Here is a 215,616-nt window from a genome sequence, read left to right on the forward strand (position 1 = left end):
CCAAGGCCCTGGGATTACGTCGCCGCTCGTGTCGCCGGGACCTGCGAACCGGCCGAACGGCCTCGGTTTCGACAGGCTGAATGGTCACAGTCATCCTCGTTCCTTCCGCGTGGTAGAGAGCTGCACGACGTACGAGATGATGACGATGAGCAGGCCAAGCACAAACGACATCGCTGCTGCATACCCGACGTCCTGGGAGGCGAACGCCGTGTTGTAGATGTAGATGTTCGGCGTGTAGCTCGAGTTGATGGCCCCTGGCGCGAGCGGTGCAAGAAGGTTCGGTTCGTTGAATAGCTGGAACCCCCCGATGAAGGACAGCAGGATGCACAGCGTGATCGCCGGCAGGATCGCGGGGATCTTGATACTCCACGCGGTCCGCAGCGCGCTAGCTCCGTCGAGCTCTGCCGCCTCGTACAATTCGCTCGGGATGCTTTGTAGAGCCGCATACAAGATGATCATGTTGTAGCCGAGGGCTCCCCAGAAGGCGATGTTCACGATGCCGTACATGATGTTGGACGGCGCCAAGAGATCGGGCGACGGGAGTCCAAGAGCGGCCGTGAGTTGAGCGATGGGGCCGAACTCGTTGCCGTAAAGGTAGCCCCACATCAATGTCGCCACGACAGCCGGGATCGCATTCGGCAAGAACATCAGGAGTCGCGCGGTCTTGGAGCCCCTCACGCGCCCGCTATCGAAAGCGAGCGCGAAAACGACAGCAAGACCCAGAGTCAGAGGGATTTGCGCGAGCATATAGACGCCCACGCGACCCAACCCCTCCAGAAGCTGCGGGTCTGTGACTGCGCGAACGAAGTTCTCGAGGCCGACAAACGTGGTGCCACCGATGATCCTCTTGCTGAACATGCTCACGCCCAGCGCGTAGAGAAGGGGCAGCACGATCATGAGCGCAAAGATCGTGAAGAACGGGGCCACGAGCAGGTAGGCGGTCGCTGATTGCTGTCGCGCCAACTTGCCGCGGTCGCGGCGACCGCGGATTCGCTCGGACGCGGGGACGGTGAGGCTTCGCGTGGATGTGGCAGAGATGATGTGCACCTTCCTCGATGGTGGCTGGGCGAGGGCGACGCCGCGACGGGCAGCGCCGCCCATCCGCTATTCGTTGACCGTGAAGCCCTGTTCCTGGGCGTACGCAACGAGTTCTCGCTGCCACGCCTTGTATGCCTCGGGAAGACTGGTCCCATTGGCGAGGGCTGCCCCGATCGTGTCGTTCTGTGAGGTGGTGTAATACGTCGAGAACGGAACACCCACCGGTGGCTCCATGTCGAGGGCTGCCTTACCGAAGACCTTGTTGATCGACTGCCCCGCGAAGAACTCATCCGGCTTCTGGAGCCAGGCCTCATCGTTCAACAGGCCGACGGTCGCGGGGAACAACGAGACCTCGGTGTTCAGCACTCCGACGGCCTCCGGGTCGGCGTTCAGCCACTGAACAAAGTGCGCCGCCAGTAGCGGTTGCTTTGTTGTGGCGAGCGCGCTGATGGCAGATCCACCCGAGTTGGGGTACGACGGAGCGGCCGGGTCCCATTGAGGCGCGTCAGTCGCGGCCCACAACCCTGCTGTGTTGGCCGCCGCCGACTTGAGAAAGAGGGGTCCCCACGCAGCGCCGATCCAGGACGCATACTTTCCTGAGGCCATCCCCTGGTACCACGGGTCGGTCAGGATCGGGTCAGTCGAGACAAGATCGCGGTCGATGAGATCCTGCCAATATTCGGCGAACTTCAGCACATCAGGATTGTCGGCGGCAAGGGTTAGGTTCTCTCCACCGTCCCAGCTGAACATCCTGTCCTTCGATGCGTGCTGCGCAAGTGGTGCATTCTCGAGGGCGGAGAAATTCGTGATGTACGAGCCTGTCTTGTCCTTGATGATCTGCGCGGCTTGGGCAAATTCTTCCCAAGTGGTCGGAAACTCGATCCCCGCTTCATCGAAGATGTCAGTGCGATACATCGAAGCGACCGGCCCGATATCCTGCGGGGTTCCGAAGATGCCGTCCCCGATCGTGACACTGTCCCACGCACTCGGCACAAACTGATCTTCGAGATCCGCGGCCCCGTACGGTGTCAGATCCAGCAGGCTGTCGGAGAGAACGAAGCTGGCGACGCTCGTTTGCTGGAGCTGCGTGACGTCCGGCAGACCGGTGCCGGCCTCCAGCGCGGTGCGGAGCTGGGTCTCGACGTCGAGGCCCACGACCTCGAAGTCCACGTCAACGCTTGGGTATGCCCGTTCATAGGCCTCTACGGCGGCTTCCATTTCCGGGACCCAACTCCAGAACGTGATGGTGCCGCCCTCTTTCACGGCGGCATCCATCTCGTCAGAGGTGACGGTCTCCGCTGAGGGGCCGCTCCCTTCGGTGTTAGCCGAGCAACCGGCGAGAAGCACGAGTGGGAGAAGGGCGGCTACGCCTACTTGCAACCCGGGTGCGGCTGTGCGCCTCATAGCATTCCGTCCAAACGTCGTCGTTGTGGGTAGAGCAACACGCGAATACGTATTGCACTGGGATGCTAACTCGTATTCGCACGGCAAGCAATACGTATTAATGAACTAGTCTGATCCGGGGCGGACTGGGACGAGCAGAACTAGCTGAGGACGTTGATGGGAAGAATCACCTCGCGAGATGTGGCAAAGGCAGCCGGAGTATCTCAGACGACTGTGAGCTTCGCGCTGCGAGACGATCATGAGCAACGGATCTCGCCTGAGACCCGTCGTCGAGTGCGGGACACAGCTGCTCAGCTGGGCTATACGCCGTCCCAAGCCGCCAGAGCGCTCAAGCTGGGGCGCACCGACACGGTGCTCCTAGTGTTCCCGCACGTGACGCTCGGCCCGGTGGCGGCGAAGATGCTGGATGGACTGACCAGCCGCCTCGAGGCAATTGGGTTGAGCCTGATCTCGCGGACCGAGATCCCGGGAGAGACATTCTCCGCGCTGTGGACCGGACTCAACCCCGTAGCTGTCATCACCGCAACGCCGCCCACCAGCGCCGAGCTAGAAGACATGACCGAAGCGGGAGTGATCCCAATTGCATTGGTCGATGAACGATGGAATGAGCGGGCAGGGATAGCGCAGGTGCAGCATCTCACCAGTCGGGGGCACCGCGTCATCGCCTACGCCATGCCCCAGAACCCTGGTGAGGCCAAGCTGGCCGGGCAGCGATTGGCTGGGGTCCAGGAAGCCTGCCGGAACGCGGGACTCGCGTCGCCTGAGGTCCAACAGATCGGGCTGGATGCCGTAGACGCGGTCCAGGCTATCGAGCACTGGCGTGCACTGGAGTCACCCGTAACTGCAGTTTGCGCGTACAACGACGAATACGCGTTCGCCGTACTCGCCGGAATGCGTCATCTTGGCCTTCGGGCTCCCGCTGATCTCGCGGTAATCGGAGTCGACAACCTCGAGATCTCCCCGCTCGCTGATCCCCCGCTTACGACAGTGGACGTGGGGGGAGACGCCCTCGATGAGACTATCGACCGCATCATCGAGACTATTTTGGCGGGTCATCAGAAACCGGGAGCGCGAACGGCGCTCCGATTGCAAATCGTCGAACGCGAATCGGTATAGCGGCCCGTGGCCACCGTCCCGCGTCTGGTCGAAGAGGCGAAATGGTGCAAGGCGGTCGTCAAGGTGGTGGCCCCGGCGATCGGTTTGGCAATGGCGGCGACCCAGTGATGGTGGCGGCAGCGGAGATCCCGCGCATCGCGGCAGCCGTGAGCACGCTCCCGCGACCGGAACGGCCGGTGGTCCTGAGGGCGCCAACGCACGCCGGGAGGGGTGTGGCTCTGCTACTGGAGTAACCGCGGAGCCTGTCCCACTGATCGGAGCCTTTCAGCCCGCGAGCGTCGGACTTCCGAAAAACGGGTGCCCAACCAATGACGCGCCGGCTGTTCGCCCTTCTCTGAAAGCCCAACGCGACTGTTCATGACAACTGGGACGGCCTCAACCTAGCCCTACGAGCATGTTCTTCACTCGAGCTCCGGGAGGAGCAGCACCTTGCCGGCGTCGCCTGTCAGCAGGTGAATTGCTTCGTCGGCCGAGCGCAGCGGCAGCCGGTGGGTGACGAGCCAGTCGAGGTCAACTCGCCCGGATTCGATGAGCAGCAGGAGGGCGTCCCAGCTCTGCCAGAGTTTGCGACCGTAGATGCCGCGCAGGGTGATGCCCTTCTTATTAATGTATTTGGCGATGTCGATCGGCGCGGGCTCGCTCGGGTGACCGATCGTGATGAGCGTCCCCTCGCGGCGAAGCGCCTCGAACAGTGGAGGCAGCACGCCCCGGACCCCCGACACCTCGTACGCGACATCAAATCCGCCCCGCGACCCGGAGATCTCCTGGCAGATCGCGGCGATGTCCTCACGGGGGTGCAGCACCTGCGCGCCGAGGGAGCGGGCCTGCTCCTGGCGGAACGGATTCGGCTCGACCGCGACGACGTGCGCGGCCCCGAGCGTGAGCGCGAGCTTCGCGATGACCAGGCCGACGGGGCCGCATCCGTTGATGAGGACATTCTGGCCCGCGGCGGCGTAGTCCGCCCGCTGGATGGCGTGCATGGCAACCCCTGCACCTTCGAGAAGTGCGCCGGTCTCGAGCGAGACGCTGTCGGGGAGCTTCACGCAGATGTCGGCGGGCACGGCTACCTTCTCGGCGAACACGCCGTCGATGTGCATGCCGAGGATGCGGGTGTTCTCACACGCGTTCGCACCGCCAGAGCGGCAGGCGTGGCAGTGCCCGCAGATCAGGTGGCTCTCCATTGCGACGCGGTCACCGACCTGGAAGCGTTCGACGCCGTCGCCGACGGCGATCACGGTCCCGGAGCCCTCGTGACCGAGAACCACCGGCAGATCGAGGGCGAAGGCCTGGGCGGAAGGGGTCCATTCGTACAGCTCGCGGTCGGTGCCGCACAGTGACGCGGCGGCCACCTTGATCAGCACTTCGCCGGGACCCGCCTGAGGTTCCGGGTAATCCTCGCGGTAGTCGAGGCCCTTCTCGGCTGCGGACTTCAGGACGGCTCTCATGATGTTCCTCTCGAGGATGTGGGGTTCCCGACGAAGCGGGAGAGGATGTCGACGGGCCCGACCTGCCCGCCCTTGAGGAGGAGGCGGCTCTCAGCGACCGCGGATGCAGCGTCGGCCTGGCATATCGGACCCGCGGTGACGAACTGCTCGCTCACCCTGAGCTCGGTCACACCGAGCGCGAGGAGCGCATGGCTGGAGGAGTCGCCGCCGAAGATCGCGACGTCGCGTGTGAGTCCGCGTTCGACCATGATCTTCGCCAGCCGACCGATCGCGCCCCCAACGGCGGCGGAGTCTACAGTCCCGGAGAGCATGCGCGGATCGGCGGTGCCTCGCAAAGTGTGCGCGATCACGTTGCGTCCGTCCGCGAGTGCGGCGGCGGTCGCGTCGACCCAGGCGCCGGATGGCCGGTCCTGCGTGAACGCATCGCCGGGGATCGCGACCTCCACCCAGCCTTCGCCCACGGCGTGGGCGATCTGATCGGCCGTCGTAGACGACGCTGAGGCGCTGACGGCCAGGGTCGGCCCGCTCGAGACCGAGGCGGCCGAGGCGGTTCGTTCGCCGCGTGCGCGACGGCGCGCGAGTGCGGCCATGATGCCGCCCGAGCCGACCACGAGGGCGACGTGGCCATCAGCCAGTAGGGCGTCGGCGACGGCATCCATCTGATCGGGAGCGACGGCGTCGACGACGAACGATCCGCTCTCCCGGCGATGCGTCTTCCACTCCGCGGAGAACGTCCCGTCCGTGTAGGCGGGCAGATGGATCGCTGCGATCGGCGCGTCGCCGCTCTGCTGCGACGCGATGATGGCGCGCAGGTCGGCCTCGTGCATCGGAGTGGCGGGGTGACGACTCATGACCGGGTGCCGGTCGAGTCGGTGGACCTCGCCCCGATACGCGCCGAAGTGCTGGCTGAAAGCCGTGTAGCGGCCGAACTCGGGCTGGGCGGGTGCGACGGCGATGGCGCCGTGGCTCGGCCATTGCTCGTGGAGGATCTCGATGGCCCGCCCGATGTTGCCGACGGTGGGCGATGAATCGAAGGTCGAGCAGATTTTGTAGAGGAAGACGTCGAGGTCCGCGGCTGCGAACGGGGCGATGCCCGCGCGCACGGCGGCTTCGAGCGCATCCCCCGCGAGCGATCGCGAAGGGCCCGCGATGCCGACGACGTCCGCGGCGTCCGGCAGAGGCTTCGTCGGATCGAGGGAGAGCGCCGCGTCGAGACCCCTCGCGTGAGCCTGCGCGAGGACATCGGCTGCGCCGGTCAGATCGTCGGCGAGGAATCCGATGCGACTCATCGGGGAGCCGGCCCGAAGAACTCGACAGCCCGCCCCAGCGCAGGGCTCCTGCGGGCGGCATCGTCGAGGGACTCGCCGGCGACGGCCGCCGCCCATGACTCGCGGAGGCTCTGCACCCCGGCGGCGGGACCACCGGGATGCGCAGCGATGCCTCCGCCCGCAAGCATGAGCAGGTCGGTCGTGTGCAGGGCATCCCAGGTCGGATGGGGGGTGAACACATTCTGACCCGACGAGAGTGCCGGCAGCACCTGCTCGCCCTGCCCGAGTGGCGTGAGCAGATGGCGGACGTTGCCGCTAACCTCCTCGTCGCGCTCGTAGAACTTACTGCCGAGACCGCTTGCGTGGAGGTGATCGGTGCCGGCGAGGCGAGCGAGCTTCTGCCATGCTTCGTACGAGACGCCGAGCGCGGGGTGGCGCATCGAGGCCGCGAGTCCGCCGCGATGTCCGTGGATCGGGACCGCTGCGAAGGAGCGGAGGTAGGCGAGCGCTGGCAACCCCATCACGGGGATCGTGAGCATGACGCACGTGCCCCCGGCATCTACTACCAGATCGTGTCGCTGCCGGAGGCCGGCGATGTCGCCCGTGATGTTGAACGCGTACATGGTGCGCTTGCCGGTCACCTGGGCGGCTGCGTCGATCTCCTCCATGGCCACGCGTACGCGAGTCTCGAGCGGGAGGTAGGACGGATCGGTCATCAACTCGTCGTCCTTGATGAGATCGATCGAGGCCCGCGCGAGGTCGCGGACAACGGTGCGGTACTCAGCTTCCTTCAGCCCGACGTTCGGCTTGACGATCGTGCCGACGACCACATCCGAGTCGCCGAGCCCGATCAGACGACGGGTGCCGGCTACTCCGAATGCGGCTCCTTCGTGCGCATCGACGTACTCCTCGGGAAGATCGAGGCTCTGCAGGCGGCAGGCGAACAAATCCCCGAGCTCGAAGAGGTTGCCGGCGACGGCGGTCAACGTCGTCGCGAGGTCCGATCCGACGTTCTCCATCGGAAACTCGAGGTCGATCTCCGCCGCAGTGACGCGTTCAGGTGTAGTACGTGAGGGAAGTGCCGGAGCGACCTCGCCGAGCTGGCGGACGGCAGTGACCTCGGCGCCGTGGCGCGAACGCAGCTCGTCCGACTCGCCCGGAACCTGGACGAAGGTCCCGCTGGACTGTTCGCCTGCGAGGAGGGCCGCGGCCCGGTCAGGTTCAATGCTGGACTCGATGTAGTAGCGCGCGGTGAGGCGCCGAGGGTCACGCATGGTGGTGCTCGTCTCTCGGATCATTGGCGGGAAGGTCAATCGGATGCGGTCGAGGTCTTGATTGACCCTGTCACCGCGACGTCCTGTTTGAGGCCGCCCTGCGCCTTCATCACGAAGGCGGCGACCAAAGGAGCAAGAATCGCAGTTACAAGCACCGCGGCCGCGGCTTGCGCACTAGCGGCGCCGACGTATGGCTCGAAGCTGGGGTCGGCGACAGCTACGACTGCAGGGACTGCCACAGCATTGCCCGCGGTCGTTCCTGCGGCGAACCCGATACCGCTCTGATTGCCGCGCTTCAGGATGAACCGGTAACCGAGGTATGTCAGACCGCCCGTCAGAATCACGACGAGGACGCCGAGGACGATGCCCGCGAGCCCGCCGGTGACGACGTTGCTGATGCTGATGCCGGTGCCGACGCAGAAGGACATGAAAGGGATGGTGATCGCGGCGGCCCCGTTGAGGACCTGGGTCCACTCCTTATCAACGGCGCCAATGATCAGACCGAGGATGAACGGGACGAGCGCGGCGACGAAGGCAAGGATGGGGATGTCGCCGAGTCCGGAAGCTCCGAGGAAGATGAGGGCGAGGAAGGGGCCGTCGTCGAAGGCGCTGGCGACGTAAGCGCCGCGGTCGCGCTCGTCGCCGTACTGACCGGAGAAGGCTAGCCAAAGCGCTCCATTGCTATTGCCAAAGATCGTGATGAGTGCGAGGACCGAGACGCCCAGGATGCCGTCGATCCCGACCGTGAGTCCGAGGGTAACGGCGAGTCCGATGGGAACCAGCGTCTTCGCAAAGAGGACGACGAGAGTGGTGCCCGCAGCGGCCTTTCCGCTTCGGCTTCCGGTGATCTGGGCGCCTGTCGCCACGATGAGGACGGCGATGAGTGTGAGCGTCCCGTCACGGAAGAGGGCCGTCGTGAATCCGCCGATGCCTAGGGCGGCGGGCGCGAGATTGCCGAGTGCGATCCCGAGCGCCAGGGGGATGAGCATCACTCCGCCAGGAACACGGCTCATGAATCCGAACATCGGGAAGCGTGACTTCCCCTCATTACGTGACTGCGTCATTTCATCTCCATTGATGTCGTACGGACGATTTGTACGTACCATTCCTAGTGGAGAACGGATAGCCCGTCAAGACAGAATGGGTGGGAGCGGGTGGAGGGCATCATGACAACAGCGCACGGCACAGTCAGCCGACGTTCGAGCGAGCCGCTCTACGTTCAGGTCGCCGGAGACCTTGAGGGGCAGATTCGGTCGGGGAACCGTCCTCCGGGATCTCCCCTGCCTGCCGAGCAGGCTCTGCAGGAGATCTATGGCGTGTCTCGAAGTGTCGTGCGTCAAGCGCTGGATCAACTGGCGCAACGGAAACTCATCAGTCGTGAGCAGGGTCGCGGCACGATCGTTCTCCCGTTCGACCATTACCGGCGCCAGGCGCAGCGGGCGGGCGGGCTTCGCCAGCAGATCGCGGCACTCGGAGGTGAACTGTCGACGCGCATCGTCTCACTCGATGTCGAAGATGCGCCCCCCAACATCGCCGCAGTGCTGTCCGATGACAAAGCATGGCGGTTGGAGCGCGTGAGATCCGTCGATGGTGAACCGGTGATCCACATGATCACAAGACTTCCCTTCTCGCGCGTGCCCAAACTCAGTCGCGAGCGCTTGAATGGCGGATCATTACACGATTGGCTCCGTGCGAATGGTGTGATGCCTCAGGGTGGCCCGCGGCACCTTCATGCTGCTGCGGCGAGTGACGTCACTGCCGACTTTCTTCGTGTCGAACGCGGCAGCCCGGTCACTGTGCTCGAGGGCGAGACCCGCGACACCTCAGGGCAAGCAATCGAGGTGTTCACGGCATGGCACCACCCGCGGACCGTCTTCGATCTGGACGCGGAAGTCACCCAAAGCGACGAAGCGTCGCGAGCCGAAGCGTTGCTGCGTGAGATCAAATCGATACTCGCCACATGAGCCCTTAGCTGCACCTCACAAGATGACAACCGCCAGTCGGACAGGTGCAAACGGTCACGTCCCGACGTGATTCTGACCATTCCCGGTGAGGCTCCAACCTTCTCGCATCAAGGTCGCGACGATCGGATCCGTCGGCGCGGTGGCCCCTTGTACGTTCCACATCCATGCGTCCGCGAGAGCGCCTAAGTAGAGATCATCTGCTCGCACGTCCAGGCGCGCATGCCCCGACTCTTGTGCTGACTGCAGGAAAGCGTCTGTTCGTCTTATCAAGGCCTCGCACAGGGGGGCGATGGGGGAGGCCCCATTTGTCACCGCGGCCTTCAATGGTGCCGGCATCCCGTCGTAGGCGCGCATCCAGACAGCCAGGGCCGCCAGCCAGTGCGCGAGGGCGGTTCCCTCGTCGATGCTTTCCGCCTCGATCTTTGCTGCTTGGCCCTCGACGTCTGGCAGATGTTGTTCGAGGACCGCCGCTATCAACGCGTCACGGGTTGGAAAGTGTCGATACAACGTTCCCGGGCCCACCGCAGCGCGCTTCGCGACCGCGTCAAGGGCCACGTCCAGACCCGACTCCGCGAACAAAGAGCGAGCTGCGTCGAGAATCCGTGCGTAGTTCCTTCGCGCGTCAGCCCGAAGCGGCGCTCCTGATGATGTGGAAGCCATTTCATGCTCCTTAGGAATAAGCGGAGACGGCGTCCGTTGGGCTAAGTGGAGAACATCTCCGCCCAGTAAGGAACACAGTGTCATCAACAGAATTCCACACCGATCTTCCGGACGGCTCCTCAACGCTGCGTCTCCGTCGGGTGTTTGCGGCTTACCCAACCGGGATCGTCGCTGTCGCAGGAACAGTCGACGGTGAGATCGCCGGGCTGTCGGCAAACTCGTTCACCTCCGTGTCCTTGGAGCCGCCCTTCATCTCCCTTTCGTTTGCGTCGACGTCTACGACGTGGCCGCGGTTGCGAGAGTGCGAAGTACTCGGCATCAGCGTCCTCGCCGAGGACCAGGCGGACATCTCTCAGCAGCTGAGGCGCCCGTCCGCTGAACGGTTCCGAGGCCTCGAAGTGAGGACCGACCGAAGTGCTGTGCATCTCGTAGGTGCGCTGGCCACCCTCACTGTTGCGCCGGTTGATGAGTTCAGCGCCGGGGATCACTCGATCGCGCTGTTCCGGGTGATCAATGCGCGGAGACGCCTCGACGGCAGGCCTTTGGTGTTTTTCGATAGCGCCCTGCGTCAGGTCGCGGACACGGCAAGCCGATGACGTCTTCCCGCCTTCAGGAGCGAATAATCCGGTGGATCCTTCGCTCCCTACAACGCTGAACCCGATCACGGAGGCAAGGATGAGCAAAACAAGAATGATTCTCGGAGCCGCGCTAGGCGAGAGCTACGGCACGCACCCCGGGGCTTGGCGATTGCCTGAAGTAGACCCGTTGGCGTACACGAACGTCGACGTACAGGTTGTCGCTGCCCAGCGCGCGGAGAGGGGTGGACTCGACTATGTCTTCTACCCCGACCGCGTCTTCCTGAAAGCCGATCTGAAGTCAGGTCCACCGATGTTCTCTATGGACCCACTAATGGTGTTAGCGGCTGTCGCCACGGCGACGAGCAAGATCGGGCTGGTGGCGTCCGGGTCGACCACCTTCACAGAGCCATACACGCTCGCGCGTCAGTTCCGCGTTCTGGATGTGATGAGCCACGGACGTGCGGGATGGAACGCCATTCCGAGTTATGAGCCGGAAGCGTTCGCCAACTACGGACGCGAGATGTTCCCGCGCGAAGAGAAGTACGACCGATTGAACGAAGTCGTGCAAATCACTCAAGCTCTGTGGGGCAGTTGGGGGAGAGAAGCGGGCAAACCGGATCAAGCCAGCGGGATCTGGGCAGACCCCGCGTTCATCCGCCCCGTCAACCTGCAGGGCCGGCACGCCGGTTCGCGAGGGCCACTTCAGGTACCGCCGTCAGAGCAGGGGCAGCCGGTGATCTTCATGCCTGTCGCCAGCGGTTTGGGGCTGCGGGCGGCAGCGTTCTATAGCAACGGCATGATCGCGATGCCGAGCACCATTGAAGAAGGACGGCGACAACGTGCGTTGATTCGGTCGCTAGCCGAACAAGCGGGGCGTGACCCAGATGAGATGAAGTACCTTCCCTTCGTCTCGTTCGGCCTCGGCGCCACCCCTGAAGCCGCGGTTGCTCGCCGCCGCACCATGGAGGAGTCAGCAGACGTGCCCTCTCGTGTGCGGCAATTGTCAGCAGTCCTCGGTATCAGAATCGACGAGACCCAGGCAGATCTACCACTGACTGCGGAGCAGATTGCCGCGATCCGCCCTCATCCCGGCGCTCACCGAGCGCGCAATGCTGCTGTGCTCGCAGGGGAAGGGCTGTCCCCGCTCGATCTTCTCTCGCACGGGATGCTCGAAGGCAATCCAGGGGTTGTCGGCACGGGGGCGCAAGCTGCAGACCTGCTGGAGGAGTGGGTCGACGCTGGCGCAGCCGACGGGTTCAGCGTGGTCCCCGATGCACTACACGACGGCCTCGACCAGTTCGTCGACCTAGTTGTGCCCGAACTCCGACACCGAGGCCGTCGACCCGATGACTACGTCGGCACCACGCTCCGAGATCATCTGGGTCTGCCGGAGCAGCTAGGCCTGGATCTTCGTCTGACCACTCATAGCTCGCAGGAAGGCCAATCTTGACTATCTCCGTACCGCTGTCGATCCTCGATCTCTCCCGGATTAGGCCCGGCGAAACCGTCTCCGATTCGATCTCCAGAAGTGTTCGTCTCGCGCAAGCCGCGGATGCTCTCGGTTACAACCGTGTCTGGTTCTCTGAGCACCACAACACATCCAGTATCGCCTCGGCGGCAACATCGCTGGTGATCCAGCACGTTGCTGCGCTTACGAACCGAATCCGTGTCGGCGCCGGTGGCATCATGCTGCCGAATCATTCTCCAATGGTCGTCGCCGAGCAATTCGGCACGTTAGCGGCGTTGTACCCTGAGCGCATCGATCTAGGCCTAGGGCGAGCACCCGGAACGGATCTGGCCACCGTCCGCGCGTTGCGGCGTACGGGCCGTGAGGCGCAGAGTTTCCCAGACGATGTCGTTGAATTGCACGGTCTGCTGAGCCAGTCTTCGCCGATACCCGGGGTGGAAGCGCATCCCGGATCGGGCAGCGAGGTCCCTCTGTTCATCCTGGGGTCGTCAATGTTCGGCGCACACCTTGCCGCGCAACTTGGGTTGCCTTACGCCTTCGCATCTCACTTCGCTCCGGCCATGCTCCACGAGGCTGCACGCGTCTACCGGCAGAACTTCGACACCGAGGGTCCACTCGCCCCGGCCGGCGCCACACCTTGGTTCATGGCCGCGGTCAATGTCATCGCAGCGGATAGTGCCGACGACGCGCGCGAGCAGCAGGCGAAGACCGAGGATGAGTGGCTGCAGAGTGCGCTCGGCCGCGTTCAACAGTTAGATGCAGACCAACTCGCCGCAGTGCGACACCATCCGCAGGGACAGCAGGTCCTCGCCATGCTCAGTCAGTCGTATGTCGGTGAGGTCGATACAGTCACCGATGGCCTCGACCGCCTCGCAGCCGAGATCAAAGCCGATGAATTCATCCTGGTCAACATGGCGCACGACGAAGCGTACGGGCTTCGAGCGCTGGAACTGTTGGCTCCCGTCGCGGGCCCTGTCGGGCAACACCGACAGCACTGAGATCTCGATACCGCCCCTACCACGAACAGGAGTTTCCATGTACGCCGACTTCAGCTTTGCCAGAATGATTCGACACCTCGAGAACGGTGCGCCCCTCACCCGGCCCGACGGGGTGCCGAGCGAAGAACACATGCGACATGTTCTCGAAGCGTACGTTGCGAGTATCGGTCGATCCGATACGAGTTTTGCTGACGACCACTTCGCTTCGCAGCGTGTCTTCGCGGATCCCGTGGGCACGCAGCCGATGACACTCGGCGATGGCATTGAATCCGCCGCCGTAGTCGCTCAGCTGATCGATATGCCCACGGAACTGACGCGAGCCGAACTCAACGGCCCCGTCAGCGTGTCGCTCGGTAATCAAGCCGCCGTGCCCTTCAAGCTCTGGCTCAATCTGGACGGGCGCGACGCTACCATCGACATCGTCGACGTCATGACCTTCGACGGAGACGGCCGCATAACTGACGTTCAGGCGTATTGGGGAGTCGAGAACGTGACATTTCTCAACTGACAGCCGGGGTGGATGATGTCGTTCGCCGATGGCGATTAGTGTGCGGCGTTCCGGCTGACCGTCGAATCAGCCGCATCCCGGCGAATATCCGTCGGTCGGCCTCACGGCACCCTAGACCTCTGCGGTCGATCTTTTGAGGGTGCAAGCCGATTGGGTCGCTGTCAGAGGAGCGTGTCGGTGGGGCGCAAGGTTGTTTTGCCCTCACCGACACGGCTCCGCCGATCAGTTGCTCAGATTGGCTGCCTCCAGCCGAGGGTAGAGCGCTGTGAGGGGACCTGAGAGCGCGTGCTTGATCTGGCGACTCGTGTCATCCGCGAGCACCTCATATTCGCCATTCTCAAGGCCGTCGTAAATGGCCGCCACTACATCGCCCGGATCATTCTTGGGTACGTCCAGGCCAGCGATGAATGGGGTATCTGTGTATCCGAGATGTGCGCCGACGAGGTGCGTCCCCTGTTCCAGGAGTTCAAGCCGGAGCGCGTTGCTAAGCGACCAGAAGGCTGCCTTGGTGGCTGCGTAATCTCCGGTACCGAGCCAGCTCACCGCCGAGTGGATGTTGACGAACGACCCGCCACCGTTTCGCTGCAGGATCGGAGCGAACGCCTGCGTAACGGCGACCTGAGCAAAAACGTTGGTCTCGAAAAGCGATCGCATGTCGTCCAATGAAGTCTGCAGTACCGGCTGCTGCGCTCCCGCGACGCCCGCGTTGTTCACGACAATTGTCACATCGCGAGTTTGGTTGGCGACATGTTCGATTGAGTCAGCACTATTGATGTCCAAGGGGAGGGCCTGAACGCGAGCATCCGTCCACTCCCTCGGCGTGCGGGCTGTCGCGTAGACCTTGCTGGCACCGCGTTCGAGCGCCTCTGCGACGAAGGCTTGTCCGAGACCGCCATTGGCGCCGGTGATGAGGACTACAGAATCCGTTAAAGAGGGCATGCTGGCGTCTCGCTTTCTTTAGCTCCGAATCCACAGGGAGCTGAGTTGGTATCACCAACCTAGCTAACTGAGTTGGATATGGCAACTCAGCTCGACTATCCTGTTCCTATGAGTGCTGCCCAAGACGTGAACGCACGGTGTTCGATAGCTCGTAGCCTCGAAATCCTCGGAGAAAAATGGGCCCTGCTCATTGTTCGTGAGGCACACTTCGGCGCCACGCGGTTTGCTGAGTTCCGTACTCGGCTCGGGATAGCGCCGGACGTGCTGACAGCGCGGTTGGAAACTCTGGTAGCCGGGGGAGTCCTCGACCGCCGACCGTATCGAGCCGAGGGGCAGCGTCAAAGATACGAGTACGTTCTCACCGAGGCGGGTGCTGAACTGAAGTTGCTGCTCGCGGCGTTCGTGACGTGGGGCGATGTCCATCGCCCTACCGGATCAGGTGCGTCGGTCGTGTACGTCAAGGAAGACGATGAGACACCGGTTCGAGTCGCCTTCCTCGATGTAGAAGGTCATGAAGTCTGCGCGGAGCGGATCGCCCTCATTCCGGGGCCTGGTGGTCGATAACGTTGCGTGGAGGCGCGGCTTCCGCGACGTCGCGGCGATTCTCGGGGGCGAACGCCATCACATATCGCTTGACTGATCCGTGTTCAGTGCTCGTTGCGCGAATAGCCCTTTGGGACAAGCGCGAGCGCTCGTCCCAAAGGGCGTAATGCCTCCCGGGAAGCAAATCGCGGTAGCGGTTACAGCAGGAGGCGACGCAGCCACTGCACCTGCGCTTTTACGGTGTCTTGCGAGAGGCGAGCATGAGGTGCGACGACCGTATAGCCGTGGAACCCGCCGGGCCAAACGTGAAGTTCGGCTTCTCCACCCGCTGCCCAGATGCGGCTGGCGTAGGCGACGTCTTCGTCTCGGAATGTCTCCGCGGAACCAACATCGATGAACGTCGGTGGGAGCCCGGAAAGGTCGTCAGCTCGCGCCGGCGACGCGTAGGGTGAGACTTCCGGTCCCCCGCGGCTGGCGCCGAGCAAGGCGGTCCACCCTGTCTCATTGCTCGTCCGATCCCAGATTCCAACTCCGGCCATCTGTCTCCCGGACGGCGAGTCATTACGGTCGTCCAGCATCGGACACAGGAGCATCTGGCCCGCCAAGCCCGGTTCCCCCCGGTCACGAGCTAGGAGTGCGAGGGCGGCCGTTAGCCCACCCCCGGCACTAGCTCCTGCCACAACGATCTTGCTCGGATCGATGTTGAGATCGCTCGCATTGTCCGAAGTCCATCTCAGGCCTGCGTAGCAGTCCTCGATTGCAGCGGGATGCCGGTGCTCGGGAGCGAGCCGATATTCGACGCTCACAACTGCGCAGCCGACTTCCTCAGCCCAGTCCAGCGGTTGGCCTATCCCCGCAGTGTTGTGTCCACTCGTCATCCCGCCCCCGTGTGTGAAATAGATGGCAGGGGTGGGAGCGCTGACCCCCACGGGAGTGCAGATGAGCAGTGCTACTTCGGGAGCCCCTTCAGGCCCGGGGACCAGCCGCTCCTCGACAGCGAATGCGCCCCCCCGGCTGAGTGTCTCGTGGTCCAGCCGGGGCGCCCAATTATCTGATGCGGCCCGGTTCTCATGTATCTGCTCGTAGGTCATCGACGGCGAGATCCATTGGGAGGCCTCGGCCAGGATGGGGGCGAGCTCTGGGTCGAAGGGGGGTGGCGGGAAATGATCCCCCTTCGTGTGCTCGGACGGGCCGGTGTGATGTGACGTCTTTGTCATCAGGTTTTCCATTTCGATCTGCCGAGGTCGGGCTCGGTCCTTTACTGAGGTTCCATTCCAAAAGGAGTCAATCCGCGAAACGAGCGACGAGGCGACCGGATACAGTCCCGTTTTTCAGGCGTTCCAGCCCGTCCGGGATGGCCGCGAAATCTATGGTTTCGGTTTGAACTGAAACCTTTCCGGCCCCCATCAGCTCCAGCACCTCTTCGAGGTGGGATTTGTTGCCCAGCACGGTCGCCCCGCGGAGCTCGATCGCCCGGCTTACCAGATCGATGGAGTTGAAGGTGAACTCTGATCGCCCAACGCCCACAAGTACCACGCGGCCCTGGCGCTTCACTGCACGGATGGCGCCAGTCGTTGTCGATCCGAATCCCGCAAAGTCCACAACTACGTCGAGGTCGCGACCCTCGAGCTCGGCTACGTCGGCGTAAAGCTCTTGGACGCCGACTTGACGGGCGCGGTCCCACATGACTTCGCGCGGTTCGACCCCGATCACTGTCGCGCCCGTCGCCAGAGCGATCTGCGCGCCCGTCATACCGAGCCCGCCTAGACCGACGATCGCCACACGATCGGATGACGACGTCTCGCCGAATACCACGACGCCGGTGTAGGAGACCAGGCCGGCGTCCGTCGCCGCCGCCGCCTGCTCCCATGACATGCCCTCGGGAATGCGAACAAGGCTGGACGCACTCGCGACGAAGTACTCCGCATACGCGCCGTCTCGCGTGACCCCGGGGCAGTCGTCAATGGAGATGGAGGCGACCACCCGATCGCCCGCGCTCCAACCGACGACGTCTCTCCCGAGGGATGCGATTACTCCTGACGCCTCATGGCCCAGAACGTAGGGGAAGGAGAGCCGGGCGGGAATCTGACCCTCCATATACCCGACATCGCTGTGGCACAGGCCCGCCGCCTTGACCTTGATCAAAACCTCACCGGGGCCCGGAGTGGGACGGTCGATCTCGTCGGCTCTCAATGGAGCAGCAATTCCGTCGAACATCCAGGCTTTCATCAGGCTCCTTCATCGAGTGGCGAGGGACTCGGGCTCGCGCCCGTGTCAAGCTCGTCTTACGATAACCACGTCGATGGACACTGTCTACTGGAGCCCCCGATGATTTCTCAGCAGGAGCAGCGCCGAACCATTCTGTCCGCGTCCACCGACGATGCGAGCCGCGAGACGCGCCGAAGGATCATCGACGCCTACTTAGCTGCGGGCGCTGAACCAAGTGCTCGGCCAAGCGTCACCCAACTGTGCAGACTTGCCGGAGTCGGGCGAAGCACCTTCTATACGCATTTCGCGACCATCGCCGATGTGAGCTTGTCTGCCGTGCTGCTGCGGATGGAGGATATTTCTAGTCTCGAGGTTGAGATGCGTCGAGCGGATCAGACGGGGTGGGAGGCAATCACGCGCGCGAGCCTCACCGAGTTGGTGCAGGTGGTGCTCAGTGCGCGAGAAGAGATTGCCTTCGCGGTTGACACGGTTTCGCGCGCTGCTGTGTGTGACACGCTCGCCGAAATTCTCCGCACGAACACGCTACCGATCGTCGAGGCTGTCTACGAGGGCGATCAGGCGACGAAGTTGTTGGTCGCGGAGTTTCTCAGCGCGGGGACGTCGCGCGCCATCCTGCGTTGGCTCGATGATCCTGATGCTGTCACGCCCGATCAGCTGACGGATGTGATTCTTGGTCTCATCCCGAGGCAGCTCAGCAACCCAGAGTGAACGTCTGTCTCTTGTGCGTTGCGCGCGGCCGGTACGGCCGCAGCGCCTGAACAGTGTCAGTTCGAGGGGGAACTATTCAGTGCGTAGGGATGCACCGACTAGCTTCCGTACGCATCCTGAGTGCTGACGTCGCTGATGCGTCGCTTGGTCACAAGAGCGCCCACACTTTCGCTCGTCGCGAGGGCGGGAGAACGACTTGCTATCTCGAGCATCGCGCGACGGGAGAAGCGACGTAGCAAGCGTCGAAACTCGAGGATGTCCTCCTGGCTCCAATCCTCGATCTCGGATTCGAGGTGTTTCTTCGACTCCTCCGAGATACGCTCGCCGATAACGCGACCGTCCGGTGTAAGAGCGATCAGCGTGCTCCTGTCATCCTTGAGCGACTTGGCGCGTTGAACGAGGCCAGCTGCCTCGAGTCGCTTGACAATCTTGCTCATGTTGGCCTTGCCGGTTCCGAGGGTCGTGGCTAAATCGGTAGGCCGTAAAGCGCCGCGATAGGCGAGCTGATTCACGACGAGGAACATCTGCATGTCGTCCACTGGAAAATCCACCCGCTTCATTGTCGTCTCACGCACCTCGCGGCTGTCGGCCCAGTGGACGAGCGATGCCATCGTCAGGCGGAGATCATGGGGGTCTTGGTGAATGACGGGCGAGATGTCCGGATTGATGGACGTGTATTCAGACATGGACTCCTCCTAGGCGAAACTATCTCACACGCCCCCGACTGGCCCGAGTCGCGCTCCTGGTTCATCTCCTCCCACTTCTTCTCTGAGCCGACTCACTGTCACGGGGCCAAGAAGGCCGTAGTCTCGAACGACGGTCCGGTGCGTGCCCTCCCGGCCGGCCATCATCAAGATCGCATCCGGAACGTGATCGTAATAGCCTCGCGCGATGAGGCGGTTGTTCAGAGAGCTGGCAACTCTCACTAAGACTCTGTTCGTTCCCTCCGCGACGAATTCCGTGATGTCGACAATGGGATGAGATGTGTCGAAGCCGGTCGGAGTGCCGCCGTTTACGCTTACCGACCCGAGAGCCCCGCCGGTAGAGCCGAGATCGAGGACGACGCGAGCCGATGCTTCCTGCGGCGGAAGTGTGAACGAAGCCCGGTACTCGCCGATACCTGAGACCTCCGGCCCGATCCCCGGAAGGTCTCTCCAAGGCCGAAGCGATGTGTCAGGCGTGTTGAGGCGAGTGATACTCGTTCGGGGTTTGATCTCCCGCGACTCGTAGCCGAGGCCTCGGTCTTCGACAATGAGTTCATTGTCGCCAGCGTCCCAGCTCTCGACGGCTATATCCCACGTGGACATCTCCGCGATGACCTCGGAAATCGCCGGCGGGCTATCTGCCGGTTCGGCAGATCCGTCGAGAGTCAACATCGTCGACTCGCCCGGCGTGAGGGTGACCGTGACCTGAGTTCGGTCCCCAACGGACCGTACGCCGAGGTGAGGAGACATGCGGCCGGTTGCGGCGTCCAGCTGATAGACCTTGCCGAGGCGCGGAAGAACGATATCGACCGTGGCTTCCCTGCCTGTCTCGTAAAGGAAGTGGTATGCGAAAAGGTGGAGGAGGTCGCCATCCTCCCGCAGAGCGGTAAGGATGTTCTCGTTGTTGGCGGCAAATTCAGCTCGCCCCATCACCCCCAGGTCTCGCAGAGCTTCCACCGTACGCGACGGGTCCGCTATCTCTCGGACCGAAGGAAGCGCCCGCAATTCCTCGACTGTCGCGGCAAGCTCAGCGTCCCGCCCGTCGAGCCCGGGAGTCCGCGAAGCGGCGGTGAGGTGAGTCGTGTAGTCACCGTTGCGCAGCAGTTTCAGTTCTCGCGCGCCATTGACGATGAGAACGCGCAGCCCCTTGCGCGCCCAATCGAGAAGAAGGGCCGCCGCGTCTGCATCGAGCGTCTCCTGGTATATGACGAGTGCCTGGTAACCAGGCCCGTCAGGCTGAACGACTCCGTCCGCGAAGGAAACGTCCTCGTGCGCGAGCAGGGAGGCATCGAAAAACTCATATGTCCAGCCCGCGTCCTGCATGCCGAGATCTTGCCACCAGTGATTGTCGCGAGCCCGCATCCAACGGTGCCCGTAAGCGTCCTCATCGGCGATGCGGTTGCCATCCCCGTCGAGGAGCGTCAGCCCGGAGAGCGTATCGACGAAGTGGTCAGTGCGAAGGATGCCCACGTCGATCCGCGGCTTGCCCTGCCGCAGCAGGTACTGGTAGCGACCCACCGAGTCGTTCCACAGCGGATAGAACTCGGATGCGGGTTGTCGGGTATCGAAGCGCTCGGAAAACATGGACCACATACCCTCATGACCGGGCCATTCTGTGGAGGTTTCGCCGCCCGCCGTGCTGGCCCAGCCGTGCAAGACGGTTCTGGTCACGCCGCCAGCGAATTGCGTCCGGATGATTTGGTCGTAGAACCGATGATCGAGCATGTGCGATCGCGTGGTCGCACCTGTTTCCGACGAGTACTGCTTATCGAACAGATGCGCCGGCCCCGCGAGTAGACGGTATGCGTCGATCTGAGATCCGAATTCCAGCGACTCCGTCTCGATCCCATCGACTGCGGTTCCAGGGCGAGTCAGCTCGAAGGGGAGCCCGTAGCTGATCTCTGCCCGCAGAGTGAGGCCGTTCCCGTGAAGGAATTCTGAGAACGGCTGCAACATGTTTTCGATGTAGAGGTCGGTGAGTGTGCGGACGTAGTCGTGTCTCACCTTTTCAACGATCGCTACCTGAGAAGGGAGGGGGGAGTAGTGATAGCGAGTATCCGCAGCCATCATGCGCACCTCGCGGACGAGGAATGGCAACCATCTCAGAATGTCGTACCCGCGACGCTCGCGAAACTCCCAGCGCAAGCTATGGCCCCAGAACATGCCGCCGGCGCCCCAAGTGAAAAGCTCGAGGGAATCCATGTACATCTGCGCTCTGGGGTTCTTCGCGATCAGCGAGCGGAGTTCATCGGTGAGGACGGTCTTGGACCAGTAGTCCATCACCGCTTCGACGCCGTCACGGTCCAAGTAGTTGACGGTGTAATTGACCGTGGCAGAGGGCGCAGCAGTTTGGCCGGTTCCGTGTGACCAGAAGACAAAGATCAGCCAGGTCTGATCATCGTCAGGGACCCATTCGAGACGATCATCATCAACGAGGTCTGTGAGATCAACGGCCGACCCTTCGTCCAGGTTTCCGTCGTTCATCATCGCTACAGCAACGGCGCCTTCGAAGTGTTGCTGCGTCGGTGGCACCCTGTGGGCGGAAGCGGGTCCAGCGCCTCGGTCCTCCCGCAGATCGATGCGAGGGAGAGTGCCAGAGAACGGCGAGCTGCGTGTGGCTCGGATAGTGACGAAGTTCAATTCGCGGGCGGCCGCAGGGTGGTCCGGGTGGATGCTTGGGAGGTTGGCGTTTGCCCAGTTCGTGCCGGACGTGAAGCTGACTGCCATTCCACGCGACGTGGTCTCCCGGACTACCACAGCCGAATCGTGGATCCACTCTTCTGCTCCCCAGCCGTATCGGCTGTGGTCGATTCCCTCCTCTTCCATCGCCAAAAACTCCATGCCTCCGAAGCCGAGCCGGTGAGCGGAGGCAACCTCTGAACGCAGCGTCGCGTCGGTATGCAGTCCTTCGGCCAGCCACCAGCGAACCTCGGGGCGGACCTCGATGGGGGGGTGGGCGAGCGCATCGCGGTGGTCGTCGAACTGACTCATGGTTCTCCTCTGAACAAAGCGCATGAGGTTCCGCGCAAAGTGTCGCAAACGTATCAAGTATTTTACTCAAGACACGATCGTGTGCAATCATCACTCTCGAACGTTGTCCGCCTACGGCGACGTAGCCCGATCAGGTCATTCAAAGGAGAACCATGGCCACCTCAACCCGCCGCGCACCACGACCGTGGCACGTCGCGATCATCGCGGGGATGGCGTCGTATATCGACGCTGCCGCGATCGTCAGTTCCGGCACAGCATTCGTCCTTTTCCAGCAGTCAATCGGCCTCCAGCCTGATCAGATTGGAGTCCTTTCAGCTGCGCTCACCTTCTCGATCGCCATTGGAGCCCTCGTGGGAGGGCGGCTGGGTGACAGATTTGGTCGGCGGAGCGTCTTCTTGGTCACCATGGTGATGATTGCAGCCGGTGGCACCGCACTCACGTTCGGCGGAGCGTTCCTCCCGCTTCTTCTCGGCACGGTACTCGTTGGTCTGGGCGCTGGCGCTGACCTGCCTGTCTCCCTTGCGACAGTCTCGGAGGCGGCTGAGGATCACAACCGGGGCAAGCTCGTCGGCTTCACTCAGGTGATGTGGTACGCGGGCATCATTGCGACGACTGCGATTTCCGTCGGAGCCGGATCCCTGGGATATCTCGGGGGACAGATCCTCTTCGCACACATTGGCGTCGCCGCGATCGTCGTCCTACTGCTGCGACTGATGATTCCTGAGTCCGCCTCTTGGCGTTCGGCGCAAGCTGAGAGGCGCTCGGGAGCGGACACCGTCCGAGCGCAGCGGGCGGGCCTGCGCGACATCTTCTCTCAGAGGATCTACTTGGTTCCGTTCCTCGCGCTGGTCGGGTTTTACTCCTTGACAAACCTTGGCGCGAACACGGGCGGGCAGTTCGGGGCTTACGTCGCCGTCAACCTCGCAGGAGTGGATGTGCCCACGTTCTCGATTATCGGGCTCATCAGCCTGCCCGTCGCTGTCGTCTTCGCGGTGTGGTTCATGAGGATTTCCGACGGGCGGTTCCGCATGGCCTACTTCGTCGCCGGGGGCATCCTCATGAGTATCGCTTACCTCATTCCGGCGGTCTTCGGATTCTCTCTCATCACGATTCTCGTGCAGACTACGCTCACAATCATCGGAGCAGCCTTTGCCTTCGAGGGCATCATGAAGGTCTGGGCTCAGGAAGCGTTCCCGACCCTCCTGCGCGCATCAGCACAAGGCGCGATCATCGCCGTTGCTCGCGTTGCGGCAGCAATCCTCGCTCTGTTCACTCCTGCGCTCCTCACTACGCCTCATTTGCTCTACGGGCTTATTGGAGCCGTGGTCGCGGTGGGTTGCTTCATCGGGTGGCTGGGATTCCGCGGCAAGCAGGCGAACACCTTCGAGTTCGAGACCAAGGACATCGCGTCCGCGCGACGGGAGCTCCATGAGGCGGGGGTCCTCCGGGACGCCCGCCGGTCCGGGGCTACGCGCGGGGCTCCTCTCGGAAAGCGTCCATAGATACCAATGCCTCTCCGTCAATCTCATAGGTAGGACGGATGCCCGTCGCGTCGCCGCCACGTCGCTTGTCGAACGCGGGCGGCGGCGAGGCGGGCTCGGTCGTCACCGTAAGCGATCGTTTTCGGCAGGCCGACTAGAACCCGCGTGTCGGCTCACCAGCAAGAAGCGCGTCTTTGAGGCGTTCCTTCGCTTTGGCGTATCGGCTGCGCGCAGTCGAGGCCGGTATGCCGACGATCGCTGCCGCTTGGGCGAGGGTGAGCCCTTCCCAATAGACCAACTCGATCAGCTCGCGTCCTTCGGCTGGGAGACGCGCGATCGCGTCTCTGGCCTCGATCCCGTCATCGGCACCAGCGTGACTGTCGCGAGTTGGGACGGCACCTCGCAGCCGGTCGATCAGCGCCCACCGACGACGCTCCCCCCGCCCGTAATTGAGCAGTACGCCCCGAGCGATGCCAAAGAGCCACATACGCACCTCTTCTGGGCGCGACGGTGCGTCTCCGACTCGACGCCACGCTGTGACCATCGTCTCGCCTAGGAGGTCCGGCGCATCGTCGACCGCAATCCGGCGCTGGAAGTAGCCGAGGAGAGCCGGCGATGCTCTAACGATCGCGGCCGTGAGCGCCTGCTCCCGTCGGCTGCTCACTCGGTCACCGCATCGCACCGCACCGAATCCCACACCATGACCTCGCCCCGCCGGGCTCCCTGCTCAGCGAGCCCGGCGTTCAGGGCCGCGTCACTGGCGAGCGAGACGACGCTGGCGAAGATGTCATCTGCGGTTCGGTCTGCCGGCGCGGTCTGGGAGTCACCGAGCCTACCGTTGGCGTCTAGGACGAGCGTCTGCGCCGGGTTAGTGGCTGCATCCTCGGCGTCCTTGGCTCGTGCAGCGTCGAAATCCAGAGCACCCCAGAAATCAGCGGCCGCGATCCACCGGGATACGGCCTCGCTCTGCACATCGAGCTTGCGGCCGCCCTGGTCGTCGACGACCATTACTCGAAGTTCGCAGCCGCGCCCGCTCGGGAGCTCGAACGAGTGCCTGTAGTCGGCGGCAGCCCACGGGTCATCGAAGCCCTGCGGCATGGTGCTCGCGGCCCATGCGACACCGCCGATCGCCGTCAGCCCCGCAACCGACGCGGCCGCGGCCGCCAGCCCGAAGCGCCTTCTACGCGGACTGCGGGGAAGCCCCTCAGCACGAGCCTCTTGAACGGCAGCCCGAACGTCGTCGGCAGCCATCGTCGTGTAGGTCGAGGGTGCTGATCGCGTCAGCAGTTCGTCAAGCCGGTTCGGGTTCATTTCGCCTCCATTGTTCGGGATGCCTCTCACCCCGTACATGTCCGACCAACACGAAACTGTCCAAACGACACCTGACCGAGAGGTGCCGAGCAGATCGCCCCGAGTCCGGCAGCCGAAAACGCACGCCGAAAGGTGGTTAGGCACCACGTTTCTGGTGAGCGATCTGGCCCGGCGGGCGCACCTGCGCCGCAAACGATCGTTTTGGAGCGCATCGCATGGACGACGCTGAAACGCCCGCCGAAAACGTGGTTCAGAACCTGGTTTCGGCGGGCGTTTTCGGCGGGTTATTGACTGCCGGCAAGTGGTTCGGGTGGGCCAGGGGGGAGAGCCCACCCGAACCTCCGGCGGAGTCTGCGAAGTAACTCGCCGGCTGCGGCACTGATAGTGCCGCGGCGCGTTGGAGGACGCGCGTCTAGAGGTACTCAGATCGTGCTGCGTAGGCGATCGAATGATCGCGAATGTCGTCCCAGTCGAGGACCACGACGCCGTGAAGGCCGGTGAGGTCGTCGCATCGGTCGAGAAGTCGCTCTGTGAGCGCTGACACATCAGTGCAGTCGCTGACGTTGAGGAAAGTGACCTCGACATCGCGCGCCTTCTCGCGTTCGAGGTTCGAGTGAAGCCGAGCGCCGAGTCCTGAGGCGATGCGATCAAACCTCCCAGCGTGGCGGGGAGCGAGCATGACGGCGAACAGGATGTGTCTGACGGATGTTGTTCGGGCCGCTTCGGCAAGGGCGAGTGTCCCGAGCGCGCGGAGTCGCTCCGGTCCGGTGTGGCGGTCATCGTTGCGAAGGTCAGCGAATGCGAGCACGGCTCGGGGTGCGGAGTTTGCAGCCGATGCGCGCGACGCGTGGTCGAGAGCAGACATCCCTCGGGCGAGGGGTGTGTCAATGTCACCGAGCAGCACAGTGCTGTGGCTCATGGTTTGCCTTCCGTGTGAGGGAACGGTCGACGACCGTTGCCGACCAGACTTCCCGGCTCACCATGACTTGCCCTGCGACCTTACTCCCTGTCTGGTCCGGCACCACGGTTTTCCTGGTAGATGTCGGGGGTTCCGTCCGCGTCCTCGTCTACGGCCTCGGCCGCTGAGATTTGGCGGTACTGACCGTTACGAGCCAGGAGGATGCCTGCCGCGCCGAGGGAGGCGAGGAGCGATGCGATCATGATCGCGATCTTCGCGTCGTCGCCTTCCGTCGAGCCGGACGGGAAGCTGAGTTCAGCGATCAGGAGCGACACGGTGAACCCGATTCCCGCCAGGAGCGAGACGCCGAGCATGTCTACCCACCGCAGCGCGGGGTGGAGGCGGATTTTCGTCACAAGGGTGAGAGTGCGAACGGCGAGGAGGATGCCGATCGGTTTGCCGAGGACGAGGCCTGCGACGATACCGAGCGCGACCGGGTCGGTCGCTGCGCGGAGGATCCCGTCCGTGCCGCCCACGGCGACGCCGGCTGCGAAGAATGCGAACACGGGTACGGCGAACCCGGCGGACAACGGCCGGAAGCGATGTTCGAACTCGTGTGCGAGGTCCTTCGCGCGAGGTCCTTCGGTGACGCCACGGGCGGGCTTGACAGGGATCGTGAACGCGAGAGCGACACCGGCGATGGTGGCGTGGATCCCCGACGCGTGGAGGAACGCCCAGGCGATGAATCCGATCGGAAGCAACACCAGCCAGGCCATCGACGGGCGGTCGGCGAACAGCGCGCGGTAGCGCTGGGCGATGAACCCATAGCCCGCGATCACCCCTGCCGCGATGAGAAGCGGAATCACGGCGATTTCTTCGGTGTAGAAGATGGCGATGATGCCGATGGCAATCAGGTCGTCCACGACAGCGAGAGTCAGGAGGAAGATTCTGAGCGGACTGGGAAGGTGCGAGCCGACGAGGGCCAGGACTGCGACGGCGAACGCGATGTCGGTGGCTGTGGGGATTGCCCACCCTTGTGCGAGCCCGTCCTGCCCGCGCACCACAGCGACGTAGATAAGCGCCGGGACGGCCACTCCACCGATCGCAGCAGTGACGGGGACGACTGCGGTACTGAAACGTCGAAGGTCGCCGGCGACGATTTCACGCTTGAGCTCGAGGCCTACCAGGAAGAAGAAGATCGCGAGCAGGCCATCGGCCGCCCATGCTCCTAGTGAGAGTTCCAGGTGCCACGGCTCGTACCCGAAGCGGAAGTCGCGGAGCGCGAAGTAGCTGTCCGCGGCGGGAGAGTTTGCCCAGATGATGGCAGCGATCGCGGCGATTACGAGCAGGGCGCCGCCCACAGCTTCCTTTCGGAGGATCTCGGATACTCGCGCGACTTCGGCGTAGCCCTGCCAACGTGGGGCGCGGGTTTCCGTACGGTCGCTGGTAGGCACGGTCACGGTGAGGCCTCCGGGGGGTCGATAGACAGAATGTCGACCAGGCTTCCCGACGCACCACTCCCAGCCTATCGGGCACCCCTGAGAGGGCTATGCACGTGGGAGTCACTGCATTACCGTAAATCCCTGGTGTGCCGGGAAGTCTGGTCGGCGCCGGTGCGGAGCGCGCCGGGACGATGAACAACGGAGCACGGATGCCGATTGGGTCCCAGAAGAGCAAGCGTGCCCGGAGGGGCCCCCATTTCTCCTTACGCGCGTTAGAGACAGTCTTGCGAAAGTCTCAGGCGCAGGCCGCGGTTGCCATCTTCGTCCTCGCAGCAGCACTGTTCTCCGCCCTTCTCGCTCTTCCCATCGCAACAGCAGACGGACGGGGGATGCCCCTGCAGGACGCGATCTTCACCGCGGTGTCAGCCATCACCGTCACCGGCCTCACCACAGTGGATACCGCCGTGGTCTGGTCTCCCTTCGGACTCGGAGTGATTCTCGTTGCGATCCAGGTCGGCGGGCTAGGCGTGATCACGATCGCGTTGTTGCTCGCGCGTGCCGTCACGCGCCGCCTCGGTCTCGGCGGCCGAGTGTTCGCACAACAAAGCATCGGTTCCCCCGAACTCGGTGAGGTGCGCCGGCTCCTCACCATCGTCATCGTCACCACCCTCAGCATCCAAGGTGCGCTCGCGTTGCTGCTCGCGCCCCCCTTCATCGCTGCGGAAGGGTGGGCGACAGGTACCTGGCATGCCGTGTTCTACGCCGTGTCAGCGTTCAATAACGCCGGCTTCACCACACACACCGGAGGGCTGACGGTTTTTGACGGGAACCTGTTCATCCTCGGCCCGATCGTCGTGGGGGTCTTTATCGGTTCGCTCGGGTTTCCCGTGTTCCTGAACATCATCAAGAACAGGTGGGATCGCACCCGTTGGACTCTCCACACCAAGCTCACTCTGGCAACAACGCTGATCCTCCTGCTCCTCGGGACCGGTGCGTGGACGTCATTCGAATGGTCAAATCCCGCGACCATCGGCGACATGGACCCTGTCGCCAAAATCTTCCACGGCTTGTTTGCCTCGACCATGATGCGTTCGGGCGGGTTTGCCATCACCGACACCGCCGCCTCCACCACCACAACCCTGCTTCTCAGCGACGCACTGATGTTCGTGGGCGGAGGCTCCGCATCCACCGCCGGTGGCATCAAAGTCACCACCCTTGCCGTGCTCTTCCTCGCGATCGTCGCTGAAGCTCGCGGCACCAAGGACGTCCGCGTCGCTCAACGCACCATTCCCGACAGCATCCTCCGAGTCGCCATCAGTGTGACCTTCCTAGGTGCCTCACTCGTTCTCACCGCGACAACCCTGCTCACTCTGACCAACGATGCCCCGCTAGACCGGATCCTCTTCGAGGTCATCTCCGCCTTCGCAACCTGCGGACTCTCCGTCGGGCTCTCCGCCGAGCTCGATGCGTTCGGCAAGATCGTCCTGTCCGTCCTGATGCTCGCCGGACGCATCGGCCCCATCGGGCTCGCGGCAGCTCTCGCCATCCGGCACCGGAACGTCCTCTACACCTACGCCAACGAACGCCCCATCATCGGGTAACCGGCCCCACGTCGCTCACCTCAACCTGCCGAGAGCGATCGCTTTCGGCGTCGTCGCGAGAGGGGGCCCTGGTGACCGTCGGAAACGGGATGCAGAAGCTGGTCTCCGCGGGCGTCTTCGGTTCCCTGTCATTCACAATGTGCTGGCGATCACTGTCAGGGCGGTTCCTACCCCGTCTTCGTGTGTCATGGCGAGTGCCGCTCGTTGAACCTCGGGCGGTAGTTCTCGACTTCGGTCAGGCGGGCGCGGAGCTGAGCCGCAGTCAGGTCGATTTGGCGAATGGGGGCGGGGCCGAGGCCGCCCGCGTGGACCCGGGCGCCCCAGAACGGCTGATCGGCTATGAAGGGGACGACGATGGACACGGCCCCTGCACCGGTTGCTGCTTGCAACGTGCCAATCCCGCCGTGATGTACCGCGGCTAATGCTTTGGGCAGTACCTGAGCGTGATCGACGGATCGCAAGATGAGAACATCGTCGCGGAGCAGTTGCGGCGCTGCCGCGAGTCCGCCGAGCCCTGTGGCCAGCAACGCGCGCGCACCGAAGCTGCGGACACCGGTGAGGACTTCTCGGGTCCGCTTCTCGGCGTTTCCGGCCTTCATCGATCCGAACCCTGCGTAAACGAAATCGCCGTCAGCGATGAACGATCGCACGTCATCGCTCACATCTGGACCGGGGGTGTCTGTGAGCCAAGGGCCGGTCAGGTGTACGGTCTCCGGCCAGTCCGAGGGTCGTTCGAGGATGGCTGAGCTGATGGGCATGAGAGTCGCCGCGGGTCCCGCGGTCCTGCGACGCTGCACCCCGAACACCGCCGCGGCTTCGTCCAGGTCGCTGCCGAACATCGCCGTGCCGGCAGCCGAGACACGGTAGGTCGCCTTGTTCAGGAAGCCGAGGTGCGAGTGATGGTCCCTGCAGCAGGGAAGACGCTGGTGGGGGTCATGGCCGGAACCATCTCGACCAACACGTGAGGAACGCCGAGCGCTTCGGCTATGAGTGAAGTCGACAGCACTTTTGGGTGGGCGACGATCACATCTGGTCGATACTCGTAGGCGATGCGCGCCGGTTCCACAATCACCGCGTTCATGATCGGGCGGATGACCGACGAGTATGAACGAAGCGTCGCCATCAACGAGACACCCTGCTCTTCGATCATGCGCGAGTAGTCCACCCCCAGGCTCCGACCGTCGATTCCCGAAAGGTCTGCGCCCGAGTTGTCCGGCGCGACGAGGAGCGCGTGGTGCCCTTCTGCATTGGCTCGGCGGGCGAGGGCGGCGAACGGCTCCACGTCGCCGCGCGACCCAGCCGTAGCCAGGAGGATCTTCACCCCTCGCCCCCTCTGGGCGGGGGCGTTTTCCAGAGACCGTTCACAAGAACTTCGTCCATCCGCTAGGCGATGCGCCGGAGCCCCCCATGCGTGTCTCCGGCTGACCATCGGGTGAGCTGATGCTCGAGAAAGAACGGTGCCAGCCCCAGCATCACGAGTGTGACGGACTGCGCGTCAATATCTCTGGGTCTTCTCATCGATCCGTCGCTTACTGCCTGATCGATGGCGCGGCGAGAGAAGCCGATCAGCTCATCGAAGAGCGCATCGGCAGACGGACCGGCTTCCGATAGCATCCGCGCGAGGTACGGGCCATACGCATCCGCCGCTGCTGCCAGCACGTCAACCGGGTCCTCATCCACCTTCTCTGAGATGAACCGCATCACTCGAACATCACACTCTCGGCGCACGCCGTCTTTACCGCCGAAGTGGTGAACCACGAGAGCAGCACTCACGCCCGCACTCTCGGCAACAGAGCGCAGGGTCGTTCCCCGGAAGCCACCACTCGCAAACAGCTCGATTGCGGCACTCACTATCCGGCCCCGAGCTGCCACGTCAGAGTCATCGAGAACTGAACGCATGTAGAGCACATTGACCTGACGTTTAGCGTTAGGCAAGAAGCGCATCTTCGTGTGCGTGTGCCACCGAAAACGATCCTTACAGCGCCCGAGCATCCTACGGAATTTGAGGAGCAAGACCTTCAACCGAACTTCAAATCGTTCAACTATCGAAGCGAACGGTATCCGTATCATGATCACCCCTGTGGCCCGACTTCCTCGCCCAGTTCGGAGGCTAGGCAGCCTGGAGATTGTCGCCGTGATGGCCAGCCAGCCGTCAACGCGCGAGCCTCCCCTCCACGCGTGAGACCGGATCGAGGCAGGTTCCGCAGCGCGCTGTGCGACATTCACGCGGACGCGCGATCATCCGCAAAGGCAGTGCGGTGGCGTTCATGATCTCCTGCCACGACGGGCGCAAATGGGACGGTTCGGGCGGTTTGAGTCCTGTTCCGGGCCCGTCGTGTCCCGTATTGACCAGCGCCGACGCGTTCCCCCGCCCAGCACACGGAGAGCTCCCTGCCGCCGAACTGAATCGTGAGGTCGCGGGTTCAAGCCCCGCTCCCGCTACGCAAAACCCCCGGCTCCACCCGGGGGTTTTGTTGTGGGCGAGGTGCTCATCATCGCCTTCACGGCCGACAATTGGGCATTATCCGCTCGCCGTCCGTGTCCGCGGACGTCGACAGCTGTTGTCACCGGTTATGCCAGAAGAACAACTAACGCCCGCGTGTTCGATGCCGCTCGTGAGGCTTCGCTCGTTTCTCCGTAGCTAGGCGCCGCGCGGTCGCGCGGGCCGAGTCCCACCGACCGACGGCGCAGCAGACCCCTGCGACCGTGCACAGGAGCAGGAGTCACGCGTTCACATCCGTGCCGGGCACGATCATTGCGAGGGCGAAGCACACCACGAAGCCCAGTGCTCCGAACGCTGCGACGGTGGCCGCCCCGGGGGCACGTTTCAGGGCGCGCCCCAGCAGCCATGCAACGGGCGCGAACACCCAGCAGAGGACGAAGGCCACGCCTCCCACGGCGACGGTGGTCGCGATGACAGCCCTCGCTCGTGCGTCCGGGTCGTCGCAGGAGTTGACCAAGATCGCAACCGTAGAGGTCACGAGAGCGATGGCCGTGAAGCTCCACCACGTCGTCAGAGTGCGACGAGCAACAACTCGAGCCTCGAAGAGCATCAGGAGGCGACCCTCCCGGGGGCGGGGCGCCAGCTTCAGTTGATACCGAATGGAGATCGAGACCGTCCGGTCCCGTCGATACGCTGACCGCATGCATCGACGTCTCGCCGTCCCTGTCATCGTTCTGAGCGTTGCGCTGCTCACCGGGTGCAGTCAGGGGGAGACCGACGGCGGGCTCGTTGGAACAGATCCCGAGTCGCCGGTGGCTGAGGTCACCCCGTCGGCCCCAGCACCCGACGCGACGAGGACGCCCGTGGCGCCAGTCGCGGACCCAACCCCGAGCGCCACCCCCGTCCCGGAGGCAGCAGTCGCACCAGAGTGCACCGACATCGTCACCCTCGAATGGCTTCAGGAGAACTTCCACGATCAGATCGACGGACCGGACGAGTACGAGTTCAGCGGCGCGGGCCTGCCTGGTCCCGCCGCGCAGCGAGCCGCAGACGAGTCGGAGACGCTCCGAGCGTGCGCGTGGGGGATCCCTGGCTCCGACGGTGTCTTCACCGTGTCCATCCACACCATTGCGCCGGACGTGCTGGGCCCGTTCGTATCCGCCCTCGAGTCGTCCTCGAAGTACACCTCCCGCGAGGACGGATACGTCGGCCCCGACGGGCCGCCCGCCATGACGTTCTCTTATGCATTCGAGGAGGGCATCGGATACGGACTCTCCTACGCGTTCCACAACGGGTACTGGGTCATCTCCTCCGGCACCATGATCAGCCCCGACGACGCCGTCGCCCTCACCCAGAAGGCACTGACCGCCACTGCCGCCGCCAACAGCTGAACACCGCCACCGCCCGCGACTCGCCGCCACCTTTCGGGGGAGTAGGTCGTTCGGGCTTTGGTCGGGAGATCGGGCCGATCGAGAGGGACGAGTTGGTCACCAAGCGGCTGCTCTTCGCTAGCAAATGACGGCCCCCTATCTCGCCCGCTCCTGCTGTCTGGTGAAGTCGCCGTTTCGCGCCAGAGGTGGGCATGCGGAAGAGTGCAGAATTCACTCGTGTGGTCCGCGTCGCTAGCTCTTGAACCTTGGGGCAGGTCGGGGCGCTTAGGACGCTCGTGGTCCTGTGTGCAACCCGTGAAGACCAGTAGCGACCTGATGGGGTGCGACGTGCAGCCTGCCAAGCGGCGTGGCTGACATAGTTGGCCTCAATCGTGAGGTCGCGGGTTCGCGCCCCCCGCTACGCAAAACCCCCGGCTCCACTCGGGGGTTTCGTTGTCTCCGGGTCAGCCCGCGGTCGACTTCCGGACGACGAGCTCCGGCGGGAACACCGTCTGGCGCGCGATGCTGTCCGGGTCCTCCGCCTCCTCGAGCAGCACGCGGAGCGCGGTGCGTCCGATCATGCGACTCGGCTGACGGATGGACGAGAGGGGCACCGCAGCCGCTGCGGCGAAAGGCGTGTCGTCGAAACCGATGATGGCGATGTCGCCGGGGATCGTCGCGCGTCCATCCATCGTCATCGACTGCAGCAGGCCGAGGGCGAGCAGATCGTTCGCGGCGAAGAGGGCATCGGGCCAGTCCCGACGCGGGCGGGAGAGGATCCTCGCCCCCGCGGCGACGCCCTCGTCGACGGTCATCGCGTTCGTTGCGACGACTTCGAGGTCGACGTGGTCCCCGGCGTTCTCAGCGGCGGCGCGCGCCCCCGCGAGGCGATCGGTGACCTGGCGGATGTCGAACGGACCTCCCACGAAGGCGATGCGACGGCGCCCGGTCTCGATGAGGTGATCGACGGCGAGGCGCCCGCCCGCGACGCTGTCCACCGACACCGAGGAGAATCGACCGTCCCCGCTGAAGCGGTCGACGAGCACCGCGGGGATGCCGCTGGCGCGAAGCCGCTGCAGCCGTCCGGTCACGTCGCCGTACGGCGCGATGAGGAGTCCCCGCACCTGCTGCTCTTGGAACAGGTCGAGGTAGAGCCGCTCGCGGGAGACGTCCTCGTCGGTGTTGCCGTAGAGGATGGCGATGCCGTGCTTGGTCGCCTCGTCCTCGGCGCCGCGCACGACGTCGTTGTAGAACGGGTTCTGCCCGTCCAGGACGACGAAGCCGACGGTGCGGGAGTCTCCCGCCCTCAGTTTCCGCGCCGCGTCGTTGCGGACGTAACCGAGTTCCTCGATCGCGCGTGTGACCCGTTCGACCGAGTCGGGAGAGACCTCCTCGGGCCTGTTGAGCACGTTCGAGACGGTGCCCACGGAGACGCCGGCGCGCTCGGCGACGTCGCGGATGCGGACCGGCATGGCACCTCCTTGTCCCACCGGGGTCACGTTTCGATCTCTCTGGCACTTCGGCTTGACCCGCGCGGGTCGATGTCCATACAGTAGCGTGAAATCATCCTGAATCGATTCAGGCAATCGTCACCGGCATTCACCTGCTCGGCCGACCTCGATGAGGAGGAACCCGTGGTCCTCGACGGCGAACCACCGACGGCGCACCCGGCGCTCGAACTGTCCCGCGTCATGAAGTCCTTCGGGGCTGTCGTCGCGTTGCGGTCCGGCAGTCTCGTGCTCGAATCGGGTTCGATCCACGCCCTCATCGGCGAGAACGGCGCCGGCAAGTCGACGCTCGTCAAGATCATCGCGGGCCTGTACCGCCGCGATGCGGGGGATTTCCGCTTGAACGGAGAGGCGGTGGATTTCACGAGCACCGCGCAGTCGAAGGCGGCCGGCATCGCCGTTATCTACCAGGAGCCGACGCTGTTCCCGGACCTGTCGGTGACCGAGAACATCTTCATGGGTCGCCAGCCCACGAGCCGCCTCGGCCGGATCGACCGCAAGGCCATGCGCGACGAGGCGACGCGCATCTTCCAGCGCCTCGGCGTCGCCCTCGACCCCGACCGGGTGACGGAGGGGCTGTCCATCGCCGACCAGCAGATCATCGAGATCGCGAAGGCGATCTCCCTCGACGCGCGCGTGCTCATCATGGACGAACCGACGGCCGCCCTGTCGGGTGTGGAGGTGGAGCGTCTGTTCGCCGTGGCGCGCAGCCTCCGCGACGAGGGGCGAGCGCTCCTGTTCATCTCGCATCGCTTCGACGAGGTCTTCGCGCTGTGCGACACGGTCACCGTCATGCGTGACGGGTCGTACGTCGAGACGACACCGCTCGCGGAGACGACCGTGGACGACCTCGTGCGCCAGATGGTCGGGCGCGACGTCACCGAGCTCTTCCCGAAGCTCCCCGCGACCGTCGGCGACGTCGTCCTCCGCGTCGAAGGCCTCACTCGTCGTGGCGTCTTCCGCGACATCAGCTTCGAGTTGCGGGCCGGCGAGATCGTCGGTCTCGCGGGTCTCGTGGGCGCCGGACGCAGCGAGGTCGCCCGGGCGGTCTTCGGAGTCGACACGTATGAGTCGGGAACCGTCACGCTGCATGGCGACTCCCTCCCCAAGGGCAGCCCGCAGAAGGCGACCGCCCGAGGGATCGCCCTTGTTCCCGAGGACCGGCGCAAGCAGGGGCTCGTCCTCGACGACGGCGTGTCCCGCAACGTGACACTCGCGATCCGTTCCAAGCTCGCGCGCTGGGGCCTGATCTGGACCGGGCTCGAGAACGCCGCAGCGCGCGTGTGGTCGAGCCGGCTCGAGGTCAAGACCGCGGCATTGGATGCCGAGACCGGGACGCTCTCGGGAGGCAACCAGCAGAAGGTCGTCCTCGGCAAGTGGCTCGCCACCGAACCCACGGTGCTCATCGTGGACGAGCCGACACGCGGCATCGACGTGGGCACGAAGTCGGAGGTCCATCGCTTGCTGAGCGAGCTCGCACAGCAGGGCCTCGCCATCCTGATGATCTCGTCCGAACTCCCCGAAGTCCTCGGCATGGCCGACCGCGTCCTCGTGATGCGCGAAGGCCGCCTGACCGGTGAGTTCTCCCGGGATGAGGCGACACCGGAAGCGGTCATGTTCGCCGCGACGGCGGATGCGGAGGCCGCAGCATGACCTCGGCGACGACCACGCGCGCGACGCGCACCGCATCCGGCTTCCTGCGCTCCGTCGCGACGGCCCGCGAGAGCGGCATCGCCGTCGCCCTCATCGTCGTCGTCATCGCGGCGACGACGGCCAACGGCAACTTCCTCTTCTCGCCGGACGGGTTCCGCGACCTGCTGCTCACCCCGTCGCTCCTGCTGCTCGTCGCGGTGGGGCAGGCGATCGTCATCATCACCCGCAACGTCGATCTCTCGGTCGGGTCGACGGTCGGCCTCACGGCGTACCTCACCGGACGCCTGTTCATCGACATCGACGGCGCCCCGGTCATCCTCGTCTTCGTGGCCGGCATCGTGCTGGGCGGCGTCCTCGGGGCCATCAACGGCCTGCTCGTGGCGTGGGCGAAGGTACCGGCGCTCGTGATCACGCTCGGCACGATGTACACCTATCGCGGCATCAACGTCGCGTGGGCGGGCAGCGACCGCATCAACGCCTCCGACCTCCCGAGGGAGTTCCGGGGACTCGGCACGCAGCAACTCATCGGCATCCCCGTCCTCACGATCATCGCGGTCGTCGTCCTGATCGCGGGAGCCTGGTACCTCCGCAACATCCGCGGAGGGCGGGAGTTCTACGCGATCGGGTCGGACCCGGCGGCAGCCCACCTCTACGGGCTGAAGGTCAACCGACGCATCATCTCGGCCTTCATCGTCTCGGGCGCGCTCTCGGGCCTCGCCGGCGTCCTGTACGCCGCCCGGTACGGGACCGTCAGTTCGGCCGCCGGCTTCGGCTGGGAGCTCCAGGCCATCGGCGCGGCGGTCATCGGCGGCGTCGCGATCTCGGGCGGGGTGGGGACCGTGTGGGGCGCTGCGATCGGCGCCTACCTGCTCCTGACCATCAACCGTGCGCTCCCGATCCTCGGCATCGACGACTTCTGGCAGCGCGCCGTCGTCGGTGTGCTCATCCTCGGCTCGATCGTGCTCGACCGCGTCCTCGCGGTCCGGCAGCATCGACGGCTCATCGCACAACGGGAGGACGACCGATGACCGCGGTCACGACCGGCACCGCAACGGTGCGCACGTACCGAGACCACGCGCGGCCGTTGTGGCGCCGGCTGCTCCTGACGCGCGAGGCCGCGATCATCGGCATCCTGGTCCTGGTCATCGCGGTCGCCCTCGGGACCGTCCGCAACTTCGACAGCCCGCTGACGGTCACCTACCTGCTGCGCGACATCGCGCCGATCCTCCTGATCGCGCTCCCGATGACCCTGATCATCATCACCGAGGAGATCGACCTCTCGGTGGCGAGCATCGTCGGTCTGTCGAGCGTCATGACCGGCATCCTGACCCAGGCCGGACTGCCCTTTCCGCTCGCCGCGGTCGTCGCGATCCTCGTCGGTACGGTGGCTGGGGCGGTGAACGGCTTCCTCATCACGGTCGTCGGGCTGCCCTCGCTCGCGGTCACCATCGGTACGCTCGCCCTCTTCCGCGGCATCGCCGTCGGTCTGCTCGGGACGACGGCGATCACCGACTTCCCCGAGGAGTGGACGGACCTGGCGAAGGCGAACATCCCGGGCACACCCGTCCCGGCGATCATCGCGCCGTTCATCGTGCTCGCCATCGTCTTCGCGGTGCTGCTGCATTTCACGCCGTTCGGCCGTGCGCTCTACGCCATTGGTCTCAACAAAGAAGCCGCCCACTTCTCGGGCATCGACGTCGCGCGCAGCAAGTTCACGCTCTTCGTCCTCTCGGGCGCGGTCTCCGGCTTCGCCGGCGTGTACTTCACGCTCCTCTACTCCAACGCCCGCGGCGACAACGCCATGGGAATGGAGCTGCAGGTCATCGCCGCGGTTCTCCTCGGCGGCGTCTCGATCTTCGGCGGCCGCGGCGCCCTCCACGGGGTGATCGCGGGCGTCCTGCTCATCGGCACGCTCGGCAGCGCACTGCGCCTGGCCGGCGTGACGAGCGACATCATCAACGTCATCACGGGTGTGCTCCTCATCCTCTCCGTGGTGTCGGCAAGCTTCCTCGCCTGGCTGCACCGGAGTAGGGCTGCAGCGCTCGGGCGAAGGACGGGACGGCGCGGCGCGGACGACGGCGTCGCCGGAGGCCCAACCCGGTAGCACCCACCGCGACACCCATCGCACCACGGAAGGAAACAATGATGTTCGGATTCACGCGCACCCGCCGCGCAGGCGCCGTCGCCGCGCTGGCCTTGGGAGCAACGCTGGTGATCGCCGGCTGCAGCGCCGGCGGCGGCGACACCGGCGGCAACGGGGGAGGTGGCGAAGGCGGCGACGTCTCGATCACGATGCTGCCGAAGAACCTCGGCAACCCCTACTTCGACACCTCGACCTCGGGAGCCGAGGCCGCCGCCGACGAACTCGAGGCCTCGTTTGAGGAGGTCGGCCCGTCGGAGGCCAGCCCGACCTCCCAGGTGCAGTACATCCAGACCGCGGCGCAGCAGGGGGCAAGCGCCCTGATCGTGTCGGCGAACGACCCCGAGGCCACCTGCGACGCCTTGGACGAAGCGCGGTCGGCCGACGTCAAGGTCGTGACGTTCGACTCGGACACGAACCCGGAGTGCCGCGACCTGTTCATCAACCAGGCGACGTCGGAAGGTATCGCGAAGGTCCAGGTGGACCTCATCGCCGAGCAGATCGGTGACGCCGGGCAGATCGCCGTGCTGTCGGCATCCGCCAACGCCACCAACCAGAACGCCTGGATCGAGCTGATGAAGTCCGAGCTCGAAGCCAGTCACCCCGACATCGAGCTCGTCGACGTCGTCTACGGCGACGACGACGACCAGACCTCGTTCGACCGCACCGCAGCGCTCCTGCAGACCTACCCGGAGCTGAAGGGTATCGTCTCGCCGACCACGGTCGGCATCGCCGCGGCCGCCCGCTACCTGTCGGACTCGGAGTACAAGGGCAAGGTCGCGCTGACCGGCCTCGGCACCCCGAACCAGATGCGCGAGTACGTCGAGGATGGCACCGTGACCGCGTTCGCCCTGTGGAACCCCGCGGACCTCGGCTACCTCGCCGCCTACGCCGCCGATGCGCTCGCGAAGGGCGACATCGCGGGAGAAGCGGGCGACACCTTCGAGGCGGGCAAGCTCGGCGAGTTCACCGTGGAGGACGGTGCCACCGTTCTGCTCGGAGACCCGTTCGTCTTCACCGCGGACAACATCGGCGACTTCGACTTCTGAGTCGGCGATCACCGGGGGGTCCTGCTCGCGCAGGGCCCCCCGTTGTCGCCCGGGCGTCGACCGGGGAAGCGCCTCAGCCCGCGAGCAACGCCCCCGCGAGATGCTTCGCGCGATCGAGGCGGTGCGAGTCGCCGTCCAGTCGCTGATGCGCGATCGCGCCCTCCACGAGCAGGAAGACGTGTTCGGCGACGTCCGGCGCGGGCCTCCCGAGGTCGGATGCCACGAGCTCGCCGATCCGGTGGGCGACGCGGGCCTTGTGCACGCGGATCACGTCCCAACCCGGGTGCCCGGGCGGCAGCTCCGCCGCGGCGTTGAGGAACGCGCATCCCTGTCCTGACGGATCGGCATCCTCTGCATACGCGTCGAACACGGTGAGGGTGCGCAGAGCGGATGCCGCGGTGATCCGCTCCTCCCAGCGCGCCCACCACGCGGTGTCACGGCCCTGCAGGTACGCGACGACGAGGGCGTCCTTCGACCCGAACCTGTCGTACAGCGTGCGCTTCGTGGCGCCGGAATCGTCGGCGATGGTGTCGACGCCGACCGACGCGATCCCGCGCGCGTAGAAGAGCCGCGTCGCGGCATCCAGGATCTTGGTCGCTCCGGGCGTCAGGGGGGCCGGTTCCGTCGCACTGATCATGCGCCTAGGCTACTTCACAGATCTGTGAAGTGAGGATGCCTATGAGTGACGCCACGTTGACGGCCCGGCGGACGGTGGCGTTGTCGGCGGCCGGCATCTCGCTCATCGCCGCCTGCTACGGACTCGCCCGATTCGCCTACGGGCTGTTCGTCCCGGCTTTCCGGTCCACCTTCGAGCTCGACGGCGCCACCATCGGAGCGATCGCCGCGATGAGCTACGTCGCCTACGGCGCCGGCATCCTCTACGCGACCGTCGCGACACCTCGTCTGGGCGCGCGGTTCGTCTCCGTCTCGGCGGGCGGGCTCGGCGCCATCGGCTGCGCCCTCATCGCCGCGGCGCCGACCCCCGGCATCCTCGCCCTCGGTGTCGCGGTCGCCGGGTCCAGCACCGGCGTGGCCTCACCGCCCCTCGCGCAGGTCGTCGCCCGGCGGGTCCGCGAGCAGCGCCGCGACCGCGTCCAGACGATCATCAACGCCGGCACGGGCCTGGGAGTGCTCGTCTCGGGACCTGTCGCCCTCCTCGCGGGCGACCAGTGGCGTCTCGCGTGGGCGGCATTCGCGGTGCTGTGCGCCGCCACCGCGGTGTGGGTCGGCGCGGTCGTCCCGTCGGCTGCGGACGCCGGGAAGCGTGAACCGCGAGCCCGGCCGCGGATTCCGGCCGGAGCGACCCCGATGGTGTCGGCCGCCGTCGTCGTCGGCCTCGGCACCGGGGCGGTATGGACCTTCGGGCAGGACCTCCTGCAGGGCACGGGCGGGCAGAGCGCCCAAGCCGCGGCCGTGGTGTGGATCGTCCTCGGCGCCTGCGGGCTCGGCGGCGCCCTCGCGGGAGGAGTGATCGGGCGGGCCGGCATCGTCCTGACCTGGCGGATGCTGGTGGTCGCGGCATCCGTCGCGACAGCGGTGCTCGCGTTCGCGCCGTCGTCCTTCCTGATCGCGGCATTCGCGAGCGGCGTCTTCGGCGCGGTCTACATCGCGGTCACGGGGGTGCTGCTCGTGTGGAGCACGCGGATCTTCGTCGAGAGCCCCGCCACGGGCGTCGGCGCCGCCTTCCTCGCGCTCGCCCTCGGTCAGGCCCTCGGCTCGCCGTTGATCGGATGGGTCGCCGACCTCGCAGACCTGCGCGTGGCGATCGCCGTCGCCGCCGGTCTCGGCCTGGGAGCGCTCGTGTTCGCCCCGCCCCGCCACCCCTGAGCGCCACCGGAACCCGGCGGACGGGTCAGCGGAAGGCGTCGATCTGGGTGCTCTCGTCCGCCACCCGGACGCCGTGACGATAGGCGAGCTCGCCGCCCAGCCAGCCCGAGACCCCGATCCCGGCGAACGCGACGAGAGCGATCACGAACGCGGCGACGTTGATGTCGTCGGGCGTGCCGAAACGCAGGACCGCGCTCACCACGAACAGGACGAGAGCGGCGAGATTGAACCCCACGTGCGCGAGAGCGGTGCGCCGTGCATCCGTGCCGCGTTCGAGGGTGAGGAAGTCGAGGAAGCCGAGGACGGATGCCGCGGCCGCGCCGGCGATCCCGATGATGAGGAGCACGCGAGCCCCGATCACGAAGGGCTCGGGATCGTCGACGAAGAACGAGATCAGGTCGAAGACGAGAGCTGCCGTCCACGCGCCGATCGGGATCGTGACCGCGGTGGCGTGGAACGGGTGGCCGTACGGTCCGGCGAGGGGCGATCGGGGGCGCTTGGCGCGGCGCAGCGCCTCGGCGGCGGGAAGGCGGACAGTCATGGGAGTTCCTCCGTCGTCAGGGATGGGGTGTGGTCTTCGGCGCGCATGACGGCGCGCATGTCGCCCCGCATGTCGGGCTCGTCAGCGCGGGGCGTGTGGAGTGAGCCCGCCGTGAGCGGTCGCCGGTGTCCCCGCCGACGTTCGACCTCGCTCAGCGAGGCGGCGAGATGATCCGTCAGCCGGGGAAGCGCACGCGCCGACAGAGCCCCGAGAGTCGCCTTGACGCCGACCGGACGCGTGAGGCGCGGACGCGTGCAGGCACGCAGCACCGCAGCGACCGCTCGGGCGGGATCCTCCATGGCCGCCATCCGAGGCGTCCGGCCGAGACGGTTAGCCACATGCCGCCAGAGCGGGGTGTCGAGCGCCCACGGCAGGACGGAGGCGAGGTGGATGCGGTCCGCATGAGCGGTCAGACGCACCTCCTGGTGAAGGACCCGCGTCAGCGTCTCCAGCCCCGCCTTCGACGCGGCGTACGACGAGTGGTACGCCAGCGGGACGGCGGCTTCGAGCGAGCCGACGTTGACGAGGGTGCCATGGCCCTGTCCGATGAAGGCGGTCAGCGCCGCGTGGGATCCGTTCAGGGCCCCGCCCAGCGTCACCTCGACGACGCGGTGGTGGTCCGACAATGGGACGTCCCAGAAGCGCCCGACGGCGGTCACCGCTGCATTGTTGATCCAGACGTCGATCCCGCCATGCCATTCGAGAGCTTGTCGGGCGAGCGCGGCGACGGCGGCAGCGTCGGAGACGTCGGTCGGGACGACGAGAGCCCGGCCGCCGCGGGCCCGCAGCTCGCGAGCGAGATGTTCGAGAGCATCCGCTCGCCGCGCGGCGAGGACGACTCGCGCCCCTCGCGCGGCGAGGGCCATCGCGGTGCCGCGACCGACTCCGCTGCTGGCTCCGGTCACGACGACCGTCGCGTCCTGCAGATTTCGCCTCCGGCTCATGCCCCGCAGAGTGGGGCCGTCGTCGCCTGAGTCGGAGGGGCTTGCGCGCGGTCGCGGCTCCCGCTATCGCGACGTTCGGATTAAGCGCGGATGCAAGAGATTCGAGGCGACACGCCGTCGAGCACAGCCTCGAAGCGGCGTGTCGAGCCGGATCCGTTGCATCCGCGAACGGGTCAGAGGTCCTCTGGCGCCAGGTCGCCCTCGCCGTCCTCGCCCATCTCGACGATCACCGGATCCTCGCCCTGAGACTCCGGCTGGATGTCGCTCGCGGCATATGTCTCTTCAGGATCCTCGGCGGGGGCGTCGTCGAGCGGGACGCCCTCGAACTCCGCGTCCGCTGCGGCGGTGTCGCCGACGGTCGTGTCACCGAGCGGCGCGTCGTCCGGATCGAGGCGGATGCCGTCGTTGTCGCTGGTCTCGGGAGTGCTCATGTCGCGGTCCTTCCGTCACAGATCCCGGCACGGTCGCGCCGGACCCTCCACCCTGCGCCCAGCCGGTGCCCGTTCGCACGGGCTGTCGCTCGCTGCGCGCCTCGGCTACCCTGCCGCGATGACCACGCGGCTGCTCCTGATCTCCGACACGCACATCCCCGGTCGTGCCCGGCGCCTTCCCGACGTCGTGCTTCGCGCAGCGGATGCCGCCGACCTCACCGTCCACGCGGGGGACTGGGTCGCGGCATCCGTCCTCGACGAACTGGCGACGCACGGCGACGTCCTTGGCGTGTACGGCAACAACGACGGCGAGGATCTGCGCGCCGTCCTGCCGGAGATCGCGCGTCGAGAGATCGAGGGCGTCCGCATCGCCGTCGTGCATGAGACCGGCCAGAAGCAGCGCCGCGAGGAGCGGATGGACGCCGCATTCCCGGATGCCGACCTGCTCGTCTTCGGTCACAGCCACATCCCGTGGGACACGGCGACGCCGCGCGGCATGCGCCTGCTGAATCCGGGCTCGCCGACCGATCGCCGGCGTCAGCCGGAGCACACGTTCATGACGGTCGAGCTGTCGGACGGCGGCATCCGTTCTGTCCGACTGCACAGCATCTGACGGCTTGCCCTTCGCGCTCCGAGGAGTACTATCGCTGTCGAATTGCTAGAAAAGCGAGGTAAATCTCATGGCGAAGGACTCCCGGCGGTGGTTCGGTCTCGTCTTCATCAGCGTCGCGGTCTCGCTCATCATCGTCGACTCGACGATCGTCAACGTCGCCGTGCCCTCGATCGTCGAGGAGCTGAAGATCAGCTCGACCGAGGTGCAGTGGGTGCAGGAGGTCTACACCCTGGTGTTCGCGTCGTTCCTGCTCCTGTTCGGCGCCTTCGCGGACCGTTTCGGTCGGCGGCGCATCATGCTGCTCGGCGTCTCGATCTTCGCCGCCTCGTCGGTGCTGGCGAGCTTCGCCCCCACCGGCGAGCTGCTGATCCTCGCCCGCTTCGTGCAGGGAATCGGTGGTGCGATGATCCTGCCGACGACCCTCTCGCTCATCAACTCGACCTTCCGAGGGCGCGAACGCGGCATCGCCTTCGCGGTGTGGGGCTCCACGATCGGCGGCATGGCCGCGCTCGGGCCGCTCCTCGGCGGCTGGCTGACGACCGCGTTCTCCTGGCGGTGGGCGTTCGGCATCAACGTGCCGCTCGGGATCATCATCGTGATCGGCGTCCTGCTGACCGTCGGGGAGTCGCGTGAGACGCGGAAGCGATCCATCGACGGCGTCGGCGCCCTCTTGTCGGTGATCCTGTTCGGGTCGCTCGTGTTCGGTCTCATCGAGGGGCGCACCTTCGGGTGGTGGACGGCCGAGGACGGTCTGACGATCGGCGGCTGGGAATGGCCGCTGCCCGTCTCGCCCATCCCGTTCGCCTTCGCGATCACCCTCATCGCGCTGGTGCTGTTCGTTTGGTGGGGCCTCCGCCGCGGCCGCCGCGGACAGGACCCGCTGATCGACTTCTCGCTCCTCAGCATCTCGTCGTTCCGCAACGGCAACATCGCCGCCCTCGTCGTGTCGCTCGGCGAGTTCGGTCTCATCCTCGCGCTGCCCCTCTGGCTGCAGTTCGTCCTCGGCTTCGACGCGCTGCAGGTCGGGTTCCTGCTCCTCGCCCTCGCCGGCGGATCATTCGTCGCGAGCGGTGCCGCGGGAGCGTTCAGCGGCAAGGTACCCCCGGTCGTCGTGGTGCGCGTCGGCATCCTGGCCGAGATCATCGGCATCGCCTGGGCGGGGTTCATCATCGGACCGGATGCCGCCTGGGGCTGGCTCATCCCCGCGCTCGCCGTCTACGGGTTCGGCGTCGGCCTCGCGACCGCACAACTCACGGGCGTCATCCTGCAGGACGTCCCGGTCGAGAAGTCCGGCCAGGGCTCGGGCATGCAGTCCACGGCCCGTCAGGTCGGCTCAGCGCTCGGCGTCGCCATCCTCGGCACCGTCCTGTTCACGACGACCGGCGGCCTGCTCGCGTCTTCGCTGGACGATGCCGGTGTGCCCGCCGCGCAGGCCGACAACGTCGTCTCGGCCGTCGTCGACTCGGCAGGTGCGGCGATCGCGGGGCTCGACGCCGACCCGTCTCAGGCGCAGGTGGCGGATGCCGCACGTACGGCGTTCTCGGACGGCACCCGGGCGTCGGCGTTGACCGCCGCAGGCTTCCTCGTCGTCGGCCTCGGTGCCACGTTCGCCCTCGGCTCCGCGCGCAGGCCCGAGGAGTCTCAGGAGTCGCGGCCGGCGGAGCGCGTCCAGGGGTCGTAGTCGACCTCGAGCGGCTCCTGCGGGGGTCGCTCGAGGTCGGGCACGTGCTGCAGGTTCACGCGCACGCGGTACCAGAGCGAACTCGACCCGCGCATGCCGTCGACGAGGACATCGGCGGGGGAGAGGCGTCGCACGACGTCCGGATGCCGCTCCTTCCACCGGTCCAGGCCGGCAAGGGCCTCCTCCTTGGTGGCGGCGCGCGAGATCTCGACGAGCGGCATCGTCGACTGCCGCCGCCCCGTCCCGTCGCCGCCCCGGGGCGCCTTCTCCGCAGGCCCCAGGCGTTCGGCGAGGTCGAGCAGCCGGTCGAGCGACCCCGGGGCTTCGTCGATGCCCGCGTGCGCGTCGCCGCGCTCCGCGAACAGCTTCGGGACGGTGCGCACCGTGAAGGCCTCGGGGCGGACGTCTCGCAGCTCGTCCCACTCGATCGGCATCGACACCCGCGCGTCGGGGAGCGGACGGACCGAGTACGCCGACGCCACGGTCCGGTCCTTCGCGTTCTGGTTGAAGTCGACGAACACGCTCTCGCCGCGCTCCTCCTTCCACCAGTGCGCGGTCGCGAGGCCGGGCGCCCGGTTCTCGACCTCCCGCGCGAACGCTTGGGCGGCGAGCCGCACCTGCGGGTAGTCGTGCGCGCGGTCGGTGCGGACCAGGATGTGGATGCCGCGCGACCCCGACGTCTTCGGCCAGCCGACGAGTCCCACGTCGGCGAGCACGTCGCGTGCGATGAACGCGACGTCGACGATCTGCGACCACTCCACGCCGGGCATCGGATCGAGGTCGATGCGCAGCTCGTCCGGGTGGTCGAGGTCGTCCGCGCGGACCGGATGCGGATTCAGATCGAGGCATCCGAGCCCCACCGCCCACACGAGGCCCGCGGCATCCTGGATCACCGCTTCTTCGGCGCTCGTCCCCGAGGCGTAGTGCAGCGTGGCCGATGACACGAAATCCGGGCGATTCTCGGGGACGCGCTTCTGGAAGAACGCCTCCTGGCCGATGCCCTTCACGAACCGCTTCAGCACCATCGGCCGATTCGCGGCGCCCCGCAGGGCGCCATCGGCCACCGCGAGGTAGTAGTCGGCGAGGTCCCGCTTGGTGATGCCGGGTTCGGGGAAGACCACCTTGTCGGGGCTCGACAGCCGAACCTCGTGCCCGTCGACCTCGAGCGTGACCGCGTCGTCCTTCTTCGCCATACGCCCGGTCTACCCGCTCGGCGGCGGGGTCGCCACGGGGTTGCGCCCGGGCGGGGTGTCTACGATCGGAGGGTCCTGTCCGGCATCCTTCCTGGAGGTCCCATGTCCACGCCCGTGTCCGGCACGGCCGCACTCGACCACGCCGCCGACCTGGCCGACTTCGTCGCTGCGTCGCCGTCCAGCTACCACGCCGCCGCGGAGGTCGCCCGTCGGCTGCGCGAGGCCGGCTTCATCGAGCTCGACGAGCGCGACGCGTGGCCGGCGCAGCCGGGCGGCCGGTTCCTCGTCGTCCGGGACGGCGCGGTCCTCGCCTGGATCGTCCCCCCGGCAGCGGATGCCGCGACCGGTGTCCACGTCTTCGGGGCGCACAGCGACTCTCCGGCTCTCAAGCTGAAGCCCCGGCCGACCACCGGAAGCCACGGCTGGCTCCAGGCCGGCGTCGAGGTCTACGGCGGTCCGCTGCTGAACTCGTGGCTCGACCGCGAATTGCGCCTCGCGGGCCGCCTCGTCCTCGACGACGGCACGAGCGTCCTCGCCGCGACCGGCCCGCTCCTGCGCCTCCCGCAGCTCGCGATCCACCTCGATCGCGAGGCGAACGACGGCCTCGCGCTCGATCGGCAGCGCCAGACCCAGCCGGTCTGGGGGCTCGGCGACGCCGACGCCGCCGACCTGCTCGCCGAGCTCGCAGCGCAGGCCGGTGTCGATGCGAACCGCATCCGCGGGTACGACGTCGTGACGGCGGACGCCGCTCGCGGCGCCGTCTTCGGCAAGGACGACGCGTTCTTCGCCTCGGGCCGCCTCGATGACCTCGCTTCGGTGCACGCCGGTGTCGTGGCACTCGCGCGCGCAGCCGAGGGGTTCGACGGGGAGCGCATCGCGATGCTCGCCGTCTTCGACCACGAGGAGGTCGGGTCCGCGACCCGGTCGGGTGCGGCGGGTCCGTTCCTGGCCGACGTGCTCGAACGCATCCAGCTGAGTCTGGGCGCCGATCGCGAGCAGCAGCTGCGTGCGCTCGCCTCATCGTGGTGCGTCTCGAGCGATGTCGGCCATGCCGTGCACCCGAACTACGCCGAGAAGCACGACCCCGTCGTCCAGCCGAGACTCGGCTCGGGTCCGATCCTCAAGATCAACGCCAACCAGCGGTACGCGACCGACGGCGCCGGTGCCGCCGCCTGGCACGGCTGGTGCGACGCCGCCGGAGTCGGCTCGCAGGAGTTCGTCTCGAACAACGCCGTCCCGTGCGGCTCGACGATCGGGCCGATCACGGCGACCCGGCTGGGTATCGCCACGGTCGACGTCGGCATCCCCATCCTGTCGATGCACTCGGCGCGGGAGCTCGCCGGCGTCAGCGACCTGCACGACCTCGCCCGCGTCGCCGAGGCGGTGTTCACCGCGTGAGACGACGGATGCCGCGGGTCCGCCGACGAGGTGTCGGGGACCCGCGGCATCCGGGGTCGCTGGCGGGTCAGTACCAGCCGCTGGACTGCGAGTGGCTCCACGCGCCGCAGGGGCTGCCGTAGCGGCCGTCGATGTACCCGAGACCCCAGGCGATCTGCGTGGCGGGGTTCGTCTTCCAGTCGGAGCCGGCGCTGCCCATCTTGCTGCCGGGCAGGGCCTGCGGGATGCCGTAGGCGCCGCTCGAAGAGTTGTAGGCCTGGTAGTTCCAGTGCGACTCCTTGTTCCAGAGCGAGACGAGGCACGAGAACTGGTCGTCGCCCCAGCCGTAGCTGCCGATCATGCTCCGGGCCGTCGCCTGCGCGGCGCCTGCGGACGTGCCGGAGGCGGCACGCTTGGACGTCCCTGCGGAACTCGACGAGCTCGACGAGCTCGACGAGCTCGAGGAGGAGCTGGAAGAATTCGAGCGCGCCTCGGCGGCGGCGGCCTCCTCGGCGGCCTTCTTCTCAGCGGCGGCCTTGGCGGCAGCCTCTGCCTTGCGCTTCTCCTCGGCCAGGCGCTCCTTCTCCTTCTGGACCGCCGCATCGAGGCGGCCCTGCAGGGCGCCGGTCTGCTCGTTCACCTGGGCGACCTCCGCCTCGACGGCGGCAGTCGCGTCCCGCGTGTCGAGAAGCAGCGGAAGGGCGGAGACGCTCTCGAGGTCCGAGACCGCCTGCGCCAGATCATCGGTCTCGACCGTCGTGTCCTTGGTGCCGACGTCGAGCTTCGACGCCGCGATGTCGGTCGTGACCTTCTTCGACGCGGCGACCGCATCGTCGGCGCGGTCGAGAGTCGACTCGATCTTCGCGGCGGGCACCGAGGTCGCGACGCCCTCCGTCAGCGAATCGGGCAGGGCCTTCGTGAAGGAGGCCAGTGCGATCGCCGGCGTCGGCTCCGCCTGCGCGGTGGCGGGTGCCGGGGCCATCGCGGTGGCGCTCGCGGCGATGGCGAACGCGGTGGTCAACGTCGTGAGGACGAGGACCGGACGGCGCCGGAGCCGGCGGGCGGCGGCGCGTGTGGTGCGGATGGAGCGGCGGGTGGGGGTGGATGACGTGTCTGTAGGCATGCAGAGAAAAAGGTTCCGTGTAGCGAGAACACGCTCCGACGGAGCGCGCGTGACCGTTCGGGCGGGCACGAGTCGCCCACTCTGGCCGACGTTCCTGAGCGTTACCCGAACGTTACCTGGACAACGCCCGCCCGGGCAGCCGGAGAAAAAGACCTGATCAACGTCGCTGGGAACTTCCTAACCCCGGGTCTGCCGTGCCGTGAACGATATATCGTTGGGTATCGGTCACCATCAGAAGGAGACAGCATGAACAGCTCATTCGGCTCGCAGGGCTTCGGTTCGAGCGGCTTCGGCACCGGCGGGCGCGGTTTCGGATCCGGGGCGCAGGGCTTCGACCTCAGCGGTCTCGGCGCCAATCTCATGGAGGCGTTCGAACAGTTCCGCACCCAGTTCGACCAGCGCCCCGCATCGCCGAGGATGAGCCGCGGCGATGTCCGCACCGCCGTGCTCGCCCTCCTCGCAGAGAAGCCCATGCACGGCTACCAGATCATCCAGGAGATCGACACCCGCAGCGGTGGTTCATGGAAGCCCAGCGCCGGTTCGGTCTACCCGACCCTGCAGCTGCTCGCCGACGAGGGTCTGATCGTCGCCGAAGAGGCGAACGGGCGGAAGACCTATTCGCTGACGGACGCCGGTCGCATGGTCGCCGAGGAAGCCGCCGCATCCGCTCCGTGGGAGACCTCGGCGCCGCAGAAGGAGCGCTCGCACCGCGCGTCCGCTCTGCCCAAGGCGGGGGTCGAGCTGGCGCAGGCCGCGGCGCAGGTCGCGCGTTCGGGCTCGCCGGAGCAGGTCGCGCAGGCCGTCGAGATCCTCGATGAGGCCCGCCGCCGGCTCTACGCCCTGCTCGCGCAGGGCTGACCCGCGTGGCAGCACGGCGTCGGGGAGGCGACGACCTCCCCGACGGCCGCGACGCGCGAGCGCGCTATCGACGCATCCTCCGGTTCGCGGCGAGAGCCCTGATCGTCACGTGGTGGTTCGAGCTGTTCCTGCCGAGGATCGGCCTCGGCTGGATCGGTGTGCGCGGCCGATCGGCGCGGATGCAGCGGATCGCCCGGCGGTTCCATGCGCTGGCGATCGACCTGGGCGGGCTCATGATCAAGGTCGGCCAGTTCATGTCGTCCCGGCTCGACGTGCTCCCGCCCGAGATCACCAAGGAGCTCGAGGGTCTGCAGGACGAGGTGCCCGCCGTGCCGTTCCCTCTCATCACGGCGGAGGCCGAGGAACAGCTCGGTGTCACCCTCGATCGGGCGTTCGCCACGATGGAGACGGTCCCGGTCGCCGCGGCGTCCCTCGGCCAGGCGCATCGTGCCCGACTGTCCGCGGAGGACGCTCAGCTCACCGGTCTGGACGCGGTCGTCGTGAAGGTGCAGCGCCCGGGCATCCAGGACATCGTCGACACCGACCTCGCGGCGCTGAGGCGTGTCGGTCGGTGGCTCAGCCACGTGCGCATCGTCTCGGACCGGGTCGACGCCCCGCAGCTCGTCGAGGAGTTCGCGGAGACGAGCCTGGAGGAGATCGACTACCTGCACGAGGCAGCGAACGGCGAACGATTCGCCGCCGACTTCGCGGGCGACCCCCGCGTGGCCGTTCCGGCAGTCGTCTGGGAGCGCACCTCCCGGCGCACCCTGACCCTCGAAGACGTCACCGCGATCAAGATCACCGACCACGAGTCTCTCCGGGCTGCGGGCATCGATCCCGCCGAGGTGGCGCAGGTGTTCGCCTCCGTCATGTTCGACCAGGTCTTCACGCACGGGTTCTTCCACGCCGACCCTCATCCGGGCAACATCTTCGTGACCCCCATGCAGCCGGCGGATGCCGCGGATCCTGCGACCCCGCCGTGGCGACTCACGTTCATCGACTTCGGGATGATGGGCGAGGTCCCGCCGAGCCTGCGCGCGGGTCTTCGTCGCCTGATGATCGCCGTCGCAGCACGGGACGGCGTCGCTCTCGTGCAGAGCATCCGCGATGTGGGCGTCCTGCTGCCGAGCGCCGACACGAGCGAGCTCGAACGCGCCATGACCCAGTTGTTCGCCCGGTTCGGGGGGATGGGGTTCGCCGAGCTGCGAGAGGTGGATCCGCGTGAGTTCCGCGCCTTCGCGATCGAGTTCCAGGACGTCGTCCGGTCGCTGCCCTTCCAGCTGCCGGAGAACTTCCTCCTCATCGTGCGCGCCATGTCGCTCACGTCGGGCGTCTGCAGCGCGCTGGATCCGGCATTCAACCTGTGGGATGCGGTCGAGCCCTATGCGTCCCGCCTCGTCCGCGAGGAGGGGCGGAACGCCGTCACCGACGTGCTGCGTCGTGCCGTCACCTCCCTCACCACCGCCTCGCGCCTGCCCGGCCGTGTCGACGACCTGATCACCCGGGTGGAGGACCACCGCATCACGCTGCCCGACCCTGCGCTGGAGCGTCGCGTCGCGCGCCTCGAGCAGTTGGGCCGGCGGACCCTCTCGGGCATGCTGTTCGCCGGGCTCCTCGTCGGAGGCGCCGTGATCCGGCCGGACGATCCGGTTCTCGGCGGGGTCCTCATGACGGGGTCGCTCCTGCCGCTCGCGCACGCGGTGCTCGCGGGGGTGTTCGGCCGCCGCTGGTGAGCCGGGCTGGTGAGCCGGGCTGGTGAGCCGGGTCGCCGCCTAGGATGAGTCGGGCGCACCGGCCGGACGGTGGCGGCGCGCGGAGGAGGCGGCATGGCCGGCAATCGCAGGACCTGGGTGCTCGTCGACGGCGAGAACATCGACGCGACCCTGGGCGGGTCGATCCTCGGACGGCGTCCTCAGCCCGACGAGCGTCCTCGGTGGGACCGGATCCTCTCCTTCGTCGCGGAACGCTGGAACCAGGACGCGCGCGGCCTCTTCTTCCTCAACGCCTCCACCAACCTGCCGATGTCGTTCGTGCAGGCCCTCCTCGCCCTGGGCTACCAGCCCGTGCCGCTGTCGGGCGACGCCGACGAGAAGGTCGTCGACCTCGCGATCCAGCGGACGCTGCGCGCCCTGCAGGACCACGGGGACGACGTCGTGCTCGTCAGCCACGACGGGGACTTCGTCGATGACCTCGGTGTCCTCGCCGACGGGTCGCGCCGCATCGGGGTGCTCGCGTTCGAGGAGTTCCGCAACGCCGGGTTCGGGCAGATCCCCGGCATCCGCTTCTTCGATCTCGAGTACGACGCGGGCGCGTTCGATGCGCAGCTGCCCCGCGTGCGCATCATCCCGATCGACGAGTTCGACCCGGAGCAGTTCCTGCGCTGAGCGTGGTCAGGCGAAGCGGACCCAGTTCGCGCCGCGACCGGTCTCGTACCGACCTTGCAGGTGCAGGTCGGCGCCGTCGACGCGGTAGAGCGACACCGACGTCGACTGCTCGCCGGCTGCGACGAGCAGCGTGCGGTCGTCGCTGACGGCGAACCCACGAGGCTGATCCTCGGTCACGACGAAGCCCGTCGGCTCCGAGAGCGAGCCGTCGGCGCCGATGCGGAGGGCCGCCAGCGTGCTCGCCGTCCGCTCCGACGCCCAGACCACGCCGTCGGTGAGGTGGATGTCGGCGCCCCAGACATAGTGGTTCTCGCGCGGATCCTCGTCGATGACGCTGTGGCGCAGCTTCTCAGCCGGGTCGTGCGCGGGAGTCGACGACAGCAGCTCGAGCGTCCCCGCCGCCGGGTCGCGACGGTAGCGCAGCACCTCGCCGGTGAACTCCGTCAGGACGTACACGGTCTCCTCGTCGTCGCTGAACGCGAGGTGACGCGGGCCGCTGCCGGTGGGCGCCGCCGCCGTACCCGGGTCCAGCGGCGCGAGGGTGAGGTCGTCGCCCAGGGCGCACTGCGCGATGAGATCGCTCTCCAGCGAGACGAAGTAGACGTGGCGGCCGTCGCCGCTCGCGAGCACCGAGTGCAGCCGCGGGAAGCGGAGCTCGGCGGCGGGCGGGCTGACCACTCCGTAGGCGTCGACGGCGCACACGATCCCGTACCCGCCGGAGTACGCCGCACCCAGCAGCACTGAGCCGTCCCGCGTGAGGGCGAGGTAGTTCATCGCGCCGTCCGGCAGTGCCACCCGCGTCAGCGGCGTGAGCTCACCCGTCTCACGATCGAGCGACAGGGTGAGGATGCCGGCATCCGGATTCTCGTCATCCGCTTTCACCGACGCGTAGACGAGGCCCCTCTCGGGATCGACGGCGAAGTTCGAGCAGCCGGTGGTCCCGGCGGTGACCGCGAGCCGGTCGAGACCGGCCTCCGTCACACGGAACGTGCTGATCGACGATTCACCGGCATTGGCCACGAGGACGAGCGAAGGGGACATACCTCGATCGTAGGCCGCCCCGGCCGGGCGCTCCGCGGCCCGGGAGTAGGGTCGAGACATGCGTTTCGTGTGGGACCCCTCCTCGTGACCACGACACCCCCCCTCACCCGCACCCCCCGCTACTACCTCAGCGCGGTGGGCATCGGTCTGCTCGCCGGCCTCATGTCGGGCATGTTCGGCGTGGGCGGCGGAACCGTGATCGTGCCTCTTCTGCTGACGCTGCTCGTCTTCGATCAGAAGCGTGCGGCGGGCACGTCGCTGGCCGCGATCGTCCCGACCGCCGCCGTCGGCGTCGTCTCATACGCCGCCGTCGGAGCGGTCGCCTGGGTGCCGGCGCTGATCCTCGCGGCCGCCGCCGTCGTGGGCGCGCAGATCGGGACGTGGCTGCTCGCCCGCTTGCCGCAGAACGCGATCCGCTGGGGCTTCATCGCCTTCCTCGTGGTCGTCATCGTGATGCTCTTCATCGTCGTGCCCTCCCGCGAGGCCGAGCTGCCGCTGTCGTGGCTGACGGGATCGGGGCTCGCCGTGCTCGGCGTCTTCACGGGTGTCATGGCGGGCCTGCTCGGCGTCGGCGGCGGCGTCATCGTCGTGCCCGCACTGATGTTCCTCTTCGGCACGAGCGACCTCGTGGCCAAGGGCACCTCGCTGCTCATGATGATCCCGACCGCCATCTCGGGGACGATCGGCAACCTCCGCCGTCACAACGTCGACCTCGTCGCCGCGGGCGTCATCGGTGTCGCCGCGTGCACCACCACCGCCCTCGGCGCGTGGCTCGCGACCCTCGTCGACCCGTTCACCGCCAACGTGCTGTTCGCGGTCTACCTCACCTTCATCGCCGTGCAGCTGGCCATCAAAGCGGTCCGCGCCCACCGCGCCGGTCGCACCCGCTGACCCGGACCCGCCGCGGGCCTGGACGGTAGGATCGACCGGTGCCCGTGAATCCCGAGTTGCAAGGTCGCGTCTTCCCGCCGACCACCCCGTACCTCGTCGGACGTGAGAAGGTGCGCGAGTTCGCCCGCGCCGTCTTCGCGACCGACCCGCAGCACGACGACCCCGACGCGGCCCGCGCCCTCGGCTATGCCGATGTCGTCGCGCCGCCGACGTTCGCCATGGTGATCCAGGACGTCACCCTCCAGCAGCTGCTCAGCGAACCGGGATCGGGCATCGTCCTCGAGCGCGTCGTCCACGCCGAGCAGCGCTTCCGGTACACGCGTCCGATCGTCGCCGGCGACGAGCTCACGGGACGCCTGACGGTCACCGGCATCCGCGCATTCGGAAAGGGCGCGATGGTGACGAGTGAGGCCGAGATCACGGATGCCGCGGGGGACCACGTCGTCACCGCGACATCCGTCCTGCTGGTGGGAGGCGACGAATGACGACCCTCGAGATCGGCGCTGTCGTCGCCGAGCGCACCGTGCACCTGACCCGCGCCTCGCTCGTGCGGTACGCGGGTGCGTCGGGCGACTTCAACCCCATCCACTACAACGACGCCGTCGCCGAACGCGTCGGGCTGCCCGGCGTCCTCGCGCACGGCATGCTGACCATGGGTCTCGCGGTCGAGACGATCGTCGAATGGCTCGGCGACTCCGGCCGCATCCTCGACTACGGCGTCCGCTTCACGCGCCCCGTCGTCGTCGACACAGAGTCCGGCGCCGACGTCACCGTCGTCGCGAAGATCGGTGCCGTGGACGACGAGGCCGTGCGCCTCGACCTGACCGTCTCGCACGACGGCACCACGGTCCTCGGCAAGGCGCAGGTGCGCGTCCGCGCGGCATCCTGATGCCCGAGATCGCCCCCGTTCCCCTGGCGCAGCTCACGACGCTGCGCGTCGGCGGTGCTCCGCGCCGGATGATCGAGGCGACGACGACGGCGGAGCTCGTGGACGCCCTGCGCGATGTGTGGGAGGCGGGGGAGCGCTGGCTCGTCCTGGGCGGCGGCTCGAACCTCCTGTTCGGCGACGAAGAGTTCGACGGCACCGTGATCCTCGTCCGCACGAGCGGCGTCGAGCGGCTGCCGTCCCCGAACCCGGGGCACGTGCGGCTGAAGGTCCAGGCGGGTCACCCCTGGGACGACCTCGTGGCGCAGACGGTGGCCGCGGGTCTCAGCGGCATCGAGGCCATGTCGGGCATCCCCGGCACCACCGGCGCCGCCCCCATCCAGAACGTCGGCGCCTACGGGCAGGAGATCGTCGAGACGCTCGTCGAGGTCGAACTCATCGATGAGGCGACGGGGGATGTCTCGGTGGTCCCGGCATCCGATCTGGGACTGGGGCTGCGCACGTCGGTGCTGAAGAAGCACTGGGGGTCGGTCCCCGAACGTTCCGCCGTCGTCCTGTCGGTCACGCTCGAACTCGCCCAGGTCGGTCACGGCGACGTGCCCGTGCGCGGCGCGCAGCTGCGTTCCGCGCTCGGACTCGAGGCGGATGCCACGGTCTCGCTCTCGTGGATCCGTGAGACGGTGCTGGACATCCGGGGTCGCAAGGGCATGGTCCTCGACGAGGACGATCACGACACCTGGAGCGCCGGGTCCTTCTTCCAGAACCCGATCGTCTCGGCGCAGTTCGCCGCGACCCTGCCGCCGGAGGCGCCGCGCTGGTCGATGGCGCCGGAGCAGGAGGCCGACCGGGTGATCCCGCTCGACCGGTTCGACGGCTTCATCCCGCCGCGAGAAGGCGGACCCGCTCCCGTCAAGATCAGCGCCGCGTGGCTCATCGAGCACGCCGGCATGCGCAAGGGATTCCGGCTGCCGGGCTCGCAGGCGTCGCTGTCGACGAAGCACGCGCTCGCGCTCACCAACCGCGGGCGGGCCCGCGCGGAGGAGGTCGCTGCGCTGGCGCGACTGATCCAGCAGCGCGTGCAGTCCGAGTTCGGCGTGCTGCTGCAGCCCGAGCCGGTGCTCTTCGACGTCGAGCTGTGACCCGGGCCGCAGCCCAGCCGGCGTCCTTCAGCCGAAGAGGCGCTGCAGGCGCTGCACGCCCTCGAGGAGCTGGTCCTCACCCAGGGCGTACGACAGGCGCAGGTAGCCGGACGGGCCGAACGCCTCACCCGGGACCACAGCGACTTCGGCCCGCTCGAGGATGTAGTCGGCGAGCTCCAGCGACGTGTCGATGCGGACGCCGTCCCAGTCGCGGCCCAGCAGACCCGTGACGTCGGGGTAGACGTAGAACGCGCCGAGCGGGTTCGGCACCGTGACGCCCGGGATCTTCGCGAGCTCGGACACGATCAGCCCGCGGCGGCGGTCGAACGCCTGTCGCATCTTCTCCGCCTCGTCCTGCGGGCCCGACAGGGCGGCGAGGGCTGCGCGCTGGGCGATGTTGTTGACGTTGGAGCTGAGGTGCGACTGCAGGTTGCCGGCGACCTTCATGGCGTCGGCGGGGCCCACCATCCAGCCCACGCGCCACCCGGTCATGGCGTAGGTCTTCGCGACGCCGTTGACGAGGATCGTCTGGCCCGCGAGCTCGGGAACCGCCTCGACGATCGACACCGCCCGGGCGCCCTCGTACACGAGGTTCTGGTAGATCTCATCGGTGATCACCCAGATGCCGTGGGCGAGGGCCCACTCGCCGATCGCCTTCGTCTCGTCGGCGGTGTAGACGGCGCCGGTGGGGTTCGAGGGCGACACGAACACCAGGGCGGTCGTCTTGTCGGTGCGGGCGGCTTCGAGCTGCTCGACGGTGACCTTGTATTCCTGGTCGGCACCGGCGAACACCTCGACGGGCACGCCGTCGGCGAGGGCGATCGCCTCGGGGTACGTGGTCCAGTACGGTGCGGGCAGCAGGACCTCGTCACCCGGGTTCACGACAGCCTGGAACGCCTGGTAGACGGCCTGCTTGCCGCCGTTGGTGACGATGATCTGCGACGGTGCGACCTCGAGACCCGAGTCGCGCAGCGTCTTCGCGGCGATCGCCTCGCGCAGCACAGGCAGGCCGGCCGCCGGGGTGTACCGGAAGTTGGCGGGGTCGCGCAGGGCCTCGGCGGCGGCATCCACGATGAACTGCGGCGTCGCGAAGTCGGGCTCTCCGGCGGCATACGAGACGACCGGCCGTCCGGCGGCCTGCAGGGCCTTGGCCTTGGCGTCGACCTTGAGGGTCGCGGACTCGGCGATGGCGGAGAGTTTGGCGGAGACGGGAGCGCGTTCGGTCACCCTCCGAGCGTACCGTCGGGCGCCGCGCGGGTGAGGGGTGTGTCGGGGGTCAGCGCGTCGGGCGGGTGAGGATCTCGTTGCCCGATTCGAGGATGGCCACCGTGTGCTCGGTGTGCGCGGTGCGGCATCCGGTCGCGCTGCGCAGCGTCCAGCCGTCCTCGTCGATCTTCAGCTCGTCGGTGTCGACCATGACCCACGGCTCGATGGCGAGCATGAGCCCCGGGCGCAGGCGGTAGCCGCGGCCGGCACGCCCGGTGTTCGACACGTGCGGGTCCTGGTGCATCGTCGTGCCGATGCCGTGCCCGCCGAACTCGGTGTTGACCGGGTAGCCGGCGCCGGTGAGCACGTCGCCGATCGCGGCGGAGATGTCGCCGATCCGGGCACCGGGCTGGGCGGCCTCGATGCCGGCGGCGAGGGCCTCCTCGGTCGCGCGGACGAGGGCGTCGTTCTCGGCGTGGGGTGCTCCCCCGACGGTGAAGCTGATCGCGGCGTCGGCGGCGACGCCGCCCGTCTTGATCGCGAGGTCGAGGGTCAGCAGGTCGCCGGCGGCGACGCGCTGGTCGCGGGGACGGCCGTGGAGGACGGCGTCGTTGACGGCGGTGCAGATGTAGTGGCCGAAGGGACCGCGGCCGAACGAGGGTGCGTAGTCGACGTAGCAGGACTCGGCGCCCGCGCCCAGGATCATGTCCTTGGCCCAGGCGTCGATCTCGAGGAGGTTCGTCCCCGGCTTCACGCGTTCCTTGATGCCGTGGAGGATGTCGCCGACGAGCCCGCCCGTGGTGCGGGCACGGTCGATCTGTTCGGGGGTGAGGATCTCGATCACGAGGCAGGCAGTCCGTTCCGGTCGGCAGGCGCGACCTCTCATCCTACGCCTGCCCGGATGGTTCCCAGCCCGGCTCCACTACGGTGGGTAGGTGAGTGACCCCCAGACCCCGACCGATTCCGCAGACACCCCCGCCCTCCCCGGCTTCGACGAGCTGGGTCTGACCGGTCCCGTCCTCGCCGCCATCAAAGACCTCGGGTACGAGACCCCCTCGGCCATCCAGGCCGCGACCATCCCCGTCCTCCTCGGCGGCCGCGACGTCGTCGGCATGGCGCAGACCGGCACCGGCAAGACCGCCGCCTTCGCACTGCCGATCATGGAGAACCTCGACCTGACCCAGAAGACGCCGCAGGCACTCGTGCTGGCCCCGACCCGCGAGCTCGCGCTCCAGGTCTGCGAGGCGTTCGAGTCCTACGCCGCGCGCATGAGGAACGTCCACGTCCTCCCCGTGTACGGCGGACAGGGCTACGGCGTGCAGCTGTCGGCGCTCCGCCGCGGTGTGCACATCGTCGTGGGCACGCCCGGTCGCATCATGGACCACCTCGAGAAGGGCACCCTCGACCTCTCGGCGCTCAAGAACCTCGTCCTCGACGAGGCCGACGAGATGCTGAAGATGGGCTTCGCGGAGGACGTCGAGCAGATCCTCGCGCAGACCCCCGAGGACAAGCAGGTGGCGCTGTTCTCGGCGACCATGCCGGCATCCATCCGCCGCCTCGCGCAGCAGTACCTGCGCGACCCGGAGGAGATCACTGTCAAGACCAAGACCTCCACCAACACGAACATCACCCAGCGCTACCTGATCGTGTCGTACCAGCAGAAGGTGGACGCCCTCACCCGCATCCTCGAGGTCGAGGACTTCGACGGGATGATCATCTTCGTCCGCACGAAGAACGAGACCGAGACCCTCGCCGAGAAGCTTCGCGCCCGCGGCTTCAGCGCGGCGCCGATCAACGGCGACATCCCGCAGCCGCAGCGCGAGCGGAGCATCCAGCAGCTCAAGGACGGCAAGCTCGACATCCTCGTCGCGACCGACGTCGCCGCGCGCGGTCTCGACGTCGAGCGCATCAGCCACGTCGTGAACTTCGACATCCCGACCGACACCGAGTCCTACGTGCACCGCATCGGCCGCACCGGTCGCGCCGGTCGCAAGGGTGACGCGATCAGCTTCGTGACTCCGCGCGAGCGCTACCTGCTGGCGCACATCGAGCGCGCGACGCGTCAGGCGCCCACGCAGATGCAGCTGCCGACGACGGAGGACATCAACTCGACCCGTCTGGCGCGCTTCGACGACGCCATCACGACGGCGCTCGCCGAGACCGAGCGCATCACGGCGTTCCGCGACGTGATCGCGCACTACGTCCGCAACCACGACGTGCCCGAGCAGGATGTCGCCGCCGCGCTCGCCGTCGTGGCGCAGGGCGAGACCCCGCTGCTGCTCGACCCCGAGCGCGACGAGCTCGCGAAAGCGATCGCCGCGGACGCCGAACGGGGCACCCGCAAGGACCGGCCCGCGCGCACCGACGGCGCGCGCGAGCGGCGCGGCAAGGGCGACTTCACGACGTACCGCATCGCGGTCGGCCGCCGCCAGCGCGTCGAGCCGCGTCAGATCGTCGGCGCGCTCGCGAACGAGGGCGGCCTCGGCCGCGACGACTTCGGTGCGATCACTATCCGGCCCGACTTCTCGCTCGTGGAACTGCCGACGTCGATGGACGCCTCGGTCCTCGAGCGCCTCAAGGGCACGCGCATCTCGGGCCAGCTCATCGAGATCCGTCCCGACCGCGGCCGCCCCGGCGGCGAGCGTCCGAGGCGCTCCTACGAGGACCGCCCGAAGCGCTCCTACGGCGACCGGCCCGAGCGCACGTACGACGACCGCCCCGCGCGCAAACCGCGCCACGGCCGCGACTGACGGCATCCGCTCGCACCGCCGCGTGCGCGGATGCAAGGGATCGGGCGCGACATGCCGCGGGTCGTGGTGGCCGGTCGGCGTGTCGGCCCGGATGCATTGCATCGGCTGACGGCGAGCGGATGCCGCGACTGACGGCATCCGCTCGCGTCGGGGCGTTCGAGGATGCCCTTACCCGGCGGCCTCGCCGGTGATCGCCGCACGGATGCGGTCGAGCGGGATCTTCGGGGTGCGGTCCTCGGTCACGAGCCCGTTCGTCTCCTGCAGGGTGTCGCTCAGCTGCGTGTAGCAGAAGCCCGCGAGGGCCTCGCTCGCGTGCACGGCCGCCATCAGGCCCTCGAAGCGCTCCGCGAAGTCGTCGGGTGAGGTCGCGGTCGAATACCCCCAGGCGTTCTCCGCGGACTCGGTGTCGAACGAGATGCCGCCGAACTCGGTGAGCATGACGGGCGCATCCGACACGTCGCCGCTGAGGATGAGTGCCCGCCCCGCGGGGCCGACCGTGTCCATGAGGCGGCGGACGTCGGCATCCGTCGCATACCGACGCTGCACGACATCGGGGCGCCACTCGTAGTCGTGGATCGCGACGATGTCGGTGTCGACCTGCTCCCAGCCGTCGTTCGAGACCACCGGGCGAGTCGGGTCGAGCGCCTTCGTCAACGAGACGAGCGCGCGCGCGAAGTGCTGCATCCGAGGGTCGCTCGCGATGTGCTGCACGCCCCAGCTCTCGTTGAGCGGAACCCACGTGACGATCGACGGGTGCGACACATCACGCCGCACCACGTCGAGCCACTCGCGCGTCGTGCGCTCGATGGCCGTCTGCGTGAACGCGTACGTTCCGGGTGCCTCGCCCCAGATGAGCAGGCCGAGCTGGTCGGCGGCGAGCAGGAAACGCGGATCCTCGAACTTCTGGTGAACACGCGTCGCGTTGAACCCCATCGCCCGGATCAGCTCCGCCTCCTCGCGCAGGGCCTGCGCCGACGGCGCGGCGAGGTGCGATCCGGGCCAGTACCCCTGGTTGAGCACGGAGCGCACGTAGTACGGCCGGTCGTTGAGCCAGAAGCGTCCACGGGCGACGTGGGCGGTGCGGATGCCGAGGTACGAGGCCACGGCATCCTCGCCGACGCGCACCTCGGCATCGAGGAGGCGCGGGTGCTCGGGCGACCACAGCAGTTCCTCGTATGACTGGCCGTTGCGCAGTTCGGCGAGGGCGAGGACGACGGTGAGCTCGCTCTCGGTGACGACGGCGCGGGCGGTAGCGAGCGGACGACCGTCGAGAGAAAGGTCGATCTCGACGCTCACGCCGGCCACCGGCCGCTCCGACAGTTCGATGTCGGCCGTGACGGTCCCGACGCGGGGATCCGTCGTCCACCGCAGCGCGCGAACGTGGAGGGGCGGAACGCTCTCGAGCCAGACCGGCTGCCAGATGCCGGTGGTGCGGTGGTACCAGATGACGTGCGGATCCTCTCGCCAGTCCTGCTTTCCGCGAGGCTGCGAGATATCGAGGGGATCGTCCTCCACGCGCACGACCACGCGGGCCCCGTCGCGCGCGACATGGGTGACGTCGAGGGCGAACGGCGTGTGTCCGCCTTCGTGCGAGCCGACGAGCGCGCCGTCCACCCACACGTGGCACCGGTAATCGACTGCCCCGAAGTGCAGCAGGAGACGCCGACCGGATTCGTGGCGGGCGGCCGTCAGGTCGGCGTCGGTGAGATCGCGGGAGTACCAGACGACGCGATGCATTCCGGTGTCCGCGATGCCCGACGCCGAGGATTCCGGTGGGAAGGGAACGAGGATGTCGCGCTGCGCGACGCCGGATGCCGGCCATCCCGATTCGATGCCGCTGTCGGCATCGTCGTGCGCGAAGGACCAGGTGCCGCAGAGGTCCGCCCAGGCGGTCCGCATCAGCTGGGGCCGGGGATATGTGCCGTCTTGCGTGCTGGCACGCACGGCGCCGTGGTCGTCATCGATCATGGCGTCCAGCATGCCGCATGTCGTACAGCGCTGTAAACCGCGAACCTCGCGCGATGATCGTCAGGCCGGAGGGGTGAGAGGTGCGCTCTCCCGGACGACGATCCGGTGCGGAGCGATCTCGTGCCGCCCGACCCCGTCGTACCCCGCGATGCGCTCGAGCAGAAGACCCATCGCGCGGGTGAACAGGGTGTCGACGTCGGGGCTGACACTGGTGAGGCTGGGGAATGTGACGGCGCTGAGGCGGGTGTCGTCCCATCCGGTGACCGCCACGTCCTCCGGTACGCGGATGCCGGCTTCGTGCAGTGCCCGCAGCGTCCCCATCGCGGCGAGGTCGTCGCGGCAGACCACCGCGTCGACGTCCCAGCCGGCGGCGAGGGCGGCGCGGACCGCGGCCGCCGTGTCCGCCGCGTCGATGGACGCTGTGGCGACCAGCATCCGCGGATCGCCGCGGAGTCCGGCCGCGGTGAGAGCCTCCTGATACCCCAGGATGCGCTGCCGGGACGTCTCGGTCAGCGCGGTCGTCTCATGCCCGACGAACCCGATGCGGCGTCGCCCCGAGTCCAGGAGATGCGTCGTGATCTCGCGCGCAGCCGCGACGTTGTCGATCATGACGTGATCCATCGTCAGAGGAGCCGGCGTCTCGCCGAGGAGGACGATCGGGATCTCGGAACGGTGCTGAGCGATCTCCGACGGGCTCATCCTCGAGGGCTGGAAGAGCATCCCGTCGACCAGACCCGCCTCCGAGCTCGCGATGAGCGCTCGCTCGCCGTCGAGGGTGTCGTCGGTTTCCTCCAGGAGCACGCGATAACCGAAGTCCATGGCGCGACGAGAGGCCACGTGCGCGAGCTCGGCGAAGTAGGGGATCGCGACATCGGCGAACGCGACCGCGACGAAGCCCGTCCTGCCGGTCGCCAAGCGGCGGGCCATGACGTTCGGCCGGTAGCCCAGCTCGTCGATCGCGCGCTGGACACGTTCCCGCATGGCCGCCGAGACGTGCGGGTAGTTGCGGACGACGTTGGAGACGGTCTTCATCGACACGCCGGCGCGGTCGGCCACGTCTTGCAGGCGCGGTCCTCGCATGTGGCTCCCTTCAACGGCTCGCGGCCACAGTACAGCGCGGGACACGCGCTCCTCGCCATCACGCCGCCGACCCCGTTGACATGAAATTTCTAGCGCTGTAAGTTCGACGCACTCACACAGCGCGCTCGGGTGCCGGGCGGGAGTACTCAAAGGAGAGCAATCACATGACTACGCGACTTTCGCGAGGCCTCGGCCTCGGCGTCGCGGCGGCGCTCGCCGTCACACTCAGCGCGTGCGGCGCCTCGGGATCCACTGAGGGCGGAGTGTCCGGCGAGGACTACGACGGTCCCGCCGTCGAAGTGACCTTCTGGCACGGCTGGACGGGCGGCGCTGCGCCGACCATCGTCCCGAAGCTGATCGACCAGTTCAATGCCGAGCACGACAACATCACGGTGAAGAACGTCCCGCAGGAGTGGGCCGACATCGCTTCGAAGATGCCGCTCGCGGTCAAGGCCGGCAAGGGACCCGACGTCGCGGTCCTGCACGGTGACGACCTCGCGACCTACGCGGCGCAGAACCTGCTGCAGCCCGCTGACGAGATCATCGACGGCCTCGGCTACGCGGAGGGGGACTTCCCGCCGGACGTCTTCGAGATGGGCGATTTCCGCGACGCGCAGTACGCGGTGCCGTGGAGCGTCACTCCGCTCGGTCTGTTCGCCAACAAGGGCGTGATGGAGAAGGCGGGTCTGACGGAGATCCCCACCGACCGCGAGGGCTATCTCGCCGCGCTCGAGGCGCTCAAGGGTGCCGGTGTGCAGGGTGAGTGGGTCGACGGATACGTGTTCACGGGGACCTTCGAGTTCCAGAGCCTGCTCTGGCAGTTCGGCGGGGAGCTCTACAACGAGGACGTCACCGAGGCGACGTTCAACTCTGACGCAGGGGTGAAGGCTCTCACGTGGATGACCGACCTCGTCGACAAGGGCTACAGCCCGAAGAACGTCGCACAGGACGGCAACATCAAGGCTCTCCTCGCCGGCGACACCGCGTTCAACTGGAACGGCGTCTGGCAGACGACCAACACCGCCTTCGGTGACCTCGACTGGGCCGCCGCGCCCGTGCCGCAGATCGGTGACGAGAAGGCCGTGTGGTCGAGCTCGACGCACTGGGTCTTCCCCGCCAACAAGGGACAGAGCGCCGACGAGACCTCCGCCGCGGCGACCTTCGTCAAATGGATGAACGACAACTCGGCGGGATGGGCCGAGACGGGCGAGCTCCCGGCCGCGAACTCGGTCCGTGAGGATCCGTCGATCCTCGAGGAGTACCCCAACCTCGAGCCGTTCATGGAGCAGCTCGACTACGCCCACTATGAGACCGTCTCTCCCGGCATCAACGAGGCGAACGCGCTCATCACGACCGCGATCAACGAGGCGCTGACGGGCAAGAAGACTCCTCAGGCCGCGCTCGACGACGCCAAGGCGAAGGCGGACGCCATCATCGAACAGAACCAGCAGAAGTATGGCGATTGACCTCGCCGCCGAAACGGCCGTCCCGGCCGACCGCACCGTCGGTCGGCCGGGAGGTCGCGCCCGGCGACCCGCGCAGCGCCGCCGCACCCTCATCGCCTACCTTTTCCTCGCGCCGTTCCTGGCGCTGTTCGTCACCTTCGTCATCGTTCCGGCGGTCTTCGGTGTGTGGATCAGCCTCACGAACTGGTCGCCGTTCCGGGACAGCCAGGACTTCGTCGGGCTGAAGAACTACCTCGACCTCTTCACGGCGGGGTCGACGACCTCGGCCGACTTCTGGAACTCGATGCGTGCCACGGGACTGTTCGTGCTGCTGAGCGTTCCGTTCCTGGTGATCGTGCCGCTGTTCATCGCCGTCCTGCTCAACCGCAAGCTGCGCGGTGCGACGTTCTTCCGCACGGTCTTCTTCGCCCCGTACGTGCTCGGTGTCGCGATCGTCGGTGTGATCTGGAGCTACGTCTTCGACACGCAGTCGGGCATCCTCAACCACATCCTCGGACTCCTCGGCCTTCCCCGTGACACTCCGTGGGTCGTCGACACGCCGTGGGTCTGGGTCTCGCTCGTCGGCGTCACCGTCTGGTGGACCGCGGGGCTCAACACCGTCATCTTCCTGGCGGGTCTCAAGGGCATCAACACCGACCTCTACGAGGCCGCGGCGCTCGATGGCGCGGGAGCCGCCCGCACGTTCGTCAGCGTGACGCTGCCGGGGCTGCGCCCGGTCATGATCTTCATCACGACGACGACGATCCTCGCGTCGGCCAACATGTTCGGGCAGTCGTTCCTGTTGACCAACGGCGGGCCGGGCAACGAGACCCGGACCGCGATCATGTACATCGCCGACCAGGGGCTGTCGCAGAACAACATGGCACCCGCCTCGGCGATGAGCTACGTCCTGTTCGCCTTCCTCGCGATCATCAGCGTCGTCAACTTCCGCTTGCAGCGCGAGCGCAGCGAGAAAGCCGTCTCATGACCGACACCGCCGTTCGCCCTTCGTCCACCGACGCCGACACCGCCCCCGGCCGTCGTCGGTCTCCCCGCCGGGCGGGGGACATCACCGCCTACGCCGTCCTCGGCGCGCTCGCCCTGGTGGTGATCTTCCCGCTGCTGTGGATGCTGCTCACCTCCGTCAAGACCGACGCGGATGCCGTCCGCAACCCGTACGCGCTCCCGGATCCCCCCTCTCTCGAGGCGTACGGAACCCTCCTGCTGAGCGGCCAGCAGCCGATCTTCCTGTGGCTGTGGAACAGCTTCGCCGCCGCGACCCTGCAGACCGTGCTCATCCTCGTCACCGCGTCCATGGCGGCATACGCCCTGGCCAGGCTGGAGTTCGCGGGCAGGAACATCGTCTTCGGACTGATCATCGCGACGCTGCTCGTGCCGCCGGTCGTCTTCCTCATCCCCAACTACCTCATCGTCGAGAACTTTGGGTGGCTCGACACGATCCTCGCGATCACCGTCCCCGGAGCAGCCAGTGCGTTCGGGGTGTTCTTCCTCCGGCAGTTCTTCCTCGGCATCCCGCCCGAGATCGAGGAGGCGGCCCGTATCGACGGTGCCGGGGACTTCCGTATCTTCTTCCAGGTCGCCCTGCCCCTGGCGAGGCCTGCCCTGGCGACGCTTGCCGTGCTGTCGTTCCTCGGCAACTGGAACGATTTCCTCTGGCCGGTGTACGTGCTGCTCTCACCCGAGAACATGACCCTGCAGCCGGGCCTCGCGATGCTCCAGGGCGCGTTCCGGACGCACTTCGGCATCGTCATGGCGGGGGCGACGATCGCCTCGATCCCTGTCCTCATCCTCTTCGCTTTCGCGCAGCGACAGATCGTCGACTCGGTCGCCGGGGCGGCGGTCAAGGGATGAGACGCACGGCTCAGCTGGTCGCGCTCGCGCTGACGGGCGTCCTCGCGATGAGCGGATGCGGCGCCGCGTCGCAGTCCGCGTCGACGCCGTCGGCCGGCACCGCGCCGGGAACGGGTTTCGTGCTCGACGAGGACTTCCCCGACCCCGACGTCGTATCGACGGATGCCGGCTATGTCGCGTTCGCCACCGGGAGCCACGGCCTGAACATCCGTGTCGCGACCTCCGAGGACCTCGATGCGTGGACCGTCGACCGGCGCGACGCCCTTCCCGCGCTCCCGGCGTGGGCGTCGCCGGGGCGGACCTGGGCGCCCGAGGTGACGACGCTCGGCGACGGGTACGTCATGTACGTGACGGCTGAGCACACCGCCTCGGGGCGCCAGTGCATCGGCGTCGCGGTCTCACCCAGCCTCGACGAGCCGTTCACCCCGGCATCCGACGAGCCGCTCGTGTGCCCCGTCGAGGAGGGCGGAGCGATCGACGCCGCCACGTTCGACGACGAAGACGGCACGCGCTACCTGCTGTGGAAGACCGACGGCAACTGCTGCGCCCTCGACACGCGGCTGATGATGGCGCCGTTGGCGGCCGACGGGCTGTCGCTGGCCGACGCGCCCGTCGCCCTCCTCACGCAGGACCAGCCGTGGGAGGGGGCGCTCATCGAAGCACCCACCCTGGTCGCCCGCGACGGGGGCTACGCCCTCCTCTACTCCGCGAACGACTACGGCGGCGACTCGTACGCCGTCGGCGCGGCCTGGTCGGACGAGCTGGAGGGCCCCTACCAGAAGGAGCCCGAGCCGATCCTCACGACCTCCGGCAGCGACGGAGCATTCCGTGGACCGGGCGGCCAGGACGTCGTGTCGACCGCCGACGGCGATGTGCTCGTCTTCCACGGCTGGGACGAGCAGTACATCTATCGAGGTCTGCACACCGCGCCGGTCCGCATCGGGTCGGCCGGGGTGACCGTCGACATCGGCTGACGCCTGGCCGGTGCGGGGGTGGGAGGGGTGCCGGGCATCCCTCCCACCGATCCGCGTCGGAGCTCACTCCACGAGGAAGCGCGCATACGCGCCGAGGGTGAGGAACGTCGGGAAGTCCGCCCCGAGCGCGACCTCTCGGAACACCTCGGCCGCATCGTCGAACCGGTCGCGGTCGTGACGCGGCACCTCGCCGAGCACCTGCGCGATGAGGTCCTCGACGTAGTCCCGCGTGATCGGGGTGCCGTCCTCGGTCGCGCGGTCCTGGTGGATCCACTGCCAGATCTGCGAGCGGCTGATCTCGGCGGTCGCGGCATCCTCCATCAGTCCGTCGATCGCGACGGCACCCAGCCCCCGCAGCCATGCCTCGATGTAGCGGATGCCGACCGAGACGTTCCCGTGCACGCCCGCCGCCGTGATCGGCAGGCCGATGTGGCAGTCGATGAGCTGGGCGGGTGTGACGGTGACGTCCTCGCGCCGTCGGTCGACCTGGTTCGGCCGCTCACCGAGCACGGCGTCGAATTCGGCCTGCGCGACGGGGATGAGGTCCGGGTGCGCGACCCACGTGCCGTCGAACCCGTCGCCCGCCTCGCGCCGCTTGTCGGCGGCGACCTTCTCGAACGCATTCCGGGTCGCGGCTTCGTCGCGGCGGTTCGGGATGAAGGCGCTCATGCCGCCGATCGCGAACGCTCCCCGCTTGTGGCAGGTCTGCACCAGCAGCTCGGTGTAGGCCCGCATGAACGGGACGGTCATCGTCACCTGGCTGCGGTCGGGCAGCACGAACCGGGCTCCGCGACCCCGGTAGTTCTTGATCATCGAGAAGATGTAATCCCATCGCCCGGCGTTCAGTCCCGCGGCGTGGTCGCGCAGTTCGAACAGGATCTCCTCCATCTCGAACGCGGCGGGCAGCGTCTCGATGAGCACGGTCGCCCGGATCGTCCCGTGCGGGATCCCGAGGAACCGCTCGCTGAAGGTGAAGACGTCGTCCCACAGCTTCGCCTCTTCGGCCGATTCGATCTTCGGCAGGTAGAAGTAGGGTCCGCGACCATCGGCGATGAGGCGCTCGGCGTTGTGGAAGAAGTAGAGACCGAAGTCGACGAGTGAACCGGATGCCGCGAGGGTCCGCCCGCGGCGATCGGTGACGTCGATGTGCTTCTCCATGAGGTGCCAGCCGCGCGGGCGCATGACGATCGTCGGGGTCCGCTCGGCGGTGACCTCGTAGACCTTGCCCTCGGGACTCGTGTGGCGCAGCTCGCCGCGGATCGCGTCGTGCAGCGACAGCTGGCCCTCGATGACGTTCCGCCAGGTGGGGCTCGTGGCATCCTCCTGGTCGGCGAGCCAGACCCGCGCGCCGGAGTTCAGCGCGTTGATCGTCATCTTCGGGTCGGTCGGTCCGGTGATCTCGACCCGCCGGTCCTCGAGCCCGGGCCCGGCCCCGGCGACGCGCCAGTCCGGGTCCTCGCGGATGTGCGCCGTGTCGGAGCGGAACGTCGGGTCCTGACCGTTGCCGATCTCGAAGCGCCGCCGCATCCGATCGGCGAGGCGGTCGTGCCGACGCCCGCCGAAGCGCTCGTGCAGCTGCGCGACGAAATCGAGCGCACCGGGCGTGAGGATCTCGTCGTAGCGTTCGCGGATCGGTCCGCGGATCGTCAGTGTCGTCATCGTGGTGGGCGGGGGAGGGGTGTCGATGAGGGTCATGTCGTACTCCTGAGGAAGGGGGATGCCGAGGCATCCGGTCATGTCAGTGGAACTGCGCCGTCTCGGTCGATCCGACCAGGGCGAGGGTGGCGCTGTCGGGGTTGAGCGCCGTCGACACGAGGTCGAAGTAGCCGGTTCCGGCTTCCCGCTGGTGCTTGGTGGCGGTGTAGCCGTCCTTCTCGGAAGCGAATTCCGCCTCCTGCAGGGCCACGTACGCGGTCATGCCGCTCTCGGCGTAGCCCTTCGCGAGGTCGAACATCGAGTGGTTGAGGGCGTGGAAGCCCGCGAGGGTGATGAACTGGAAGGCGTAGCCGAGTTCACCCAGGTCGCGCTGGAAGGTGGCGATCTGCTGGTCGTCGAGGTGACGCTTCCAGTTGAAGCTCGGCGAGCAGTTGTAGGCGAGCAGCTTGCCGGGGAAGCGCTCGTGGATCGCCTCGGCGAATGCCCGCGCGAGTTCGATGTCGGGCTCGCCGGTCTCGACCCACAGCAGATCGGCGTAGGGGGCGAAGGAGAGGCCGCGGCTGATGACGGCGTCGAGCCCGGGCCGCACGCGGTAGAACCCTTCGCTCGTGCGCTCGCCGGTCGTGAACTCCTGATCGCGCGGGTCGACGTCGCTCGTGAGCAGATCGGCGGCGAGGGCGTCGGTGCGGGCGATGATGACGGTCGGCACGCCCGCGACGTCGGCGGCGAGCCGGGCGGCGTTGAGCGTGCGGATGTGCTGCTGCGTCGGCACGAGCACCTTGCCGCCCAGGTGCCCGCACTTCTTCTCGCTGGCGAGCTGATCCTCCCAGTGGATGCCGGCGGCCCCCGCCTGTATCATCGACAGCGCCAGCTCGTAGGCGTTGAGCGGTCCGCCGAAGCCCGCCTCGGCGTCGGCGACGATCGGGGCGAGCCAGTCGCGGGTCGCGCCGCCCTCGGCGTGCTCGATCTGGTCCTGCCGCGCGAGTGCGTTGTTGATGCGTCGGACCACCGAGGGCACCGAGTTGGCGGGGTAGAGGCTCTGGTCGGGGTAGGTGTGCCCTGCCAGATTGCCGTCGGCGGCGACCTGCCACCCCGACAGGTAGATCGCCTTGAGGCCGGCGCGCACCTGCTGCACGGCCTGACCGCCCGTGTAGGCGCCGAGCGCGTTGATGTAGTCCTCGGTGTGCAGCAGGTTCCAGAGGTTCTCGGCGCCACGACGCGCGAGCGTCGATTCCTCGCGAACCGAGCCGCGCAGGCGGATGACGTCCTCGGCGGTGTAGGTGCGTTCGATGCCGTCCCAGCGCGGGTCGGCATCCCATTCCGCCTGCAGGTCGGCGGCGGTCTGCGTCTGGTCGCCGGCGCGCATCGGCCGGGCGGCGGGTGTGGTGGGGAAGGTCATGGTGTCCTCCGGTGGGGTCGAGAGCGGGTCGTGACACCACTGTGCGAGAAGAACGTGCCCTACCGACGGTGCGGGCGAGGAGAAGATTGCGCGTTCTTCTGTTCCCGTGACACACTCCCGGACATGACGATCGACGAAGATCGGGTGGATGCGGCGTCCGCGGAGCCCGGAGCCGACGCGCTGAGCATCGGCCGCCGGATCCGGCAGGTGCGCACCGCCCGCGGCATGACCCTGGACGAGCTGGCCGCCGCCGTCGCGCGGGCACCGAGCCAGCTGTCGATGATCGAGACCGGCAAGCGCGAGCCCAAGCTGACGCTGCTGCAGACGATCGCCCGAGCACTCGGGACGACGATCGACGCGCTCATCGCCGCCGAGCCCCTCGACGAGCGCGCGACCCTCGAGATCGCCCTCGAACGTGCGATGAAGGGTCCGACGTTCCAGGCCCTCGGCATCCCGCCGTTCCGCATCGGCAAGTCCGTGCCGGACGGCGTGCTCGAGACCCTGCTCTCCCTGCACGGCGAGATCGAGCGGCTGAACGACGAGCGGTCGGCGACGCCGGAGGAGGCACGTCGCGCGAACGTCGAGCTCCGGCACCTCATGCGCCGGCAGGACAACTACTTCGCCGAACTCGAGGAGCAGGCCGAGCGCATCCTCGCGGCCGTCGACCACCCCGGCGGACCGCTCACGCAGCGGACCGCGTCCGAGATCGCGGCGCACCTCGGCTACTCGCTGCACTACGTGTCTGACCTGCCGGCATCCACCCGTTCCGTCGCCGACAACCGCACGGGGCGGCTGTACCTCTCGAGCACGATTCCAGGGCGGGGCGATTCACGCACCCCCGTGCTGCAGGCCCTCGCCGGTCGCATCCTCGGGCACGTCGAGCCGCGCTCGTACGCCGAGTTCCTGCGGCAGCGCGTCGAGACCAACTACCTGGTCGGGGCGCTCATGGTGCCCGAGTCGCACGCCGCGGCGTTCCTCCATGACGCGAAGTCGCGCCGGGCGATCTCGATCGAGGACCTGCGCGACGCATACTCCGTCTCGTATGAGACGGCCGCGCACCGATTCACCAACCTCGCGACGCGGCACCTCGGCATCCCGGTCCACTTCCTGAAGGTGCACGAATCCGGCACGATCACGAAGGCGTACGAGAACGACGACGTGAACTTCCCGGCCGACCGATTCGGGTCGATCGAGGGCCAGCTCTGCTGCCGCCGCTGGACGAGCCGGGTCGTCTTCGACATCCCCGACAAGTTCAATCCGTACTACCAGTACACCGACACGGGCAACGGGACGTACTGGTGCACCGCGCGAGTGGAGTCCTCGAGCGACGGCGCCCACTCGGTCAGCGTCGGCGTGCGCTTCGACGACACGAAGTGGTTCATCGGGCGCGAGACACCGAACCGCGGGGTGTCGCGGCACGGCGTCGACGTCTGCTGCCGGCGCCCTCCCGCCGAGCTCGAGCGCACCTGGCGCGACCAGGCCTGGCCGAACGTCCGGACACCCCGCACGCTGCTCGCGACCCTGCCGACCGGGGCCTTTCCCGGGGTCGACACGACGGACCTGTACGAGTTCCTCGAGGCCCACGCGCCGGAGTGAGGTCGCCGGCGTTCGGCGGCGTCCGCGACGGCCGCCCGCGTGCCCGCGCGTCAGCCTCCGAGCTGCAGGGCGGCCCACACCTCGGCGCGGCCGGCGAAGGAGGACAGATCTGTGCCGAGCACCCGCTCGGCGGCCGTGAGGCGGCTGCGGACGGTGTGTCGGTGCACGCCGAGGGCTGCCGCGGCGCCGTCAATCAAGCCGTCCGCCGCGACCCATGCGCGCAGGGTCTCCTCGAGCCGCCCGCCGTGCTCGCGGTCCTGCCGACGCAGCGGTTCGAGGAAGGCGGCGGCGACCGTGGGGGCGGTCCCCGCCGACAGCGCCGACAGGATGCCGCCGGCCTGCACCTCCGCGAAACGTGCGACACCTGCGCCCGCCGCCCGACCGCGCGCCGCGCGGGCCTGATCCACTGCCCGCGCGAACGCGGCGTACGGTGCAGGCTCGGACACTCCCAGCCGCGCCTCGAAGCGGTCGGCGAACTCGTCGAGGGAAGCGGCGGCGGATGCCGGGACCACGATCACGACGTCGTCATCGACCCCGCCGAAGAACAGGCCCCCGTGGCGCTCCTCGGCGCGAAGCTCGAGCAGGTCGAGCAGGGAGTCCGCGCGTCGACCGGCGGCATCCGTCACCGCGACGACCACCGGCGCGGCGGGCAGGGCGCCCCACACGTCCCGGGAGATCTGGCGGGCGAGTGCCGGGTCGCCGGTGAGGAGCGACCGCACCATCCCCGAACGCAGCGCCTTGCGTGCGCGCGACAGGCGCTGGTGCTGCTCGAGCGCGAGCCCCGCCATCGCGATCACCGCGGTGACGACGTCGCGGCCGGCGCGGTCGAGCTCGCCCGCGGCGATCGCGAGGACACCGCGCAGCTCGCCGCCGCGTCCGAGGGTCTGCAGGGTGAACGCGTCCGCGTCCGAGTGCAGCGACGACCCGGCGCGCGCGCCGCGCCGGAGCACCGCACCCACCTCGGTGCGCAGCGTCTCGGCCGCGCCGGGGGAGAGCGCGCCGACCGGGTGCTCGCGCACCAGCTCGCCCGCGGCGTCGTACATCCCGACCCACGTGTCCAGCTGCTTGGCGAGCTCGGCGATCGTGGCGCCGAGACCGTCGGGCCGCAGGGCGGCGAGGGCGAGGGCCCGCTGTGCCGAGAGCGCCCACGTGCGCCGCGCGTACGCCTGCGCTGCGACCGCCTCGGCGTTCGCGCGGGCGACGGCGATGAACGGCGTGCTGTAGGGGACCTCGAAGAGGGGCAGCCCCGCGTTCCGGCACGCCGCTGCGAGCCCCGAGGGGATGCCGTCGCGCACGACTTCGGTCCCGAATCCGAGCGCCGCGACGCCGCGGTCGACCAGGCGCCGCACGTACGCGTCGAACGGGTAGTCCTCACCGGCCGGGAACTGCGTGCCGGTGGTCAGCAGGACGAGGTCCTCGGCCAGGAACGGTGTCGGATCGTCGAGGTCCGAGCTGTGCACCCATCGCGTGGGCCGGTCCAGGGCTCCGGGCCGGAGCGCGTCCTCGCCGTCCGCGAGTCGCAGCGCGAGCTCGCGGCGCGCGAGCAGGGCGCGCAGGGTCGGCTCCGACTCACGGGTGACCATGTCGGCTCCCTCCAGGTGTACGCGGTGTACAGCGATGAACCGAGAATAGACGTCATGGCGAATGACCGCGCGTCCGGTGGCCCCTACGCTCGCGGCATGAGCACCTCGACCGCAGCCGTCACCACGCCCCTGGGCGGACCGTCCCTTCCCCAGGAGCGCCGCCTCGAGACCGCGATCCCGGGACCCCGCTCGCAGGAGCTGCTCTCGCGCAAGGCCGACGCCGTCGCCGCGGGTGTCGGGCACACCGTCCCGATCGCTGCCGTCGCCGCCGGCGGCGGCGTGGTCGTCGACGCCGACGGCAACTCGCTGATCGACCTCGGCTCGGGCATCGCCGTCACCACCGTGGGCGTCGCGCATCCGAAGGTCGTCGAGGCGATCGCCGCGCAGGCGGCGCAGCTGACGCACACGTGCTTCATGATCTCGCCGTACGAGTCGTACGTCGAGGTCGCCGAGAACCTCAACCGGCTCACCCCCGGCGACCACGCCAAGAAGAGCGCCCTGTTCAACTCCGGCGCCGAGGCCGTCGAGAACGCCGTGAAGATCGCCCGCAAGTTCACCGGCAAGCAGGCGGTCGTCGCCTTCGACCACGCCTACCACGGCCGCACCAACCTCACGATGGCGCTCACCGCCAAGTCCATGCCCTACAAGAGCGGCTTCGGTCCTTTCGCCTCCGAGATCTACCGCGTGCCCGGTTCGTACCCGCTGCGCGACGGACTGTCCGGTGCGGATGCCGCGGCCCGCGCGATCTCGATGATCGAGAAGCAGGTCGGTGCCGACAACCTGGCCGCCGTCATCATCGAGCCCATCCAGGGTGAGGGCGGCTTCGTCGTCCCCGCCGACGGGTTCCTGTCCGCGGTCGTCGACTGGTGCCGCGAGAACGGCGTCGTCTTCATCGCCGATGAGGTGCAGTCGGGCTTCGCCCGCACCGGCGCGATGTTCGCGAGCGAGCACTTCGGCATCGTTCCGGACCTGATCACCACGGCCAAGGGCATCGCTGGGGGAATGCCCTTGGCCGCGGTCACGGGACGCGCCGACATCATGGACGCGACGCACACCGGCGGCCTCGGCGGCACGTACGGCGGCAACCCCGTCGCGTGCGCGGCCGCGCTCGCCGCGATGGACGCGTTCGAGAACGACGGTCTCATCCAGCGCGCGCAGCGGATCGAGGCGCTGCTGACGGCTCGGCTCGGCGCGATGGCGGCATCCGACCCCCGCATCGCCGAGGTGCGTGGACTCGGCGCCATGATCGCGATCGAGTTCGTCGACCCGACGACCGGAGCGCCGGACGGTGCGCTCACGTCCGCGGTCGCGAAGGCCTGTATCGCCGAAGGGGTCATCGTGCTCACGTGCGGCACCTACGGCAACGTGATCCGCTTCCTCCCCCCGCTGTCGATCAGCGACGACCTGCTGACCGAGGGCCTCGACGTCCTCGCGCAGGCGCTGAAGACGGTCTGAGTATGGCGGGGTCCGACAACTGGTCGCAGCCGGTCTCTCCCGAGACGTCGGCGGGGCTCGGCGCGGTGACGCAGGCCCGCTCCAACAAGCTGCGCTCGCGTCACGTGACGATGATCACCCTCGGCGGGATCATCGGGGCGAGCCTGTTCGTCGGGTCCGGAAACGTGATCCGCGAGGTCGGACCGGCCGCGATCGTGTCGTACCTCATCGGCGGCCTGCTCGTCTTCTTCGCGATGCGGATGCTCGGCGAGATGGCGGCGTCGCGCCCCGCCATCGGGTCTTTCATGGAGTACGCGCGCGTCGGACTCGGTGACTGGGCCGCCTATCTCGTCGGCTGGCTGTACTGGTACTTCTGGGTCGGCGTGCTCGCCTATGAGGCCGTGCTCGGCGGCGAGACCCTGCACACCTGGCTCCCCGCGCTGCCGTCGTGGGCGTGGTCGCTGATCCTCATCGCGATCTTCGTGGGCACGAACGTCATCTCGGTGCGGACCTTCGGCGAGGTCGAGTTCTGGCTCGCCAGCATCAAGGTGCTCGCGATCGTCGTCTTCCTGGGCGCCGGCATCCTCTTCGCCCTCGGGCTCTGGCCGGATGCGACGTTCGCGGTGCCGAACCTCTGGGAGCACGGCGGGTTCGCTCCCAACGGCATCGGCGTCGCCTTCACCGGCGTCGCGCTCGTGATCTTCTCGTACTTCGGCACCGAGATCGCCGTCATGGCCTCGGCCGAGTCCGTCGACCCGGCCAAGGGGATCCGGCAGGCCACGAGCACGATCATCTGGCGGATCCTCCTCTTCTTCGTGGGGTCCGTCCTGGTCATCGTCACCGTCGTCCCGTGGGACGAGCTGCCCGTGCCGACGGACGTCGCCAACGCGCCCTTCACGATCGCGCTGTCCCGCTTCGGCATCCCCTTCGCCGACGTGATCATGCAGCTGGTCATCTTCACCGCCGTGATCTCGGTGCTCAACTCCGGCCTGTACTCGGCCTCGCGCATGTTCGCCGCGCTCGCCGACAAGGGGTTCGCCCCGAAGGTGGTGGCCCGCCGCTCGCGGACAGGTGTGCCGGTGTTCGCCCTCTTCGCGTCGACGATCGGCGGGCTGATCGCGACGCTCGTGAACTTCGTCGCGCCGAGCTCGGGCATCTTCGACTTCATCATGAACTCGGCGGGTCTGGTCGCCCTGTTCGTCTACGTCTTCATCGCTCTCACGCAGATGCGGCTGCGGCAGAAGATGACGCCCGACGAGGTCGCCGCGTTGAAGCTCAAGGTGTGGCTGCACCCGTGGCTGAACATCCTGCTCATCGCCGCGATCGCGGCCGTGGTCGCCATCATGCTGACGACCGAGTCCGGCCGCGCCCAGGTGTGGACCAGCCTCATCGCGACCGCCGTCCTGCTCGTGTTCTGGCCGCTCGTGCGGCGCAACCTCCGTCGCCGGCCCGACCACGCGCCGACGAACACCTCGCTGACGAAGGAGTCGTGAATGACTGAGATCACCCGTGACGTCGTGATCGTGGGAGCGGGCGCCGCCGGGCTCACCGCCGCGAACGAACTGCGCAAGGCCGGCCTGTCCGTCGCCGTGCTCGAGGCGCGCGAACGCGTCGGCGGGCGCCTGTGGACCGACGTCATCGATGGCGCGATGCTCGAGCTCGGCGGCCAGTGGGTCTCGCCCGACCAGGACGCCCTCATCGACACCGTCGCCGAACTCGGCCTCGAGACCTTCAGCCGCTACCGCGAGGGCGACAGCGTCTACGTCGGGCCCGACGGCACCGTCTCCCGCTTCACGGGGGAGATGTTCCCCGTGAGCCCCGAGACCGAGCGGACGATCGACGAGATCACCCGGCGACTCGACGCGATGGTCGCCGAGATCGACCCCGACCGGCCGTACGCGCATCCGAAGGCCGCCGAGTGGGACACCATCACGTGGGACGCGTGGCTGCGCCAGCAGAGCGACGACGACGAGGCGGTGCGCAACCTCGCCTTCGCGACCGGGTCGGCGATGCTCACCAAGCCGACGCACGCGTTCTCGCTTCTGCAGTCCCTCCTCATGGCCGCCAGTGCGGGCAGCTACTCGCACCTCGTCGACGCGGACTTCATCCTCGACAAGCGTGTCGTGGGGGGCCTCCAGCAGGTGCCGGTCCTCCTCGCCGAGCGCCTCGGCGACGACGTCCTCCTGAACCGTCCGGTGCGCACGCTCGAGTGGTCGGATGCCGGTGTCACGGTGCACGCCGAAGGACTCACCGTCCGCGCCCGCAGCGCGATCCTCGCGCTCGCGCCCGTGCTCTACGACCGGATCTCGTTCGTCCCCCCGATGCCGCGCCTGCAGCACCAGATGCACCAGCACATCTCGATGGGCTTCGTCATCAAGGTGCACGCGGTCTACGAGACGCCGTTCTGGCGTGAGAAGGGGCTCTCGGGCACGGCGTTCAGCCCGTACGAGATCTGCCACGAGGCGTACGACAACACGAACCACGAGGACCCCCGCGGCACCCTCGTCGGCTTCGTCTCGGACCGGAACGCGGACGACATGTTCCGGCTCAGCGCCGAGGAGCGCAAGGAGCGCATCCTCGAGTCCCTGTCGCACTACTACGGCCCCGAGGCGAAGGACCCGGTCGTCTACTACGAGAGCGACTGGGGCACCGAGGAGTGGACCCGCGGCGCGTACGCGGCGAGCTTCGACATGGGCGGACTCCACCGGTACGGCGCGGATGTGCGCACGCCCGTCGGTCCGATCCACTTCGCCTGCAGCGACATCGCCGGCGCCGGCTACCAGCACGTCGACGGGGCGATCCGCATGGGCCGCCTCGCCGCCCGGAACATCCTCGCGGACGGCCGGGTATGAGCGGCCGCATCGTCGTCGGGTACACCGCGACGAAAGCCGGCCGCGACGCGGTCGCGGTCGCGGGTGGTCTGGCCGCGGCATCCGGCGCGGAACTCGACATCGTGCTCGTCCTGCCGGGCGAGGGACGCAGCGTCATCACCCCGCCCGACGCCGCGTACGACCGGTACCTGCTCGGCCAGGCCGAGTCCTGGCTCGCCGAGGCCACCGCCGGCATCCCGGCGGGCGTCGTGCACCGGGAGCACGCGCGGTACGCCGACTCGTTCGCCGAGGGCCTCGTCGAGGCCGCCGACGAGTTCGGCGCCTCACACCTCGTGGTGGGCGCGGCCGACGGGGGAGCGCGCGGTCGTCACCGGCTCGGGTCGACCACCAGCCAGCTCCTGCACTCGTCCGACGTCCCGGTCGTCCTGGTGCCGCGCGGTGCCCGCAAACGGGTGACGGATGCCGGTGTGCCGCGACTCACCGTCGCGGTCGGCACGCGGGCCGGTGCCGACGTCCTCCTCGAGGAGGCGGTCGCGCTCGCGACGGCCACGGGGGCGTCGCTGCGGCTCGTCTCGCTCGTCACGGTCGACCTGCCGCCGTCGGTCGACACCGGCGTCATCCGCCTCGCTGGAGCCGCCCACGCCGAGAAGGTCCTGGACGACGTGCTCGCCGCGATCCCCGATGGCGTCCGGGCCGACATCGTGACGGCGAAGGGCGACAGCATCGAGGACGCTGTCTCGCACCTCGACTGGCTGCCGGGCGAGCTGATCCTCGTCGGTTCGAGCCGCCTGGCCCAGCCGCGTCGCCTCTTCCTGGGTTCCGTCGCGGCGAAGCTGCTGAGCGAGATCCCGGTCCCGATGGTCGTCGTGCCCCGCACCCGCACCCCCGAACAGTCCCGCTGACCCGAAGGAGCTCGACGATGAGCCAGCACGCCGCAGAGAAGATCCCCGGGGCCACAGACGCCGCGATCTCCGCCAAGGGCCTGAGCGCCGGAACGGTGGGCCTGGTCGGAGCCGTCGTGATCGGCGTCTCCACGATCGCCCCCGCCTACACGCTCACCGCCTCCCTGGGACCCACGGTCTCCGCTGTGGGTGTCCAGGTCCCCGCCGTGATCCTCGTCGGGTTCATCCCGATGCTGCTCGTCGCTCTGGGGTACCGCGAGCTGAATCGGGTGATGCCCGACTCCGGCACGAGCTTCACGTGGGGTGTCCGCGCCTTCGGCCCGTGGATCGGCTGGATGACGGGATGGGGGCTGATCGCCGCCACCGTCATCGTGTTGTCGAACCTCGCCGGGATCGCGGTCGAGTTCCTCTTCCTGCTGATCGCACAGATCACCGGGAACGAGGCCATCGCCGACCTCGCCTTCAACCCGTTCATCAACGTCGGTGTGTGTCTCCTGTTCCTTGTGGGCGCCACGCTCGTGTCCTACCGCGACATGCAGACCACGCAGAAGTTCCAGTACGTCCTCGTCGGATTCCAGGTCGTCGTGCTGGTCCTGTTCGCCGTCGCCGCTTTCGTGAAGAGCTTCAGCGGAGACGGCATCGACCACCTCGCCTTCGACTGGTCGTGGGTCAACCCGTTCGAGGTGTCGAGCTTCAGCGCCTTCGCCGCGGGGATCTCGCTGTCGATCTTCATCTTCTGGGGCTGGGACGTCGTCCTCACGATGAACGAGGAGACGAAGGACCCCGACCGGACGCCTGGCCGCGCCGCGATGGTGACGGTCGTCGTCGTGATGGCGCTGTACCTCGCGCTGTCGGTCAGTCTGATGATGTTCGCCGGCGTCGGCACCGGGGAGCTCGGGCTCGGCAACGAGGACATCTCGGCGAACGTCTTCTTCGCCCTGTCGGGCCCGGTGCTCGGGCCCCTGGCGTTCCTCGTCTCGCTGGCGGTGCTGTCGAGCTCAGCGGCATCCCTCCAGTCGACGGCGGTCGGACCGGCGCGCACGCTGCTCGCCATGGGGCATTACGGCGCCCTGCCGCGGCGGTTCGCCGCCGTCAGCCCGCGGTTCTTCACACCCGGGTTCGCGACGGTCGTGTCCTCCGTCGTCGCCGCCGTGTTCTACGCGGTGATGAGGCTCCTCAGCGAGAACGTCCTCACCGACACGATCCTGTCCCTCGGGATGATGATCTGCTTCTACTACGGGCTGACCGCGTTCGCGTGCGTCTGGTACTTCCGCAGGCAGTGGTTCGATTCCGTCCGGTCCTTCCTGTTCACGCTCGTGTCGCCGCTCGTGGGCGGGGTGATCCTCGCCGTCATCTTCGTCACGACGCTCATCGACTCGATGGACCCGGCCTACGGATCCGGTTCCGAGGTGTTCGGGGTGGGACTGGTCTTCATCCTCGGCATGCTGATCATCGTCGTGGGCATCCTCACCATGATCTGGCAGTCCGTTCGCCGTCCGGCGTTCTTCCGCGGGCAGACGCTCACGATGGACGCACCCCCCAGCGCGCGGAAGCTGCGCGCAGAAAGCGAGAACATCCGATGACCTCCCGCGAGTCCGAGCTCCTCTCCGCCGTCCCGAACCAGCTCTTCATCGGGGGCCAGTGGGTGGATGCCGAGGAGGGCAAGACGCTCGACGTCTTCGACCCGTCGACGGGAGAGGTGATCCGCCGCATCGCGGACGCCTCGCCGTCCGACGGCATCCGCGCCCTCGACGCGGCCGTCGCCGCGCAGGAGGCGTGGGCGGCGACCGCCCCGCGGGAGCGCAGCGAGATCCTGCGTCGCGCCTTCGATCTCGTCCAGGCGCGGAAGGAGGATCTCGCGCTGCTCATGACGCTCGAGATGGGCAAGCCCCTCGCGGAGTCGCGCGGCGAGGTCGCCTACGGCGGCGAGTTCCTCCGCTGGTTCAGCGAGGAGGCGGTGCGGATCACCGGGCGCTACGGGATGAATCCCGAGGGCACCGGGCGGATGGTCGTCTCGCAGCGGCCCGTCGGTCCCTCCTTCTTCATCACCCCGTGGAACTTCCCGCTCGCGATGGCGACCCGCAAGATCGCCCCGGCGCTCGCCGCGGGCTGCACCGTCGTGATCAAGCCGGCGGAGCTCACGCCGCTCACCACTCTCTTCTTCGCGCAGCTGCTCGCGGAGGCGGGGGTGCCCGCCGGTGTCGTCAACGTCATCACGACCGCGTCGTCGAGCTCGGTCTCGGCGCCGATCATCGCCGACCTGCGGCTGCGGAAACTTTCCTTCACGGGCTCGACCCCCGTGGGCCAGAAGCTCATCGCACAGGCGGCCGAAGGAGTCCTCCGCGTCTCGATGGAGCTCGGCGGCAACGCGCCGTTCGTCGTGTTCGAGGACGCCGACCTCGACAAGGCCGTCGACGGCGCAATGCTCGCGAAGTTCCGCAACATCGGTCAGGCGTGCACGGCGGCCAATCGCTTCATCGTGCACGAGGCGGTCGCTGCCGAGTTCTCCCGGCGCATCGCCGAGCGTGTGAGCGACATGACCATCGGCCGGGGCACCGAGGACGGCGTGCAGATCGGCCCGCTCATCGACGACCGTGCGGTCGCGAAGGCGACCGAGCTCGTGGGCGATGCCGTCGCGCGCGGCGCCCGCATCCTCGCCGGGGGCAACGCCCTCGAGGGGCCGGGCACGTTCTACGAGCCGACGGTCGTCGAAGGCGTCGTGCCCGGCAGCGCGATCCTGCGCGAGGAGATCTTCGGACCGGTCCTCGCCATCACCACCTTCGCCGATGAGGACGAGGCCGTACGCCTCGCCAACGACACCGAGTACGGCCTGGTCTCCTACGTCTTCACGCAGGACCTCGCCCGCGGCCACCGGATGATCGACCGGCTCGAGACCGGCATGATGGGGCTGAACGTCGGGGTCGTCTCGAACGCCGCCGCGCCGTTCGGCGGTGTCAAGCAGTCCGGCATGGGTCGCGAAGGCGGCCTCGAAGGCATCCACGAATACCTGAACGTGAAGTACACCCTGATCCCCGCGTGAGCGGGACGAAGAGGAGCATCATGAGCGATTACGCCGTCATCGACCCCGCCACGGGGCAGACCCACGCCACCTACCCGACCGCGACCGCCGACGAGGTGGAGAGCGCACTCGCGCGTGCGGACGAGACTGCCCGCGGATGGGGGCGCACCTCCACCCCCGCCGAGCGCGCCGACCTGCTGCGCCGCGTCGCGCAGCTGCACCGCGAGCGTCGCGAGGAGCTCGCGAAGATCATCGTCCGCGAGATGGGCAAGCAGATCGACGGGGCGCTCGGCGAGGTCGACTTCGCCGCCGACATCACCGAGTACTACGCCGACCACATCGACGAGATCACCGCCGACACACCCGTCCCCATCGACGGCGACGGCACCGCCGTCATCCGCAAGACGCCCCTGGGCGTGCTCCTCGGTGTCATGCCGTGGAACTTCCCCTACTACCAGGTCGCCCGCTTCGCGGCGCCGAACCTGGCGCTCGGCAACACGATCCTCCTGAAGCACGCGCCGCAGTGCCCCGAGTCGGCAGCCGCCATCGAGGCGATGTACCGTGACGCGGGCTTCCCCGAGGGGGCGTACACCAACGTCTACCTGACGAACGAGCAGGCCGCCGACGTCATCGCGGACCCGCGGCTGCAGGGGGCCTCGGTGACCGGCTCGGAGCGTGCCGGTGCCGCCGTCGCCGAGGTCGCCGGACGGAACCTCAAGAAGGTCGCGCTGGAGCTCGGCGGGTCGGACCCGTTCATCGTGCTCTCCGCCGACGACATCGACGCCGTCGCACAGGCGGCGGTCGACGCTCGTCTGGACAACACCGGCCAGTCGTGCAACGCGGCCAAGCGCTTCATCGTCGTCGACGGCCTGTACGACGCGTTCGTCGAGGCGTTCACGGCCAAGATGTCGGCGGCGAGCGTCGGCGACCCGTGGAGCTCCGACACCGTCCTCGGGCCGCTGTCCTCGGTCGCCGCCGCCGAGCGTCTCGAGAAGCAGATCCAGGATGCCGCGGCCCAGGGCGCGACGATCGTCACCGGAGGCACCCGTGACGGCGCGTTCTTCGCGCCGACCGTGCTCACCGGCGTCACGCCCGAGATGGACGTCTACCGTGAGGAGCTGTTCGGTCCCGCAGGCGTCGTCTACCGGGTCGCCGACGAGGACGAGGCGGTCCGCCTCGCCAACGACACCCCCTTCGGGCTGGGGTCGTACGTCTACACGACCGACCCCGAGCAGGCGACGCGCGTCGCCGACAAGATCGAGGCAGGGATGGTCTACGTCAACCTGGTCCTCGCCGACGAGCCGGGGCTGCCCTTCGGTGGCATCAAGCGCAGCGGCACGGGCCGCGAGATGGGGCTGCTGGCGGCGGACGAGTTCGTCAACAAAAAGCTCATCCGCGTCGGCTGACGGGACGACGAGGGGGCGGTATCCGATCGGATGCCGCCCCCTCGTCGTGCGTCTCAGATCGAGACCGTCGCGCGGATCTCCGCTGCGTCGGCGTGGCGTCCCAGGCTCTCGTAGACGTCGCCGAGCTCGAGTGCCGCCTGCTGGCGGACGGGCTCGTTCTCCCCGGCGTGGTCGAGGGCCGAGCGGTACGCCGCCACCGCATCGGCGGGCCTCTCCGCGCCGACGAGGAGCCGGGCAGCCAGCAGTTCCGAGCCGGCGCCGGACGGCGCATCACCTGCGTGGGCGAACGCGTCCGCCGCCTGCAGAGCGGTGGCCACCGCCACGTCGGTCTCGCCCCGGGAGGCGAACAGCCGCGCGCGCGTGTCGAGCACATCGGCGACGTACCAGTGTGCGTCGTTCGCGCGACCGAGGGCGAGCGACTCGTCGACGACGGCGACGGCGTCCTCGTCTCCGCGCTGCATCTTGGCCTGTGCGAGCAGGTGCAGGGCCTCGGCGAGAAGCCCCACCTGGTCCTCGCTGCCCCGGATCAGGCTGATCGCGGTGTCGAACGCGAGCACGGCGTCGTCGAACTCGGCGAAGTTGCCGAGGTGCCGCCCCTGCTGCACGAGCGCGTGCGCCTGCCCCTCGGCCTCACCGGCCTCCTCGTGCAGGTCGGCGGCGAATCCCCACGCGCCGACGGCGTTGCCGTAGTCGCCCGCGCCCTCGTAGGCGCGGGCGATCAGGCCGACGGTGATCGCCCGGGACCCTGCGGGGACCTCGGCTGCCGTCTCCTCCTGCAGCACCTCGTGGAGCGCGTCGGTCGCCTCCTGGGGCATGTCCGCCGCGATGAGCGCGCGCCCGAGCCGGTAGCGCGCATCGGCGGTCGGCGCGCCGGCGGACTCGAACCGCTCTGCTGCGGACCGATACCGTCCGGCGGCGAGGGAGGCCGCTCCGGCGTCTTCGTGCAGCGCACCGGCGAGCAGGAACGCCTCGCCCACGCGCAGGTCGTCGGCGCCGAGCGAGAGCAGCAGCCGCACGGCCTCGTCGGCGTCCGCGGCACCCGCCTCGAACTGCTCGGCGACGCCGCGCAGGCGCGCCCGCGACGCGAGCGTCCGTGCGCGGCGGCCGTCGCTCAGGGGTGCGGCCAACAGGTCGGCCGCCAGTTCCCGTGCGTCGTCGAACTGGGAAGCGGATGCTGCGGCATCCACTTCGAGCAGCCGCACACCCTGCTCACGGGACTCGTCGCCGGCCTCGGCGAACAGCAGGGCGGCCGTGCGGGCGTGCTCGCGGGCGTCGGCGAAGGCGCCCTCGTACATCCGTGCCACGGCGAGCGTCTGGAGCAGGTCCGCGCGCACCTCCGGGGGTGCGGCCTGTGCCGCGCCGACCTCGTCCTGCAGGAGCGCGCCCGCCTCGGCGAGATCCTTCCCGAACAGGAGCAGACCGAGGCGCTCCTCGAGATCGGCCTGGGCGGCGTGTCCGGCCGCGCGCAGCGCGGCGATCCGCTGCGGGAGGAACGCCTCCGCCTCGTCGATACGCTCGGTCGCGACGAGGCCGCCGAGCAGGTGCGACGACAGCCTCACGCGCTCGGCGGGCGCGGCATCCGTCAGCAGCTCGGTCAACGGCTGGAGGGCGGCGGACGATCCCGCGTGCGCGAGGGCGACGGCGCGCTCGAGTCGCTCCTCTCGCGTGACGGCGGGGGCGGGAGTCGCCACGGACGAGAAGTCGTGCGTGCGGATCGGGACGTCGTAGCGCTCCGCACCGGTCTCTCGCAGCCGCTCGAGGGTGCGGGTGTGGGCGTCGGTGCCGTTGCGGCGATCGAAGGCCGCCGCGATCGACGCCGCCGCCGCCCAGGCCGCAGCGGCGAGCTCGTCGACCCGCCACGGCCCGTCGTGCGTCCCGAACACCGGCGCGAGCGCATCGGCGTCGGCGCCGCGGACGGTCAGATCCGGGTGGCCCGCCGCCCCGACGGCGTCGAGGGCGAGTGCGAACGACCCCAGCGCAGCGCCGTGCGCATCGGCGTTGAGGCCGTCGTGCACGAGCCAGGGGAGGTGCCGCTCGACGAGCGCGAGGGCGCGCGCCTCGTTGCCCGTCACCGCGCAGAACACGACGTTCTTGGCGACGATCGCGAGGTTGTCGGGGTTGTCCTTCGCGAGCCGGTAGCTCCGCAGGTGCGCGGTGCGGGCCTCGTCGAACATGCCGGCGCGCAGGTAGGGCAGGAGGATGCGCGAGAGCGCGTGCTCGGGCTCCTCGCCGCACGAGAAGCCGTTCTCGATCATCTCCCCGACGAGCCGGACGGCGTCGTCTTCCCGGCCGGTCTCGATGAAGAACCCGGCGAACTGGCTGCGCACGCACGCGTCGCAGTGGCTGTAGTCGTCGCGGGGGGTCGCCTCGAGCGTGCGCTGCAGCTCGGTCGCCTCGTCCATGCGGCCGGCGGCCCAGGCGTCCTCGAACCGCGCCATGAGCACGCCGCTCGGGCCGATGCCGGCGCGCTCGTAGTGCGCCTCCATGTCATCGAGCACCGCACCGATCTGCGCGGGGGAGAATTCCGGCGACCCGGCCAGGGCGCTCGCCATCCACTTGTACTGCCAGAGCAGGTCGCCCGCCGGCTCGACCGTCGCCGGGAAGCGCTCGGGATCGGCGTCGTGGTGGGCGAGGCACCACGCGAACGAGGTCAGCATGAGGTCGGTGTCGCCGCTCATGTTGGCGCTCGAGGTCTGCCGCAGGCGCGCCTCGTACTCCAGCCGATCGTCCCCGCTCTCCTGCGCGAGGGCGACCGCCTGCGCGACGAGAGCCTGCTCCTGCGGCCCCCACGGGGTGTTGTCGATCTCGTCGAAGAGGGAACGGATGCGGGTGGCGTAACCGGTCATGAGACTCCTTCGGTCGCGGGCGGTGCGTCGGCGGCGATCGCGCGGTCGACGAGTTCGGTCAGCGCCGTCGACATGAGGGCGCGGTCGTCCGGTCCCAGCGGATGATGGCCGGCCAGCAGCGACTGCACGTAGAGCAGCTGGACGCTCAGCTCGAACACCCGGCCGGGCGCGGTCGTCGCGAGCCTTCGGATCATGGGGTTGGTCCAGTTGAGGCACAGCCGCGCGGCGGGCTCGTCGACGCCTCGCCCCGCGGAGACGATGCTCGCCGCACGGTCCAGGACGCCACCCCACAGGGCGCCGCCGGCGCTCCGGGCGCGCCCGCGGTCGAGCGCGCGGAGCACCTCGGGGTCGGCGACGAACAGCCCCGGCAGCTCCGGCCGCTCGAAACTCCGGACGACGACGTCGACATCCGGCAGCGCACCCCGGGCGCGATCCTCGAGGCCGGTGGCGGTCGCGCGGTCATCGAGCGGCGGCAGGTCCAGCCGGTCGATCTCGCCGACGACGTCCACGCGCTCGACCTCGACGCCGGGGAACAGCTCGGGGATGCGGCGGACCAGGTCGGCGTCGTACAGGTACCCGCCGTTGACGAGGACACCACTCGATGCGGTCATGCTCGCCACCTGACGGAACTCGTCGACGGTCTCGGCGAAGCGGACGAGCGGGAACCGGCGCGCCACCTCCTCGATGCGCAGGCGCCCGGCGGTCGTCTCGACGGAGAGCCAGCGCACGATGAAACGCGCGAGCTCGTCGTCGTGGCGGACGAGGGATTTGAGGGCGACCTCGTGGATCGACACGAACTGCGAGAGTCGGACCGGATCCTGCAGTGCGAGCTCGAGGATCCAGCGACGAATCGCCTCGCCGATCTCCCGCCGCGTCTGCTCCAGCGCGTCGTCGTCGACCAGGGACTCGCGGCTGGCCGTCGGGTGCAGCGCCCCCGAGTCGACGACGGCACGTGCGAAGAACGCCCAGGCGGGGAGCAGGTCGTCGGCGCGCTCGGTCAGCAGCATCCGTCGCAGGTACACGCGGGTGCTCTGGCGGGCGCCCGGGGGAGGGGCGAAGGGCAGGACGAAGGCCACGCCACGGGTCTGCGTGCCCGGCACGTGCAGCGGGATGACGTCGAGCGGCTCCGCCCCGATCAGCTCGCGGCCGTAGCCGAGCTGACGTTCCAGGTCGCCGTCGAGGAAGGGTGCGCTCTCGGTCACGGTGGCCTCGCCGCCGCCGGGCAGATCGACGACGACGGTGTGCGGCAGGTATCGCCCGAACGTCTCGGCGAGCTCGAGCACCGTGCTCGTCCCGAGGAGCGAGCGCGTATCCGGTCGCGGGGTCAGGTGGACGCTCGTCCCGACGGGGACGTCACCGGTGTGCGGCGCGACGGTGAAGGTCCCGTCGGCGTGCCCGGTCCACTCGACGGCGTCACCGCCGGCGGCGCTGCGCGAGCGGATGACGATCGTGTCGCAGACCATGAAGCACGACAGCATCCCGATCCCGAACTGACCGAGGAAATCGCTGCGCGGGAGGTCGAAGATGTCGCGCTTCGAGCTGCGCCCCACCGTCGCGAGCAGATCGGCGACCTCGGCTCCGGTGAGTCCGACGCCGTCGTCCCGCAGGACGAACTCGGCCGACGCGTCGCTCACGGGGGTGATCCGGATGCGGCCCCCGCCGCCGTCGAGGCCGCGTCGGGCGGCGATCGCATCCACCGCGTTCTGCAGGAGTTCGCGCAGGAACACGCGCGGACTCGAGTAGATGTGTCGACTCAGGAGATCGATGACCCCCCGGAGGTCGACCTGGAACTGGTGGGCGGCGGAACTGTCGGTCACCGGGCTCCTCGAGATCGTTGATCGTGCGTGCGCCGGAACCCCCTCCGGCGCTGCCGCGACGCGACGGCCGAACAAGCCTAGCCATGCCGTTCGGCGGTCGCGTGGGAGTGCGTGCGTTCGCCACCCCGCAAGGCATGCCGTATGCTGGTGTGCGCAGTTGTCTGCATTCTTTTGCCGTGCCCATGGGTCGGACGGGATGCGGATCCCCGGGTCGCAAGACCTTAGGGCGGTAGCTCAATTGGCAGAGCAGCGGTCTCCAAAACCGCAGGTTGCAGGTTCGATTCCTGTCCGCCCTGCGCGTCAGCGTCAGCTGACTCGAACCGAGCAACAGGTGGGTTGAATGGTCCAGGATGAGCCGAACGGCGAGGTCGTCGCTGCCAGCAGCGGCGCCACCCGTGAGAAGAAGCTCAACTTCTTCCAGCGGATCGCCCTCTTCATCCGCCAGGTGATCGCCGAACTCCGCAAGGTCGTCACGCCGACCCGGCAGGAGCTCGTCAAGTTCACGCTCGTTGTCCTGGGATTCGTCGTCGTCGTGATGGCGATCGTGTACGGGCTCGACCTGCTCTTCACCTGGGTCACGGACATCGTCTTCGACGTGCCGAGCTGACGAACGGACGACCATCCGTCGCGGTGACGGACGGCATCCCGGATCATCCGGAGAATCCGCCGCCTCACCGCTGAACATCGAAGCCGAACCTGCAGGGAAGTGAATCACGTGACCGAAAGATATGTCGACGACGCCGACTGGTCGACCGCCGCGGAGCAGTCCAGCGAGGACGACGAGGCCCAGGAGGGCAACGTCCTGGCCGGCCAGGAGCGTTCCGCCGAGTCCGCCGAGCACGCCGCGCTGCACATCGAGGACGACGAATCCGCAGATGACGAGCCCACCGGAGAGGATGCCGTCGTGATCGAGGACCCTGAGGCCGACCGCATCGTGAACGACGCGCTCGAGATCGACCAGGCCGACGAGGCCGAGGCCGCAGCCGAGGTGCTCACCGAGTCGCTCGCCGACGAAGAGGCCGAGCGCGCCGCCGCCGCCGCCGACGAGGTCGCCCCCTACGACGGTCCGGAGCTCGGCGAGGACGAGGACGAGGACGAGACCCCCGAGGACCCGTACGAGGCGTTCCGTCAGGAGCTGCGCTCGCTCGAGGGCAAGTGGTACGTCATCCACTCCTACGCCGGTTTCGAGCGCAAGGTGAAGGCCAACATCGAGCAGCGCAAGTCGACGCTCGAGGTCGAGGACGACATCTATCAGGTCGAGGTCCCGATGGAGGACGTCGTCGAGATCAAGAACGGCCAGCGCAAGATGGTCAACCGCGTGCGGATCCCCGGCTACGTCCTGGTCCGCATGGAGCTCAACGAGGACACCTGGTCGGTCGTGCGTCACACGCCCGGTGTCACCGGCTTCGTCGGCAACGCCCACAACCCCACGCCCCTGCGCTTCGAAGAGGCCTTCAACATGCTGAAGCCCCTCGTCGAGGCCAAGGAGGTCGCCCCCGCCAAGGCCGGTGCCGCCAAGGGCTCCGCCACGCAGGCGCGCTCGGTCGTCACCGAGGTCGACTTCGAGATCGGTGAGACCATCACGATCAAGGAGGGCTCGTTCGCGGGCCTGCCCGGGTCGATCTCCGAGATCAAGCCCGAGAGCGGCAAGCTCACGGTCCTCGTCTCGCTCTTCGAGCGCGAGACCCCGGTCGAGCTCAGCTTCGACCAGGTCACCAAGCAGTAAGAGACGCGTCGCGAAGGCCCCGCTGCGGCGGGACCTTCGCCATTCGCCCGGGGATGCCGGATGCGGTAGACTCATGTGGTTTGTGTGTCGCTTCGTCGCGCGCACGGACACCACCACGACCCGGAACCGCCGGGACCGTGGGAGAACGGGGCATCCGTCCCGCTCGTGAAAGGAAGAGGAATGGCACCGAAGAAGAAGGTGACCGGCCTGATCAAGCTTCAGATCAACGCCGGTGCCGCCAACCCGGCGCCGCCGATCGGCCCCGCGCTCGGTCAGCATGGCGTCAACATCATGGAGTTCTGCAAGGCGTACAACGCCGCGACCGAGTCGCAGCGCGGCAACGTCATCCCCGTCGAGATCACCGTCTACGAGGACCGCAGCTTCACCTTCGTCCTGAAGACCCCGCCCGCCGCGGAGCTCATCAAGAAGGCCGCCGGCGTCGCCAAGGGTTCGAAGACCCCGCACACCGTCAAGGTCGCGAAGCTGACCAAGGACCAGGTCCGTCAGATCGCCGAGACCAAGATGCCCGACCTGAACGCGAACGACATCGAGGCCGCCTCGCTGATCATCGCCGGCACCGCCCGCTCCATGGGCATCACGGTCGAGGACTGAGGGGAAGATCATCATGGCTAAGTCCAAGGCTTACGAAGCAGCAGCGGCGAAGATCGACCGCTCCACGTTCTACTCCTCCGAGGAGGCTGTCGCCCTCGCGAAGGAGACCGGCTCCGCGAAGTTCGACTCGACCGTCGAGGTCGCGCTGAAGCTCGCCGTCGACCCGCGCAAGGCGGACCAGATGGTCCGTGGCACGGTCATCCTGCCCCACGGCACCGGCAAGACCGCCCGCGTCATCGTGTTCGCGACCGGTCCCGCCGCCGAAGCGGCCATCGCCGCAGGTGCGGACGAGGTCGGTGGCGCCGAGCTCATCGAGAAGGTCGCCGGTGGCTACACCGCGTTCGACTCGGCGGTCTCCACCCCCGAGCTCATGGGCCAGGTCGGTCGCCTCGGTAAGGTCCTCGGACCCCGCGGCCTCATGCCGAACCCCAAGACCGGCACCGTGACCCCCAACCCGGCCAAGGCCGTCGAGGAGATCAAGGGCGGAAAGATCGAGTTCCGTGTCGACAAGCACGCCAACGTCCACTTCGTGGTCGGCAAGGCGTCGTTCACGGCTGAGCAGCTCAACGAGAACTTCACCGCCGCTCTCGAAGAGATCGTGCGCCTGAAGCCCTCGAGCGCGAAGGGCCGTTACATCCAGAAGGGCGCCATCTCGACCACGTTCGGTCCCGGCATCCCGCTGGACGTCAACGCTCTCGTCTGAGGTCACTGACAGCAAGGGGCTCCACCTCCGGGTGGGGCCCCTTCGTCGTTCCCGGCATTGGTAACGTCGGGAGCGTGGCCGGTGATCTGCAGACGCTCCTGGGAATCGACGCCCCGATCGTGCTGGGTCCCTTCGGCGGACTCTCCTCGATCGCTCTGACGGCGAGTGTCAGCGAGGCGGGCGGCCTCGGCTCCTTCGGGCTGTACGGGTACTCCGGCGATCGCATCCGCGAGACAGCCGCCGCGCTGCGCGCCGCGACCGGCCGGCCCTTCGCCCTGAACCTCTGGCTGCCGACGGGGGACGAGGTGCGCCCCGACGAGGTCGACCTGACGGCGGCGCGCGACGCCGTCGCTCCGCTGTTCGAGGCAGCGGGTGCCGAGCTGCCGTCACTGCCCGCATCCTTCCTGCCCTCCTGGGAAGAACAGCTCGAGGCGGTGTGGGATGCCGCCCCTGCAGCGCTCAGCGTCGTCTTCGGCGTGCCCGCGCCGGGCGTCGTGGCCGAGGCGCACCGGCGTGGCATCCGCGTCCTCGGCACCGCGACGTCGGTCGCCGAGGCGGTGGCGTTGGCGGACGGTGGTGTCGACGCCGTGGTGGCGAGCGGTGCCGAGGCGGCCGGTCACCGGGTGAGCTTCCTGCGGCGCGCCGAGGAGTCGCTCGTGGGCACCTTCGCCCTCGTGCCGCAGGTCGTCGACGCCGTCGACGTCCCCGTCCTCGCGGCCGGAGGCGTCGCGGACCGCAGAGGCGTCGCCGCCGCCTTCGCGCTCGGCGCATCCGGGGTGCAGGTGGGGAGCGCCTTCCTGCGCACCCGGCAGTCGGCGGCGTCGGACGTGCACCGAGCGGCGCTGGCCTCGGCGACCGACACCGATACGGTGCTCACCCGGGCGATGAGCGGTCGCCTGGCCCGCGGCATCCCGAATCGGGCGGTGCACACGATCGAGCGCGCGGGGGCCATCGCCCCCTTCCCCGCGCAGAACTGGCTGACGGGAGCGTTCCGCTCCGCCGCCCCGCACGATCGCGACCTGGTGTCGCTGTGGGCCGGGCAGGCCGCCGGGCTGTCGCGGCAGGACGACGCGGCGGCGGTCTTCGCAGAGCTGGCGGCGGGGCTGCCGCGCTGACACAGTCCGTCACGCGGGGAAGATCTCACGGCTCCGCGTGTTGTACTGGGGGGTCGCGCCCGCCACCGCTGGTGCGCGACCGCCTTCCACCCCCTCACCAAGGAGTTCCATGTCCCGTCGTACCGCCGCTCTCGGAGCACTCGCCCTCAGCACCGTCCTGGCGCTGACCGCCTGCTCGACGAACTCGGGGCAGCCGGCCGCCGGTGGAGAGGACCTCGGACTCGCCGAGTCCGGCACGCTGACGGTCGCGACCGAGGGCACCTACCGTCCCTTCACCTACCACGACGAGACCGGCAAGCTCGTCGGCTACGACGTCGAGATCATCGAGGCGGTCGCCGAGAAGCTCGACCTGAAGGTCGAGTTCCAGGAGACGCAGTGGGACGGCATCTTCGCCGGTCTGGACGCCGGCCGTGTCGACGTCATCGCCAACCAGGTCTCCATCAACCCCGAGCGCGAGGAGAAGTACCTCTTCAGCGAGCCGTACACCGTCTCGCCGAGCGTCGTCGTGGTGCAGGAGGACGACGACTCGATCTCGAGCTTCGCCGATCTGAAGGGCAAGAAGACCGCGCAGTCGCTCACGAGCAACTTCTTCCAGCTCGCCGAGGAGGCCGGTGCCGACGTCACCCCCATCGAAGGATGGGCGCAGGCCGTCGAGCTGCTGCGTCAGGGCCGGGTCGACGCCACGGTCAACGACAAGCTGACGTTCCTCGACTACGAGAAGACCAACGGACCCACGGGCCTGAAGATCGCGGCCGAGACCGACCCCGCCCAGAGCGCCGTCGTCGCCACCAAAGACAAGACGGCCCTGATCGAGAAGATCGATGACGCGCTCGACGAGCTGCGCGAAGATGGAACCCTCGCGAAGATCAGCGAGACCTACTTCGGAGCCGACGTCACCGAGTGATTCCGGCCCCGGCGGGCTCGGCGTGGCGCTGTGAGGCGCCCGTCGAGCCCGTCGCCTGTTCTGCGAAAGGATGCCGGTGGACGCCGACACATGGCAGCTGGTCCTGAGCTCGTTCTGGCCGATGCTCGTCGCCGGGGTGACGGTGACCATCCCCCTCGCGGTCGTCTCGTTCGCGGTCGGTCTCGTGCTGGCGATCGCCGCGGCGCTGATGCGGATCTCGGGCAACCGGGTGCTGTCGGGCGTCGCCCGGTTCTACATCTCCGTCATCCGCGGCACACCGCTGCTCGTCCAGATCTTCGTCGTCTACTACGGTCTGCCGCAGATCGACATCCGCCTCGAGGCCTGGCCGGCCGCGGTGATCGCACTGTCGTTGAACGTCGGCGGGTACGCCGCCGAGGTCATCCGCGCTGCCATTCTCTCGGTCCCCAAGGGGCAGTGGGAGGCGGCCTTCACGGTCGGGCTGCCGCGGGCGACGGCGCTCCGCCGCATCATCCTGCCGCAGGCCGCCCGCGTGTCCGTCCCCCCGCTGTCGAACACGTTCATCTCGCTCGTGAAGGACACGTCGCTCGTCGCCCAGATCACGGTCGCCGAGTTGTTCCTCGCGGCGCAGCGCATCGCCGCGTTCAGCTCGGAGTTCCTCGTCGTCTACATCGAGGCCGCTGTCATCTACTGGCTCTTCTGCCTCGTCCTCTCCTTCGGTCAGGACCGCATCGAACGGAGGCTCGATCGCCGTGTCGCGCACTGATGCACCCCTCCTCAAGGTCACCGGGCTGCGCAAGTCCTTCGGTGACAACGTCGTCCTGGACGGCGTGGACTTCGCCGTGCGTCGCGGTCAGGTCGTCTGCCTCATCGGTCCCAGCGGTTCGGGCAAGACCACGGTGCTCCGCTGCCTCAACGGGCTCGAGGCCCCCGACGCCGGGGTGGTCAGCTTCTCCGACGGCCAGACGCACGACTTCGCCGAGTCGACCAAGGGGCGCGTGGCGAAGCGGCAGCGCGCCGCGCTGCGGGACCGCTCCGCGATGGTCTTCCAGCACCACAACCTGTTCCCGCACCTGACGGTCCTCGAGAACGTGATCGAGGGACCCGTGCACGCGCGGGGGATCGCGAAGGATGCGGCCGTCGCCGACGCCGAGCGGTTGCTCGCTCGCGTCGGACTGGCCGAGAAGCGGGATGCCTATCCGCACGAGCTGTCCGGCGGACAGCAGCAGCGGGTCGGCATCGTGCGGGCGCTGGCGCTCGCTCCCGAGGTCCTGCTTTTCGACGAGCCGACCAGCGCGCTCGATCCGGAGCTCGTGGGCGAGGTGCTCCTCGTGCTCAAGGAGCTCGCCGACGAGGGATGGACGATGGTCATCGTCACCCATGAGCTCGGCTTCGCACGGCAGGTCGCCGACGAGGTCGTCTTCTTCGACGGCGGGGTCATCGTCGAACGCGGCCACCCTCGTGATCTGTTCACGGCCCCGCAGAACGAGCGCACCCGGCGCTTCCTCGACCGGATCCTCCGGCCCCTCGAGGACTGACGCGTCAGGCGTCGCGGCGGATCTCGAAGTCCGCCTCGTCGTCCTGCGGCGTGACCTCGGTCAGGACGACGTCGTCGACGACACCCCCGCGCGGCCCCTTCGCCGCCCAGTCGACGACCGCCTCGACGGCAGCCGCGTCGCCCTGCACCTCGGCCTCGACCGTGCCGTTCGACAGGTTGCGCACCCATCCTGTGGCACCGGCCGCACGTGCGGTGTGCTGCATCGCGAACCGGAACCCGACGCCCTGGACGATGCCTCGGACGACGAGGCGGATGCGGCGCATCAGGCGTCCGCCACGCTCAGCACGACCTTGCCGCGCGTGTGCCCGAGTTCGAGCTCTCGGTGCGCGTCGGCCGCGTCGGCGAGGTCGAAGACCCGATCGATGTAGACCTGGACGGCACCCGAGTCCAGGAGGCGACCGAGCGTGGAGAGGGCGGAACCGTCGGGGACGGTCTTGTACGACGTGGCGCGCACGCCTGCCGCCGCTGCGGCATCCGCGTATCCGTCCCACGCCCCCGTGGGCACCATCACGTAGAGACCGCCGGGCCGCAGGACCGTCAGGGACCGCGTGCCGGTGTCGGCGTGGACGTTGCCCACGAGGTCGATGACGACGTCGACCTCGCCGACGACCTCTTCGAAGCGTGTGGTCGTGTAGTCGATCGCGACGGATGCCCCCAGCTCTCGCAGCCAGCCCAGGTTGCGCTCCGAGCCCGTCGCCGTCACGTGCGCCCCGAAATAGGCCGCCAGCTGGACGGCGAAGTGCCCCACGCCGCCCGCGCCGGCATGGATGAGGACGCGCTGGCCCTCGTGCGCATGAGCAGTCTCCACGACGAGTCCCCACGCGGTGAGGGCCGCGACCGGCACGCCCGCGGCCTCGACATGGGAGAGGGACGCAGGCTTGCGCGCCACCGACAGTGAGGGCACGACGACGTAGTCGGCGTAGCTCCCCCCGGAGCGCGGGAACGGCACCATGCCGAAGACAGGATCACCCGGCTGCAGGGGATGAGCCTCGAACGGGCTCGCGACCACGACACCGCTGAAGTCGAATCCGAGCGGGCTCGTCGTGGGATCGGTGACCAGCCCGTGGAGGCCGCGGCCGGCACGCGTCTTGGCGTCGATCGGGTTGATCCCGGCGGCGACGACGCGCACGAGCAGCTCGCTGAGGGCCGGTTTCGGCACGGGGAGCTCGGCGACGCGAAGCGCCTCCGCTCCGCCGGGAGTGTCGTAGACGATCCCCCGCATGAGGGGGGGAGGAGCGGTCACCTCGACGACCTCGCTCGCACTGGGGGCTGCGGATCGCAGCGGCCGGAATCGCATCGGCTGCTCCTTCTCACCTTCGCTCGACGGCGAGCGCTGGGGGTGCTCGGTGGAAGACCAGTCAATCGCGCCATTGTCTCGATGGTGTTACGCCGGCATCACCGGAGCGAGAAGCCCGACGGTGACCTACGCGGTGGGGCCGCCGTCGGGCTGTGATCCGGCCACGAGGGCGTGGAGCAGACGGGCGAGGTTCTCGATGTCCTCGACGCGCCAGTCCTCGAGGGCTGCGAGGAGCGCACCCTCCTGCGGGCCGCGCGCGTCGGCCAGCCGCTCTCGTCCGAGGCTGGTCGCGCTCAAGAGACTCGAGCGGCCGTCGTTGGGGTCCGGGGTGCGTTCGATGAGTCCGAGCTCGGTCAGCTCGCGGACACTGCGGCTGAGCTGGCCCTTGTCGAGGAGGAGCATCTCGGCGAGGGCGGATTGGGTGACCGGCTCATGCCGGACGATCGTCGTGAAGACCTTGTATGCGCCGGGGAGCATCCCCGGGCTCACGCGATTCGCGTTCTCGGTGATCTTGCGTCGGAAGAGCGTGATCAGGTCGCTGAACTCGCCCTCGAGGGCCCGCACCGCGGCGGTGCGGGCCTCTCGATCGGTCGAGGCGGACATCGTGTCCATGTTACCGACGCGCCTCCGCCGCGGGCTCGTCCGTCGCGGCATCCGAGACGATCGTGGGGACGATGGCCGTCGCGGTGACCGCGTCCATTCCCGCGGGAACGGACACCGTGGCCAGGTCGGCTTCCGACGCCTGGCGACGTTCGGTCGTCGTCATGGTGCTGAGGCTGCGGTTCGGCAGGAAGATCACGGCCAGGATGCTGATCACGCCGAACGGTACGGCGATGAGGAACGCCGACGAGATGCCCTGGGCGTAGATGTCCTCGACGATCACGCGCAGACCTTCCGGCATGGTGGCCACGCGGGGGAGGGCACCGGAGGCGAGCTGCTTCGCCCAGGTCGCTCCTTCCGGACCGAGAGCGGTCAGAGCCGCGGCGATCTTCTCCTGCGCGCCCCCGAACAGGTCGGTGACCCGTGCGGCGAGCGCCGCGCCCATGAGTGAGACGCCGACCGTGCCGCCGAGGCTCCGGAAGAAGGTGACTCCCGAGCTCGCGACGCCGATCTCCGAGGGCTTGGCGGTGTTCTGCACGGCGAGGACGAGGTTCTGCATCGTCATGCCGACACCCGCGCCCAGCAGGAACATGTAGACCGAGACGAGGAAGAAGTCGGTGTCGTAGTGGATCGTCGACAGGAGCGATGCCCCCGCGGTCAGCAGGATGCTGCCCACGACGAGGTACGGCTTCCAGTGACCGAATCGGGTGATGAGCGCACCCACACCGACCGATGAGAGCAGCAGTCCCGCGATCATCGGGATCGTCATGAGACCGGCCTCGGTCGGGGTCGCACCGCGGGCCATCTGCATGTACTGGCCGAGGAAGACCGACGCGCCGAACATCGCGATCCCCGTCGCGATCGATGCGACGACCGCCAGGGTGAAGGTGCGATCGCGGAAGAGCGTGAGCGGCACGAGGGGCTCGCTGGTGCGCAGCTCGACGACCACGAACAGCACCGCGGCGAGGAGGGCGCCACCGACCATGAGGATGGTCTCGATGCCCCACCAGTCGAAGCTGGAGCCGGCGCTGGTGACCCAGATGAGCAGGAGTGAGACCGCCGTCGACAGCAGCACGATGCCGAGGTAGTCGATCTTCGGCCGACGGCTGCTCACGCTCGAGTGGGGCAGGGTGCGCTGCACCATGATGAGTGCCGCGACGGCGATCGGCAGGGACACGAAGAAGTTCCAGCGCCATCCGAACGCGTCGGTGATGACACCGCCGAGCAGAGGTCCGCCGACGGTCGCGACGGCCATGACGGCGCCGAACAGGCCCATGTAGCGGCCGCGCTCACGCGGGCTGATGATGTCGGCCATGAGGACCTGGCTGAGGGCCGCGAGGCCGCCGGCGCCGAGACCCTGCACGGCGCGGAAGGCGATGAGCGTTCCCGGGTCCTGGGCGAATCCGGCCGCCGCGGTGGCGAGCACGAAGATGACGAGTGCGATCTGGTACAGCGCCTTACGGTTCACGAGGTCGGCGAGCTTGCCCCAGATCGGGGTGGAGATCGCTGTGGTGAGCAGCGTCGCGGTCACCACCCAGGTGAAGGCGCCTTGGTCGCCCTCGAGGTCGTGGATGATGACGGGCAGCGAGGTCGAGACGACCGTCGAGGCGATCATCGACACGAACATGCCGAGGAGCAGCCCCGACAGCGGGGCGAGGACCCGGCGCGCAGCGGTGGGGGTCGAGGTGGTCATGCAACTCCTGTTAGATGATTCAAGTCAACATTTGATTGAAGTCAACTATATGCCGATGTTTGATCCGCGTCAACCATCTGTGATGAGGGCGCGCCGAAGAGCCCCCGCGGGCAGAGGGGGCGGCGCGGGTCAGTCCGCGAGGGCGAGGGCGCGGAAGATGTCGCGCTCCCGCAGCTGCTCGCGACGACTGACAGGCGCGGCCACCTCGCGCACCGGCGGAGTCTTACCGGTCGTGCGGTGGTAGAGCTCGTCGATCAGAGCGGTGGCCAGTCGGACGAGAGAGCCGATCTCCGCCTCGTCACGGTCGATCCAGGCGCACCGCGGCTCGTCCCGCAGGGGAACGAAATCCTGGTGCTCCTCCCACACCACGAGCGTGCGCTCGGCGCCGAGGACGTGCTGCTGCCACCACACCTGGCGGAGATACGTGCGCGGGATCGACTTCCAGGTCTTGTTGGTCGTCTTGATCTCAGCGAGTGTGACCCGGCCGGCGGCATCCACCATGATCCCGTCCGGTGTCGCGAGGTGCCGCTTCTCGATCTCGGCGTGGAACAGGGCCGACGACGGGCGGATGCCGTGGGTCGCCGCGACCCATGCGGCGATCTCGGGCTCGCGACGCCGACCGTGGTCGGTGTAGGCGTTGCCGCTGAATCCCGAGCCGTTCAGCTTGGCCTCGGCGGCCCGGGAGATCGCCTTCTCACTGGTGAGGGAGGCGACGTCGGTCGCGGTGATCCCGCGGGAGCGGGCCCGCATCCACGCCACCCGGTCGCGGGAGTCCGCGACGATCCGGGCGGCGAGTTCGGGGGTCACCCGTCGATCCTAAGTCGCCCCTCCCGCACGACGTACCCGACCCGCCGCGCGGCCGTCGCCCGGTCAGACGGTCGCGACGCCGGCGGCGAGCACGTCCCGCGAGAGCGCATGTTCGACGGCGAGGATGCTGGCGCCCAGAACACCCGCCTCGGCGCCGGTCGCCGACTGCACGATGGACAGATGCGCCGTGGCCAGCGGAGCGGAGCGGGCGTAGACCACCTCGCGGACGCCGGCGATGAGGTGCTCGCCGACACGGGCCATCGACCCGCCGATGGCGATGACCGACGGATTCACGAGACTGACGCACGTCGTGAGCACCTCGCCGATGTCGCGCCCGGCCTGCCGGACGGCCTGGATGGCGTCGACGTTGCCGTTCTTGACGAGATCGACCACGTCGCCCACGGTGTGGGCTTCCACCCCCATCGCGCGCAGGCTCCGAGCGATCGCGGGACCCGAGGCGAGCGCCTCGAGGCAGCCGCGGTTGCCGCACGTGCAGGGCACATCCCCGCCGCGCGCGATGTGGACGTGCCCGATGTCGCCGGCGACGCCCTGCGCGCCGCGCTGCAGGTGTCCGTCCGAGATGAGACCCGCCCCGATGCCGGTCGCGATCTTGACGAAGAGGAGGTTGTCGACCGACGGCCAGGCCGTCGCGCGCTCGCCGAGGGCCATCGTGTTCACGTCGTTGTCGACCAGCACCGGCACGGCGATGTGCGCCTGCAGCCAGCCGGGGATGTCGAACCCGTCCCACCCCGGCATGATCGGCGGGGTCGACGGCTTGCCGCTGGAGTGCTCGACGGGTCCCGGGACACCGATGCCGATCGCGGCGACGGCGGTGTCGTCTCGATCGACCTGGGCGAGCAGTCTGCGCGCGCCGTCCAGGAGCCAGGAGAGGACGGCATCCGGTCCGTCGGCGATGTCGATCCGCTCGGAGAACTCCGCGAGGATCGTCCCGGCCAGGTCGGCGATCGCCACCGTCGCGTGAGAGGCGCCGAGGTCGGCCGCGATGACGACCTTCGCGCCGGGGTTCAGCGCGAACTGGGACGGTGGGCGCCCGCCGGTCGACACCTTGTCGGCGACCGCCGTGACGAGCCCGATCCGCATCAGCTCGTCGACCCGCGCGGCGATCGTCGAGCGCGCGAGCCCCGTCGACTTGGCGAGCTCTGCCCGGGTGCGCGGTACTCCGTCGCGCAGCAGCTGGAAGAGCTCGCTGACACCGCTGGCGAGGGAGGGGGAGTCTGTCATCGGGTCACTTCTTCCAGGTCCTGCTGCCGGCGGGCCCCGGCTGTCGTCAATTGTCCCCCCCGGCGGTCCTGGGCGCCGTGCATGTGACGCCGGGGGCGAGGGCTCAGGACGCGCGGCCGGCGGGGCGTGCGAACCGCTGCTGCAGCAGCACCGCCACGACGATGATGACGCCCTTCGCGACGGCCTGGACCGACGACGTGAGGTTGTTCTGGATGAAGACGTTGGTCAGGGTCTGGAAGATCAGGACACCCAGCACGGTGCCCGTGATCGTGCCGCGGCCGCCGATCAGGAGGGTTCCGCCGACCACGACGGCGGCGATGGCGTCCAGTTCGTAGAGCTGACCGTTGACCGACGTGCCCGCCGTCGTGCGGCCGAGGATCATCACACCGGCGATGCCTGCGCAGAGTCCCGAGAGGGCGTAGAGGTACAGGACGTGGCGCTTGACGTCGATGCCGGCCAGGCGCGCCGCCTCGCGGTTGCCGCCGATCGCGACCGTGCGTCGCCCGAAGGTCGTCCGGTTCAACAGGACCCAGCCGAGGACGGCGACCACGAGGAAGATCCAGATGAGCATGTCGACGCCGAGGATGTCGAGGTTCATGAAGGTGATGAACTCCCGCTGCCCGCCGACCTGCAGGGTGCGGCGGTCGGCGAGGATCTCGGCGAGTCCGCGAGCGCCCACCAGCATGGCGAGGGTCGCCATGAAGGCGACCACGTTTCCGTAGGCGATGACGATGCCGTTGAGCAGTCCCGCGAACACGCCCACCGCCAGGGCGACGACCACCATCACGATCCAGTGGGTCTGGTCGGCGAGGTCCTGCACCGCGGCGAGTGCACCCACCACCGAGGCGAGGCCGAGGACCGAGCCGACCGACAGGTCGATCCCGCCCGCGATGATGACGAGCGTCATCCCGATGCTGATCACTCCGACGATCGACGCCTGACGGAGGATCACCATGATGTTCGACAGGCCGAGGAAGGTGTCCGGTGCCGTCGCCGCCCCCACGACCACGAGGACGAGCAGCGCCAGGACGAGGCCGAGGTTGCGCCCGACGGAGCCGGAGAGGATGCGTCGCCACATCGGCGCATCCGGCGTGGCGACGGTGGATGTCGTCGTCGTGGGCTCTGTCGGGGTGAGGGGAGTGTCCGCCCCCGCGGTGGTCTGCTCGCTCACGCGGCGGTTCCTTTCATGACGAGGTCGAGCACTGCGTGCTCGTCGATCTGAGTGGAGGGGACGGTGGAGAGGATGCGACCCTCCGCGACGACGAGCACGGTGTCGGACAGGCCGATCACCTCCTCGATCTCGCTTGAGACGATCACGACCGCGTTGCCCTCGGCGGCGAGCCGCCGGATGAGCGCGTAGATCTCCGCGCGGGCACCGACGTCGACGCCGCGTGTGGGTTCGTCGAGCAGGAGGACCCGGGTCCCGTGCACGAGCCAACGGGCGAGCAGGATCTTCTGCTGATTGCCGCCGGACAGCGTCCGCGCTGGACGATCGGGGTCTGCGGGCCGGAGCTCCAGGGCGTCGATCTGCTGCCGGGCCGCGGTCCGCTCCGCGCGGAAGTCCAGGAATCCTGCGCGAGCGAATCGCGGGATGGAGGGGAGACTCACGTTCATCGAGATCGGCTCGTCGAGGACGAGCCCCTGGCTCTTGCGTTCCTCGGGCGACAGTCCGACGCCCGCGGCGACCGCGTCGACGACCGAGCCCCGCCGCAGTCGACGGCCGGCGACCGATACGGTGCCGGCCGTCGCGCGACGGGCGCCGTAGACGGTTTCGAGGATCTCGGAGCGGCCCGACCCGACGAGCCCGGCGAGGCCCACCACCTCGCCGGCGCGCACCTGGAAGGACACGTCCTCGAACACGCCGCGCAGCGAGAGGCCGTCCACGTCCAGCACGACGGGGGCGTCGGTGGGGAGGGGAGCGTGCGGGGGGAACACGTTCGCGACCTCGCGGCCGGTCATCAGGCGGATGAGCTCCGGTGTCGGGGTGTCGGCCACCGGCAGCCCCGTCGCGGTGGTCCTGCCGTCCTTGAGGACGGTGATGCGATCGCCGATCTGGCGGATCTCCTCGAGTCGGTGGGTGATGTAGACGACGGCGATCCCGGCGGCGGTGAGCTCGCGGACGACGCCGAACAGGTTCTGGACCTCGTGCGTGTCGAGGACGGCCGACGGCTCGTCCATGATGATGAGCTTCACGTCGTGGGAGAGTGCGCGGGCCATCGCGACGATCTGCTTGTTGGCGGCGCTCAGCTGGCTGACCTCGACGTGGGGGGAGAGGCCTCCGTGTCCCAGCCGGCGGAGGAGGTCACGGGTCCTCGCGGCGGCTTCGCCGCGTCGGGTGAACCCGGCGCGGGACAGCTCGTGGCCGAGGAAGATGTTCTCCGCGATGGTCAGGCCGTCGACGACGTCGAGCTCCTGGTACATCGTCGCGATGCCCAGGGCGAGCCCGGCATCCGGGTCCGGGATCTCGACGACCTCGCCTGCCCACCGGATCTCGCCCTCGTCCGGCCGATGGACGCCCGCGAGCGTCTTGATGAGCGTCGACTTGCCCGCCCCGTTCTGACCGAGGATGCAGTGGACCTCGCCGGCGCGGACCTCGAGGTCGACGCCGCGGAGCGCACGAACGCCGGCGAAGGCTTTCGTCACCCCCCGGACGTCGAGTAATGACGATGCATGGTCGACTTTGATCACGCGGTGAACATAACATGCCGACTTCGAGCGGCGCGAGACTCAGAATCCCCGCACGTGTGGGCACGGATCGCGGCATCCGCGTCGCAGACACCCGACAACCGCCTTGATCCCGGTGTCGAGACTTCTGTCGACTCAGAAACAAAAGTTGACGAATCCAACATTCATTCTGTTATGTTCGTCCCGTCAGCGCTGACCCTCCTCGCAGGTGGACTCGAAACCGAGAGGCGCGTTGGCCGCTTCACACCAGAGCTGCATCACATTCAAGGAGGAAGACATGCGCTCACGCATGACCGCCCGGACGCGCCTCGTCCTGACCGGCGTCGCCGCCGCTGCCGCGATCGGCCTGCTGGCTGGTTGTACGGGCACCGGCGCCGATGAGGACAGCGTCGTCGACCAGGGGACCTCGGCCGAGGAGAACGCCGAGACCGGAGACACCGTCACGATCGGCTTCTCGGGCCCCGCCGCCGATCACGGATGGCTCGGCGCCATCAACTCCGGCGCAGCCGACGCCGCGGCCAGCTTCGACGACGTCGAGCTGAAGACGGCAGAGGGGACCAACGACCCCATCGCTCAGATCGCCGCCGTCGAGACCTTCGTCAACGACGGTGTCGACGCGATCGTCCTGCTGCCGACCGACGGCGCCGCGCTCACCGAGGCCGCCATCGCCGCGATGGAGGCGGGCATCCCCGTCATCAACGTCGACCGAGAGTTCTCGAGCCCGTTCGCCGCTCGTGCGACGATCCTGGGCGACAACTACGGCATGGGGGTCTCGGCGGGCACCTACATCTGCGGGCAGCTCGAGGGGCAGTCGGACGCCGTCGTCGCCGAGATCGCCGGCATCGACTCCCTTCCGCTCACCCAGGACCGCTCCCAGGGCTTCAAGGATGCGCTCGAGGACTGCGGGCTCGAGGTCTCCGCCCGTGTCGCCGCCGACTTCACGGTCGCGGGCGGCGAGTCCGCGGCCTCCCAGCTGCTGTCGGCCAACCCGAAGATCGACGCCATCTGGAACCACGACGACGACCAGGGCATCGGCGTCATGGCCGCGATCGACTCGGCAGGCCGCGACGAGTTCTTCATGATGGGCGGCGCCGGCAGCAAGGCCGCGATGGAAGCCATCAAGGCCGACGACACCGTCCTCAAGGCGACGGTCATCTACCCGTCGACCCAGGCGGCCGACGGCGTCGCGCTGGCGCGCCTCATCGCTCAGAACAAGACGCTCGGGGACATCATCACCCCTGGCATCCCGAACCGGATCGTCCTCGACGCTCCGGTGGTCACGAAGGACAACGTCGACCAGTACATCGACCTCTCGTTCGAGTGATCATCGAAGGGGGCGCCCGGTGCGTGGGCGCCCCCACCATCTCCGAGAGGACACCGACATGACGGACACGCTCCGGGTCGCGATGATCGGCCACGGCTTCATGGGCGCCGCCCACTCGCAGGGCTGGCGGGTCGCCCCCAGATTCTTCGACCTGCCGCTCGATCCCGTCATGCACGTCGTGACCGGGCGCGACGCGGCCTCGACCGCCGCTGCCGCAGCGAAGTGGGGATGGTCGGAATCCTCCACCGACTGGCGGGCGACGATCGAACGCGATGACGTGGACGTCGTCGACATCGTCACCCCCGGCGACACGCACGCCGAGATCGCGATCGCCGCGCTCGACGCCGGCAAGCACGTCCTCTGCGAGAAGCCGCTGGCCAACTCCGTGGCCGAGGCCGAGGCGATGACGGATGCCGCGGAGCGCGCTGCGGCGCGGGGCATCCGCGCCATGGTGGGCTTCACCTACCGCCGGGTGCCCGCCGCGACCTTCGCCCGCGACCTGGTCGCCGCCGGCAGGATCGGCGAGGTCCGTCAGGTGCGGGCGGAGTACCTGCAGGACTGGCTCATGGACCCGGAGGCACCGATGACCTGGCGTCTCGACCGGGCGAAGGCGGGCTCGGGGTCGCTCGGCGACATCGGCGCGCACGCGGTGGATCTCGCGGAGTACATCACGGGGCAGACCGTCGACAGCGTCTCGGGCATCGTCGAGACCCTCGTCGAGGAGCGCCCCCTGCTCGGGGAGGGCATCGGGCTCTCGGGCACCGCGAGCACCGAGCGCGGGCGGGTCACCGTCGACGACGTCGCGCTGTTCACGGGGCGGCTGAGCTCCGGAGCCCTCGCGTCCTTCGAGGCGACGCGCTACCGCACCGGTCGCAAGAACGCGCTGCGCGTCGAGGTGTCGGGGACGCGCGGTGCGCTGTCCTTCGACCTCGAGCGGCTCAACGAACTGGACTTCTACGACGCGACCGCGGCTGAGACCGAACTCGGATTCCGCCGCATCCTCGTCACGGAGCACGACCACCCCTACCTGTCGCCGTGGTGGCCCACCGGCCACATGCTCGGCTACGAGCACGGCTTCTCCCACCAGGTCGTCGACTTCACGACGGCCATCGCCGAGGGCACCGCGCCACGGCCGTCGTTCGCCGACGGCCTGCACGTCCAGCGTGTCCTCGACGCGGTGGAGCGCAGCTCTGCGGACCAGAGCCGCTGGGTGCAGACGAACGACTGACCGCGGGACCCCCGCATCCGAGAAAGGATCCGCAATGGCGCGACCGATCACCCTGTTCACCGGCCAGTGGGCAGACCTGCCCTTCGAGGAGGTCGCGCGCCTCGCGGGGGAGTGGGGGTACGACGGACTCGAGATCGCCTGCTGGGGCGACCACCTCGACGTGTCCCGATGGGACGACGCCGCGTACGTCCGCAGTCGGAAGGAGATCCTCGAGCGCAACGGCCTGCAGATGCACGCCATCGCGAACCACCTGGGTGGCCAGGCGGTGTGCGACGACCCGATCGATCAGCGGCACCGCGACATCCTCTCCGACCGCGTCTGGGGTGACGGCGACGCCGAGGGCGTGCGCCGGCGCGCGGCCGAGGGCATGAAGGACACGGCACGGATGGCCGCGAAGCTCGGGGTGAACATCGTCACCGGCTTCACGGGATCCTCGATCTGGAAGTACCTCGCGATGTTCCCGCCGGCATCGCAGGACATGGTCGACGCCGGCTACGAGGACTTCGCCGCCCGCTGGAACCCCATCCTCGACGTGTTCGACGAGGTCGGCGTGCGATTCGCGCACGAGGTCCACCCGTCCGAGATCGCGTACGACTACTGGACCACCCACCGCGCCCTCGAGGCCATCGGTCACCGCGAGGCCTTCGGGCTGAATTGGGATCCGAGCCATATGGTGTGGCAGGACCTCGACCCGGTGTCGTTCCTCTGGGACTTCCGCGACCGCGTCATCCACGTGCACTGCAAGGACACGAAGAAGCGCCTCGGCAATGGACGCAACGGGCGGCTCTCGTCGCACCTCGCCTGGGCCGACCCGCGCCGCGGCTGGGACTTCATCTCCACCGGTCACGGGGACGTGCCGTGGGAGGACGCGTTCCGCATGCTCAACGCGATCGGCTACACCGGCCCGCTCTCGGTCGAATGGGAGGACGCCGGCATGGACCGCCTCGTCGGCGCCCCCGAGGCGCTCGCCTTCGTCCGCCGCCTCTCGACGTACGAGCCGTCCGCCGCGGCCTTCGACGCCGCGTTCTCGTCGCACTGACCCCGGACGCATCCGCTCGCGCTGCTTCTTGTCCACATCGTGTGCTCTGGCCGAGATCACACGCCGTGAACCGTACGAAACGTGTGCCCTCGTCCGGAGAACATGATGTGGGCAGTCGCTTCCTTCTCCACCGAGCGGCAAGGTGCGCCTGGTCTCCGCAGTCGAGGAGCGCGTTCGGCCACGACGGAGCGACGCGCGGGATGCTCGCCGCATGCGCCATATCTCCTTCTCGGAAGCCCGCGGGCTGATCCTCGACCGCGCCTCGCTGGAACGCGCCGGTTGGCGGTCGAGGGACATCACGGCTGCCGTGAAGAGCGGCCGGATGCTGAGGGTCCAACGCAACCGCTACGTCGCCAGCGAACAGTTCGAGCAACTCTGGCCCGAGGCACGTCACCTCGTTCGAATCGCCGCGGTCGACGGCGAGATGAAGGACGGGACGAGCGTCTTCTCGTACCAGTCCGCGGCAGTGCTGTGGGGGCTCCCGCTCGCCCGACATGAGCCGGACGCGGTCCACGCGAGCATGCCGGGGGACGACCGCATGACCAGTCGGCTCGGGCTGCGTCGACACGCAGACCGCCTCGAGCCGTCAGAGGTCGCCGTCCGCCTCGGCGTGCCCTGCACGACACTGGCGCGCACGCTCTGGGACGTGTGCCGCATCCTGCCTCCGTCTGCGGCGGTCGCTGCGGCGGACGCCGCGCTGCGTATCTCGCAGTCGGAATCCGACGATCCCGATGCGGGCGAACGCCTGCGTCAGGGTGCGCTCGAGATCGGCCGACGCAAGCGCGGGTCTCGCGGTGCTGCTCGCGCAGATGCGGTGATCGCCTTCGCGAACCCGCTGGCTGAGAGCACCGGAGAGAGCCTCGCGCGTTGGATGCTCGCCGAGATCGGCTTCACCCGCTTCGCGCTCCAAGTGCCGGTGCGCGGGCCCGGAGGCTCGGACTACCGCGTGGACATCGAACTGGAGGAGGAGAGTGTCTTCGTCGAGTTCGATGGCACGGTGAAGTACCGCGATGAGGCGCTCCGTGCCGGTCGGAACCTGGATGACATCCTGCTCCTGGAGAAGCAGCGGGAGGACTGGATCCGAGGCGTGACGCAGAAGCGTCTCGTCCGCATCGGTTGGGCGGACCTGAGCACGCCGGACGCGCTCGCCGCCCGGTTGGCCGCCTTCCACGTCCGACCCCGTTGCTGAGCCCCCGGCGTCGAGGCCAGGCTCCTCCCGTTGCCCACATCATGTGCTCTCGACGAGCGCATACGTTCTGGACTGTTCCGGAGGTGTGTTTTCGACCAGAGCACATGATGTCGCCGCCGGGAGCCGAGACGCCGGCGCAGAGCGGATGCCGGGATTTGGTGCGCGCGCGGGCGCGGCGTACACTGGTGCACAAGCCAAAGACCGTCGGTCATCGGCGTGCGCTCGCGCACATCGATCGAAGCTCTGCATCGCAGGGGCCCGCGCAGGTGTACGACAGACTTCCGGGAAACCGGGCCGAAGCTCCGTGCGCTTGCGCCGGAGCTTTTCTCATGCAGCCCGACCGTCGAGGCCGACGCTCCGCCACCGCGGGACGTCTCGTACACATCAAGGAGTGACCATGGCGCAGAAGGATGCATCGGTCGCCGAGCTCACGAAGAACTTCGAGGACTCGAACGCCGTCTTGCTGACCGAGTACCGCGGTCTGACGGTTGCCCAGCTCAAGCAGCTGCGCAACGCGATCCGTCAGGACGCGCAGTACGCCGTGGTGAAGAACACGCTGACCAAGATCGCCGCGAACAACGCGGGGATCACGGCGCTGGACGAGGACCTCAAGGGTCCGTCGGCCGTCGCTTTCGTGCACGGCGACTTCGTCGCCACTGCCAAGGCTCTGCGTGACTTCGCCAAGGCCAACCCGCTTCTCGTGATCAAGGGCGGCATCTTCGAGGGCAACGCGCTCTCGGCCGACGAGGTCAACAAGTACGCCTCGCTCGAGAGCCGCGAGGTTCTGCTGGCGAAGGCTGCGGGCATGATGAAGGCGACGATGGGCAAGGCTGCCGCCACCATCGACGCGCTTCGCGAAAAGCTGGAGACCGCTGACGCCGCGTAAGCGACGAGCGAGCTCTTTTACACACACCCCACATATCTAGGAGATACATCATGGCGAAGCTTTCCACCGAGGAGCTGCTCGAGCAGTTCGCCGGCCTCACCCTCGTCGAGCTCAGCGAGTTCGTGAAGGCGTTCGAGGAGAAGTTCGACGTCACCGCTGCTGCCCCCGTCGCCGTTGCCGGTGCCGGCGGTGGCGCTGCTGCTGAAGAGGTTGAGGAGAAGGACTCCTTCGACGTCATCCTCGAGGCTGCCGGCGACAAGAAGATCCAGGTCATCAAGGTCGTCCGCGAGCTCACCTCGCTCGGCCTCGGCGAGGCCAAGGCCGTCGTCGACGGTGCTCCCAAGGCCGTGCTCGAGGGCGCGAACAAGGAAGCCGCCGACAAGGCGAAGGAGGCCCTCGAGGCCGCCGGCGCGACGGTGTCCGTCAAGTAAGGTCCCGCACCTTTCCGAAGGCCTCGGATGCTTCGGCATCCGGGGCCTTCGGCCGTTTCCGGGGGATGCCTGGTGTCAGGACCAGGCGGCGTCGCGCACCGCGGCGCTCGAGGCCCCGGTGGGCGTGGACGTCGAGTTCCGGACGACCAGCCGAGGGCGGATGATGACGCTCGTCGGCTCGGCGGTCGGGTCCTCGATGTGGCGCATGAGCAGCTCCACGGCCGTCGCGCCCTGCTCCCGGGGCACCTGTCGCAGTGTCGTGAGCGCGAACATCTCGGCGTTCTCGTGATCATCGATGCCGATGACGCTGAGATCGGATGGGACGAGGATGCCGAGACGACGCGCCGCGATGATGGCACCGATGGCGACCTCGTCGCACGCGGCGACCAGCCCGGTCGGTCGCTGCGCGGGGTCGCTGAGCAGATCGACCGCCGCGGCGTACCCGGCCGACATCGTCAGTTCGGCGGGGGTGCGGGTGATGTGGTCGGCGAGGCCGGACTCGCGCATCTCGCGTTCGTAGCCCTCGTAGCGGGCGGACTCCACGTGCGGCCACAGCGACGCCGACGTCCCTCCGAGGAAGGCGATGCGCCGGTGTCCCAGTGAGACGAGGTGCGCCGTCGCCAGGGCGGCCGCGTGCGGATCGTCGAGGGTCACCACGCTCGTGCTGCGCTCGGTACCGATGACGCTCACGACCGGCCGGCTGAGGGAGAGGAGGGTGTCCAGTTCGCTCTCGGCCGGTTCCAGGCCGACGGCGATGAGCCCGTCGAACCTCTTGCGGGTGAGGAACTCGTCGAACACGCGGCGGCGGGTCTGGCTGCCCGGGTCCGCGTCGTACAGCGTGAGGTCCAGTCCCCGTTCCAACAGGGCTTCCTGGATGCCCTCGAGCACCTCGGCGAAGAACCACCGATTGACGTGGGGCATCACGACACCGACGTTGCGGGTGCGCCCTGTCGCGAGACTGACGGCACTGGTGGACGGCGTGTAGCCGAGCCGGTTGGCCGCTTCGTGCACACGCCGGCGCGCGTCGGCCGATACCTGGGTGCTGCCCGTCAGGGCACGACTGGCCGTCGCCTTCGATACGCCGGCCTCACGTGCGACGTCGGCGATGGTGCTCATCGGTCCTCCTCGACCCCGTCCGACCGTCCCCTCGGTCGAGCACTCAGCGTAGTGCCTGAGCGGGCAATTCGGAACCGGTTCCGGCCGCGAGCCGTGAGAGCGATCCCACGGAGTCGGACCCGCGACACTCTAATGGTTGCAGAACCTTGATATTTCGCTGTTGTGTCGCGGCCCGTGGAACAGTAGGTTGTCCTGGAATCGGTTCCCCAAGGATGCGGCCAAGGCTCCTCTGGGTGGACGATGATCCCGAAAGAGGAGAAGTACATGGCATTGTCACAGCGATACCGTCTTCTTGCCCCGGTCGCCCTCCTGGGCGCGGCAGCACTGGTGCTGGCCGGGTGTGCAGAAGGTGGCACCGAGGGCGAGGGCGGCACGGGCGGCGAGGCGAAGACGACCGTCCGCATCGCCGGAGGCATCACCGGCGGTGAGGCCGACGCCCTCAACAAGTCGTTCGAGAAGTTCACCGCCGACACCGGCATCACGGTCGAGTACACCGGCGACAAGTCGTTCGAAGGAAACATCGTCACGAAGGTCACGGGCGGCGACGCCCCGGACATCGCGATCGTTCCGCAGCCCGGTCTGCTGAAGACGCTCGTCGACACCGGCAAGGTGCTCCCGGCATCCGACGCCGTCGAGAGCGCGGTCGACGAGAACTGGTCGCCCGACTGGAAGAACTACGGCACGTTCGACGACGAGTTCTACGCAGCTCCCATGCTCGCGAACCTGAAGGGATACGTCTGGTACTCCCCGAAGCAGTTCGCCGAGTGGGGTCTCGAAGTCCCCAAGACGTGGGACGAGATGATCGCCCTGACCGACAAGATCGTCGAGACCACCGGCGGACCCGCGTGGTGCGCCGGATTCGCCTCCGACGCGGCCTCGGGATGGCCCGGCACCGACTGGATCGAGGACCTCGTCCTGCGCCAGTCCGGACCCGACGTGTACGACCAGTGGGTCGCCGGTGACGTGAAGTTCACCGACCCGCAGATCAAGGACGCGTTCGACGCGGTCGGCGACATCCTTCTCAACCCCGACTACGTCAACGCCGGCTACGGCGACGTCAAGAGCATCAACTCGACGGCCTTCGGTGACGTGGCCGCGGCGGTCGCGAGCGGTGACTGCGCGCTCACCCACCAGGCGTCGTTCCTGTCGGCGAACTTCCTCGACGTGCAGACCGCGGACGGCCAGACCCCCGAGGTCGCGCCCGAAGGCGATGTCTACGCATTCATCATGCCGGGCTACACCGAGGGCGAGCTCCAGGTCGAGGGTGGCGGCGAGTTCGTCGCCGGCTTCTCGGACGACGAGTCCACCCAGAAGGTGCTGGAGTTCATGGCTTCTCCCGAGTTCGCCGACGCTCGTGTCGAGCTCGGTGGTGTCATCTCCGCCAACAAGAACGCCAACCCCGACCTCGCCTCCAGCGAGTTCCTCAAGGAAGCGATGACGACGCTCCAGGACGAGTCGACGGTCTTCCGCTTCGACGCCTCCGACCTGATGCCCTCCACGGTGGGCTCGGGCTCGTTCTGGAAGGGCATGGTCGACTGGATCGACGGCAAGGACACCGACACGGTGCTCTCCGACATCCAGGCCGGTTACGAGAACTGATCGTCTCGTGACGATCGGTTGAGCCGAGCGGGGCCGGGCTGAGACGCCCGGCCCCGCTTCTCCCATCCACTCCGCCCGGTACGTCGCTGTACTCAGAAGGGGACACCTATGTCGCAGACGACCGTCGACAGGCCCGTCGACACCGAACCTCCCGTCACCACCCATGCCACCGACCCGAAGGGGCGCGCGGTCACCCGTATCGTCGTCGCCGTCGGGTTCGTCCTGATCGTCGCCGTCGCACTCCTGCTGGCCTTCACGGCGTCCAGCGAGGAATCCTCGCGCATCACGATCGGGTTCTCGCTCAACAGCTTCTTCCTCTGGCTCGGCGGACTGAACCCGCTCGTCCAGATCCCCGTCATCCTGGTGGTCTTCGGCATCGTCGTCGGGATCATCCTGGTCCTGATCGAGTTCGCCCCGCGCCCCGGCCGCGGCTACTTCATCATGCGGCTGGCGGCCTGCCTGATCATCCCGCTGCTGGCGTTCCTGCTGCTGCGCCCCTACGCGAACGCGGTGGTGTACGTCGTCGCGATCGCGCTCCTGGTCGGTGGACTGCTCTTCTTCGCCGACTTCCGTTCCCGGCAGGGCGCCGGCTACCTGTTCCAGCTCATCCTCTTCATGGCCCCGGCCAGCATCATGCTGATCCTCGGCCTCATCTACCCGGCGATCTCGACGATCTTCAAGTCGTTCTTCGACAAGTCGGGCGACCAGTTCGTCGGCCTCGAGAACTACATCTGGGTGTTCACCAACCCGACCGGCACGGCGTCGGTCGTCAACACCCTGCTGTGGGCGCTTCTGGCCCCCACGATCTCGGTCGTGATCGGCCTCGCGTACGCCGTCTTCATCGACCGCGCCCGCGGCGAGAAGATCCTGAAGGTGCTGGTGTTCATGCCCGTCGCGATCTCGTTCGTCGGCGCCGGCATCATCTGGAAGTTCATGTACGACGCGCGTCAGGGCGACCAGGTCGGTCTGCTGAACGCCATCGTCACGGCCTTCGGGGGCGACCCGGTGCAGTGGCTGGCCATCAAGCCGGTCATCAACACGCTCATGCTTCTCGTCGTCTTCATCTGGACCCAGACCGGCTTCGCGATGGTGATCCTGTCGGCGGCCATCAAGGCGGTACCCGTCGAGCAGATCGAGGCGGCGCAGCTGGACGGCACGAACGCGTGGCAGCGATTCCGCAACGTCACGGTCCCCGGCATCCGCTCGTCGCTGATCGTCGTGCTCACGACCATCACGATCGCCTCGCTGAAGGTCTACGACATCGTCGCCGTCATGACCGGCGGTCGCGATGAGACGACCGTTCTCGGCTTCGAGATGGTCAACCAGCAGCAGCGGTTCCAGAGCTACGGGCACTCGTCGGCCCTGGCCGTCGTCCTGTTCCTGTTCGTCCTGCCGCTGATCATCTACAACGCCCGATCGATGGCCAAGCAGAGGGAGATCCGCTGATGACCGTCGCAGCACCCACCACACCGGTCGACAACCGCACGGCCCGTCAGGTCGCGCGCGACACCCGCAAGAACGAGGCGATCGCCCACAGGAAGCTGACCTCGAAGGGTGCGACGATCGCGGCCGTGATCATCGCCATCTTCTGGACGATCCCGACGTTCGGCCTCTTCGTCACCTCGTTCCGACCCGGAGCCGACACGCAGTCGACCGGGTGGTGGACGGTGTTCACGAACCCCGACTTCACCCTCGACAACTACTTCGAGGCGTTGAACTCGGGCGGCACCTCCACCACCCTGGCCGCGGCGTTCGTGAACTCCCTCGCGATCACGATCCCCGCGACGGTGTTCCCGATCGTCATGGCGGCGCTGGCGGCCTACGCGTTCGCGTGGATCGACTTCAAGGGGCGGAGCGCGCTGTTCGTCTTCGTGTTCGCCCTGCAGATCGTGCCGCTGCAGATGGCGCTCGTGCCGCTGCTGTCCCTCTTCTCCGAGGGCCTCACGATCAACGAGGTGCCGATCTTCCCGGGCTTCGGTCTCAACGACGTGCAGTACAGCTTCGCCCGCGTCTGGATCGCGCACGCGATCTTCGCGCTGCCGCTGGCGACGTTCATGCTGCACAACTTCATCGCGGAGATCCCTGGTGAGGTCATCGAGGCGGCGCGCGTGGACGGCGCCGGTCACGGTCAGGTGTTCTTCCGGATCATCCTGCCGCTGGCCGCTCCGGCGATCGCCTCGTTCGCGATCTTCCAGTTCCTGTGGGTCTGGAACGACCTGCTGGTCGCGACGATCTTCGCCTCGCCCGGCGCCCTGCCCATCACGCAGGCGCTGAACTCGCTGTCGGGAACCTGGGGCAACCGCTGGTTCCTGCAGTCGGCCGGTACGTTCATCTCGATCATCGTGCCGCTGATCGTGTTCTTCGCACTGCAGCGCTTCTTCGTGCGCGGCCTGCTCGCGGGCGCGACGAAGGGCTGAGCCCCGAACGACGAAGAGGGGGATGCCGGTGGTCACCGGCATCCCCCTCTTCGTTCGTCTGCGGGTCAGTCGCCGCAGCCCAGGCGCTCCTGCATCGAGGTCATCGCCTGGATCTCGAACGTCTGCCCCTTGATCATGGTCTCGGCGACCGTGCGGACGCGCTCGTCCGAGGCGAGGTCGACCGCGGCCTCCGCCATCGGTATCGCACCCTGGTGGTGGCGGATCATCAGAGTGAGGAACGAGCAGTCCGCCTCCTGACCGGTGGCCGTCTTGAGCGCGGTCAACTCGGCATCCGAGGCCATGCCCATCTGCTCGCGGACCTCCTCGTCGGACAGCGGCTCGCCGTCGCTGCCGCCATGGGCGTGGCCGGCGGAATCGGATGCCGCCATCCAGGCCATCGGCTGATCGTCGTACTGCGGCAGCCCCCATCGGACCAGCCAGTCCAGCATCTCGCCGCGCTGCGACGACTGCCCGGTCGCGATGTCGTACGCGAGGGCGCGGAGCTCGTCGTCCTCGGTCTCGGCGTAGATGGTCATCGCCATGTCGACGGCCTGCGCGTGGTGCATCTGCATGTCGCGGGCGAAACCCGCATCTGCGGAGCCCTCACCCGGGGTCGAGCCGGCGATGCCGAACGTCGAGAAGCGACCGATCGCGAACGCCACCGCGGCGATGGCGAGGCCCACGAGCACCAGGACCCACCAGGGCGGGAGGGTGCGCCCGACGCCCGGCTCGTCGTCGACGGTGCTGTCGGTCACTGCTTGCCGGGTGCGTCCAGGGCGCCGGTGCACGCGGCACCCGGCTCGGGACCGTTGACGTTGCGCCAGTAGGCCTTGATGAACTCGCCGATGCGCTCGTCGTCGGGGGAGTCGACCTTGAGCTGGGCGTTCCATGCGCTGACGGCGATCGGGGTGTCCATGTCCTCGTAGGGCGAGAGGATCGTGTAGTCCGACGGCAGCTGTGCGTCGAGGGCGTCGATACCGGCCTGGTCGACCTGAGCGGGGTCGTAGGTGATCCAGACGGCGCCGTGCTCGAGGGCGTGGACGGCGTTCTCGTTCGGGACGGGCTGATCGTAGACGCCGCAGTTCAGCCACACCGCGTTGTGGTCGCCGCCGGCGGGAGGCGTCTGCTCGTAGTCGACGGCGCCCTCGACGTGGTTCGCGGTGTGCTCGAAGGTCTGCACACCCGAGATGCCCGAGCCGTCGCCGTCACCGCGCGCGACGGTCACCGGGCGGGGAGTGAGGACGACCGAGGCGACCACGAGGCCTACGATCACGACGGCGGCGGTGGCGCCGACGATCCACCAGGTGGTCTTCGTGCGGCGGCGCTTGGCGAGCTGCCGCTGATACTCGGCGAGCTTCTGCTGCTTCTGCTGCTCGCGCTGCTGCTTCACGGTGAGGTTCAGCTGCGCCTGCGTCGCGGGGTTGCCGCTGGTCCGCTTGCCGGTGGGATCGTTCGGGGTCATGGGGGTGGCCTCGTCGGTCGGGATGAATGGGCGCGGGCGCGCTCCCGAAGATTTTATTCGCCTGCATCTGCACGAGCCCTGGGGGAGCGGGTTTCATAGCGTCTCGTGACGTGGGAGGCATGGAGTCCCGCGCGCGCAAGGGGTGCGTCCGGGATGACGATGTCGGCCAGGATGGGGCGATGACGGTCCCCACGCACGAACATGAGATCAGCATCGGTCTGCGCCTCGCGGTCATCGGCGCCATCCTCCTCGTCGCGGCTGTGGCGACCGGGATCGCCGTCGAGTCGACGGACTCCGAGCTGATCGACCTCGACGCGTGGTGGAACAGCTACGTGGCGACGTTCCTGCCCGGCATCCGTCCCGTCGCGCTGCTGATGAACGTCCTGGGCGCCGGGGTCATCGGCACGTACGTCGTGCCCCTGGCGGGCGCGGCGCTCCTGTTCCTGTTCCGGCGGCCCTGGGGTGCCGTCTTCTTCCTCGCGGCGTCCATCGCCGGCGCCCTCGTCGTGCAGTTCCTCAAGGGACTGTTCAGTCGGGTCCGCCCCGAGGAGATGCTTGTCATCTCCGACCACGGGTCGTTCCCGTCCGGTCACACGGCGAACGCCGCCGTGATCGCCACCGTCGCGGTCATCCTCTTTCCCCGCGTCTGGGTGGTCGTCGTCGGACTCGCGTGGACGCTGCTCATGGCGTTCAGTCGCACCCAGGTGCACGCGCACTGGCTGACCGACACGCTGGGTGGGACGGTGCTGGGGGTCGCCACGACGCTCCTCGTCGCCGCGGCTCTGACGATCCCGGTCGTCCGCGAACGCGAGCGCCGGCTCTCGCTAGGCTGAGCGGCATGAGCGCCGAGGAAGCCGCCGCCGAACTCGCCCGTCTCGAGGCAGAGGCCGCCGCCGCAGAGGCGGAGCTGAAGCTCGCGAAGGCGCAGGCGGCACTGGCCGCCGCCCGCGCGGCGGCAGCGCGGACGCACACGGATGCCGCGCCGACGGACTCCGTCGCGGCACCCGAGCCCGCTGCGTCGACGGAGCCCGTCGAACCGGCGAGGCCCGCTGCGTCGACGGAGCCCGTCGCGGGCGCCGCCCCGGCGGCCTCGGAGTCCGCGAGCGGTCCCCTCGATGCCGACGAGGTCGCGCGGATCGTGGCGGGCTACACGTTCGAGGAGGCGACCCTCGACCTCGGTGCGCTCGTCAACGGCGACCCTGTCCGGGAGGCGCAGATCCGGATCCCGCTGGCGATGACCAACCGTCACGGCCTCGTCGCCGGGGCCACCGGCACGGGGAAGACCCGCACTCTGCAGGGGCTCGCCGAACAGTTGGCCGCCAAAGGCGTCCCGGTCTTCGCCGCGGACATCAAGGGCGACCTGACGGGGGTCGCCACGGCGGGCGAGTCCACCCCGAAGCTGTTGGCCCGCACCGAGGCGATCGGGCAGGCGTGGGAGCCCGCGGCATCCGTCACGGAGTACTTCGCACTCGGCGGGATCGGCACCGGCGTCCCCGTCCGCGCGACCGTCACCGGATTCGGCCCGCTGCTGCTGAGCCGCGTGCTCGGGCTGAACGAGACGCAGGAGTCGAGTCTCGGCCTCGTCTTCCACTACGCCGACGCGCACGGACTGCCGCTCGTCGACCTGTCGGACCTGCGGGCGGTGCTCACCCACCTCACCAGCGACGCGGGCAAGACCGAGCTGAAGACGCTCGGCGGCCTCTCCTCGGCGACGGCGGGGGTCATCCTCCGCGAACTGATCGCGTTCGCGGACGGCGGTGCCGACGTCTTCTTCGGCGAGCCCGAGTTCGACGTCCGCGACTTCCTGCGCACCGCTCCGGACGGACGCGGGGTCATCTCGCTCCTCGAGGTGCCCGGCATCGCCGACAAGCCCGAGCTGTTCTCGACCTTCCTCATGTACCTGCTGGCGGAATTGTTCGAGATCCTCCCCGAGGTGGGGGATGCCGACAAGCCGAAGCTCGTGTTCTTCTTCGACGAGGCGCATCTGCTGTTCCGCGACGCGTCGAAGGCGTTCACCGCGGCGATCGTCCAGACCGTCCGCCTCATCCGTTCGAAGGGGGTGGGCGTCTTCTTCGTGACGCAGACCCCGAAGGACGTACCGGGTGACGTGCTCGGGCAGCTCGGCTCCCGCATCCAGCACGCCCTCCGCGCCTTCACCCCCGACGACGCGAAAGCCCTGCGCGCGACGGTCGGGACGTATCCGACGTCTGGTTACGACCTCGAGCGGGTCCTGCAGGAGCTCGGCACAGGCGAGGCCATCGTCACCGTCATGAACGAGAAGGGCGCACCGACACCCGTGGCGTGGACGCGTCTGCGGGCACCGCAGGGGCTCATGTCCCCGACTCCCGCCGCCGCCGTGCAGGCCGCCGTCGCGGCGTCGCCGCTGCTGGCGACCTACGGCACGCCGGTCGACCGCGAGTCCGCGCGCGAGATCCTCGCCGCGAAGATGGCCGCCGCAGACGCCGAAGCGGATGCCGCGAAGGCCGCCGCCGACAAGGCGAAGGCCGATGCGGAGTACGCGAAGCAGAAGGCCGCCATGGACAAGGCGCAGGAGAAGGCCGAGCGCGATGCGCAGCGCGAGTACGACCGGATCCTGCGCAGCACCGGGGGCAGGACCCGGACCTCGCGTCGCGCCGAGTCCTCGCCGCTCGAGCAGATCCTCGGATCCAAGACGACGCAGACGATCATCGGCAGCGTCATCCGCGGCGTGTTCGGGAACGGCCGCCGGTGAGCGCGGCATCCCGCATCCGGCCCTTCCGACCGGGGGACGAGCCCGCGCTGGCGGAGATCTGCCTGCGGACCGCGGATGCCGGTGGCGACGCGACGGGCATCTTCGAGGACGACGCCATCTGGGCGCACATCTGGGTGCTGCCCTACGTCGAGCGCCACCCCGATCTGGCCTTCGTCGTCGAGGAGGAGGACGGCACCGTGTCGGGATACGTCGTCGCCGCGCCTGACACCGATGCCTTCGAGCGGTGGTTCCACGACGACTGGTGGCCGCGCCACCTCCACCGGTGGCCCAAGCCCGAGCGAGAGGTGACGAGGCAGGACGGCACTCTCCTCTACGCCTACAGTCGCGGCGAGAAGCCCGAGCGGTACGCCGCGGAGTTTCCGGCGCACCTGCACATCGATCTGCTGCCGCTCGCGCAGGGCAAGGGTGCCGGCCGCCGCCTCATCGAGACCCTGTTCGCCGCCCTGCGCGAGCGGGGGGTCTCGGGGCTGCACCTCGTGGCGTCGGGGGGGAACACCGGGGCGATGGCCTTCTACACGCGTCTCGGCCTCGCGCCGCTGCCGTCGCCCGCCGGGTCGCGCGCGTACGGCGTCACGCTATGACCGGTGCATCGGGATCGGCATCGTCGACGTGTCGATGAGCGGGTCCTCGTCCTGACGCTCGACGACCTCGATCGCCTCCTCGCGCGTCTCGACGGTGGGCACCGAGCCCAGGAGCGGCCGCTTCGCGGTCTCCTTCATCGACAGCAGGGCGATGCCGCCGAGCAGGGCGAAGAACATGATGTAGAACGCCGGCATGAAGGTGTTCCCCGTGACGTCGATGAGCGCCTGACTGAACAGCGGCGTGGTGCCCCCGAACAGCGACACCGACACGTTGTAGGCGATCGCCATCGCGCCGAACCGTGAGGCGGTCGGGAACAGCGCGGGCAGCGTCGACGCCGACACCGCCACGTAGAAGGCGACGGGGATCGCCACCATCCCGAGGGCGACGAAGACCGCCCACTCCTGGCCGATCTGCATGATGGCGAAGGCCGGGATCATGAGCACGATCGTCGAGCCGGCGGCGATCATGTAGACGGGTCGCCGGCCGATGCGGTCGCTGAGGGTGCCGATGAACGGCAGGCAGGCGGACATGACGATGAGCACGGGGACGGTGGCGACGGCGGCGCCCAGGTTCGAGACCCCGACCTCCTTCTCGAGGTAGGTCGGCATGTAGCTCGTGAGGGCGTACCCGGCGGTGTTCGTCGCCGCCACGATCGCGATGCCGATCAGCACCTCGCGCCAGTGGTGACGGAGGATGCCGCCGATGCCGTGGCGTGCGAGCGGGTCGTCGCGGTCCACGTCCCCCTCGGTCTCGGCGGCGTTCTCGTACGCGGGGGTTTCGGGGATCCTGAGGCGGAACCAGATCGCGACGATGCCGAGCGGGATCGCGACGAGGAACGGGATGCGCCAGCCGAAATCGGTCATCGCGGTCTCGCCCCACACCGACTCGGTGATCACCGTCGTCAGGGCGACGACGGAGGCGCCGGCGGCGAAGCCGACGTACGAGCCGAGGTCGAGCCAGGACGACCAGAAGCCTCGACGCTTGTCGGGGGAGAACTCCGCGACGTATGTCGTGGCGCCGGCGTACTCGCCGCCCGTCGAGAAGCCCTGGATCATCTTGAGGACGTAGAGGGGCACGATCGCCCAGAGACCGATCTGCGCGCTCGTCGGAAGGACGCCGATGAGCGCGGTCGCGGCAGCCATCATCGCCATCGTGAAGAAGAGGACCTTCTGCCTCCCGATGCGGTCGCCGAGGGGACCGAGCACGAGGCCGCCGATGGGGCGGACGAGGAAGGAGATCGCGAACCCGAGGAGCGTGACCAGCAGGTTCCAGGGCGCGGGCAGGTCATCGGCGAAGACCACCGAGATGGTGACGGCGAGATAGCCGTAGATGCCGAAGTCGAACCACTCCATGAAGTTGCCGACGACGGTGCCGCTGATGGCGGTCCGCACCCGTTTCGTGTCGACGACCACGACGTCGTCCACGTCGAGGCGAGGTGGGGCGGCCGAGCGGGTGAGGGCTCCGGAGGACGGGTGTACCGGATGACGGGATGACCTGGCCATCTCTCCACGGTACGCAGGTGTTCCGGCCGCCGCATCCGGGGGTGTCTCCCTTGACAAAACCCGATCCCTGAGCGGGGGCCGCACCCTCCCGCAGCCGGTCTATCGTGGCGACATGAGCGAGCTCTCCGCCCCCACCGGCCGCGAATCCGCCCTCGTCGCCCAGCCCCGCACGGACGGGTCGGCGCCGCGCGCGCTCGTCCTCGGAGCGACCGGGTACCTCGGCGGTCGGCTCGTGCCGCGCCTACTGGCGGCGGGCTACCGGGTCCGGGTGCTGGTGCGCACGCCGGCCCGGGTGGCGGCGTTCGTGTGGGGGAGCGAGGTCGAGGTCGTCGAGGGGGCGGCGGAGGATGCGGATGCCGTGACCCGGGCGGTCGACGACGTCGATGTGCTCTACTACCTCGTCCACTCGATGGGCGGTGGCGCCGACTTCGAGACGAAGGACCTCCGCGCGGCGGAGACCGTGGCCGATGCGGCGGCCGAGGCATCCGTCGGTCGCATCGTGTACCTGGGCGGTCTTCACCCGGCCGGCGTGGATCTGAGCCCCCACCTGCGCTCGCGCGTCGCGGTGGGCGAGGTGCTTCTCCACAGCGGTGTGCCGACGCTGGTCCTGCAGGCCGGTGTCGTCATCGGATCGGGGTCCGCTTCGTTCGAGATGGTCCGGCACCTCACCGACGTCCTCCCGTACATGCCCGCACCGAAATGGGTGCGCAACCGCATCCAGCCGATCGCGGTCCGCGACGTGCTGCACTACCTGCTCGCGGCGGCTCGGGTCGCGCCCGACGTGAACCGCGCCGTCGACATCGGTGGGCCCGATGTGCTCCGCTACGGACAGATGATGAACGGGTACGCCGTCGAGGCGGGGCTGCGCCAGCGGGCGATCGCCGCCCTGCCCGTCCTCACCCCGGGTCTCGCCTCGCACTGGGTGAATCTCGTCACCCCCGTCCCGCGGGCGATCGCGCGTCCGCTCATCGCGTCGCTGCAGAACGAGTGCATCATGGACGACCACGCGGTCGACGACCTGCTGCCACGGCCCGAGGGCGGGTTGACCTCCTATCGCGAGGCGGTGCGGCTCGCGCTGCGCAAGGTCGAGGCCGACGCGGTGGAGACGAGCTGGCAGGACGCCGAGGTCTCGTCGGTGCCGAGCGATCCGCTCCCGAGCGACCCCGAGTGGGCGGGACGGCTCGTCTTCACGGACGAGCAGAGTGCGACGACGTCGGCGAGCCCCGAGCAGCTGTGGCGCGTGATCGTCGGCATCGGCGGCGAGAACGGGTGGTATTCGTCGCCGTTCCTCTGGGCCGTGCGTGGCTGGATGGACCGACTCGTCGGCGGTGTGGGTCTGCAGCGCGGGCGTCGCAGCCGCGGCAAGGTCGCGGCGGGGGACGCGATCGACTTCTGGCGCGTCGAGGCGGTCGAAGAGGGGCGCCTTCTGCGCCTGCGCGCGGAGATGAAGGTGCCGGGGCTCGCCTGGCTCGAGCTGCGCGCGCGTCCCCAGGCATCGGGGTCGCGGTACGACCAGCGTGCCGTCTTCTTCCCCAAGGGCCTCGCGGGGCGCCTGTACTGGTTCGCGGTCCTGCCGTTCCACGGCTTCATCTTCAAGGGGATGGCGAACCGCATCGCCGCCGCCGCCGAGCGCGAGGCGCCCACCGCCTGAGCGACCTCACGCCGCGGTGACGCGTCCGTCCTCGATCCGGACTGTCCGGTCGATGAGGGATGCCGGCACGTCGGTGTGCGAGATGAGCACCACCGCCTGCGAGGGGCCGACAGCGCCGAGCAGGTCCGTGAGCAGTGCGTCTGCGGCGGCAGGGTCGACTCCGGCCGTCGGCTCGTCGAGGATCAGCACGGGGAAGCCCCGCAGGAGGGCGCGGGCGAGGGAGATGCGCTGCGCCTGCCCGCCCGAGACGAGCGCGCCGCGCTCGCCGACCCGCGCGTCCAGGCCGCCGCGTGAGCGGAGCCATCCGCCGAGGCCGACACGCTCGAGGACGGCGATGAGCTCGTCGTCGCATGCGGTGTCACGCGCGAAGAGGAGGTTCTGGCGGATGTCCTCGTCGAAGAGCATCGGATGCTGCTCGCACAGCCCCACGGTCATCCGGAGGTCGTCGGGGGCGATGGCCTGCACAGCGCGGTCCCCGATCGTGTAGTCGCCCGCGACGGAGAGGAACCGGACGAGCGCATAAGCGAGGGTCGACTTGCCCGCTCCGCTGGGGCCGACGATGTGGATCCGCTCGCCCGGGTGCACGTCGAGGTCGATGCCGGAGAGGGCGTCGCGTGCCGCGCCCGGCCAGCGCACCGTCACCCCGCGCAGCCGGATGCCGTCGCCCAGCGGCGGCGCCTGCGCGGTCGGCGCCCCCGCCGCCGGGATCTCCGGCGGCACCGCGGCCGGAACGACCTGTGCGACGCGGGCGGCCGACGCCCGGACCTGCCGCCATGCGGAGGCGGCCAGCGGAACGGCGGCGAACACCTCGAACACCGCCATCGGAACGAGCACGGCGACGGCGAGGGCGGGACCGCTGAGGTCGCCCGTCCCGGCGGCCGGAGCAGCGACGACGAGGGCGAGGACCGTCGCGGCGCCCGCGGCGAGCGAGACCAGGGCGGCGGTTCCGGCCTGTGCGGTCGTGCGCCGCTGCAGTGCACGGCGCAGAGCGGCGTCGGCATCCTGCACGGCGGTACGCGACGCCCGTTCCGCGCCGTAGGCGACGAGCACGTCGAGGCGCGAGAGATGGTCGAGGACCGCATCACGCAGGTTCGCACGCAGCGGAGCGATGGCGCGCTCGGCGCGCGCTCCGGCCGCCCACCCCCAGGCCGTCGCCGCGACCCCGGCGCCGATCAGACAGAGGGCGAGGGTCACCGCGGCCGGCCACCACACCACCGCGACGAGCACGACCGCGCCCACAGCGACCGTCGCCGAGGACACCAGCGGCAGGAGGACGCGCAGAGGCAGGTTCTGCAGCTCGTCGACATCGTCGACGAGCGCGGCCGACGTGTCACCGCGCCCCGCTGAGGCGAGTCCCGCCGGGGCGTGGGGGAGCAGGCGCCGCACGAGGTCGGTGCGGGATCGAGCGAGCTGACGCAGCACGGCGTCGTGCCCGGCGAGGCGCTCGGTGTAGCGGAAGGCGGCTCGCGAGAGGGCGAAGGCGCGCACGCCGACGACGGCGGTCGTGATGTAGAGGACGAGGGGCTGCTCGGACGCGCGCACGATGAGCCACGCGCTCACCGCCAACAGGGCGACAGCCGAGGCCTCCGAGAGGAAGCCGGAGGCGAGAGCCGGCCAGAACCGGCGCGGCGGCGGAACGGCGGCCCGCAGAACCTCCCGGGTCGTGGTCACACCGGCACCTCCCTAGCGGTCAGCCGAACCACGCGGTCCGCGATCGCGCGGGCGCTCACGCGGTGCGAGACGAGCAGGATCAGCGCCCCGGCATCCGCGATGGCGCGCAGCGATCGCCACAGGTGCTCCTCGGCCGCGGCGTCCAGCGCCGCCGACGGTTCATCGAGGGCGAGGACGGGCGCGTGCCCGCGCAGGTGGCGGGCGAGGGCCCGGGCGACGGCGACACGCTGCGCCTGTCCGCCCGAGAGGCCCGCCCCCTGGACGCCGAGGACCTGGTGGGGATCCAGGTCGGCGAGACCGACGAGCGCCAGCGCCTCGGCGATCGTCTCACGCGGCATGTCGGCGTCGCCGAGGGAGAGATTCGAGGCGACGCTGCCCGCAGCGAGTCCGGGCCGCTGGCCCGCCCAGGCCAGCCACCGGGAGGGTGGGAGGGTGCGCACATCGGTGCCGTCGAGCTCGATGCGCCCCGTGGCGGGAGCGGAACCGAGGAGGGCGTGGAGCAGGCTCGACTTGCCCGATCCGCTCGGACCCTCGATGAGGACGATCTCGCCCGAGCGCGCACCGAGGTCGACCGGCGGCAGGTCGCGCACGCGGACGGCCTCCATCCGCAGCTCGTGCGGGGCGTCCCCGAGCGGCGCCGCCGAGGTGGTGGACCCGCCCACCGCTGCGGCTTCGTCGAGGACGGCGAAGACGTCCCGTGTCGCGGCGACCCCCTCGCTCGACGCGTGGAACTGGACGCCGACCTGACGCAGGGGCAGGAACGCTTCGGGGGCGAGGAGGAGGACGAAGAGTCCGACCCCGAGGGTGAGCGATCCGTCGAGCAGGCGGAACCCGATGGTGACCGCGACGATCGCGACCGAGATCGAGGCGAGGAATTCCAGGGCGAACCCGGACAGGAACGACACCCGCAGCACCGTCATCGTCTCGCGACGGTAGTCGTCGGTGACACGGTCGATCGCGTCGGCCGCACGGTGCTGGCGCCCGAAGACGGTGAGTGTCGCGAGCCCCTGCACGGTCTCCGAGAAGCGGGTGGCGAGACGGCTCAGCGTGTCCCACTGCCGTCGCTGGACGGTGCGGGTCGCGAGTCCGATGAGGACCATGAAGATCGGGATCAGGGGAAGGGTGAGCAGCACCGTGAGTCCCGAGACGGCGTCGGCGCTCCACATCACGGCGAGGATCACCGGAGTGGCGATCGCGGTCTGCACGAGCTGCGGCAGGTAGCGACCCACGTACGGCTCGAGGGCGTGGAGGCCGCGGCCCGCGATGAGCGCGAGCTGTGCCGTGCTGCGCGTCGCCGTCCAGCCCGGACCGAGGCGGGTGATGCCGTCGAGCAGGGCCGTCCGCAGCTGGGACTCCACCCGTGCCGACGTGCGTGCCGCGACACCTTCCCGTGCGAGGGAGAGCGCCGAGCGGAGGAGGACCACGGCGGCGAGGGCGAGGAGTGTTCCGGATAGGGCGCGCCCCGCCGTCGCCTCGACGATGGCCCGGGTCGTCAGGAACGCGAACCCGACGACCACCGCAGCCTGCGCCAGTGCGAGCAGGGCGATGACGACGAAGAACGAGCGGGATGCCGTCGCATACCGCCACAGTCGCGGGTCCACGGGCGGCTGCCGCCGTTCGACCTCAGGGGTCATGGATCGATCCTCCTCCGACCGCTCAGTGAGCGGCCGCGGCATCCGCCTTCTCGATCTGCGCCCGCGAGATGCGCTTGCGGAAGACCCAATAGGTCCACGCCTGGTAGGCGAGGATGCCGGGCAGGAAGATCACCGCCGCCCAGGTCATGACGCCGAGGGTGTAGTCGCTGCTCGAGGCGTTCTCGATCGTGAGCGAGAACGCCGGGTCGGTCGAGGACGGCATCACGAACGGGAAGAGCGCGAACCACAGGGTGAGGACGGCCGTCACGATCGTGACGGCGCCGAGGCCGAAGGCCCAGCCGTCCCGGCGCCGCAGGTTGGCCACCGCGGAGGCGACGAGCGCGAGGGCGGCGGCGACGCCGCATCCGATCACGGCCGCCAGTGCCGGGGCGCCGCGGTCCATCGCGATGGCCGCGGTCCAGACCACGGTCCCCGCGGCGAACACGATCGTGGGGATCGCGACCCGGCGGGCGAGGACATGGGCGTCGTCGCGGACGCGTCCGTCGGCCTTCAGCCCGACGAAGTAGACGCCGTGCAGGAAGAAGAGGAGCAGCGTCGTGACCCCGACCCACAGTCCGTAGGGGTTCAGGAGGGTGAGCAGCGACCCGGTGAACTCCTTGTCGGCGTCGATCGGCACCCCCTGCACGATGTTGCCGAAGGCGACGCCCCAGAGGAGGGCCGGAACCACCGACCCGATGACGATCATCCGGTCGAACCCGCGCTTCCAGCGCAGCGCCTCGCGCTGGTGGCGGTACTCGAACGACACGCCGCGCAGGATGAGCGCGAGCAGGATCAGCAGGAGCGGCAGATAGAAGCCGCTGAAGAGGGTCGCGTACCACTCCGGGAACGCTGCGAACAGGCAGGCGCCCGCCACGATGACCCACGTCTCGTTGAGGTCCCAGACCGGGCCGATGGTGTTGATCACCTGGCGCCGGGAGACCTCGTCGCGGCCGAGGAACGGCAGGCTCATCCCGACGCCGAAGTCGAAGCCGTCGAGCACGAAGTAGCCGACGAAGAAGGCACCGACGACGAAGAACCAGAGGTAGGCGAGATCCATGGCGGGCTCCTAGTAGACCGTCGAGGGGGTCTGATCGACAGGCAGGTCGCGCGGGTCGGGGTCGTCGGGCCCGGGCAGCGGGTCGGGCCCCTTCTGCGCGGCCTTCAGGATGAGGCGGAACTCGACGACGGCGAGCGACGCGTAGATGGCTGTGAACGCGAGGAGGGAGATGAGCACGGTCCACCCGGGCACGCTGGGCGACACACCGTCCTCGGTCAGCATGAGGCTGAAGACGATCCAGGGCTGGCGGCCCATCTCGGTGAACACCCAGCCCACGAGGCTGCCGAGGAGGGGCAGCGGGGCCGACCAGATCGCGACGCGCCACATCCACCCGGCGACGGGACGCGTCGCCTTCTTCCGGGTGACCCAGAGGCCGGCCACGGAGATGAGGGTCGCGAGCCCGCCGAATCCCATCATCCAGCGGAACGACCAGTAGGTCACCCAGATCTCGGGACGGTAGTCGACGCCGGCACCGAACTTCTGTGTGTAGAGATCCTGCAGATCGTTGAGCCCTTCGACGCAGCCGTCGAGCGTGTGCGTCGACAGGAACGACAGCAGGTACGGCACGCGCAGGGACCAGATCTCCTGCGAGCCGTCCGGTGTGCCGATCGAGAAGATCGAGAAGGATGCGTCCGCCCCGCACGCGTTCTCGTACAGCGCCTCGGCGGCGGCCATCTTCATCGGCTGCGTCTGGACCATGACGAGACCGAGCTGGTCGCCGCTGATGGCGGTGCCGGCGAACGAGATGATCATGAACCACATGCCGTAGCGCAGGGCCGGTCGCATCGTCTCGACGTGCTGTCCGCGGCGCAGGTGCCAGGCGGCGACGGCGATGATGACGGCGGCGGCGAACATGAACGCCGAGAAGATCGTGTGTGGGAACGCCGCGAGGGCGACCGGGTTGGTGAGCAGCGCGAAGAAGTCCGTCAGTTCGGCACGGCCGGTCTCGGGGTTGAGCGTGTAGCCGACCGGATTCTGCATGAAGGCGTTGGCGGTGAGGATGAAGTACGCCGAGAGGATGGAGCCGAACGCCGTCGCCCAGATGGTCAGCAGGTGGATGCGGCGCGGCAGCTTGTCCCACCCGAAGATCCACAGGCCGATGAAGGTCGCCTCGAAGAAGAACGCCATGAGGCCCTCGAAGGCCAGCGGCGCACCGAAGACATCGCCGACGAAACGCGAGTAGGCGGACCAGTTCATGCCGAACTGGAACTCCTGCACGATGCCGGTCACGACGCCCATCGCGAAGTTGATGAGGAAGATCTTGCCGAACAGACGCGTGAGGTGCAGCCACTTCACGCCACCCGTGCGGTGCCAGATCGTCTGGAAGATCGCCACGGTCAGGGCCATGCCGAGCGTCAACGGCACGAAGAGGTAGTGGTAGAGCGTCGTCAGTCCGAACTGCAGGCGAGCCAGGATGAGCGGGTCCAGAAAGTCCACGGGCTTGGTCCTTCCACGGTGATGATCCGACGGTACGACGCCGCGTGGATCACGGTCCGCGGGAGGGCCGTGCAAAATACCCGGATGCCGCCTCGCCGCGCACCCCCATGGTGAGAGCGGTCTCCGGCACCTACGGTGGGCACATGACTCGCGGTGATTCGTCCCCGGTCCGTGCGATGGTGCGGCGGACCACCACCCTCACCGCGGCGTGGCTGACCGCGGTCCTCGTCCTGACCGCCGGGCCGGCCGTCGCCGGCACACCGCCGACTCCGACGCCGTCGGCCTCACCGTCGCCGAGCGCCTCGCCCACCGCCACGCCGAGCCCGACGCCGACGATGTCACCCGCTCCGTCGCCGACCGCCTCGCCCGGTGCGACGCCCACCCCGACCCCCACCCCGACCCCCACCCCGACCCCGACCCCCACCCCCACCCCCACCCCGACCCCCGCGCCCAGCCCCGACGCGGGCGCGCGGCTCGCGGCGCCGGCCGCTCCCACGATGCCGTCCGGGAACCGCCTCAGCGCGGCCACCGCGGCCGACCAGACCGTCGCGGTCAGTAGGGCGCTCTTCCCCGACGGGAGCGCCGAAGTCGTCATCGCGGCGGCGAAGCGTCACGACGCGCAGATCGCCGCAGGGCTCGCCGGAGCCCGCCGCGCACCGATGCTCTACGTCGCACCCGACTCCATCCCCGCGGCGATCGAGAAGGAACTCGCCCGATTGAAGCCGACACGCATCCTCATCGTCGGTTCGACCGCCTCGGTAGGCAGCACCGTCGCACGGGTGCTCGGTCAGACGGCACCGGTCGAGCGGATCTCCGGCGGCGACACCTACGCGCTCTCCCGCGCCGTGTTGCGGTTCCAGGGGGAGGTCGAGCGCGTGTACGTCGCCGACGGACGCACGATGGACACCGCACCGATCGCGGCGGCGGCGGCTGCGGCCACGGGAAGCGGTTTCATGGCCGTCGACGGTCGCGGGACGGCGTCCGATGCCACCATGGCGGCGCTGAAGGACGTCGGTGCGAAGGAGGTGGTCATGATGAACATCGCCTCGATGATGGGCAAGGGCTTCGTCGACCGCATCCGTTCCGCCGGGATCAGCGTGCGGCGCATGGCCGGCGGGACGAGCGAGGCCGTGGCGATCTCCACCGCCGCCGACTATCCGAGCTCGACCACGCGAGGCGTCGTCGTCTCCGGCGTCGCGATCCCCAACCACGAGACCGGCACGGCGGCAGCCGTGGCCGGTGCGCTCCGGCAGCCGTTCCTCTACTCGCGCACAGAGTGCGTGTCGGATGCCACGGCCGCTCTGCTCGACAAACGCAAGGACAGCGTCCTCGCCGTCGGCCCCACCAGCCGCCTGCAGGCGGCCGTGCTCACGGGCGACGGCTGCACCGTCGTCCGCACGGCGGCGGCCGACAGTCTGCGCGACAAGATCGTCGCGACGATAAAGCGGCATCCCTCGTCGTCCTACGCCGTCACCGTGCGCCAGATCGGCGGTCTCGAGGTCCTGTCCGGCAAGACGGGTGCGACGCGGCGCGAACCGGCCAGCATGATGAAGCTCTTCGTCGCGTGGGCGGCGCTCGCACGCGTCGAGAAGAAGCAGGCGTCGCTGTCGACGAAGCTCTCGTCGGGTCTGACCGTCAAGGAATGTCTGCGCGAGCTCATCTGGATGTCCGACAACTACTGCCACACCGACCTCGTGCATTGGATCGGCATCTCGAACCTCAACAAGCAGATCGCCGCGGCGGGTTACTCGCAGACGTCGTATGGTCGTGTGCTGAAGGGGCAGGACGTCCTCTACGGCGGCAACCGCACCACCTCGAACGATCTGAGTCTCCTGGTCGCGCGCCTCGAGAAGGGGCAGATCCTCAACAAGGCGCACACGACGCTGCTGCGCGACCTCATGCACACGCAGTTGTTCCGGTCCCGCATCCCGAACGGCATCCCGGCCTCGGCGTACCAGGCGTCCAAGCCCGGGTCGCTCTGGGTGAAGGGTGGGCTCCTGCAGGCCGACACCGCCATCATCCGCGGCCCCAAAGCGACCTTCGTGCTCACGGTCATCGGCGACGCCGGATCGTCGAAGGCCGGCATTCGCGACATCGCGCGCACGGTGTACTCGCACTTCAACGGCTCCTTCGGGGCCGCGGCGAAGCACTCCGATCTGCACGTCCGCACGACGAAGAACGCGACGTGGCGCAAGACGGCGGGGGGTGCCGTGGGCGGCACGATCCCGAAGGGCACCGCCCTGCAGGTCTCCGACTCCAAGCGGCACTGGTACAAGCTGCACTACCGCGGCGGCTACGCCTGGGTCTGGTACTCGTCCCTCCGCAGCAACCTGGCCTACTGAGACCGCCGCGGCGTCACGCGTCGGGGCGCCGCCGGAGGAGCTGGATGACGCACTGCTGCGGATCGCACGACGAGCGCATGCCGTCGACCGCCAACGGTCCGCCGGCCTCGCTCAGAGCCCCCTGCATCAGTCCGAGGTGCACGTCGCAGAGCGTCTCGCGGTTGTCGGCCTGATCGGCGGCGTGCGCGCAGGGCGTCAGGTCGATCGTGAGGTGGTCCTCGTCGATCTCGGGGTCGAACCCGCCGTCGAGGAGCTGCTCCACCAGGGCGTCGAGCTGATGCTGTTCCTCGCCGGTCAGGGTGCCGGCCGTCTCGGGCATGACCCGACGCATGAGGTCACCGCGCTCGACCGCGGCCTGCACCTTCCGGCGGTGCTCGGGGCTCGATACGCTCACGCCGTCGACGGCGCGGTAGAACACCCGCGGCCGGCCGCGGGTTGTGCGCCTCTCGATCTCGGTCGCGACGAAGCCGCGCTCGATGAGTCGCTGCAGGTGCTCCCGGACGGTGTTCGGGTGGAGCCCCGTCGCCGCGACGAGCTCGCCGACGGTCTGCTGCGGAGTCGTCTGCAGCAGATGCAGGATCTCCACGCGCGATGACGTGGAGATCGCGTTGTAGGCGGTCGGGCGCCGGGCCGTCATGTCTTCATTATCGGGGGATCACGGATGCCGGGGGGCGGCCCCCGCTTATGATTCCGCCCGTAATCTGAGACCATGCGGCATCCCACCCCCGACCCCGTCGGACCGGGCCAGGAGAGCGTCTGGGACTACCCCCGGCCTCCCCGCGTCGAACCGGTCGCCGGTACCGTCACGATCACGCTCGGCGGTGAGCGCATCGTCACCACCGACCGGGCCCTGCGTGTGCTGGAGACGAGTCATCCGCCGGTCTACTATCTGCCGATCGACGACTTCGCCGTCGGTGCGCTGACGCCCGGGCAGGGCTCCTCGTTCTGCGAGTTCAAGGGCGCCGCCCGCTACCTCGATGTCCACGGCGGGGGAGTGGCGCGCCCCGCCGCGGCGTGGAACTACCCGCATCCCGAGCCCGGGTACGAGGCGCTCGCGGATCGGGTGGCGGTGTACGCGCAGCAGATGGACGAGTGCACGGTGGCGGGAGAGGTCGTCACGCCGCAGCCGGGACGCTTCTACGGCGGCTGGGTCACCTCTCAGGTCGCCGGACCGTTCAAAGGCGTGCCCGGTTCGATGGGCTGGTGACGGCGCGGACCGTCAGAGTCCGAGTGCGGCCTGCACGTCGGGGGAGTCGCTCTCGTGCGGTTCGTCGCGGACCAGGTCCGCGACGGAGCCCAGGATCTCGTCGGGGCGGAACGGGTACCGCTCGATCTCGGCGGCGTCGCTGATGCCGGTGAGGACGAGGACGGTGTGCAGCCCCGCCTCGATACCGGCGACGACGTCCGTGTCCATGCGGTCGCCGATCATCCCGGTGTTCTCGGAGTGCGCGCCGATGCGGTTGAGGGCCGACCGGAACATCATCGGGTTGGGCTTGCCGACGACGTAGGGCTCCTTGCCGGTCGCCTTCGTGATGAGCGCCGAGATCGCCCCGGTCGCCGGCAGCACGCCCTCCATGGAGGGGCCGGTCGCATCGGGGTTGGTGGCGATGAAGCGGGACCCCGCACCGATGAAGCGGATCGCCTTGGTGATCGCCTCGAACGAGTAGTTGCGCGTCTCGCCGACGACGACGTAGTCGGGCCGGGTCTCGGTCATGATGAAGCCCGCCTCGTGGAGAGCCGTCGTGAGACCCGCCTCGCCGATCACGAACGCGCTGCCGCCCGGCATCTGCGACGCCAGGAAGTCCGCGGTCGCCAGCGCCGAGGTCCAGATCGACTCCTCGGGGACGACGAGCCCCGACGCCCGCAGGCGGGCGCTGAGGTCGCGCGGCGTGAAGATGGAGTTGTTGGTGAGGACCAGGAACGGCGTGCCTTCGTCGCGCCACTGCTCGAGGAGCTCCGCCGCTCCCGGGATGGGGGTGTTCTCGTGCACGAGAACGCCGTCCATGTCGGTCAGCCAGCACTCGATGTCCGCGCGGGTCCGCATGCGACCACCCTACGCCGGGGCGGTGCGCGCCGCCCCGGCGATGAGGCTGTCAGGCCGTGGCGACCTCGTGGGTCGGCGTCCAGCCGAGCGAGGGCGCGACGTATCGCGCGAAGGACTCGACGAGGCGCAGGTTGAACTCCACGCCGAGCTGACTCGGGATGGTGAGCATCAGCGTGTCGGCCTCGCGGACCGCGGCGTCGTGCTGCAGCTGCTCGACGAGCTCGTCGGGCGTCCCGGCGTACGTTTTGCCGAAGGTCGACCGCATGCCGTCGATGATCCCGATCTGATCGCCGTCGTCGCGGCCGCCGAAGTACATGGCGTCCTCTGCCGTGGTGATCGGGAAGATGCTGCGGCTCACGGAGACGCGCGGCGTCCCCGCGTGGCCGGCCTCGCGCCACGCCGCGCGGAACGCGTCGATCTGCTCGGCCTGCAGGATGTCGAACGGCCGTCCGTCGGCCGAGGTCAGCAGCGTCGAGGACATGAGGTTCACGCCCATCCGGCCCGCCCACTCGGCCGAGTCACGGTTGCCCGCGCCCCACCAGATGCGCGAGCGCAGTCCGGGGGAGTGCGGTTCGATGCGCTGGAGACCCGCGCCTGCGCCGAAGGGGCTGTGCGGGTCGCGCTCGGCGAGCCCTTCGCCCTCGACCGCGCGCAGGAACAGGTCGAAGTGCTCGCGGGCGATGTCGGCGCCGCGCGGGTCGGTCGAGCCGGTGTAGCCGAAAGTCTCGTAGCCGCGGACGACGCTCTCGGGTGACCCGCGGCTCACGCCGAGGGCGAGTCGCCCGTCGCTGATGAGGTCGACGGCTGCCGCCTCCTCCGCGAGGTAGAGCGGGTTCTCGTAGCGCATGTCGATGACGCCCGTGCCGACCTCGATGCGCGAGGTGCGCGCGGCGATCGCGGCGAGCAGCGGCATGGGCGATGCCTGCTGGCGGGCGAAGTGGTGCACGCGGAAGTACGCGCCGTTCACCCCGAGTTCGTCCATGCCCTGGGCGAGGTCGATCGCCTGCAGCATCGAGTCGCCGGCGGTGAGCTCGCGGCCCCCGCCGAGGGGGCCGTAGTGGCCGAAGGAGAGCGTTCCGAAGCGTTGCATACCTGCGACAACGCGACGGCCGCGGCATCCATTCCGATGAATATGGATGCCGCGGCCGCAGAAGCGCGCGTCGTCAGCTCGCGGGAGCCACCGCTCGCAGGGCCTCCGTCCACGAGGTCGTCGGTCGGCCGATGAGGTCGGTCAGGTCCGGGGACGACACATCGAGCGCACCGCGGGAGATGTCGGTGTCGAGGGTGACGACGAAGCCGACGGTGCCCTCGTCCAGGCCGAACGAGGCCAGCCGCGTCGCCAACTCCTCCGGCGTCGCCGGGGCGTAGACGACCTCTCGCCCGAGCACCTCTCCCATCGCGCCGGCGATGTCGCCGTAGGTGGCGCGGGATCCGCCGAGCTCATACGTGCGACCCAGGTGCCCCTCCTCGAGGAGCACCACCGCGGCGGCCTCGGCATAATCCGCCCGAGCCGCGGCCGCCACCGCACCGTCGCCGACCGCCGCCGAGAAGACGCCCGTCTGCGCCGCGGTGGCGAGGTCGCCGGCGTAGTTCTCCATGTACCAGTTGTTGCGGAGGATCACGGCGGGGAGCCCGCTGGCGGCGATCGCCTCTTCGGTGGCCTTGTGGTCGGGCGCGAGGATCAGGTCGCTCGTGTCGGCGTGCGTCGCGCTCGTGTACACGAGCTTCGCGACTCCCGCGCGGACGGCGGCATCGATGACGTTCCGGTGCCCCTCGAGCCGGCCGCCCGGCTCGGAGCCCGAGACCAGCAGGACGGTGTCGACGCCCTCGAGGGCGGCGTCGATCGAGGCGGGCACGGTGTAATCGAGGGGGACGACGCGGACGCCCTTGTCGGCGAGGTCTGCGGCCTTCGCGACGGTGCGGGCGCCGGCCACGACGGTGTCGGGTGCGGCGCCGCGAGCCAGCAGAGCGTCGACGACGAGGTGTCCGAGGTGGCCGCCGGCGGCGGTGACGAGGATGGTCATGGTGAGTCCTTCCGGTGATCACGCGATGCGCGCGACAGCCGAGACAACCCCTCTTCGACCCGCATACATTCCGATCGGAGGGTACCCACTTTCAGGTAAGCTGCTGACGTGTCGGTGAGTTTCGAGCAGATGCGACGCGAGTCGCCCGGGATCTTCAGCGAGGCGTGTCCGTCCCGCGTCGTCCTCGACCACGTCATGAGCAAATGGGGCGTCCTCGTCCTCCTCGCGCTGACGGACGGCACGCGCAGGTGGGGCGAGCTTCGACGCAGCGTCGACGGCATCAGTGAGAAGATGCTGGCCAGCACGCTCCGCACCCTCGCTGCCGACGGGATCGTCGAACGCACCTCCCACCCGGAGGTTCCGCCGCGCGTCGAGTACTCGCTGACGTCGCGCGGAGCCGAGCTGATGGAGCGCGTCATGCCGCTCATGACCTGGATCCAGGCGAACGCCGACGAGATCGTCGCGCGCTGAGCCCGGGCATCCTCGCCCGTGTCAGGATCGAGACCATGACTGTTCTCGGTTCCAGTGATCTGAACGTGTTCCCCCTGTCGCTCGGCGGCAACGTCTTCGGCTGGACGGCCGACCGCGACACGTCCTTCGCCGTCCTCGACGCCTTCGCCGCGGCGGGCGGCGACTTCATCGACACCGCCGACGTCTACAGCGCGTGGGTCCCGGGCAACTCGGGTGGCGAGAGCGAGACGATCATCGGGGAGTGGATCGCCTCGCGCCGACCCGAGGGTGTCGTCGTGGCGACGAAGGTGTCGAAGCATCCCGAGTTCCCCGGGCTGTCGAAGGGCAACATCCGCGCGGCCGCCGAGGCCTCGCTCGCGCGGCTGGGTGTCGACACCATCGACGTGTACTACGCGCACGCCGAGGACGCGGAGACGCCGCTGGAGGAGACCGTCGCCGCGTTCGGCGAGCTCGTCGCGGACGGACTCATCCGCTACCCCGCGGTGTCGAACTTCTCCGCCGAGAGCACCCGCGAATGGGTGCGTCTCGCCCGGGAGCAGGGTGTCGCCGAGCCGATCGCCACCCAGCCGGCGTACAACCTCGTCGACCGCGCAGTCGAGCGCGAGATCGTCCCTGCGGCGGACGAGCTCGGTCTGACCGTCGTGCCGTACTACGCCCTCGCAAGCGGGTTCCTCACCGGCAAGTACCGCTCGACCGACACGTCCGCGCAGTCCTCCCCCCGCGCCGGCTCGGCGGCGAGGTACGCCACCCCCGACGGCCTGGCGGTCCTCTCCGCCCTCGACGACGTCGCTGCCGCGCACGGCGTCTCACCGGCATCCGCCGCCCTCGGCTGGCTGCGCGCGAAGGGCGCCGTCCCGATCGCCTCCGCCTCGCGCACCGAGCAGGTCGCGGGCCTCATCGCGGGCGCGACGCTCGATCTGACGGCCGACGAGGTCGCCGCGCTCGACGCCGCATCGGCTCCGTTCGTCGGCTGATCGCCCAGGACGGATGCCGCCGGTCGCCTAGCCTGGACAGGTGGCATCCGTCCTGAACATCTCCGCCTACCTCTTCACGCCGATCGCCGACCCCGCGTCGCTGCGACCCGTGCTGCAGGAGCGGACCGACCTGCGCGGTCTGCGCGGCACGATCCTGCTCGCCGAGGAGGGGATCAACCTGTTCCTCGCCGGCTCGCCCGAGGACGTCCGCGGATTCGTCGAGGAGCTGCGGGCGGACGAGCGGTTCGCCGAGCTGACGACGAAGGAGAGCTGGTCGGCCGGCCAGCCCTTCCGCAAGATGCTCGTCAAGCACAAGCGCGAGATCATCCGAATGGACCGTCCCGCCATCCGCCCGGCAGCGGGGCGCGCGCCGGCCGTCGACCCGATGACGCTCCGGCGGTGGCTGGAGACCGGTCTCGACGACGAAGGCCGTGAGGTCGTCCTGCTCGACACCCGGAACGCCTTCGAGGTCGACCACGGCACGTTCTCGGGCGCGCTGGACTGGCGCATCGAGAAGTTCACGGACTTCCCCGGTGCCGCAGCGGCGCACCGGGAGGAGCTCGTCGGCAAGACGGTCGTCAGCTTCTGCACCGGCGGCATCCGCTGCGAGAAGGCGGCCCTTGTCCTGCGCGAGGACGGGATCGATGCGCGTCAGCTCGACGGCGGCATCCTCGGCTACTTCGAGCACGTCGGCGGCGACGGGTTCGACGGGGAGTGCTTCGTCTTCGACGAACGGCGCACCGTCGACGCGCGCCTGCAACCCGCCGGCTGACCCGCGTCCGAGGCGCGCGCTAGCCTCGAGCCATGCACCGGCTCACGAGGGATGAGGCGCGCCGCATCGCCGTGCGCGCGCAGCTGCTGGACGCGGACCGGCCCGGTGACGTCGTCGAGGTCGCCGAGCAGATCGGTGCGATCAAGATCGACCCGACGGCGGTCATCGCCCCCAGCGAGCAATCGATCTGCTGGTCGCGCATCGGCTGGGCGTACGAGCGGGGTCAGCTGGCCAAGGCCGTCGAGGACGACCGGCTGCTGTTCGAGTACGACGGGCACTTCCGCCCGGCATCCCTCCTCCCCGCCCTGCGGGCGATCATGCCGGGGCGCCGGCTGGGCGGGGCGACGCGGCAATACCTCGAGGCCAATGCCGCGTTCCGCGCCGAGATCCTCCGGCGCCTCGACCGTGAGGGGCCGTTGCAGGCATCGGAGATCCCCGACACCAGCGTCGCCCAGGCGAAGAACGAGAGCGGCTGGTACGGCGCGAACCAGGTGCCGCGCATGCTCGAGCTGATGTCGTACCTCGGAGATGTCGCCATCAGCGGGCGGGTCGGCCGGCAGCGCGTGTGGGACCTGCCCGAGCGGGTCTACGGCGGGACGGATGCCGGCATGGATGCGGCGGCCGCCGAGGACGTGCTGGCGGCGCGGCGTCTGCAGGCGCTCGGCATCGCGCGCGAGAGATCGTCATGGTCGGGCGTCGGCACGGCGGGGGAGGCGGCCGAGGTCGAGGGCAGCGCGTGGCGCTGGCGTGTGGACCCCGAGGCGATCGCGGCCCTCGACGACGACCCGGGGGGCCGTGCGGCGATCCTCAACCCGTACGATCGCATGCTCTTCGACCGGCCGCGCCTGACCGAGCTGTTCGACTTCACCTACGTCCTCGAGCAGTTCAAACCGAAGCATCAGCGGGTCTACGGCTACTTCGCGCATCCGATCCTCATCGGCGACCGCTTCGTGGGCCTCCTCGACGCCGCGCTCGACAAGAAGAAGGAGAATCTCCTGGTCACGGCCGTCCACGAGCTCGCCCCGCTCGAGGACGACGAACGCGAGATGGTGCACGCCGAGATCCGGGACCTCGGCGAGTGGCTCGGGGTCCCGGTCCGCGGGCTCGACTGAGTCAGCGCGCCAGACGCAGCGTGACGAGCTGGAACGGCGACAGGTCGAGGCGCACGCCGTCACCGGCGGTGTCCTGCAGCGCCGTCGAGGCGATGGTTCGCTCGAGCAGGTCCGTCTGCACGACGCTGCTCGTCGCGAAGCCGGGCACGAGGCGCGCGGTGCGCGTCGATCCGAGCGCCTCGTAGAGACGCACGATCACGTCGCCGGATCCGTCGTCGGCGAGCTTGACCGCCTCGACGACGACACCCGGGTCGTCGAGTTCGAGGAGCGGGTCGACCGCGTGCGCGCCCTGCACGCTGAGGACGGGGAGGTTCAGGCGCAGCCCCTCGCCGATCGCCGCCGCGACGGTCGCCGCCGGCAGCACCGACAGGCGGAACTCGTGCGCGCCCTGATCGGCTTCGGGGTCGGGGAACAGCGGTGCCCGCACCAGGGTGACCCGCGGCACCGTCCGCGCACCGCCGTCCGAACCGGGGGCGCGCTGGACGTCGTGCCCGTACAGGGAATCGTTGGCGATCGCCACGCCGTACTCACCCTCGGCGACGCGGAGCCAGCGGTGCGCGACGGTCTCGAACCGGGCGGCGTCCCATGTCGTGTTCATGTGGATCGGGCGCGACACATGGCCGAACTGGATCTCGGACTCGGCGCGCTCCGCGCGCACGCGCAGCGGGAACGCGATCTTCAGCATCTTCTGCCGCTCCCGCCAGTCGAGCCGGAGCGCGACCTCGAGTGCGCCGGAGTGCGGATCGACGCGGTACCGCTGCTCGGCGCGCGACGAGCCGAACCGACGCGTCACGACGAGGTCGGCACCGTCGACGGCGATCTCCTCGACCGTGTCGACGATCGTGCCGAGCGCGCCGTCCTCGACGTCGATGTTCCAGGCATCCCATTCACGTGGTGTGTCGCGGAACAGGTGCAGCGCGCCGCCCGGGTGGGCGGGGTCGATGAGCTCGCGCCCGGTGGCGAGGTCGACTGCTCCCACCACGAGGCCACGCGCATCGATCGCCCAGTCGAACCGGGGGTGGCGGAACCGCCATCCGTCGCCGTCCCGCTCGGGCAGGACGGGCAGAGCGGATGCCGCGGCCCCGACGCCGAGCCCCGGCACGCCCGAGAGCGTGACCGGCGCGGCATTGGCCGCGAGGGCGCGCTCGCCCTCGCCGACGAGCGAGCGCAGCGCGGTGCCGATGATCTCCTGCAGCTCACCCGCGATGCGCGCGTACGTGGCTTCAGCCTCCTGATGCACCCACGCGATCGAGGTGCCCGGGAGGATGTCGTGGAACTGGTGCAGCAGGACCGTCTGCCAGATCGCGCGCAGCCGATCCGCGGGGTAGGGCGCGCCGGTGCGGACGCTGTCGAGTGTCGCCCACAGTTCGGCCGCCCGCAGCAGGTGCTCGCTGCGTCGGTTGCCGCGTTTCGTGCGCGCCTGGGCGCTGTAGGTCCCGCGGTGGTACTCGAGGTACAGCTCGCCCGACCACACCGGCGGGGCGGCGTACTCCGCTTCGGCGTCGGTGAAGAACTGCGCGGGTGAGCCCAGGCGCACCTTCGGCGATCCTTCGAGGTCCGCCGTGCGGCGCGCGGCGGCGATCATCTCGCGCGTCGGCCCGCCGCCGCCGTCGCCCCAGCCGAACGGGACGAGGGAGTGCGAGGCGTGCGCCTTCTCGGCGAACTGGCGTTCGGCGCGGGCGAGGTCGGCCGCCGACAGGTCGGAGTTGTAGGTGTCGACCGGCGGGAAGTGGGTGAAGACACGGGTGCCGTCGATGCCCTCCCAGAGGAAGGTGTGGTGCGGCATCCGGTTCGTCTCGTTCCACGAGATCTTCTGCGTGAGGAACCAGCGGGATCCCGCCGCCGTGATGATCTGGGGGAGAGCCGCCGAGTAGCCGAACGAATCGGGCAGCCACACCTCGAGCGGCTCGATCCCGAATTCCTCGAGGAAGAAGCGCTTGCCCTCGATGAACTGGCGCGCGAGCGCCTCGGATCCGGGCATGTTCGTGTCGGATTCGACCCACATCCCCCCGACGGGTGCGAACCGGCCCTCGGCCACGGCCCGCCGCATCCGCTCGAACAGTTCGGGATAGTGCTCCTTCATCCAGGCGTACTGCTGCGCGGATGAGGCGGCGAAGACGAAATCCTCCTCCGTGCGCATGAGGTCGAGCACGTTGGAGAAGGTCCGCGCGACCTTGCGGACGGTCTCTCGGACGGGCCAGAGCCACGCCGAGTCGATGTGCGCGTGTCCGACGGCGGTCAGCTGGTGGGAGGAGGTGGATGCCGGTGCCGCGAGCGCCGCGCGCAGTTCGGCCCGTCCTGCCGCGGCCGTGCCGGCGACGTCATCGGGGTCGACGGCGTCGACGGCGCGGCCGAGGGCCGTGAGCACACGGGCGTGACGGGTGCGGTCGGGATCGAGCTGGTCGACGAGTCCGCGGAGGGTCCAGACGTCCTGCTGCAGCTCCCACACCGTCTCGTCGAGCAGTGCGAGCTCGAGCCGCCGCAGACGGTAGATCGGCTCCGTCCCCGCGGTCCGCTTGTCGCCCAGCGGAGTAGCGGCGTAGGTGAAGGCGCCCGCGACGCTGGGGTTGCCGGCGGCCTCGATCCACAGATCGATCTCGTCGCCCTCCACGGGCACGGTCGTGTTGCGCGGCTCGACGGCCTTGACGATCGACCCGTCCGGGCGGAAAACGAGCGCTTCGGCCTGGAAGCCCGGCACCGATCCGTCGAAGCCGAGATCGACGACGATCTCGGGGCGGGTGCCCGCCGTCTCACGCCAGGCCGCCGGAACCCGCCCCGTGACGTGGAACCACACCGTGCCCCAGGGCTTGCCCCACTCACCGCCGAGCGGGAACGGAGCGAAGGACTGGCCGACCGCCTCGGCGAACGGCACCGGCTCGTCCGGGACCTCCCACGCCTCGATCCGCAGCAGTGCGGTCTCGCGGTGGAGCGCAGGGGGGAGCCGGTCGCGCACGAGCCGGTCGATGCGCTGCAGGGCCAGTCGGTCGTCGCGGTGCATGCGGATTCCTTCGGGGTGGGGGCGGTGGGAGGTCTGTGGGTCAGCCCTTGACGGCGCCCGAAAGGGCGAACGAGCCCCCGAGGCCGCGGGTGACGAGGAGATACAGCCCGAGGACCGGGAGGGAGTAGAGGAGGGAGTACGCGGCCAGACGCCCGTAGGCCACGGTGCCGTACTGCCCGAAGAAGGCGTAGATCGAGACGGCCGCCGGCTGCCAATCGGGGGTGAGCAGCAGCACGAACGGCACGAAGAAGTTGCCCCACGCCTGCAGGAACACGAAGACGAACACGACGCTGAGCGCGGGGCGCATGAGCGGCACGACGATCGTCCACAGCGCGCGCAGGGCACTCGCCCCATCGACCCAGGCCGCCTCCTCGAGGCTGACCGGGACGGAGTCCATGAAGTTCTTCGTCATCCACAGCGCCATCGGCAGCGCGCTCGCGGCGAGGAAGAGGGCGACGGCCCACGGCTGGTTGATGAGCCGTACCTGCACGAACAGGCTGTAGACGGGCACCATGATCGCGGTGATCGGCAGGCAGCTCGCGAAGAGGACCGAGTACAGGAACGGTGCGTGGAACCGTGAGCGGTACCGCGAGAGCGGATAGGCGGCGAGCACCGATGCGACGACCGTCACCGCGGCCGCCGCGGTGGACAGCAGCAGGCTGTTCGCAAGCGGGCGCAGCGTCAATTCGGGTGTGAGGACGTCGGCGAAGTTCTCGAGTGTCGGACTCGTCGGCCACGCCACCCGGTACGTCGCCGCGGAGTCGATCGACGCGAGGACGACCCACGCGAGAGGCGCGGCGAACAGGATCCCGATGACGATGAGGACGAGGTTCGCCCAGAATCGGGTCGCCCCGCGTCGCGGCGCGGCGACACTCGGCGGACGAAGGCGCGGCAGCGCACCCGCCGTCGTGGCGGCGCTCATTCGAGGTCGCCCCGACGTCGCAGGGAAACGACGTACGCGATCGAGAAGGCGGCGCCGAGGGCGAGCATGACGATCGCGATCGCATTCCCGTAGCCGATGTCCCCGAACGAGAACGCCTCGCTGTAGGCGAGCACGGGGAGGGTCCGGGACAGATCGCCGGGTCCGCCCTTGGTCATGACCCAGATCAGGGTGAACACCGAGAGGGTCTGCAAAGTGGTGAGCAGCAGATTGGTGAAGATCGTCCCCGAGATCATGGGAAGGGTGATGTACCGCAGCCGCTGCCAGGTGCCGGCACCGTCGATCATGGCCGACTCGGTGACCTCGGGGTCGACGTCGTCGAGCGCTGCACGGTAGATCATCATCGAGAACGCCGTGCCCCGCCACGTGTTCGCGAGGATGATCGCCAGCAGCGGCAGCGTGTAGAGCCAGTTGGGCCCCCGGATCCCGAACAGCGACAGGGCGCCGTTGAGGGTGCCGTCGGTGGACAGGAAGGCATAGCCCACGAACGCCGCCACGATCTCGGGCAGGACCCATGCCGTGACCACGAAGAGCCCGACCGTGCCCGCGACGGCACGGCTGCCCACCCGGAAGAGGACGGCGAGCAGCAGGCCGACGATGTTCTGTCCGATGATCGCCGAGCCGACGACGAAGACCACGGTCAGCAGGATCGACAGCGGCAGGACCGGATCGCCGAACAGACGTGCGTAGTTGTCGAGGCCGATGAACTCCGGCTTGGCCGCTGCCACGCCGGTGAGCGCGCGGTCGGTGAACGAGCCGACCGTCGCCCACACGATGGGCCCCGCGAGGAAGACGAGCAGGAGTCCGACGGCGGGGACGAGCGGGAGCGAGCGCGCCGGTGACAGCGCGAGGCCGACCCGGCCGCGGGCGCGCCGACGGGGCGGCGCGCCGGGCTCCGACGGCAGCGCGAGCGTCGAGGTCACTGCGTCATCCGGTGGTGACCCCGTCGTCGCCGACGATCTCCCGAACGGCATCGTCGTACGCGGCCGCCGCTTCTGCCGGGGACTGCTGTCCGGTGATGACCGCCTCGGTCGCCTGCTGAGCCGCGACCGAGATCTTGGGGTAGTCGCTGTTCGCCGGGCGGAAGTGGGTCACCGAGACGGCATCCGTCACGGCGCCGACGAACGGGTTGGACTCGAGGTACGACGGGTCCTCGGCGACGTCGGTGCGGACGGCGATCTGCGCGTTGTTGACCGCGTACCAGAGCGCGTTCTCCTTGCTCAGGGCCGTCGTCATGAAGTCGAAGGCGAGGTCGGGCACGTCGGTCTGCGCCGAGGCCGCCAGGGTCCAGCCGCCCGACATGCTCACGCCGCCGGGTTCCTGGCCGTCCTGCGTTGGGAACAGCGCCACGCCCATCGTGTCGGCGTACTCGGGCCACGGGTACGAGCCGCCCTCGGCCCAGAACGACGGCGTGTAGGAGCCCTCGACGGTCGCGCCGAGCGTGCCCTCCGGGAACCACTCCCCGAACACGGCCTGCCAGACGTTCGGGTCGAGCGCCTGGTCGGGGCTCACCGCGTAGCCCTCGTCATAGAGGGTCTGCAGGAACGTCAGGGAGTCGATGAAGCCCTGCGATCCGACGACCCACTTGCCCGCCGCGTCATCGTAGAGGCCGGTGCCGTCACCCGTGCCGTAGAGGAGCTCATAGAAGCTCTGCATGACGGTGCCCTCGCCGGTGCCGGTGCCGGCGTACATCGAGAACGGGACGACGTCCGGCTGGCTCTGCGTGATCGCGGCGGCAGCGGCGAGGATGTCGTCCCAGCTCTCGGGCTGCCACGGCGCCGCGATCCCCGCCTTCTCGAGGACGTCCTTGTTGTACCAGATCACGCGCGTATCGGTGCCGAGCGGAAGGGCGTACGTCCCGCCGTCCTCGCCCCTGCCCGCGTTGCGTCCGGCCTCATCGAACATCTGCCAGTCGTCCCACTCGGCGAGCTTGTCGTCGAGCTTCAACAGGTAGCCCGCCTCGACGTCGCTGCGCACGTTGAAGGTGTCCTCGTAGAACACGTCCGGGGCGGTGTCGGGGGAGGCGAGCGAGAGCTGCAGGCGGGTCTTGTAGTCGTCGTCGGTGGCGGTGATGGGCTGCAGGTCGACCGTGATCCCCTCGTGGGATGCCTCGAACTCCTTCTTCGCCGTCTTCATGAGGGTGTCGAGCACCTCGAACGAATCGGTCTTCGCGTACACCACGGTGACGGTGTCCCCGTTCCCGCCGTCATCGGCGGAGCAGCCTCCGAGAAGGAGGGCGGCGGTGGCTGCCGTGGCGATGGACGTGACGACGGTGCGAGCTCTCACGGTGCCCCCTTGCTCCGGATCGTGGCGTCCGCGCGAGATGGCCGGACACGGTAAGTCAAACCGATGGACATAGCAGAGTCAAGCGCCGACAGCCAGGGTCGCCGGGGTCACGCAGACGGCACCAGCAGGGACGTCGGGCGGGGGGTGAGGGCCTCGTCCAGGATGAGGCAGGCGGCTCCGATGGCGCCGACGTCCGAGCCCAGTGCCGTTCCCGCGACCGCGAGCGGATGGACACCACGGGCGACCCGCATGTCGTCCAGGAGTTCGGGGATCGCCGTGGTGAATCGCGGTCCGATCCGGTCCCACAGCGGTCCTCCCATGACGATGCGGTCGACGTCGAGCAGGTTGGAGACCACCGCAAGGGCGCGCGCGACGTGGACGGTGCAGCGCTGCAGCAGATCCTGCGCGCCCGCGTCGCCGTCGTCCGCGAGCCGGACGAGCCGCGTGAGGGCGGCATCCACCTGCGTGGGTTCGTCGCACTCCCGCTCGCGGGTCAGGACCCCGCGACGTTCGGCCTCCTCGACGATCGGAAGCGGTGCGCAGGTGACGGCGATGCACCCGCGGAGCCCGCACGAGCACGGCGGGCCGTCGGGATCGACGACGATGTGCCCGATCTCGCCCGCGTTGCCCGATCCGCCGCGGACGACCTCATCGCCGACGACGAGGCCCACCCCCAGACCGGTGCCGAGGTACAGGAAGGCGAAGTTCGGCGCCCCGCCGGGTGCGGCGACCCACTTCTCGGCGACGGCTGCCGCGGTCACGTCCTTGTCGAGCATGACGGGAAGTCCGGTCGCCTCGGCGATCGCGTCCCGGAGCGGGACGTTGTCCCAGCCGAGGAGGTTGGGCGGGTCCACCACGATGCCGCGATCCGCATCGATCGGGCCGGGCGCGGCGATGCCGAGCCCGACGATGCGGCTGCGGTCGATGCCGGAGTCCGACAGCACCTCTTCGATGTCCTCGATGAGGACGGCGACGGTGTCCGACGGAGCCTGCGCACGAGGGGTCGCGCGCGCATGCCGGGCGACGACCTCTCCGTCGATGGACAGCACGGCGACGGTGATGAGGCCGGGATCCAGGTGGACGCCGACCGCGTACCGGCTGCTGCCGACGAGCCGGAGCGTCGTGCGGGGCTTGCCGCGTCCCGAGCTGGTCCGGCCGGCCTCCTCGACGATCCCGGCATCGAGCAGGCGCTGCACGATGTTGGACACGGTCTGCGCGGACAGCCCGGTGGCGTCGGCGAGCTCCACGCGACTGTGGCCGTGGGACCGGCGGATCTGGTCCAGGACGACAGCCTCGTTGTAACCACCGACGCTGGGTTGATTGGCGCCGCGTCTGGCCATGGGTGAACCTGCTTTGCTCCGGGGGGCGGTTGCTAGAGCGTAGCGCGCCGAGTGAGGGGCGGCGATCTCGTGGTGAGGGGGGCGCCGGTACATTCGAGGCATGCCATCTTCCCCTCCGCTTGCGGCCCGCACCCTCGATGACGGCGCCGTGCTCCGAGCCGCCGCGCCCGGCGACGAGGCCGGCATCCTGGCCGCCATCCAGGCCCTGGCCGTCTACGAACGCGAACCGGATGCCGTCCGGACCACGACCGCCGATCTGACCGCCGCACTCTTCGGCGACGATGCCAAGGCGTTCGCCCACGTCGTCGAGCGCGACGGCGGCATCCGTGCGATCGCTGTGTGGTTCCTCACGTTCTCGACGTGGACCGGGCGCCACGGCATCTGGCTCGAGGATCTCTTCGTCGATGAGGCGGACAGGGGTCGCGGGTACGGTACCGCGCTCCTGTCCTCGCTGGCAGCCGTCGCGATCGACCGCGGCTATCCGCGTCTGGAATGGACCGTCCTGGATTGGAACGCGCCCGCCGTCGGCTTCTACCGCTCCATCGGGGCCGAGGCCATGGACGAGTGGACGACCCAGCGGATGACGGGCGAGGCGCTCGCCGCGCTCGCACGCCGCTGACGCCTCACCGTCCGCAGGTCAGGACAGCGGGGTGATCGAGACCGGTTCGCCGAGACCCGACAGCTGCTGCGTGAGCGTCGCATTGCGGCCGAGGAAGCCGGTGGTCGATTCCGCCGCGACCGGGCGGTAGTCCTCGGTGAGCCACAGGGTGTACGCGTCGATCGGGATGTCGTACCACCGGTACGGCGCGGTGCTCTCGACGCGGTAGGCGTCCACGGGGCCCTCGGGTGTCTCCACCGGCTCGGGGGCGGCGGAGACGCTCCAGGTGTCGCTGCCGCCGATGAGGTCGCCGATGAAACCGGGGTCCGAGAACACCCGGTAGATCTCGGCGGTCGCACCCGCCTCCTGCTCTGCCGGATCGGCGGCGTCGACGTCGGCGATGACGGGTCCGCTCCCGTCGTCCAGCAGCATGACGCCGTCGACGAAGCTGATGGATGCCGGTCCCGCGCCGGTCTCGAGGTCGCCCCGGAACTCGAAGGTGGGGTCGTAGTGGTAGGCGACGGAACCGGCGAGCTCGTCGCCCGAGATGGTCAGCGTCCCGCTGTCGTAGCGCACGAGCACCGCCTGGATACAGGGGCCGAGGTCGGATCCGGCCGCCGTCCCGGCGGTCAGGTCGACGGTCTCGCACTCGACGGGCGTCTCGACGACGGGAGCGGCCGAGGTGGCCGTCGGTGTCGGCGCGGCGGAGCCCGACGGGCCCGCTGCGGGTGTCGTCCCCGAGGGGCTCGGACTCTGCTCCGGGGCAGGGTCGGCCGAGCACCCGGCGAGGGTGAGGACGAGAGCGGCCGACGCGGCGAGCAGAGGCGGGGCGGGGATGCGCACGATACGGCTCCTTGCAGGGACGGGGCGGGAGTCGCGAACGAGCCTAGCCGTCCGTTGTATCGGTCGGATCTCGCCGATGCAAGCCCCTGGAAACCGTCTGCCGGAACGCCCGATCATGGCGTCAGAGCACGACGAGAGGAAAACCATGGCCAGCATCATCCAGACCGTCGACGTCGAGGTCCCGGTGTCCACCGCGTACAACCAGTGGACGCAGTTCGAATCCTTCCCGCACTTCCTGAGCTACGTGCAGTCGATCACGCAGATCGACGACACGACGAACCGCTGGAACGTGAAGATCGGCGGTGTCGAACGCGAGTTCACCGCCCACATCACCGAGCAGCACCCCGACGAGCGCGTCGCGTGGAAGAGCGTCGACGAGGACCACGCCGGCGTCGTCACGTTCCACCGGCTCAGCGACACCGAGACCCGTGTGACCGTGCAGCTCGACTGGAAGCCCGAGGGGTTCGTCGAGACCGTCGGTGCCGTCTTCGGCGTGGACGACCACGCGGTCAAGAAGGACCTGCAGAAGTTCAAGGAGTTCATCGAATCCCGCGGCGCTGAGACCGGTGCCTGGCGAGGCGACGTGGGGTGAGCGGACGGCCCGTCCATCCGCTCGCGGCGGCCCGGTGGTGCATTCCACCGGGCCGTCGTGGCACGGTGGGGGGATGACCACTCTCTCCCTCGAAGGCCGCGCTCGCCGCCTTCGCGAGCTCCACGCCGCCCCCGAGATCCTCCGCGTCGTCAACGTGTGGGACGTCGTCTCCGCCAAGGCGGTCCTGGCTCTCCCCGAGACCCGCGCGCTCGCCACCGCAGGACATTCCATCGCGGCATCCTTCGGCTACGACGACGGCACGATCCCGCTCGAGACGACGCTCGACATGGTGGGGCGCATCGTCGCCGTCGCCGGCGACGTCCCCGTCACGGCGGACCTCGACGACGGGTACGCCGACACGGCGGACACCACGCGCCGGGCGATCGGCGTCGGCGTCGTCGGGGCGAACATGGAGGACCGGTTGCGTCCGCTGGAGGAATCCGTCTCCCGGGTCGCGGCCGTCGTCGCCGCCGCGGAAGCCGAAGGTGTGCCGTTCGCGCTGAACGCCCGCACCGACGCGTTCGTCCGTGCCGGCGGGCGTCCGGTCGAGGACTCCATCGCCGACGCGATCACGCGCGGGCGCGCCTACCTCGACGCCGGTGCGGATGTCGTCTTCGTTCCCGGTGTGCTCGACGCCGAGACCACCTCCCGCCTCGTGGAGGGCATCGGCCGCGTCAGCGTCATCGGACTGCCGGGCGCGCTCACCGCCGCGGAGTACGAGAAGCTCGGCGTCGCCCGAATCTCCTACGGCCCCCTGACGCAGCGCGTCGCGCTCACCGCCTTCCAGGACGTCGCGGCCGATCTCTACCGCGACGGGGTCATCCCCGAGGGCACACGCGCCCTCAACTGAGGACGGATGCCGCCGGCCGCCGCGCGGGGCGGGAGGAGCCGCCGTGGTAGGCTCTCCCGTTGGAAGCGTGTCCGAGCGGCCGAAGGAGCATGGCTGGAATCCATGTAGGCGGGGTAACTCGTCTCGCAGGTTCAAATCCTGTCGCTTCCGCCAGATCGAAGCCCCGCACCGAACAGGTGCGGGGCTTCGTCGTTTCCCGGGCGGCGGCTCAGCGGCGCAGCGGAGCGTCCTCGGCGAAGGTCGACCCCGGGCGGATCACGAGCGACCGCGGCAGCAGGCGTGCGATGCGGCGTCGCGGCGGCGCGACCGCGGAGAAGAGGCCCGCGCGGACGGCCGCGGCATCCGTCGCCATCGTCGCACCCTCGTCGCCGAACGACCCCGGGGGAGCGTAGCTGACGCGTTCGACGGCGTCGACGAGTCGTTCGACGGCGTCGGCGGGGGCGCCGTGGTGGCGACGCAGACGGTACCCGAAGGCGCGCGGCGACTCGGAGTCCGGGACCGGGATGCCGAGATCGATCGCGGCATCCTGCACGAGGCGCCATGCCGCCACCGCGCTGCCGGCGCGCGCTTGCGCGGCGCGGCGGCGGGTGACCGCGGCGCTCGTGAGCGCGGGCACGGCGAGCACGACGAGGATCGCCGCGACGATGCCGACGACGGGGAGGGCCCGCGCGACCGAGGCGGTCGAGGTCGGCGTGGTGCCGGCGGTGGGGTCGTCCTCGGGTCGAGGCGCAGCCGACGCGCTCGAGGTCGGCTGCGGGGTCGAGGTCGCCGTCGGCTGCGGTTCGGGCTCATTCGAGCCGTCGTCGTCGGAGGAGAAGCGCTGCGCCGTGCCCAGGCTCTTGGTCGGCTCGAAAGCGACCCAGCCGATCCCGTCGAAGAAGACCTCCGGCCAGGCGTGCAGCTGCGCCGTCGTCGCCTGGTAGACACGTTGCTCGTCGACGACGTCTCCGGTCGCGGTGCCCGGGAGGAAGCCGACGACGACGCGCGAGGGCATGTCGAGGCTCCGCGCCATGAGGGCGAAGGCCGAGGCGAAGTGCACGCAGTAGCCGGAGCGCACCTGCAGGAATCGGGAGACGGCCTCGACGCCCGACCCGTCGAAGCCGTCCTCGACGGGGGCCTCGAGGGAGTACTCGAAGTCGGTGCCCCGGAACCACGACTGCAGGGCCAGCAGGCGGTCGTAGTCGGTGCCGGCGTCCGCGGTCACCTCGGCCGCCAGCGAAGCGACATCCCTCGGGGTCTCCGCCGGGAGCCCCAGGGCTTCGTCGGGACCGCCCCGCGCCGAGGAGGCGCGGGCCTGCTCGATCGTGGGTTCGGGGCTGCGGGTGACGACCTCGAAGCGCTGGCCGCGGGCTGCCGACGAGGGGGAGACGACGGTGCCGTTCTCGCCCGCGATGCGCCACGCGCCGCTGAGGCCCTCGAACGACACCGCGTCGGCTGGGACGGGCAGCTGCGCCGACGAGAGATCCAGCACCTCGACGGTCCGCGAGGACTCGACGATCTCGATCCCCTCCGCAGCGGAATCCTCGGGTGCCCACTCCTCGACGGGGACGGTGCGGGTCCGGTCCGGCCGCCACGACCCGCCCTCGAGCTCGGTGAGGGTGGCGACCCGCAGGTAGGACGGACCCCCGCTCGCGCTCCATTGGCGGACGACCGGGACCTCGGCCGGGCGGCGAAGGTCGTCACCGAGGTTCAGGCTCGGGTCGATCCTGGTCCCGCCGCCGAACCCGCCGGCGGGTGCGACGGCCGTCGGCAGGAGGGGTGCGACGATGACGGCGATGACGACGGCGGATGCCGCGATCACGGCGGCGACGCCCCCGACACCGCCCCGGGGCGCCGTGGGCTGCAGAGCACGGTGCCGCGCTCGCGTCTCGGTGCGCATGAGCCACAGAAGCGCGAGGGCGAGGAGCGTGAACGCCCACAGGTCGACGGCGCGCGGGACGGCGATCGTCGGGATGAGCCAGACGGCGATCAGCGCGATGCCGCCGAGCAGCGGCATCCGCGCTGTGAGGACGACGTGATCGAGCGCGATCGTCAGCAGTCCGACGGCGCCGACGATCAGGAAGGTCAGCGACGCCGATGCCTGCAGAGGGGCCACGCCGACAGCGATGTCGGAGCTCGCGATCTCGAGCAGCCGCGGCACGCGCGCGAACGCCTCACCCGACGGGATGACGAGGAGCCAGGCGACATCGGAGAAGAACACCGCCGTCATGACCGCCGTCCACAGAGCCAGCAGGGCGAGCGTCACGAGGCCGGCCATGAGGCGGACGCGGCGCAGCAGGTAGCCCGCCGCCAGGAGGAGCCCGGACAGCACGAAGGCGAGCGCCGCCCAGGCGCCGCCGGCGATGACGGAGAACAGCGGGATGAGGGCCGCAGCGATCGCCAGGGCGAGGGCGACCGTCGACGGCCCGTCGTGGCGCGGCCGTCCCGCATCGAGCCGGTCAGTCGACATGACCGCGGCTCTCGCTGATACCCGCCATGCCCGACCACAGGGTGTCGATCTCGTCCTCGGGTTCGAGTCGGTGGATGCGCCAGCCGCCGTCGCGAGCGATCCGCAGCGCCTCGGCGGACCCGCCGAGGGCGAACAGCACCGGGAGACTGCTGTGGGGGACGATCGGCAGGAGGGCCGTGGCATCCTCGACGTCGATCTCGCCGGTCGCGACCACCACGGGGCCGAGGGTCGTGCCGGCGAACAGCGTCGACAGGGTGCGCAGGTCCCCGTCGCGCCGTGCGGTCAGGGTGGCGAAGCCGGTCGTCAGCGCTTCGAGGGCCGTCGTATCGCCGCCGTCGATCGGCTCCGCGATCTCGGACCCGTCGACGTCGACGATCGCCACGCTGTAGCCCTCGTGAACGAATCGGTGCGCGGCCGAGACGACGATGGAGACGGCCGCCTCGAAACCGGCATCCTCGCCGGGGGAGCGCAGGGCGTCCCCGCTCCATCGGGTGACGCTCCGGTCGAAGACGATCACGGCCTCCGGGTTCGACTCCCTCTCCTCCTGGCGCACCATGAGCTCACCGCGGTGCGCGCTGGCGCGCCAGTGGATCCGGCGCATCGAGTCGCCGGGCGCGTAGACCCGCGGGATGAGGTTGTCGGCGCCCTGCCCGAGCTTGTCGGTGACGGACTGCATGGTGCCCCCGGCGGCGCCCGGGAGTTCCTCGAACGCCTCGAGCGGGAGGACGGCGGGCGCGATGGTCAGCGGAACGGTGCCGCCGAGCTGCTGACGCCGCCGACTCAGGCCGAAGGCGTCGGTCGTCTCGACGACGAGCGGACCGATGGGACGCACGCCCCGACGCCGTGCCTGCACCCGATAGGAGATGTCGACGTTGTGACCGCCCGAGACGAGTCCTGACCGGAGAGCGGGATAGGCACCGCTCGGTTCGCCGTCGACGCCGCTGGGGAGCCGGTCCCGCCACGTGCCGACCGCGGTGGGGAGCAGGGTGCGCGCCTCGACGTGGGCGCGCACGTCGACGTCGCCGCCGACGTTCGCCACGGCGGGCGCGAACGACCGGCGCACGCCGTCGTCGCGGTGCCCCAGCCACAGCGATGCGAACGAGACGCCGACCGCGGCCAGCAGAAGCACGCCGAAGAAGACCAGAGCCGGGACGGAGAACACCTGCGCGCAGACGAACGAAGCGAGCCCGACCAGGACCGCTCCCGTTCCCCGGGGGGTCAGGGGCCATCGCGTCATGTCGTCGGACCGCTCAGCGCGCGGCGACGGGGACGCGCACCGAGCGCACCACCGAGTCGAGCACCGACGTCACGAGGTCGGCGCCGCCCCGACCGCGCGCCATCGCGCCGCCGCGGGCGGCGATGAGCCGGTGGGCGAACACGGGTTCGAGCAGCGTCACGAGGTCGTCCGGGATCACGTACTCGCGCCCTTCGAGCGCAGCCCACACCTTGGCGGCCCGCACGAGCTGCAGCGTCGCACGCGGGCTCGCGCCCAGGCGGAGGTCGCTGTGCTCGCGCGTGGCCCGCGAGAGCGCCACGGCGTACTCCTCGACCGCGGGGGAGACGTGCACCGAGCGCGCCCACGCGATGAGGGCGGCGACGCGCTCGGCCGAGATGACGGGATGGATCGCGTCGAGCGGGTTGGCGGTGTCGCGCTGGCGGAGCATGAGCGCCTCGTTCGCGGCATCCGGATATCCCATCGAGATGCGCATCATGAAACGGTCGCGCTGCGCTTCGGGCAGGGCGTAGGTGCCCTCCATCTCCATCGGGTTCTGCGTCGCGACGACGAGGAACGGATCGGGGAGGCCGCGGCTCGTGCCGTCCACGGTGACCTGGCGCTCCTCCATCGCCTCCAGCAGTGCCGACTGCGTCTTGGGCGACGAGCGGTTGATCTCGTCGGCGATGACGACGTGCGCGAAGATCGCTCCCGGTTTGAACTCGAACCGGCCCTCCGACTGGTCGTACACGCTGACGCCGGTGACATCGCTCGGGAGCAGATCGGGCGTGAACTGGATGCGGCGCACGGTCGCCCGGATGGACGCGCCGAGCGCCCGGGCGAGCATCGTCTTGCCCACACCGGGGACGTCCTCGATCAGGAGGTGTCCTTCGGCGAGCAGGCACACCAGCGCGGCACGGACGGCGTCGGGCTTGCCGTCGATGACCTGCGACACCGAGGCGATGAGTGCTCCGGTGGTCTCGGCGAACACCCCGGCGTCCACCCGGTTCGCCGCTCGGGACGCGGCGGCGCCCCCCGGCACCGTCATGGTCGTCTGGTCGTCGGTCATCCGTCCCCCCTCACGCGGTCGGCGCATCAGCGCGCCCGACCCGATGCTAACCCGACCGTCACGGGCGGGCGCCGGACGTCGGGTAGACTGGCAGCAGCTCTCCGCGAGACGGCATCCAGGCCAACTCCCCCAGGACGGAAACGTAGCAAGGGTAACCAGGCTCTGCCGGGTTCGCGGAGAGTCTTTCTTTTGCCCGGGCGCTCCCAGCCCGTGCATGGACCGCGAGCCTAGGCTGGAGGCGTGGCTCAGAGCATCTACATCACGTCCGCCGAAGGTCACTCCGGCAAGTCGACGATCGCCCTCGGCGTGCTCGACACCCTCAGCCGGCGCTCGCCGCGCGTCGGCGTCTTCCGGGCGATCGCGCGGTCGACGGAGGAGCGCGATTACGTGCTCGAGATGCTCCTCGACCACGACGGCGTCGACCTCGGTTACGACGAATGCATCGGGGCCACCTACGACGAGGTCCGCGCCGACCCCGAGGCGGCGCTCGGCCGCATCGTCGAGCGCTACAAGGCCGTCGAGGCCCAGTGCGACGCGGTCGTGATCGTCGGCAGCGACTACACCGACGTGGGCAGCCCCGCCGAGCTCGGCTACAACGCGCGCATCGCAGCGAACCTGGGTGCCCCGGTCCTCGTGGTGCTGTCGGGGCAGCCCGCCGACGGCGAGCGGACGCCGGATGCCGGTGGCCTGACGCCCGCCCAGGTCGGCAACCTCGCGACCCTCGCGCTCGCCGAGCTCAAGCACGAGCGCGCGGGCATCTTCGCCGTCGTGGTCAACCGGGCCGACCCGGCGCACCTCGACGACATCGTCGCGGCCGTGCGTGCCGTTCCGGCGGCGTCGGGCGACATCGGGGTCTGGGCCATCCCCGAGGACGCCTACCTGGTCGCGCCCTCGGTCGCCGACGTCGCGCGCTCGCTCGGCGCGACGCTCGTGAAGGGCGATGAGGCGCTCCTCGATCGTGAGGTGCTCCACGTCGTCGTGGCGGGGATGTCGCTGAACAACGTCCTGCCCCGGCTCGAGGAGGCGGCGATCCTCGCCGTCGCCGCCGATCGCACCGAGGTGCTCCTGGCGGCGCTCCTGGCCAATGCGTCGGGCACGTTCCCATCGCTGTCGGGCATCGTCCTGTACGGCCCGTTCGAACTGCCCGAGCATGTCGAGCGGCTCATCGACGGACTCGATTCGAACCTGCCGATCCTCGCGACCGATCAGGGCACGTACGAGACGGTGCGCGGCATCATGAGCGCACGCGGACGGCTGGCCGCGCACTCTCAGCGCCGCTACGACACCGCCCTGTCGCTGTTCGAGCAGCACGTCGACACGGACGACCTCCTGCGCCGTATCGGTCTCGCGAGCTCCCAGGTCGTCACGCCCCTCATGTTCCAGTACGGGCTCATCGAGCGCGCGCGGCGGGAGCGCCGGAGGATCGTGCTGCCCGAGGGCGGCGACGATCGCATCCTGCGCGCCGCCGCGACGGCCCTCGCGCGCGGCATCGCCGACATCACCATCCTCGGCGAGCCCGTCGAGGTGCACTCGCGCGCCCTCGAGCTGGGTCTCGACATCAGGGCCGCCGAGGTGCTGAGCCCGTTCGACGCCGTGCACGTCGAGAAGTTCGCGCGCGAGTACGAGCGCCTGCGCGCACACAAGGGCGTCACGTTCCGGCAGGCCGCCGACACCGTCACGGACGTCTCCTACTTCGGCACACTCATGGTCCACCTCGGCCTCGCCGACGGCATGGTCTCGGGTGCTGCGCACACCACGGCGCACACCATCCGTCCGGCCTTCGAGATCATCAAGACGAAGCCCGGCGTCGACGTCGTCTCGAGCGTGTTCCTCATGGCGCTCGCCGATCGGGTGCTGGTCTACGGCGACTGCGCCGTCGTCCCCGACCCGACCGCACCGCAGCTGGCCGACATCGCGGTGTCGTCGGCGGCGACCGCCGAGCAGTTCGGCATCTCGCCGCGCGTCGCGATGCTCTCGTACTCGACCGGCGAGTCCGGCTCGGGTGCCGATGTCGAGAAGGTGCGCGAGGCGACGGCCCTCGTCCGGGAACGCGCGCCGCGGCTGCTCGTCGAGGGGCCCATCCAGTACGACGCCGCCACCGATGCGGCCGTCGCGGCCACGAAGATGCCGGACTCCGACGTCGCCGGTCGCGCGACGGTCTTCGTGTTCCCCGACCTGAACACCGGGAACAACACGTACAAAGCCGTGCAGCGTTCGGCGGGCGCCGTCGCGATGGGCCCCGTGCTCCAGGGACTGAACAAGCCCATCAACGACCTGTCCCGCGGAGCGCTCGTCGAGGACATCGTCAACACGATCGCCATCACCGCGATCCAGGCTCAGAACGCCGCGGATGCCGCGACGCCGGAGGCCCGCGCATGACCCCCGTCCTCGTCATCAACAGCGGTTCGTCGTCGTTCAAGTACCAGCTCGTCGACGTCGACACGGAGCGGCCGCTCGCATCCGGCCTGGTGGAACGGATCGGGGAGGAGTCCGGCCTCGCGACGCACACGGTCTTCTTCGCCGGTGACGGAGCGACCGTGGCGGCGACGAAGGCGACCTCGCGCATCGAGCGGGAGATCCCGGACCACACCACGGGCTTCGCCGTGATGCTCGAGGCGTTCGCCGCACAGGGACCGTCGCTCGAGGGCGCGCGGCCGGTCGCCGTCGGTCACCGCGTCGTGCAGGGTGGGGCGCGCTTCTTCGAGCCGACCCTCGTCACGCCCCTCGTCGAGATCAACATCGACGAGCTCTCCGCCTTGGCCCCGCTCCACAACCCCGGAGCGCTGCAGGGCATCCGTGCGGCCCGGGCCGCGTTCGCCGACGTCCCGCACGTCGCGGTGTTCGACACCGCGTTCCACCAGACGATGCCCCCGGAGGCGTACACCTACGCGATCGACCGTGACACGGCGCAGAAGCATCGCATCCGCAAGTACGGCTTCCACGGCACGAGTCACAAGTTCGTGAGCGAAGCCGCTGCCGCCTTCCTGGAGCGGCCGCTGTCGGAGCTGTCGCAGATCGTCCTCCACCTCGGCAACGGCGCGTCGGCGACCGCGATCCGGGGCGGCGCCTCGGTCGACACGTCCATGGGTCTCACACCGCTCGAGGGTCTCGTGATGGGCACCCGCTCGGGTGACATCGATCCGTCGGTGTTGGGGGTGCTCGCTCGCCGTGAGGACATGACCCCCGGCGAGCTGGACGCCTTCCTCAACAAACGCAGCGGGCTGCTCGGCCTCGCCGGTGCGTCCGACATGCGGGACATCGACGCCCGCCGTCGGTCGGGGGATGCCGACGCGCAGCTCGCCTTCGACGTCTACATCCACCGGCTCCGTGCGTACATCGGCGCCTACCTGGCCCAGCTGGGCGGCGTCGACGTGATCTCGTTCACCGCAGGTGTCGGGGAGAACTCCGCCGTCGTGCGCGCCGCGGCACTCGAGACCTTCGGCTTCGCGGGTGTGCGACTGGACGCCGAGCGCAACACGTCGGGGGAGCGCGGCATCCGCGTCATCTCGACGGACGACTCGCCGGTCACGGTGCTCGTCGTGCCCACCGACGAGGAGCTGGAGATCGCCCGTCAGGCGCACGCCGTCGCCACGGCGTGACCGAGGCTCGGTGCGGCGGCGTGACGGATACGCTGGTGCGGTGACGATGGACGAGCTCCCCGACCTCACCCGTTTCGACGGTGTCCTCTTCGACCTCGACGGCGTCCTGACCCCGACGGCCGAGGTCCACATGCACGCCTGGCAGAGCATGTTCACCGAGCTGTTCCGGTCATGGGGTGTAGAGCCGGCGTACTCCGAGAGCGACTACTTCGAGCACCTCGACGGCAAGAAGCGGTACGACGGAGTGGCGAGCCTGCTGCGATCCCGCGACGTCGAGGTGCCGTGGGGCGACCCGTCCGACGATCCGTCCCTCGACACGGTGTGCGGGATCGGCAATCGCAAGAACATCGTGTTCGAGCGCGTGCTTCGTGCCGACGGCATCGCGCCGTACCCGGGCTCGCTCGCGCTGGTCGAGAAGCTGCAGGCCGCCGGCGTCCCGATCGCGGTGGTCTCGAGCTCCAAGAACGCCCGCGAAGTGCTGACCGTGGCCGGCATCATCGACCGCTTCCCGGTCATCATGGACGGCGTCGTCGCCGAGGCCGAGCATCTGGCGTCGAAGCCCGCCCCCGATGTGTTCGCGCGGGCCGCCGAGATGCTGGGCGTCGACCCTGCGCGCAGTGCCGCGGTCGAGGACGCGCACTCCGGCGTGCGGTCGGCCGCCGCCGCCGGGTACGGTCTCGTGGTGGGCGTCGACCGCGGCGCGGGTGTCGACGCGCTCCGCGCAGCCGGCGCCCACGTCGTCGTGGACGACCTCGCCGCCTTCGCCTGAGCCCCGGCATCCCCCTCTTTCCGTCCTGACACCCGTAGAAGGACCCGCATGATCGATCGTCACCGCTTTCCCGTGGACCCGTGGCGTCTCGTCGAGACGTCGTTCTCGCTCGACGACCCCGGCGTCACCGAGACCCTGTTCGCCGAGGGCAACGGCTACCTCGGCCTGCGCGGGAATCACCCCGAGGGGCGCCACGCGCACGAGCACGGGACCTTCCTCAACGGCTTCCACGAGGTCTTCCCGATCCGGCACGCCGAGCGCGCGTTCGGCTTCGCGGAGGTCGGGCAGACGATCATCAACGCGCCCGACAGCAAGGTCATGCGCGTGTACGTGGACGACGAGCCGCTCTCGCTCGACATCGCCGACCTGCGCGAGTACGAGCGCGCCCTCGACATGCGCCGGGGAGTGCTGACCCGCCACGTCCGATGGATGACGCCGAGCGGCAAGGACGTCGTGATCGACTACGAGCGCATGGTCTCTTTCGAGGAGCGCCACGTCGCGGTCATGCGCATCTCGGTCACGGTGCTGAACGCGGATGCCCCGGTCACGATCAGCTGCCAGATGATCAACCGGCAGGACGGTCAGGACGTGTACGGCGGTCCGGGGCTCGGCAAGCAGGCCGACGCCGGGTTCGACCCGCGCAAGGCCGACGGCTTCGCGAACCGGGTGCTGCAGCCCGAGGACTACTGGCAGGACGGCACCCGCGCCGCGCTGTCGTACAAGGTGACCGAGTCGGGGATGACCGTCGCCGTCGTCGCCGACCACCTCGTCGAGACCGAGAACGAGTACTCGTCGCGTTCCCTCGTCGAGCCCGACGTGGCCAAGAACGTCTTCCGCGTGCAGGCCAAGCAGGGTGTGCCGGTCACCATCACGAAAGCCGTCGCCTACCACACGTCGCGCGGCGTCCCCGCGCGCGAGCTCATCGAGCGCGGCCGGCGCACGCTCGACCGCGTCGAGCACGAGGGCATCCAGCGGCTCTTCGACCGCCAGGAAGCCTGGGTCCAGGCGTTCTGGGAGCGCTCGGACGTCGTCATCGAGGGTCACGACGATCTGCAGCAGGCGACGCGCTGGTGCCTGTTCCAGCTCGCGCAGGCAGCGGCCCGCGCCGATTCGCTGGGTGTGCCCGCGAAGGGTGTGACGGGGTCCGGCTACAGCGGCCACTACTTCTGGGACACCGAGGTCTACGTCCTGCCGTTCCTCGCGTACACGACGCCGCTCTGGGCGCGGAACGCGCTGCGGATGCGCTACCTCATGCTCCCCGCCGCTCGCCGGCGGGCCGGGCAGCTCAACGAGGCCGGCGCGCTGTTCCCGTGGCGGACGATCAATGGCGAGGAAGCCTCGGCCTACTACGCCGCGGGCACCGCGCAGTACCACATCAACGCGGACGTCGCCTTCGCTCTCGGCAAGTACGTGCGGGCCACGGGCGACATCGACTTCCTCCACCGGGAGGGTGTCGACATCCTGGTCGAGACGGCACGGCTCTGGGCGACCCTCGGGTTCTGGCGCTTCACCGAGACGGGGGACCCCGAGAGCTTCCACATCCACGGTGTGACCGGTCCCGACGAGTACACGACGGTCGTCAACGACAACCTGTTCACGAACGTCATGGCGCGGTACAACCTGCGGTACGCCGCCCGCGTCGTCCGCGAGATGGCGGTCGACCAGCCGGATGCGTACCGTGCGATGGTCGACCGGCTCGACCTCGACGAGGCGGAGCCGATCGCGTGGCAGAGCGCCGGCGAGGCGATGCACATCCCGTACAGCGAGGCCCTCGGCATCCATCCGCAGGACGCCGTCTTCCTCGAGCGCGAGGTCTGGGACCTCGAGAACACGCCCGCCGAGCAGCGCCCGCTGCTGTTGCACTTCCACCCGCTCGTGATCTACCGGTACCAGGTGCTCAAGCAGGCCGACGTCGTGCTCGCGCTCTTCCTGCAGGGCAACCAGTTCACGCCGGCGGAGAAGCTCGCCGACTTCGAGTACTACGACGCCCTGACCACGGGGGACTCCACGCTGTCGGCGGTCGTGCAGGCGATCCTCGCCGCCGAGGTCGGGTACCAGGACCTCGCGCTGGAGTACTTCCGCGAGTCGGCGTTCGTCGACCTCGGCGACCTGCACCGCAACGCCTCCGACGGCGTCCACGTCGCCTCCGCCGGAGGTGTCTGGACCGCGCTCGTCGCCGGCTTCGGCGGCATGCGCGACCACCGCGGCGCGCTCAGCTTCGACCCGCGCCTGCCCGCGGACTGGCCGTCGCTGTCGTACACGCTCCACTGGCACGGCACCCGGCTGCAGGTGACGGTCCGTCGCGACGAGATGACGGTCGCCGCCGGCGAGGGCGAGGCCGTGTCGTTCACGGTCCGGGGCGCCGGATACACGGTCGCGGCCGGTGAGACGGTCACGGTGCCGCTCGAGGGTCAGGGCCCCGTGATCCCGGGGCGTCCGACACTCCGACAGATCGGGGAGCAGCTGCGCGAGGACGGCACGCTGCTGTCCGCGTCGGTGCCCGACGCGACGGCGGCGACCTCCGTCCCGGTGCACACGGGCACGATCCCGATCGTGACCGCCGAGGAGCAGCCGACGGATGCCGGGGAGCAGGCGGCGCCCGAGCCCGACACCCGCACGCGGCAGTTCCCCGCGGTCGACGCGGGCGATGTCACCGCGACGGTCTGAACTCAGACCGTCGCGGCGGCGCGCTCACGCACGATGGCGCGGACCGCGTCGCGGCCGGCGCGGTTCGCGCCGACCGTCGACTGCGACGGACCGTAGCCGATGAGGAACAGCCGGGGTTCGTCTATCGAGCGGGTGTCGCGCACACGCACGCCGCCGGCGGGGGTGCGCAGCCCGAGCGGGGCGAGGTGCGCGATGTCGGCGCGGAACCCGGTCGCCCAGAGGATGACGTCCGCCGGCTCGAGGGTGCCGTCCGGCATCCGTACCCCATCCGGCTCGATGGCGGTGAACATGGGATGCCACACCAGGGCGCCCCGGTCCTTCGCCGCCTGCGCCCACGGTGACCAGTGCGCCCCGGTGACCGAGACGACGCTGCCCGGCGGCAGCCCCTGCCGGACGCGTTCCTCGACGCCGGCGATCGCCTGGATGCGCGCGGCGGTGTCGAAGGCGGTCGCGTCCCACTGAGGTTCGGCGCGCGACACCCAGAGGGTCTCGGTCACCTGCGAGATCTCGTCGAGCAGCTGGATCGCCGAGACGCCCGCGCCCACGATGACGACGCGCCGGTCGTGGAACTCCTCCGCCGTGCGGTAGTCGTGCACGTGCAGCTGCCGGCCGGTGAACGTCGCCTGCCCGGGGTAGGTCGGCCAGAAGGGCTTCCGCCACGTGCCCGTGGCGTTGATGACGTACCGCGCCGCCCAGGCGTGGGCGCCGTCACTGGTGTCCGCCTCGACGATCAGCCGGCCGCGCGGGTCCTCGTCGGCCCGTCGGACGGCGCGCACCTGCACGGGGCGACGGACCGCGAGCTCGAACCGCGCCTCGTAGGCAGTGAAGTACTCCGGCAGGACCTCCCGGCTGGCCGCCCGCGGATCCGCCGGCGGCACGGCGTAGCCGGGGAGCTCGTGGATGCCGTTGACCGTACCCATCCGCAGCGACGGCCACCGGTGCTGCCACGCGCCCCCGGCATGCGTCTCGGCGTCCACGACGACGAACGTGGGCACCTCCGCCTCGGCGTCCCCGAGTGGGACGAAACCGCGGCGACGCAGATGGTAGGCGGCGCTGAGCCCGGCCTGCCCCGCGCCGATCACGGCGACGTCGACGGGCTCGGGGGACATGACGGCTGCAACGTGAGACCGACCCCGGCTGTTCCCGGTGCCCGGAGCCTCGGCGCCGGATCGGATGTCGGCGCCACGCCGTAGTCTGTTGTGGTGACCACCGCCCTGTACCGCCGCTATCGCCCGGAGACCTTCGGCGAGATGATCGGACAGAGCCAGGTGACCGACCCGCTCATGACGGCGCTGCGCAGCGACCGGGTCGGCCACGCCTACCTCTTCTCGGGCCCGCGCGGCTGCGGCAAGACGACGTCGGCGCGCATCCTCGCGCGCTGCCTCAACTGCGCACAGGGGCCGACCGACACCCCGTGCGGCGAGTGCGACTCCTGCAAGGAGCTCAGCCGCGGCGGCGGCGGGTCGCTGGATGTCGTCGAGATCGACGCGGCCTCCCACAACGGTGTCGACGACGCCCGCGACCTGCGCGAACGCGCCGTGTTCGCTCCCGCGCGCGACCGGTTCAAGATCTTCATCCTCGACGAGGCGCACATGGTGACGGCGCAGGGGTTCAACGCCCTGCTCAAGCTCGTCGAGGAACCGCCCGCGCACGTCAAGTTCATCTTCGCGACGACCGAGCCCGAGAAGGTCATCGGGACGATCCGCTCCCGCACGCACCACTACCCGTTCCGTCTCGTGGCCCCCGCAGCGATGCTCGAGTACGTCGAGCAGCTCTGCCGGAGCGAGGGTGTGACGGTCGAGCCCGGTGTCCTGCCGCTCGTGGTCCGCGCCGGCGGAGGGTCTCCGCGTGACACCCTGTCTCTCCTCGACCAGCTGATCGCCGGTTCCGAGGACGGCGCCGTCGGTTACGAGCGCGCCGTCGCGCTGCTGGGCTACACGCACGCGGAGCTTCTCGACGAGGTCGTCGACGCATTCTCCTCGCATGACGCGGCGGCCGCCTTCGGCGCCGTCGATCGCGTCGTGCAGACCGGTCAGGATCCGCGCCGGTTCGTCGACGATCTGCTCGAGCGGCTGCGCGACCTCATCATCGTCGCGGCGACCGGCGAGGGGGCTCGTGCCGTGCTGCGCGGCGTCCCCGCGGACGAACTCGAGCGCATGGGCCGCCAGGCGGCCGCCTTCGGCACCGACCGGCTCTCGCGGATCGCCGACCTCGTCGTCACCGCACTCGACGACATGACGGGGACGACGTCGCCGCGCCTGCAGCTCGAGCTGCTCGTCGCCCGCGTCCTCGCCGCGACGGATGCGGCGGCTCCCGCGCCCGCCGCGGGGTCAGCCGCCTCGGGGTCGGCCGCCTCTGCCCCTCCCGGGTCGGAGCCCGCGCCGCGTCCGGTCGCGTCCGCGCCGGCCCCGGCGTCCGCTCCGGTCCCGGCATCCTCCGCGTCGACGCCGGCGCCGCCCGCGCCCGAACCGACGCCCGCGGTGGTGCCGGGCCCGCCCGTCCCGACCGGGCCGGTGACCTTCCCGCAGATCCGCGACTCGTGGCCCGAGATCCTGCGGCGGCTCGAGGACATCAGCCGCACGTCGTGGATGATCGCGAGCGCCTCGCGCCCGGTCGCATATGCGGAAGGCGACATCCTCACGCTGTCGTTCCAGAGCCACGCGGACGTGCAGTCGTTCAAGAAGCTGAACGCGGGCAAGGGTCCCAGTGAGGACCTGCGCACGGCGATCCTGTCGGTGCTGGGCGTGCGGGTGAAGTACCTCACCCGTCACGACACCGATCCCACCCCGCCGCCGCCCGGCGGTGTCGGCCCCGAGGTCCCGCCCGCGCCGACCCCCGATTCCGGCGGACCGGTCGCGCCCGCGGCATCCCGTCCCGAGCCGGCCGCCCCGGCGCGGCCCGCGCCCGCGGCCGCCGCTCCCGTCACCGAGTGGGCGGTCGCCCCGATCCCCACGGACGACGGAGCACCGTCGGCGCAGTTCGCGGTCGACGACGAGCCCGAGGATGCGGCTCCTCTGCCCGTGCGCACGCTCACCGCCCCGCGGGAGGGCGATGTCCTGCCCGCCGAGGCCCCGGACGACGATGAGGACGATGTGCCGCCGCCGGTGGATGCCGATGCCCCTGTCCCGGTGCACACGCCGCCGCCCACCACGCCGGCCCCCGAGTCGCCGCGAGCGCCCCGCCCGGGCGGCATCGAGCGCGTCGGTGAGGCAGCGGTGCGCCAGCTGCTCGGCGCGCGCTTCGTCCGCGAAGAGCCGTACACCCCGCCGACGAGGTTCAACTGACCCATGTACGACGGCATCGTCCAAGACCTGATCGACGAGTTCGGACGCCTCCCCGGCATCGGCCCGAAGTCGGCCCAGCGCATCGCGTTCCACATCCTGCAGACCCCGTCCTTCGACGTGTCGCGGCTCGCCCACCTGCTGTCCGAGCTGCGGGAACGGGTGAGGTTCTGCGAGATCTGCGGGAACGTGTCCGAGCAGGCGCAGTGCTCCATCTGCCGCGATCCGCGGCGCGACCGCACGTTCATCTGCGTCGTCGAGGATGCGAAGGACGTCGCGGCGATCGAGCGCACCCGCGAGTTCCGCGGGCTCTACCACGTGCTGGGCGGCTCGATCAGCCCCATGGCGGGCATCGGCCCCGACGACCTGCGCATCGCCCAGCTCATGCAGCGCCTCGCCGACGGCACCGTGACCGAGGTCATCCTCGCGACCAACCCGAACCTCGAGGGCGAGGCGACGGCGACCTACCTCAGCCGGCTGCTCCACACCCTCGAGATCAGTGTGACGCGCCTCGCGTCGGGCCTGCCGGTCGGCGGCGACCTCGAGTACGCGGACGAGGTCACCCTCGGTCGGGCGTTCGAGGGGCGCCGCGCGGTCTGATTCAGTCCGTCGGGGCGAAGAGCGCGGGCTCCTCGGTCAGCGTGCGCTCGATGGCCGCGGTGATGTCCTCGTCCACGGCGCGGTACTCGTCGTTGACGCGCTCCTCGGCCTCACCCCAGGCCTCGTCGTCGCCGACGCCGGCCGTCTGGTCGTACTCCGCAGCCGCGCGGTCGATCGCCTCCGCCGTGGATTCCAGCCCGAGGGTGCGGTACCCGTCGGCCACGGCGTCGAGCGGGAACTCCTCGTCGGCCGCGTGGGTCTCGACGGCGTACCAGAACCCGCCGTTGTGGACCATGCCGTGGAATGTCAGGACGCGGCGGACGGCGAGGTCGCCGGGATGCGTCGCGGGTACGTCGTACTCCAGTGCGCGGTTCCAGATCTCGTCACTCGGGGAGCTCATGCCGCGAGCATACTTCGACGGACGGAGGCGTCATCCGCGCTCGCGCGCGCGGGCGCGGATGACGGTGCCCAGGGTCGCGCGGAGCGGCTGGCCGACGTAGATGCCGAGGGAGGCGCCGACGGCCAGCGCGATCCCCACCGTGGCCGCCGACGCGAGGGTCGTGAACCCGATGAGCAGGGTCACCGTGCTCTGACCGGACTCGACGACCCCGAGGAGGCCCCGGAACACCGCCGCCCCCGGCACCATCGGCAGGATCGCGGCCGTCGTGATCGCCACCGACGGCACGTGCAGCTTGTAGGCGGCGAGGATGCCGAGGAGGCTCCCGGCGAACGCACCGACACCGCTGGCGGCCGCGGACTCGAACCCGAGAGTGGATGCCGCGGTGTACCCCGCCCACGCGACGACGCTCAGCCCGACGCTGACGGCGACGACCCGCAGCCCCGCGCCGTTGTAGATCGTCACGGAGACGGCGATGAGTGCTGCTCCCGCGAACTGCAGCGGGACCGGGCCGAAGGGGAGCGGGTCGTTCGGGGCGTCCATCCCTGCGCCGACGACACGTGCCGTCTCGAGGCCCGCGAGGATGCCCAGCACCACCCCGAGGGTCTGCGTCGTGAGTTCCAGGATGCGGCCGGTCGCCGTCAGCGCGAAGCCGTCGATCGCGTCCTGCGCCGCCCCCACCACGGTGAGCCCGGCGAGCATCAGCACGATGCCCGAGGCCACGATGACCGACGGGCGTATCTCCTGCGCCGCCATCCAGCCCGTCGCCTCGAGCCGCGGTGCGACGGCGGCGATGAGGGTCAGGACGAAGGCGCCGGCGACCTGGCTGAAGAAGAACGGCACGCGCGCGCGGCCGAGCAGGAATTGCGTGACCGCCGCGCCGCCGGCGGCGATGAACGACAGCAGGATCACCAGCCAGTTGGCCCCGAACATGAGGGCGACGCCGACGGCCAGGAGGGCCTGAGCCGCGACGATGACGGGCGGGTGGTAGGCGAAGGGCGTGCGGCGCACGACGCGGAACTCGGCACGAGCGGATTCCAGCGGCATCCCGCCCCGGATCGCCGCGACCAGCGCCTGCAGCCGTTGCAGTCTCGCGTGGTCGGGGGCCTGGCTGCGCACGACGCGCATCAGGGTGATGGGACGGTCGGCGCCGCTGCGGTGATGCGCGACGGTGATGGAGTTGTAGCTCACGTCGACGTGGACGGGGTCCAGTCCGTAGACACCCGCGACCCGCACGATGGTGAGCGTCACTTCGCTGGCGGGTGCGCCCGAGGCGAGCATCGACTCGCCGATCCGGATGGCCAGGTCGAGGACGCCGACGGCGAATGCATCGTCGATGACGGGCAGCATCTCGGTGTGCGGAGTCGAGCTCTCCGGAGCACGGACGAGGGCCTGCAGCGACGTGAAGAACTGGCGTCGTCCCATATGCTCCAGCCTAAATCAGGGCTCCCGGCGGTCCGCCTGCGTCACATGGCCGTGGCGGCACGGGCCGCTCCGTAGGATGGTGCGCGGGCGTGAGTCTCCGCCCGCCGGCTGCGCCCGGCATCCACCCGGGAGTATCCGACCATGGCCCTGATCGTCCAGAAGTACGGCGGTTCGTCCGTCGCCGACGCCGAGAGCATCCGTCGCGTCGCGAAGCGGATCGTCGACGCCCGCCGTGCCGGCCACGACGTCGTCGTCGCCGTCAGCGCGATGGGCGACACCACCGACGAGCTGCTCGACCTCGCGTCGCAGGTCTCGCCGTTGCCCGCGCCGCGCGAGCTCGACATGCTGCTCTCCAGCGGCGAGCGGATCTCTATGGCGTTGCTGGCGATGGCGATCAACTCGATGGGCTTCGAGGCGCGCTCGTTCACCGGCAGCCAGGCCGGCATGATCACCGACAGCTCGCACGGCGCCGCCCGCATCGTCGACGTCACCCCGGTCCGGGTGCGCGACGCACTCGACGAGGGCGCGATCGTCATCGTCGCCGGCTTCCAGGGCTTCAGCCGCGACACCCGCGACATCACGACCCTCGGTCGCGGGGGATCCGACACGACCGCCGTCGCGCTCGCCGCCGCTCTGAACGCCGATGTCTGCGAGATCTACAGCGATGTCGACGGCATCTTCACCGCCGACCCGCGGGTCGTCCCGAAGGCCCGGAAGCTCGCGACCGTCCAGTCCGAGGAGATGCTCGAGCTCGCCGCGAACGGCGCCAAGGTGCTCTACATCCGCGCCGTCGAGTTCGCCCGCCGTCACGGCGTCATGATCCACGCCCGCTCGACATTCAGCTCGGGCGTCGGCACGTACGTTCTCGGTCCGGGGATGACCGCCCCCGACCACGAAGAGGGAGAAGAGATGGAAGAGCCCATCGTCACCGGTGTCGCCACCGACCTCAGCCAGGCCAAGATCACCGTCGTCGGTGTGCCCGACGTCCCCGGCAAGGCCGCCGAGATCTTCAAGATCGTCGCCAAGTCCGGCGCCAACGTCGACATGATCGTCCAGAACGTCTCGGCGGCGGCGACCGGCCGCACCGACATCTCGTTCACGCTCCCCAAGGCCGAGGCGTCGACGGCGCTGCGTGCGCTGTCGGTGGAGCAGGGGAGCGTCGGCTTCGACAAGCTCGTCCACGACGACCAGATCGGCAAGCTGTCCGTCGTCGGTGCCGGCATGCGGACCCACTCCGGTGTCTCGGCGACCCTGTTCGAGGCGCTGTCGACGACCGGTGTGAACATCGAGATGATCTCGACCTCCGAGATCCGCATCTCCGTCGTCGTCCGCGGAGACGACCTCGCCGAGGCGGCGCGCGTCGTGCACACCGCGTACGGTCTCGACGGCGACACCGAGGCCGTCGTCCACGCCGGTACCGGACGCTGACGACGACCCAGGGGCCTCCCGGCTCAGCGCTGCGCGGCGAGCCAGTCGTCGAAGGACGGCCCGGCGAGCGTCGCCCCTGCGCTCGGCAGGTTGGCGCCTGACCGCATCCCGCGCATCTGCGCGCCCGGGACGCTGACGGGGATGACGGGACGCCGTGATCCGTCGCGGCGCACCCACTCCCGGATCATCCGATCGAGCCGCTCCTCGCGCGGCCCTGCGAGGTCCGCGACGCGACCCTGCGGCCCGGTGAGGGCCAGCGCGACGAGCCGCGCCGCGACCTCCGCGGCGGCGACCGGCTGCACGCGGGCGCGCGGCGCCAGCTGCAGCGGCCCGAGACGCGCCTGTGCCGCCACCTGGCCCGCGAACTCGTGGAACTGCGTCGCCCGCAGGATGCTCCACGGCACCGTGCTGCGTTCGAACAGGTCCTCCTGAGCGATCTTGCCGGCGTAGTAGCCGTCGGGGTTGCGGTCGATCCCCACGATCGACAGCAGCACGGCGTGGGCGGTTCCCGCGGTCGCTGCCGCCGCGAGCAGGGTGCCGGATGCCGCGCGGAAGAACTCCGTCGCTGTCGCCGCGCTCGTGGTCCCGACGCTCGCCGCGTCGATCACGGCGGTCGCCCCCGCCAGTGCGCGGTCCACTGCTGCCCGGTCGCGCAGGTCGACTCCCGCCGCCCGCGAGAGGACGACCGCGTCGTGCCCCTCCGCGCGCACCCGCTCCACCACGAGTCGTCCGACCGTGCCCGTTCCGCCCGTCACTGCGATCTTCATGTCGCCCCTTCCGATGGTGTGTCACTGTGGTGACGACGCAGCCTCCGCGAATGTGAGGCCCGGGACGGAGATCGCGATGACGGATGCCGCGACGCAGACGGATGCCGCGATCGGCGAGGTCGACGCGCATCGCCGCATCCTGGTCGCCGCCGCCCATCGGATGCTGGGAACGCTCGCGGAGGCCGAGGACGCCGTGCAGGAGGCGTTCGTCCGGTGGATCCGGCTGCACCCCTCCGAGCGCGCCGCGATCGCGAACCCCGCGGGATGGCTCATGCGGGTGACCGGCAGGATCTGCCTCGACATGCTCGGCTCGGCGCGGGCGCGACGCGAGACGTACGTCGGGGAGTGGCTGCCCGAGCCCGTGGCGGCGGGCCTCTCGAACGGCGACCCGGCCGAGGCCGCTCTCGCCGCCGAGAGCGTCTCCACGGCGCTCCTTCTCGTCCTGGAGACGCTCACGCCGGCGGAGCGCGTGGCCTTCGTGCTGCACGAGGTCTTCGCGGTGCCGTTCGGCGAGATCGCCGAGGTGCTCGGCCGTTCGCCCGCCGCGTGCCGGCAGCTCGCCGCATCCGCTCGTCGTCATGTCGGACGCCGGAGCGGTGCCGCCGTCCCCCGCAGTCGCCACGACGAGGTCGTCGCAGCGTTCGCCGCCGCAAGCGCGACGGGCAGGCTCGATGCCCTCGTGCGGGTGCTCGCGCCCGACGTCGTGCTCGTCTCGGACGGCGGCGGGGTCGTCTCGGCCGCCCGGCGGCCGGTGCGCGGCGTGGACCACGTGGCGAGGTTCCTGCTGGGTCTCGCGCGGAAGCAGCCGACCGCGGCCTATGAGCCGATGGTCACCGGCGACGGGCTCGGATTCGTGATCCGGCTGAACGGCGCGGTGGCCGCGGTCGTGACGTTCGCGACCGACGGGGAGCGGATCACCGACGTCTGGATGATGCGCAACCCCGGGAAGCTCCGAGCGTGGGTGTGACGGCCGGACGACACATGCGGGTCACGGCACGCGCCGCGCCGGTAGAATCGCCGGAACCCGCTCTTCTGCGCCCTGTCGCGACGCCCCGTCGCGCGGCGCCGCACCCTCGAGGAACCGCACCATGACCGTCTTCTCCGATTCGGGATTCTCCGTCGCCGTCGTCGGCGCCACCGGCCAGGTCGGGACGGTGATGCGCGACATCCTCGTGGAGCGCGCGTTCCCCATCCGTGAGCTCCGTCTGTTCGCGACGGCGCGGTCCGCCGGCTCCACGATCGAGGTGGACGGTCGCGAGATCGTCGTCGAGGACGTCGCGACGGCTGATCCCGCGGGCATACAGATCGCGCTGTTCTCCGCCGGCGCCACGGGCTCGCGCGCGCACGCGCCGCGGTTCGCCGAGGCCGGCGCGGTCGTCATCGACAACTCCAGCGCCTGGCGCATGGACCCCGAGGTGCCGCTCGTCGTCAGCGAGGTCAATCCGCACGCGATCGAGGACCTCCCCAAGGGGATCATCGCCAACCCCAACTGCACGACGATGGCCGCGATGCCGGTCCTGAAGCCGCTCCACGTCGAGGCGGGACTCGTGCGACTCACGGTCAGCACCTACCAGGCCGTCTCAGGGTCGGGACTGGCAGGCGCGGAGGAACTGCTCGGCCAGGTCGAGTCGGTCGTCGCACAGGGCGGGGCGATCGGCCTCGTCCACGACGGCGCCGCCGTCGACTTCCCGGCGCCGCAGAAGTACGTCGCCCCGATCGCCTTCAACGTCATCCCCTTCGCGGGCAACCTCGTCGACGACGGCGAGGACGAGACCGACGAGGAGAAGAAGCTCCGCAACGAGAGCCGCAAGATCCTCGAGCTGCCCGAGCTCCGGGTCGCCGGCACCTGCGTCCGGGTGCCGGTTTTCACGGGTCACTCGCTCTCGATCCACGCGGAGTTCGTGCAGGACATCACGCCCGCCCGCGCGCGGGAGGTGCTCGAGGGCGCCGCGGGTGTCGCCCTCGCCGACGTGCCGACGCCGCTGGCGGCCGCCGGCGCCGACCCGAGCCTGGTCGGCCGCATCCGTGCCGATCAGTCCGCCCCCGAGGGCAAGGGTCTCGTCCTGTTCATCAGCAACGACAACCTCCGCAAGGGGGCCGCGCTGAACGCCGTCCAGATCGCCGAGCTCGTCGCCGCGAACCTCGCCGCCCGCGTCTGAGGACGGATGCCGGGTCCCCGCCCTCGCGCCGGGGCACCCGGCATCCGTGTTTCACCTGGGGAAAGAACCCTCATTCCTGCATCGTCGAGGGGGCCGCGGCGGCAATCGCCCGCGGCCCGGCGACGTAGACTGGATGACCGTGACTGACAATCCCGGAGCAGACGATCACGCCGTTGAGGATGCCGCAGCGAGCAGCCCCGCCGCAGTGAGTCCGACGGAGACGTACGACGCCCTGCTGATCGGCGGCGGCATCATGAGCGCCACCCTCGGCACCCTCCTGCAGCAGCTCGAGCCGGGATGGAAGATCGGCGTCTTCGAGCGTCTCTCCGAGGTCGCGCAGGAGTCGTCGAACGCCTGGAACAACGCCGGCACGGGGCATGCCGCTCTGTGCGAGCTGAACTACACGCCCGAGGGTCCGGACGGCACGATCGACCCCGCGAAGGCGATCGGGATCAACGAGCAGTTCCAGCAGTCGCGGCAGCTGTGGAGCGCCCTCGTCGAGCGAGGTGTCCTCGATGAGCCGACCACCTTCATCAACGCCACCCCGCACATGACCTTCGTCCGCGGTGAGAAGGATGTCGCCTTCCTGAAGAAGCGGTACGAGGTGCTCAAGGAGCAGCCGCTGTTCGCCGGCATCGAGTACTCCGAGGACTCGCGCGTCATCAACCAGTGGGCCCCGCTCCTGATGCAGCAGCGTCGCAAGGGCGAGCCCTTCGCGGCCACCCGTGTTCCTGCGGGCACCGACGTCGACTTCGGCTCCCTCACCCGTCAGCTGTTCGACCACCTCGCCGCGCAGGGCGTCGACGTCGAGACGAACCGCGAGGTGCGCGACCTGAAGCGTCAGAAGGACGGCACGTGGGAGGTCACCTACCGCCACACGGTCGGCCGGACCCCGGGCAAGGTGCGGGCGCGGTTCGTGTTCGTCGGCGCCGGCGGATGGGCCATCAAGCTTCTGCAGCGCTCCGGCATCCCCGAGATCTCCGGGTACGGGGTGTTCCCGATCGGCGGCCAGTGGCTGAAGACCTCGAAGCCCGAACTCGTCGCGCAGCACAAGGCCAAGGTGTACTCGCAGGCCTCGGTGGGCGCGCCTCCCATGTCGGTGCCGCACCTCGACACGCGCGTCGTCGACGGCGAGGCGTCGCTGCTGTTCGGCCCGTTCGCGACGTTCAGCCCGAAGTTCCTCAAGAACGGGCGGATGACCGACATCATCGCCCAGGTGCGCCCGGGCAACATCCTTCCGATGCTCAAGGTCGCGATCGACAACCCCGGCCTCATCAAGTACCTCGTCGGCGAGCTCCTCAAGGGGCACGGCAAGAAGGTGGACTCGCTCCGCGACTTCATGCCGAGCGCGCGCGACGAGGACTGGGAGCTCCTGCAGGCCGGTCAGCGTGCCCAGGTCATGAAGAAGGACCCCAAGAAGGGCGGCGTGCTCCAGTTCGGCACCGAGGTCGTCAGCTCCGCAGACGGCTCCATCGCCGGCCTGCTCGGGGCGTCCCCGGGCGCGTCGACAGGTGCGTCGATCATGCTGGGCCTGCTCAAGACGTGTTTCGCCGACCGCCTGCCGGCGTGGGAGCCGACGCTGAAGGAGCTCATCCCGACGTACGGGCAGACCCTCAACGATGCACCCGAGACGGCGCACGAGGTTCTGCGGTCGACGGCCGCAGCCCTCAAGATCAACGCCTGAGACGCATCCGTGGCGAAGCTCTACTTCCGCTACGGCGCGATGAACTCGGGCAAGTCCACGGCGCTGCTGCAGGCCGCGTTCAACTACGAGGAGCGCGGCCAGCACGTCCTGCTCGCGAAGCCCGAGATCGACACGAAGGGTGCCGATCAGATCTCCAGCCGTCTCGGCGTGGAGCGCAAGGTCGACTTCCTCATCGGTCCGGATGACGACGCCCGCGCCCTGTTCGCCGAGCACCGACGTCGGGTGCAGATCGAGGCCGAGGCGGCGCTCGTGCCCGACACCCGGACGGACGTCGCCTGCCTGCTGATCGACGAGGCGCAGTTCCTCGCGCCGGATCAGATCGACGACCTGCTGCGGATCGCGGTGAACGACGGCATCCCGGTCCTCGCCTACGGCATCCGCACCGACTTCCAGACGCGGGCCTTCCCGGGGTCAGCGCGCCTCATGGAGCTCGCCCACAGCCTTGAAGAGCTGAAGACCATCTGCCGCTGCGGCAGCAAGGCGCTGTTCAACGCCCGCCTCGTCGGCGGCCGGTTCGTCTTCGACGGGGATCAGGTCGCGATCGACGAGCTGTCGGCCGACCGCGTCACGTACGAGTCAATGTGCGCGCGCTGCTATCTGCGCGAGTCCGGCGGACGGCTGCGCTGACTCCGCTCAGCGGGCCGGCAGCGTCGGGATCAGCTCGTCGAGGTAGGCGGCGGTGTCCTCCCAGCCCTCGACGGCGTGGCAGGTGACACCCATCGCCAGGACGGGGTAGTCGTTGCCGTGCTCATCGAGGCGGTCGCCGACGAAGAGCATGTCGTCGAGGGGGATGCCGGTCTGCTCTGCGAGTTTGCGCATGCCGTACGCCTTGTCGATCCCGCGGTGGGTGATGTCGACCGAGGTGGAGCCGCCGGAGCGGACCTCGAGATCCGGGATGCGAGCGGCCACCGCGTCGCGCAGGGCGTTCTTCTTCTCGCCGGAGGGGTCCCACGCGGTCTTGGCGTCGAGGGGAGCGGACTGTCCGAGGGCGGAGAAGGTGATCTGCGAGCCGCGGTCCTCGAGGATCGGACCCCACGTCTGCTCGGCCCAGAGGCCCAGTCGCCTCGCCTCCTCCTCGACCGCTGTGAGGGCGCGGTGCTTCTCGTCGGCGGTGAGCGAGAGGGCGTAGACCGTCTCGACGCCGTCCTCGGTGAGGCGGTAGTACTGCGTGCCGCAGGTCGGCATGAGGTGGATGTGGGCGAGGAGGTCGGCGCCCGCCTCGGGGAGGCGCTCGACGACCTGCGAGCGGAACTGCTGCAGCTGGCCGCCGGAGATGATCGCGACCTCGACGCGCTCCGCCAAGCGCAGCAGCTGCTCGCCGATCCGGGGGTCGATCGCGCTCTTGGACGGCGCGAGGGTGTCGTCGAGATCGAAGGCGACGAGGCGGGGAGAGGTCATGGTGCTCCGTTCGGCGGGAGATGCGATGGCCCCTCCGAGGAGGGATGAGAAAGGCCCCGCCGGTGTCCGGCGGAGCCTCTCTGCGGTCGGGGTGACAGGATTTGAACCTGCGGCCTCGTCGTCCCGAACGACGCGCGCTACCAAGCTGCGCCACACCCCGTGGCAACCCTCCGAGTCTACCCTGCCGAGGCCCCGTCCGGCGAATCGGCGGCGCGCCGCGCACGGAGGATGAGCACCGACGCCTCGGGCCGGCACGCGAAGCGCACCGGGGCGTAGATGGAGTGGCCAAGGCCCGCGCTGACGTTCAGCGGCACCGCGCGGCCGCCGTGCGTCCACGAGCTGAGGCCGCGCGCCTTCTCGAGCGGGATGTCGCAGTTCGACACCAGAGCCTTCTTCGCGAAGGGGACCCGGACCTGGCCGCCGTGGGTGTGCCCGCCGATGAGGAGGTCTGCACCGGCATCCGTGAACGCGTCCAGGACCCGACGGTACGGCGCGTGCGTCACGCCCAGGCGCACGCGGGCGCCGTCGCCGAGCGAGCGCAGGGCGTCCTCGGCCGCCTCGAGGTCGTCGAAGTCGCGGTGCGCGTCGTCGACGCCGAACCCGTCGATGCGGATGCCGCTGACGCGAACGCTCGCGGCGGTGTTGTCGATCAGCGTCTCGCCGAGGCCGGTCAGGTACTCGTCGAGCGCGTCGGTGTCGAGCGACGGGGTGAAGGACTCGTGGCTCTGCGGGCCAGAGGGGCCGAAGAGGTATTTGATCGGGTTCCGCGCGCTGGGGGCGACCTTGTCGTTGGATCCGTGCACGAAGAAGCCGGGGACGCCGCGGAGGGGGGCGAAGGCCGCCCGGATGCCGCGCAGCCCGTCCGCGTGCCCGAGGTTGTCGCCCGTGTTGACGACGAGGTCCGGTTGCACGCGATCGGCGATGTCGGCGATCCAGCGCTGCTTGCGGTGCTGCCAGGGCGCCATGTGGGCGTCGGAGAGGTGCAGGACGGTCACCGACGGAGTACCCGGCGGCAGGATCGCGAGTTCGTGCTGTCGAAGCGTGAAAAGGTAGCGCTCGATCCCGACGCCCCAGATCCCGGCGGCGGTACCGACCGCCCCCACCGCGCCGAGCGCGGTGAGGGCGGTCTGTCCTGCCGGCCTCACGGACCGTTGCCGTTGCCGGGACCGTTGCCGCGGCCGTTGTTGCCGCCGCCGTTCCCGTCGCCGTCGCCGTTGCCGTCGCAGTCGGAGGACTGATACTCGATGGTGATCGTGGCGTCTCGGCTCACGGTCTCGCCCGCAGCGGGATCCGTGCCTGTGACAACGCCCTCCGCGGGCGCGCCGTCGTCGTCCTCACAGCTCTGCGCGACGTTGCGGAACCCGGCGTCGGACAGCGCCCTCGCCGCCTGCTCCGGGGTGCCGCTCACACCGGGCACCACGACACCCTCGCCGTTGCTCGGGTTGATGGTCACCGTCGTTCCCGCGACGACACGTCCGGCACCGGGCGTCTGCGACACGATCGTGCCCTCGGACTCCGGCGACGCCACGGGCTCGCCGACGATGACGCTGAAGCCGGCGTCCTCGATCCGATCGGTCGCGGCATCGACATCGAGGCCGATGACGCTCGGCAGCTGGGCGTAGCTGCGCTTGGTGAGCTCCGGCGACGGCTGAGGGAAGGCCGAGCCGCCGAACTCGGCATTCGCGGCTCGCTGCATGGCGGGCCAGATCGAGTTGCGGATGCGCGAGAGGCGATAGCCGCTCTCGTAGTGGTTCTCGAGGCGCTCCTGACCCTTGACGTTGCCGACCCAGACCGCGGTCGTGACCTCGGTGCTCGAGCCGATCATCCACGTGTGGAGGAACTGGTGGATACCGGTCTTGCCGAAGATCGGCACACCGTCGAACGTGCGGGCACCGCTGCCGGTGCCGCTTGCGGTCATGACGCTCTCCAGCACGAAGGCCGCCGTCGCCGCGACGTCCTCGCTGAGCTTGCGCTCGCACTTCGTGTCGGGGATGGGCTGCTCCTCACCGTCGGCGTTCACCACGCGATCGATCGCCTTGGCGGCGCACAGGGTGCCGTTCGACGCGATCGCGGCGTACGCGTTCGCCATGTCGATGGGCGCGACGTCCTGCGACCCGAGGACGTCGTAGGGGTTGTTGTTCTGATCGAGCGGCTGGCCGTTGCCGAGCGTGACGCCCAGGTCACCGGCGACACGGTTCGTCGTGCACACCGGGATCTTCTCCGCCATGGTCAGGAAGCCGGAGTTCAGCGAATCCTTCGTGAAACGTGCCACCGTTCCGGTGTAGCCGCGGTTGCCCTCGAAGTTGCCGATCCGGGGGTTCCCATCGGGTCCCGTTCCCTCACCGGTGTACACGGTCTGCGTCGCCCCGTCGCACGTCTGCACGGTCTTCGTGCCGACGCGCCCGTTGAGCGTCTCGTTCACCGAATGGCCCTGCTGCATCCAGTTGATGAGGCTGAAGACCTTGTAGGTCGAGCCCGCGGAGTGACCGCCGCCACCGTTCTTCACGGGGACGTTGTAGTTGACCTGCGTGGTCGTCGTGTCGTCGGCCTGATCAGCCCAGGGGCGGTTCTGCACCATGGAGAGCACGCGACCCGTGCCGACCTCGACCTGGACACCGGAGGCTCCGAGGTTCATGTAGTCCACACTGGCGGGAACGACGGAGATCGCCTCGTTCGCGGCCTCCTGCAGCGAGACATCGAGCGTCGTGTACACGCTCAGTCCGCCGCGACGGAGGGCCGCGATGCGGTCGTTCGGCTCCTCGCCGAACGCGGGGTCGCTGCGGATGATCGACGTCACGTAGGCGCAGAAGAACTCGGCACCCTTGGCGACAGAGCAGCCCTGCGGGCGGGTCGTGATCTTCGGCTCGATGGGCGCGGCGACGGCCTCGTCGTGCTCCGCCTTCGTGATCTTCTTGTCCTCGAGCAACCGGTTCAGGACGTAGACCTGACGCGTCTTGGACAGCTTGTAGCCGTCGTCGGCACCGTTGAGAGGGGTGCCGTCCTTCGCAACCGTCGAGCCGCCGGGCTTGTCGATGCGCAGAGTGTTGGGCTCCTGCACCATGCCCGCGATGACGGCTGCCTGCCCGATGGTGAGCTTGTCGGGTGTGGTGTCGAAGTAGTGGCGCGCCGCGGCACCGATGCCGTAGACCGACCCGCCGAAGTGCGCGATGTTGAGGTACCCGAGCAGGATCTCGTCCTTCGAGTACTCCTTCTCCAGCTGGATGGCGTAGCGCATCTCCTGGATCTTGCGCTGGTAGCCCTCGGTGCCCTGGTTCGCGGTCGATTCCTTGAAGCAGGCCTCGACCTCCTCCGTGCTGACGGCCTTCGCCTCGCAGGTCTGCTGCAGGACGTTCTTCACGTACTGCTGCGTGATGGAGGATCCACCGCGGTTCGAGCCGGAGCTCGCGTTGCGTGCGAGGGCGCTCAGCGTGCCGAGCAGGTCGATGCCGCCGTGCGTGTAGAAGTTCTTGTCCTCACTCGAGAGGACTGCGTCGTACATCACCGGATTGACCTGGTCGAAGGTGACCGGGATGCGGTTCTGGTCGTAGAACTCGGTGAGCTTGACGTTCTTGCCGTCGTCGTTCTTCGCGTAGATCGTCGTCGGGAGCATGAGCTTCTCGATCTTGAGATAGCTCGGCATGTTCTCGAACATCTTGATCGCGCTCGTCGCGGCGTAGCCGGAGACGGCGATCGCGGGGGTGATGGTCGCCGTGACGAGAAGAGCAGCCACGGTGCTCAGACCGATGAGGCCCAACAGGCCTCCGAGCACACCGGTGGCCGTGCGTTTCGAGTGGGGCATAGGCTGATCGTAAGGGAGATAGCTGGGTGACGCCTCGGTGACGCTCCCGTCGTCGCGCCCTTCAGGGCCGCCCCGCCACGACCTCCGGGAGCACCGCATGACCACGTGGGAGTACATGACCACGCCCCTGCTCATCCACAACACCGCTGCCATCCTCAACAACTGGGGCAAGCAGGGGTGGGAGCTCGTCCAGGTGGTGACAGGTCCCGAGGGTGGCCTCGTCGGCTACTTCAAGCGCCCCTCGGGCGGCGACGGTTCCGCCAACGCGGGACTGGATGCCGCGGCCCAGGCCGCCCGTCAGTTCGGGCAGGGCTGATGTCGGTCTCGGCGCGGCTCGCCGAACTCGGGATCGAACTGGGTGCGGTCGTCCCGCCCCTCGCGGCCTACATCCCCGCGAAGGTGCACGGCGACCTCGTCTACACGTCGGGCCAGCTCCCGATGATCGAGGGCGCGCTCTCGACCACCGGCAAGGTCGGCGAGGGCGACGGTCTGGTCTCCGCGGACGACGCCGCCGCACTCGCACGTCAGTGCGCGCTGAACGCCGTCGCGGCGGCGGCCGCCGCGGTGGGCGGTGTCGACCGGCTCACCGGCGTCCTGAAGGTGACCGGATTCGTGGCATCCGTCCCCGAGTTCACCGGGCAGCCCGCCGTGATCAACGGCGCGAGCGGTGTGCTCGGAGAGATCTTCGGCGATGCCGGCCGCCACGCGCGCTCCGCCGTCGGCGTCCCCGTCCTGCCGTTGAACAGTCCGGTAGAGGTCGAGGTCGTCTTCTCGCACGCGTGAGCGGCCGGCCGGCCTCGCTACTTCTGGGTGACCTGGCCCTTGATCGTCGACATGACCATCGTGTCGGCGAGGGTCGTGGTGTCACCCACCTCGCGCCCCTCCGCCACGTCGCGCAGCAGGCGGCGCATGATCTTGCCGCTGCGGGTCTTGGGCAGTTCCGTGACGATGTAGACGTCGCGCGGCCTCGCGATGGGGCCGATCTGATCGCCGACCCACGCGCGCAGCTTGTCGACGAGGCCGTCGAGCGAGTTCGCCTTCATGTACGACTGCTTGATGACGCAGAACGCCACCACCGCCTGACCGGTCGTCTCGTCCGACGCGCCCACGACCGCGGCCTCGGCGACGGCTTCGTTCCCGACGAGGGCGGATTCGATCTCGGTCGTCGACAGCCGGTGCCCCGAGACGTTCATGACGTCGTCCACGCGCCCGAGGAACCAGACGTCGCCGTCCTCGTCGAGACGGGCGCCGTCGCCTGCGAAGTAATAGCCCAGGTCGGCGAACTTGTCCCAGTAGGTCTCCTTGAACCGTTCCGGGTCGCCCCAGATGCCGCGCAGCATGCTCGGCCACGGCTCGGTCAGCACGAGGAGGCCCCCGTTGCCGTTGCCGACGACCTGACCCTTCTCGTCGACGACGTCGAGGCTGATCCCCGGGAGCGGCACCTGGGCGCTGCCCGGCTTCGTCTCGGTGACGCCGGGGAGCGCCGACACCATGATCGCGCCGGTCTCGGTCTGCCACCACGTGTCGACGATCGGGGCGGTGTCGCCTCCGATGACGTGCCGGTACCACATCCACGCCTCGGGGTTGATCGGTTCGCCGACGCTGCCGAGCAGACGGAGCGACGACAGGTCGTGCTGCTCCGGGATGCTGCGGCCGAGCTTCATGAACGAGCGGATGGCCGTCGGGGCCGTGTAGAGGATCGTGACGCCGTACTTCGCCACGATCTCCCACCAGCGACCCGGGTGAGGGGTGTCGGGCGTGCCCTCGTAGATCACCTGTGTCGCGCCGTTGGCGAGCGGTCCGTAGGTGACGTAGGTGTGCCCCGTGATCCAGCCGATGTCGGCTGTGCACCAATAGACGTCGGTCTCGGGGTGGATGTCGTGCACGACCTTGTTCGTGAACGCGGCCTGCGTGAGGTATCCACCGCTCGTGTGCAGGATGCCCTTCGGCTTCCCGGTCGTCCCGGACGTGTAGAGGATGAAGAGGGGGTTCTCCGCCGGGAACGGCTGGGCGACGTGATCAGCGGATGCCGCCGGCACGAGGTCGTGCCACCACAGGTCGCGCCCGTCCTGCCAGCTCACCTCGTTGTCGGTGCGCTTGACGACGAGGACGTGCTCGACGGTCTCCTGCGGTCCGTGCCCGCGGTCCGCGAGCGCCTGGTCGACGGCGGGCTTCAGCGGTGACACCTTGCCCTTGCGGTAGCCGCCGTCGCTGGTGATGACGAGCTTCGCACCGGCGTCGTCGATGCGCGAGCGCAGACTGTCGGCGGAGAACCCGCCGAAGACCACCGAGTGGATGGCCCCGATGCGGGCGACGGCGAGCATCGAGGCGACCGCCTCGGGGATCATGGGGAGGTAGATGGCGACGCGGTCCCCGGCTTCGACGCCGAGGTCGGTGAGGACGTTCGCCAGGCGCTTCACCTCGTCGGTGAGCTCGGCGTACGTCACGCGGCGCTCGTCTCCGGGCTCGCCCTCCCACAGGAGCGCGACCCGGTCGCCCAGGCCCGCCTCGACGTGGCGGTCGAGGCAGTTGTAGGCGACGTTCAGCTCACCGTCCTCGAACCAGGTCGCGAACGGGGGCTTCGACCAGTCGAGGTTCTTGGTGAACGGGGTGTGCCAGTGGAGCGCTCGCGCCTGCTCGGCCCAGAACGCCTCACGGTCCGCGGCGGCCGCCTCGTAGAGGTCGGCGTGGGCGTTGGCCCGGGCCGCGAACTCGGCGGACGGCCCGAAGCGGCGGGTCTCGGTGAGGAGGTGATCGATCTGGCTGCTCATGCGGCGCTCCTTTGCGTCGGGCCGTCGTGGCCTCGTCCTGCGATGCGGTCACTCTAGGATCGCCGATCATGCAGGACTACCGCCGATAGTGGGGGTGCGGGGCGTCCATCGGGTCTCTGTGAACGTGCACCCCTCCGGTGTGCGTAAGATACTTATCGCCCGAACATCGATTCGGCTTCGCGGCCCCGCTGATCCCCCCTGAAGCGCGGTCGCGTGGGCGGCATCCTTTCCCCCAGAGGATGCCGCCCTTTTTCTTTCTCCGACGGCCCACGCCGCAGGGCCTCGGCTCCTGCACACGTCCGCTCGCCGGCTCGCCCTCCACCGGTGCCGGCCGGCGGTGACGACGCGGACCGCCCCCGGCTTAGCGTCTCGGGCATGCCGCATCCGTTCATCGTCGTTCCGCGTGACAGCTCGGCCCCCGCTGAGCCGCGGCCGGTGCCGAGGCATCCCGTCGTCGCGCCGCTGCGCCGATGGCTCGCGGACCCCGACGTGACGGACGTGTTCGTCAACGGCACGCAGGGACTCTACGTCGACCGTGGCGCAGGGACGGAGCGTGTGCCGACGTGGAGCCTCGACGACGCGGCGGTCCGCGAGCTCGCCGTCGGGCTCATCGCGCTGGGCGGGCGCCACCTCGATGATGCGACGCCGTGCGCGGACGTGCGGTGGGAGCACGGGGTGCGCGTGCACGCCGTCCTCCCGCCGATCGCGTGCACGGGGGCCACCATCTCGATCCGCCTGCCGGGCACCGGGATGGCGGACCTCGATGAGCTCGGTCGACGCGGCACCTTCGACGCGGCGACGGGTTCCCGACTCGAGAGGCTCGTCGACGAACGCACGAACATCCTCGTGACCGGAGCCACCGGCGCCGGGAAGACGACCCTGCTCGCTGCCCTGCTCGGCCGGGTGCCGGTGTCGGAGCGGATCATCACGATCGAGGACGTGGCGGAGCTCCGCATCGCCCACCCGCATCACGTGCGCCTGGAGGCGCGGCAGGCGAATCTCGAGGGTGTCGGAGCGATCCCGCTCGGTCGTCTGCTGCGGGAGGCCCTGCGGATGCGGCCCGATCGCCTCGTCGTGGGGGAGTGTCGCGGCGAAGAGATACGCGAGCTGCTGACCGCGCTCAACACAGGTCACGACGGAGGTGCGGGAACCGTCCACGCCAGCGGGGTCGGCGACGTCCCCGCGCGTCTCGAGGCCCTCGGCGCGCTCGCCGGCATGGACGATCGCGCGCTCGCCCGGCAGACCGCCAGCGCGATCGGCGCCGTCGTGCACATCGAACGCGGATCCGACGGTGTGCGCCGCGTGAGCGGGATCGCTCGTCCCGTCGCCCGCGGCGACCGGCTGGGCATGGAGGAGCTGCCGTGAGACGCGGGAGAGGGGCGGATGCCGCGCCCGATGCCGCATCGGTCGCGGCGGTCGTCCAACGCCTCGCCGTCCTGCTGCAGGCGGGTATCGCGCCGACGGCGGCGTGGCGACACCTCGCGGTGACCGGCGATCCGACCGCCGCGGCGGTGTGCGCGCGGCTCGATGCGGGGGAGACCCCGGCGTCCGCTCTCACCGACCGGGGGGAGGCGTGGCGGCAGATCGCGGTCGCGTGGCAGGTGGCGACCATCGTCGGCGCACCGTTGGCGGTGAGTCTGCGCGGATTGGCTGAGGCGCTGCGCGACGCCCATCAGGCGCGGGACGACGTGCGCACCGCACTCGCCGAGCCCCAGACGACGGCTCGCCTGATCGCGTGGCTGCCTCTCGTGGCACTGGGGCTCGGGGCGGCGCTCGGTTTCGACCCGTTCACGGCCCTCGCCACGCCTGCCGGCGCGGTGTGCCTCGTGGCGGGCGGAGCGTTGATGCTCCTCACGCACCGGTGGACCCGCGCGCTGGTGGCCCGGGCGCAGCCGGGCGACGACATCCCGGGACTCGACGCCGAGGTCATCGCCATCGCGCTGTCGGGCGGAGTGTCGATCCCGCGGGCGACCGAAGTCGTCACGGCGACGTCGGGCATCGCTCCCTCCGCCGAGACCGAGACGGTGCTCGCGCTGTCCCGCTCCGCCGGTGCCCCCGCCGTCGAGCTGCTGCGAGCGGATGCCGCGGCCCGCCGTCAGGCGGCGCGGACGGATGGGCGACTGCGTGCCGCCACGCTCTCGGGACGGCTGCTGCTGCCGCTGGGGGTCTGCACCCTCCCGGCGTTCCTGCTGCTCGGTGTCGGACCGATGCTGCTGTCCGTGCTGACGACGACCCCGCTCACCCTGTGAGCGTCCAGACGTGCCCACACCACCACACCCATCGGAGGAGACCATGACACCCCACGACCTGCCCACCCTGACCCGCCGCCGCGCGGCGGAACTGTTCGCCGACGAGACCGGTGCGGCGACCGCCGAGTACGCCATCGCCACGATGGCGGCGGTCGCCTTCGCCGGCCTGCTCGTCATCATCATGCGCTCGGACGAGGTGCGCGGCATCCTCACCGACCTCGTGCGGCGCGCGCTGACCGTCTCATGAGGCGGGACGAGCGGGGATCCGTCGCGGCGGAGTTCGCCGTGACGGTCCCCGCCGTCGTCCTCGTCATCGTTGTGGCTGTCTCCGCTCTCTCGGTCGGCGGCCGGCAGGTGCGACTCGAACATGCGGCCGCGCAGGCGGCACGCCTGGCGGCCCGCGAAGAGCCCGCCGAGCGCGTCGTCGCGGCAGCGCGTGGGTTGGCCTCCGGATCTCAGGTGCGCAGCCGCCGCGACGGGGACCTCGTGTGCGTCGACCTGACCGCGCCTGCAGGCGTTCCGCTGCCGCTGCCCGACCTGCGCGCGACCTCCTGCGCGCTGCCTGCCCCGGAGGCCGACTGATGGCGGGTTCCGCGACGACCATCGGAGTCGTGGCCGTCACGGCGACACTCGCGGTCGGGTTCCTCGCGGCCGGCGGCGCTGCGACGGCCGCTGCGCGCGCGGCCGGGGCCGCGGACGCGGCGGCTCTCGCGGCCGCCGACACGGCCTCGGGACTGGTCCCCGGCGAGCCGTGCGCCCGGGCGACGGATGTCGCCTCCCGCGCGGGGGCGACGGTCTCCGCGTGTCGCATCGACGGGCTCATCGTCACCGTCGAGGTCTCGATCGCCGTCGGCCCTCTGGACGCGCGGGCGCGCGCCCGCGCGGGGCCCCCGCCGGACGACGAGTGACGTGCCGCCGCTCGATCGTTCTCAGCGCCCTCTTGACAAGGCGGTGTGTATGGTGTGCAACGAAGAAAGGACGCCACGTGGCACAGGGCAAGAAGCTCGTCATCGTCGAGTCGCCGACGAAGATGCGCTCGATCCAGGGATACCTGGGTGACGGATACGAGGTCATGAGTTCGGTCGGGCACATCCGCGACCTCGCCGACAAGAAGGACATCCCGGCGGATCTGAAGAAGACCTCCGTCGGCAAGTACTCCATCGACATCGAGAACGACTTCACACCTCTCTATGTGGAGAGCGAGCGCGGTAAGAAGACGGTCACCGAGCTCAAGCGAGCCCTGAAGAACGCCGACGAGCTCCTGCTCGCCACCGATGAGGACCGCGAGGGCGAAGCCATCGCGTGGCACCTGCTCGAGACCCTCAAGCCCAAGGTCCCCGTCAAGCGGATGGTCTTCCACGAGATCACGAAGGACGCCATCCAGGCTGCGGTGAAGAACACCCGTGAACTCGACCACGCCCTCGTCGACGCGCAGGAGACCCGGCGCATCCTCGACCGTCTCTACGGCTGGGACGTCTCGGACGTCACCCGGCGCAAGGTCGGTCAGGGCACGAGCGCGGGGCGTGTGCAGTCCGCAGCGACCCGCATGGTCGTAGAGCGTGAGCGCGAGCGCATGGCGTTCGTCTCCGCGTCCTACTGGGACGTCGACTCCACCGCGGTCAAGGGTGCCGATGCCTTCGCGATCCGCCTCGCTCGGCTCGACGGGGCGCCACTGGCTCGCGGTACCGACTTCGACGACACCGGCGCGCTGAAGAAGGCCGTCGTCGTCCTCAGCGAGGAGCAGGCACGCGACCTGGCGGATGCGCTCGAGGCGTCGGGCGCGGCATCCGTCGTCAGTGTCGAGGCCAAGCCCGGCACACGCAGCCCCAAGCCCCCGTTCACGACGTCGACCCTCCAGCAGGAGGCCGGTCGCAAGCTCTCGATGAGCGCCAAGCACGCCATGGGCGTCGCGCAGCGGCTCTACGAGAAGGGCTACATCACCTACATGCGCACCGACTCGACCGCGCTGTCGGCGCAGGCGGTCACGGCGGCGCGCACACAGGCGGTCGCGCTGTACGGCGACAAGGCCGTCCCCGCCAACCCCCGCAGCTACCGCAACAACGCGAAGAACGCGCAGGAGGCGCACGAGGCGATCCGTCCCTCGGGCGAGCACTTCCGCACGCCCAAGGAGGTCACCTCCGGCCTCGATCGCGATGAGCTGCGCCTCTACGAGCTGATCTGGATGCGCACCGTCGCGAGCCAGATGGCCGACGCCAAGTACGAGACCACGACCGTCACGATCGACGCGGATGCCGCCGGTCGCACCGCGACCTTCACCGCGTCCGGCACCGTCTACACCTTCAAGGGCTTCCTCGACGCGTACGAGGAGGGGCGCGACGAGAAGCGCCACGACAACGACCGCACCGACGACCAGTCGCTGCCCGCGCTCGCGGTCGGTGACGCCCTCCGGCTCACCGACGTGGAGCCGAAGGGGCACGCCACGAGCCCCAAGCCCCGCTACACCGAGGCGTCGCTCGTCAAAGCGCTCGAGGAGCGCGGCATCGGCCGTCCGTCGACCTTCGCCAGCATCATCGACGTCATCCTCGACCGCGGCTACGTGTCCAAGCGGGGCCAGGCGCTCGTCCCGAGCTGGCTCGCCTTCAGCATCGTGCGTCTGCTCGAAGAGCACTTCGCCGACCTCGTCGACTACGACTTCACCGCCGCCCTCGAGGACGATCTCGACGCCATCGCGCGCGGCGAGCAGAACCGGGCCGCCTGGCTGCGCGAGTTCTACTTCGGGTCTCAGGACCACGTGGGCCTGCGCAACATCGTCGACAACCTCGGCGACATCGACGCCCGCGAGATCAACTCGACCCGGATCGGCGACGTCGCGGTGCTCCGCTTCGGCCGGTACGGTCCCTACCTCGAGGTCGCCGGCGACGACCCCGAGACGCCGCGCCGCATCAACGTGCCCGACGACCTCGCGCCCGACGAGCTCACGCCGGAGAAGGCGCGCGAGCTGATCGACGCTCCGGTCGGCGGCGACCGCGTGCTCGGCCAGAACCCCCAGAACGGCCGCGACGTCGTGATCAAGGACGGTCGCTTCGGTCCTTACCTCGAAGAAGTGCTGCCCGAAGAGGACGCACCGGCCGAGGAGGTCAAGCCCAAGCGCGGCGCGAAGAAGGCCCCGGCACCCAAGCCCAAGCGCGCGTCGCTGTTCAAGAGCATGTCGCCCGAGACGATCGACCTCGAGACCGCGCTGAAGCTCCTGTCGCTGCCGCGCGAAGTCGGTGTCGACCCCGAGTCCGGCGCCGTCATCACGGCGCAGAACGGCCCCTACGGTCCCTACATCAAGAAGGGCACCGATTCGCGCAGCATCGCGAGCGAGGACATGATCTTCGACATCACCCTCGAGCAGGCGCTCGAGATCTACTCGCAGCCGAAGTACGCGAACCGCGCCGCGACCTCGCTCAAGGAGTTCGAGGCCGATCCGGTCAGCGGCAAGCCGATCCGGATCAAGGACGGCCGCTTCGGCGCGTACGTCACCGACGGCACGACGAATGTGACGATCCCGCGGGGGCAGACGCCCGACGACATCACCTTCGAGGTCGCCGTGCAGATGCTCGCGGACAAGCGGGCCAAGGGGCCGGCGCCCAAGCGCACCACACGCAAGCCCGCGGCGCGCAAGCCGGCGGCGAAGAAGAAGTGACCTCCGGGCTCTGGATCACCCTCGAAGGCGGTGACGGCTCGGGCAAGACGACGCAGGCGGCGCTCCTGGAGCAGTGGCTCCAGGAGCAGGGCCGTCGGGTCGTGCGCACGCGCGAGCCCGGCGGCACGGAGGTGGGCGTCCTGATCCGGGACATCGTCCTCCATCACCGCGGCGACATCGCCCCGCGCGCCGAAGCGCTGCTGTACGCGGCCGACCGTGCGCATCACGTCGCCACGCTCGTCCGCCCTGCGATCGCCCGCGGCGACGTCGTCATCCAGGATCGCTACCTCGACAGCTCGGTCGCCTACCAGGGTGCCGGGCGGGTGCTCGACGGCGACCAGATCCGCGACCTCTCGCTGTGGGCGACCGAGGATGCCCTCCCGGACGTCACCGTGCTGCTGGACGTCGATCCGGCGACCGCCCGCGAGCGGCTCGATGCGGCCGACAAGCCGTTCGACCGGCTCGAGGCCGAGAAGAGCGCGTTCCATGAGAGGGTGCGGACCGCATTCCTCATGCTGGCGGATGCCGAGCCCCAGCGCTTCCTCGTCGTCGACGCGACCCAGCCCATCGAGGTGATCGCCGAGGCGATCCGTGCGCGCGTGGCGCAGCGGCTGTCCTGACCGTCGCCCGCACCTCGTAGGCTGAACGGCATGACCGCCACCACCGACACGCTCCCCTGGGGCGAGGTCTGGGGGCAGGACGACGCCGTTGCGCAGCTGCGCGCCGCGGCATCCGATCCGGCTCAGCTGGCGCACGCATGGCTCATCACCGGCCCTCCCGGGTCGGGGCGGTCGACCCTCGCGTACGCCTTCGCTGCGGCGCTCATCGCCGAGCCGGGCGACGAGAACGCCATGCGCCAGGTCATGGCGCGGACGCATCCCGACCTCGCCGCGCTTCGGACGGAGGGTGTCATCATCTCGATCAAGGAGGCGCGCTCCCTCGTGGAGCGCTCGTACTTCTCGCCGTCGCTCGGTCGCTACCGGGTGATGGTGATGGAGGACGCCGATCGCATGGTCGAGCGCACGAGCAACGTCCTCCTCAAGGCGCTCGAGGAGCCGCCGGAGCAGACCGTGTGGATCCTCTGCGCCCCCAGCGACGCCGATCTGCTCCCGACCATCCGCTCGCGGGTGCGCATCCTCCGGCTCCGCGAGCCGGACGTCGCCGACGTCGCGCGTCTCATCGTTCAGCGCACGGGTGTCGATGAGGCCGTGGCCGAGCAGTCCGCGCGGCTCGCACAGCGCCACATCGGCATGGCGCAGCGATTGGCGACGGATGCCGCATCCCGTCAGCGCCGCGACCGCACGCTCCGCGCGGTCCTCGGTGTGCGCGGTGTCGGCGATGCGGTGGAGGTGGCGGCCGCGATCGTGCAGTCCGCCACCGACGATGCCAAGGCGCTAACGGCGGAGCGCGACGAGAGCGAGCGCGAGGCCCTTCTGCGCACGCTCGGCGTCGCGCCCGGGGGAGCCGTCCCGCCCGCCGTGCGCAGCCAGGTCAGCGCCCTCGAGGACGAGCAGAAGCGGCGAGCGACCCGCAGCCTCCGGGACGGGATCGACCGCGTCCTGACCGACCTCGAGTCGCTCTATCGCGATACGCTCATGCGCCAGTTCGGCCGCGAGACCGATCTCATCAACCGTGAGCTCACCGCCGAGATCGACGCCCTCGCTGCGGCGTGGACGCCGCAGCACACCCTGACCGTTCTCGACGCCATCGCCCTCACGCGCACCAACCTCCAGGGAAACGCGGCGCCCGCTCTCGCTCTGGAGAGCATGCTCATCACGGTGGCGACGGGGCGCACGGCGTGATCCGCTCCGTTTCCCGGCGCGCGGCCGCGATCGTGGTGGCCGCAGGTCTCGCGATGGCGATGCTCGCCGGGTGCGCCCCGAAGACGCCTGTCGCGCCCGATCGCACGCCCGTCGTCTCGGGAGCGCCCGCAGGCTTCGAGGACTACTACGGCCAGGACGTCGACTGGCAGGAATGCACCGGCTTCGACGACGGCGACTACTTCTGCGGCACCGTCACGGCTCCTCGCGACTGGACCGATCCGGACGGCGGCGATCTGGATCTCGCTCTCATCGTGCGCGTCGCCTCCGGCGGCGAGTCGAAGGGGTCGCTCTTCGTGAACCCCGGCGGCCCGGGCGCCAGCGGCGTCGACCTCGTCATGCAGTCCGCCGGTTTCGCCGTCGGCCAGGACCTGCTCGAGTCGTACGACGTCGTCGGATTCGATCCGCGCGGGGTGGGGCGCTCGACGGCGGTGCGCTGCCTCGACGCCGCGGCGATGGACCGCTACCTCTTCGACATCCCCGCGGCGCCGCGGGGCACGCCCGAGCGGGCCGCCGAGCAGAGCCGGTCGGCGTCGGCGTTCGCCCGCGCCTGTGAGAAGAACAGCGGCGGCATCCTGCCTTTCATCACCACCGAGAACGCGGCGCGCGACCTCGACCTCATGCGCGGCGTCCTGGGCGACGAGAAGCTCGCATATCTCGGCTACTCGTACGGGTCCTTCCTCGGCGCGTCGTACGCGGAACTCTTCCCGGAGAACGTCGGTCAGATCGTCCTCGACGGCGGGCTCGATCCGTCCATCCCCGGCGCGATCGTGGGGGCGCGCCAAGCGGCGGGCTTCCAGTCGGCGCTGGGCGCCTTCCTGACGTCGTGCCTCGAGGGATCCGACTGCCCGTTCACCGGTTCGCGCGACGACGCGCAGAGGCAGGTCGACGACGCGCTGGCCGCGGTGGACGCGTCGCCCCTCCCGGCGACCGACGGCCGGATGCTGGGTGCTGACGCCCTGGTGATGGGCATCGTCTCCGCGCTGTACAGCGAGGGATCGTGGTCGACGCTCTCGTCCGCTCTCACCGGCGTCCTCGAGGGCGACCCCGACGAGATGTTCGAGCTCGTCGATCGGTACTACAACCGCTACGACGGGGCCTACCTCGACAACTCCACCGAGGCGTTCTCGGCCTACAACTGCATGGACTATCCGGCCGACTCCGCGGATGTCGAGGCGGAGGCGGAGGCAGAGGTCGCCCAGGACGCCCCGACCTTCGCGCCCTATTGGAGCTCGGACGTCGACCTCTGCGACGAATGGCCCTACCCGCCCACGGGCACCCGGGACGAGATCCACGCCGACGGTGCGGCCCCCATCCTCGTGATCGGGACGACGAATGACCCCGCGACCCCGTACGAGTGGTCGGCGGCGCTGGCGGAGCAGCTGAGTTCCGGCATCCTGCTGACGCGGGTGGGGGAGGGACACACGGGCTTCAACAAGGGGAACGCCTGCATCGACGACACGGTGGTCGCGTATTTCGAGGACGGCGCCGTGCCCACGGGCGACGTCCGGTGCGAGGCGGGATGAGGGCCGCGTTCGCACCATCCCCTCGGACCCTGTAGGATCGATGATCGTGCAACGCGCGAGCGAAGCGCGCCACCTTAGCTCAGACGGCAGAGCGATTCACTCGTAATGAATAGGTCAAGGGTTCGATTCCCTTAGGTGGCTCCAGAACAGAGGACACACGGGTGGCACAGGCCCTGGATGCGATTCTCGAGATCTTCTCGTGGGTGGGCTTCGGGGCTGCGGTCGTCTTCGGGGTCGCCGCGATCGTCGTGTGGGCCTCCGACGGCAGTTGGCTCCCGGCCGAGGCGTACCTCGACGAGGACGGCCGGGCCCTCCGGTGGATCGACGATGCGGGTGAGGTGAACGCCGCCGACCTGGCCGAGCATGATCGCGACCACCTCGGCGCGGGCGGCACGGCGCCGATCTGGTATCGCCACGGCTGGCGGGACCGCATGCGGTTCACGAAGCGTCCGCCCGCCTTGCGGATGCTGGTCGGTCTCGCGATCGGCGGCGGCGTGCTCGGGATCGTGTCCACGATCGCGTCCGTCGTCGTGTTCTTCGTCCGCCAATGAGGATTGTTGTAAAAGCGTATATCTAGATAAGCTAGGTATATGTCCTCTTCATCGACGCCTTCACGCTGGCTGCGCATCGCGCTCCCGCTCGTCCTCGTCGTCATCTGGCTGGCCGGTGGATCCATCGGCGGACCCTACTTCGGCAAGGTCGAGGAGGTCTCGACGAACGACCAGTCGAGTTTCCTGCCTCAGAGCGCCGAGTCGACGCAGGTCCAGGAGCGACTCGACGACTTCCTCGGCGGTGACGCGATCCCGGCTCTCGTCGTCTTCGAGGGGACGGGCAAGATCGACGCCGCGGATCTCGACGAGGTGCAGGCGGTCGCTGACGAGGTGGGCGCGCTCGAGGGGGTGCTCGAGGTGTCGCCGGCCATCCCGTCCGAGGACGGCGAGGCGGCGCAGGTCGTCGTCTCGATCGACGCCGCAGCGGAGGTGACGGACGTCGTCGGCGAGGTCCGCGCGCTCGTCGCAGCGGACGGTCCCGCCTCCCTCGAGGCCTGGGTGACCGGACCTGCCGGCTTCACGGCCGACCTGGCGACCGGGTTCACCGGCATCGACGGGCTGCTCCTGCTCGTGGCGCTCGGCGCCGTGTTCGTCATCCTCGTCGTCGTGTACCGATCTCCGCTGCTGCCGATCCTCGTGCTGCTGACGTCGGTGTTCGCCCTCTGCGTCGCGCTCTTGAGCGTGTGGTGGCTCGCGAAGGCCGAGATCGTCGTCCTCAATGGCCAGGTTCAGGGGATCCTGTTCATCCTCGTCATCGGTGCCGCCACCGACTACGCACTGCTCTATGTCGCGCGTTTCCGTGAGGCGATCGGGGAGGGGCGGCGCAGGTGGGACGCCGCGACCTCCGCCTGGAAGGGGTCTGTCGAACCCATCCTGGCCTCCGGCGGCACCGTCATCGCCGGTCTGCTGTGTCTCCTGCTCAGCGACCTCGCGAGCAACCGTGCCCTCGGCCCCATCGCCTCGATCGGCATCGCCTTCGCGATGCTGTCCGCCTTGACCTTCCTTCCGGCCCTCCTCGCTCTCGTCGGCCGTGCGGCGTTCTGGCCGTTCATCCCGAAGGCCGGCATGACCGATCTGCCCGCCGACCTGACGCAGCCGACCCGAGGCCTGTGGGCGAAGCTCGCGCGCTTCGTCGCGCGGCGCGCGCGGACCGTATGGATCCTCTCGACGGTCGTCCTCCTGGCGGCATCGGTCGGGGTCACTCAGCTGAAGGCCGACGGTGTGCCAGCCAGCGAGCTCGTCCTCGGGCAGTCGCAGGCGCGTGACGGCGGGGTCGTGCTCGCCGAGCACTTCCCGGCGGGGTCCGGCAGCCCGCTCTACGTGATCGTCGCGGAGGGCGACGCGCCCGCAGCCGCTGAGCTCGTCGGTGCACAGGGCGGGGTGGACTCGGTCGGCGTCGTCGCCGCGGACACCCCCTCGGGGCAGGCCGCCGTCAGCGTCGAGGACGGCGAGCTCGTGCTTGCGCCGCAGGGCCCTCCCGGGACCCCCGCTCCGGAGCCGACCGTCGACGGCGGTGACGTGATGCTCGTGGCGACCCTGTCGGACGCAGCCGATTCGCTCGAGGCCGAGCAGACGGTGCGTGACCTGCGCACTGCGCTCACCGAGGCGCCGTTCGACGGGATCGTCGGCGGGACGACCGCGGTGGACCTCGACACGAACGACACGTCGATCCGCGACCGGACGGTGATCATCCCGGTGATCCTGACCGTCGTGCTGCTGATCCTCATGCTGCTGCTGCGCTCGATCCTCGCCCCGGTGCTGCTGATCCTGAGCGTCATCGTGTCGTTCGCGGCGGCGCTGGGCGTCAGTGCGCTCGTGTTCAACGACGTCTTCGGATTCCCGGGCGGCGACCCCGCCGTCCCGCTCTACGGCTTCGTCTTCCTGGTCGCCCTCGGCATCGACTACAACATCTTCCTCATGTCGCGGGTGCGGGAGGAGTCGCTCGCGCACGGGACGCGCCGCGGCATCCTCCGCGGGCTCGTGGCGACCGGCGGGGTCATCACATCGGCGGGTCTCGTGCTCGCGGCGACGTTCGCGGCACTGGGCGTGATCCAGATCCTCTTCCTCGTCCAGCTGGCGTTCATCGTCGCGTTCGGTGTGCTGCTCGACACGTTCATCGTGCGCTCGCTGCTCGTACCGGCCCTCGCATACGACATCGGGCGGAGCATCTGGTGGCCCTCGAAGCTGTCTCGGACGGACCCGGACGGGACGCAGCCCGCGCCGCCCGAGGAGATGACGCGGGCCGCGTACCGGCGGACCCTCGACGCGTGAGGCGCGCGGTCAGTCGGTCGCGCGGCGTCGGCTGATCAGCGCCGCGACGACGCGCCATCCAACCAGCATGAGCAGCAGCACGGATGCCGCGACGATCACGAAGGCGACCTGCACGCCCTGACCGGACAGCGCGCGCAGGATCATCCCGCCCGCCACCGTCACGGCCCACACCGGGACCCCGGTGAGGAGGATCGCGCGCGGCGCCTGCCACCCGAGGCAGAGGAGCCATCCGGCGACGAGCGCGGCGAGGAACGGGCCCGCCGTCGTGGCGAGACCCGTGAAGGGCGCCTCGGAGTGACTCGCACGTCCGATCGCGGCGAACACGACGACGAGGGCGGCGTCCAGTCCGAAGGCCCCGAGGATGCCCGCGGTCGGGTGCCGGACGGGTGTGGCCATGCCGCCAGCGTAGCCGCGCCGACCGCGACGCGGAGATGCCACCGGGCCCTGTCCCGTCGTACTCTCGACACATGACCCGAGCGCTGTTCATCGTCGATGTGCAGAACGACTTCACCGAGCACGGCGCGCTGGCTGTCGAGGGTGGCGACGCGGTCGCCGTGGCGATCACGTCGTACCTCGCCGCCCACGCCGCCGACTACGACCTCGTCGTCGCGTCCCGCGACTGGCACGACGGCGAGGGTGACAACGGCGGACACTTCTCCGCCGAGCCCGACTACGTCGACTCCTGGCCTGTCCACTGCGTCGCCGGCACACCCGGCGCCGACTACGACCCCGGCCTGGACACCAGCGCGGTCACCCATCACGTCACGAAGGGGCAGGGCAAGCCCGCCTACTCGCTCTTCGAAGGGGTGACGGATGCCGGCGAGACGGTCGCCGACCTGTTGACGGCGCACGGCGTGGTCGACGTCGACGTGACCGGCATCGCCACGGACCACTGCGTCCGGGCATCCGCTCTGGACGCGATCGCCCACGGCCGCCGGGTGCGGATCCTCACCGACCTCATCGCCGGGGTCGCTCCCGCTCCGAGCGAGGCGGCGCTCGCCGAACTCGCCCACGCCGGTGCCGAGCTCGCCTCGTCGACGGACACCGCCGACGGACGCGACCGGTGAGCCGGCAGGCGCCCGCGGGGTGGTACCCCGATCCTGGTGAGCCCGACCAGCTGCGCTGGTGGGACGGCACAGACTGGGCGAGCGATACGGTCGCCCCGCGGACACCGGTCGCGGTGGATGAAGCCGCGCCACCACCGTCCCGTGCGGCCGCTCCGGCTGCGGCGCCTGCCGCTCCCGCGGCCCCGGCGGAAGCACCCGCTCCTGCGCAGGCGCCCGCTCCGACGGCGACCCCCCGGCCGGGCACCGCATGGATCTGGGCGGCGATCGTGGCATCCGCTCTGCCCCTGTACACCGGATTCCTCGTCGACGGGGAAGCGGTGGCGCGCCTGTTCGGGCAGGCGTCGACGGCCCTGACGCCGGCGGGCTGGATCGTGGCGGGGTTGAGTCTGCTGCTCATCGTCGACCTGATCCTCGTCGCGCTCGCCGTGCTCTTCGCCCGGCTGGATCATCGTGCGCTCCGTCGCCGCGGCATCGCCTCGCCGTTCGGTTGGGGGTGGGCGACCCTCGCCTTCGTGGTCACTCTCGGGGTCTACGTCGTCGGGCGCACGTTCGTCGTCCACCGTGCGACGGGGCGTGGGATCGCGCCGTTCTGGGGATGGCTCATCGCCACGATCCTCGGGCTGGTCGTGTTCACCGCCTGGATCGTGGGCTTCTCCGACGCCGCGTGGGAGACGGTCACCACCGCGCGCTGACGGATCCGGGCGGGCGATCTTCACGCGATGGTCACCTCCGGTTCATCGCCCCGGCGCGGCCCCGCCCGAGCATGGGGGAATGACCGGTCCCCGCGTCCTCTCCCTGTACGAAGGCCTCTTCTCGGGCGGTGCCCGAGTCCTCCACACGAACGTCGTGACCCAGTTGCATGCGGGCGGCTCGCACGAGCACGCCGTGCTGTCGCTCGCCTCGCGGGCCCGCCGCGAGGGTGCGGTCCAGCACATCGCCGACGACCCGCGCTACCGGTGGCTGCGCGAGGCGGGCATCGACGTCACCGACCTGGGACGCGAAGCCGGTGCGCTGCCCCCGGAGCCGGACGACTTCACCGACGCTGAGCTCGACGTCGCGGCGCGAGAGGTCGCCCGCGCCGACGTCATCCTCACGCTCAAAGAGCAGCCCCTCGGACTGCTCCTCGCGCTCGAGGCGCGCGGCCTGCTCCCCGACATCCCGATCGCCGCGTGCCTGCATCGCTCGGATCCGACCCACTCGGGCGCCGCCGCACGGTGGATGGGGGAGCTGGCGGCGTCCGGTCGCCTCACCACGACCATCGCGTGTGCGGAGTCCACGAGTGACGCCTATGCGCGGTACCTGCCGCCGTCGACCGCACGCGTCGTGATCCCGAACGGGATCGACCTCGCACGGTACCGCCCCAAGCCCCACGAGCGGATGCCGCTGCGCGCCCAGCTGGGAATCGCGCCGTCTGCGCCCGTCGTCCTCTTCGCCGCGCGATTCGATGCGATGAAGGACCCGGGTCTGTTCCTCCGGGCCGTCGCCGCGCACGCGCAGCGCGACACCCGCACGCAGTACGTCCTCTGCGGTGCCGGCATGACGGCGGACAACGAGACGCTCACCGCCGAGATCGCGGAGGCCGGTGCGCCCGCCGGACGCCTCCACCGGCTGGGGATCCGAGACGACATGCCGCGTGTCTACCGCGGCGCCGACGTCGTGGCGCTGACGAGCGCGTTCGGCGAGGCGTCGCCCCTGTGCCTCATCGAGGGCGCCGCCAGTGGCGCGACCCCGGTCACGACCGCAGTGGGCGATTCCGCGCAGGTCGTAGCCGGCATGGGACTGGTCACACCGCACGATCCGCACGCGATCGCCGCCGCGTGGGCCAAGGTCATCGCCCGCCGGCCGGCCTACCGGGCCGCGGCCCTCGCAGCGCGCCCGCGGCTGGGGGCGGACCGAATGCTCGACGCGTACCGTGGTGTCATCGACGGGCTCGCGGCGCGCCGCGAGGCTGCTGCCTGACCGCGCACCGTCACACATCGACGGCGGGGTGTCAACCGGGACACGATCCGTCGCCGTCCCGGGAAGACTCGCGGCATGCCGCCTTCCGACGACACCGCTCCCGGCCAGGATCTGCGCAGCTATGCGCCGATCGGCGACGGGCGGACGGTCGCGCTCATCGGGCTGCGGGGTCAGATCGACTGGATGCCGCTGCCCGGCGTCGACGATCTCCCGATCTTCGGGCGTCTGCTCGACGACGACGCGGGCGGCTGCATCGAGCTCGAGCCGGTGGAGGAGTACGACGTCCGACGGCGGTACCTGCCGCGCACGAACGTCCTCGTGACCACGTTCCGCACCCCGTCGGGCACGGCGACCGTGACCGACGCGCTCGTGACGGGCGTCGCGGGACGTTTGCCGTGGGCAGAGCTCGCCCGCCGCGTGGACGGCGTGGAGGGAGAGGTCGCGTTCCGCTGGCGCGTCCAGCCGGGCACGTCGCTGAAGACGGCGGCGCCGTGGCACGATCGGGCGAACGGACGCAGCATCCTGCGGTCGGGACTCACGACGATCGGTGTGACGGGCCGCGACCACGGGCCGGAGCCGGCGGCATCCGCGGACGGCATCGCGACAGGGCTGGCGGGCGGCTTCACGACCGAGAGGGGCAGCCGACACCTGCTCATCGTCGTCGGGACCCATGACGAGCCGATCCACTTCCCCGACCCCGACAACGTCGACCGCGGCATCGACCGCACGATCGAGGCGTGGCGCGCGTGGTCGCGGGAGTTCTCGTACGACGGTCCGTGGGCGACCGACGTGCAGCGCAGCGCGCTCATGCTCAAGCTCCTGATCCACAGCCCGACCGGTGCGATCGCCGCCGCAGCGACCACGTCCCTCCCCGAGAGCCTGGACGGGCAGAAGAACTGGGACTACCGGCTCGCCTGGGTGCGCGACCTCGCCTACACGCTCGACGCCCTCGTCGGGTTCGGTCTGCGGGAAGAGACCCATGCCGCGATCTCGTGGCTTCTGCGGACGATCCGACGCCACGGTCCGGAGCTGCACGTCATGTACACGCTCGACGGTGAACTGGATGGACACGTCACGGAGTACGACGTCCCCGGCTGGCGGGGCGTCGGGCCTGTCGTGACCGGGAACCCGGCCCGCGAGCAGGTCCAGCTCGGGGTGTACGGCGACCTCTTCGCGATCTGTCGCGCGTACGTCGAGGCGGGGAACGCTTTGGATGTCCAGACCGGACGGATGCTCTCGATGTACGCCGACAAGGTGTGCGACTCCTGGCGCAACCCCGACTCGGGTATGTGGGAGCTCCCCGAGGAGCGGCACTACGTGTCGTCGAAGATGGGCTGCTGGCAGGCGCTGAACGACGCCGTCCGCCTCGCGGAGCTCGAGCAGATCCCCGGCAGCAGCGAACGATGGGCGGCCGAAGCGCAGCTCGTGCGCGAATGGGTGGAGGAGCACGGCTGGTCGGAGTCGCGCGGCGCCTACGTCATGGCCCAGGGCAGCCGCGACCTCGACGCCTCCGTCCTGCTCCACTCTCTCAGCGGATTCGACCGTGGTGAGCGGATGTCGCGCACCATCGACGCGCTCTCGGGGGAGCTCGGCGAGGGACCGCACCTGTTCCGCTACACGGGGATGCGCGACGAGGAGGCCACGTTCGTCGCCTGCGGCTTCTGGCGCGCCGCAGCGCTCGTCTGCGTCGGACGCCATGACGAGGGCATCGCCGCGATGAACGAGCTCGTCGCCTCCGGCAACGACGTCGGGATGTTCGCCGAGATGATCGACCCTGACGACGGCGCCTTCCTCGGCAATCTGCCGCAGGCACTGAGTCACCTGGCGCTGATCCGCGCCGCGCTGACGATCCGCGAACTCGTCGGCGACGACGCCGACGGCCGCTGACGACCACCACGACCACCATGAAGAAGAAGGAGAGCACGATGGCACGCGACCAGTACACGTTCACGAATCCGGTGGAGCTCTACGCGCACATCGAACCGCGCAAGAGTCACCAGGAGGAGCCCGGCCTCGACGCCGACCTCGCTCCCCAGGCCGACCTCGGCGAGGACACCTATCGCGGGACGGGCCGGTTGACGGGGCGAAAGGCCCTCATCACCGGTGGCGACTCCGGCATCGGCGCCGCGACGGCGATCGCCTTCGCCCGTGAAGGGGCCGATGTCGCCCTGTCCTACCTGCCGGAAGAGGAGGAGGACGCGCAGCGGATCGCCGGCATCCTGCGTGAGGCCGGTGCCAACGTCCTCACCCTGCCGGGCGACCTGAAGGACAAGGACTACTGCGTCGGCCTCGTCGCGCAGGCGGTCGAGGGCCTCGGCGGCCTCGACATCTTGGTCAACAACGGCGGCAAGCAGATCTACAGCGAGGACATCACCCAGCTGGACGACGAGCAGTTCGACCACACGTTCACGACCAACGTCGACGCGATGTTCTGGATCACCAAGGCGGCCGTTCCCCACCTCCCCGCGGGATCGACCATCATCAACACGACCTCGATCCAGGCGTACTCGCCGTCCGAGACCCTCGTGGACTACGCCTCGACGAAGGCGACGATCAACGCCTTCACCAAGGCGCTCGCCCAGCAGCTCGCACCCAAGGGCATCCGCGTCAACGCGGTCGCTCCCGGGCCGGTCTGGACCCCGCTCCAGGTGACGGACGGTCAGCCGCCCGAGAAGCTCGAGCAGTTCGGCGAGGACACGCCGCTCGGACGCATGGGACAGCCCGCGGAGCTCGCTCCCGCGTACGTCTTCCTCGCGTCGCCGGAGTCGAGCTACGTCCTCGGCGAGACGCTCAACGTCAACGGCGGGATGCCGACCCCCTGACGATCGCATGACGAAGGCCCCGTCGCGTCGCGCCGCGGGGCCTTCGTGGTGTCCGGGTCAGGCGTCGACGAGCTCCTTCGCGTCGGCCTTTGCGCGCTTGCGGGCGACGATCTTGCTGCGGACCGAGAACACCAGCACCGCCGCGAGCAGCGCGTACAGCGTGATCGAGATGGGACCGTGGACGAGCACGGTGAAGTCGCCGTTTGCGCTCATCGCGGCATCCCGCAGGCTCGTCTCGGCGAGGGGCCCGAGGACCATGCCGATGATGAGCGGGGCGAGTGGGAAGTCGAGCGCCCGCATGAGGAACCCGAGCAGGCCGATCCCGAGCAGCATCACGAGGTCGAAGGTCGACCCCGACGTCGCGTAGATGCCCAGGGCGCAGAAGAGCGTGATGCCGGCGTAGAGGTACGGACGCGGGATGAGAAGGAGCTTCGCCCACAGCATCGCGAACGGGAGGTTCAGGATCAGCAGCACGACCATGGCGATGAAGAAGCTCGCCAGGAGAGCCCAGACGAGGTCGGGGGCCCGGTCGAACAGCAGCGGTCCGGGCTGCAGTCCGTACTGCCGGAAGGCGGCGAGCATGATGGCCGCCGTCGCCGAGATCGGCAGGCCCAGCGCCAGCAGGGCGCCCATCGCCATACCCGTCGTCGAGTTGCCGGCCGCCTCCGGGGCGGCGAGGCCGCGGATGGCGCCCTTGCCGAACATCGGGTTCTTGCGGCGCGCGTCGAGGCGCTTCTCGAGGCCGTAGGCGAGGAAGGTCGGGATCTCGGACCCACCCGCGGGGACGACGCCGAACGGCAAGCCGATCGCGGTGCCGCGCAGCCACGCGGGAGCAGCTTCCTTCAGCTCGCGGCGGCTCAGCCACGGGCGTCCGGTGGGCTTGATGAGCGCCTTGTCCGTCATGTGCCGCTCGAGGCAGGCGACGTAGATCACTTCACCGAGCGCCAGGATCGCGACCGTGACGGTGACGAGCGAGATGCCGTCGAACAGGTTGGGGGAGTCCATTGTGAACCGCGGCGCCCCCGAGACGCCGTCGATGCCGATGACCGCGATCCCGAGACCGATGAACAGCGACGTCAGACCCTTGATCGCGCTGTCGGCGACGACCGACGAGGTCGCGGCGAACGCGAACACGGCGAGGGCGAAGAACTCCGCCGGCCCGAACCGGCTCGAGAAGTCCGCGAGTGCGGGAGCGACGAAGACGACGACGATCGAGGCGACCATGCCACCGATGAAGGCTCCGATCGCCGCCGTGGCGAGGGCTTGCGCCGCCCGGCCGTTCAGCGCCATCTTGTGTCCCTCGAACGTCGAGGCGATGGCGGACGCCTGGCCGGGCGTGTTCATGAGGATGCCCATCGTCGAATCGCCGAAGAGGCCTCCGAAGTACACGCCCGCGAACATGATGAACGCGGCGGTCGGGTCGAGGGAGAACGTGATCGGCAGCAGGAGGGCGACGGCCATCGACGAGCCGAGGCCGGGGAGCACGCCGACGGCCGTGCCCAGGAGGCATCCGATCAGCACCCACAGCAGGTTCGCGGGGGTGAGGGCACCGGCGAAGCCTTCGCCGAGGAGTGTCAGGACGTCCATGTCAGAAACCTCCGAGGATGCCGGACGGGAGAGGCATCCCGAGGGCCATGTCGAAACCGATGTAGGCGAGGGAGCTCAGCGTGAGTCCCACGATGAGGCCCCGCAGAGGCCGGGTCGCGCCGAACGCCCGCGAGACGCACCAGAAGAGGAGTCCCGCCGCGAGGATCCAGCCGAGGACCTCGAGGAGGAACGCGAAGGCGAGGAAGGACAGCACGACCCAGGCGAACGAGCGCAGGTCGACGCGGACGGGGCGCGGGGCCTCCTCGCCCGTCCGCTCGGCCTCGAGCTCGGCGGTGAGCGCGTCGGGCGTCGCGCGCACCTCACGGATCGCGCCGACGGCGAGCACCGCCGCGAAGGCGTAGAGTCCCGCCGCGATGATCCCCGGGAAGAACTGCGGACCTGGGAAGGCCGCGCCCTCGGGGACGCGCATCGTGAGGATGCCGATCACGAGATACGTCGCGAAGGCCACGAGGACCAGCGGCATCGTGAGGCCCTTGAGCAGGGCGGCGAGGCCCGGGCCGGAGACCAGGCGGAGGCGCTGGCCGACGACGGCGGACGCCGATGTGGGGTTGGCGGGGAAGCTCACAGACCCATCTCCTCGTACAGTTCGCGGATGCGGACCTCTTCGTCCTTCAAGAAGGCGTCGAGGTCGTCACCGGTGATGATCCGTTCGGTCCAGTGGTAACGCTCCATGGCGTCGGCCCACTCGGGAGTCGCGACGCTGTCGAGCACGAGCTCGGTGAGCGCGTCGCGCTCCTCGTCCTCCAGGCCGGTCGGGGCCGAGAGCGACCGCCAGTTGGTGAGGGTCACGTCGTGGCCCTGCTCGACGGCCGTCGGGATGTCGATGCCCTCGATCGGCTCGTTCGCCACGAGTGCGAGCGCGCGCAGGCGTCCGGCCTCGATCTGGTCGATGTTGTCGGGGTACCCGCCCGCGGCCGCTTTCGCGGTGCCGTTGAGCAGGGCCTGGATGGCCTCACCGCCACCGTCGGAGGAGATGTAGGTCGTGTCGACGGGGTCGATCCCGGCGGACAGTGCCAGATCGGTGACGACGAGCTGGTCGAACGAGCCGCCGCCGGTCCACGGCAGCGCCTTCGGATCCTCCTTCCAGGCCTCGACGAGATCGTCGAGCGTCTCGTACGGGGAGTCGGCCGGCACGACGATGACGTCGTACTCCTCGACGACGACCGCCAGCGGGGTGACGTCTGCGAGGGTCGCGGCGGAGTCGAACTGGATCGTGGCGGCGAGCAGCCCCGTACCGCCGACGAGCATGTTGTTCGGCTGTCCCTCGAGCACCGAGACGTTCCCGAGTGCGATCGTGCCGCCGGCGCCCGGCATGTTGACGACCTGCACGTTGTTCACGAGGCCGTTCGCCTTCTGCGCCTGCTGCAGCTCGCGGGCGACGCCGTCCCACCCGCCTCCTGCGGCGGCAGGCGCGACGATCGTCATGGAGGCGCCGACCTCGCCCCCGGTCGAGGCGGAGACGACCGATCCGGTGGCGGCCGTGCCGATGGCGGCGGCGGCGATGACCCCGCCGACGATCTTGCCGACCACATGTCGGGCGCGACGCGGCGGCGCGGGTGTGTCTGTCTGGGTCATCGTTGCTCCCTCCGCGCGGACATCGTCGTCTCCGCGCGATCGAAATAGGATGACAGCGCGCGGCGACGGGCCGGCATCCGCCGTCAGTTGTTCTCTTAAACGCTCACGCGTCGCGCGACGGACGAGGAGTGGTGCACGATGACGTCTCCGCTGCGGCCCCGCACGGTGCGGTTGCTGCTGCTCGTGCTGCCCTCGGTCGTGGGTCTCGCCGCCCTGTCGGCCACGGTGGCGGTCGCGATGGACGTGCAGGAGCGCACGATCCGCGAGGCGACCGCCGAGCGCGTCATGGGCGTCGCGCAGAGCATCGCCGATCTCGAGGACGTGCGTGCGACGCTGTCGGCGGTGACGGATGCCGGTACCCCGGCGGATCTCGCCGACGCGACCGACCTCGCCGCGGCCACGGCGGCGCTGCAGCCGCTCGCCGAGCTCGTCGCGGCATCCGCGGGGGTGTACTACGTCGTCATCACCGATGACGAGGGGGTGCGGATCACGCATCCCTCAGCGTCCGAGCGCGGGGTGCAGGTGGAGACGACGAACGCAGCGGTCCTCGCCGGTGAGACGTTCCTCGGCACCGAGCGCGGCGCCTCCGGTCCGTCGCTGCGGGCGAAGGTGCCCGTGCGTGCCGAGGACGGCGGGATCGTCGGGATGGTCGCGGTCGGTGTGCTGGAGTCGAGCATCGCGGAGGATCGCGACCACGCGCTCGCGGGGCTCCTCCCGTGGGGGATCGGGGCGCTGATCGTGGCGACGCTCGCGAGCTCGGCGCTGACGGCCGCAGTCGAGCGCCGCTTCCGCCGGGCCGATGTCGTCGCCGCCGAGAACGCGCAGATGGCGCGGACGACGGCGGCGTTGCGGGAGCAGTCGCACGAGTTCCGTACGAGATTGCACGTCATCCACGGGCTGGTCTCGCGCGGGGACGACGCCGCCGCCCTCGGCTACATCGAGGACGTCGTCCCGGTGCGATCCGCCGAGAGCCGGGAGAGCGACGCCGAGCCGGTCGCGGAGGCGACGATGCACGCCGTGCGCGCCGAGCTGCTCGACCTCGGGGCGCAGGCCGAGTTCGACCTGGTCCTCGACGGAGATCTCGACGAGGGCGCGGTCTCGGTCGTGACGAACCTCTGCCGCAACGCGGGCGAGGCCGGAGCGACCCGCGTGCGGTGCGTGGTCCGCGGCGAGGGCGGACGCCTGCGGGGCGCCGTCGAGGACGACGGCCCGGGGGTCGATCCGCGGGTCGCGGGCCGGATCTTCGGACAGGGGTTCTCGACGAAGGTCGACTCGACGGGTTTCGGGCGCGGCTACGGTCTCGACCTCGTCCGTCGGACGGTGACGTCGCGCGGCGGCACGATCGAGGTCGGTCCGTCGTCGCTCGGCGGCGCTCGGTTCGCGTTCGAGATGGAGCGGGTGTGAGCGCCGCGCCGATCCGGGTGCTGGTCGTCGACGACGACCAGGGTGCCCGCGCGCTGCACTGCCGGTTCGTGGACGCCGTGCCCGGCTTCACCGTTGCGGGTGCCGTCGGCACGGGACGGGATGCGATCGTGCAGACCCGGACGGGGGTGGACCTCGTGCTGCTCGATATGCGGCTGCCCGACGTCAGCGGCATCGAGGTGCTGCATCGCCTGCGGACCGTCGGCGATGTCGGGCCCGACGTGCTCGTCATCAGCTCCTCCCACGATCAGACCACCGTGCGACAGGCGCTCGCCGCCCGCGTGGTCGGCTACCTCGTGAAGCCCTTCACCGAGGCGGCTCTGCGTGAGCGATTGGAGCGCTATCGCGAGGAGCGCCAGGCGCGATCGGATGCGGGCCGCGACCGCCCGCTCGCGCAGGGCGAGATCGATCGTCTGCTGGCGACCGGCGGCATCCGGACCGTCCCGGCGTCCACCGGCGGATCGCGCCCGCTGCCGAAGGGGCTCGCCGCGCCCACCTTGGCGCGCGTCCTCGAGGCGCTCGACCCGGTCACGGGGCGTTCGGTCCTCGAGGTGGCGACGGCGTCCGATCTGTCGCGCGCGACGGCGCACCGCTACCTGACGCATCTGGCCGAGTCCGGCGCGATCGCGGTGTCGCACCGCTACGGTCGGCGCGGCCGCCCCGAGGTGCTGTACCGTCTCGCCCCGGTCTGAGCGGGGCTCAGCCGGGGAACGCCTCCTGGTACAGCGCCTCGAGCTCGGGCGAGTCGACGTCGCTGACGCCGCAGGTCGCGACGACGCCGTCCGTGGCCGCGATCAGATAGGTGGTGCCGTCCTCGAAGACGATGGGGGCTCCGTCCACCGCGGTGTCCTCGCCCTGGGCGACCTCGACCGTGTCGCCGACCTCTCCGGCGAATCGGTCGTCGACGCTCAGCGTGACGACGCCGTCGTCGATCGAGGTGACGGTGGCGCGGAACGCATCCTCCGCCTGTCCGATGACCTCGGGCGTGATCTGCGCGCACATGGCGGTGAGGCCGCCGCCGGGGGCGAGCTCGAGGCGCGTCGGTGCCACGGGCGACGTGAGCGCCATCGGCAGGAGGAGGGCGGCGGCCGCGGCGGCGACGACGATGCCGCCACCGGCGACGAGCCAGCCGCGGCGCGACGTGCGGGCGCCCGCGGGCGCGGGTTCGGTGCGGGTCATGGTGTCCTCCGTCAGTCGGGTGAGCCGGTCCTCGCGCAGGGGCGCGAGCGACGCGGAGGGATCGGCGCGACGGATCAGTCGTCGCAGGTCGTCCTGATCGTGGCTGCTCATCGTCCGCTCCTCTCCTTCACTTCGACATGTCCGGCGGATGCCGCTTCCTTACGCCACGCGTCGGCGAACTTCTTCCGCGCGCGGTGCAGCCGGACGGTGGCGGCGTTCGCGGTGATGCCGAGGGCGACGGCGATCTCGCGCGGCTCGAGCTGCTCCCACGACCACAGACGCAGCACCTCGGCATCCGCCGGGCGCAGCGACCCGAGGACCTGTCGCACGGCGTCGTCGATCCCGTCCTCGGCAACGGGCGCCGCTTCGTGCGGCGAATCGAGGATCCGGATGCGGCTGCTCAGCCGCTCGCGTCGACGCGCGGCGCGCTCGGTGTTGGCGAGTTGCAGCCGTGCGATCCCGATCGCCCAGGCGATGTGCTCGGCGGGGATGTCGTCGAGGCGCCGCCATAGCGCGAGCAGCGTCTCGGAGACGACGTCGTCGACGTCGGCCGCGGGCGCGCGCCGGTGGGCGTACCGGCGCACGGGCTCGATGACGTCGTGGGCGATCTCCTCGAAGCGCCGGCGGCGGTCTGCGTGCGACATGGGCCCCATGCTCCAGCATGTCCGGCACGGCGCCAGTTCTTACGCGTCCGTGTCGTCCCGGTCATTCGAAGGCGTCAGCGGATCTCGAACGAGACCGCCTGCAGCACCTCGAGGCGTGACGACGGTCCGATGAGGACCTCGAACTCACCCGCTTCGACGATGCGGGTGCCGGCGGCATCCACGATCGTGCACTCCGCAGCGGGCAGCTCGATCTCGACCGTCGCCTCCGCGCCGGGGGCGAGGTCGACGTGGCGGTACGTCTTGAGCTCGCGGTCGGCCCAGCTGACCGAGGTCACTGTGTCGCGGACGTAGACCTGCACGACCTCGTGCGCGGGGCGCGTGCCCGTGTTGCGCAGGGTCACGCGTGCGCGGACCGTGTCTTCGGGGGAGACCACGGGGGTCATGACCTCGGGCTGGTCGTACTCGACGGTGGTGTACGACAGTCCGTCGCCGAAGGCGAACGCGGGGTCCTGCGTGAGGTCGGCGTAGCGGTCGCCGTGCTGGCCGCGGATCTGGTTGTAGTACGTCGGCTGCTGCCCGGCGTGACGGGCGAACGAGATCGGCAGGCGTCCGGCCGGTTCGATCTCGCCGAGCAGGAGCTCCGCGATCGCGCGGCCGCCCTGCATGCCCGGGTTGGCGACCCAGACGACGGATGCCTCGCGCACCGACTCCGGCAGGATGAGCGGCTTCGACGCCAGCAGCACGACGACGAGCGGCGTCCCCGTCGCGGCCAGGGCGTCGAGGAGCGCGCGCTGGCCGCCGATGAGCTCGAGCGTGGCGGTGGATCGGCCTTCACCGACCAGCTCGATCCGGTCGCCGACGACGGCGACGACGACGTCGGAGCGCTCGGCCAGGGCGACCGCCTCGGCGATCTCGGCCTCGTCAGGGTCGCTCGGGACGACGACGGGCGGACGCGGCTGGCCGTCGGGGAACGTCCCGGCAGGGTCGTCGGTCAAGCGGAGGATCTCAGCGCCTCGCGCGTGCTCGACCGTCGCGGCCGCGCGCTCGCGCAGTCCCTCGAGGACGGTCGTGATCTGCGCGCGCGGGTGGCCGTCCGGCATCCAGTCGACCTGACCGGACGAGCCCGCCCAGTCCCCGAGCTGGGTCTGCGCGTCGTCGGCGAGGGGGCCGACGACGGCGATCCGGCGGGTGTCGGGGGCGAGCGGCAGGGTGCCGTCGTTGCGGAGCAGCACGAGCGAGCGGCGGGTGACCTCGAGATTGAGGTCGGCGTGGGAGCCGCGGGCGACGACCGAGGCGATGCGCTCCCGATCGGGCAGACGCGGGTTCTCGAACAGCCCGAAGCGGAACTTCAGCGACAGGATGCGGGAGACGGCCTGATCGATGTCGGCCTCGGTCAGCATCCCGCGGTCGACCGCTTCGAGCGCACCGGAGAAGAACCCGGGCGTCGTCATGATCATGTCGTTGCCGGCCTTCACGGCGGCGGCCGCGGCGTGCACGAAGTCGGGCTGCACCTTCTGCTCCCACACCATGCGCCCGACGTTGTCCCAGTCGGTGATGAGCGTGCCGGTGTAGCCCCATTCACCGCGCAGGACGTCGCTGAGCAGCCAGTCGTTCACCGTGATCGGCACGCCGTCGGTGGTCTGGTAGCCGAGCATGAAGGTGCGGCATCCCTCCCGCGCCACGCGTTCGAACGGCGGAAGGAACCAGGAGCGCAGCTTGCGGCGCGAGATGTCGGCCTCGCTCGCGTCGCGTCCGCCCTGGGTCTCGGAGTACCCGGCGAAGTGCTTGGCCGTCGCGAGGATCGCATCGGGGTCGCCGAGGCCGTCGCCCTGATACCCGCGCACCATGGCCGAGGCGAGCTCGCCGATGAGGAACGGGTCCTCACCGAAGGTCTCGTCCACACGTCCCCAGCGCAGGTCGCGTGCGATGCAGAGGACGGGGGAGAAGGTCCAGTGGATGCCGGTGGCCGCCACCTCGGCGGCGGTCGCCTTCGCGACCTGCTCGACGAGCTCGGGGTCCCAGGTCGAGGCCATGCCGAGCTGGGTCGGGAAGATGGTCGCGCCCTCCCAGAAGGAGTGTCCGTGGATGCAGTCCTCGGCCACCAGCAGCGGGATGCGCAGGCGGGTCTGCGCGGTGAGCTCTGCGGCGCGGAGCACCTTCTCGGGGGATGTGTGCAGGATCGAGCCGGCGTGCCGCTCGTGCACGATGTGCTCGAGGTCCTCGCGGGCGTCGAACTGCATCATCTGCCCGACCTTCTCGGGCAGCGTCATGCGTCCCAGCAGGTCGGCGACACGCTCCTCGACGGTCAGTGCGGGGTCGAGGTAGGGGGCGGTGGGCAGGTCGACGACGGTCATGCGGTGCTGTCCTTCGAGGTGGTGCTGTGCGGTGCGGCAGAGGCGGGCGCGCGGACGACCGTGACGGCGTCGTTGACGTTCAGCCCCTTCTTCTTCATGGCGCGGGCGCGCTCGCCGGCGGAGCGCAGACGCGGGTTCACGTACTCGTCGATGCCGAAGTTGATGAGCGAGAGCGCGACGCCGATCGCGGCGATGCACAGGCCCGGAGGCAGGTACCACCACCACTGGTTCTGCCGGAACGCGCCCTGCGCGCTCGCCCAGTTCAGGATGGTGCCCCAGTTGTAGGTGTTCACAGGGATGACGCCGATGTACGAGAGCGTCGTGAGGCCGAGGATCGCCGCCGTCACGGTGCCGACGAAGCTCGCGGCGATGAGTGCCATGAGGTTCGGGAGCATCTCGACGGCGATGATGCGGCGCAGGGGCTCCCCGTTGGCGCGCGCGGCCTGGATGAAGTCGCGGTTGCGCAGCGACATCGTCTGAGCGCGCAGCACGCGGGCGCCCCACGCCCAGCCGGTGATGCCGAGCACGGCGGCGATGAGAACGAGCGGCGGCTGCTCGAACATCGCCGCCACGATGATGATGAGCGGCAGGCCCGGGATGACGAGGAAGACGTTCGTCAGGGCCGACAGTCCTTCGCTCTTCCAGCCGCGGACGTAGCCCGAGACCACGCCGACCACGATCGCGATGATCGTCGCGATGATGGCGGCGAGGAAGCCGACGACGATGACTCCGCGGGTGCCGTGGATGACCTGGCTGAGGACGTCCTCGCCGATGTGGGTCGTGCCGAGCCAGTGTTCGGCGGACGGCGGCTGGAACCGGGCGGTGTTGTCGACCTGAGTCGGCGAGAACGGTGCGAGGACGTCGGCGAAGATCGCGATGAGGACGAAGAAGCCGAGGATCGCCAGACCCGTGATCGACTTCGCGTTGCGGAACATCGCGAACGCCGAGCCCAGGCGCGACCAGAAGGTGTTCGGGGTGGGCTCCTGCGTGCGCGCCATGCGGATGGTGGCGGTTGCGGTCATGGTCAGGCCTCCGTCTGGCGGGTGCGCGGGTCGAGGAACGCGTACGCGATGTCGGCGAGGATGTTCGCGACGAGCACCGACAGCGTGATCACGAGGAAGACGCCCTGCATGAGCGCGTAGTCCTTCGCGTTGGTGGCGTCCAGGAGGAGCTTGCCGACGCCGGGGTAGCTGAAGACCATCTCCATCACGATCGTGCCGCCGACGATGAAGCCGATCGACAGCGCGAAGCTCTGGATCTGGGGGAGCACCGCGTTGCGTGCGGCGTAGCGCCAGAGGACGCGCGAGTTCGGCATCCCCTTGGCCTGCGCGACCGTGATGTAGTCCTCGTCGAGGACCGTCAGCATCATGTTGCGCATGCCGAGCATCCAGCCGCCGAGCGAGGCGATGATGATCGTCACCGCCGGGAGCGTGCCGTGGTGGATCACCTGGCCGATGAACTCGGGGGTGAACTCGGGTGAGACCCCGACGCCGTACGCCTTGCCGATGGGGAACCACTTCAGGTTCACCGAGAAGAGGGCGATGGCAAGCAGGCCGAGCCAGAAGTACGGGATGGTGCTGAGGAACGTCGTGATCGGGATCAGCACCTCGGAGCGGCTGCCGCGACGCCAGCCGATGATGGCGCCGCCGATCGTGCCGATGAGGAACGAGACGATCGTCGCGAACCCGACGAGGCCGACCGTCCACGGCAGCGACTGGCTGATGACCTCGGTGACGGGGCGGAGGCCGTGCAGCAGCGAGACGCCGAGATCGCCGCGGAACATGAGACCCCAGTAGTCGAGGTACTGCTGCCAGAGCGACTTGTCGGTGTCGATGCCGAGGAGGGCGCGCAGGGCGTCGGCCGCCTCGGGGGTGACGTTGCGGTTGCGGGCGAGGTACTGGTCGACCGCGTCGCCCTTCATGAACCGAGGCAGGAAGAAGTTGATCGTGATCGCCGCCCACAGTGTGAACAGGTAGAAGAGAGCGCGGCTGCCGAGGAAGCGCCACGGGATGCGGGTGCGTCCCTTGACCGTCGCGGTGGCGGTGGTGCCGACCTCGAGGGCGTCGGTCGATTCGACGGGCGGTTGCGGCTGGACGGCGGTCATCGGGCACCTCCGGGCAGTCCGGGAGCCGATGCGAAGTGGCTCTCGGGGTCGGGGGACGCAGCGCGGAGCTCCTGCGTGTACGGGTTCTGCGGGCGCAGGATGACGTCGTCGGCGGTGCCGCTCTCGACGACCCTGCCCTGGTTGAGGACGAGGATCTCGTCGCTGAAGTGACGCGCGGTCGCGAGGTCATGAGTGATGTAGAGCACCCCGAGCCCTTCTTCGCGCTGCAGGTCGGCGAGCAGGTTCAGCACGCCCATGCGGATCGAGACGTCGAGCATCGAGACGGGCTCGTCGGCGACGAGCAGCCGGGGGCGGGATGCCAGGGCCCGGGCGATCGCGACGCGTTGCCGCTGCCCGCCTGAGAGCTCGTGCGGGCGGCGGTCGATGACCGAGTCGGGGTCGAGGCGCACGCGGTCCAGGAGCCGGCGGACCTCGTCCTCGACCTCGCGCTTCGGGACCACGTTGTCCAGGCGCAGCGGGCGCTCGACGTGGTGGCGGATCGAGTGATAGGGGTTCAGCGAGGCGAACGGGTCCTGGAAGACCATCCGCAGCTGCTGGCGGTAGGCGCGCAGGCCCTTGCCTCGGCGGGGGATGGGTGTGCCGTCGAGGCGCACCTCGCCGCTCGTCGGGGTCTCGAGCTGCGTGAGGATCTTCGCGATCGTCGACTTGCCGCTGCCGGACTGGCCGACGAGGCCGATGGTCTGTCCGGAGGTCAGGGTGAACGAGACGTCGTCGAGGGCCTTCATCTGGCCGGCGCCGCGGACGTGGTAGACCTTCGTGACGCCGTCGAATTCGAGTGTGGTCATCGGACGACGACCCCCCTTTCACCGGTCAGTCGCGGGAACGAGGACAGCAGGGTGCGCGTGTACTCGTGCTGCGGGGCGGTCCAGATGCGCTCGGCGGTGTCGATCTCGACGATCTCGCCTTCGCGCATGATGGCGATGCGGTCGCTGATCTCCAGGAGCAGCGGCAGGTCGTGGGTGATGAAGATGACGGAGAAACCGAACTCGTGGCGCAGCTGCGAGATCTGCTTGAGGATCTCGCGCTGCACGAGCACGTCGAGCGCGGTGGTCGGCTCGTCCATGACCATCAGCTGGGGGCGCAGGGCGAGCGCCATCGCGATCATGACGCGCTGACGCATGCCGCCGGAGAGTTCGTGGGGGAAGGAACGGCTGCGGGCGGCGCCGACCTTGACGATCTCGAGAAGCTCGTTCACCGCGTCACGTCGCGCGGCGCGGCTCATGTCCGGGCGGTGGACCTCGAAGACGTCGGAGAGCTGCGAGCCGATCGTGGCGACCGGGTTGAGCGCGTTCATCGCGCCCTGGAAGACCATGGAGATCTTGTCCCAGCGGAAGCGGCGCATCTCCTCCGGGTCGAGGGAGTTGACGTCGATGTCCTCGCCGGAGACGTCGCGGAACACAACGGAACCGCTCGAGATGACGGCGGGCGCCTTGAGCAGGCGCTGCACACCGTAGGCGAGGGTCGTCTTGCCGCATCCGCTCTCGCCGGCGAGCCCCAGGATCTCGCCGCGGCGCAGTTCCAGGGTGACGTTCTTGACGGCTTCGACCGGGGGGTCGACGTCGTAGACGACGGAGAAGTCGTCGACGGACAGTAACGAATCGCGCATCGGTGCGTGCTCGCTTTCGTGGAGGTGAGCAGGGATGGCGGGGCGGATGCCGCCGGGCCAGCGGCATCCGCCCCGTCACTCGGTCGGATTACTCGGCGGGCTTCAGCTTCGTCAGGATCTGAACGATGCCGGGCTGCGTCGGGTCACCTGCGGCGTACTGGTCGTCCTCCGAGGGCCAGCCGACGTAGTTGCGCGTGTTGAACTCGCCGAGGAGCGGGTGCGCACCGAGCGGGATGGCCGGGACGTTCTCGACGAACGCCTTCTGCAGCACGGCGCTGGCGCCCGCGCGGTCCTCATCGGAGCTCGCGTTGGCGTACGTGTTCAGCGCCTCGGTCACCTTCGGGTCGTCGAAGCGGCCGAAGTTGAAGGACGCCTTGTCGTCGACGATCCACTTCGGGTCCATCGTCGACGTGTACAGGCCGTACGCGTTGCCGGTGTCCTCGAGCCAGTGGATGATCGCGTCGAAGTCGCCTTCCTGGCGGGCGGCGTCCCAGCCGCCCCAGTCGGGCTGGTCGACGTTGACCTTGATGCCGAGCGCCTTGTCGAGCTCCTCGGAGATGAGGGCCTGCTCGGTGTTCCAGTCGCTCCAGCCGGCGGGGACCGAGATCGAGAACTCGACGGCCTCACCGTCGGGGTCGGTCAGCGCACCGCTGTTCCACGTGTAGCCGGCGTCCTCGAGAACTTCCTTCGCCTTGTCGACGTCGACCGAGTAGTTGTCATCCTTGTACTCGTCGATGATCTCGCTCTCGAGCACGGAGCTGAGGCCGGTCTTGTTCCAGATCGCCTCGCTCGCACCTTCGCGGGCGATGTCGACGTAGGCCTCGCGGTCGATCGTCCATGCCAGGGCCTCGCGGAGTGCGGGGTCGTTGAACGGCTTGCGCTGCAGGTTCATGAACAGCGTGCCGGCGCCGGGGGTCGGCGAGACGAGGAAGACGTTGTCCGGGTCGGCGTCGAGGTAGCTCTGCTGGATCTGCGGGATGAACGCCTGCGCCCAGTCGGCGTCGCCGGTCGCCAGCGCGGTCGTGAGGGCCGCGTTGTCGCCGTAGGAGACGTAGTTGAGCTGCGGCACGGCGAGCTCGCCACCCCAGTAGTCGGGGTTCGCGGTCAGCGAGACGGACTCGGTCGACCAGTTGGAGAGCACGTACGGTCCGGTGCCGACAGCCTTGCCCTCGTCGGTGAGGGGGTCGGTGTTGGGGTCGGCGATGTCCTTCCAGATGTGCTCCGGCACGATCGGGGTGTGCAGGACGCGGCCCTGGGCGGTGAACTTCGAGGTGCCGAAGCTGATCACGACGGTGTCGCCGTCGGCCTTGACATCGGTGACGCCGAGGGCGCCGGTGTCGGTGAGCTTGCCGCTGAGGTACTGGTTGAACGTGAAGACGATGTCGTCGGCGGTGAAGTCCTCACCGTCGCTCCAGGTCACGCCGCTGCGGGGCGTGACGGTGAGCTGGGTGTAGTCGTCGTTCCACTCGACCGTTTCGGCGAGCCACGGGGTGGTGCCGAGGTCGCCGGTCGGGTTGACGAGGGCGAGGGGCTCGAAGATGACCTTGCCGTAGCCGTACTTCGACGCGGACGAGTCGCCGAGGTAGGGGTTGTGCGATTCGGTCGTGATGGCGCCGTCGGGCTTGGCGATCGTGAGGGCGGCTCCCGTGCCGTTGCCCCCGGAGTTGTTGCTGGTGTTTCCACCACCGGCGGCGCAGCCGGTGAGGATGAGTGCCGCGGTGAGACCGGCGGCGGCGAGGGAGGTCTTCAGCCTCATTGCTTCTCCTTCATCAGTGGGTCCCGGCGCCGCGTTCAGACCTCCGAAGGAGTGCCACTCGGCGCTGAGTGTGATTGCGTGAATTAACTTACGATCTAGTAAGTAAGTTTTCAAGCGCGGTTATCGAAGCGTTGTCGAAGCCCTGCGTACAATCTGCTCCAGCATCGAGGAAGAGGTGGAACATGGTCGACGTCCGTCGCCAGCCGCGGTCGCGGCCTGAGACGATCGCGCGCCGGCGCGTCATCCTGGATGCCGCGCTCGACATCTTCGGTGCCAAGGGCTACTCCGGGGGCACCCTGCAGGACATCGCCGACCAGGTCGGCATGACGCACGCCGGCATCCTCCACCATTTCGGGTCGAAGGATCAGCTGCTGCTCGAGGTGCTGACTCGCCGAGATGAGACGGACGTCGCAGACCTCGAGGATCAGCACATCCCGGGCGGGATCGACCTGTTCCGGCACCTCGTGCGGACGGCGTTCGCGAACGCGCGGCGAGCGGGGATCGTGCAGGCGTTCGCGGTCCTCTCGGCGGAGTCGGTGACGGACGATCACCCGGGGCGCGCATACTTCGAGGAGCGCTATCGCAACCTGCGCCTTGAGGTCGCGACGGCGTTCGAGCGCGTGTGCGCGGAGCGGGGGATCACCTCTCCGGGCGCGATCGCCGACGGCGCAGCCGCCATCCTCGCGGTGATGGACGGCCTGCAGGTGCAGTGGCTGCTCGATCCGACCGCGATCGACCTGGGTCGCTCGTCGGAGTTCGCGATCGAGGCGATCGTCGCGGCAGTGCTCGAACCACGTGGATCGGTGCTCGCGGGCGAATAGATTCTCGGCACGATGTCGATTTCTTCTCCGCCCGTTCGACGCGATAGTGAGAGGGACGAGATCGCGTCCCCCGAACTCAGGAGAAGACGATGAAGCACATGCTGATCATGCGGGCCACCCAGGCAGCCGTGGAGAGCTACGAGAACATGGATTTCGAGGCGGTGATCAACGCCATGGGCGCCTACAACGAGGCGATGATGAAGGCGGGCGTCCTCGTCGCCGGCGAGGGACTCGCGCCCGAGGCCGGGTACGTCGTGGACTTCTCCGGCGAGACGCCGGTCGTGAGCGATGGCCCCTACGGCGAGATCCACGAGCTGTTCAACGGGTTCTGGATCCTGCAGACGGCGACCGTCGAAGAGGCGATCGAGTGGGCGAAGCGGGCGCCGCTGACGCCGGGCAACAAGCTCGAGGTGCGTCGCGTGACCGACGGGTCGGACTTCGCGGACTACGCGGACAACGAGTACATCCAGAAGGAGAAGGGCTGGCGCGACGAGCAGGCCGAGAACGCGAGCGCCTGACCCGATCATGAGCGACGCTCGGCGTGAGGTCGAGGCCGTCTGGCGCATCGAAGGCGCCCGGATCGTGGCATCCGTCGCCAAGATGACGGGCGACCTCGGCCTCGCCGAGGACGTCGCTCAAGAGGCTCTGGTCGAGGCGTTGGGTGCGTGGTCGCGCGACGGCGTGCCGGCGAATCCGGGGGCCTGGTTGACGACGGTCGCCAAGCGGCGGGTGGTGGATGTGTGGCGTCGCCGATCCACGCTCGACGAGCGATACGCCGTGATCGCGCGGGGCTTGGACGAGGCGATGGATGCCGAGTGGGAGCCCATCGACGACGACATGCTGCGGCTCGTGTTCACCGCGTGCCACCCCGCGTTGTCGCGTGAGTCGCAGGTCGCGCTGACACTACGCGTGGTGGCGGGGCTGACGACCGAGGAGATCGCACGGATGCTGCTGACCTCGGTGCCGACGGTGCAGGCGAGGATCACGCGCGCGAAGAAGACGCTGGCGGCGGCGGGGGTGCCTTTCGAGACACCCGACCCGTCGGAGTGGACGGCGCGTCTGGGCGCCGTTCTCGGTGTGATCTACCTGGTCTTCACGGAGGGGTATGCGGCGACGGGGGGTGACCGCTGGGTGCGTCCGGATCTGGCCGACGAGGCGATCCGCCTCGGGCGTGTGGTGTCGGGGTTGTTGCCGCGCGAGCCTGAGGCGCTTGCGCTCCTGGCGCTCATGGAGTTCCAGCGCTCGCGGTTCGCCGCGCGTGAGACGGCAACGGGCGGTGCAGTGCTGCTGGCGGACCAGGATCGGTCGCGGTGGGATCGGGGGCAGATCGCTCGCGCGGTGGATGAGTTGCGACGAGCGGATGCCGCGGCCGCGGCGCGCGGGGCCGGTCGGGGGCCGTACGCACTGCAGGCCGAGATCGCGCGATGGCATGCGCTCGCGCCGAGCGTTGCGGAGACCGACTGGGGACGGATCGTGCTGCTCTACGAGATCCTGGGGCGGGTCGCGCCGAGCCCGATGGTCGAGTTGAATCGCGCGGCGGCGGTGTCGATGGCGGTCGGTCCGGCAGAGGCGCTGGCGATCGTCGAGGAGGTGGAGCGGTCGGGCGCGCTGCGCGGGTCGCACGTGATCCCGAGCGTGCGGGGCGAGTTGCTGGCTCGGCTGGGGCGGGCGGCGGAGGCACGCGCCGAGTTGCTGGCGGCCGCGGAGCTGACCGCAAACACGGTTCAGCAGGGGGTCTTGCGCGACAAAGCGGCGAGCCTGGAGGCGGGGGCGTAGTCGGGGTGGCGAGAGGTCGGCGGCCGCGCTGTGCCAGTCGGATCCACGACGGACGACGGTCGTAGTGGGTTACGTCTGTCGCCTGGCTCGCAGTGCATGCTCTGCCGCGTCCACGTAGGTGGTGAAAAGGTTCGTCACGTCGCGGAGGCGCGCGGCGGCGCTCGGGCCGTCCGATACACGCTCGGCGGCTTCGAGTGTGCGGATGAAGGTACGGGTGCGCTCGTGGCTGGCGGCGAGAAGCTGCTCGAACCCGCCGGCAGCCTCGATGAGCAGCCTCCTGCTGCCCGGCTGTGGGAGTGTCCTCGCCAACCCCCAGGACACGAGTTCCCGGACAGCGGCGCTGACGGCACCTGAACTCAGGGAGAGGGCTTCGCGCAGCTGCTCCGAACTCGACGCCTCTTCTCGCAGAAGAAGATAGCCGTACACGCGTCCGGTAGACCGAGAGAGGTGCCAGGTCGCCAGGATGTCTCCCATGGCGTTGATGAACTGATGCTGGTCGCTCGACATCACGATCGCCTGTCCGTGTCCGCGCTCGTCCATTCCTCGAGAATGTCGAGCAGAGCACGTGTGCTCTGCTCCGGCGCGTCCCATGTCACGATGTGCCCAGCCCCCGGGATGACATGCTCGGCTACGCCTTCGAAGGCGGCCCATCGAGGCATTGCGCTCGCGATGTTTCCCGTGCGGTCATCAGCACCACGGATGAGGGCCAGCAACACGTCGGCGCGAGTCTGAACGTCGGGATCGACGAATGACACGGTTGCTTTCCACACGTCCAAGAATCTCGATTTCGGCATCCGTGCGAACAGCGCCTCTGCCCAGGCAACAGCCTCCGGGGTCACTGCCGAGGCCCGAGCCATCAGACTCGGCAACTGCCGGGCCGGAACCAGCGACAGAGTCGGCGCGGCGAGACGGAGCGCGGCGCGCTCGACCATCGAGAGCGGGCCGACGTTCCACGTGGAATCGATGACGATGATGCCTCGAACTCGGTCGGGATGCTCACGCGCGAAAGCCTGCACGAGATTTCCGCCGAGCGAGTGACCGACGAGCACGGCCCGCTCCGCTCGGCACTCGACGAGCAGAGCGTCCAGGTCGTCAAGCGCGTCTCGCGCCACGAAACGGGCTCCGTCAGCGAGCGTGGACTGCCCGTGCGCGCGCATATCCCAGACGATCACACGAAAGCCATGGTCGATGAGAGCGGCAGCCTGCACCTCGAACATCGAGTGATCAAGGCCCGCACCATGAGTCAGGACCACCGGAACCCCACGATCGCCCGAGTCCGCATACGCGATGACGGAACTCGGACGATTCATGCGTCCTCTCAATTTCACCATTCTCTGAGAATAGTGCAGGGTTCACCTCGGCTCGGCAGTCTGCGGGAGGGCAGAGCGAGGCGGGGAAGCCAGACTCGCCTCAGAAGGGCGCGGGTCCTGCGGGCGCGGTCGGTGCCGGCGGTGGCGGTGGTGCGGCAGGACTGAACGCGACGGCCGGGGTGGGTGCGTCTTCTCTGTAGGTTCTGCCGAGGGGTGAGGTCCATTCGAGGACGCCACCCGTGAGTTGTCGGACTCGCCAGGCGGTGAACTGCTTCATCGAGTGGTGCCGTTGACACAGGTGGGCGAGATTGGACAGTTCGGTTCGTCCGCCGAGGGCGTGGTCGTGGGTGTGATCGATCTCGCAGCGGATGGCGGCGGTGCGGCATCCGGGGAACCGGCAGTGCTGGTCGCGGGCTTGCAGGAACCGTCGCATTCCCGACGGGACGCGGTACGAGTCGGTCGCGACGGTGACCCCGGTGATCGGGTCGTGGAACAGCCGCTCCCAGATGTGAGTGTTCCCGGCCAGTTGTCGCGCGGCGCC

General features: G+C 69.3%; 193 protein-coding genes, 4 tRNA genes and 1 other RNA gene (1 of these 198 only partly in view). 107 read left to right on the top strand and 91 right to left on the bottom strand.

Features of this window, described 5'->3' with window-relative positions:
- The 3 genes in view from AB0259_RS13545 to AB0259_RS13555 are tightly spaced (at most 3 nt apart) and all read right to left on the bottom strand, a layout consistent with a single transcriptional unit that may run on beyond the window.
- Window positions 1-88, bottom strand: partial view of a carbohydrate ABC transporter permease gene (locus tag AB0259_RS13545; RefSeq protein ID WP_366223027.1) — the start only. It extends 824 nt beyond the left edge of the window; only the first 88 of its 912 coding nucleotides appear in the window; the start codon lies at window positions 86-88; its stop codon lies beyond the left edge, outside the window.
- A 2-nt stretch (window positions 89-90) separates the two neighbouring features.
- Complete coding sequence (locus AB0259_RS13550; RefSeq protein ID WP_366223028.1) at window positions 91-1,101, bottom strand: sugar ABC transporter permease; 1,011 nt, start codon at window positions 1,099-1,101, stop codon at window positions 91-93.
- Between the two features lie 3 nt (window positions 1,102-1,104).
- Window positions 1,105-2,313 carry an extracellular solute-binding protein gene (locus tag AB0259_RS13555; protein WP_366223029.1) on the bottom strand — a complete coding sequence of 403 codons (1,209 nt, stop codon included), beginning with the start codon at window positions 2,311-2,313 and terminating at the stop codon, window positions 1,105-1,107.
- Window positions 2,314-2,598: 285 nt separating this feature from the next.
- On the opposite strand from AB0259_RS13555, the gene AB0259_RS13560 reads away from it, so the two are divergent.
- Entirely contained in the window at window positions 2,599-3,558 is a 960-nt protein-coding gene (locus AB0259_RS13560) for a LacI family DNA-binding transcriptional regulator (RefSeq protein WP_366223030.1), read from the top strand.
- 401 nt (window positions 3,559-3,959) lie between these two features.
- Here AB0259_RS13560 and AB0259_RS13565 read toward each other — a convergent pair whose 3' ends face one another.
- The 4 genes from AB0259_RS13565 to AB0259_RS13580 are packed head-to-tail and all read right to left on the bottom strand — an operon-like array spanning window position 3,960 to window position 8,558.
- Window positions 3,960-5,003: an alcohol dehydrogenase catalytic domain-containing protein gene (locus AB0259_RS13565; RefSeq protein WP_366223031.1), complete on the bottom strand. Its 1,044-nt coding sequence runs from the start codon at window positions 5,001-5,003 to the stop codon at window positions 3,960-3,962.
- Window positions 5,000-6,292, bottom strand: a complete 1,293-nt coding sequence (locus AB0259_RS13570; RefSeq protein WP_366223032.1) for a four-carbon acid sugar kinase family protein — start codon at window positions 6,290-6,292, stop codon at window positions 5,000-5,002. The genes AB0259_RS13565 and AB0259_RS13570 overlap by 4 nt, the downstream gene beginning before the upstream one ends.
- Entirely contained in the window at window positions 6,289-7,545 is a 1,257-nt protein-coding gene (locus AB0259_RS13575) for a RuBisCO large subunit C-terminal-like domain-containing protein (protein ID WP_366223033.1), read from the bottom strand. Before AB0259_RS13575 ends, AB0259_RS13570 begins: the two co-directional genes overlap by 4 nt.
- A gap of 35 nt (window positions 7,546-7,580) precedes the next feature.
- Window positions 7,581-8,558, bottom strand: a complete 978-nt coding sequence (locus tag AB0259_RS13580; protein ID WP_366223034.1) for a 2-keto-3-deoxygluconate permease — start codon at window positions 8,556-8,558, stop codon at window positions 7,581-7,583.
- Window positions 8,559-8,711: 153 nt separating this feature from the next.
- On the opposite strand from AB0259_RS13580, the gene AB0259_RS13585 reads away from it, so the two are divergent.
- Window positions 8,712-9,509, top strand: coding sequence for a GntR family transcriptional regulator (locus AB0259_RS13585; RefSeq protein ID WP_366223035.1), 798 nt, complete (start codon window positions 8,712-8,714; stop codon window positions 9,507-9,509).
- A gap of 54 nt (window positions 9,510-9,563) precedes the next feature.
- On the opposite strand, the gene AB0259_RS13590 is transcribed toward AB0259_RS13585, so the two are convergent.
- Window positions 9,564-10,169 (bottom strand): helix-turn-helix domain-containing protein, encoded by a 606-nt coding sequence (locus AB0259_RS13590; protein WP_366223036.1) that lies wholly within the window; start codon window positions 10,167-10,169, stop codon window positions 9,564-9,566.
- A gap of 77 nt (window positions 10,170-10,246) precedes the next feature.
- On the opposite strand from AB0259_RS13590, the gene AB0259_RS13595 reads away from it, so the two are divergent.
- The 4 genes from AB0259_RS13595 to AB0259_RS13610 all read left to right on the top strand — a co-directional run bounded on the left by AB0259_RS13595 (window position 10,247) and on the right by AB0259_RS13610 (window position 13,721).
- Window positions 10,247-10,765, top strand: a complete 519-nt coding sequence (locus AB0259_RS13595; RefSeq protein ID WP_366223037.1) for a flavin reductase family protein — start codon at window positions 10,247-10,249, stop codon at window positions 10,763-10,765.
- Window positions 10,766-10,859: 94 nt separating this feature from the next.
- A complete protein-coding gene (locus tag AB0259_RS13600) occupies window positions 10,860-12,197 on the top strand; it encodes an NtaA/DmoA family FMN-dependent monooxygenase (RefSeq protein WP_366223170.1) in 1,338 nt (445 codons plus the stop codon).
- On the top strand, window positions 12,194-13,213 hold the full coding sequence (locus AB0259_RS13605; protein WP_366223038.1) for an LLM class flavin-dependent oxidoreductase: 1,020 nt from the start codon (window positions 12,194-12,196) through the stop codon (window positions 13,211-13,213). The genes AB0259_RS13600 and AB0259_RS13605 overlap by 4 nt, the downstream gene beginning before the upstream one ends.
- 37 nt (window positions 13,214-13,250) lie before the next feature.
- Complete coding sequence (locus AB0259_RS13610; RefSeq protein WP_366223039.1) at window positions 13,251-13,721, top strand: hypothetical protein; 471 nt, start codon at window positions 13,251-13,253, stop codon at window positions 13,719-13,721.
- 222 nt (window positions 13,722-13,943) lie between these two features.
- Here the strand turns inward: AB0259_RS13610 and AB0259_RS13615 are convergent, their stop codons facing one another.
- The gene (locus tag AB0259_RS13615; RefSeq protein WP_366223040.1) at window positions 13,944-14,660 is read right to left on the bottom strand and encodes an SDR family oxidoreductase; all 717 of its coding nucleotides are present in this window, start codon (window positions 14,658-14,660) and stop codon (window positions 13,944-13,946) included.
- Window positions 14,661-14,768: 108 nt separating this feature from the next.
- On the opposite strand from AB0259_RS13615, the gene AB0259_RS13620 reads away from it, so the two are divergent.
- Window positions 14,769-15,224 carry a helix-turn-helix domain-containing protein gene (locus AB0259_RS13620; protein ID WP_366223041.1) on the top strand — a complete coding sequence of 152 codons (456 nt, stop codon included), beginning with the start codon at window positions 14,769-14,771 and terminating at the stop codon, window positions 15,222-15,224.
- 176 nt (window positions 15,225-15,400) lie between these two features.
- Here AB0259_RS13620 and AB0259_RS13625 read toward each other — a convergent pair whose 3' ends face one another.
- Together AB0259_RS13625 and AB0259_RS13630 are read right to left on the bottom strand one after the other, a co-directional pair.
- Window positions 15,401-16,432 (bottom strand): alpha/beta hydrolase, encoded by a 1,032-nt coding sequence (locus tag AB0259_RS13625; RefSeq protein WP_366223042.1) that lies wholly within the window; start codon window positions 16,430-16,432, stop codon window positions 15,401-15,403.
- Between the two features lie 55 nt (window positions 16,433-16,487).
- On the bottom strand, window positions 16,488-17,432 hold the full coding sequence (locus AB0259_RS13630) for a zinc-binding dehydrogenase (protein ID WP_366223043.1): 945 nt from the start codon (window positions 17,430-17,432) through the stop codon (window positions 16,488-16,490).
- A 99-nt stretch (window positions 17,433-17,531) separates the two neighbouring features.
- On the opposite strand from AB0259_RS13630, the gene AB0259_RS13635 reads away from it, so the two are divergent.
- Window positions 17,532-18,140: a hypothetical protein gene (locus AB0259_RS13635; protein WP_366223044.1), complete on the top strand. Its 609-nt coding sequence runs from the start codon at window positions 17,532-17,534 to the stop codon at window positions 18,138-18,140.
- Between the two features lie 98 nt (window positions 18,141-18,238).
- On the opposite strand, the gene AB0259_RS13640 is transcribed toward AB0259_RS13635, so the two are convergent.
- Both AB0259_RS13640 and AB0259_RS13645 read right to left on the bottom strand, forming a co-directional pair.
- On the bottom strand, window positions 18,239-18,826 hold the full coding sequence (locus AB0259_RS13640; RefSeq protein ID WP_366223045.1) for a MarR family transcriptional regulator: 588 nt from the start codon (window positions 18,824-18,826) through the stop codon (window positions 18,239-18,241).
- A gap of 24 nt (window positions 18,827-18,850) precedes the next feature.
- Window positions 18,851-21,835 (bottom strand): glycosyl hydrolase, encoded by a 2,985-nt coding sequence (locus tag AB0259_RS13645; protein WP_366223046.1) that lies wholly within the window; start codon window positions 21,833-21,835, stop codon window positions 18,851-18,853.
- A 152-nt stretch (window positions 21,836-21,987) separates the two neighbouring features.
- Between AB0259_RS13645 and AB0259_RS13650 the strand changes: the two genes are divergently transcribed.
- Complete coding sequence (locus AB0259_RS13650) at window positions 21,988-23,337, top strand: MFS transporter (RefSeq protein ID WP_366223047.1); 1,350 nt, start codon at window positions 21,988-21,990, stop codon at window positions 23,335-23,337.
- 133 nt (window positions 23,338-23,470) lie between these two features.
- Here the strand turns inward: AB0259_RS13650 and AB0259_RS13655 are convergent, their stop codons facing one another.
- From AB0259_RS13655 to nhaA, 4 genes are all read right to left on the bottom strand, one after another.
- Window positions 23,471-24,013, bottom strand: a complete 543-nt coding sequence (locus AB0259_RS13655) for a sigma-70 family RNA polymerase sigma factor (RefSeq protein ID WP_366235853.1) — start codon at window positions 24,011-24,013, stop codon at window positions 23,471-23,473.
- Window positions 23,977-24,627 (bottom strand): hypothetical protein, encoded by a 651-nt coding sequence (locus AB0259_RS13660; protein WP_366223049.1) that lies wholly within the window; start codon window positions 24,625-24,627, stop codon window positions 23,977-23,979. The genes AB0259_RS13655 and AB0259_RS13660 overlap by 37 nt, the downstream gene beginning before the upstream one ends.
- Window positions 24,628-25,039: 412 nt before the next feature.
- The gene (locus AB0259_RS13665) at window positions 25,040-25,546 is read right to left on the bottom strand and encodes a hypothetical protein (protein WP_366223050.1); all 507 of its coding nucleotides are present in this window, start codon (window positions 25,544-25,546) and stop codon (window positions 25,040-25,042) included.
- Between the two features lie 80 nt (window positions 25,547-25,626).
- Complete coding sequence (nhaA, locus tag AB0259_RS13670; RefSeq protein ID WP_366223051.1) at window positions 25,627-26,985, bottom strand: Na+/H+ antiporter NhaA; 1,359 nt, start codon at window positions 26,983-26,985, stop codon at window positions 25,627-25,629.
- 371 nt (window positions 26,986-27,356) lie between these two features.
- Between nhaA and AB0259_RS13675 the strand changes: the two genes are divergently transcribed.
- A complete protein-coding gene (locus tag AB0259_RS13675) occupies window positions 27,357-28,568 on the top strand; it encodes a potassium transporter TrkG (protein ID WP_366223052.1) in 1,212 nt (403 codons plus the stop codon).
- A gap of 185 nt (window positions 28,569-28,753) precedes the next feature.
- Here AB0259_RS13675 and AB0259_RS13680 read toward each other — a convergent pair whose 3' ends face one another.
- From AB0259_RS13680 to AB0259_RS13695, 4 genes are all read right to left on the bottom strand, one after another.
- Window positions 28,754-29,230: a hypothetical protein gene (locus AB0259_RS13680; RefSeq protein ID WP_366235854.1), complete on the bottom strand. Its 477-nt coding sequence runs from the start codon at window positions 29,228-29,230 to the stop codon at window positions 28,754-28,756.
- Between the two features lie 215 nt (window positions 29,231-29,445).
- Entirely contained in the window at window positions 29,446-29,889 is a 444-nt protein-coding gene (locus tag AB0259_RS13685; protein WP_366223054.1) for a glycosyltransferase, read from the bottom strand.
- Window positions 29,890-29,951: 62 nt separating this feature from the next.
- Window positions 29,952-30,638, bottom strand: a complete 687-nt coding sequence (locus tag AB0259_RS13690; RefSeq protein ID WP_366223055.1) for a TetR family transcriptional regulator — start codon at window positions 30,636-30,638, stop codon at window positions 29,952-29,954.
- A gap of 653 nt (window positions 30,639-31,291) precedes the next feature.
- Window positions 31,292-31,621 carry a hypothetical protein gene (locus tag AB0259_RS13695; RefSeq protein ID WP_251578672.1) on the bottom strand — a complete coding sequence of 110 codons (330 nt, stop codon included), beginning with the start codon at window positions 31,619-31,621 and terminating at the stop codon, window positions 31,292-31,294.
- 253 nt (window positions 31,622-31,874) lie between these two features.
- On the opposite strand from AB0259_RS13695, the gene AB0259_RS13700 reads away from it, so the two are divergent.
- Window positions 31,875-32,402, top strand: a complete 528-nt coding sequence (locus AB0259_RS13700; RefSeq protein ID WP_366223056.1) for a hypothetical protein — start codon at window positions 31,875-31,877, stop codon at window positions 32,400-32,402.
- A 443-nt stretch (window positions 32,403-32,845) separates the two neighbouring features.
- On the opposite strand, the gene AB0259_RS13705 is transcribed toward AB0259_RS13700, so the two are convergent.
- Complete coding sequence (locus AB0259_RS13705) at window positions 32,846-33,853, bottom strand: LacI family DNA-binding transcriptional regulator (protein WP_251578676.1); 1,008 nt, start codon at window positions 33,851-33,853, stop codon at window positions 32,846-32,848.
- A 219-nt stretch (window positions 33,854-34,072) separates the two neighbouring features.
- Between AB0259_RS13705 and AB0259_RS13710 the strand changes: the two genes are divergently transcribed.
- The 4 genes from AB0259_RS13710 to rhaS are packed head-to-tail and all read left to right on the top strand — an operon-like array spanning window position 34,073 to window position 38,731.
- A complete protein-coding gene (locus AB0259_RS13710; protein WP_366223171.1) occupies window positions 34,073-35,542 on the top strand; it encodes a sugar ABC transporter ATP-binding protein in 1,470 nt (489 codons plus the stop codon).
- A complete protein-coding gene (locus AB0259_RS13715; protein WP_366223057.1) occupies window positions 35,539-36,570 on the top strand; it encodes an ABC transporter permease in 1,032 nt (343 codons plus the stop codon). The genes AB0259_RS13710 and AB0259_RS13715 overlap by 4 nt, the downstream gene beginning before the upstream one ends.
- Window positions 36,567-37,646, top strand: a complete 1,080-nt coding sequence (locus tag AB0259_RS13720; protein ID WP_251578680.1) for an ABC transporter permease — start codon at window positions 36,567-36,569, stop codon at window positions 37,644-37,646. The genes AB0259_RS13715 and AB0259_RS13720 overlap by 4 nt, the downstream gene beginning before the upstream one ends.
- Before the next feature lie 41 nt (window positions 37,647-37,687).
- Window positions 37,688-38,731, top strand: a complete 1,044-nt coding sequence (gene rhaS / locus AB0259_RS13725; RefSeq protein WP_366223058.1) for a rhamnose ABC transporter substrate-binding protein — start codon at window positions 37,688-37,690, stop codon at window positions 38,729-38,731.
- Between the two features lie 73 nt (window positions 38,732-38,804).
- Here rhaS and AB0259_RS13730 read toward each other — a convergent pair whose 3' ends face one another.
- Window positions 38,805-39,368: a helix-turn-helix domain-containing protein gene (locus AB0259_RS13730; RefSeq protein ID WP_366223059.1), complete on the bottom strand. Its 564-nt coding sequence runs from the start codon at window positions 39,366-39,368 to the stop codon at window positions 38,805-38,807.
- 41 nt (window positions 39,369-39,409) lie between these two features.
- Here AB0259_RS13730 and AB0259_RS13735 point away from each other — a divergent pair, with 41 nt between their 5' ends.
- The gene (locus tag AB0259_RS13735) at window positions 39,410-40,558 is read left to right on the top strand and encodes an MFS transporter (protein ID WP_366223060.1); all 1,149 of its coding nucleotides are present in this window, start codon (window positions 39,410-39,412) and stop codon (window positions 40,556-40,558) included.
- A 25-nt stretch (window positions 40,559-40,583) separates the two neighbouring features.
- On the opposite strand, the gene AB0259_RS13740 is transcribed toward AB0259_RS13735, so the two are convergent.
- The 3 genes from AB0259_RS13740 to AB0259_RS13750 form a co-directional block, all read right to left on the bottom strand.
- Window positions 40,584-41,099 carry a DUF2231 domain-containing protein gene (locus tag AB0259_RS13740; protein ID WP_366223061.1) on the bottom strand — a complete coding sequence of 172 codons (516 nt, stop codon included), beginning with the start codon at window positions 41,097-41,099 and terminating at the stop codon, window positions 40,584-40,586.
- Window positions 41,096-42,043 (bottom strand): SDR family NAD(P)-dependent oxidoreductase, encoded by a 948-nt coding sequence (locus AB0259_RS13745; protein WP_366223062.1) that lies wholly within the window; start codon window positions 42,041-42,043, stop codon window positions 41,096-41,098. Before AB0259_RS13745 ends, AB0259_RS13740 begins: the two co-directional genes overlap by 4 nt.
- A 173-nt stretch (window positions 42,044-42,216) precedes the next feature.
- Window positions 42,217-42,474 (bottom strand): hypothetical protein, encoded by a 258-nt coding sequence (locus tag AB0259_RS13750; RefSeq protein WP_366223063.1) that lies wholly within the window; start codon window positions 42,472-42,474, stop codon window positions 42,217-42,219.
- A 118-nt stretch (window positions 42,475-42,592) separates the two neighbouring features.
- Between AB0259_RS13750 and AB0259_RS13755 the strand changes: the two genes are divergently transcribed.
- Together AB0259_RS13755 and AB0259_RS13760 are read left to right on the top strand one after the other, a co-directional pair.
- Entirely contained in the window at window positions 42,593-43,087 is a 495-nt protein-coding gene (locus AB0259_RS13755; protein WP_366223064.1) for a metallophosphoesterase, read from the top strand.
- A gap of 67 nt (window positions 43,088-43,154) precedes the next feature.
- Window positions 43,155-44,768 carry a DHA2 family efflux MFS transporter permease subunit gene (locus AB0259_RS13760; RefSeq protein WP_366223065.1) on the top strand — a complete coding sequence of 538 codons (1,614 nt, stop codon included), beginning with the start codon at window positions 43,155-43,157 and terminating at the stop codon, window positions 44,766-44,768.
- Here AB0259_RS13760 and ligD read toward each other — a convergent pair.
- The gene (gene ligD / locus AB0259_RS13765; protein WP_366223066.1) at window positions 44,729-45,961 is read right to left on the bottom strand and encodes a non-homologous end-joining DNA ligase; all 1,233 of its coding nucleotides are present in this window, start codon (window positions 45,959-45,961) and stop codon (window positions 44,729-44,731) included. The genes AB0259_RS13760 and ligD overlap by 40 nt on opposite strands.
- 102 nt (window positions 45,962-46,063) lie before the next feature.
- Between ligD and AB0259_RS13770 the strand changes: the two genes are divergently transcribed.
- Entirely contained in the window at window positions 46,064-47,359 is a 1,296-nt protein-coding gene (locus AB0259_RS13770; protein WP_366223067.1) for a M18 family aminopeptidase, read from the top strand.
- A gap of 67 nt (window positions 47,360-47,426) precedes the next feature.
- Here AB0259_RS13770 and AB0259_RS13775 read toward each other — a convergent pair whose 3' ends face one another.
- A complete protein-coding gene (locus tag AB0259_RS13775; protein ID WP_366223068.1) occupies window positions 47,427-48,461 on the bottom strand; it encodes a hypothetical protein in 1,035 nt (344 codons plus the stop codon).
- Between the two features lie 246 nt (window positions 48,462-48,707).
- Between AB0259_RS13775 and AB0259_RS13780 the strand changes: the two genes are divergently transcribed.
- The 3 genes from AB0259_RS13780 to AB0259_RS13790 all read left to right on the top strand — a co-directional run bounded on the left by AB0259_RS13780 (window position 48,708) and on the right by AB0259_RS13790 (window position 51,703).
- Window positions 48,708-49,319 (top strand): PadR family transcriptional regulator, encoded by a 612-nt coding sequence (locus AB0259_RS13780; RefSeq protein WP_251578699.1) that lies wholly within the window; start codon window positions 48,708-48,710, stop codon window positions 49,317-49,319.
- Window positions 49,320-49,324: 5 nt separating this feature from the next.
- Entirely contained in the window at window positions 49,325-51,052 is a 1,728-nt protein-coding gene (locus AB0259_RS13785; RefSeq protein ID WP_366223069.1) for an AarF/UbiB family protein, read from the top strand.
- Between the two features lie 93 nt (window positions 51,053-51,145).
- On the top strand, window positions 51,146-51,703 hold the full coding sequence (locus AB0259_RS13790) for an NYN domain-containing protein (RefSeq protein WP_251578703.1): 558 nt from the start codon (window positions 51,146-51,148) through the stop codon (window positions 51,701-51,703).
- A 6-nt stretch (window positions 51,704-51,709) separates the two neighbouring features.
- Here AB0259_RS13790 and AB0259_RS13795 read toward each other — a convergent pair whose 3' ends face one another.
- Window positions 51,710-52,744, bottom strand: a complete 1,035-nt coding sequence (locus AB0259_RS13795) for a beta-propeller fold lactonase family protein (protein ID WP_366223070.1) — start codon at window positions 52,742-52,744, stop codon at window positions 51,710-51,712.
- A gap of 84 nt (window positions 52,745-52,828) precedes the next feature.
- On the opposite strand from AB0259_RS13795, the gene AB0259_RS13800 reads away from it, so the two are divergent.
- From AB0259_RS13800 to AB0259_RS13815, 4 genes are read left to right on the top strand one after another with little or no spacing between them, the layout of a single operon-like run.
- On the top strand, window positions 52,829-53,635 hold the full coding sequence (locus AB0259_RS13800) for a sulfite exporter TauE/SafE family protein (RefSeq protein ID WP_366223071.1): 807 nt from the start codon (window positions 52,829-52,831) through the stop codon (window positions 53,633-53,635).
- Window positions 53,636-53,673: 38 nt separating this feature from the next.
- Complete coding sequence (locus AB0259_RS13805; RefSeq protein WP_251578708.1) at window positions 53,674-54,120, top strand: MaoC family dehydratase N-terminal domain-containing protein; 447 nt, start codon at window positions 53,674-53,676, stop codon at window positions 54,118-54,120.
- Window positions 54,117-54,524, top strand: a complete 408-nt coding sequence (locus AB0259_RS13810) for a MaoC/PaaZ C-terminal domain-containing protein (protein WP_366223072.1) — start codon at window positions 54,117-54,119, stop codon at window positions 54,522-54,524. The genes AB0259_RS13805 and AB0259_RS13810 overlap by 4 nt, the downstream gene beginning before the upstream one ends.
- Entirely contained in the window at window positions 54,524-55,660 is a 1,137-nt protein-coding gene (locus tag AB0259_RS13815; protein WP_366223073.1) for a UDP-N-acetylmuramate dehydrogenase, read from the top strand. The genes AB0259_RS13810 and AB0259_RS13815 overlap by 1 nt, the downstream gene beginning before the upstream one ends.
- A 27-nt stretch (window positions 55,661-55,687) precedes the next feature.
- Here the strand turns inward: AB0259_RS13815 and AB0259_RS13820 are convergent, their stop codons facing one another.
- On the bottom strand, window positions 55,688-56,887 hold the full coding sequence (locus AB0259_RS13820; RefSeq protein WP_251578712.1) for a pyridoxal phosphate-dependent aminotransferase: 1,200 nt from the start codon (window positions 56,885-56,887) through the stop codon (window positions 55,688-55,690).
- Window positions 56,888-56,936: 49 nt separating this feature from the next.
- Window positions 56,937-57,710: a type I methionyl aminopeptidase gene (map, locus tag AB0259_RS13825; RefSeq protein WP_366223074.1), complete on the bottom strand. Its 774-nt coding sequence runs from the start codon at window positions 57,708-57,710 to the stop codon at window positions 56,937-56,939.
- Between the two features lie 91 nt (window positions 57,711-57,801).
- Here map and AB0259_RS13830 point away from each other — a divergent pair, with 91 nt between their 5' ends.
- Window positions 57,802-59,616: a DEAD/DEAH box helicase gene (locus AB0259_RS13830; RefSeq protein ID WP_366223075.1), complete on the top strand. Its 1,815-nt coding sequence runs from the start codon at window positions 57,802-57,804 to the stop codon at window positions 59,614-59,616.
- A 168-nt stretch (window positions 59,617-59,784) separates the two neighbouring features.
- On the opposite strand, the gene AB0259_RS13835 is transcribed toward AB0259_RS13830, so the two are convergent.
- Window positions 59,785-61,584, bottom strand: coding sequence for a glycoside hydrolase family 2 TIM barrel-domain containing protein (locus AB0259_RS13835; RefSeq protein WP_366223076.1), 1,800 nt, complete (start codon window positions 61,582-61,584; stop codon window positions 59,785-59,787).
- A 60-nt stretch (window positions 61,585-61,644) separates the two neighbouring features.
- Entirely contained in the window at window positions 61,645-62,664 is a 1,020-nt protein-coding gene (locus AB0259_RS13840) for a LacI family DNA-binding transcriptional regulator (protein ID WP_366223077.1), read from the bottom strand.
- 164 nt (window positions 62,665-62,828) lie between these two features.
- Here AB0259_RS13840 and AB0259_RS13845 point away from each other — a divergent pair, with 164 nt between their 5' ends.
- Genes AB0259_RS13845 through AB0259_RS13860 form a run of 4 tightly spaced genes read left to right on the top strand, consistent with a single transcriptional unit; the run spans window position 62,829 to window position 66,955 of the window.
- Window positions 62,829-64,130: an ABC transporter substrate-binding protein gene (locus tag AB0259_RS13845; RefSeq protein ID WP_251578721.1), complete on the top strand. Its 1,302-nt coding sequence runs from the start codon at window positions 62,829-62,831 to the stop codon at window positions 64,128-64,130.
- Window positions 64,120-65,097: a sugar ABC transporter permease gene (locus AB0259_RS13850; protein ID WP_366223078.1), complete on the top strand. Its 978-nt coding sequence runs from the start codon at window positions 64,120-64,122 to the stop codon at window positions 65,095-65,097. The genes AB0259_RS13845 and AB0259_RS13850 overlap by 11 nt, the downstream gene beginning before the upstream one ends.
- The gene (locus tag AB0259_RS13855; protein WP_251578724.1) at window positions 65,094-65,981 is read left to right on the top strand and encodes a carbohydrate ABC transporter permease; all 888 of its coding nucleotides are present in this window, start codon (window positions 65,094-65,096) and stop codon (window positions 65,979-65,981) included. The genes AB0259_RS13850 and AB0259_RS13855 overlap by 4 nt, the downstream gene beginning before the upstream one ends.
- Window positions 65,978-66,955: a glycoside hydrolase family 43 protein gene (locus tag AB0259_RS13860; RefSeq protein WP_366223079.1), complete on the top strand. Its 978-nt coding sequence runs from the start codon at window positions 65,978-65,980 to the stop codon at window positions 66,953-66,955. The genes AB0259_RS13855 and AB0259_RS13860 overlap by 4 nt, the downstream gene beginning before the upstream one ends.
- 63 nt (window positions 66,956-67,018) lie before the next feature.
- Here AB0259_RS13860 and aceB read toward each other — a convergent pair whose 3' ends face one another.
- Window positions 67,019-68,650: a malate synthase A gene (aceB, locus tag AB0259_RS13865; RefSeq protein ID WP_366223080.1), complete on the bottom strand. Its 1,632-nt coding sequence runs from the start codon at window positions 68,648-68,650 to the stop codon at window positions 67,019-67,021.
- A 43-nt stretch (window positions 68,651-68,693) separates the two neighbouring features.
- Window positions 68,694-70,010 (bottom strand): isocitrate lyase, encoded by a 1,317-nt coding sequence (gene aceA / locus AB0259_RS13870; RefSeq protein WP_366223081.1) that lies wholly within the window; start codon window positions 70,008-70,010, stop codon window positions 68,694-68,696.
- A gap of 123 nt (window positions 70,011-70,133) precedes the next feature.
- On the opposite strand from aceA, the gene AB0259_RS13875 reads away from it, so the two are divergent.
- The gene (locus AB0259_RS13875; protein WP_366223082.1) at window positions 70,134-71,606 is read left to right on the top strand and encodes a helix-turn-helix domain-containing protein; all 1,473 of its coding nucleotides are present in this window, start codon (window positions 70,134-70,136) and stop codon (window positions 71,604-71,606) included.
- Window positions 71,607-71,656: 50 nt separating this feature from the next.
- Here the strand turns inward: AB0259_RS13875 and AB0259_RS13880 are convergent, their stop codons facing one another.
- Window positions 71,657-73,189 (bottom strand): PucR family transcriptional regulator, encoded by a 1,533-nt coding sequence (locus tag AB0259_RS13880; RefSeq protein WP_366223083.1) that lies wholly within the window; start codon window positions 73,187-73,189, stop codon window positions 71,657-71,659.
- Between the two features lie 96 nt (window positions 73,190-73,285).
- Here AB0259_RS13880 and gabT point away from each other — a divergent pair, with 96 nt between their 5' ends.
- The 7 genes from gabT to AB0259_RS13915 are packed head-to-tail and all read left to right on the top strand — an operon-like array spanning window position 73,286 to window position 82,781.
- Window positions 73,286-74,644 carry a 4-aminobutyrate--2-oxoglutarate transaminase gene (gene gabT, locus AB0259_RS13885; protein ID WP_366223084.1) on the top strand — a complete coding sequence of 453 codons (1,359 nt, stop codon included), beginning with the start codon at window positions 73,286-73,288 and terminating at the stop codon, window positions 74,642-74,644.
- A 2-nt stretch (window positions 74,645-74,646) separates the two neighbouring features.
- Window positions 74,647-76,116 carry an amino acid permease gene (locus tag AB0259_RS13890; protein WP_366223085.1) on the top strand — a complete coding sequence of 490 codons (1,470 nt, stop codon included), beginning with the start codon at window positions 74,647-74,649 and terminating at the stop codon, window positions 76,114-76,116.
- Complete coding sequence (locus AB0259_RS13895) at window positions 76,117-77,475, top strand: NAD(P)/FAD-dependent oxidoreductase (protein WP_366223086.1); 1,359 nt, start codon at window positions 76,117-76,119, stop codon at window positions 77,473-77,475. It abuts the gene before it with no gap.
- Complete coding sequence (locus AB0259_RS13900; protein WP_366223087.1) at window positions 77,472-78,356, top strand: universal stress protein; 885 nt, start codon at window positions 77,472-77,474, stop codon at window positions 78,354-78,356. Before AB0259_RS13895 ends, AB0259_RS13900 begins: the two co-directional genes overlap by 4 nt.
- Before the next feature lie 17 nt (window positions 78,357-78,373).
- Window positions 78,374-79,939 (top strand): APC family permease, encoded by a 1,566-nt coding sequence (locus tag AB0259_RS13905; RefSeq protein WP_366223088.1) that lies wholly within the window; start codon window positions 78,374-78,376, stop codon window positions 79,937-79,939.
- Window positions 79,936-81,396 carry an NAD-dependent succinate-semialdehyde dehydrogenase gene (locus AB0259_RS13910; RefSeq protein ID WP_366223089.1) on the top strand — a complete coding sequence of 487 codons (1,461 nt, stop codon included), beginning with the start codon at window positions 79,936-79,938 and terminating at the stop codon, window positions 81,394-81,396. Before AB0259_RS13905 ends, AB0259_RS13910 begins: the two co-directional genes overlap by 4 nt.
- A 20-nt stretch (window positions 81,397-81,416) precedes the next feature.
- Window positions 81,417-82,781 carry an NAD-dependent succinate-semialdehyde dehydrogenase gene (locus tag AB0259_RS13915; protein WP_366223090.1) on the top strand — a complete coding sequence of 455 codons (1,365 nt, stop codon included), beginning with the start codon at window positions 81,417-81,419 and terminating at the stop codon, window positions 82,779-82,781.
- Between the two features lie 53 nt (window positions 82,782-82,834).
- On the opposite strand, the gene AB0259_RS13920 is transcribed toward AB0259_RS13915, so the two are convergent.
- A complete protein-coding gene (locus AB0259_RS13920; RefSeq protein ID WP_366223091.1) occupies window positions 82,835-85,627 on the bottom strand; it encodes a hypothetical protein in 2,793 nt (930 codons plus the stop codon).
- On the bottom strand, window positions 85,624-87,444 hold the full coding sequence (locus AB0259_RS13925) for an HSP90 family protein (protein WP_366223092.1): 1,821 nt from the start codon (window positions 87,442-87,444) through the stop codon (window positions 85,624-85,626). Before AB0259_RS13925 ends, AB0259_RS13920 begins: the two co-directional genes overlap by 4 nt.
- A gap of 223 nt (window positions 87,445-87,667) precedes the next feature.
- Between AB0259_RS13925 and AB0259_RS13930 the strand changes: the two genes are divergently transcribed.
- The 9 genes from AB0259_RS13930 to AB0259_RS13970 all read left to right on the top strand — a co-directional run bounded on the left by AB0259_RS13930 (window position 87,668) and on the right by AB0259_RS13970 (window position 94,021).
- A tRNA-Trp gene (locus AB0259_RS13930) sits at window positions 87,668-87,740 on the top strand.
- 44 nt (window positions 87,741-87,784) lie between these two features.
- Complete coding sequence (gene secE, locus AB0259_RS13935) at window positions 87,785-88,051, top strand: preprotein translocase subunit SecE (protein WP_064002978.1); 267 nt, start codon at window positions 87,785-87,787, stop codon at window positions 88,049-88,051.
- A gap of 108 nt (window positions 88,052-88,159) precedes the next feature.
- Window positions 88,160-89,170, top strand: coding sequence for a transcription termination/antitermination protein NusG (gene nusG, locus AB0259_RS13940; RefSeq protein ID WP_251578842.1), 1,011 nt, complete (start codon window positions 88,160-88,162; stop codon window positions 89,168-89,170).
- 180 nt (window positions 89,171-89,350) lie between these two features.
- Window positions 89,351-89,782, top strand: a complete 432-nt coding sequence (rplK, locus tag AB0259_RS13945) for a 50S ribosomal protein L11 (RefSeq protein ID WP_064002980.1) — start codon at window positions 89,351-89,353, stop codon at window positions 89,780-89,782.
- A 13-nt stretch (window positions 89,783-89,795) separates the two neighbouring features.
- Complete coding sequence (gene rplA / locus AB0259_RS13950) at window positions 89,796-90,485, top strand: 50S ribosomal protein L1 (RefSeq protein ID WP_064002981.1); 690 nt, start codon at window positions 89,796-89,798, stop codon at window positions 90,483-90,485.
- A gap of 74 nt (window positions 90,486-90,559) precedes the next feature.
- Window positions 90,560-91,600 carry a nitronate monooxygenase gene (locus AB0259_RS13955; RefSeq protein ID WP_366223093.1) on the top strand — a complete coding sequence of 347 codons (1,041 nt, stop codon included), beginning with the start codon at window positions 90,560-90,562 and terminating at the stop codon, window positions 91,598-91,600.
- 109 nt (window positions 91,601-91,709) lie between these two features.
- Entirely contained in the window at window positions 91,710-92,504 is a 795-nt protein-coding gene (locus AB0259_RS13960) for an amino acid ABC transporter substrate-binding protein (RefSeq protein ID WP_251578846.1), read from the top strand.
- A gap of 70 nt (window positions 92,505-92,574) precedes the next feature.
- A complete protein-coding gene (locus tag AB0259_RS13965) occupies window positions 92,575-93,249 on the top strand; it encodes an amino acid ABC transporter permease (RefSeq protein ID WP_251578848.1) in 675 nt (224 codons plus the stop codon).
- The gene (locus tag AB0259_RS13970) at window positions 93,236-94,021 is read left to right on the top strand and encodes an amino acid ABC transporter ATP-binding protein (protein WP_366223094.1); all 786 of its coding nucleotides are present in this window, start codon (window positions 93,236-93,238) and stop codon (window positions 94,019-94,021) included. The genes AB0259_RS13965 and AB0259_RS13970 overlap by 14 nt, the downstream gene beginning before the upstream one ends.
- Window positions 94,022-94,025: 4 nt before the next feature.
- On the opposite strand, the gene AB0259_RS13975 is transcribed toward AB0259_RS13970, so the two are convergent.
- The 8 genes from AB0259_RS13975 to AB0259_RS14010 all read right to left on the bottom strand — a co-directional run bounded on the left by AB0259_RS13975 (window position 94,026) and on the right by AB0259_RS14010 (window position 102,323).
- A complete protein-coding gene (locus tag AB0259_RS13975; RefSeq protein WP_251578852.1) occupies window positions 94,026-94,304 on the bottom strand; it encodes an acylphosphatase in 279 nt (92 codons plus the stop codon).
- Window positions 94,304-95,338, bottom strand: coding sequence for an NADP-dependent oxidoreductase (locus AB0259_RS13980; protein WP_251578854.1), 1,035 nt, complete (start codon window positions 95,336-95,338; stop codon window positions 94,304-94,306). Before AB0259_RS13980 ends, AB0259_RS13975 begins: the two co-directional genes overlap by 1 nt.
- Before the next feature lie 126 nt (window positions 95,339-95,464).
- Window positions 95,465-95,941 carry a MarR family transcriptional regulator gene (locus AB0259_RS13985; protein ID WP_251578863.1) on the bottom strand — a complete coding sequence of 159 codons (477 nt, stop codon included), beginning with the start codon at window positions 95,939-95,941 and terminating at the stop codon, window positions 95,465-95,467.
- Between the two features lie 10 nt (window positions 95,942-95,951).
- Window positions 95,952-97,631 carry an MDR family MFS transporter gene (locus tag AB0259_RS13990; protein ID WP_366223095.1) on the bottom strand — a complete coding sequence of 560 codons (1,680 nt, stop codon included), beginning with the start codon at window positions 97,629-97,631 and terminating at the stop codon, window positions 95,952-95,954.
- A gap of 129 nt (window positions 97,632-97,760) precedes the next feature.
- Window positions 97,761-98,438: a YqaJ viral recombinase family protein gene (locus AB0259_RS13995; RefSeq protein WP_251578875.1), complete on the bottom strand. Its 678-nt coding sequence runs from the start codon at window positions 98,436-98,438 to the stop codon at window positions 97,761-97,763.
- 63 nt (window positions 98,439-98,501) lie between these two features.
- Window positions 98,502-99,680: an ROK family transcriptional regulator gene (locus AB0259_RS14000; protein ID WP_251578877.1), complete on the bottom strand. Its 1,179-nt coding sequence runs from the start codon at window positions 99,678-99,680 to the stop codon at window positions 98,502-98,504.
- A gap of 103 nt (window positions 99,681-99,783) precedes the next feature.
- Window positions 99,784-100,851 carry an ABC transporter permease gene (locus AB0259_RS14005; protein WP_251578879.1) on the bottom strand — a complete coding sequence of 356 codons (1,068 nt, stop codon included), beginning with the start codon at window positions 100,849-100,851 and terminating at the stop codon, window positions 99,784-99,786.
- Complete coding sequence (locus AB0259_RS14010; RefSeq protein ID WP_366223096.1) at window positions 100,848-102,323, bottom strand: sugar ABC transporter ATP-binding protein; 1,476 nt, start codon at window positions 102,321-102,323, stop codon at window positions 100,848-100,850. The genes AB0259_RS14005 and AB0259_RS14010 overlap by 4 nt, the downstream gene beginning before the upstream one ends.
- A gap of 319 nt (window positions 102,324-102,642) precedes the next feature.
- Here AB0259_RS14010 and AB0259_RS14015 point away from each other — a divergent pair, with 319 nt between their 5' ends.
- The 6 genes from AB0259_RS14015 (at window position 102,643) to rplL (ending at window position 108,462) form a co-directional block, all read left to right on the top strand.
- A complete protein-coding gene (locus AB0259_RS14015) occupies window positions 102,643-103,689 on the top strand; it encodes a substrate-binding domain-containing protein (protein ID WP_251578883.1) in 1,047 nt (348 codons plus the stop codon).
- A gap of 82 nt (window positions 103,690-103,771) precedes the next feature.
- Window positions 103,772-104,917 carry a Gfo/Idh/MocA family oxidoreductase gene (locus AB0259_RS14020; protein ID WP_366223172.1) on the top strand — a complete coding sequence of 382 codons (1,146 nt, stop codon included), beginning with the start codon at window positions 103,772-103,774 and terminating at the stop codon, window positions 104,915-104,917.
- Window positions 104,918-104,951: 34 nt separating this feature from the next.
- The gene (locus AB0259_RS14025; RefSeq protein WP_366223097.1) at window positions 104,952-105,956 is read left to right on the top strand and encodes a sugar phosphate isomerase/epimerase; all 1,005 of its coding nucleotides are present in this window, start codon (window positions 104,952-104,954) and stop codon (window positions 105,954-105,956) included.
- A 211-nt stretch (window positions 105,957-106,167) separates the two neighbouring features.
- The gene (locus AB0259_RS14030) at window positions 106,168-107,145 is read left to right on the top strand and encodes a hypothetical protein (protein WP_366223098.1); all 978 of its coding nucleotides are present in this window, start codon (window positions 106,168-106,170) and stop codon (window positions 107,143-107,145) included.
- Window positions 107,146-107,542: 397 nt separating this feature from the next.
- Window positions 107,543-108,031: a 50S ribosomal protein L10 gene (rplJ, locus tag AB0259_RS14035; RefSeq protein ID WP_064002996.1), complete on the top strand. Its 489-nt coding sequence runs from the start codon at window positions 107,543-107,545 to the stop codon at window positions 108,029-108,031.
- Between the two features lie 50 nt (window positions 108,032-108,081).
- Complete coding sequence (rplL, locus tag AB0259_RS14040; protein ID WP_018186979.1) at window positions 108,082-108,462, top strand: 50S ribosomal protein L7/L12; 381 nt, start codon at window positions 108,082-108,084, stop codon at window positions 108,460-108,462.
- Window positions 108,463-108,537: 75 nt separating this feature from the next.
- Here rplL and AB0259_RS14045 read toward each other — a convergent pair whose 3' ends face one another.
- The gene (locus AB0259_RS14045) at window positions 108,538-109,578 is read right to left on the bottom strand and encodes a LacI family DNA-binding transcriptional regulator (protein ID WP_251578889.1); all 1,041 of its coding nucleotides are present in this window, start codon (window positions 109,576-109,578) and stop codon (window positions 108,538-108,540) included.
- Window positions 109,579-109,842: 264 nt separating this feature from the next.
- Here AB0259_RS14045 and AB0259_RS14050 point away from each other — a divergent pair, with 264 nt between their 5' ends.
- The 3 genes from AB0259_RS14050 (at window position 109,843) to AB0259_RS14060 (ending at window position 113,594) form a co-directional block, all read left to right on the top strand.
- On the top strand, window positions 109,843-111,177 hold the full coding sequence (locus tag AB0259_RS14050; protein WP_366223099.1) for an extracellular solute-binding protein: 1,335 nt from the start codon (window positions 109,843-109,845) through the stop codon (window positions 111,175-111,177).
- Window positions 111,178-111,285: 108 nt separating this feature from the next.
- Window positions 111,286-112,623 (top strand): sugar ABC transporter permease, encoded by a 1,338-nt coding sequence (locus AB0259_RS14055; protein WP_366223100.1) that lies wholly within the window; start codon window positions 111,286-111,288, stop codon window positions 112,621-112,623.
- Window positions 112,623-113,594: a carbohydrate ABC transporter permease gene (locus tag AB0259_RS14060; protein WP_251578902.1), complete on the top strand. Its 972-nt coding sequence runs from the start codon at window positions 112,623-112,625 to the stop codon at window positions 113,592-113,594. Before AB0259_RS14055 ends, AB0259_RS14060 begins: the two co-directional genes overlap by 1 nt.
- Window positions 113,595-113,659: 65 nt before the next feature.
- Here the strand turns inward: AB0259_RS14060 and AB0259_RS14065 are convergent, their stop codons facing one another.
- Window positions 113,660-114,349 (bottom strand): DUF305 domain-containing protein, encoded by a 690-nt coding sequence (locus tag AB0259_RS14065; RefSeq protein ID WP_366223101.1) that lies wholly within the window; start codon window positions 114,347-114,349, stop codon window positions 113,660-113,662.
- Window positions 114,346-115,056 carry a DUF3105 domain-containing protein gene (locus AB0259_RS14070; protein ID WP_251578906.1) on the bottom strand — a complete coding sequence of 237 codons (711 nt, stop codon included), beginning with the start codon at window positions 115,054-115,056 and terminating at the stop codon, window positions 114,346-114,348. Before AB0259_RS14070 ends, AB0259_RS14065 begins: the two co-directional genes overlap by 4 nt.
- A 179-nt stretch (window positions 115,057-115,235) precedes the next feature.
- Between AB0259_RS14070 and AB0259_RS14075 the strand changes: the two genes are divergently transcribed.
- From AB0259_RS14075 to AB0259_RS14085, 3 genes are read left to right on the top strand one after another with little or no spacing between them, the layout of a single operon-like run.
- Entirely contained in the window at window positions 115,236-115,889 is a 654-nt protein-coding gene (locus AB0259_RS14075) for a phosphatase PAP2 family protein (RefSeq protein WP_366223102.1), read from the top strand.
- A 5-nt stretch (window positions 115,890-115,894) separates the two neighbouring features.
- Window positions 115,895-117,787 (top strand): helicase HerA-like domain-containing protein, encoded by a 1,893-nt coding sequence (locus tag AB0259_RS14080; RefSeq protein ID WP_366223103.1) that lies wholly within the window; start codon window positions 115,895-115,897, stop codon window positions 117,785-117,787.
- Window positions 117,784-118,389: a GNAT family N-acetyltransferase gene (locus tag AB0259_RS14085; protein WP_366223104.1), complete on the top strand. Its 606-nt coding sequence runs from the start codon at window positions 117,784-117,786 to the stop codon at window positions 118,387-118,389. The genes AB0259_RS14080 and AB0259_RS14085 overlap by 4 nt, the downstream gene beginning before the upstream one ends.
- Here AB0259_RS14085 and AB0259_RS14090 read toward each other — a convergent pair.
- Window positions 118,384-119,814 (bottom strand): MFS transporter, encoded by a 1,431-nt coding sequence (locus AB0259_RS14090; RefSeq protein WP_366223173.1) that lies wholly within the window; start codon window positions 119,812-119,814, stop codon window positions 118,384-118,386. The two genes, AB0259_RS14085 and AB0259_RS14090, sit on opposite strands and share 6 nt — an antisense overlap.
- A gap of 190 nt (window positions 119,815-120,004) precedes the next feature.
- Here AB0259_RS14090 and AB0259_RS14095 point away from each other — a divergent pair, with 190 nt between their 5' ends.
- Window positions 120,005-121,543, top strand: a complete 1,539-nt coding sequence (locus tag AB0259_RS14095; RefSeq protein WP_366223105.1) for an SDR family oxidoreductase — start codon at window positions 120,005-120,007, stop codon at window positions 121,541-121,543.
- Between the two features lie 6 nt (window positions 121,544-121,549).
- Here the strand turns inward: AB0259_RS14095 and cydC are convergent, their stop codons facing one another.
- From cydC to AB0259_RS14115, 4 genes are read right to left on the bottom strand one after another with little or no spacing between them, the layout of a single operon-like run.
- Window positions 121,550-123,214 carry a thiol reductant ABC exporter subunit CydC gene (gene cydC / locus AB0259_RS14100; RefSeq protein ID WP_366223106.1) on the bottom strand — a complete coding sequence of 555 codons (1,665 nt, stop codon included), beginning with the start codon at window positions 123,212-123,214 and terminating at the stop codon, window positions 121,550-121,552.
- Entirely contained in the window at window positions 123,211-124,848 is a 1,638-nt protein-coding gene (gene cydD, locus AB0259_RS14105) for a thiol reductant ABC exporter subunit CydD (protein ID WP_366223107.1), read from the bottom strand. The genes cydC and cydD overlap by 4 nt, the downstream gene beginning before the upstream one ends.
- A 22-nt stretch (window positions 124,849-124,870) precedes the next feature.
- On the bottom strand, window positions 124,871-125,905 hold the full coding sequence (cydB, locus tag AB0259_RS14110; protein WP_366223108.1) for a cytochrome d ubiquinol oxidase subunit II: 1,035 nt from the start codon (window positions 125,903-125,905) through the stop codon (window positions 124,871-124,873).
- Between the two features lie 9 nt (window positions 125,906-125,914).
- Complete coding sequence (locus AB0259_RS14115; RefSeq protein WP_366223109.1) at window positions 125,915-127,342, bottom strand: cytochrome ubiquinol oxidase subunit I; 1,428 nt, start codon at window positions 127,340-127,342, stop codon at window positions 125,915-125,917.
- A gap of 143 nt (window positions 127,343-127,485) precedes the next feature.
- Here AB0259_RS14115 and AB0259_RS14120 point away from each other — a divergent pair, with 143 nt between their 5' ends.
- Window positions 127,486-129,684 (top strand): serine hydrolase, encoded by a 2,199-nt coding sequence (locus AB0259_RS14120; RefSeq protein ID WP_366223110.1) that lies wholly within the window; start codon window positions 127,486-127,488, stop codon window positions 129,682-129,684.
- 13 nt (window positions 129,685-129,697) lie between these two features.
- On the opposite strand, the gene AB0259_RS14125 is transcribed toward AB0259_RS14120, so the two are convergent.
- Window positions 129,698-130,321, bottom strand: coding sequence for an ArsR family transcriptional regulator (locus AB0259_RS14125; protein WP_366223111.1), 624 nt, complete (start codon window positions 130,319-130,321; stop codon window positions 129,698-129,700).
- Window positions 130,322-130,393: 72 nt separating this feature from the next.
- Here AB0259_RS14125 and AB0259_RS14130 point away from each other — a divergent pair, with 72 nt between their 5' ends.
- The gene (locus tag AB0259_RS14130; protein ID WP_366223112.1) at window positions 130,394-130,891 is read left to right on the top strand and encodes a DUF427 domain-containing protein; all 498 of its coding nucleotides are present in this window, start codon (window positions 130,394-130,396) and stop codon (window positions 130,889-130,891) included.
- 12 nt (window positions 130,892-130,903) lie between these two features.
- Here AB0259_RS14130 and AB0259_RS14135 read toward each other — a convergent pair whose 3' ends face one another.
- The 3 genes from AB0259_RS14135 to AB0259_RS14145 form a co-directional block, all read right to left on the bottom strand.
- On the bottom strand, window positions 130,904-131,728 hold the full coding sequence (locus AB0259_RS14135) for an HAD-IIA family hydrolase (protein ID WP_366223113.1): 825 nt from the start codon (window positions 131,726-131,728) through the stop codon (window positions 130,904-130,906).
- 49 nt (window positions 131,729-131,777) lie between these two features.
- Window positions 131,778-132,818 carry an LLM class flavin-dependent oxidoreductase gene (locus AB0259_RS14140; RefSeq protein WP_366223114.1) on the bottom strand — a complete coding sequence of 347 codons (1,041 nt, stop codon included), beginning with the start codon at window positions 132,816-132,818 and terminating at the stop codon, window positions 131,778-131,780.
- Window positions 132,819-132,891: 73 nt separating this feature from the next.
- Window positions 132,892-133,752, bottom strand: a complete 861-nt coding sequence (locus AB0259_RS14145; RefSeq protein WP_366223115.1) for an SDR family oxidoreductase — start codon at window positions 133,750-133,752, stop codon at window positions 132,892-132,894.
- A gap of 108 nt (window positions 133,753-133,860) precedes the next feature.
- On the opposite strand from AB0259_RS14145, the gene AB0259_RS14150 reads away from it, so the two are divergent.
- The 4 genes from AB0259_RS14150 to AB0259_RS14165 are packed head-to-tail and all read left to right on the top strand — an operon-like array spanning window position 133,861 to window position 137,081.
- Window positions 133,861-134,223, top strand: coding sequence for a helix-turn-helix domain-containing protein (locus AB0259_RS14150; RefSeq protein ID WP_366223116.1), 363 nt, complete (start codon window positions 133,861-133,863; stop codon window positions 134,221-134,223).
- A 35-nt stretch (window positions 134,224-134,258) separates the two neighbouring features.
- On the top strand, window positions 134,259-135,197 hold the full coding sequence (locus AB0259_RS14155; protein WP_366223117.1) for an aldo/keto reductase: 939 nt from the start codon (window positions 134,259-134,261) through the stop codon (window positions 135,195-135,197).
- Window positions 135,198-135,237: 40 nt separating this feature from the next.
- Window positions 135,238-135,969 (top strand): sulfurtransferase, encoded by a 732-nt coding sequence (locus AB0259_RS14160; RefSeq protein ID WP_366223118.1) that lies wholly within the window; start codon window positions 135,238-135,240, stop codon window positions 135,967-135,969.
- 32 nt (window positions 135,970-136,001) lie between these two features.
- Window positions 136,002-137,081 carry a crosslink repair DNA glycosylase YcaQ family protein gene (locus tag AB0259_RS14165; RefSeq protein ID WP_366223119.1) on the top strand — a complete coding sequence of 360 codons (1,080 nt, stop codon included), beginning with the start codon at window positions 136,002-136,004 and terminating at the stop codon, window positions 137,079-137,081.
- Between the two features lies 1 nt (window position 137,082).
- On the opposite strand, the gene AB0259_RS14170 is transcribed toward AB0259_RS14165, so the two are convergent.
- From AB0259_RS14170 to AB0259_RS14190, 5 genes are all read right to left on the bottom strand, one after another.
- Window positions 137,083-140,079, bottom strand: a complete 2,997-nt coding sequence (locus tag AB0259_RS14170) for a glycoside hydrolase family 38 C-terminal domain-containing protein (RefSeq protein WP_366223120.1) — start codon at window positions 140,077-140,079, stop codon at window positions 137,083-137,085.
- 40 nt (window positions 140,080-140,119) lie between these two features.
- Window positions 140,120-141,001, bottom strand: coding sequence for a carbohydrate ABC transporter permease (locus AB0259_RS14175; RefSeq protein ID WP_366223121.1), 882 nt, complete (start codon window positions 140,999-141,001; stop codon window positions 140,120-140,122).
- Window positions 140,998-141,942 carry a sugar ABC transporter permease gene (locus AB0259_RS14180; RefSeq protein WP_366223122.1) on the bottom strand — a complete coding sequence of 315 codons (945 nt, stop codon included), beginning with the start codon at window positions 141,940-141,942 and terminating at the stop codon, window positions 140,998-141,000. Before AB0259_RS14180 ends, AB0259_RS14175 begins: the two co-directional genes overlap by 4 nt.
- A 4-nt stretch (window positions 141,943-141,946) precedes the next feature.
- Window positions 141,947-143,305: an extracellular solute-binding protein gene (locus AB0259_RS14185; RefSeq protein ID WP_366223123.1), complete on the bottom strand. Its 1,359-nt coding sequence runs from the start codon at window positions 143,303-143,305 to the stop codon at window positions 141,947-141,949.
- Window positions 143,306-143,412: 107 nt separating this feature from the next.
- Window positions 143,413-144,645: an ROK family transcriptional regulator gene (locus tag AB0259_RS14190; RefSeq protein ID WP_251582131.1), complete on the bottom strand. Its 1,233-nt coding sequence runs from the start codon at window positions 144,643-144,645 to the stop codon at window positions 143,413-143,415.
- A gap of 100 nt (window positions 144,646-144,745) precedes the next feature.
- Between AB0259_RS14190 and AB0259_RS14195 the strand changes: the two genes are divergently transcribed.
- Window positions 144,746-145,264: a GNAT family N-acetyltransferase gene (locus tag AB0259_RS14195; protein WP_366223124.1), complete on the top strand. Its 519-nt coding sequence runs from the start codon at window positions 144,746-144,748 to the stop codon at window positions 145,262-145,264.
- A gap of 18 nt (window positions 145,265-145,282) precedes the next feature.
- On the opposite strand, the gene AB0259_RS14200 is transcribed toward AB0259_RS14195, so the two are convergent.
- Complete coding sequence (locus AB0259_RS14200; RefSeq protein WP_366223125.1) at window positions 145,283-146,086, bottom strand: hypothetical protein; 804 nt, start codon at window positions 146,084-146,086, stop codon at window positions 145,283-145,285.
- Window positions 146,087-146,231: 145 nt separating this feature from the next.
- Here AB0259_RS14200 and AB0259_RS14205 point away from each other — a divergent pair, with 145 nt between their 5' ends.
- The 3 genes from AB0259_RS14205 to AB0259_RS14215 all read left to right on the top strand — a co-directional run bounded on the left by AB0259_RS14205 (window position 146,232) and on the right by AB0259_RS14215 (window position 147,681).
- Window positions 146,232-146,678 carry an SRPBCC family protein gene (locus tag AB0259_RS14205; protein ID WP_251582137.1) on the top strand — a complete coding sequence of 149 codons (447 nt, stop codon included), beginning with the start codon at window positions 146,232-146,234 and terminating at the stop codon, window positions 146,676-146,678.
- A 73-nt stretch (window positions 146,679-146,751) separates the two neighbouring features.
- On the top strand, window positions 146,752-147,528 hold the full coding sequence (locus AB0259_RS14210) for an isocitrate lyase/phosphoenolpyruvate mutase family protein (RefSeq protein ID WP_366223126.1): 777 nt from the start codon (window positions 146,752-146,754) through the stop codon (window positions 147,526-147,528).
- A gap of 61 nt (window positions 147,529-147,589) precedes the next feature.
- Window positions 147,590-147,681 (top strand) — tRNA-Ser (locus AB0259_RS14215).
- Between the two features lie 55 nt (window positions 147,682-147,736).
- Here AB0259_RS14215 and AB0259_RS14220 read toward each other — a convergent pair.
- The 3 genes from AB0259_RS14220 to AB0259_RS14230 are packed head-to-tail and all read right to left on the bottom strand — an operon-like array spanning window position 147,737 to window position 152,259.
- Window positions 147,737-149,977, bottom strand: a complete 2,241-nt coding sequence (locus AB0259_RS14220) for a DUF3488 and transglutaminase-like domain-containing protein (RefSeq protein WP_366223127.1) — start codon at window positions 149,975-149,977, stop codon at window positions 147,737-147,739.
- Window positions 149,967-151,214 (bottom strand): DUF58 domain-containing protein, encoded by a 1,248-nt coding sequence (locus tag AB0259_RS14225; RefSeq protein ID WP_366223128.1) that lies wholly within the window; start codon window positions 151,212-151,214, stop codon window positions 149,967-149,969. Before AB0259_RS14225 ends, AB0259_RS14220 begins: the two co-directional genes overlap by 11 nt.
- A gap of 13 nt (window positions 151,215-151,227) precedes the next feature.
- A complete protein-coding gene (locus AB0259_RS14230) occupies window positions 151,228-152,259 on the bottom strand; it encodes a MoxR family ATPase (RefSeq protein WP_366223129.1) in 1,032 nt (343 codons plus the stop codon).
- Window positions 152,260-152,351: 92 nt separating this feature from the next.
- Here AB0259_RS14230 and ffs point away from each other — a divergent pair.
- The 5 genes from ffs to AB0259_RS14255 all read left to right on the top strand — a co-directional run bounded on the left by ffs (window position 152,352) and on the right by AB0259_RS14255 (window position 159,294).
- Window positions 152,352-152,448, top strand: an RNA gene (ffs, locus tag AB0259_RS14235) — signal recognition particle sRNA small type.
- Between the two features lie 51 nt (window positions 152,449-152,499).
- Window positions 152,500-154,638, top strand: coding sequence for a phosphate acetyltransferase (gene pta, locus AB0259_RS14240; RefSeq protein WP_366223130.1), 2,139 nt, complete (start codon window positions 152,500-152,502; stop codon window positions 154,636-154,638).
- A complete protein-coding gene (locus AB0259_RS14245) occupies window positions 154,635-155,858 on the top strand; it encodes an acetate kinase (RefSeq protein WP_366223131.1) in 1,224 nt (407 codons plus the stop codon). Before pta ends, AB0259_RS14245 begins: the two co-directional genes overlap by 4 nt.
- 46 nt (window positions 155,859-155,904) lie before the next feature.
- Complete coding sequence (locus AB0259_RS14250) at window positions 155,905-156,627, top strand: HAD-IA family hydrolase (RefSeq protein ID WP_251582720.1); 723 nt, start codon at window positions 155,905-155,907, stop codon at window positions 156,625-156,627.
- Between the two features lie 48 nt (window positions 156,628-156,675).
- A complete protein-coding gene (locus tag AB0259_RS14255) occupies window positions 156,676-159,294 on the top strand; it encodes a glycosyl hydrolase family 65 protein (protein WP_366223132.1) in 2,619 nt (872 codons plus the stop codon).
- A 2-nt stretch (window positions 159,295-159,296) separates the two neighbouring features.
- Here the strand turns inward: AB0259_RS14255 and AB0259_RS14260 are convergent, their stop codons facing one another.
- Complete coding sequence (locus AB0259_RS14260) at window positions 159,297-160,403, bottom strand: FAD-dependent oxidoreductase (RefSeq protein WP_366223133.1); 1,107 nt, start codon at window positions 160,401-160,403, stop codon at window positions 159,297-159,299.
- A gap of 93 nt (window positions 160,404-160,496) precedes the next feature.
- On the opposite strand from AB0259_RS14260, the gene AB0259_RS14265 reads away from it, so the two are divergent.
- A complete protein-coding gene (locus AB0259_RS14265) occupies window positions 160,497-162,578 on the top strand; it encodes a DNA polymerase III subunit gamma and tau (protein WP_366223134.1) in 2,082 nt (693 codons plus the stop codon).
- Between the two features lie 3 nt (window positions 162,579-162,581).
- Complete coding sequence (gene recR, locus AB0259_RS14270) at window positions 162,582-163,175, top strand: recombination mediator RecR (protein ID WP_251582156.1); 594 nt, start codon at window positions 162,582-162,584, stop codon at window positions 163,173-163,175.
- A gap of 1 nt (window position 163,176) precedes the next feature.
- Here the strand turns inward: recR and AB0259_RS14275 are convergent, their stop codons facing one another.
- Entirely contained in the window at window positions 163,177-163,575 is a 399-nt protein-coding gene (locus AB0259_RS14275) for a hypothetical protein (RefSeq protein WP_251582158.1), read from the bottom strand.
- Between the two features lie 30 nt (window positions 163,576-163,605).
- Window positions 163,606-164,997 carry a threonine/serine exporter family protein gene (locus AB0259_RS14280; RefSeq protein ID WP_366223135.1) on the bottom strand — a complete coding sequence of 464 codons (1,392 nt, stop codon included), beginning with the start codon at window positions 164,995-164,997 and terminating at the stop codon, window positions 163,606-163,608.
- A gap of 141 nt (window positions 164,998-165,138) precedes the next feature.
- Here AB0259_RS14280 and AB0259_RS14285 point away from each other — a divergent pair, with 141 nt between their 5' ends.
- Complete coding sequence (locus tag AB0259_RS14285; RefSeq protein ID WP_366223136.1) at window positions 165,139-166,425, top strand: aspartate kinase; 1,287 nt, start codon at window positions 165,139-165,141, stop codon at window positions 166,423-166,425.
- Between the two features lie 23 nt (window positions 166,426-166,448).
- Here AB0259_RS14285 and AB0259_RS14290 read toward each other — a convergent pair whose 3' ends face one another.
- A complete protein-coding gene (locus AB0259_RS14290; protein WP_366223137.1) occupies window positions 166,449-167,192 on the bottom strand; it encodes an NAD(P)H-binding protein in 744 nt (247 codons plus the stop codon).
- 52 nt (window positions 167,193-167,244) lie between these two features.
- Between AB0259_RS14290 and sigJ the strand changes: the two genes are divergently transcribed.
- The 4 genes from sigJ (at window position 167,245) to AB0259_RS14310 (ending at window position 171,683) form a co-directional block, all read left to right on the top strand.
- Window positions 167,245-168,159: an RNA polymerase sigma factor SigJ gene (gene sigJ, locus AB0259_RS14295; protein ID WP_366223138.1), complete on the top strand. Its 915-nt coding sequence runs from the start codon at window positions 167,245-167,247 to the stop codon at window positions 168,157-168,159.
- Between the two features lie 121 nt (window positions 168,160-168,280).
- Complete coding sequence (locus tag AB0259_RS14300; RefSeq protein WP_251582173.1) at window positions 168,281-169,351, top strand: aspartate-semialdehyde dehydrogenase; 1,071 nt, start codon at window positions 168,281-168,283, stop codon at window positions 169,349-169,351.
- Window positions 169,352-169,484: 133 nt separating this feature from the next.
- On the top strand, window positions 169,485-171,035 hold the full coding sequence (locus tag AB0259_RS14305; RefSeq protein ID WP_366223139.1) for a malate:quinone oxidoreductase: 1,551 nt from the start codon (window positions 169,485-169,487) through the stop codon (window positions 171,033-171,035).
- Window positions 171,036-171,044: 9 nt separating this feature from the next.
- Entirely contained in the window at window positions 171,045-171,683 is a 639-nt protein-coding gene (locus tag AB0259_RS14310; protein WP_251582177.1) for a thymidine kinase, read from the top strand.
- 6 nt (window positions 171,684-171,689) lie between these two features.
- On the opposite strand, the gene AB0259_RS14315 is transcribed toward AB0259_RS14310, so the two are convergent.
- The 4 genes from AB0259_RS14315 to AB0259_RS14330 form a co-directional block, all read right to left on the bottom strand.
- Window positions 171,690-172,454, bottom strand: coding sequence for an HAD-IIB family hydrolase (locus tag AB0259_RS14315; protein ID WP_366223140.1), 765 nt, complete (start codon window positions 172,452-172,454; stop codon window positions 171,690-171,692).
- A gap of 86 nt (window positions 172,455-172,540) precedes the next feature.
- Window positions 172,541-172,614, bottom strand: a tRNA-Pro gene (locus AB0259_RS14320).
- 16 nt (window positions 172,615-172,630) lie between these two features.
- Complete coding sequence (locus AB0259_RS14325) at window positions 172,631-173,599, bottom strand: metallophosphoesterase (RefSeq protein ID WP_366223141.1); 969 nt, start codon at window positions 173,597-173,599, stop codon at window positions 172,631-172,633.
- Window positions 173,596-176,253, bottom strand: a complete 2,658-nt coding sequence (locus tag AB0259_RS14330; protein WP_366223142.1) for a transglycosylase domain-containing protein — start codon at window positions 176,251-176,253, stop codon at window positions 173,596-173,598. The genes AB0259_RS14325 and AB0259_RS14330 overlap by 4 nt, the downstream gene beginning before the upstream one ends.
- 97 nt (window positions 176,254-176,350) lie before the next feature.
- On the opposite strand from AB0259_RS14330, the gene AB0259_RS14335 reads away from it, so the two are divergent.
- Together AB0259_RS14335 and AB0259_RS14340 are read left to right on the top strand one after the other, a co-directional pair.
- Window positions 176,351-176,569, top strand: a complete 219-nt coding sequence (locus AB0259_RS14335) for a DUF4177 domain-containing protein (protein ID WP_064003053.1) — start codon at window positions 176,351-176,353, stop codon at window positions 176,567-176,569.
- Window positions 176,569-177,036 carry a RidA family protein gene (locus AB0259_RS14340; protein ID WP_366223143.1) on the top strand — a complete coding sequence of 156 codons (468 nt, stop codon included), beginning with the start codon at window positions 176,569-176,571 and terminating at the stop codon, window positions 177,034-177,036. Before AB0259_RS14335 ends, AB0259_RS14340 begins: the two co-directional genes overlap by 1 nt.
- A 17-nt stretch (window positions 177,037-177,053) precedes the next feature.
- On the opposite strand, the gene acs is transcribed toward AB0259_RS14340, so the two are convergent.
- A complete protein-coding gene (acs, locus tag AB0259_RS14345; RefSeq protein ID WP_366223144.1) occupies window positions 177,054-179,024 on the bottom strand; it encodes an acetate--CoA ligase in 1,971 nt (656 codons plus the stop codon).
- 375 nt (window positions 179,025-179,399) lie between these two features.
- On the opposite strand from acs, the gene AB0259_RS14350 reads away from it, so the two are divergent.
- From AB0259_RS14350 to AB0259_RS14405, 12 genes are all read left to right on the top strand, one after another.
- Complete coding sequence (locus AB0259_RS14350) at window positions 179,400-180,389, top strand: TadA family conjugal transfer-associated ATPase (RefSeq protein ID WP_251582189.1); 990 nt, start codon at window positions 179,400-179,402, stop codon at window positions 180,387-180,389.
- A complete protein-coding gene (locus tag AB0259_RS14355; protein ID WP_251582199.1) occupies window positions 180,386-181,273 on the top strand; it encodes a type II secretion system F family protein in 888 nt (295 codons plus the stop codon). Before AB0259_RS14350 ends, AB0259_RS14355 begins: the two co-directional genes overlap by 4 nt.
- A 43-nt stretch (window positions 181,274-181,316) precedes the next feature.
- Window positions 181,317-181,520, top strand: coding sequence for a DUF4244 domain-containing protein (locus AB0259_RS14360; RefSeq protein WP_251582201.1), 204 nt, complete (start codon window positions 181,317-181,319; stop codon window positions 181,518-181,520).
- Complete coding sequence (locus tag AB0259_RS14365) at window positions 181,517-181,855, top strand: TadE family type IV pilus minor pilin (protein ID WP_366223145.1); 339 nt, start codon at window positions 181,517-181,519, stop codon at window positions 181,853-181,855. The genes AB0259_RS14360 and AB0259_RS14365 overlap by 4 nt, the downstream gene beginning before the upstream one ends.
- A complete protein-coding gene (locus AB0259_RS14370; protein ID WP_251582205.1) occupies window positions 181,855-182,181 on the top strand; it encodes an Rv3654c family TadE-like protein in 327 nt (108 codons plus the stop codon). The genes AB0259_RS14365 and AB0259_RS14370 overlap by 1 nt, the downstream gene beginning before the upstream one ends.
- A 77-nt stretch (window positions 182,182-182,258) precedes the next feature.
- Entirely contained in the window at window positions 182,259-184,922 is a 2,664-nt protein-coding gene (gene topA / locus AB0259_RS14375; RefSeq protein WP_366223146.1) for a type I DNA topoisomerase, read from the top strand.
- Window positions 184,919-185,542: a dTMP kinase gene (tmk, locus tag AB0259_RS14380; RefSeq protein ID WP_366223147.1), complete on the top strand. Its 624-nt coding sequence runs from the start codon at window positions 184,919-184,921 to the stop codon at window positions 185,540-185,542. Before topA ends, tmk begins: the two co-directional genes overlap by 4 nt.
- Window positions 185,543-185,572: 30 nt before the next feature.
- The gene (locus AB0259_RS14385) at window positions 185,573-186,724 is read left to right on the top strand and encodes a DNA polymerase III subunit delta' (RefSeq protein ID WP_366223148.1); all 1,152 of its coding nucleotides are present in this window, start codon (window positions 185,573-185,575) and stop codon (window positions 186,722-186,724) included.
- Window positions 186,725-186,777: 53 nt separating this feature from the next.
- Window positions 186,778-188,268: an alpha/beta hydrolase gene (locus tag AB0259_RS14390; RefSeq protein ID WP_366223174.1), complete on the top strand. Its 1,491-nt coding sequence runs from the start codon at window positions 186,778-186,780 to the stop codon at window positions 188,266-188,268.
- Between the two features lie 68 nt (window positions 188,269-188,336).
- Window positions 188,337-188,412 (top strand) — tRNA-Thr (locus tag AB0259_RS14395).
- A 17-nt stretch (window positions 188,413-188,429) separates the two neighbouring features.
- Complete coding sequence (locus AB0259_RS14400; RefSeq protein ID WP_251582214.1) at window positions 188,430-188,819, top strand: hypothetical protein; 390 nt, start codon at window positions 188,430-188,432, stop codon at window positions 188,817-188,819.
- A gap of 39 nt (window positions 188,820-188,858) precedes the next feature.
- A complete protein-coding gene (locus AB0259_RS14405; RefSeq protein WP_366223149.1) occupies window positions 188,859-191,090 on the top strand; it encodes an MMPL family transporter in 2,232 nt (743 codons plus the stop codon).
- A gap of 9 nt (window positions 191,091-191,099) precedes the next feature.
- Here AB0259_RS14405 and AB0259_RS14410 read toward each other — a convergent pair whose 3' ends face one another.
- Window positions 191,100-191,486, bottom strand: coding sequence for a DUF3054 domain-containing protein (locus tag AB0259_RS14410; RefSeq protein ID WP_366223150.1), 387 nt, complete (start codon window positions 191,484-191,486; stop codon window positions 191,100-191,102).
- A gap of 71 nt (window positions 191,487-191,557) precedes the next feature.
- On the opposite strand from AB0259_RS14410, the gene AB0259_RS14415 reads away from it, so the two are divergent.
- From AB0259_RS14415 to AB0259_RS14435, 5 genes are all read left to right on the top strand, one after another.
- Entirely contained in the window at window positions 191,558-192,157 is a 600-nt protein-coding gene (locus AB0259_RS14415) for an isochorismatase family protein (protein WP_366223151.1), read from the top strand.
- Window positions 192,154-192,849 (top strand): DUF2510 domain-containing protein, encoded by a 696-nt coding sequence (locus AB0259_RS14420; protein WP_366223152.1) that lies wholly within the window; start codon window positions 192,154-192,156, stop codon window positions 192,847-192,849. The genes AB0259_RS14415 and AB0259_RS14420 overlap by 4 nt, the downstream gene beginning before the upstream one ends.
- Before the next feature lie 79 nt (window positions 192,850-192,928).
- A complete protein-coding gene (locus AB0259_RS14425; protein WP_366223153.1) occupies window positions 192,929-194,116 on the top strand; it encodes a glycosyltransferase in 1,188 nt (395 codons plus the stop codon).
- A gap of 75 nt (window positions 194,117-194,191) precedes the next feature.
- Entirely contained in the window at window positions 194,192-196,003 is a 1,812-nt protein-coding gene (locus tag AB0259_RS14430) for a glycoside hydrolase family 15 protein (RefSeq protein ID WP_251582226.1), read from the top strand.
- Between the two features lie 38 nt (window positions 196,004-196,041).
- Window positions 196,042-196,938, top strand: coding sequence for an SDR family oxidoreductase (locus AB0259_RS14435; protein ID WP_251582228.1), 897 nt, complete (start codon window positions 196,042-196,044; stop codon window positions 196,936-196,938).
- 57 nt (window positions 196,939-196,995) lie between these two features.
- Here AB0259_RS14435 and AB0259_RS14440 read toward each other — a convergent pair whose 3' ends face one another.
- From AB0259_RS14440 to AB0259_RS14450, 3 genes are read right to left on the bottom strand one after another with little or no spacing between them, the layout of a single operon-like run.
- Complete coding sequence (locus AB0259_RS14440) at window positions 196,996-198,525, bottom strand: tripartite tricarboxylate transporter permease (protein ID WP_366223154.1); 1,530 nt, start codon at window positions 198,523-198,525, stop codon at window positions 196,996-196,998.
- Between the two features lies 1 nt (window position 198,526).
- On the bottom strand, window positions 198,527-199,111 hold the full coding sequence (locus AB0259_RS14445) for a tripartite tricarboxylate transporter TctB family protein (RefSeq protein WP_366223155.1): 585 nt from the start codon (window positions 199,109-199,111) through the stop codon (window positions 198,527-198,529).
- The gene (locus AB0259_RS14450) at window positions 199,108-200,121 is read right to left on the bottom strand and encodes a tripartite tricarboxylate transporter substrate-binding protein (RefSeq protein ID WP_366223156.1); all 1,014 of its coding nucleotides are present in this window, start codon (window positions 200,119-200,121) and stop codon (window positions 199,108-199,110) included. The genes AB0259_RS14445 and AB0259_RS14450 overlap by 4 nt, the downstream gene beginning before the upstream one ends.
- A gap of 138 nt (window positions 200,122-200,259) precedes the next feature.
- Here AB0259_RS14450 and AB0259_RS14455 point away from each other — a divergent pair, with 138 nt between their 5' ends.
- A complete protein-coding gene (locus tag AB0259_RS14455; protein ID WP_366223157.1) occupies window positions 200,260-201,525 on the top strand; it encodes an ATP-binding protein in 1,266 nt (421 codons plus the stop codon).
- A complete protein-coding gene (locus AB0259_RS14460) occupies window positions 201,522-202,235 on the top strand; it encodes a response regulator (RefSeq protein WP_366223158.1) in 714 nt (237 codons plus the stop codon). The genes AB0259_RS14455 and AB0259_RS14460 overlap by 4 nt, the downstream gene beginning before the upstream one ends.
- 7 nt (window positions 202,236-202,242) lie before the next feature.
- Here the strand turns inward: AB0259_RS14460 and AB0259_RS14465 are convergent, their stop codons facing one another.
- The 8 genes from AB0259_RS14465 to AB0259_RS14500 all read right to left on the bottom strand — a co-directional run bounded on the left by AB0259_RS14465 (window position 202,243) and on the right by AB0259_RS14500 (window position 211,168).
- Window positions 202,243-202,833 (bottom strand): hypothetical protein, encoded by a 591-nt coding sequence (locus tag AB0259_RS14465; RefSeq protein ID WP_366223159.1) that lies wholly within the window; start codon window positions 202,831-202,833, stop codon window positions 202,243-202,245.
- Complete coding sequence (locus tag AB0259_RS14470) at window positions 202,830-203,366, bottom strand: sigma-70 family RNA polymerase sigma factor (protein WP_366223160.1); 537 nt, start codon at window positions 203,364-203,366, stop codon at window positions 202,830-202,832. Before AB0259_RS14470 ends, AB0259_RS14465 begins: the two co-directional genes overlap by 4 nt.
- Before the next feature lie 74 nt (window positions 203,367-203,440).
- Window positions 203,441-205,681, bottom strand: coding sequence for a glycoside hydrolase family 3 N-terminal domain-containing protein (locus AB0259_RS14475; protein ID WP_366223161.1), 2,241 nt, complete (start codon window positions 205,679-205,681; stop codon window positions 203,441-203,443).
- A complete protein-coding gene (locus AB0259_RS14480) occupies window positions 205,678-206,703 on the bottom strand; it encodes an ABC transporter permease (protein WP_251582258.1) in 1,026 nt (341 codons plus the stop codon). Before AB0259_RS14480 ends, AB0259_RS14475 begins: the two co-directional genes overlap by 4 nt.
- A 2-nt stretch (window positions 206,704-206,705) precedes the next feature.
- Window positions 206,706-207,785, bottom strand: coding sequence for an ABC transporter permease (locus AB0259_RS14485; protein WP_251582260.1), 1,080 nt, complete (start codon window positions 207,783-207,785; stop codon window positions 206,706-206,708).
- Window positions 207,782-208,591, bottom strand: coding sequence for an ATP-binding cassette domain-containing protein (locus AB0259_RS14490; RefSeq protein ID WP_366223162.1), 810 nt, complete (start codon window positions 208,589-208,591; stop codon window positions 207,782-207,784). The genes AB0259_RS14485 and AB0259_RS14490 overlap by 4 nt, the downstream gene beginning before the upstream one ends.
- Window positions 208,588-209,412, bottom strand: a complete 825-nt coding sequence (locus AB0259_RS14495) for an ABC transporter ATP-binding protein (protein WP_366223163.1) — start codon at window positions 209,410-209,412, stop codon at window positions 208,588-208,590. Before AB0259_RS14495 ends, AB0259_RS14490 begins: the two co-directional genes overlap by 4 nt.
- An 88-nt stretch (window positions 209,413-209,500) precedes the next feature.
- A complete protein-coding gene (locus AB0259_RS14500; RefSeq protein ID WP_366223164.1) occupies window positions 209,501-211,168 on the bottom strand; it encodes an ABC transporter substrate-binding protein in 1,668 nt (555 codons plus the stop codon).
- A gap of 182 nt (window positions 211,169-211,350) precedes the next feature.
- On the opposite strand from AB0259_RS14500, the gene AB0259_RS14505 reads away from it, so the two are divergent.
- From AB0259_RS14505 to AB0259_RS14515, 3 genes are all read left to right on the top strand, one after another.
- Window positions 211,351-211,989: a TetR/AcrR family transcriptional regulator gene (locus tag AB0259_RS14505; protein WP_251582269.1), complete on the top strand. Its 639-nt coding sequence runs from the start codon at window positions 211,351-211,353 to the stop codon at window positions 211,987-211,989.
- Between the two features lie 89 nt (window positions 211,990-212,078).
- On the top strand, window positions 212,079-212,507 hold the full coding sequence (locus AB0259_RS14510) for a YciI family protein (RefSeq protein WP_366223165.1): 429 nt from the start codon (window positions 212,079-212,081) through the stop codon (window positions 212,505-212,507).
- A gap of 7 nt (window positions 212,508-212,514) precedes the next feature.
- The gene (locus AB0259_RS14515) at window positions 212,515-213,765 is read left to right on the top strand and encodes a sigma-70 family RNA polymerase sigma factor (protein WP_366223166.1); all 1,251 of its coding nucleotides are present in this window, start codon (window positions 212,515-212,517) and stop codon (window positions 213,763-213,765) included.
- Window positions 213,766-213,834: 69 nt separating this feature from the next.
- Here AB0259_RS14515 and AB0259_RS14520 read toward each other — a convergent pair whose 3' ends face one another.
- From AB0259_RS14520 to AB0259_RS14530, 3 genes are all read right to left on the bottom strand, one after another.
- On the bottom strand, window positions 213,835-214,272 hold the full coding sequence (locus tag AB0259_RS14520; protein WP_366223167.1) for a transcriptional regulator: 438 nt from the start codon (window positions 214,270-214,272) through the stop codon (window positions 213,835-213,837).
- Window positions 214,272-215,075 carry an alpha/beta hydrolase gene (locus AB0259_RS14525; RefSeq protein WP_366223168.1) on the bottom strand — a complete coding sequence of 268 codons (804 nt, stop codon included), beginning with the start codon at window positions 215,073-215,075 and terminating at the stop codon, window positions 214,272-214,274. The genes AB0259_RS14520 and AB0259_RS14525 overlap by 1 nt, the downstream gene beginning before the upstream one ends.
- A 100-nt stretch (window positions 215,076-215,175) precedes the next feature.
- Window positions 215,176-215,616: HNH endonuclease signature motif containing protein (locus tag AB0259_RS14530; RefSeq protein WP_366223169.1), on the bottom strand; the 441-nt coding region annotated here is incomplete at its 5' end.

Source organism: Microbacterium sp. NPDC080005 (assembly GCF_040702445.1).
Lineage (GTDB): Bacteria > Actinomycetota > Actinomycetes > Actinomycetales > Microbacteriaceae > Microbacterium > Microbacterium oleivorans_D.

What these genes read in the sequence shown, in the direction of transcription:
- AB0259_RS13550 (WP_366223028.1), bottom strand. Translation starts at nt 1,101, where the DNA reads ATGGGCGGCGCTGCCCGTCGCGGCGTCGCCCTCGCCCAGCCACCATCG.
- AB0259_RS13555 (WP_366223029.1), bottom strand. Translation starts at nt 2,313, where the DNA reads ATGGATGCCGCCGTGAAAGAGGGCGGCACCATCACGTTCTGGAGTTGG.
- AB0259_RS13560 (WP_366223030.1), top strand. Translation starts at nt 2,599, where the DNA reads ATGGGAAGAATCACCTCGCGAGATGTGGCAAAGGCAGCCGGAGTATCT.
- AB0259_RS13565 (WP_366223031.1), bottom strand. Translation starts at nt 5,003, where the DNA reads ATGAGAGCCGTCCTGAAGTCCGCAGCCGAGAAGGGCCTCGACTACCGC.
- AB0259_RS13570 (WP_366223032.1), bottom strand. Translation starts at nt 6,292, where the DNA reads ATGAGTCGCATCGGATTCCTCGCCGACGATCTGACCGGCGCAGCCGAT.
- AB0259_RS13575 (WP_366223033.1), bottom strand. Translation starts at nt 7,545, where the DNA reads ATGCGTGACCCTCGGCGCCTCACCGCGCGCTACTACATCGAGTCCAGC.
- AB0259_RS13580 (WP_366223034.1), bottom strand. Translation starts at nt 8,558, where the DNA reads ATGAGCCGTGTTCCTGGCGGAGTGATGCTCATCCCCCTGGCGCTCGGG.
- AB0259_RS13585 (WP_366223035.1), top strand. Translation starts at nt 8,712, where the DNA reads ATGACAACAGCGCACGGCACAGTCAGCCGACGTTCGAGCGAGCCGCTC.
- AB0259_RS13590 (WP_366223036.1), bottom strand. Translation starts at nt 10,169, where the DNA reads ATGGCTTCCACATCATCAGGAGCGCCGCTTCGGGCTGACGCGCGAAGG.
- AB0259_RS13600 (WP_366223170.1), top strand. Translation starts at nt 10,860, where the DNA reads ATGATTCTCGGAGCCGCGCTAGGCGAGAGCTACGGCACGCACCCCGGG.
- AB0259_RS13610 (WP_366223039.1), top strand. Translation starts at nt 13,251, where the DNA reads ATGTACGCCGACTTCAGCTTTGCCAGAATGATTCGACACCTCGAGAAC.
- AB0259_RS13615 (WP_366223040.1), bottom strand. Translation starts at nt 14,660, where the DNA reads ATGCCCTCTTTAACGGATTCTGTAGTCCTCATCACCGGCGCCAATGGC.
- AB0259_RS13620 (WP_366223041.1), top strand. Translation starts at nt 14,769, where the DNA reads ATGAGTGCTGCCCAAGACGTGAACGCACGGTGTTCGATAGCTCGTAGC.
- AB0259_RS13625 (WP_366223042.1), bottom strand. Translation starts at nt 16,432, where the DNA reads ATGGAAAACCTGATGACAAAGACGTCACATCACACCGGCCCGTCCGAG.
- AB0259_RS13630 (WP_366223043.1), bottom strand. Translation starts at nt 17,432, where the DNA reads ATGAAAGCCTGGATGTTCGACGGAATTGCTGCTCCATTGAGAGCCGAC.
- AB0259_RS13635 (WP_366223044.1), top strand. Translation starts at nt 17,532, where the DNA reads ATGATTTCTCAGCAGGAGCAGCGCCGAACCATTCTGTCCGCGTCCACC.
- AB0259_RS13640 (WP_366223045.1), bottom strand. Translation starts at nt 18,826, where the DNA reads ATGTCTGAATACACGTCCATCAATCCGGACATCTCGCCCGTCATTCAC.
- AB0259_RS13645 (WP_366223046.1), bottom strand. Translation starts at nt 21,835, where the DNA reads ATGAGTCAGTTCGACGACCACCGCGATGCGCTCGCCCACCCCCCCATC.
- AB0259_RS13650 (WP_366223047.1), top strand. Translation starts at nt 21,988, where the DNA reads ATGGCCACCTCAACCCGCCGCGCACCACGACCGTGGCACGTCGCGATC.
- AB0259_RS13660 (WP_366223049.1), bottom strand. Translation starts at nt 24,627, where the DNA reads ATGAACCCGAACCGGCTTGACGAACTGCTGACGCGATCAGCACCCTCG.
- AB0259_RS13665 (WP_366223050.1), bottom strand. Translation starts at nt 25,546, where the DNA reads ATGAGCCACAGCACTGTGCTGCTCGGTGACATTGACACACCCCTCGCC.
- AB0259_RS13675 (WP_366223052.1), top strand. Translation starts at nt 27,357, where the DNA reads ATGCCCCTGCAGGACGCGATCTTCACCGCGGTGTCAGCCATCACCGTC.
- AB0259_RS13690 (WP_366223055.1), bottom strand. Translation starts at nt 30,638, where the DNA reads ATGATACGGATACCGTTCGCTTCGATAGTTGAACGATTTGAAGTTCGG.
- AB0259_RS13695 (WP_251578672.1), bottom strand. Translation starts at nt 31,621, where the DNA reads ATGCTCTTCGAGGCTCGAGTTGTTGCTCGTCGCACTCTGACGACGTGG.
- AB0259_RS13705 (WP_251578676.1), bottom strand. Translation starts at nt 33,853, where the DNA reads ATGCCGGTCCGCATCCGCGACGTCGCCGAGCGCGCCGGCGTCTCCGTG.
- AB0259_RS13710 (WP_366223171.1), top strand. Translation starts at nt 34,073, where the DNA reads ATGAAGTCCTTCGGGGCTGTCGTCGCGTTGCGGTCCGGCAGTCTCGTG.
- AB0259_RS13715 (WP_366223057.1), top strand. Translation starts at nt 35,539, where the DNA reads ATGACCTCGGCGACGACCACGCGCGCGACGCGCACCGCATCCGGCTTC.
- AB0259_RS13720 (WP_251578680.1), top strand. Translation starts at nt 36,567, where the DNA reads ATGACCGCGGTCACGACCGGCACCGCAACGGTGCGCACGTACCGAGAC.
- rhaS (WP_366223058.1), top strand. Translation starts at nt 37,688, where the DNA reads ATGTTCGGATTCACGCGCACCCGCCGCGCAGGCGCCGTCGCCGCGCTG.
- AB0259_RS13730 (WP_366223059.1), bottom strand. Translation starts at nt 39,368, where the DNA reads ATGATCAGTGCGACGGAACCGGCCCCCCTGACGCCCGGAGCGACCAAG.
- AB0259_RS13735 (WP_366223060.1), top strand. Translation starts at nt 39,410, where the DNA reads ATGAGTGACGCCACGTTGACGGCCCGGCGGACGGTGGCGTTGTCGGCG.
- AB0259_RS13740 (WP_366223061.1), bottom strand. Translation starts at nt 41,099, where the DNA reads ATGACTGTCCGCCTTCCCGCCGCCGAGGCGCTGCGCCGCGCCAAGCGC.
- AB0259_RS13745 (WP_366223062.1), bottom strand. Translation starts at nt 42,043, where the DNA reads ATGAGCCGGAGGCGAAATCTGCAGGACGCGACGGTCGTCGTGACCGGA.
- AB0259_RS13750 (WP_366223063.1), bottom strand. Translation starts at nt 42,474, where the DNA reads ATGAGCACTCCCGAGACCAGCGACAACGACGGCATCCGCCTCGATCCG.
- AB0259_RS13755 (WP_366223064.1), top strand. Translation starts at nt 42,593, where the DNA reads ATGACCACGCGGCTGCTCCTGATCTCCGACACGCACATCCCCGGTCGT.
- AB0259_RS13760 (WP_366223065.1), top strand. Translation starts at nt 43,155, where the DNA reads ATGGCGAAGGACTCCCGGCGGTGGTTCGGTCTCGTCTTCATCAGCGTC.
- ligD (WP_366223066.1), bottom strand. Translation starts at nt 45,961, where the DNA reads ATGGCGAAGAAGGACGACGCGGTCACGCTCGAGGTCGACGGGCACGAG.
- AB0259_RS13770 (WP_366223067.1), top strand. Translation starts at nt 46,064, where the DNA reads ATGTCCACGCCCGTGTCCGGCACGGCCGCACTCGACCACGCCGCCGAC.
- AB0259_RS13775 (WP_366223068.1), bottom strand. Translation starts at nt 48,461, where the DNA reads ATGCCTACAGACACGTCATCCACCCCCACCCGCCGCTCCATCCGCACC.
- AB0259_RS13780 (WP_251578699.1), top strand. Translation starts at nt 48,708, where the DNA reads ATGAACAGCTCATTCGGCTCGCAGGGCTTCGGTTCGAGCGGCTTCGGC.
- AB0259_RS13790 (WP_251578703.1), top strand. Translation starts at nt 51,146, where the DNA reads ATGGCCGGCAATCGCAGGACCTGGGTGCTCGTCGACGGCGAGAACATC.
- AB0259_RS13795 (WP_366223070.1), bottom strand. Translation starts at nt 52,744, where the DNA reads ATGTCCCCTTCGCTCGTCCTCGTGGCCAATGCCGGTGAATCGTCGATC.
- AB0259_RS13810 (WP_366223072.1), top strand. Translation starts at nt 54,117, where the DNA reads ATGACGACCCTCGAGATCGGCGCTGTCGTCGCCGAGCGCACCGTGCAC.
- AB0259_RS13815 (WP_366223073.1), top strand. Translation starts at nt 54,524, where the DNA reads ATGCCCGAGATCGCCCCCGTTCCCCTGGCGCAGCTCACGACGCTGCGC.
- AB0259_RS13835 (WP_366223076.1), bottom strand. Translation starts at nt 61,584, where the DNA reads ATGATCGATGACGACCACGGCGCCGTGCGTGCCAGCACGCAAGACGGC.
- AB0259_RS13840 (WP_366223077.1), bottom strand. Translation starts at nt 62,664, where the DNA reads ATGCGAGGACCGCGCCTGCAAGACGTGGCCGACCGCGCCGGCGTGTCG.
- AB0259_RS13845 (WP_251578721.1), top strand. Translation starts at nt 62,829, where the DNA reads ATGACTACGCGACTTTCGCGAGGCCTCGGCCTCGGCGTCGCGGCGGCG.
- AB0259_RS13850 (WP_366223078.1), top strand. Translation starts at nt 64,120, where the DNA reads ATGGCGATTGACCTCGCCGCCGAAACGGCCGTCCCGGCCGACCGCACC.
- AB0259_RS13855 (WP_251578724.1), top strand. Translation starts at nt 65,094, where the DNA reads ATGACCGACACCGCCGTTCGCCCTTCGTCCACCGACGCCGACACCGCC.
- AB0259_RS13860 (WP_366223079.1), top strand. Translation starts at nt 65,978, where the DNA reads ATGAGACGCACGGCTCAGCTGGTCGCGCTCGCGCTGACGGGCGTCCTC.
- aceB (WP_366223080.1), bottom strand. Translation starts at nt 68,650, where the DNA reads ATGACCCTCATCGACACCCCTCCCCCGCCCACCACGATGACGACACTG.
- aceA (WP_366223081.1), bottom strand. Translation starts at nt 70,010, where the DNA reads ATGACCTTCCCCACCACACCCGCCGCCCGGCCGATGCGCGCCGGCGAC.
- AB0259_RS13875 (WP_366223082.1), top strand. Translation starts at nt 70,134, where the DNA reads ATGACGATCGACGAAGATCGGGTGGATGCGGCGTCCGCGGAGCCCGGA.
- AB0259_RS13880 (WP_366223083.1), bottom strand. Translation starts at nt 73,189, where the DNA reads ATGGTCACCCGTGAGTCGGAGCCGACCCTGCGCGCCCTGCTCGCGCGC.
- gabT (WP_366223084.1), top strand. Translation starts at nt 73,286, where the DNA reads ATGAGCACCTCGACCGCAGCCGTCACCACGCCCCTGGGCGGACCGTCC.
- AB0259_RS13890 (WP_366223085.1), top strand. Translation starts at nt 74,647, where the DNA reads ATGGCGGGGTCCGACAACTGGTCGCAGCCGGTCTCTCCCGAGACGTCG.
- AB0259_RS13895 (WP_366223086.1), top strand. Translation starts at nt 76,117, where the DNA reads ATGACTGAGATCACCCGTGACGTCGTGATCGTGGGAGCGGGCGCCGCC.
- AB0259_RS13900 (WP_366223087.1), top strand. Translation starts at nt 77,472, where the DNA reads ATGAGCGGCCGCATCGTCGTCGGGTACACCGCGACGAAAGCCGGCCGC.
- AB0259_RS13905 (WP_366223088.1), top strand. Translation starts at nt 78,374, where the DNA reads ATGAGCCAGCACGCCGCAGAGAAGATCCCCGGGGCCACAGACGCCGCG.
- AB0259_RS13910 (WP_366223089.1), top strand. Translation starts at nt 79,936, where the DNA reads ATGACCTCCCGCGAGTCCGAGCTCCTCTCCGCCGTCCCGAACCAGCTC.
- AB0259_RS13915 (WP_366223090.1), top strand. Translation starts at nt 81,417, where the DNA reads ATGAGCGATTACGCCGTCATCGACCCCGCCACGGGGCAGACCCACGCC.
- AB0259_RS13920 (WP_366223091.1), bottom strand. Translation starts at nt 85,627, where the DNA reads ATGACCGGTTACGCCACCCGCATCCGTTCCCTCTTCGACGAGATCGAC.
- secE (WP_064002978.1), top strand. Translation starts at nt 87,785, where the DNA reads ATGGTCCAGGATGAGCCGAACGGCGAGGTCGTCGCTGCCAGCAGCGGC.
- rplK (WP_064002980.1), top strand. Translation starts at nt 89,351, where the DNA reads ATGGCACCGAAGAAGAAGGTGACCGGCCTGATCAAGCTTCAGATCAAC.
- rplA (WP_064002981.1), top strand. Translation starts at nt 89,796, where the DNA reads ATGGCTAAGTCCAAGGCTTACGAAGCAGCAGCGGCGAAGATCGACCGC.
- AB0259_RS13960 (WP_251578846.1), top strand. Translation starts at nt 91,710, where the DNA reads ATGTCCCGTCGTACCGCCGCTCTCGGAGCACTCGCCCTCAGCACCGTC.
- AB0259_RS13965 (WP_251578848.1), top strand. Translation starts at nt 92,575, where the DNA reads ATGCCGGTGGACGCCGACACATGGCAGCTGGTCCTGAGCTCGTTCTGG.
- AB0259_RS13975 (WP_251578852.1), bottom strand. Translation starts at nt 94,304, where the DNA reads ATGCGCCGCATCCGCCTCGTCGTCCGAGGCATCGTCCAGGGCGTCGGG.
- AB0259_RS13980 (WP_251578854.1), bottom strand. Translation starts at nt 95,338, where the DNA reads ATGCGATTCCGGCCGCTGCGATCCGCAGCCCCCAGTGCGAGCGAGGTC.
- AB0259_RS13985 (WP_251578863.1), bottom strand. Translation starts at nt 95,941, where the DNA reads ATGTCCGCCTCGACCGATCGAGAGGCCCGCACCGCCGCGGTGCGGGCC.
- AB0259_RS13990 (WP_366223095.1), bottom strand. Translation starts at nt 97,631, where the DNA reads ATGACCACCTCGACCCCCACCGCTGCGCGCCGGGTCCTCGCCCCGCTG.
- AB0259_RS14000 (WP_251578877.1), bottom strand. Translation starts at nt 99,680, where the DNA reads ATGACAGACTCCCCCTCCCTCGCCAGCGGTGTCAGCGAGCTCTTCCAG.
- AB0259_RS14015 (WP_251578883.1), top strand. Translation starts at nt 102,643, where the DNA reads ATGCGCTCACGCATGACCGCCCGGACGCGCCTCGTCCTGACCGGCGTC.
- AB0259_RS14020 (WP_366223172.1), top strand. Translation starts at nt 103,772, where the DNA reads ATGATCGGCCACGGCTTCATGGGCGCCGCCCACTCGCAGGGCTGGCGG.
- AB0259_RS14025 (WP_366223097.1), top strand. Translation starts at nt 104,952, where the DNA reads ATGGCGCGACCGATCACCCTGTTCACCGGCCAGTGGGCAGACCTGCCC.
- AB0259_RS14030 (WP_366223098.1), top strand. Translation starts at nt 106,168, where the DNA reads ATGCGCCATATCTCCTTCTCGGAAGCCCGCGGGCTGATCCTCGACCGC.
- rplJ (WP_064002996.1), top strand. Translation starts at nt 107,543, where the DNA reads ATGGCGCAGAAGGATGCATCGGTCGCCGAGCTCACGAAGAACTTCGAG.
- rplL (WP_018186979.1), top strand. Translation starts at nt 108,082, where the DNA reads ATGGCGAAGCTTTCCACCGAGGAGCTGCTCGAGCAGTTCGCCGGCCTC.
- AB0259_RS14045 (WP_251578889.1), bottom strand. Translation starts at nt 109,578, where the DNA reads ATGAGCACCATCGCCGACGTCGCACGTGAGGCCGGCGTATCGAAGGCG.
- AB0259_RS14050 (WP_366223099.1), top strand. Translation starts at nt 109,843, where the DNA reads ATGGCATTGTCACAGCGATACCGTCTTCTTGCCCCGGTCGCCCTCCTG.
- AB0259_RS14055 (WP_366223100.1), top strand. Translation starts at nt 111,286, where the DNA reads ATGTCGCAGACGACCGTCGACAGGCCCGTCGACACCGAACCTCCCGTC.
- AB0259_RS14060 (WP_251578902.1), top strand. Translation starts at nt 112,623, where the DNA reads ATGACCGTCGCAGCACCCACCACACCGGTCGACAACCGCACGGCCCGT.
- AB0259_RS14070 (WP_251578906.1), bottom strand. Translation starts at nt 115,056, where the DNA reads ATGACCCCGAACGATCCCACCGGCAAGCGGACCAGCGGCAACCCCGCG.
- AB0259_RS14075 (WP_366223102.1), top strand. Translation starts at nt 115,236, where the DNA reads ATGACGGTCCCCACGCACGAACATGAGATCAGCATCGGTCTGCGCCTC.
- AB0259_RS14080 (WP_366223103.1), top strand. Translation starts at nt 115,895, where the DNA reads ATGAGCGCCGAGGAAGCCGCCGCCGAACTCGCCCGTCTCGAGGCAGAG.
- AB0259_RS14095 (WP_366223105.1), top strand. Translation starts at nt 120,005, where the DNA reads ATGAGCGAGCTCTCCGCCCCCACCGGCCGCGAATCCGCCCTCGTCGCC.
- cydD (WP_366223107.1), bottom strand. Translation starts at nt 124,848, where the DNA reads ATGACCCCTGAGGTCGAACGGCGGCAGCCGCCCGTGGACCCGCGACTG.
- cydB (WP_366223108.1), bottom strand. Translation starts at nt 125,905, where the DNA reads ATGGATCTCGCCTACCTCTGGTTCTTCGTCGTCGGTGCCTTCTTCGTC.
- AB0259_RS14120 (WP_366223110.1), top strand. Translation starts at nt 127,486, where the DNA reads ATGACTCGCGGTGATTCGTCCCCGGTCCGTGCGATGGTGCGGCGGACC.
- AB0259_RS14125 (WP_366223111.1), bottom strand. Translation starts at nt 130,321, where the DNA reads ATGACGGCCCGGCGCCCGACCGCCTACAACGCGATCTCCACGTCATCG.
- AB0259_RS14130 (WP_366223112.1), top strand. Translation starts at nt 130,394, where the DNA reads ATGCGGCATCCCACCCCCGACCCCGTCGGACCGGGCCAGGAGAGCGTC.
- AB0259_RS14135 (WP_366223113.1), bottom strand. Translation starts at nt 131,728, where the DNA reads ATGCGGACCCGCGCGGACATCGAGTGCTGGCTGACCGACATGGACGGC.
- AB0259_RS14140 (WP_366223114.1), bottom strand. Translation starts at nt 132,818, where the DNA reads ATGCAACGCTTCGGAACGCTCTCCTTCGGCCACTACGGCCCCCTCGGC.
- AB0259_RS14145 (WP_366223115.1), bottom strand. Translation starts at nt 133,752, where the DNA reads ATGACCATCCTCGTCACCGCCGCCGGCGGCCACCTCGGACACCTCGTC.
- AB0259_RS14155 (WP_366223117.1), top strand. Translation starts at nt 134,259, where the DNA reads ATGACTGTTCTCGGTTCCAGTGATCTGAACGTGTTCCCCCTGTCGCTC.
- AB0259_RS14165 (WP_366223119.1), top strand. Translation starts at nt 136,002, where the DNA reads ATGCACCGGCTCACGAGGGATGAGGCGCGCCGCATCGCCGTGCGCGCG.
- AB0259_RS14170 (WP_366223120.1), bottom strand. Translation starts at nt 140,079, where the DNA reads ATGCACCGCGACGACCGACTGGCCCTGCAGCGCATCGACCGGCTCGTG.
- AB0259_RS14175 (WP_366223121.1), bottom strand. Translation starts at nt 141,001, where the DNA reads ATGAGCGCCGCCACGACGGCGGGTGCGCTGCCGCGCCTTCGTCCGCCG.
- AB0259_RS14190 (WP_251582131.1), bottom strand. Translation starts at nt 144,645, where the DNA reads ATGGCCAGACGCGGCGCCAATCAACCCAGCGTCGGTGGTTACAACGAG.
- AB0259_RS14195 (WP_366223124.1), top strand. Translation starts at nt 144,746, where the DNA reads ATGCCATCTTCCCCTCCGCTTGCGGCCCGCACCCTCGATGACGGCGCC.
- AB0259_RS14205 (WP_251582137.1), top strand. Translation starts at nt 146,232, where the DNA reads ATGGCCAGCATCATCCAGACCGTCGACGTCGAGGTCCCGGTGTCCACC.
- AB0259_RS14210 (WP_366223126.1), top strand. Translation starts at nt 146,752, where the DNA reads ATGACCACTCTCTCCCTCGAAGGCCGCGCTCGCCGCCTTCGCGAGCTC.
- AB0259_RS14220 (WP_366223127.1), bottom strand. Translation starts at nt 149,977, where the DNA reads ATGTCGACTGACCGGCTCGATGCGGGACGGCCGCGCCACGACGGGCCG.
- AB0259_RS14225 (WP_366223128.1), bottom strand. Translation starts at nt 151,214, where the DNA reads ATGACGCGATGGCCCCTGACCCCCCGGGGAACGGGAGCGGTCCTGGTC.
- AB0259_RS14230 (WP_366223129.1), bottom strand. Translation starts at nt 152,259, where the DNA reads ATGACCGACGACCAGACGACCATGACGGTGCCGGGGGGCGCCGCCGCG.
- AB0259_RS14245 (WP_366223131.1), top strand. Translation starts at nt 154,635, where the DNA reads ATGACCCCCGTCCTCGTCATCAACAGCGGTTCGTCGTCGTTCAAGTAC.
- AB0259_RS14250 (WP_251582720.1), top strand. Translation starts at nt 155,905, where the DNA reads ATGGACGAGCTCCCCGACCTCACCCGTTTCGACGGTGTCCTCTTCGAC.
- AB0259_RS14255 (WP_366223132.1), top strand. Translation starts at nt 156,676, where the DNA reads ATGATCGATCGTCACCGCTTTCCCGTGGACCCGTGGCGTCTCGTCGAG.
- AB0259_RS14260 (WP_366223133.1), bottom strand. Translation starts at nt 160,403, where the DNA reads ATGTCCCCCGAGCCCGTCGACGTCGCCGTGATCGGCGCGGGGCAGGCC.
- recR (WP_251582156.1), top strand. Translation starts at nt 162,582, where the DNA reads ATGTACGACGGCATCGTCCAAGACCTGATCGACGAGTTCGGACGCCTC.
- AB0259_RS14275 (WP_251582158.1), bottom strand. Translation starts at nt 163,575, where the DNA reads ATGAGCTCCCCGAGTGACGAGATCTGGAACCGCGCACTGGAGTACGAC.
- AB0259_RS14280 (WP_366223135.1), bottom strand. Translation starts at nt 164,997, where the DNA reads ATGGGACGACGCCAGTTCTTCACGTCGCTGCAGGCCCTCGTCCGTGCT.
- AB0259_RS14285 (WP_366223136.1), top strand. Translation starts at nt 165,139, where the DNA reads ATGGCCCTGATCGTCCAGAAGTACGGCGGTTCGTCCGTCGCCGACGCC.
- AB0259_RS14290 (WP_366223137.1), bottom strand. Translation starts at nt 167,192, where the DNA reads ATGAAGATCGCAGTGACGGGCGGAACGGGCACGGTCGGACGACTCGTG.
- AB0259_RS14300 (WP_251582173.1), top strand. Translation starts at nt 168,281, where the DNA reads ATGACCGTCTTCTCCGATTCGGGATTCTCCGTCGCCGTCGTCGGCGCC.
- AB0259_RS14305 (WP_366223139.1), top strand. Translation starts at nt 169,485, where the DNA reads ATGACCGTGACTGACAATCCCGGAGCAGACGATCACGCCGTTGAGGAT.
- AB0259_RS14315 (WP_366223140.1), bottom strand. Translation starts at nt 172,454, where the DNA reads ATGACCTCTCCCCGCCTCGTCGCCTTCGATCTCGACGACACCCTCGCG.
- AB0259_RS14330 (WP_366223142.1), bottom strand. Translation starts at nt 176,253, where the DNA reads ATGCCCCACTCGAAACGCACGGCCACCGGTGTGCTCGGAGGCCTGTTG.
- AB0259_RS14335 (WP_064003053.1), top strand. Translation starts at nt 176,351, where the DNA reads ATGACCACGTGGGAGTACATGACCACGCCCCTGCTCATCCACAACACC.
- AB0259_RS14340 (WP_366223143.1), top strand. Translation starts at nt 176,569, where the DNA reads ATGTCGGTCTCGGCGCGGCTCGCCGAACTCGGGATCGAACTGGGTGCG.
- acs (WP_366223144.1), bottom strand. Translation starts at nt 179,024, where the DNA reads ATGAGCAGCCAGATCGATCACCTCCTCACCGAGACCCGCCGCTTCGGG.
- AB0259_RS14350 (WP_251582189.1), top strand. Translation starts at nt 179,400, where the DNA reads ATGCCGCATCCGTTCATCGTCGTTCCGCGTGACAGCTCGGCCCCCGCT.
- AB0259_RS14360 (WP_251582201.1), top strand. Translation starts at nt 181,317, where the DNA reads ATGACACCCCACGACCTGCCCACCCTGACCCGCCGCCGCGCGGCGGAA.
- AB0259_RS14365 (WP_366223145.1), top strand. Translation starts at nt 181,517, where the DNA reads ATGAGGCGGGACGAGCGGGGATCCGTCGCGGCGGAGTTCGCCGTGACG.
- AB0259_RS14370 (WP_251582205.1), top strand. Translation starts at nt 181,855, where the DNA reads ATGGCGGGTTCCGCGACGACCATCGGAGTCGTGGCCGTCACGGCGACA.
- AB0259_RS14385 (WP_366223148.1), top strand. Translation starts at nt 185,573, where the DNA reads ATGACCGCCACCACCGACACGCTCCCCTGGGGCGAGGTCTGGGGGCAG.
- AB0259_RS14390 (WP_366223174.1), top strand. Translation starts at nt 186,778, where the DNA reads ATGGCGATGCTCGCCGGGTGCGCCCCGAAGACGCCTGTCGCGCCCGAT.
- AB0259_RS14405 (WP_366223149.1), top strand. Translation starts at nt 188,859, where the DNA reads ATGTCCTCTTCATCGACGCCTTCACGCTGGCTGCGCATCGCGCTCCCG.
- AB0259_RS14410 (WP_366223150.1), bottom strand. Translation starts at nt 191,486, where the DNA reads ATGGCCACACCCGTCCGGCACCCGACCGCGGGCATCCTCGGGGCCTTC.
- AB0259_RS14415 (WP_366223151.1), top strand. Translation starts at nt 191,558, where the DNA reads ATGACCCGAGCGCTGTTCATCGTCGATGTGCAGAACGACTTCACCGAG.
- AB0259_RS14425 (WP_366223153.1), top strand. Translation starts at nt 192,929, where the DNA reads ATGACCGGTCCCCGCGTCCTCTCCCTGTACGAAGGCCTCTTCTCGGGC.
- AB0259_RS14430 (WP_251582226.1), top strand. Translation starts at nt 194,192, where the DNA reads ATGCCGCCTTCCGACGACACCGCTCCCGGCCAGGATCTGCGCAGCTAT.
- AB0259_RS14435 (WP_251582228.1), top strand. Translation starts at nt 196,042, where the DNA reads ATGGCACGCGACCAGTACACGTTCACGAATCCGGTGGAGCTCTACGCG.
- AB0259_RS14440 (WP_366223154.1), bottom strand. Translation starts at nt 198,525, where the DNA reads ATGGACGTCCTGACACTCCTCGGCGAAGGCTTCGCCGGTGCCCTCACC.
- AB0259_RS14450 (WP_366223156.1), bottom strand. Translation starts at nt 200,121, where the DNA reads ATGACCCAGACAGACACACCCGCGCCGCCGCGTCGCGCCCGACATGTG.
- AB0259_RS14455 (WP_366223157.1), top strand. Translation starts at nt 200,260, where the DNA reads ATGACGTCTCCGCTGCGGCCCCGCACGGTGCGGTTGCTGCTGCTCGTG.
- AB0259_RS14465 (WP_366223159.1), bottom strand. Translation starts at nt 202,833, where the DNA reads ATGAGCAGCCACGATCAGGACGACCTGCGACGACTGATCCGTCGCGCC.
- AB0259_RS14470 (WP_366223160.1), bottom strand. Translation starts at nt 203,366, where the DNA reads ATGTCGCACGCAGACCGCCGCCGGCGCTTCGAGGAGATCGCCCACGAC.
- AB0259_RS14475 (WP_366223161.1), bottom strand. Translation starts at nt 205,681, where the DNA reads ATGACCGTCGTCGACCTGCCCACCGCCCCCTACCTCGACCCCGCACTG.
- AB0259_RS14480 (WP_251582258.1), bottom strand. Translation starts at nt 206,703, where the DNA reads ATGACCGCAACCGCCACCATCCGCATGGCGCGCACGCAGGAGCCCACC.
- AB0259_RS14485 (WP_251582260.1), bottom strand. Translation starts at nt 207,785, where the DNA reads ATGACCGCCGTCCAGCCGCAACCGCCCGTCGAATCGACCGACGCCCTC.
- AB0259_RS14490 (WP_366223162.1), bottom strand. Translation starts at nt 208,591, where the DNA reads ATGACCACACTCGAATTCGACGGCGTCACGAAGGTCTACCACGTCCGC.
- AB0259_RS14495 (WP_366223163.1), bottom strand. Translation starts at nt 209,412, where the DNA reads ATGCGCGATTCGTTACTGTCCGTCGACGACTTCTCCGTCGTCTACGAC.
- AB0259_RS14500 (WP_366223164.1), bottom strand. Translation starts at nt 211,168, where the DNA reads ATGAGGCTGAAGACCTCCCTCGCCGCCGCCGGTCTCACCGCGGCACTC.
- AB0259_RS14505 (WP_251582269.1), top strand. Translation starts at nt 211,351, where the DNA reads ATGGTCGACGTCCGTCGCCAGCCGCGGTCGCGGCCTGAGACGATCGCG.
- AB0259_RS14510 (WP_366223165.1), top strand. Translation starts at nt 212,079, where the DNA reads ATGAAGCACATGCTGATCATGCGGGCCACCCAGGCAGCCGTGGAGAGC.
- AB0259_RS14515 (WP_366223166.1), top strand. Translation starts at nt 212,515, where the DNA reads ATGAGCGACGCTCGGCGTGAGGTCGAGGCCGTCTGGCGCATCGAAGGC.
- AB0259_RS14520 (WP_366223167.1), bottom strand. Translation starts at nt 214,272, where the DNA reads ATGTCGAGCGACCAGCATCAGTTCATCAACGCCATGGGAGACATCCTG.
- AB0259_RS14525 (WP_366223168.1), bottom strand. Translation starts at nt 215,075, where the DNA reads ATGAATCGTCCGAGTTCCGTCATCGCGTATGCGGACTCGGGCGATCGT.